Genomic DNA, 228,647 nt, shown 5'->3' on the forward strand with positions numbered 1-228,647 from the left:
GATCGTTCGGGTCAAGTTCCGGGTCTTTGCCCAGATCCAGGATGCGGTCGTTCTCGTACCAGCCGAACAGCCGCCGGCCTGCCTCCTGGTTCTGGGACCGGTTGACCCACCGTACCGTGTAGTCCAGTGCGTACTGTGCGCCTTCGTATTCGTTTCGCGCGGAGCCCTCGTAGGTGGAGGCGAAGGCGTACTCGTCGCAGTCGAACGGCCCACCGGTCGGTGGCCGCGGCGGCATCCCCACTGTGGCGCAGAAGTTCGTCGACACGGTGCGGTTGCGGGCTGCGCGGGTGCTCGAGGCCTCGCTGCGGCCGGACGCCAGCCGGTGCAGCGTGTCCCCGGGCGCGGGTGAGCCACCGAGGAGCCGTTTTCCCTGCTTGGGTGGCACGGTCGCATCGGGATTGGCGCGGGCCTCCTCGACATGCACGGCATGCCCGGCCACGGCCGGGTCGCTCTTGCCGTAGGACATGCCCGGCACAGCGCGGTCGAAGATGCTGCCCTGCTTGTCGCGCAGGTAGAACGCGCTGTCGAACCGTAGACCGCCCTCGGGGCTGACCGACTTCAGGTCGATGTCGCGTTTCGGGGTGAACTCGTACTCGAACTTGAACACACCTTGCGCAAGTTGCTCGCCGAACTCCGCGCCAGGCTGGTATCCGTCGGACAACAAGTCGAGGTAGGAATTCGGGTCGAGGCGCCATTGCGGGATGGTCGCCTTGCGAGTGGAGAATTTGCCCGGGTGGCACGCGCGGTCGTTGGGGATCCCGAAATCGACCCGGTACTCGCCCGCGCACTGGATGGTCACCTGCATCGTGGCGTTGGGCTGGGTGAACGCGCCCTGGGTGTAGAGAATCGTGGTTTCCAGACGGAAGTCGGCGAAGCGCTGCGTGGCGTTCTCCGGATGCGGCCCGATCTTGCCGTAGCCGACCACGACACTCGTCGCGCCGATCGCACCGATGACCTGGCAACCCCGCGGCCCGCACTTGAGGTCCACCGCCCAGACCAGATCGATCTGGCAGTAGGAGAACCGGTTCTTGATCCACCCCGCGTCTTGCCCCGCGGTGCCGGCCTTGGCCAGGCAGTCGGCGTGGGTCATGTATTCGTACGGGTCGGCTGGTTTGCTGCTTCCCGGGAATCGGGAGCTGTCCACGACATACGGCGGGTCGGCCGCCGCGATCCGCGGCTTCTGCTGCGGCGGCGCTTGTCCCGCCGCGGCGCTTGGCTGGATGCCGAGTGCGTCGAGGTTTCCGTCACGCTCCAGCGTTTTCCGGACGATATCCGGATTCTGCACCAGCGCCGGATCGCGGATGACATACATTTCCGAGCGGTAGGTCACCGCCTCGATCGCCTGCGCGGGCACCGCCCCCATCATTAGCGCGACGACAGCTCCTAACGGCAAGAGCGCATGTCTGAGACGTATCACAATTGTTGATCCTCCCCTAGAATCACCGTTCTGCAGTCAGGTAAGGACTGCCGGGCTGAAGACTCTCGAACCGTACAGGTGTTCGACGACCGCCAATCGAGTGACAACGGTTCAGGAATTTCTTGGATTACGGTGTACGGATTCGGCACACTGCGTGTGTTGCAGTGAAACAAGGTTTATGGTCGCCGGTACGAAATTCGGTGACGTATCGTGTTCGGCGTCGGAAGCGGCAGAATGGGCGGCGTGTTCGGGTCTGGCGATTTACTGTGGAACACCCGGAGGTTGTAGTGTAATTCTCAGTCTGACGTCGTACAGGTGACGAATTCCGCTGGGTTTTTCAGCGTGAGGCGCGTCGGTGTGCGACGCGGGTTTGTTGCGTGCCCTGCGAGTGATAGCCGCGGTATTCGTGGCCCAGGCCGCTTCCGCTCACACTATCGATTCGTCAGCGAGTTCGGTGGCCCGGCCGCGCCCGTGGACGTTGCCATCGTCGGTGGATGTTCCAGCCGGTACTCGTGGAGATGAGAAACGGCCGTTCGGCCCTGGCCTTTGGCCAGTCACAGCGTTGGCAGTGAGGGCGTGCCGTTGGTGGCGCAACGCGCGGTCTGCTGGCCCCGAGGTCCCGGCGACGCCAAACACCTTGACGTTGCAGTGACAGCCAGACTCTCGGACCACGCTGGGCCGCCGCTTACGGACGGGATAGTTCCTGCCGAATCACCGTTTGCCGCGACGATCGATGACGGTGACACCTTGAGGTGCCTCGGCGACGCAGTCGTCACCACGGCACATGCCGATCGTCTCCACGTTGGTGTCGATCGCCACGCCCGGGGGAAGGCGGCCGGGATCCAGTTCGATCGTCACCGTCGTGCCGCGGCCACGGGGCGCGGTGAAGGACTCGGGCGGTCCGATTGGGCGCAGGCCTGCCAGTTCCTGATGTAGGCCGCGCCCGTCCTGCCACACCTTCACGGTGGTCCGACGGCTCAACGCCGAGGCGGCCGCTAGCGTCCATCGGTCCGGGCCCAGCAGCGAGCCGAAATAGCCACTGTCCGGCACGCGGCAGCCCTCGGCGGCGCAGAGTTGGTCGTCGGTGATCGAGAAGGAGAGGTCGTCGAGGATCTCGACTGCCACCACGGGGCTGTGCGGGGCAGTCAGGTGCGGTGCGGGGTGGACGGCGTGGTCGACGCCGACGTGGACGACGTTGGATGGCAGCCGCGGGTCGTCGAGGGAGACACCGAAGTACATCCCCGGCCGGTGGCGAACGGACTCGTCGAACTCGAGGACCTCGATGTCGGCCGTGCTGTATTCACCTTCTGCCACAGCACAATGCTACGGCGTAGGGCCGAGCGCGCTGCCGCGGTGATTAGTCCGCCGATGGCCGTAGTTGGGCGGTTGCGGCGCTGTGGTGGTCGGCGCTGGTCTGATCTGCGTTCGAGCGGTCCTGGATGGCGGGCGCCAAGCGGCGGACCGGTTGGTGAGTCTCCTGGCCGAGCGCGGGGACCTTAAGCAGTTAACCGAGCGCGCCGACAGCGGCGACCGTCGCGCCGCCAGACGAGTGGCTGATTTTCTGGTCGAGCGGGGTGACGTCGAGGCGCTACGCCAGCTCACCGACGACGGCGACATCCACGCTGCCTTGCGCCTGGTTGACTTGCTAGCCAAGCGGGGCAACGTTGAGTTAACGCGCCAACGCGCCAACGCGCCAACGCGCCGACAACGGCGACCACTACTCTGCCGCGCGACTGCCTGACTTGCTGGCCGAGCAAGGAATGCTGGATCTGCTTGACCGCGAAGTCGCGGCGGGAACCAGGGGCGCGGCGCGGGCTTTGCGCCGCACGCACATCTCGTCCGCCGGCTCGTGAGGTTTGACAGCTCAGGAGCGATAAACTTCCGAAACGTAAGGCGCGCTGGACCGGAGACACATTGCTGGTGGTGCATGACTGGGACAGCGTGATCGTGGAGAGCGAAGCCGTCATCGTCGGCTTCGCCGCCGCGCTGTACTCGACCGGCAGTGTGGGCGAGCTGGCGAGCGTCGAGGACACGGAGCGGTTCTTCGACGCGTATTGCCACTCTCGTGGCCGGAAGCTCAGCGCCGACGAACGTGAGCGGTCGTGGGCGGCCGGCGTCTGGACCAGGGTTTACGACGCCAAGCATCAGCACACGGTCGGGCAACCCAGCACCGCATTGTCCGAGAGTGAGGCCCGCGATCGCCTGCATCGCAGTGGGGCATGAACGGGGCTCTGCGTAGCCTGCGGTGTCCGGATCGTTGCCGGGCTTCATCCAGCTGGCCGTGTCCGGGTGCGCCGTTCTGCGGAATCGTGGACGAGCTCGAAGGGGATGGGTGTCGACCGCGGGGCGGGGAGCATGGAGCTGCGTCATTTCAGATACTTCACGGCGGTCGCCGAGCAGGGCGGGTTCACCAAGGCCGCGACGATGCTCTTCGTCTCGCAACCGACGTTGAGCCAGCAGATCCGCGCGCTCGAGCGGGAGCTCGGCGTGCCGTTGTTCGTGCGCGCGCCGGACGGGGTCCGGCTGACCGCCGCCGGTGAGGTCTTCTACGGGCACGCGGAGGCCGTGCTGCGGATGGTGGACGAGGCCGCCCGCGCGGCTCGGCGCGCCGGATCGGAGCCGAACGTGCTGCGAGTCGGCTGGGCGCCGCCGATCCCGCGCGCGCTGCACGTGCCGATCGCGAGCGCGTTCTCGGCGGCGTATCCGCATGTCCGGCTGTCGTGGCAGGAGACCACGCTGCCCGACCCGGAGCGGCCGCTGCTCGACGACGAGGTCGATGTCGCGCTGTTGCGGTTGCCGGTGGACATCGAGCGGGTGCTGTGGGAGCCGATCGTCGACGAGCCGTGCGGTCTCGCGGTTCCGGTCGGGCATCCGTTGTCGGAGCTCGGTTCCGTCGAGGTCTCCGACGTGCTTGACGAGCCGATGCCGAACGTCGGCGACGCCGTGCCCGAGTCCATGAAGCGGTGGTGGCTGCTGTCCGACTCGCGCAACGGCGAGTACCCGGAGCCGGTGGGCGAACCGGTCGGCACGGTGACGGAGCTGGCGCTGTCCGTCGTCCTGAACAGCGTGGTCTGCCCGGCCCCGTACCTGTATGTCAAGACCGCCTCCGTCCACGGGTTCCACGCCGTGGAGTTGCGCGGGGGTCCGTGCTCGTCCACCGGTGTCGCCCGCCGCCGCGACGACCGGCGCGCGCTGCCCCGCCTGTTCTGCGAGCTGGCGGCCCGGATCACGGCCGAACTGCCGGTATAGCCCCGGCTGATCGCCGCATAGCCACAACGACTTCGACCAGGACCGGCGCGTGGCCCGATCCTCGAGGACACCGGGAAACGCCGTCACGACGGGAGTCCACCGACCATGACAGTAATTCGGTACACCGTGCCGATCACGGTGGTGGTGGCCGTGCTCGCCCTGCTCCGGCCATTGCCCGCGTACGCCGGGACGGAGCTGTCCCAGCAGCTCTGCCGCGGCAACCAGATCGGCTCTATCCGCGACACGGCCCTGACCGTCCTGAACGGGCAGCCGACGAGCTTCGGTTACCGGGACCGGACGATCATCGGCCCCGGCATTCCCCTGCGGGACGGGGATGTCGTACGAATCCGGGCGACCGGTTCGATCAAGATCGACTCTTGGCCGTGGGGGCCGTCGTACTCGCCCGCGGGCCACCCGGTCGAACGGACGAGGACCTTCTGGGGCGGGATTTCGGCACCGTCGTACGGTCTCTACGGATTCTTCGTCTCGACGGGGACCGCGTTCCCGATCGGGGCCGACAGCGGATGCGTGGTGCACCGCGGGCCGGAGACCTGGCTGTGGCTGGCGCAGAACGACGAAAGGACCGTCGACAACAGCGGGCGGTGGGATCTCGCCGTCCGGGTCTGGAACTTCTGACGCGTATGAAACGCGCCCTGGTGCTGCTGACAGCGGGGTTGGGCGCCTTTCTAAGCCTGGCCGTGGCGCACGCGGTGGCGGTCGACGACCGCGTCGTCTTTTCCAGCAACCAGGCGGCAGGCGGCTGGTTCACGGTCGACGTCCTGGCGAACGACACCCCGCGTGGCGCGCAGGTCCGTGCCGTCGAGCTGGTGTCCGGCCCGACGGACGGCGTGGTGGAGCCGACTACGAGCCCGGTCGGATTCCGTTGGCGCAGGGGAACTTCGACGACCGCGCAGTGGGGCTACCGGATCGTCGACATGGCGGGGAACCGGAGCAATACGGCGACCGTGTCCGCGGGGGTGCGGATCGGCCCGCATCCGCACGACGACAGCTATCAGGCGACCACGGGTGTGCTGCTGAAGGTTCCGGCACCCGGTGTGCTGACGGGTGACAGTCATCCCGACGGGGAACGGATGACCGCGCGGACCACGATGAGAAACGGTGTCACCGCACGAGGCGGCCGGGTGGTCCTGCGGCCCGACGGCTCATTCGACTACGCGCCGCCTCTCGGCTTCACCGGAACGGATTCCTTCGGTTATCGGGTGGTGGACCCGCAGAACGACGCGGCGGACGCGACCGTCACCATCGCGGTCCAGCCGAGGTCGGCCACGCCGGCACCCTCGCCGACCGGCGACCAGCCGTCGGGCCGCCCCGAGGTCACCGTCCACCTGCACGGCTATCCGGCGGAATGCCGGGCAGGTCCGCTCATCGTCGGCGGCAAGAGCCTGGACACCTGGCTCGACGACGCCGAGCAAGGACGCGGCGGCGCGGCGAACTGGGAGTTCATCGACCTGCACGCGTACCTTCCTGACGGCTTGGCGGCGGGCGTCCGTCCCGTGCAGTTCCGGTGCGGCGGGACCACCTATCCCGCCGGGACCATGAGACTGCCGACCGGCCCGGGGCTGACGACCTTCGAGCTGACGTGGAAGGCGAAGCCGGCCACCACCACACCGGCCCCGCCGCCCACGGAACTGCCACCCGGTTCCCCGCCGCCTCCTCCGGAACCATCCGAGCCGAAACCGCCCGGGCTTCTCCACATTCCCGTGCCGAGCGAGGTCCTGACCGATCTCCGGTCGCTGGCGGCGAGCGCGGTGGAGGCGGCGGCGATCCTCGCGCTCGTGCTGTTGCTGGAGGCGGCGTTCCCGGCGGACCTGGTCAACAAGATCCTCGAAGTACGCCGGACCAAGAGCATCCTCGAACGGCTGGAGACGGCGTCGCCCCGTGGCCACGCGGTGGTGCGGACACTCGGTTACGCGGCGATCGGCGGGGTGCTGCTGGTCTGGGCCGACGCCGAGATCAATGCCCGTACCTGGGACTGGGGTGTCGTCGCGCTGAAAGCGGCGGCGGGCGCGATCTCCTTGTCACTGGTCGTCGCCGCCTACGAAAAACTCAAGGATTCGCTGCTCAGCCCGGACCGCGGCCGCGGCCACCTCCGGGCGATCTGGCTGGGGTTCCTCTTGGCCGCGGTACTGGCCACCGTGTTCCGATTGCTGGGCTCTCCCGTTCCTTACGTCTACGGACTGGTCATCACCTTCTTCGCGGTGGGAGCGGTCTCGACGAGAGCGCGAGGACGTGCGACGCTCGGCGGCGGGATCGCCGTCCTCCTGACCTGCGTCGGTCTCTGGGCGGCGCTCGCCCCTCTCGTCGTCGCCGGGCGTGAAGCGGCTCCGAAGTCGGTGGCCTACGGGATCGCCTTCGCGATCTGTGTCGTGCTGGCCGCAGGGATCCAGGTGGTCGTCTTCGGACTGCTCCCGATCGAGCCGCTCGACGGATACGCGCTGAAAGACTGGAGCAAGGTCGCGTGGTGGGCGTTGTACGCGCCCGCGGTCTTCTTCTACGTCCACGTGGTGCTCAAGAGTGTGCATCCCGCCCTCGACGACGACCCCTCCGCCGCGCGGATCTTCGTGGCGTCGTGCCTGTTCGTCCTGGCGAGTGTGACTAGTTTCCTCCTGCGCCGGTTGAAAGGGGTGACCGAACGTGGCCGGACGGCTTGAGTCGCGCCTGGTCACCTGCTGTCGGCGTTCAGGTCGGTGCCTCGGGTTTCGGTGCTGAGGAGCAGTGCGACGAGGGTGACGGCGATTGTGCCGACGAGGTACAGCACGACCGCCGTGGGGCTCTGTTTTTCGGCCAGCCACACGGCGATGAGGGGCGCGGGTGCGCCGGCGATGATCGAAGAGCCTTGGAACACCAGGGAAGCGCCGGCGAAACGGCGGCGGGTCGGGAAGAGTTCGGTGATCCAGGCGGCTTCCGGTCCGGCCAGGAGTCCGTGCAGTGCCGCGCCGGCACCGACGCCGAGATAGAGCAGAGGCAGATTGTCGGCTTGGACGACGGACGTGGTGGTCGGCTTCTGGGCCAGCGGCTGTAGATCGTGTTTCGTCGGACAGCCGCTCGCCCGGTGTCACTGAGAGAGGGATGCCCGCAGCCGGCCGATGATCCGCAGGATCTCGGTGCGGTGCTTGGCGGACTTCAGCCAGGCCGGAAGCCGGGCCAGCATGGTCAGCGCGGGAAACTTGCCGCGCTCGCGGTGCCGTGCGCTGACGTATCGCTCCAGGATGTCGTCGCTGGTCGCGCTCACCCCGAGTGAGCGGACCAAGCTGGGGGAGTGGTTCCCGCACCTGCACGCCACGTTCCGTGATGGTCAGTTGGAGACGGCTCCGAGGGCCATCGCCATTTTACGACTGAAGCCCCACCCCTCCGAGGAGGAGCAGGGCTTCTGACCTGCGAAAACAGATGGTGCGCGATACTGGGATTGAACCAGTGACCTCTTCCGTGTCAGGGAAGCGCTCTCCCGCTGAGCTAATCGCGCGAGGTGGAGACGGGATTCGAACCCGTGTACACGGCTTTGCAGGCCGTTGCCTCGCCTCTCGGCCACTCCACCGTGTCAGGCCCGAGAGGGCCTTCCGAGCGGATGACGGGATTCGAACCCGCGACCCTCACCTTGGCAAGGTGATGCGCTACCAGCTGCGCTACATCCGCACATCCTCGGTCTGGATGGGAGGTCAGATCCTCGCGGTTCTGTCTCTCACCCCGTCGCCGTGGTGTGTGTGAACACTATCGAACCCCGAAATCGCCCCTGCAACCGGGGTGCCACTTGCTGTTCGCAAGCCCGTCATCAGGCCAGATCGTTGGGGATCAGGTGGGTCAGGGCGTCGTCGACGTCGACCCACAGATGCTCGTTGCCCGGGAGCACGACGTCGTAGGTCCGGTCGAGGAAGTCGGCCAGCTCCTGAGCGGACGCCTCGAACATGGCGTGCCCGGAGGGCGAGTTCAGTTCGATGAGGACGGACTCGGGGTCTTCGACGGAGGGGCGGATGCGTACGTCGCCGTCGCCCGCGTCGGCAAGGAGGCCGTCCGCGAGGAGGTCGCGCGCGTAAACCCACTCGACCCAGCCGGCGCGGCCGGTGCGGAAGGCGGCCACGACCGCGTAGGGGTCGCGAGTGTCGTATCGCAGTTCCACCTTGACAGGGACCGCGGGCGTCCGCGGCGCCAGGAGGTCGAACACCGCCGTCGAGCGGAGCGTCACGTGATCGTTGCGCATCGTCCTACCCTTCGTCTCCTTCCCGGCCCGGTCGAACCGAGTGGCGATGATGTGACGCATCGGCCAGGTGATCGGAACGCGGTTTTGCCGCAGATCACCCGGACGGGGTCATCGGACCCCGGGTCCATGCTCCGTCACCCCATCATCACCCGCGCGACGCGCAGCCATCCATGCGCCCTGCAGGCAGTCCACATGTACATACTGCGCGGTTTAGTCGTCACGCGATAGCACCGTCGCATGAATGTCGAAACGCGTCGCGGGCGCCCCCCGGCCGCGACAACCCCGGCTAGCTCGTGGTTGTTCGCTCCGTATTTGCTGGTGAGCGGAGTGTGGTCGGCGGGAACCACCCGTTTGCAGGCCCCCTAAAGTCTTGGGGTAGAGTCTGCCGGACACCGCGAGCGGGCGATTAGCTCAGCGGGAGAGCGCTTCGTTCACACCGAAGAGGTCACTGGTTCGATCCCAGTATCGCCCACCGGATGAAGGCCCTGGACCATCGGTCCGGGGCCTTGATTCATTTCCGGGGACCGTCGGCGGTGAGCCGTCCGGAGGCATTCGATCCCCAGGTCGGACGCGGGTTATGTGGGGACGGTACTTCTGCCGTCGCGGAGATCGCGGAAGGCACGGCTGAATCCATCGGGTGCGGCGTGGTCGCGGTGGGCCGCCGGTTCGAAGATCAACGAAGCCTGTCCTGCCGGCCGGTGTGGACATTCGCCTAAAACCTCGTGTCACGTCGCGAAAGTGTCGCATCGTCCGGCCATTGAGACATCTTTGTGATCCTCGGCACGAAGTGGCCGTCGAAAGGTCCAGACCATGTGGAAAGTGATGTGGGGCATGGTCGGCGAGCTCACCCATCCGGCTCCGGTGGAGGGGTCGCCGTGATGCTGACGTGATGTGACGAAACGCCACTCCGGTGACCGATTGACAAGGTAGGTCCGTGCGCGGTGAACCTGACCGGCCCGCCGTGGTCCTCCGGGCCCGTGAAATCCACAATGGACCGGCCGGAGATCGATTTCCCGAGACCGTCCACTTTGGAGTTTTCCGGGCTGCTCGGCCGATCGGGGACGCGATGCTCCAAGTGGCCGTGAAGACCGGGAATTCGTGACTACTTTGGGTAGTTGTTCGGCGGATACGGTCTATTACGCATCGTCACCATCTTGTTATCAACAGGGCATTCATTTGCCGGATGCTCGCGCAGGGTGTGGCTGGAAATCCTTGTAACGATGGCCGGAGAGTGGCCGATACCTTGGCGTGTGTCGCCCCATCGGACGCTGAGGGATCTTGAGAATCGATCACTCTTCGAAATCGCTCTCATTTACTCAGCGTGTTGATCCGGCGTTCGGGAATTCCCTCTCCGGGAGGTCTGATGGAAGAGTCGGTGCGGCCGTCGTCCACCGTCAACGGGACGCCGCAGCACATCGACCTTCAGTCGATCCCGCCTGCCCCTCGACGGGGTGCGGGCGATGTCGCCGCGGTCGACACCACGTCGGCGCGGCCGCCGTACGCGGCTTGGGAATCGCGCTACCGCGCCTGGGTCATCGGTAGTGACGTTTTCACCGCGTTCGTGCTCATCGTGATGAGCGCCTTCTTGATCGATCGATCGGATCCGCACGACATGCACGCGCTCGGTACCGCCGTGGCGTTCCTTTTCGGCCTGTCGGTCTGCCGTGCGTGGAGTCCGCGCGTGCTGGGCGAAGGCGCGGAGGAGTACCGGACGCTGGGCCGGGGACTGGTGACCACCGCCGTCCTCGTCGCGCTGGGCGGCCTGCTCTTCGGCGCACTCGCCGTGCAGCCCTGGGTCTTCATCATCGTCCCGATGATCTCGGTCTTCATGTTCCTGCAGCGGTACGCGCTGAGACAGGTGCTGCACCGGCGAAGACGGCTCGGTGAATGTCTGCTGCCGGTGCTCGCGGCGGGAAGTCCGGACACGGTCGCCGATCTGATCACCCGCACCAAGGCCGACCCCCATGTCGGCTGGCGGGTCGAAGCAGTGTGCACGTACTCCGGCGCCGGCGCGGAGCGGGGGAGCGGCGAGGTGGAAGGCGTCCCGGTCGTCGGGAAGCTCGACGACCTGGCAAGCCACGTCCGCCGCGGCGGCTACCGGGTGGTCGCCGTGACCGCCGATCAGCACTGGAACCCGAAACGCTTGCAGCGGCTCGCCTGGGACCTCGAAGGAACGTCCGCCGAGATGGTGGTCGCGCCGGTGCTGATGGAGGTCGCCGGCCCTCGGCTGAACGTCTCGGGTGTGCTCGGCATGCCGCTGCTGCGGGTCACCGCGCCGATGTTCACCGGCGGCCGCCGTCTGGTCAAGGAAGCACTCGACCGGTTCGGCTCCGCCCTGCTCCTCACCCTCGTTTCCCCGCTGCTGATGGTGATCGCGGTCGCGATCAAACTCGACGACCGCGGGCCGGTGATCTACCGGCAGCGGCGTGTCGGCCGGGACGGCCACACGTTCACGATGCTGAAGTTCCGCACGATGGTCACGAACGCCGACAAGCTCAAGCAGGATCTCCAGGCGGACAACGAAGGCGCGGGCCCGTTGTTCAAGATGCGCAAGGATCCGCGGATCACGCGGGTCGGCGGTCTGCTTCGCCGGTACTCGCTCGACGAACTGCCGCAGTTGTTCAACGTCGTGGGCGGGCGGATGTCGCTCGTCGGCCCTCGGCCGCCGCTCCCGGAGGAGACCGCGAAGTACGCCCCCGACGCGCGCCGTCGTCTGCTGGTCAAGCCGGGGCTGACCGGGCTCTGGCAGGTCAGTGGCCGCAGTGACCTCAGCTGGGCCGACAGCATCCGTCTCGACCTGCGTTACGTCGAGGACTGGTCTCTCGCCCTCGACCTGGTGATCCTCTGGAAGACCTTCCGTGCCGTGGTGCAGGGGCGAGGAGCCTACTGAGGCGTTCCTGTGACCGGAACCACACGCAGCGATAGTTGAACGAGAAATAGTTCAGCGCTCAACTAGGTTGGGACCGGTACAGGACGCGTACGGAAGGAAGATCCACCCATGACCACCAGCGTTGAGCCGACCGAAGCCTTGAATCTCCCGCAGGACGTTCAGGACCTGTTGTTCCGCGAGGCCCGCACCGCGAACAACTTCAGCGACGAGCCGGTGACCGACGAGCAGATCCGCGCGATCTACGAGCTGGTCAAATGGGCCCCGACGTCGATGAACAACCAGCCGCTGCGCGCGCTGGTGATCCGCACCGAAGAGGGCAAGAAGCGTCTCGCCCCGCTGATGGCCGAGGGCAACCGCGCCAAGACCGAGGCCGCGCCCGTGACCGTCGTGCTGGCCGCCGACACCGAGTTCCACGAGAACCTGCCGCGCACCTTCCCGCACTTCCCGGGCGCCAAGGACCTGTTCGCCGACGAGGCGGGCCGCGTCGAGACCGCCAAGCTCAACGCGCTGCTGCAGGTCGGCTACTTCATCATCGGCGTCCGCGCCGCCGGGCTGGCCGCCGGACCGATGACCGGCTTCGACGCCGAGGGCATCGACAAGGAGTTCTTCGCGGACAAGCCGTGGAAGTCCCTCGTCGTGATCAACGTCGGCAAGCCGGGCGACAACCCCTGGTTCGACCGCCTGCCGCGGCTGGACTTCGACGAGGTCGTCGAGACCGTCTGACCTTGTCCCGCGATACGCGAAGGCCTTCTTCCGATGGGAAGGAGGCCTTCGTGCTGTTAGAGGTAATGCGCGTGAGCCTCGCCGCACCTGACGACTAACATCACGGGAACCATCCGCTATACCGCGAGGAGTCCATCGTGTCCCAGCCGTCGTCAGTAGCAGCCGCAACCGCCTCGCGCGTGGTGGTACCGGCGGGCACTACGGCGGGCACCGCGGTCCGCGAAGCCGGGCTGCCGACCAAGGGTCCGGACACGATCGTCGTCGTGCGCGACGCCGAGGGGAATCTCCGCGATCTGTCCTGGGCGCCGGAGTCCGAGGTCGAGGTCGAGGCCGTCGCCGCCCACACCGAGGACGGCCGCAGCGTCATCCGTCACTCGGCCGCCCACGTGCTCGCCCAGGCAGTGCAGCAGCAGTTCCCGCAGGCCAAGCTCGGCATCGGGCCGCCGGTCAAGGACGGCTTCTACTACGACTTCGCCGTCGACACCCCGTTCACTCCGGAAGACCTGCAGGCGCTCGAAAAGCGCATGAAGCAGATCGTGAAGGGCGCGCAGCAGTTCTCCCGCCGCGTCTTCGATTCGGTCGACGAGGCCAAGAAGGAACTGGCGGACGAGCCGTTCAAGCTCGAACTGGTGGACATCAAGTCCGATGTGGACACCTCCGAGGTGATGGAGGTCGGCGGCGGTGAGCTGACCATCTACGACAACCTCGACCCGCGCACCAAGGAGCGCGTGTGGAGTGACCTCTGCCGCGGCCCGCACGTGCCGACCACGAAGTTCATCCCGGCGTTCAAGCTCACCCGCGTCGCCGCCGCCTACTGGCGCGGTGACGACAAGAACCCGCAGCTGCAGCGGATCTACGGCACCGCTTGGGAATCCGCGGAGGCGCAGGACGTCTACCTGGAGCGCCTCGCCGAGGCCGAGCGGCGCGACCACCGCAAGCTCGGGGTCGAGCTGGACCTGTTCTCCTTCCCCGACGAGATCGGCTCGGGGCTGCCGGTGTTCCACCCCAAGGGCGGGATCATCCGGCAGGAGATGGAGAACTACTCGCGCCAGCGGCACGTCGAGGCCGGGTACGACTTCGTCTACTCGCCGCACATCACCAAGGGCGCGCTCTTCGAGACCTCCGGTCACCTCGACTGGTACCGCGACGGCATGTACCCGGCGATGCACCTCGACGCCGAGCACAACGAGGACGGTTCGGTCCGCAAGCCCGGCCAGGACTACTACCTCAAGCCGATGAACTGCCCGTTCCACGACCTGATCTTCCGGTCGCGCGGACGTTCCTACCGGGAACTGCCGCTGCGGATGTTCGAGTTCGGCTCCGTGTACCGCTACGAGAAGTCCGGCGTGATCCACGGCCTGACCCGCGTGCGCGGGATGACGCAGGACGACGCGCACATCTTCTGCACCCTGGAGCAGGTCCCCGGTGAGCTCAAGTCCCTTTTGGACTTCGTGCTGAACCTGTTGCGCGACTACGGTCTCGACGATTTCTACCTCGAACTGTCCACTCGGAACGAAGAGAAGTACATCGGGTCCGAAGAGGTCTGGGCCGAGGCGACCGAGGTGCTGCGCACCGCCGCCGTGGACTCCGGGCTGGAGCTCGTGCCCGATCCGGGCGGCGCCGCGTTCTACGGGCCGAAGATCTCCGTGCAGGCGAAGGACGCCCTGGGCCGCACCTGGCAGATGTCGACCATCCAGCTGGACTTCATGCTGCCCGAGAAGTTCGAACTGGAGTACACCGCGGGCGACGGCAGCCGTCAGCGTCCGGTGATGATCCACCGCGCGTTGTTCGGTTCGATCGAGCGGTTCTTCGGCGTGCTGACCGAGCACTACGCGGGCGCGTTCCCGGCGTGGCTTTCGCCCGTTCAGGTGGTCGGCATCCCGATCACCGAGGACCAGGTCGAGCATCTGCGCGGCGTCGAGAAGGCATTGCGCGCCAAGGGGATCCGGGTCAACGTCGACGCGAGCGACGACCGGATGCAGAAGAAGATCCGCACTCACACCACGCAGAAGGTGCCCTTCATGCTCCTGGCGGGCGCGAAGGACGTCGAGGCGGGCGCAGTGTCGTTCCGGTTCCGCGACGGTGGCCAGATCAACAGTGTCCCGGTGGCCGACGCCGTCGAGGCGATCGCCGGCTGGGTCCAGCGCCGTGAGAACTCCTCGCCGACCGTGGCGGGCTTGGAGGCGGTCCTCCGGTGACGGGCCCCGATGGCCCTGAAGTCGTCGGACAGGACGGTGTGGGGGTCCAGGACGCGTTGCAGCGCCTGTGGACCCCGCATCGGCTCGCCTACGTGCAAGGGTCGAAGAAGCCCGACGAGGGCTGCCCGTTCTGCCGTCTCCCCGAGAAGAGTGACGAGGACGCGCTGATCCTCGCGCGCGGGGAGACGGTGTACGCGGTGCTGAACCTGTACCCGTACAACCCCGGCCACCTGATGGCCGTGCCGTACCGCCACGTCGCGGACTACACGGACCTGACGGCGGAAGAGACCGTCGAGGTGGCGGAGTTCACCCAGCGCGCGATGCGGGTGATCCGCGAGGTGTCCTCGGCGCACGGGTTCAACATCGGGATGAACCAGGGCGTGATCGCCGGCGCGGGAATCGCCGCGCATCTGCACCAGCACGTGGTGCCGAGGTGGGGCGGCGACGCGAACTTCATGCCGGTGATCGGCCACACGAAGGTGTTGCCGCAGTTGCTGGGGGAGACACGGCAGCTGCTGGCGGACGCTTGGTAGGCGGTCCCGGTCCAATGCAATGAAAGGTCCTTTCCTTGCGAAATTTGCAAGGAAAGGACCTTTCATTGCGCGCGCCGGTTGCCCCGGCACCCGTCAGCCGGAAGCGAGACTCAGGCGCTGAGCGCGGCCTGAAGCTCGATGTCGATCTTGACCTTCTCGGACAGGAAGGCGTTGCCCTCCGGGCCGATGCCGAAGTCGCGGCGGTTCACGGTGGTGCTGGCCGAGACGCCGAGGGTGGTGGCGTTGTCGTTGGCCGGGTTGGTGCCGATACCGTTGAACTCGGCCTCGAGCGAGACCGGGACGGTCTTGCCGCGCCAGGTGAGCTCGCCGTCGATGACGTAGTCGCCGCCGTCCTCGCGGATGCCGGTCGAGCGGAAGGTGACGACCGGGTGCTCGTCGACGTGGAAGAAGTCCTCGGACTTGAGGTGCGTGTCACGCCCGTCGACACCGCTGGCGACCGAAGAGGCGTCGATCTCGACGGTGACCGAGGAGTCGAGGATGTTGTCGGCGGTGACGACCTCGCCGGTGAAGGCGGTGAAGTTGCCACGGGACTTCGCCAGGCCGAGGTGCTTCACGGTGTAGGCGATGTCGGAGTGGGCGGTGTCGATCGTCCACTTGCCGGTGACGTAGCCGGGGATCTCGGTGGTGGTCATGAAAGTCGATCTCCAAAAGTCTGGGTGCGGCTGTGGTGAACCCTCATCTGGTTGAGCGCTCAACCGTGACTGTAGCGCAATTTGGTTGAGCGTTCAACCAGGGGTAGAATGGGTGGCATGTCCGAACCCCGATGGCTCTCCGACGAGGAGCAAAAAGTCTGGCGCGACTTCTCCGCGGCCACGCGGATGCTGCAAGCGCATCTGGAGGGCCAGCTCCAGCACGAGGCGGGCATGCCCCACACCTATTACGAAGTGCTCGTGGCCCTGTCCGAGGCGCCGGAGAGGCGGCTGCGGATGAGCGAGCTCGCCGATGCGCGCAAGGCGTCGCGCAGCAGGCTTTCGCACGCGGTCGCACGGCTCGAGGCCAATGGCTGGGTGCGCCGTGAGTCCTGTCCCACCGACAAACGCGGCTCCTGGGCGGTGCTCACCCCCGCCGGTTTCGCCGCGCTGGAGGAGGCCGCGCCCGGGCACGTCGAGGCCGTCCGTGAGAGCCTCTTCGACCCGCTGACCCCCGAACAGGTGAAGGCGCTCGGCGAGATCAGCGCCGCCGTGCTGGAGCGGTTGTCGCCGAAATGTGCCGCCGCCGAGGCGGAACTGGCGCTGCGGGAAGGGACGCTCGCGGATCTCGAGGAGCCAGCCGAACTGGCCAAAGCGGACTGACCGGGAGCCGCTCCAGGGCGGGCACGACGACAGGCGTCGGTGCGGGTGGATAGGCTTCGGGCGGCCACCCGACCCTGCTGCTTAGGTGCACCTGAAGAACCGATGCTCAACATTTTCGCGCGCGCCTCCGTTTCCCGCGTCACCGACCCGATGGGGAAGGTGCTCGTGCGTGCCGGGCTGACCCCGAACGCGATGACCGTCATCGGCACGGCCGGGGCGGTGCTGTGCGCGCTCGCGTTCTTTCCCAACGACATGCTGCTGTGGGGCACCTTCACCGTCTGGGGCTTCGCGATGCTGGACCTGCTCGACGGCGCGATGGCCCGCGCCCGCGGGTACGGCACGGCGTTCGGGGCCGTCCTCGACGCGACCTGCGACAGGCTGGTCGACGGCGCGTTGTTCGCCGCGATCGCCTGGTGGTGCTTCGTCCACGACGACAACCGCCCGGCCGCCGCCGCCGCGTTGATCTGCCTGGTGCTCGCGCAGGTCATCTCGTACGTCAAGGCCCGTGCCGAGGCTTCCGGGCTGGAGGCCGACGGCGGGCTCGTCGAACGCGCGGAACGCCTGATCATCGCCCTCGTGGGAACCGGACTGCACGGTCTGGGCGTTCCGTACACCGTGGACATCACACTCTGGCTGCTCGCGGTGCTTTCGGTGATCACCCTGCTGCAGCGGACGGCCGCGGTGGCCAAGGCGGCGAGGGCCGCCAAAGCGGCCGGGCCACCCGCCGCGGAGGGTGGGGCATGAGCGGATTCTCCCAGCGGCTCAGTGACTTCGGCTACGCGGCGGGCTGGCGGCTCGCGCGCTTGCTGCCGGAGTCCGCGGGCGCGGTGACCTTCGGACTGGGCGCCGACCTCGCGGTCCGGCGGGACGGCGGTGGCGTCCGCCAGCTGCGGCGCAATCTCGCCAGGGTGGTGCCGCAGGCCGACGGCGTCGAACTCGACGAACTGACCCGCCGCGCGATGCGTTCGTACGCGCGCTACTGGCACGAGATGTTCCGGCTGCCCTCGATGGACCACAAGGAGGTCAGCCGTAAGGTCGCCCAGTCGATCACCGGCGTGGAGAACCTCGACGCCGCCCTCGCCGAGGGCAACGGCGCGGTGATGGCGCTGCCGCACAGCGGGAACTGGGACGCGGCGGGCGTCTGGCTCGCGGATTACCTCGGCGGCTTCACCACGGTCGCGGAACGGCTGAAGCCCGAATCGCTGTACCAGCGGTTCGTGTCCTACCGGGAGTCGCTCGGTTTCGAGATCGTTCCGCTGACCGGTGACAGCTCCGCGATGCGCGTACTGCTCAAGCGGCTGCGCGAGAACAAGGCGATCTGCCTGGTCGGCGACCGGGACCTGACGAATTCGGGCGTACCCGTCAAGTTCTTCGGCGAGCAGACCCGGATGCCCGGCGGGCCTGCCAGGCTGGCCGCCACCACCGGCGCCGCGCTGATCCCGGCGGGCTGCTGGTTCACCGAGGACGGCTGGCAGATCCGGTTGCATCCGCGGATCCGGGTCACGAACCGGTCCGAGGTCCCGGCGGCCACCCAGGCGCTGGCGGACATCTTCGCGGGGGACATCGCCGCGCATCCGGCCGACTGGCACATGATGCAGAAGTTCTGGCTCTCCGATTTCGAAGCCGGGGAACAGGCCGAGCTCGGCGAAGCGAGTTGAGCCGATGGCTCAGGCGCGGGTCATGAAGATCGGGATCGTCTGCCCCTACTCGTTCGACGTGCCGGGTGGCGTGCAGGGGCACGTCATCGATCTCGCGAAGGCGCTGCTGGCGCGCGGGCACCAGGTCTCCGTCCTCGCTCCGGCGGACGAGGACTCCGACGTCCCGGATTTCGTCGTTCCCGCGGGAAAGGCGCTCGGCATCCCGTACAACGGCTCGGTCGCGCGGTTGCAGTTCGGCCCGGTGTCCTACTCCAGGGTGCGGCGGTGGATCCGCGACGGCGACTTCGACGTCCTGCACCTGCACGAGCCCGCCGCGCCGAGTCTTTCCCTGCTGGCGCTGAAGATCGCGGACGGCCCGATCGTGGCGACCTTCCACACCGCGACGACCCGTTCGCGCACGCTGGCGGCGTTCCAGCCGGTGCTGCGCCCGCTGCTGGAGAAGATCACCGCGCGGATCGCGGTGTCGGCGCTGGCACGCCGGGTCCAGGTCGAGCACGCCGGCGGGGACGCGGTCGAGGTGCCCAACGGCGTCGACGTCGACTTCTTCTCCCGGGCGCTTCCGCTGGACGGCTATCCGCGTGCGGGCGGCACGGTCGGTTTCGTCGGGCGGTACACCGAGTCCCGCAAGGGGATGGGTGTGCTGCTGGAGGCGTTGCGGATGCTGCTGCCGGAGTTCGAGGAGCTGCGATTGCTGGTCGTCGGCCGCGGCGACGCCGATCAGCTCCGGCGTGAGGCAGGGCCGGAGCTCGCGCCGCATATCGACCTGCTGGGCCAGGTCGACGACGAGACGAAAGCGCGGGCGCTGCGCAGCGTCGACGTCTACTGCGCCCCGAACACGGGCGGCGAGAGTTTCGGGATGATCCTCACCGAGGCGATGGCGGCGGGAACGCCGGTGCTGGCCAGCGGCCTGGATTCGTTCCGCCGGGTGCTCGACGACGGCAAGGCCGGGATGCTGACCGAGACCGGCGACGCGGGGGCACTGGCCGACGGATTGCGTGAGCTGCTCGGAGATCCGGCTCGCCGGGTGTCGCTGGCGGCGGCCGCGGGGGAGCGGGTCGCGATGTTCGACTGGTCCGTGGTCACCACGCAGGTGCTGCGCGTGTACGAGACGGCGATCGCCGCCGATCCCCGCCGGGTCGGCGCGGGCGACCGCGAGTTCAGCCGATGACGACCTGGGTGTGGATCGGCGGTCTGGTGGCCGCGATCGTGGTGCTGGGCGGGCTTTTCCTGCTCGCGACGGCGAATCGGCTGGACCGGCTGCACGTCCGCACGGACGCGGGCTGGGCGGCGCTCGACGCGGCCCTCGCGCGGCGTGCCGTCGTCGCCAGGGCGGCCGCCGCGATCCTGGGCGACGACGAGCTGCGCGCGTTGGCCGAGCGTGCCGAGCGGGCGCGCAGGCAGGATCGCGAAGCCGAGGAAAGCGAGCTGACGCTGCGGCTGGCGCGGGTCGACCGCGCGACCCTGCCGCCGCCGCTGGCCGAGGAGCTGACCGACGCCGAACACCGTGTCGTCATCGCCCGGCGCGTGCACAACGACGCCGTCCGGGACACCCTGCACCTGCGGCGGCGGCGGAAGGTCCGGTACTTCGGTCTCGCCGGGACAGCCCGGCTTCCGGAATACTTCGAGATCGCCGAGCCCGATCTGTAGGAGGACGAACCCATGAGCGAGCGGCTGCTGGTGGCTGTGTTCGCGACGCCGGTGGCGTCGTTCCTCCTGCGCTACGGCGAGGATCTCGGCTATCGGGCGGTGTTGTTCGATCCGGACGGCGCCCGCGTGACGGACGTCGAGAACGGCTTGGAGGCCGTCACGACGGTGCCGGAACTCGGCACGGACGCCGACGTCGTCGTCACCGACCACAACCGGCCCGAACTCGGCGACGTGCTCAAGGCCGTGCTGGACCGCCCCACCCGGTGGGTCGGGGTACTCGGCAATCCGCGCCACGCCGGCCCGCACGTCGCCGCGCTCCGGGCACTGGACGTCCCGGACCGGGAGATCGCCCGTGTCCATCGCCCGGTCGGGCTGAACATCGGCTCACGCACACCACCCGAGATCGCCATCGCCACCCTGGCCGGTCTGCTGGCCGACCGGAACGGCCGACCCGGCGGCTTCGAGTTCCCGGCCAACGCAAGTAGATGACGAATTGCGGGCTCAGTGGGCCACCGCTCCCTCCGGCATCGGCTCGAACCGGGCGTGCCTGCGGGTGAACGTCGCCGTGCCCGACGTCAGTGAACGCAGGTCGATGGCGTAGCGCAGGAGCTCGACCGCGGGCACCTCGGCGCGGATGACCGTGCGGCCGCCTTCACCCGATTCGGTACCGAGGACGCGGCCGCGCCGGGACGAGAGGTCGCCCAGCACGGTGCCCAGGTGCTCGTCCGGCAGCCGCACTGCCACCTCTTCGAGTGGTTCGAGCAGCGCGATCTTGGCCGCCGCGGCGGCCTCCTTCAGCGCCAGCGCGCCCGCCGTCTGGAACGCGGCGTCCGACGAGTCGACGCTGTGCGCCTTGCCGTCGACGAGGGTCACCCTGATGTCGATCAGCGGATGGCCGTCGACGATCCCTCGCTGTGCCTGGGCCCGGACTCCCTTCTCGACACTCGGGATGAACTGGTGGGGCACCGAGCCGCCGACGACCTTGTCCACGAACTCGAAGCCCGAACCCCTCGGCAGCGGCTGGACTTCGATGTCGCAGACGGCGAACTGGCCGTGGCCACCGGACTGTTTGACGTGCCGTCCGTGGCCGCGGCCCGGCCCGGCGAAGGTCGACCGCAGGCTGATGCGGACGGGCTCGGTGTCCACGTCGGCGCCTCCCGCGCGCAGCCGCGACAGCACGACGTCGGCGTGCGCCTCACCCATGCACCACAGCACGAGCTGGTTGGTCTCGGCGTTGCGGTCCAGCCGCAGCGTCGGGTCGCCCGCGACGAGCCGGGAAAGGTTGCGTGCCAAGGTGTCCTCGTCGCTGCGTGTCTTCGCGACGACGGCGACCGGCAGCAGCGGTTCCGGCATCGCCCACGGTTTCATGATCAGCGGGTCTTCCGGCGAGGAGACGGTGTCGCCCGTTTCAGCCGAGCCGACCTTGGTGAGCGCGCAGAGGTCACCCGCGACGCAGTACGGCACCTCACGCAGGTTCGCCCCGAGCGGCGAGTACAGATGTGCGACCCGTTCGTCGGCGTCGTGATCCTCGTGGCCGCGTTCGGCGAGACCGTGGCCGGAGACGTGCACCGGGCGTTCCGGTCGAAGCGTCCCGGAGAACACCCGCACCAGCGAAACCCTGCCGACGTAGGAGTCGACAGCGGTCCGGACCACCTCGGCGGCCAGGGGGCCGTCGGGGTCGGCGCGGAGACCGGCGTGCGGTTCGCCGGTGGGCGAGGTGACCTCCGGCGGGACGTGCTCCAGCGGTGACGGGAAAGCGCGCACGATCCCGTCGAGGACCTCGGCGAGCCCGACCCCGGTCGTCGCGCACACCGGGATCACCGGATGGAAGGAGCCGCGGGCGACGGCGGTTTCGAGGTCGGCGATCAGCGTGTCCTCGGAGATCTCCTCGCCCGAGAGGTAGCGGTCCATCAGGGACTCGTCCTCGCTCTCGGCGATGACCCCTTCGATCAGTTCGTTGCGGGCCTCGGTCATCCGGGCGAGATCGGCCTCGTCCGGCTCGCCGACCTCGGGTGGGAAGCCGTTCGAATAGTCGAAGTAGCGGCGCGTGATGAGTCCGACGAGCCCATCGCGAGCGGGGAGGTACAGCGGCAGGACTCCGGCGCCGAAGGCCTCCTGGCAAGCGGCGATCTCGCCTTCGGGATCGGCGCGATGATGGTCGAGCCGCGAGACGACCACCGCCCTCGGCATCCCGACTGCCGCGCACTCCTCCCAGACCGCGACCGTGGCCGCGTCGACGCCTTCCGCCGCACAGACCACGAACAACGCCGCGTCGGCGGCGCGGAGCCCGGCCCGCAGTTCGCCGACGAAATCGGCGTACCCGGGGGTGTCGATGAGGTTGATCTTGTGGCCCTGGTGCAGCACCGGCGCGACCGAAAGGCCGACCGACCGCTGCTGCCGGACCGCGGCGGGGTCGTGGTCGCATACGGTGGTGCCCTCCACGACCGAGCCTGCCCGCGTCACCGTGCCGGAGGCGGCGAGCAGTGCCTCGGCGAGTGTCGTCTTGCCTGATCCCGAGGGGCCGACGAGGACGACGTTGCGTACTTTCGCCGGGTCGTCCACAGCGACGGCGGCCCCGGAGTCTCCGTTCTTGCTCTGTTTGTCGGCCATGCCGGTCTCCTCACCACACGATGCCGCGTACAGGTGTGTCCTCGATCACACACCCGCGACGGCCGTCGCGGCAAGGCGACCGGCGAGGGACCCCCCGAATGTCGAAGCGCCGTTATGCTCGATGGCGGACACCCGGAGGCGGATCCGACGGTGGGGGATGAGCGATGGAGCTCGACAGACGAACGGTGTTACGGCTGGCAGGCGCGGTTCCGGTGCTCGCGGCGGCGCCCGCGGCGATCCCCGAGGGCGGTGGTCCGTGGGAACGGCTGCGTTCCCGGTTGACGGGTGAGCTGTTCCGGCCCGGCGACCCCGGCTATGACGAAGTGAGGCTCGGATTCTTCAGCCTCTACGACCATCGGCTGCCCGCCGGTGTCGCGGTCTGCGCGACCGAGGACGACGTCCGGAATTGCGTCGATTTCGCGGCCAGGCAGCGGATTCCGATCGCGGCCCGCTCGGGCGGGCACAGTTACGGCGGCTATTCCGTTGTGGACAGAGGGCTCGTCGTCGACCTGTCCCGGCTGAACACGGTCGAGATCCTGCCCGGCGGCCGGGCGGCGATCGGCGCGGGCGCGCGGCTCGGCCAGGTGTACGAGGCGCTGGCGGCGGCGGGCCGCGCACTGCCGGCCGGCAGTTGCCCTCAGGTCGGCATCGCGGGCCTGACCCTCGGCGGCGGAATCGGCGTGCTGGCCCGCAAGTACGGGCTGACCTGTGACAACGTGGAATCGGTGCGCTTCGTCGGCGCCGACGGGAAAGCGCGTCTGGTGTCGGCGGAGACCGCGCCGGACCTGCTGTGGGCGTTGCGCGGCGGCGGTGGCGGCAACTTCGGCATCGTCACGTCGTTCACCTTCCGCACGGCGGCGGCCAGGACATTGACGAACTTCAACCTGATCTTCCCGCCCGCCGCGCTGGCCTCGCTGGTCGCGGCCTGGCAGGAATGGCAGCCCGCGATGCCGGACGAATTGTGGTCCGGAATGGGTCTCGGCGCGACCGTCGCGAACTGTGGCGGCTGCTTCGTGGGCTCCGCCGCGCAGGTGAACCCGCTACTGGACGATCTGATCCGCCGCGTCGGCACTCAGCCGACCGAACGCGAGGTGACCGAACAGGGCCACTTGGCCACGATGCGCGCCTTCGCGCAGGAGGCCGCCTTCCCCGCCGCTGTCGCGCAGCGCGGCGAGTACGTGGCCACGTCGAGGATGCTGACCCATCCGGTGCCCGACCCCGGCGCGCTGGCGTCGTTGCTGACGAGCGATCCGAAGCTGTATTCGATCGTGGACGCGTACGGGGGCGCGATCGCGCGGGTGCCGTCGAGCGAGTCGTGCTTCCCGTACCGGTCGGCGCTGGGCAGCATCCAGATCACCCGTGGCCTGGATGGCGGCGAGGCGTACGCGCGCCGGTCGATCGGCCTGGTCCGGGACGAACTCGGCCGGGAGTACGGGCGGGCCGGGTACGTCAACTACATCGATCCGGAGATGCCGGACTGGGCGAAGGCGTACTACGGCGACAGCCTCCCGCGACTGCGCCGGGTGGCCCGGAAGTACGACCCGGATGGCCTCTTCGCCTTCACCCAAGGCCTGGCCCGCTAGCCCCTCTTCCGCAATTCGGCACCTGTTTGCGGTAGTTCGACGCCGAACTACCGCAAACAGGTGCCGAATTGCGGGCCAATGCGGGCCAGATCACCCAGTGGACTGCTGAAATCGCCGCGAACTGGCCTGGTTCAGAGGTCCAAAAGCGGCCTACCCTCGAAGGCGTCACCCCACCTCGTGCGCTTTCCGAAAGGTCCAGCAGTGTCTGACGACTCCACGAACACGGCCACCACCTCGCTCACCGGCACCGGCCGGGTCAAGCGCGGGATGGCGGAGATGCTCAAGGGCGGTGTGATCATGGACGTGGTCACCGCCGAGCAGGCGAAGATCGCCGAGGACGCCGGCGCCGTCGCGGTGATGGCGCTCGAGCGGGTCCCCGCGGACATCCGCGCGCAGGGCGGTGTGGCCCGGATGAGCGACCCCGACCTGATCGACGGCATCATCGAGGCCGTTTCGATCCCCGTCATGGCGAAGGCCCGCATCGGCCACTTCGTCGAGGCTCAGCTGCTTCAGTCGCTCGGCGTCGACTACATCGACGAGTCCGAGGTGCTGACCCCGGCCGACTACGAGAACCACATCGACAAGTGGGCCTTCACCGTGCCCTTCGTCTGTGGTGCGACCAACCTCGGCGAAGCGCTGCGCCGCATCAACGAGGGCGCGGCGATGATCCGCTCCAAGGGCGAGGCCGGCACCGGCGACGTCTCGAACGCGACCACGCACATGCGCAAGATCCGCGCGGAGCTGCGCCGCCTTTCCTCGCTGCCCGAGGACGAGCTTTACGTTGCGGCGAAGGAACTCCAGGCCCCGTACGACCTCGTCAAGGAGGTCGCGGCGAAGGGCAAGCTCCCCGTCGTGCTGTTCACCGCGGGCGGCATCGCGACCCCGGCCGACGCCGCGATGATGATGCAGCTCGGTGCCGAAGGCGTGTTCGTCGGCTCCGGCATCTTCAAGTCCGGCAACCCGGCGCAGCGCGCCGAGGCGATCGTCAAGGCCACCACCTTCTACGACGACCCGGACGTCATCGCGAAGGTTTCGCGCGGTCTCGGTGAAGCGATGGTCGGCATCAACGTCGACGACGTGCCCGAGCCCCACCGGCTGTCCGAGCGCGGCTGGTAACAGCCGGACGATCGGCAAGAGGCCCTGTGAACGTCTGTTCACGGGGCCTCTTGTGTTCCAGAATGCCGCCGGTCCCGTTTCTGGCGTTGTTGCTCGGGAAGGCCGCACGCCCGCGACCGGCCCAGCTCGTCATCATTGCCTACGAGTCCGGGCTGGTCGGCACCGACAGGGCCGAGCGGTCACGGTCATCGGCGGGCGGGCGCCCGAGTGCGTAGTAGGCCCAGCCCGCGGCGCTCCACCGCTGAGCGTCCAGGGTGTTGCGGCCGTCGATGACCTGGCGGGTGGCGACCACGGCGCCGACCGCCTCCGGATCGAGTTCCTGGAACTCCTGCCATTCGGTGAGGTGCAGTAGCACGTCGGCACCGGTCGCCGCCTCGACAGCGGAGCTCGCGTAGTTCAGGTTCGGGAAGTTCTTGCACGCGTTGTCGGCCGCCTTCGGGTCGTAGACGGTCACCTCGGCGCCCTGGAGCTGGATGGACGCGGCGACACTGAGTGCGGGTGAATCGCGGATGTCGTCCGAGCCGGGCTTGAACGCCGCGCCCCAGACGGCCACTCGCTTGCCGCGAAAGGAACCACCGCACCGCTCGCGCGTGAGGTCGACCATCCGGCGCCGACGGCGGAGATTGATGGCATCCACCTCGCGGAGGAAACCCAGCGTGTGCCCGACGCCGAGCTCACCGGCCCTGAACTGGAAGGCGCGGAGATCCTTGGGCAGGCAGCCGCCGCCGAAACCGAGGCCGGGCAGAAGATACTGCTCGCCGATGCGCGGATCGTGCGCGAGCGCGCGGGCGAGGTGGGTGACATCGGCGCCGGTGGCCTCGCAGACCTCGGCCATGGCGTTGATGAACGAGATCTTGGTGGCCAGGAACGCGTTGGCGGACACCTTGACCAGTTCCGCCGTGGGCAGATCGGTGACCACCAGCGGCACACCGCGGGCGAGCGGGATCCGGTACACCTCGCGCAGAAGGGATTCGGCTTGTGGGGAACTCACCCCGAACACCAGCCGGGCCGGGCTGAGTGTGTCGCCGATGGCGAAGCCCTCGCGCAGGAATTCCGGATTCCAGGCCAGCTCGACGTGCGCGCCGGCCGGCGCGCACCGGCTCAGGCTGACGGCGAGCCGCTCCGCTGTCCCGACCGGGACCGTCGATTTCCCGACCACCAGACCCGGCCCGCGCAGAGTGGGGGCCAGCCGGTGAATCGCTTGTTCGAGAAAATGGAGATCGGCTGCCCTGTCGGTCTTCTTCTCCGGCGTTCCGACGCAGAGGAAATGTACGGTAAGTGTGCCGCCTGCGAACTTTTCGATCTCCCCGTACGAGGAGGTGAATCGCAGTCGGCCGGATTTCAGATGTCTTCGGACAAGACGTTCGAGGCCCGGCTCGTAGAACGGCGGAGTTCCGGCGGAGAGTGCGGAAATCTTTTCTGGATCGGTGTCCATGCCGAGTACTTCGTACCCCATTTCAGCCATACAAGCTGCGTGTGTGGCACCCAGATAGCCGGTCCCGAGAACGGTGATTCGCATGGCTGGGATCCCCTCGGTGGCACGGGCTGCCAGTCCGATACTGCGTCGTCCCGCTCGGCAAGGTCAAGTGTGAATCGGCTGATAAGCGGCCCTTTTTCAAAGGTCCACACAGTTTCCATACAGCCCCCATAAATGTCCCACAGAGAGCCGTCGGTGAGCTGCCCCCGCCGCGGGGAGGCTTTACGATCCGGTGTTGTGCCTGACGATGAAGCAGTGGATTTGAGTCTCCCGGAAGGCCTGTTGCCCGTCGACGGGCGATTCGGGTGCGGCCCGGCCAAGGTGCGGCCCGAGCAACTGGACGCGCTCGCCTCGCGCGGTGCGGACTTCCTCGGGACCTCGTACCGCCGTGGCGCGGTGCGCGCGTTGCTCGGGCGGGTTCGCGCCGGGCTGCGGGAGCTGTTCGAGCTGCCCGCGGACTACCAGGTGGTGCTCGGCAATGGTGGGGGCACGGCCTTCTGGAACATCGCCACCCACGGCCTCATCCGGAACCGGGCCCAGCACCTGTCCTTCGGTGAGTTCTCCGGCCGTTTCACCGCGGTCGACCGGAGCACGCCGTGGCTGGCCGAGCCTTCGGTGATCGAGAGTCCGCCTGGAACCCACCCGGAGCCGCGCGCGGAGCCGGAAGTCGATGCCTACGCGCTGACGCAGAACGAGACCTCGACCGGCGTGGCCATGCCGATCCACCGGGTACCCGGTGCCGGTGCCGATGCCCTGGTGCTGGTCGACGGAACCAGTGCGGCTGGGGGCATGCTCGTGCGGCCGGAGGCGTTCGACGTCTACTACTTCGCACCACAGAAGTGCTTCGGTGCCGACGGGGGGCTGTGGATCGCGCTGATGTCACCGGCGGCGGTGGCCCGCGCCGAGGAGATCGCGGCCGGCGGCCGGTATATTCCGGAGTTCTTCAGCCTGCCGGCCGCCATCGACCACTCGGCTCGTGACCTCACGTTCAACACCCCGTCGGTGGCGTCGCTGTTCCTGTTGAGCGAGCAGATCGACTGGCTGCTCGGCCTCGGCGGGCTGAGCGGCGCCGCGGCCAAGGCGGCGAAAACGGCCGCGCTGGTCTATGGCTGGGCCGAGGATTCGCCTTACGCGGCACCGTTCGTCGCCGAACCGGAACAGCGGTCGCCAGTGGTCGCGACGATCGAGTTCGCCGAGCACATCGACGCTGCGCACATGGTCGCCGGGCTGCGGGCGCACGGCATTCTCGACCTGGAGCCCCATCGCAGTTTCGGCCGGAACCAGATCCGCATGGGCATGTTCCCGGCGATCGAGATCGCCGACGCCGAAGCGCTGTTGTCCTGTATCGACCATGCCGTCGCACAGCTCGGCCGACCGGCCGGGCGGGGAAGGAGGTCCAATGCCTGATGCACCTACGGTGGTGGTGGTCGGTGCTGGGATCGTCGGCGCGTCCATCGCCCACAGCCTTGTCCAGCGGGGTTGGTCGGTCACCGTCGTCGAACAATACACACCGGGACATGTGCGGGGCTCCAGCCACGACACCTCCCGGGTGCTCCGGTTGTCCTACGGCGGAGGCCGTGACATCGACGTCTGGTACACCCGCCAGGCCTGGCGGGCCCGGCAGCTGTGGCAGGAAATCGGGGTGGAGGAAGGAATCGAGCTCTTCCACAACGTGGGCGTCGTCTGGTTCGCCAAAGGAGAGGCCGAATTCGAGGAACAGAGTGCTCGCAGTCTCGAGGCGCTGGGCCTCCCGGTCGAGCGGCTGGCCCCCGAGGCGGCCCGCGACTTCTTCCCCGACGTGCGCTGCGACGACCTCGAATTCGTGTTGCACGAACCGAGCAGTGGCGTGTTGCGGGCTCGGCTGGGCGTCCTGACCCTGATGCGCCGTGCTTTGCGGGCAGGTGCGAGGTTACGCATCGCCAAGGCCCGGCCGGACGCGAAAGGCAGGGCCATCGTGGACGGCAAGGTGCTGCCCGCCGATCAGACGATCTGGGCTTGCGGTCCGTGGCTGGGACGCTGGTTCCCGCATCTGGCGGAGATCGAATCCGTCCGGCAGAACGTCTTCTACTTCGGCGTGGAACCGCACTGGCGGACGCCCGGCCTCCCGGTGTGGGTCGACGGCGGCGCATACGGTGCCGGGGACATCGACGACAGCGGCTTCAAGGTCGGCGGGGCGCTTGGCGCCGCTCCGGTCATCGATCCCGATCTCGCCGACCGCCCTCCCGATCCGGCGGCCGAGCAAGCCGCCCGCTGGGCGCTCGCCCACCGGTTTCCCGCGCTGGCCGGCGCTCCGCTGGTGTCGCGGCACGTTTGCCAATACGAGCTGACCGCGGATCAGCATTTCCTGCTCGCGCCGGTGCCGGAATCGGTTGGCGGCTGGCTGGCAGGCGGGGGCGGGCACGCCTTCAAGTTCGGTCCCGCGTTCGGTGAGTACACCGCTGACCTGATCGAGGGCGGCGAGCAGCCACTGCCCGAGTTCGGGCTGGGACCGCGGGAGAGGTACCAGAGCAAGGAGAGCACGACCCCGGGACAACTGGCTCGCCGGCATCGCTGAGTTTCCGGATCGGTAGCCAACGACAAAGGAGAGAACATGTTGTACGAAGCCGAACGGCAGCTGCTCGTGGAAAGCATCAACGACATGGCCCGCTGGGGGATGATCGAGACCACCGGCGGCGGCCTGAGCGTCCGGGCCGACAACGGCGACATCATCGTCACCGCCACCGGTTCCGCGTTCGCCCGCTGGAGGGTCACACCGCGCGACATGACGGTGATCTCGGCGACCGGCGAACTGAGGGAGCGCACCGGGGGAGTGGCGCCGGTGGGCGCGCTGATCCACATGGCCGCCTACGAGATGTTCCCCGACTGCCGCGCGATCGTGCACGCGCACAGTGCCTATGTGCTCGCGTTCGCCTCACTGGGCATGGGCATTCCCTCCTGTGTCAACCAGCTGGACACCCTGGGCGAGGTGCCCTGCCTGATCGCCGACGACACCGCGGTCAAGGGCGGGGTGCTCAGCGGTGAGTCGGACCGGCCCGAGGTCAAGCTGCCCGACGGCATCGCCCAGCGGCCGGAGATCGCGGCTGTCGACACCTACCAGCTCATCCCGCAGCTGAAGCAGAAACTGGGCCCGCGGGCGGACGAACTCAAGCGCCACGGCCTGGCGTGCGTACTCTATCGCCATGGTGCCTTCACTTTCGCCCGTGGACTGACCGAGGCGGTGGAGAACCTGGCCAGGGTGGAGATGAGTGCGCGGACGGCTGTCTTCCAGGCGATCCTGCGCGGCGGTCTGGCCGGGATCGAGCCCAACCTGCTGTTCCCGAAGGCGGGGCTGGCCGTCGAACAGCAGCTCGCGGATGTCTGACGGTTCCGCCGAAAGCGCTTACTACGCGCAACTCGCCCGGACCAGGGGCGCCGCCGGGGCGGTGCAGCTCGACGGCACCGGCAGGGTGCTCCTGGTCCGGCCCGGGTACAAGCCGGTCTGGGACCTGCCTGGAGGTGTGATCGAAGCCGGGGAGTCCCCGCTGGCCGCGTGCATTCGCGAGGTGCGGGAGGAACTCGGCATCACACCGGTGCTCGAGCGGCTGGTCGGGGTGGTGTGGTTCCCGTCCCGGCCTCGCCGCGCGGCGTCGAACCTGTTCGTGTTCGCGGGTCGTCTGCCCGAGACCGCTCGGGCGGCCATCGAACCCGACCCCGGCGAGATCGCCGAATTCGGCTTCTTCCCGGTGTCGGCGCTACCGGAGGTGGAACCGCACACCGAACGCCGGGTTCGCTCGTGCGTCGAGGGATATCTCGGTGGAGGAACGGTGTACTACGAGGAATCGGCGAAACCGGCGTGGTACGGCGGTTCCGGGGAGGGGCCGGGATGAGCCCGCGCGAACCGGTCGAGACCGTACTGCTGGATGCCGGGGGAGTGCTGATCATGCCGGCCGCCGAAGCCGTGATCGCGATCCTGCGGACCGGAGGTGTGCAGGCCGACGTGGGTGTGATCGACCGCGCTCACTACGCGGCCACCGCGGCGAACGACGCGTTCCCGCCGCGGAATCGCCTGCTGTACCTGAACGCCTTCGCCCGGGCGTGCGGGGTCGAGGACGACCGAGTCGAGCGAGTGGTCGTCGAACTCGCCATCGCCATCGACGGTCCGAAGTGGACTCGCGAGCTGGCTGGGGCCGCGAAGTCGTTGCGCGCACTGAGTTCCTTGCCGGTCGCACTCGGCGTGGTGTCCAACTCGGTCGGGGTGGTGGCCGAACAGTTGCGCCAGGCCGGTATCTGCCAGGTGGGGCCGGGAACCGGGACCCCGGTGTCCCTGGTGATCGACTCCGCGCTGGTCGGCGTCGCCAAACCGGATCCCGGGATCTTCCACCTCGCGCTGCGGGAACTGGACGCCGAACCCGAGCGGACGGTCTACGTCGGGGACACCGCCCGTATCGACGTGGACGGCGCGCTCGCCGCCGGGATCCGGCCCCTGCACCTCGATCCGCATCGTGACTGCCCCGATCCACCAGGGCGACACGAACATCTGCGCAGCCTCGGCGACCTGGCCGCGTGGGTGCACGATCATGGACGATGACCCAGGCCGCCTCACGCTCCGCCGGCCGCCGAACCGCTGGGCGCTGTTGTCGGTGAGCCTGATCGCCTGGGCGGTCGGCGCCACCGCGGTGTTCCAGCTCTCGCTGGTGCTGCCCGCTTTGCGTGCGGAGACCGGGATGTCGCTGGCGCTGGCCGGAGCACTGGTCGGGGTCGCCAACGGCGGACTGACCGTGGCCATGCTGGGTTGGGGTCTGTTCGCCGACCGCTTCGGCGAACGGTGCGCCATGTCGTGCGGTCTGTCCCTCTGCGCCCTGCTCCTGTGCGTGGCCGCTGCCACCGATGGTGTCACGGCCCTGTTCGCTGTCTTCGCCCTCGTCGGGGCGACCGCGAGCTCGGTGTACGCACCGAGCGGGCAGGCGGTGGTGAGGCGGTTTCCCGTTCGACAGCGCGCTTTGGCTCTCGGACTCACCCAGACCGCGACACCGCTCAGTTCGGCGCTGGCCGCGGCGATCGTGCCGGGTGTCGCGGCCGCCTACGGCTTGTCCGTCGTCTGGCTCGGGATGGCCGGGCTCTGCCTGCTGACCGCGCTGGTGGTGTTCCTGTTCTGCGGACGGCCGCGGGCGGACGGGGCCCCGGTCGTCACAGCGTCCGGCGATACCGAGCCGGTACCGTGGCGACGGATCTACGGGGCCTGCGCGTTGCTGATCCTGCCCCAGTCCGCGCTGCTCACGTTCAGCGTCAGTTACCTCGTCGATGATCGAGGCTGGAGCCCGGTGCAGGCGGGGTGGCTGCTCAGCGGGGCGCTCCTGCTCACCGTGCTCACCCGGCCGCTGGCCGGTTACCTCGCGGACCGTCTCGGGGCCCCGCTCGGCTTGATGCGGATCTTCGCCTTCGGTAACGCGGTCGTGCTGTCGCTCGTCGTGATCGGTGCGGTGACCAGGACCTGGCTGGGCACGGTGATGGTGCTCGTCGCCTGCGTCTCGACGATCACCGGTTACGGGCTGGCCTCAACGGCGGTCGCCGGATTCGCCGCGCGAGCCCGGTTGGGGCGTGCGCTGGGAGTGCAGCACACACTGCAGAGCCTGGTGACCACCGCCGGTCCGGTGGTGCTGAGCGCGGTCATCGGCAAAGCCGGGTACGCGGGGGCGTTCGCGGTCATCGCGGTCGCTCCTCTCGCCGGTGGCGCGCTGCTGCCGGTGGCGGCCGAACGGCCCGGTCAGTCCCGGCAGCAGTGCTCGAGCACTTCGGTGGAGGGTGCGCCGGCGAGGATGGCCTGGTGGACGCGGCGAAGATAGGCGGAGGGTTCCACACCGGTCTGCGAGACCAGGTTCCGCCGCGCGTCCAGGTACGCGCCGAGGGCCTCGCCTTTGCGCCCGGACCGGTACAACGCGAACATGTACTGCGACCAAGTGAGTTCCGAGATCGGGGAAGCCGCGATCAGCTCGCGGAGTTCACCCACCACTTCCTTGTGCTGCCCCAGCCGCAGCCGGGCCTGGACGAGGTCGTTCAGCACGTCGGCCCGGCGTCCCTCGAGTGCGGTGATCGGTGCGATCAGCGCGGGGGTGACACGGACGTCTTCGAGCGGTCTTCCGCGCCACAGATCCAATGCGCTGCTCAGGCATTCGGCGGCGAGTTCATGGTCGGACCGGCGTAGTGCGGCCCGCCCCTGCGTCGCGAGCCGTTCGAAGACGGACAGATCGAGTTCGTCGGCGCGCACGCGCAACAGGTATCCGGGCATCCTGGTGATCAGACGGTCTCGCCCGGCGTCGCCGGCGGTGTCGAGCAGCCGACGGACACCGGCGACATAGCTGTAGACGTTCGCGACCGCCGAGCGCGGCGCCGGGCCGTCCCACAGCATCGCGGTGAGCCGGTTCACCGACACGATGTGGTTGGCATTGAGCAGGAGTATGCTCAACAGCGCTCGTTGCTTCGGCGTACCGAGGCCGCTCATCCGGCTTGCCGGGCCGGCTTCAACGGGACCCAGAACACGGAAATCCATTTGTCATGCCTCCCCCATTGCCCGAAGATCAAATGACGTGAGTGCATTCGCAAGGTGTCGGGTCGCGAAAAATGACACTTTAGGCCAGAGTGTCACAAGTTTGGAGTTCATGCAACGCGATCGAACGGCCGATTTCATGCGAATGGGCCTTGACTGCGGGCTGTGTCGACGCTATCTCTGCTGTGACCTTGCCGAGTATGTCAGGAATTAGTTCCGGAATGCTTTTCTGGCATGTCCGGAATGGCGTAAGATGACTGTCGGGGATTTGTCGCCGAGTCTTTTCGTGGAGGGCGGGGGCGTGAACTTCACCGATGACGAACTCCTGCGAATCCGGCCGGAGCGGATGGCATCCGCTTATATGGAATACCGGCGATCCGGTTACGAGTTCATCTATCGCGCGGCGTTGGATAATGGTGTGCTCGACGAGTTCGGCACACCGCGTACCGTGGCGCAATTTGTGGCCCGGCATGGAGTTGTGCCAGGCAAGGCGGTGGTCGCGGAGTTGCTTCTCGAAGCGCTGAACAGGTGCGGAGCGGTTCGCCGAGTCGGTAATCGGCCTTCGCGCTTCAGTGCGGTGACCGATTACGTGCCGCCACGATCGATTGACAATGAGCTGATCCGGCTGGCCACCGGGAAATCGAGTTACCGGGAGCTCGGGTACAGCGGGAGTTTCGGCCGTGTGGTGGCGTCTCTGACCCATGAGGAAAAGCATGCGTTGTCGGGTTTCGATGCCTCGAACGCCGATCTCTGGGATCAGGGTATGCAACTCCCGTACTATAGGTACGCTCGAATGTGTGCGGTGCGCACACTGGTTTCCGCGGGTTCCGATTTACTTGATCTGGCCTCCGGAACCGGATTGGGGCTGCTTGAACTCGCGCGTCACACGACCGGCGGTGGCCAGGGTCGGTTCGTCGGCGTGGAGATCAGCCCGGACTTCGTCCGAGTCTCGGCCGAACGCACCGCCGATGCTCCACGGACTCGCATTGTCCAGGGGGATCTGGAACAACCACTCGCCCTGCCCGGTGCGCAGTGCTTCGACGGTGCGATGCTGGTCGGCGCTTATCACTATCTGCGGGACGCGACGCCGATGTGGCAGAGTATGGCGCGGCTGGTGAGAACAGGCGGTGTGGTGTGCTTGGCAATGGCGTACTTCCGCACCGGCAGCTATGACCAGGAACTGGTCGATCTGCGTTACGCGCAAAGGAACCCGGTCGCACACCCCCGTACCCGTGCGCAGGTGATCGCCGAGGCGGGGGAGGCGGGTTTCGTACTGGAGCGCGAGTTCTGGTTCGGCTGCTTCGGCTGGCTCGCTTTCCGGCTACAGCCGATCAGCGCGGGTCGGAGGGCGCCGGCATGACCTCGCAACCGAATTCCAGATAGGCCACGCGCCCGGCGTCGTGCGCCCGGCGGCAGACCTCGATCCGCCGGGCGATATGCGGTGCCATCAGCTCCCGGAACCGGAGCCTGTCGACGAACTGGCAGGCCGACAGCTCGTCGGCCGGGAGCCGGATCGCGGGGATCATCTCGTCCGGGATCCGGCCGGCGAAGACGAACACGTTCGAATCGTCCCGGCCGGACCGCGGCGGTATCCAGTCGACCCCGGCAAGCGGACCGAGCACCGGCGCGATGCCGAGTTCCTCGCGCAGTTCCCGCACGCACGCCGCGAGCGGCGACTCGCCCTCCTCGATCACCCCTCCCGGCAAGCCCCACCCCGGTTTATAGGTGGGTTCGACGATGAGAATGCGTCCGCGATCGTCGAAGAGCATTCCCGCGGACGCGCCCCTGGTGCCCGGTCGCGCGCTCAGCGGCTGTTCCCCGAATACAGGCTTTCCGACCAGGTTGAGCCAGGGTGGTGCAGTGCGTCGGGTTTGATCCCGCTGATCCCGCCGTGCAGGGTGGCCTGGAACAACGCGGTCCGGGCGCTGACCTCAATCCGCGTGAGATTCTCGACGGCCTCGTCGAGGTGGCGGGCGAAGACGAAGACGCCGTGCCGGTAGACCACGAAACCGAGGCCGTGCTTGTCCAGCTCGTCGGCGCGGGAGCCGAAGTGTTCCAGCATCTGGGGGTTCACCGTGAGAAGGTAGCCCGCGATCACGTCCGGGCGCGATCCCATGCATTCGGCGACATCGATGGTGACCCGTCCGGCGAGCACATCCTCCTTGACGGCGGGGTCGTCCGAGGTGAAGCAGGGTACCTCGCCCATCGTGTCGAGCTTGTTCGTGCAGGAGGGCACGCCGAGACCGAGCGAGGCGAACGCCAGGCTGTACGGTGCGTGGGAGTGCACGATCGCGTTGCAGTTCGGGAATTCCCGGTAGATCGCCATATGCAGTGGCGCGTCCGGGGGCGCCAGATCCGTGGCGCGCTCGACGATCGAACCCTCGGGCCCGTAGACCATCAGGTTGCGGGCGGTGATGTCCCACCGCACGAACGCGGAGCTCGCGGTGGTGCTCACGATGTTCCCGGAGCCGGCGCGGACGCTGACCGAACCACCGGCCGGATCCAGTGTCCCCCAACGCGTCATGTCGCTGACGGCCCGGATGATGTGGTTGCGTTCGGCTTCGTGACCCATTCTGGCGATCCTTTCGATCTATGCCGTCCGGTCGGGTACCGACAGCGGCGAGGGGTTCCGGTTCCACGCGCGAACTTCTCGCGCGAGCCGGGCATAAGCGAGGAAGCAACGGGTCTGGGAGAACGATCGGGCGTTGAGCCGGGCACGGCTGCCCATGGCGTCGAGACGGCTCGCGGGCCACCTCGCGGCCTCGGCCAGCGCGAAGGCGAGGCCGCCGGGATCGTCGGCGGAGTAGACGAGGCCGCTGATCCCAGGTATCACCAGTTCGGTGCTGCCCCCGCGATCCGGCACGATCTGCGGGATGCCGGCGCCGCCCGCTTCGAGCACCGAGCGGCCGAAACCTTCGATGTCGCAGGCCGAGACGAGGACATCAGTACCGGCCTGCCACCGGTGACCCGGTACATGGCCAGGGAATCTGATGTCCCGGCCGGGGTAGAGCCCGTCGGCCAACCGCCGGAGATCCGGTAACGCCGTACCGGTCCCGTAGATGTTGAGCTGTGCGTGCGCGGCGAGTTCGTCGGGCAGGCGCGCGAAGGCGTGGATCACCCGGTCGATCAGTTTCCACGGCTCGGTTCGGGCGACCACCGAGAATCGGCGTGGCAGCGGTGGCTTCCGGGGTTTCCGGTACAGATCGAGGTGGACGGCGTTGTGGATGGTGACCGCGTTGACCGGGCGGGAAGACAGCTCTCGGATGCTTCTCGTGGCGGCCCGGCTGACACCTACCCAGCAGTCGGCCCGGGAGAGGATGTCCCAGTGGAGTTCGCCGGGCAGACGGGGAACCAGCCGCCGTACGCGGGGGTCGACGGTTCGCAGGCGCTGGTCCGCGACGAGGATTCCCCGCAGGACCGAAATGACCGGTACGCCGAAGAAGTCCGCCGCCGCGATATCGACCATCGCTGTCCGATGCGCTCCGATGAGCACCGTTCCGGCGGAATCCTCACCGAGTTCAGCGACCAGTGCCTGTTCGTAGGCGTCGTAGTCCGTGACTTGCCGTACGCGAACACCCGGTGGATCAGGCGTGGGGGCGCCATCGTTGCCCCACCAGATGACGACGACCTCGATCCCGAGCAGTTCGCGAAGGCCCCGCGCCAGTTCGAACGTCGACCGCTCGGCGCCCCCGGACGCCGTTGTCAGCCACGTCAGTACCACGCGCCGGAAGAGCGCCTGGCTTGCTGGTGTTCGCGGTATCCATCGACTGGCCATTGGGTGAACTCTGCCAACCGGGCCTACAGGGAGGCCACCGGAACGCCACAAAGATCCTACAACTCGGCGGGATCGGAATGCACCGTGCGCAGCCCCGGATCACCACATCTGCTCCACCGTCATCACCAAGGTCCGGCCGAGACGATGGAACACCGCCGATGTCTTCGGATCGACCTCAGGGGTGAGTCGTAACGCCCGGCGAAATGCCTGATCGCTCTGGATGGGCAACAGTCTGCGAAAAGCTCGACGGCCCGGCGCTCCTCGATTTCTCCACCAACCGGCCGACCAGGTCGAGTTCCAGGTTCACCCGGTCTCCGGCTTCCATTGACGGGAAAGGCGAACGTGTCGTGTTCGTGGGTGGGGCGAAGGCTCCCTTCGCTGCGTCTGATGCAGTGATGGACGCCTTCGGACCTGGTTGGACGCGGGTCATGACTCGTATAAGGGAGTCGTTAGAACGATCATTGCCACTCACGATCCCCGCGAAAAGTACCGAGTGTGGTGGCCGAACGGGTCATCGGGAACAGCACGACCGAAATCCGGTCACGCAGGACCTCGGCGATGGTCACGCTGACACCGTCGAGGGCGATCGGGGACTTCGCGAGCAGCCTGTCCAGCAGACGCTGTGGCGGCCGGGAACGCGGGGTCTCACCGCCTGGCCCCGGAATCACGCCGGGCCGTTCCACCCCCTCGGCGGAACCGGCCGACTGGAAGTTTCCGCCGGATCCGCGACTCCTTTCGACCCGTCGGCCGGTCTTTACTCCTGACCCCGCTTTCCGGGCCGGTGCCGCAGCCGGCGAACGAAGGTGGGCGAACCGATCCGGCCGGCCGAGAGGAACCTCATGACCAGCAGCAACGCCGATTCCGCGAACGACGAAAGTGCCGTGCGCGCGGTACTCGACGGGATCTACGCGGCTTGGGCGGGCAACGACGCCGACGCTTTCGTCGCGGCCTACGCCGACGATGCGACAGCCACCATGCCGGGGGGATTCCTGGGGAGCAAGCAGGCGATCCACGCCACCATGGCCGCGGGCTTCGCCGGACCGCTCAAAGGTTCACGCGGGGTCGTGGACGTGCGGAGCGTCCGTTTCGTCGGCTCGGACACCGCGGTGGTGAACGCGACGAGCGCCACGGTCATGGCAGGCGATGCCGAGCCGCCCGCCGGACAGTGGGCCATGGACACCTGGACGTTGTCACGGGCGGATGGCCCCTGGCGTGTCGACGCCTATCACACCTGCCCGCCCGCGGCGAACTGAAGCCGCATCCAGGACCGGCGAGAGAATCGAGAAACCGTGCCCGTCAAGTTCAGCATTTTCCTGCCCACCGGTTTCGGCCGGGAACTGGCGCATATTCCGGATCCCGTGGACGCCTTCGAAACCGTGAGCCAGGTGGCTCGCGCCGGAGACCGACTCGGTTACGAGACCCTTTGGATCGTCGATCACCTGCACACCATTCCACCGTCCCAGGCGACGTTCTTCGAGTGCTGGACCACCCTCGCGGCATTGGCGCGTGACACCGAACGCATTCGCATCGGCCAGATGGTGACCGGCAACAACTACCGTAATCCCGCGCTTCAGGCGAAGATGGCGTCCACCGTCGATGTGCTGTCGCATGGCAGGTTCACCTTCGGCATCGGCGCCGGGTGGTACGAGTCCGACTACCACGCTTACGGCTACGAGTATTCGGAAGCACCGGAGCGTCTTCGCCAGTTGCGCGAAGCCGTCCAGATCATCCTCTCGCTGTGGACCGAGGACGAAACGACGATCGAGGGCAAGTATTACCAGATCAACGGTGCCATCAACCAGCCGAAGGGCGTCCAGCGGCCGCATGTTCCGATGCTGATCGGCGGAGCGGGGGAGAAGGTCACGCTGAAACTGGTGGCGCAGTACGGTGACGTCTGCAACGTGATCGAAAGCCCGGCCGGCTTGGCGCACAAGTACGGAGTTCTCAAGAGGCATTGTGACGACGCGGGAAGAAACTACGACTCCATTCTCCGGACGACCACCTCGATCTGCGTCATGGCCGACACGGATGAAGAGGCACGGGCACTCGTGCCGGGTGGCACCGAGGCGATCTATCCCGGCGACGTGGGGGAATACGGTCTGATCGGGAGTATCGACACGATCCATCGGCGCATCGCCGACTACGAGGCAGCCGGTGTCCAGGAGATCGCGATCAGTTTCCTCGAATCCACCGATCCCGATGTCCTCAAGCGATTCGCCGAAGAATTCATCCACTGACCGGTCGATCCGGTGGGCCACCGCCCACCGGATCGACGGCCCAGTGCCGAGTATGGTCAAGCCGCCCTGTCTCGCGGCCTGCCGGAGGGTCCGTATGGGAGAAACGACGCCGGACGACGGGGAATTCGTCCGGGCCACCGAGGGATTCCGGCGCGAGCTGCTCGCGCACTGCTATCGCCTGCTGGGTTCGGTGGACGACGCCGAGGACCTCGTCCAGGAGACCTACCTCCGGGCGTGGCGCGGGTATGAACGGTTCGAGGGGAGGTCGTCGGTCCGGGTCTGGCTCTACCGGATCGCGACGAACGTCTGCCTGACCGCGCTCGGGCATCGAAACCGGCGGGTGCTGCCGTCCGGTCTGGGACGACCCTCCGACGACCCATCGGCCCCGCCGAGCATCGCCGGACCCGAGGTCCGCTGGCTACAGCCGATGCCGGATGCCTTGGTGCGGCCGGAAAACGACGATCCCGCGGCCACGGTCGCGGTCCGCGACAGCATCCGGCTCGCGCTCATGGCCTGCCTGCAGTATCTGCCCGCCCGGCAGCGGGCGGTCCTGATCCTCCGTGACGTGCTGGCGTTCTCCGCCACGGAGGTCGCCGACATGCTCGACACCACCACGGCGGCGGTCAAGAGCACCCTTCGCCGCGCCCGGGCCAAGGTCGAAGAGATCTCACCGGCGGCGGAACGGGTCGTTCCGCCGACGGATCGGGAACTCCGCGCCCTGCTGGGGCGGTACATCGCGGCTTTCGAGAACTCCGACGCGGCGGCTCTGGAAAGCCTGCTGCGGCAGGACGCCACGCTGGAGATGACGCCGGCGAAGACCTGGTTCTCCGGCAAGGCGACCTGCGTTCCCTACCTCACGAAGTACGCGCTCTTCTCGCCTGGAGACTGGCAGATGGTCCCTACGAGCGCCAACGGGCAGCCCGCTGTCGTGGCGTACCTCCGTGGCGAGGACGGTGACCATCACGCGTTCGCGATCGCGGTCCTGACCCTGGCCGTCGACGGCATCGCCGGGATCACGCTGTTCGGGGAACCCGGGATGGCCGCGAAATTCGGCCGGCCTCAGGTTCGCCCGGTGTCCGACCGGTAAGGACCATCGCCCCGGTCGTCCTGTGCAGGGGCGAGTTTGACGTGCGGGAAGCGTGTCTCTAATCTTGCGTAACCATGAGGGTGGTTACGCTGAGATCCACCCCGCGGACGGAAAGGGCAGGAGACCCGTATGAGCACCGCAGGTCAGCCGTACAAGGTGGCGATCGTCGTCGATGAGGGCTTGCCGTCGGGCTTGGCCGCGAACACCGCGGCCGTGCTGGCCCTGAGCATCGGCAGGCAGGTCGAGACGATCATCGGACCCGTGATCAAGGATGGTGACGGAAGCGCGCACGCCGGAATCACCACGATCCCGATCCCCATCCTCACCGCGGCCGCGGACAAGGTGCGGGAGATCAGGAACGACGCCTGTACAAGGGATGTCGAACTGCTCGTCGTGGATTTCACCGACTGCGCGCAGAAAACCCGGAACTACGCCGATTACAGCAGTCTCCTGGAAGCGGCAACGGGCAGCGAGATCAACTACCTCGGAGTGGCGCTGTACGGGCCGAAAAAGGCAGTGCAGCGGCTCACCGGGAGTCTGCCGCTGCTGCGCTGACGCGGTCGCCGTTGACAGCCCTCCGCGGCGACCTTAGCCTGAAAGCGTAACCACCAAGGTAGTCACTAGTATCGACGCGGGGGGCCGGGTTGACCAGGATCAAGCAGGGCCACGAATTACCGAATCTCGCGCCTGGCGCGCAGACCGCGGAGCCCGCTCCCTATGGCCCGGTGGTCTGCGTGGTCATCGCGGCCGCGGTGCTGAGCAGCTCCTACACACTGACCAAGGTCGCGCTGCGCGACGTGCCTCCACTGACCATCGGATTGATCCGGTTCGCGCTCGCCGCATTGGTGCTGGCGGTGTGGGTCCACGTCGTTCGCCGGTACCCTCGGCCGTCCGGTGCGGACCTGCGAAGGCTCGCGATCGGCGGACTGCTCGGCATCACGTGCTACTTCGCCATCGAGAACATCGGGGTGCAGTTGGCGACGGCCGCCGACGCGGCCTTGCTGGTCGCCGCGTACCCGGCGATCACCGCCTTTCTGGAATTGGTGATCTACCGCCAGCGGACCCAGGTGAGCGGTCTCATCGGCATCGCGTTCGCCATCGTCGGGGTCTGCTTCGTGGTCGGTTACGCCCCTTCCTCGGGCGGGACCCGATTGATCGGCGACATCTTGCTCGTGGTGAGCGGAGTCGTGTGGGCGCTGTACAACTTCGTCACCCGGACCGTCGCCAATCGGTATCCCACCCCCGTGGTGCTCTACTACCAGTCGGCCGCCGGGGCGATCGCGTTCGTGCCACTGGCCCTGATCGAGGCGGACCAGTGGCGTGTGCCGGAGCATCCGGCGGCGACCGCGGGCTCGCTCGCCGCCCTCACCGTCCTGTGCTCGATCGCCGGGCTCGGCCTGTATGCCAAGGCCTTGCAGCGATTGCGCCCCAGCACCGCGGTGAACCTGCTCAATCTGGTCCCGATCTTCGGGCTGCTCATCGCGGTCGTCACGCTCGGGGAGTCGGTGACCCCGTTGCAGCTGGCCGGCGGGATCGTCGTGGTCATCGGCGTCACCATCACCACCCGCTACGAGCACCGGAAGTCCGGCCGCCGGACTGGGTCGTGACCCGGGATTCTTGATCGACAAAGGAGATCAGGCGCTTCGCCCCTTCCACGATCCGGTCTTCCGACGTGGTGAGGGACAATCTGAGGTAACCCCTCCCCGCCGGTCCGAAGGCGGAGCCCGGCGCGACCGCCACCCCGTGCCGATCGAGCAAGCGCGACGCGAATTCACGGTCGTCCACGCCAGCGGCGGTGATGTCGATCCAGGCGTAGAAGGCCCCCGCGGGTACGGCAGGCCGGGAATCGGCGTGGCCGAACACGCCGAGCAGGGCGTCCCGGCGGTTCCGATAGGCCTCACGCATCTCGGCGACCTGGTCCTGCGGCCCGGTCAAGGCGCTGAGCGCCGCCCATTGCGCCGGTTCGCTCACGCAGGCGAGCAAGGACTCCTGGCACTTGGAGACGACTTCGGCGGCGTCGGCCGGAACCGCGAGGTACCCGACACGCCAGCCGGGCATCGCGTAGGTCTTGGAAAAGCTGTAGGCCGAAATGACCCGGTCCTGCGCCACCGCGGCGGCACTGGTGAAGGTGTCGTCGAAGGTGAGTTCGTCGTAGCACTCGTCGGAGATGACCCAGAGACCGTGCTCGCGGGCGAAGTCCAGCAGTTCGCGCATCCGCGTCCGGCCCACCACCGCCCCGGTGGGGTTCGACGGCGAGTTCAGCAGCAGCACCTTGGTTTCCGGTGTGACGAGCTGTTCCAGTCGCCGCACGGAAGGGGTGAATCCCGCGTCGGCGTCCAGTGGGTAACGCTCGGGACGGAGCCGGAGTAGCCGGGCCATCGTGAGGTAGTTGGGCCAAGCCGGATCGGGAAGCAGTACCCCGTCCCCTGGCCGGGTCATCGCGAGCAGAGCCGCGAATATGCCCTGGCTCGCGCCCTGTGTCACCACGACCTGGTCCGCATCGACTCGGTACCCGTTGCGCGCCACTATTTTCTCGGCGAGAGCCGCGCGGAGGTCCGGGAGCCCCGCGCTGGGCAGGTAGTGGGTGCGGCCCGACCGTGCCGCGGTGTGCGCCGCGTCGACCACGTGAGCCGCCGTCGGAAAGTCCGGATCTCCGATGTCGAGCCGGATGGCGTGCGCATGCCGGGCGGCCAGAGCTGCGATTTCCCGGATACCGGAATTCGGTAACGCGCTGGCGGCCTCATTCAACTCGGCCATCATGATTCCCCCTTGGTTAGTCAGGTCGGGCACGGCGACTGCTCGCGGAAAAGGACCAGGCGCGTCCGAGGACAATTTCGGTAAGGTGATCGATACGCCCCGGCGCGGGCGGCAATGCCACGCTGATTCGAAGTTGTAGCCCATTTCCGGCGCCGGGTCAAAGCGTTGACTTCCGGATCATCACTGCTAGCATCGGGCACAGTAACCATGAGGGTGGTTACTGATCTTGGTCCGGTCGAGCCGGGCCCTAGGGGGTATTGGCATGGGGAGCCAGCATGAGCGTGTCCAGGATCGGCTCAGACCCGAGACGGTCGGCAAATCGGTTCGGGAACTGGTCGTCCGTTCCTCGGAAGCCCGGCCCGATGACGTGATCGCGACACTGGGACCGGCGGGAACCAGCAGTGAGGCGGCGGGCTGGCATTTGGCGGGCCGTCTCGGCATCGCGCGGGATATGGGGGCGGTCGAGCTCTTCCCGTCCTACGAAGAAGCCTGGGCCGCGGTGAAAGAGGGGCGGGCGAGCAGGTTGCTCGTCGCCAACGCGTACCAGGGCGTCAGCGAGTTCTACATGGACCGGGTACTGGGTCTCGAGCGGGCGTTCGTCTTCGACACGCCGTTGTACGGATTGGCTTCGCGGCAGGATCGCCCGTTGCCCTTGACCTGCCAGATCAGTACCCATCCGGCGCCCGTCGCGCTGATCGGGCAGTTGCTTCCACCCGGTTACGAGGTGGCGGAAGTGGATTACGCGTTGTCCACCAGCGCGGCCGCGGAACGTGCCGCGAACGGCGAAGTGGACCTCGCCTTGACCACGAGGCCTGCCGCGCAGCGGCACGGACTCCGTTTCATCTCACGGACCAGGACCATTCGAATGCTGTGGTCCGTCTTCACCCGACTGCCTCCCGGTGACCGGATTTCATCGAGGTAGGCAGAACAAATCGCAATCGGCATACTCGAACGTCAATCGCCGTGAAACGGTGATCTGAATTCGTCGTGCCCGATTTATCGATTCTTTCGTCCAAGGAGATCAGTTGTGGGCAGTATGATGCTGGAATCCGTTAAGCTCATTCACGGCGGACGGTTCAGACGGGGGTCTTCGCTCTCACCGGACGAGCAGCCGGTCGACGAGATCGAACTCAGTCCGTTCCACCTCGACACTTATCCGGTGCTCAACCGCCAGTTCGCCGAATTCATCGAGGACGGCGGATACCGGCAGGCGCAGCTCTGGACGCCGGCGGGATGGTCGTGGCTGGAGTCGACCGGGGCGACCCGGCCGAACTACTGGGACGACCCGCTCTGGTCGGCGCCCGAGGTGCCGGTCACCGGGGTGAGCTGGTGGGAGGCACTGGCGTACGCCCGCTGGGCGGGCAGGACGCTGCCCACCGAAGCCCAATGGGAGTACGCCTGCAAGGGCACCGCGGGGAACACGTACCCGTGGGGCGAGGACGAACCGGACCTGACCTTGGCGAACTTCGCGCCGGAGTGCGACCCGGTGGAGCGCCGGCCGACCAGTCCCGATCATTTCCCGCGCAACGTCTCCGAGTTCGGTTGCCACGACATGGCCGGGAACTTCGCCGAATGGTGCCTGGACAACTATGCGATGGCGTATCGCACCTCGGGGAAGGATCCGTTGTACCGCACGACGGAAGAGGACGACCACGTGGCACGGGGTGGCTGCGGGCTTCACGACGCCGACTACCTCCGAAGTTCGGCACGAGACCACTACCACCCAGGGCTCCGGGACAACCTGATCGGCTTCCGCTGTGCCCGCCCCGTGGACGGAGCGGACTCGTGAACGCACCCACTCCCACCAAACGAGGACGTAAACCCAGCTCACTCCGCTACTACCAGGACGGCCCACCGGAGCGGGTCGACCTCGACGCCTGGCGCCTGGAGATCGCCGCCCCCGGCGGAATCCTCAGGCGGCTGACCCACAGTGATCTCCAGTCGGTGGCAAGGGTGGAGGAGTCCCGCCGGTACGTCTGCGTGTGCAACTGGAGCGTGCGGGAAGACTGGGGTGGCGTCCTGCTCGAAGACGTGTTGCGGCTGGCAGGCTGGCAGGGCACGGGGGAAGGCCTGTACCTCAGGCAGCGGAGCATCGGCACGCCGGAGAAGGGCGTGTACGAATCGACCATCCCGCTCGGTGACGCGATCGCCAGGCGTGCGCTGCTGATCGACCGCGTCAACGGCGGAGAACTGCCCCTCGAACGCGGCTACCCGTTGCGGCTCATCGATTTCGGCCTCTACGGGTACAAGAGCGTCAAGGGACTGAGCGGACTCGAGATCACCACCAAGTTCGAGTTCGGCGAATGGGAACGAAAAGCCGGTTACGAACTGGACGGGCAGATCCGCCCCAAGCGGTACCGCTTCTGCGATCTCGGCAAGCACCACTTCATCGATCGGCCCGGCGAAGTGACCGAGCTGTGAACGGAGAGCCCATGGCCGAAAGCCCGGGTGTCGTGCTCGCCGAGCGCGATGGGGAACATCCGTGGATCGACTGGACCGCCACCGCCTGGTTCGAGGCCGGTGACGCGGCCGCCCCCTCGCCTGCCGGGCCGCGCGCCCGGCTCGCGGAGGCTTGTTCCCGGCCGGCGGCGCAGCAACCGCGCTGGGCGGACGAATCGGAGCGCCGCCGAGTGTGCGGAGTACTGGAAAGCGTTCCGCCCATCGTGGTCCGGCCGGAGGTCGACCGGCTCCGGAGCCTGCTGTCCGAGGTCGCCCGCGGCCGGGCGTTCCTGCTGCAGGGCGGTGATTGCGCGGAGACCTTCGCCACCAACACCGAGTCCCACATCCGGGCCAACGTGCGGCTGCTGGTGCAGATGGCACTGGTGCTCACCCACGGCGCGAGCGTGCCGGTGGTGAAGGTCGGCCGAATGGCAGGCCAGTACGGCAAACCGCGCTCGAAGGACATCGACGGGCAGGGCCTGCCGGTGTACCGAGGCGACATCGTGAACTCCGCGGTCGCTTCGGCGTCGCTGCGGGTGGCGGATCCCCAACGGATGCTCGGGGCCTACGCGAATTCGGTGACCACGATGAATCTCGTGCGCGGACTCGCCGGTGGCGGGCTCGCCGACCTGCACGGGGTACACCGGTGGAACATGAACTTCGTGCGCGGATCGGCGGCAGGCGAACGGTTCGAAGCGCTGGCCGCCGAGATCCAGCGCAGCCTCCGGTTCATGGACTCCTGCGGCGTGGCCACCACTCCGTTGCACACCACGGAGATCTTCGCCAGCCACGAGGCGCTGGTGCTGGACTACGAGCGCGCACTGGTTCGATGGGAGCAAGACGAGGATCCGGCCTCCCGGCTGTACGACCTGTCGGGGCACTTCCTGTGGGTCGGCGAACGCACTCGTCAGCTGGACGGCGCCCATCTCGCGTTCGCGGAACTGCTCGCGAATCCGGTCGGGGTGAAGCTCGGTCCGGAGGCCACGGGACGGCAAGCCGTCGAGTACGCCCGGCGGCTGGATCCTCATCGCGAGGCAGGCAAGCTCACCTTCATCACCCGGATGGGCAACGATCGGGTGCGGACGGTGCTGCCCGCGATCGTGGAGGCGGTCACGGCCGCCGGGCACGAGGTGGTCTGGCAGTGCGACCCCATGCACGGCAACACACACGAAGCGAGCACGGGGTACAAGACCCGGCACTTCGACCGCATCGTGGACGAGGTCCAAGGCTTCTTCGAGGTGCACGGGGACCTCGGTACCCACGCGGGCGGTGTCCACCTGGAACTGACGGGGGAGGATGTGACCGAATGCGTCGGTGGTGGACAGAACATCTCCGACGCGGACCTGCCGACCCGGTACGAGACCGCCTGCGACCCGCGGCTGAACACCGAACAGTCGCTGGAACTGGCCTTTCTGATCTCCGAAATGCTTCGGGGGTGAACGCTATTCGCCGGGTCCCTCGGGGCGTTGCTCGCCCGCGCCGAACTTCTCCCGGAGCACGCTGAGCCCCGGGCCGTAGGCGGCCTCCAGCACGTCGCCGTGGGACGCGAGCACTTCCAGCTTGTAGAGGTCGTGGCGGATCAGCTCGGTGACCGGGACCACCAGACCGGGGTGGGTGGTCCAGGCCGCCCTGCTGAGCCCGGCACTGGACACGTTGCCTGCGATGACCTCCCGGTTGTCGACGCTGACCACGAGCCAACGTCCGCCGAGGCCCTTGGTGACCTCGTCGGTGAGCGGGTGCGGGTAGACCCTGGCGAAGGGGTACTCGGGGTCACCGTAGGCGACCGCGGTGACCTCCACACCGCGGCCGACCGCGGCCTTCAGTTCACGCCGCAGCTCGCCGGCGTCAGGGGCCCAGATCTCCAGCAGGATCTTGTGAGCGGCGCCCTGCACGAGCTGGCGGGCGCGGGCGACGATCTCCTCACGCCCCTGGATGTCCCAGATCACCGCGTTGGTGTCCTGCTGCTCGGCGTAGTCGTTCATCGCGGCCTCGGCGAGGTCCAGGCCGGCCAGCATCTCCTCGCGTGCCCGGTCGATGAGCTCCTTCGGCGGCACCGGGCCGTACTGCCTGGGTTCGCCGTGGGTGACGTGCACGGCGCCCTTGTGCTCCAGGGAGTCGAGCACCTCGTACACCTTCGCTCTGGGCACCCCCGACCGTTTCGCGACGCCGTAACCGGAGGAAGGTGACTCCTCCAGCAAGGCGAGATAGGCGCGGGATTCCCACTCGGTGAGGCCGAGCACCTTCATCTGCGCCGCGGTCGGGGTCATGTTCTTCTTCACGGGGAGCAGAATTGCGCCGGTCGGGTGACCCTGTCAATCCGGCGTCCCGTGGTGCCACCTCGCGCGCTACGAGGTTCTGCCTGTGCTAACGACGGTCTTGCTGAGGCTCGGCCAACGAGCGGCGCCCCGGCGCTTATAGGCTTCGGGTATGAGCCAGTCGATCCAGTTCACCGACCGTAACTTCAAGCTCGCGGTCGTCCAAGAGCTGATGTACAACCAGGACCTTCTGCCGAAGTTCACCCTGCGGGAGTACGCCGCCGAGCAGGGCTTCACGTACGACGCCGGGAGCGTCGAAGCGGTACCTGAGGCACTGGCCTACTTCGACGCGCTCGAAGTTCCCGTCGAGTTCGCGGAGAAGATCACCGAGATCGAGATGGACGGCGGCAACGAGATCTACCTCGAGATCGCGCCGAACTGGGACGGCGAGGACGCGCTGTTCGACGTAGACGAGTTCGCCGACCTGCGGCACTTTCCCAACCTGAAGTCGATGACACTGCTGTACACGGGCAACGAGGAAGCACTCGAGACGCTGCGTGCCCGCGGTATCGAGGCGGACTGGCTCTGACCCGGCCACCGGCAGAGCTAGTGGTCAGGCGCGAGGGGTCGTGAGTGGCGATTCGGGTTATTGAGGGGTAACGCAAAGGTGTCGGGTCGCGGGTATTCGCTCGCGGGCCGTGGGCGACCGTGTCGCGAAAGCCACTTTCGCGACCCCAGGCGTCGCGAAAGTGGCTTTCGCGACGCATCTCGACCATAGGTCTCAGCAACAGCACCGGCGTAGCGAAAGCCCCCTCCTCGCTACCGCACGCCGGATACCCCGAGTGCGGCATCCAAACACGCGAGTCACGGCTTAGCTCCGCCCGCCCCCCGGGACGAACGGGCTCGCACCACAGAGCAGGGGCGAAGGCGTCCTTCACTGCATCGGACGCGGCGAAGGGCCCCTTCACCTCACCGCCGGCCCCACCCCACGACCCCCGGCACCGACAGCGCCTAGACCTCACGCCAGCGCGCCGTCGGCATCGCGGGCACCCGGTGACCGCGATGGCCGGTCATCTCCCCGTTCGCGAACAGAGCGTTGAGCACCGCCTCTTCGGTCGCCTGCACCACGGCCTCGAAGAACGGGTCGAGCCTCCCCCAAGGGACGAACCGCAGGCTTTCGTACTCGGCCTGCTCCGTTCGCGGGAACCGGCTGGTGAGTGCCCCCGGATTCGCCGTGCTGAACGCCAGGAAGAGGTCACCGGAGAAGTGCGAGCCGGTGGTGCCGGTGCGGGCAAGGCCGAGCGGGACGCGGCGGGCGAGCGAGGTGCACTGACCGGGCAGCAGGGGAGCGTCGGTACCCACGATCACGATCACCGATCCCGCGCCGGACGGTGCCGCCCAGTCCTCCTCCATCGTGTTGTCGGCGCCGAGTTCCGCTCCGACGTGTTCGCCCGCGACGGTGAGCTCGCGACGTGAGCCGAAGTTGGCCTGCACCAACACACCCACGGTGTACTCGTCGTCCCCATAGGACACGAGGCGGGAGGCCGTTCCGGTGCCGCCCTTGAAGCCGTAACAGGTCATCCCGGTGCCGCCGCCGACGGATCCTTCGCCGACCGGACCCGCTTGCGCGGCGTCGATCGCCGCGACGGCGTGTCCACTGTGGATTGTCGGGGCGGTGCTGTCGTTCAGGTAGCCGTCCCAGGTTTCGGCGATCACCGGCAGCAGCCATTCGGCGGCAACGTCGGGCCGTTCGCGCACCACCCAGTCGATCACGCCGCGGTGGCAAGGGCCGACGGCGTGTGTGGAGGTGATCAGCACCGGCAGGGTCAGCGACCCGGTCTCGGCCAGCCACGCGGTACCGGTCATCTCGCCGTTGCCGTTGAGGGCGTACGTCCCGGCCGCGCACGGCACGGCGAAATCCTCGCGCCCGCGCGGCAGGACTGCGGTGACGCCGGTCCGCACGGACTCGCCCTCGACGAGCGTCGTGAAGCCGATCTCGACGCCGGGGACGTCGGTGAGCGCGTTGTGCTCACCGGTCCGGCCGGCCAGCGGGACACCCAGGTCACGGGCGCGGGTCATGGACGGTCCTCCAAGGGGTTCGAGGTGGCTGTGCGGGCATAGGAGAGCAACATCGCTTCGGCGGTCGCGGTTTCCAGCGTCGGCACGGCCTGGGTGAGGTGCAGGCCGTAGCCGTCCTCCAGCGCGACCAGGTTCCGCGCGATCGACACCGCGTCCGCGGTCAGGGCGAACTCGCCGGTGGCGGCGCCCGCTTCGAGGATGCCGGTGTAGATCCGGACCTGCTGTTCGTAGAGCGTGATGTGCCGGGCGGCGTACACGGGATCGCGGCGGGCGATCGTGCCGAGTTCGTAGAGCAGTACGCAGAGTTCGTCGTCGGGGCCGGTGGGCAGTCCGCTGCGGATCATCGCCAGCAGGCGCCCGGACGGGGTCGCCTTCGTGCCCGCGGCCAGTTCCCGCGCCGAACAGAACCGCGCCACCGCCTCCCGCTGCACCTCTTGGAGCAAGTCGGCGAGGGTGGGGAAGTAGTACAGGACCGAACCCGACGACAGGCCCGCGCCCTCGGCGACGTCCCTCAGCCGCAGGTTCAGCACGCCGCGTTCGAGGACGGCCCGTCTGGCCACCTCGATCAGTTCGGCACGTCGCTCCGTCGCCTTGCTCGGTCTCGCCATGCGTTCATTCTTCGAATCTTGTTCGAAAAACGCAAGTGTCGAGTGCGATCGGCTCTTGACGTCACACGGTGCAGGGCCTTTGATGCGTGCTCAACAGTTCTTCGAAGGAGTTTCAAGGAACCCACCTTGTAGGAGGTCGGCCGTGTCCACTCCCGCCCTGCGCCGCGGTCTGCGCACTCTCGGCACGCTGCTCATCACACTCTCCGCGATCAGCCCCGCTTCATCGGTCTTCATCATCGCGCCGGGGGTGATCTCCGGGGCCGGGACGGGCGCCTTCTACAGCTTCGTGGCCGCTGCGGTCGTCGGGGTGTTCATGGCCTTCGTCTACGCGGAACTCGCGTCGGCGTTCCCGCTGGCAGGCGGCGAGTACGCGATCGTCACCCGCACGCTCGGCAGGCTGCCGGGCTTCGCCGTACTCGGCCTGATGATCATCACGCAGGTGCTCATCGTCGCGGTGATCGCGCTCGGTGTCGGCACCTATCTCGGCGTGCTCATGCCCGGCGTGCCCGGTCCGGTGATCGCCGCTGTGACCTGTGTGGTCGCGGCCGTCGTCGGGGTGTTCGATATCAAGCTGAACGCCTGGGTCACCGGGATCTTCCTGGCGATCGAGATCCTCGCGCTGATCGTGGTCAGCGCGCTCGGGCTGTTCAACCCGGCGCGGTCGTTCAGCGAGCTGCTCGCGCATCCGGTCGCCTCCGACGGGAGCCCGGCGACGGTCGGCGCCATCGCGATCGCCACCTCGGTCGCGATCTTCGCCTACAACGGCTACGGCTCGGCGGTGTACTTCGGCGAGGAGACGCAGGACGCCTCGCGCGGGATCGCCCGCGCGATCCTGCTGGCGCTCGGCATCACGGTGCTCGCGGAACTGATCCCGGTGACCGCCGTCCTGCTCGGCGCGCCGGATCTGAACGCGCTGTTCGCCTCGGAGAACATGCTGTCCTACTTCATCGATTCGCGCGGTGGCGGCACGCTCAACACGGTGCTCGGCCTTGCCGTCGCGCTCGCGATCATCAACGCGGTGCTGGCGATCGTGCTGATCAGCTCGCGGATGTTGTTCAGCAGCGGCCGCGACCGGGCGTGGCCGTCGCCGGTCAACCGGGCGCTGGCCGCGGTGCACCCGAAGTTCGGGACGCCGTGGGTGGCCACCGTCGGCACCGGACTGGTCGCCGCGCTGCTCTGCTTCGTCGACCCGAAACTGCTGCTGGTGGTGACGAGTACGTCGATCGTGGCGGTTTACGCGGCGCTCTGCCTCGGCGCGATCGTCGGAAGGCGCACCGGAGCCACCGCGCACGCCAAGTACCGGATGCCGTGGTTCCCGGTCGCGCCGGTGCTGGCGCTGGCCGTGCTGGTGTTCGTCGTCTACCAGAACCTGCTCGACCCGGCGGTGGGGCGGCCGAGCCTGATCGTCACCGCCTGCGTCGCCCTGCTTTCGATCGCGTACTACGTCCTGGTGCTGCGGCGGAAGGGCGGCTGGAAGCTGGCCGAAGTCACCGAAGAGAAGGCTGAGGAGCCTGCTTGATCAGGTGTACTCCGCGATCTCCACGCCGTACGTGCCCGGTTCGAGCGCCTCGAAGATGTGCGGGATGTCGCCGGGGTAGCAGATGTAGTCGCCGGGCAGCAGTTCGACCGGATCGTCCTGCGGCCCGACCCTTGCCCGCCCGGCGCTGAGGATCATGTGCTCGACGATGCCGCTCATATGCGGATCCGAAAGCCGTGGCTTCCCTGGCTCGGCGCGAATCAGGTAGACGTCGCGCCGGGCTCCGGGTGGGCAGGAGCTGAGCAGCGTGCACGCGTAGTCGGCGTGTTCGGCGAACACCGTCGGCCCGCTGCCCGAGCGGATGACCTGCACGCGGGGGCGTTCGGGCTCGACCACCCGGGAGAACGGGACGTCGAGCGCGACGCACAACGCCCAGATCGTCTCGACGCTCGGGTTCCCTGCCCCGGACTCCAGCTGGGAGAGCGTGGACTTGGCGATGCCGGCGCGTTTGGCGACCTCGGTGAGGGACAGCCCGGTGCGGGCGCGCTCCCGGCGCAGGGACGTGGCGATGACGTCCAGTGGGGCGCCGTCGGAAGCGGTCGGGGACATGCGTTCGCTCCATCGGTCGTTGCGTTCGCCTTGACGAACACGGCTGCGTTCGTTCATTGTATGACGCTATGCGTTCGATATGGCGAACAACCACTCGTGTCCTGGGGCGCGATCTTCTCCGTGACATCGGGCTGGTCTGCCTCGCCGACACCATTGTCGGCATCTCCTACGGTGCGATCGCGGTAGGCTCCGGCTTCCCGATCTGGGCGCCGATGCTGCTTTCGGTGCTGGTCTTCGCGGGCGCCTCACAGTTCATGTTCGTCGGCATCATCGCCGCCGGCGGCAGCCCGGTGGCGGCCGTCGCGGCGGGTCTGCTCGCCAACGCGCGGCATCTGCCGTTCGGCTTCGCGATCGGCGACGTCCTCGGCAAGCGGTGGTCGTCGAGGATCGTCGGCAGCCACCTGATGATCGACGAATCGGTCGCGTTCGCACTGGCCCAGCGCGACGAAGAGCGGCGCCGGGCGGCGTACTGGGTATGCGGGATCGGGCTGTTCGTGTGCTGGAACGTCGGTGTCCTCGCCGGGGCGTTCGCCGGGACGGCGATCAGCGACACCGACGCCTTCGGCCTCGACGCGGCCTTCCCGGCGGTCCTGCTCGCGCTGGTCCTGCCGTCGTTGCGCGACCGTGCCACCCGGCTGCCGGTGTTCCTCGGCGTGGCCGTCGCGCTGGCCACGACGCCGTTCCTGCCCGCCGGGCTGCCGGTGCTGCTCGCGCTGGTCGGCGTGCTGGCCGGAGTGGCCGCGAAGGAGCCCGCCGAACGCGAACCCGAGGGAGTGCACTGATGGACCCGCTGGACCTGATCATCGCCGGCGGCGTGCTCGCCGCCGGGACTTTCGCCTTTCGGTTCGCCGGGCCGGTGCTGAAGGCACGGTTCACCGTGTCGCCCAAGGCCGAGAAACTGATGGCGCGTTCGGCCGTCGTACTGCTGGCCGCGCTGGTCGCGGTCGCCGCGCTCACCGAAGGGCACGAGTTCGCCGGATACGCCCGGCCCGCCGGGGTCTTGGTCGGCGGCGTGCTCGCCTGGCGCAAGGCACCGTTCGCGCTGGTCGTCGTGGCGGCCGCCGCGACCGCCGCCCTGCTGCGGCTGGCCGGGGTCCCCTGACCTGGCCGTTCCCCGGGACGCCTAAGCTAGGGGGAACGTCTTTCGGGAGGTCGGGTGGCGATCGCGACGGGGGCACGGCCGGTGGTCGGCGTGCTCGCACTGCAGGGTGACGTGCGTGAGCACGCCGCGATGGTGGAACGCGCCGGTGCCCGTGCGCTGCCGGTCCGCCGCGCGACCGAACTGTCCGAAGTGGACGGTCTGGTGCTGCCGGGCGGCGAATCGACCACCATGTCGAGGCTGCTGGAGACCTTCGAACTGCTGGAGCCGCTGCGCGAGCGCATCGCGGACGGCATGCCGGCGTTCGGCTCCTGTGCCGGAATGATCCTGCTCGCCCGCGAGGCCCTCGACGGACGGCCTGACCAGCGGCAACTCGGCGGACTCGACGTCGTCGTCCGGCGTAACGCGTTCGGGCGGCAGGTGGACTCCTTCGAAGCCGACCTCGACTTCACCGGGGTCGAAGGCGGACCGGTGCACGCTGTGTTCATCCGCGCCCCGTGGGTCGAAAAGGCGGGCGACGGAGTCGAGGTACTCGCCAGTGTCCCCGAAATGCCGGGCTCGGACGACGCGGCCGCTAGGATCGTCGCGGTCCGGCAGGGGGCGGTACTCGCCACGTCGTTCCACCCCGAACTCACCGGGGACGAACGCGTGCACAGGCTGTTCGTCGACCTCGTGCGGCAGGCTTAGGCAAACTGACACTGTGCTCAGCGGCGGGCACAGGAGTAGATGGAGGAGAGATGAGCGGCCACTCCAAGTGGGCCACCACGAAGCACAAGAAGGCCAACCTGGACGCGAAGCGCGGCAAGCTCTTCGCCCGGTTGATCAAGAACATCGAGGTGGCTGGACGGACCGGCGGTGGCGACCCGGATGGCAACCCGACGCTCTACGACGCCATCCAGAAGGCCAAGAAGAACTCGGTGCCGCAGGACAACATCGAGCGCGCGCGCAAGCGTGGTGCCGGTGAAGAAGCGGGCGGCGCCGACTGGCAGACCATCACCTACGAAGGCTACGGCCCGAACGGTGTGGCCGTGCTGATCGAATGCCTCACCGACAACAAGAACCGCGCCGCCATGGAGGTCCGGACCGCGCTCACCCGGAACAACGGCTCGCTCGCCGACCCGGGTTCGGTCTCCTACATGTTCAACCGCAAGGGTGTCGTGATCATGCCCAAGGGTGAGGCTTCCGAGGACGACGTCCTCATGGCCGTACTCGACGCGGGCGCGGAAGAGGTGAACGACCTCGACGAGAATTTCGAGATCGTCGCCGAGGCCACCGACCTCGTCCCGGTCCGGAAAGCCTTGCAGGAAGCCGGTTTCGAGTACGAGTCCGCGGATCTCACGTTCCTGCCGTCGGTCAGCGTCCCGCTGGACGTCGAAGGCGCGAAGAAGGTCTTCAAGCTCATCGACGCGCTCGAGGATTGCGACGACGTGCAGAACGTCTACGCGAACTTCGACGTCTCCGATGAGGTCATGGCCGAGGTCGGCTGATCGTTTTTCCAGTCGTACCGCGGAAAAGCGGTCCCGGGACTAGGTGCGAGCGCTCGCGTGGGGCAGAATGTCGCGCGTGACGACCTCTGAAGCCGATGCCCTCACCGCCGAAGAAGCCGAACTCCTCCAGTGGATCGAGTCGCAGGCGAAGGCGAGAGGGAACGCGGTCATCGCGGTCGAGGGCGACGAGGAGGAAGCTGCCTTCTGCTTCACCGCGTGCGCCTGGGCGTTGCACAACGTCGCGGAAGCGGTCGTGATCGGACTGCCCGAGCACATGGGGCCTGTCCTGCTCGACGCCTACGTCGACCGTGCGGCCGCCGGTGAGATCTTCGAGGTCGGCAGGCGCTACGACGATTTCTTCGAGGGCGCGCCGGTGGTCTTCGAACGGGTCGCGAAGGGGCACTATCCCGAGTACTTCGGGAGCGCGTTCCTGATCTACCCGGACGGGGATTTCCCGGCGCTGCAAATGATCGTCGCCACGCCGGACGGGCACTTCCCGTGGCATCCGGACGCGCCCGAGGGCTTCGCGCGGTACCAGCCGGTGCTGACCGAATCCGGTGACCCGGAGAGCTGGACGCCGGGCGTCGACGGTCCCTGAGGTTCTGCTGAGCGTGCTATGAAAGGTCCTTTCCTTGCAAATTTTGCAAGGAAAGGACCTTTCATAGCGTTTGAGTGGCTGTGAGCGCCATCGCCAGAGGCGCAATCAGGGGACTAATTGCGGCCTCAAGCAAGCCAAGGTGCCAGGTCCTCCGCCGCCTCGGGCCACTCCGCCGCCAAAGCGGCGGCGGCCCGGAACTCCACGCAGTCGTCCGTATAAGGCGGCACCACCACCGTCCCCACCAAGCTCCACTCACCGGTACTCACCGACGCCTGCCAGACCCCGGCGGGCACCGCCACCTGCGGTCGCTGACCGGCCGCGACGTCCGGCCCCAGCACCGGCCGCGAGATCCGCCCGTCCGGGAACAGCAGCAGCATCCGCACCGGCGCGCCGGCGTGGTGGGCGTAGATCTCAAGCCGGTCAAGGCGGTGCGGCGCCGACGTTTCCGGTGGCGCCAGCAGGTAGTAGATCGCCGAAGCGGTCTCGTCGCGCCAGCTCTGCGCCCAGCGGCCGCCCTCCACGGGCAGCGGCTGGAGACCCAGATGAACGGTGAACTCGTCGGGGCTCGGCATGTCCTCATCTTGCCCGGAGCGATCCCCGGGTAGCCTCAGGCTCGAACGGATGTTCGCCGGAAGTGCGGAGGAAACGCGTGCGGGTACTCGGGGTCGACCCCGGTCTGACCAGGTGCGGGCTCGGAGTGGTCGACGGCGGCACGGGCCGCACCGTCCGCGCCGTGGCCGTCGACGTCGTACGCACCCCGCCGGACGCCGATCTCGCCGTGCGCCTGCTGGGGATCTCCGACGCCGCCGAGCGGTGGATGGATCGCTACAAGCCCGACGCCATCGCGGTGGAACGCGTTTTCGCGCAGCACAACGTGCGCACCGCGATGGGCACCGCGCAGGCGGGCGGGGTCGTCGCGCTCGCCGCGGCCAAGCGGGGGCTGCCGGTCGTGTTCCACACCCCGAGTGAGGTCAAGGCCGCCGTCACGGGCTCCGGCCGCGCGGACAAGGCGCAGGTCACCGGTATGGTCATGCGGCTGCTCGGCCTCGAGGTCAAACCGCATCCGGCGGACGCCGCGGACGCGCTCGCGCTCGCCATCTGCCATCTGTGGCGCGAACCGATGCGGGTCCGGCTCGCCGAAGCCGAGGCCAGGGCCGCCGAGATCGCCAAGAACCACAAGGCCAGGCTCGCCGCCGCGGCCAGACAAGCAAAGACGCAGGGAGCGGCTCGATGATCTCCTCGGTACGCGGTGAAATCCTCTCCATCGGTCTCGACCACGTCGTGATCGAGGTCGGGGGAGTGGGCTTCGCCGTGCAGGCCACACCCGCCACTCTCGCGACGCTTCGCCGCGGCGAGGAGGCGATGCTGCACACCGCGCTCGTGGTCCGCGAGGATTCCTTGACGCTGTTCGGTTTCGCCGACGCCGACGCCCGCGAGCTGTTCGGCCTCCTGCAGACGGTCTCCGGGATCGGGCCGCGGCTCGCGCTGGCGACGCTGGCCGTCCTCGATCCCGACAAACTGCGGTCCGCGCTGGTCGAAGGCAACATCACCGTGCTCACCCAGGTGCCCGGAATCGGCCGCAAGGGCGCCGAGAGGCTCACCCTCGAACTGCGCGACAAGGTCACCGCGCTCGCCGGCCCGACCGACGGCACACCGGCGGTGGTCGCACCCGGCGCGCTGAGGGGCGAGGTCGTCGAAGCGCTCGCGGGCCTCGGCTTCCCGGCGAAACAGGCCGAACTGGCCGTCGACAAGGTGCTCGGCGAAGGCGAAGGCCACACGACGGCTTCCGTGTTGCGCGCCGCGTTGGCGGGCCTCGGGCGGAAGCGGTAGCAGAGCCACATGGACTATGAAGCCGTGACGGATTTCGACGCCGACGACGAGACGCTCTCGGCGCTGCCGCAGACCGGCGAACGCGAGGTCGAGACCACGCTGCGCCCCCGCAAACTGGACGAGTTCGTCGGCCAGCCGCGGGTGCGCGAACAGCTCGAACTCGTACTGGAAAGCGCGCGCCGCCGGGGTGTCCCGCCGGATCACGTCCTGCTCTCCGGCCCGCCGGGACTGGGCAAGACGAGTATGGCGATGATCGTCGCCGCCGAACTCAACGCCGCCATCCGGATCACCTCCGGACCGGCGCTGGAACGCGCGGGCGACCTGGCCGCGATGCTGTCCAACCTGGCGCCCGGTGACGTCCTGTTCATCGACGAGATCCACCGGATCGCCCGGCCCGCCGAGGAAATGCTGTACCTCGCGATGGAGGACTTCCGCGTCGACGTCGTCGTCGGCAAGGGGCCAGGCGCCACCAGCATCCCGTTGGAGATCGCGCCGTTCACGCTGGTCGGGGCCACGACGCGGTCCGGTTCGCTGACCGGCCCGCTGCGTGACCGGTTCGGTTTCACCGGGCAGATGGAGTTCTACAGCGACAGCGAACTGGAGCTGGTCGCCCGCCGCGCCGCCACGATCCTCGACATCGACATCGACCGGGACGGCTGCGAGGAGATCGCCCGCCGGTCCCGCGGCACGCCCCGGATCGCCAACCGGCTCCTGCGCCGGGTGCGCGACTACGCCGAGGTCCGGGCCGACGGCAAGGTCACGCGCAAGATCGCGCGTGCCGCGTTGGAGGTCTACGACGTCGACGAACTCGGCCTCGACCGGCTCGACCGCGCGGTGCTCACCGCGCTGGTCCGCTCCTTCGGCGGCGGCCCGGTCGGCGTGTCCACGCTGGCCGTCGCGGTGGGGGAAGAACCGACCACCGTCGAAGAGGTGTGTGAGCCTTACCTGGTCCGCGCCGGTATGCTCGCCCGCACTCCTCGCGGCCGGGTCGCCACAGCGGCCGCCTGGGAGCACCTCGGCCTGCCGGCCCCGGCCGGTGCCACCCGTGGCGAGCAGGGCGGACCGAGCCTGTTCGACCAGGACTGACCGGACCGTTCACGCGGCCCGAGGCCCGCGGTGACGACGGGTGGTGGTGGAGTTTCCGCTGGCACCTGGCACACTCGGAGAGAGCACACCCCGCCAAATCGGACAAAACAAGCGCACCGCGCGGCGTCCGCTCGAAATGGAGAATCATGAACCAGTTATTGCTGCCGCTGCTCCTGATGCTCGTTGTGGCGATTCCGCTCGTCATGGGCACCCGTAAGCAGAAGAAGGCGGCGGCAGCGCAGCAGGAGCTGCTCTCGAGCCTGGCTCCCGGTGACCGGGTGATGACCACCTCCGGTCTCTACGCGTCTGTCGCCGACGCTTCCGCCGACACCACGATCGACCTCGAGATCGCTCCCGGTGTCGTGACGACCTGGCTGCGTCAGGCCGTCCGCGAGAAGGTCGCGCCGGTCGTCGAGACTGACGAAGACACGATCGACGACGAGGCCGTCGTCGAGGAGCCGGTCGTCGAGTCGAAGGACGACGAGCGCGTCGAGGAGAAGTCCGGCGCGCAGATCGCTCCTCCGCTGGAGCACGGCAAGAAGTAGCGGTTGTAAGGCCATCCCCGACACCAGACTTTCGTAGGTGCGGGGCCAACGCCGGGCTCACGCAGCACCGAGTAGTGTCTCGGTGCTGCGTGCGTGTCCGTCGTCATAGTCGTGCCCGTTCACCGGGCATCGTCATCGAGGCAGGTTCGCGGTACCACCGGACTCCCGTCCGGTGTGTGAACAGCCAAGTCCATTGGGGAACACCCAGTCCGTTCGAGGAGACCGAAGCACAGTGGCCGCACCGGCCGGGCATCTCCGCCCGGGACGCTATCTCGCCTTCTTCGCCCTGATCCTGGTGGCGCTGTACGCCCTGGTGTTCTTCACCGGTAGCGGAAAGCCGACGCCGAAGCTCGGCATCGATCTGCAAGGCGGCACGAGGGTTACGCTGACCGCCCGCAATCCCGACGGCGGCGACCCTCCGCGGGAGTCCCTCGAACAGGCCCGCTCGATCATCGAGCGCCGGGTCAACGGTATCGGCGTCAGCGGCACCGAGGTCGTCCTCGACGGCAGCAACGTCGTGATCACCGTCCCCGGCGAGCAGGGCGACCAGGCCAAGGCACTTGGCAAGACCGCGAAGCTGGGCTTCCGGAAGGTCGTGACGTCGCAGCCGGTGACCCCGGTTCCGCAGCCGTCGGCCCCGCCGGCTTCGGGCACGCCGTCTTCGGCGCCGCCCACGTCATCGGGCGCCCCCGGCGTGAGCGCTCCGCCGAGCAGCCCGGCCAACGGCGGCGGTGGCGCGGTCGGCGCGCCGCAGCAGCAGCCGGACGAGAACGCGGACGAGAAGACCAAGAGGGAGATCGAGGAAGCCCGGAGCCTCCGGCAGAACCCCGATCTGCTGTCGACGGACCAGGCGAAGCAGGCCGCGGCCGCCGAGAAGGCCTTCGCGGCGCTCAACTGCGACCCCAAGGTGTCGGACCCGCTGGTCGGCAACGACCTCACCGACAAGCCACTGGTCGCCTGCGGTGACAAGAACACGATGAAGTACCTGCTGGAGCCGGAGTTCCTTCCCGGAACGCAGATCTCCGACGCCTCCTCGGCCTACGACACCCAGAACTCCCAGTGGGTCGTCAACCTGAACTTCAAGAGCGAGGGTTCCCAGATCTGGGGCGACTTCACCTCGAAGAACACCCAGAAGCAGGCGGCGTTCGTCCTCGACACGCAGGTCGTTTCCGCGCCGACCATCCAGTCCGCGATCCTCGGCGGTCAGACGCAGATCACCGGCCGGTTCAGCCAGACCGAGGCGAAGGACCTGGCGGATGTGCTGAAGTACGGTTCGCTGCCGCTGTCGTTCGAGTCCTCGGACGCGACCACGGTGTCCGCGACGCTGGGTCTCGCGTCGCTGCAGGCGGGTCTCATCGCCGGCGGTATCGGCCTGCTGGCCGTGTTCATCTACTGCATGTTCTATTACCGGCTGCTCGGCCTGCTGACGATTCTGTCGCTCGGCTTGTCGTTCGCGATCGTGTACGGGGTCCTGGTGCTGCTGGGGCGGTGGATCGGGTACACCCTCGACCTCGCCGGCGTGGCGGGCCTGATCATCGCGATCGGTATCACCGCGGACTCGTTCGTCATCTACTTCGAACGATTGAAGGACGAGATCCGCGAAGGCAGAACCTTCCGATCCGCGGTACCGCGCGGCTGGTCCCGTGCCCAGCGCACGATTCTCGCGGCGGACGCGGTCAGCTTCCTCGCCGCGGCGGTCCTCTACCTGCTGGCCGTCGGTGACGTGAAGGGCTTCGCGTTCACTCTCGGCATGTCGACGGTGCTCGACCTCGTCGTGGTCTACCTCGTGACGCATCCGCTGGTCGCGATGATCTCCCGGTCGAAGTCGAAGTTCCTGTCCAACCCCAAGAATCTCGGCCTCGGCGCCGTGCAGCAGCTGGGCTCGGAGCGCAAGGCGGCCCGTCCCGCCACCGGTCGCCCGAACGTCAAGGAGGCGTGACCGTGGTCGACGAGAAGAACACCACCGAGACCAAACGCGAGAGCGTCTTCCACCGGATGTACGTCGGCAGCGGCGTGTTCAACGTCGTCGGCGTCCGCAAGCGCTGGTACCTCTTCTTCGGCGCCCTGGTGCTGGTGTGCATCGCGTCGATGGGGGTCAAGGGCTTCAACTTCGGCATCGACTTCGAAGGCGGCACCCAGATCCAGCTGCCCGCCAACGGCAAGAGCGGGCAGATCACCGAAGAGCGGGCCAAGGAGGTCTTCGCCGCCTCGCTTGGCAAGCCCGCCGACGAGGCGCAGAAGGTCGGCAGCGGCGTCTCGTCGACCATCCAGCTCCGTTCGGACACCTTGGACGCGGCCGAGGTCGCCAAGGTGAAGCAGGCCCTGTTCCAGGAACTGGGCCCGATCGGGACCTCCGGCCAGCCCAGTGTCCAGGCGATCAGTGACAGCGCGGTGAGCGCGTCCTGGGGCGGGGAGATCTCCCGGCAGGCGCTGATCGCGCTCGGGGTCTTCCTGCTGGCGGTCACGCTGTTCCTGGCGTTGTACTTCGACCCCCGGATGGCGGCCGCGGCACTGGTCACCCTGCTGAACGACATCGTGGTGACGGCGGGTGTGTACTCGCTGATCGGTTTCGAGGTCACGCCGGCGACGGTGATCGGTCTGCTGACGATCCTCGGGTTCTCGCTGTACGACACGGTGGTGGTGTTCGACAAGGTCCGCGAAAACACGCGTGGCCTGCTCGGCCTGACCCGCCGGACCTACGGGGAAGCGGCGAACCTGGCGTTGAACCAGACGCTGATGCGTTCGTTCAACACCTCGTTGATCGCGGCGCTGCCGATTCTCGGTCTGCTCGTGATCGGCTACCTCCTGCTCGGTTCCGGCACCCTGCAGGAGCTCGCGCTGGTGCAGCTCACCGGCACCGTGGTCGGCGTGCTGTCGTCGGTCGCGCTGGCGACTCCGCTGCTGGTCGACTTCAAGATGCGTGACCCGAAGTACCGGCAGCAGGCCGATCGGGTCGCCTCGCGACGCGCGAACCAGGCCCGCAAGGCCGCCGCGGAGCGCGACGACGACTTCGATCCGGCCGACGAGGACTCGCTGGCCGCCGAACTCCGCAAGGAGAGGGCGTACGCCGCCGCGGCGAGCGTCCCCGCCCGGAACCAGAAGGCCCACAAGGGCCGCCCCTCGGGCAAGCGCAAGAGGTAATCCCGGCCGTCAAACGCTAGGAAAGGTCCTTTCATTGCAAAATTTGCAATGAAAGGACCTTTCCTAGCGTTCAGGGACCGGAAGCACGACTGGAGAGCAGGAAGTACATGGAGCTGGACAAGGCACTCGACCTGATCGCCGACGTGCCGGACTTCCCGGAACCCGGCGTGCTGTTCCGGGACCTGAGTCCGCTGTTCGCCGACGCGGCGGGCTTCAAGGCGGTCACCGACGCGCTGGCCGCCACCGTCGATCCCGACGTCGACCTGCTGGCAGGAGTCGAAGCGCGCGGGTTCCTGCTCGCCGCCGCCGTCGGCTACTCCCGCGGCCTCGGCGTGGCGTTGATCCGCAAACCCGGCAAGCTGCCCAGGGTCGCGGGCCGGGTCGATTACACGCTGGAGTACGGCACCGCGACCGTCGAACTCCCCGAAGGTGTCGTCGCGCCTGGTCAGCGTGTCGCGGTCCTCGACGACGTGCTCGCCACCGGCGGCACGGTCGCGGCCACCTGCAAACTGCTGGAAGACGCGAAAGCGCAGGTCACCGGGGTGTCGGTGGTCATGGAACTCGCCGGGCTCGGCGGTCGTTCCGTGCTTGAAGGGCGTCGTGTGGAGGCCCTCCGGGTGTGTTGAGCGGGCGTCCTCAGTGTGCCGCAAGGAGGAGCGGCTACGCTTGACGTCCGAAGGCCGCACGAAGCGCAGGAGGTGCGGGTGAGCCAAGAGCTCGATGCCGCGGTGTCCTCGAAGGACGGCACCGAGCAGAACGGTGCGACGCGACAGGGGGCCGCGCCGACACCGTCCGCGACGCGCCGTGTCCGCGCCCGTCTCGCCCGCCGGATCACCGCCCAGCGCGCCGCGCCGGTCAAACAGGTACTCGAGCCGCTCGCCGTCAGTCACCGCGAACTGCATCCGAACGCCGACCTCGCGCAGCTCCAGCGCGCCTACGACGTCGCCGAAGAGCTCCACCGGGAGCAGCGGCGCAAGTCCGGCGACCCGTACATCACCCATCCGCTCGCGGTCGCGACCATCCTCGCCGAACTCGGCATGGACACCACGACGCTGGTCGCCGCGCTGCTGCACGACACCGTCGAGGACACCGGCTATTCGCTGGAGAGCCTGAAAGCGGACTTCGGTGAGAAGGTCGGCGAGCTCGTCGACGGCGTCACCAAACTGGACAAGGTCAAGCTCGGCACGGCGGCCGAGGCCGAGACCATCCGCAAGATGGTCATCGCGATGGCGCGGGACCCGCGCGTGCTGGTCATCAAGCTGGCCGACCGGCTGCACAACATGCGCACGATGCGCTTCCTGCCGCCCGAGAAGCAGGCCCGCAAGGCGCGCGAGACCCTCGAGGTCCTCGCCCCGCTGGCGCACCGGCTCGGCATGGCGACGGTCAAATGGGAGCTGGAGGACCTGGCGTTCGCCATCCTGCAGCCGAAGAAGTACGACGAGATCGTCCGGCTGGTCGCCGATCGCGCGCCTTCGCGGGACACGTACCTGCGCTCGGTGATCACCGAGCTGACCGGCAACCTCGAAGGCTCGCGGATCACCGCCAAGGTCGAGGGCAGGCCGAAGCACTACTACTCGATCCACCAGAAGATGATCGTCCGCGGCCGCGACCTGGACGACATCCACGACCTGGTGGGCGTGCGGATCCTGGTCGAGGACGTCCGTGACTGCTACGCCGCGATGGGTGTCGTCCACGCGCTGTGGCAGCCGGTCCCCGGCCGGTTCAAGGACTACATCGCGCAGCCGCGGTTCGGCGTCTACCAGTCGTTGCACACCACGGTGATCGGCCCGGACGGCAAACCGCTGGAAGTCCAGATCCGCACCTACGAGATGCACCGCACCGCCGAGTACGGCATCGCCGCGCACTGGCGGTACAAGGAGACCAAGGGCACCCACAACGGGAACGCCGTGGACGTCGACGAGATGGCCTGGATGCGCCAGCTCCTCGACTGGCAGCGTGAGGCCGCGGACCCAGGCGACTTCCTGGAGTCGCTCCGCTACGAGCTCGCCTCGCGCGAGATCTTCGTGTTCACGCCCAAGGGTGACGTGATCACGCTGCCGGTCGATTCGACGCCGGTCGACTTCGCCTACGCCGTGCACACCGAGGTCGGGCACCGCTGTATCGGCGCCCGCGTCAACGGCAGGCTCGTCGCGCTCGAGCGCAAGCTGGAGAACGGCGAGGTCATCGAGATCTTCACCTCGAAGGCCGAGACGGCGGGGCCGAGCCGCGACTGGCTGCAGTTCGCCGGTTCGCCCAAGGCCCGCGCGAAGATCCGCCAGTGGTTCGCCAAGGAACGCCGCGACGAGGCGATCGAAGGCGGCAAGGAGGCCATCACCAAGGAGGTCCGCAAGGTCGGCCTCCCGATCCAGCGGCTGGTCTCCGCCGAGTCGATGGGCGCGGTCGCCACCGAACTCCGGCACCCCGACATCAGTTCGCTGTACGCCGCCGTCGGCGAGGGCCACACCAGCGCGAAGCACGTCGTGCAACGCCTGGTCGCGCTCATCGGCGGGGTCGACGAGGCGGAGGAGGAGCTCGCCGAGCGCGCGACCCCGTCCACCGTCACCCGCCGCCGCGGCTCGAACGACGTCGGTGTCGTGGTGAAGGGCGCCAGCGACGTCTGGGCCAAACTCGCCCGTTGCTGCACGCCGGTGCCTGGCGACGAGATCCTCGGTTTCGTCACGCGAGGCGGCGGTGTCAGCGTCCACCGGACCGACTGCACCAACGCCGACGACCTGACAGCGCAGCCCGAACGGCTGGTCGAGGTCGAGTGGGCGCCGTCGGCCTCGTCGGTGTTCCTCGTCGCGATCCAGGTCGAGGCGCTGGACCGGCACCGTCTGCTCTCGGACGTCACCAAGGTGCTCGCGGACGAGAAGGTCAACATCCTGTCCGCGTCGGTGACGACGTCTCGCGACAGGGTCGCGGTCAGCCGGTTCTCCTTCGAGATGGGCGACCCGAAGCACCTCGGCCACGTGCTGAAGGTGGTCCGGGGCGTCGAGGGCGTTTACGACGTGTATCGGGTCACTTCGGCTTCGTGACCACCAGTGGGCCCCAGTTAGGGTTCATGGCATGACTGACGGGTTCGAGTTCACTCGCGACGGCGAGGTCGCGCGGCTGACGTTCACCAGGCCGGAGAAGATGAACGCGATCACCTACGGGATGTGGTCGGCGATCCCGGACGTGGTGGCGCGGGTGGAGGCGGACCCGGCGATCAAGGTCCTCGTGCTGACCGGCGCGGGTGCGCATTTCTCGGCGGGCGCGGACATCAGCGAGTTCCGTGACCTGCGGTCCACCGCCGAGGCGGCCGAGACCTACGACAAGGCCGTCGACGGTGCCGTGGCGGCGCTGACCGCGTCGCGGAAGCCGACGGTGGCGATGATCCAGGGGAACTGCATCGGCGGCGGTTGTCAGCTCTCGGTCGCCTGCGACTTCCGTTTCGCCGCCGAGGGTGCACGTTTCGGCATCACGCCGGCGAAGCTCGGGATCGTCTACCACTTCGACTCGACACGGCAGCTGGTCTCGTTGGTCGGCCCCGCGAACGCGAAGTACTTCCTGCTTTCGGGCGAACTCGTCGACGCGCGGCGGGCACGGGAGATCGGGCTGCTCAACGACGTCTTCCCCGCCGGCGAGCTGGAGGTCTTGACGGCGAAGTTCGTCGAGACGCTGGCTTCGCGCTCTCAGGCGTCGGTGCGCGGGATGAACCGCATCATCGAGAAGATCGTTGCCGGGCAACAGGAATCCGACGCCGAAGTGGACGAGATCCGGCTCGGTGCCCTGCACGGCGAGGACTACGCCGAGGGTGTGGCCGCGTTCCTGGCGCGGAGGCCGCCGAGGTTCACCTACCGCTGAGGCCCGTTGGTCGTACTGCGTAGCCGGCCGGTCACCGCTCGACGAATGAGCGTCCGTTCGGCGGGAACCTGGCGAGGCAAACGGCATAATCACGGATTCCGATGGAGTAGTTCTCGTCGCCGTGCCGCTTTGCTTTCACTCGGCGTGCTCGATTGAATTCGGGCCGTTCGGAGGCGGTGTCCGCTGTTGACGAGGTGAATTCGGGCCGTTATTCTCGCCGAGATGGGAAAACTGGGGAAGTAAAGCGGTCGGCGTGCCTCGGCACGTCTCTGCGGGGAAACGTTATTTCTTTTCTGTCCATGGTCGAAGTTTCAGCTTCCAACGGTCGTTTTTAAAGTGCGACCGTGTCTTTTGTGTCTTGAGCTGCCCTCTCTCGGGTGGAAAAGTCCCCTTCGGTCCTGGAGCGCTCATCAGCGTCAACCGCACTGATTCACGTAGCGCCCGACCGGCTCCGGAAAACGATCAGGGGATTCGATGTTCGTTCGTCGCGGCCGGAAAACCGGTACTGGGGATGCCGCGCTTTTGGCGTTTCTCGTGGCGTATTCGGTGTCGTCGTTCGGGACCTTTCTCAATCTGATCGCGCTGGCCTTGTTCACGCTGGAAGTGACCGGTGGGCCGCTCGGCCTCGGCGCGGTGATGGCGGTACGCATCGGCGCCGGTTTCCTGTTCGGTGTGCCGGCGGGACGGCTCGCCACGCGGTATGAGCGACGGCGGCTGATGGTCGTCGCGGATCTCGCGCAGGCGGCGGCGATGATCGTGCTCGGCGTCGCCGGGCAGGCGGTCGGGCTGGGTGGGCTGCTCGTGGCCGCCGCCGTACTGGGTGCGGGCAACACGGTGTTCTCGGTGTCGCTGCGGACGAGTGTGCCCTCGATGGTGGGACAGGACCGGCGGGTACGGACGAACGGGCGGCTGGTCGCGGGGCGATCGCTGGGGACGGTGCTGGGCTACGCGGCGGCACCTGTCGTGGTGATGGCGGGCGGATTCGAGGCCGCGTTCCTGATCAACGCCGCGTCGTTCCTGGTGTCCGCGGCGGTGTTGTGGCTGCTTCCCTTGAACACCAACGGTTCCGACCGAGAGAAAGCGGCCGTGCCGACCGGCGGTCCGCGGGTGCGGGTGACGGCCGGACTGTCGTCGGTAGTCCTCGGCCTGGTGCTCATCCGAGGCTCCGACGCGTTCGGTTCCGCGTCGCACAACGTTGCCTTGCCGGTACACGCGGGCGCGGAGTGGCCGGGCGCGCCGTACGCCTTCATGAGCTGGTTCTGGACGGCTTGGGCCGTCGGCACCATCGCGGTGCAGTGGGTCGTCCGCCGGACGGACCACGGCAGGGTGGCGTGGCTCGGCGAACGCGCGTTCGCCGCCGGCACCGTGCTGATGTCGGCGGCGTTCGTGGTCGCGTTCACCGGCCTGCCGATCCCGGTCCTGGTGGTGGTCCTGTTCGTCGCGGGCCTCGCCGACGGGCTCACCGAGGTCGCGTATCTGAGCAGATTGCAGGCCGCGCCGGAAGCGGAACGCGCGCGGTTGTTCGGTCTGTCGGCCAGCGCGGAGACGGCCGGGTTCGCCACCGGGATGGCCACCTGCGGCCTGTTGCTCGAGGTCGCGCCTCCGCCGGTCGTCGTCGCGGCCTACCACGCCCTCCCGGTCCTCGTGGTCGGGATCGTCCTGCTGCGCCTTCGGAGCCGCCGGCCGGGGGCCGTCGGCGTGGTGCCCAGTGTCGCGAAAGCAGCGAAGAAAGGATCGTGATGGGGGAAGCGTTGGTTCACGGGGGACCGCTCGAACTGGGGGCGGGCGAGCGAGTGGATCTCGCCCAAGCGCTGCGGAACGCCGCGGTCGGCGCGCCCGATCGAGCGGTGGTGACGCTGGACGCGGCGGGAAAGCCGGATCGCTGTCCCTACCCGGAACTCCTGGCCAAGGCGAGCGCGGTGCAGGCCCGGCTGCGGGACCTCGGAGCAGGCCCCGGCGATCCGATCGTCCTGTCCGGTCTGCCGCTCGCCGAGTTCTTCCCGGCCTTCTGGGGATGTGTACTCGGTGGTGCGCTGCCGGTGCCGATGGCGGGCGCGGCGGAGGACGACGCGTCACGGCGGCGGCTGAAGTATGTGGCCGAGCTGCTGGGTGATCCCCTGGTGCTCGTCGACGGCACGGCGCCGGGCTTGTCCGGTTTGCGGCTCGCGCGGGTGTCGACGGAGCCGATGAACGCGCTGCCCGAACTCGGCCTTCACTCACCGGCGCCGGACGATCCGGCCCTGGTGATGCTGTCCTCCGGCAGTACCGGCGCCGCGAAGGCGATCCCGCTGACGCATCACGGCCTGATGGAGTTCGCTGCCGGGTCCCGCGAGGCGCTCGGCCTGCGGCCGGAGGACACCACGCTGAACTGGCTTCCGGTGGACCACAGCGGCGCCTTGCTCCTGTACCACGTGCTCGAGGTCTACGCCGGTGTGACGAACGTGCACGTGCCGACCGAGCTGGTACTGGGCAGGCCGAGCCGCTGGCTGGATCTGCTCGCCGAGTACCGGGTCGCGCACAGCTGGTCGCCGACGTTCGGGTTCGCGCAAGTGGCCGCCGAGTTGGCCGAGGACACCCGAGACCGGGATCTGTCGTCGGTCCGCACCCTGGTTTGCGGCGGCGAGCAGATCCAGCTGCCGGTGATGTCGCGCTTTCTCGACCGGACCGCCCGGTTCGGCATCGAGGAGAGCCGGATCCGGCCGGTGTGGGGGATGACGGAGACGGTCACCGCGATCACCTTCGGCAGTCTCGGTACGCCGGACAGCGTGCACCGGGTGCTGAAGTCGAGCCTCGACGGCGAACTGCGCGAAGCCCCCGAATCCGCGGAGGAGCACGAGTGCAGCACGTTCGTGGCGGTCGGTTCCCCCGCGCCCGGGGCGAGCGTGCGGGTGGTGGACGACCGCGGCGAACTGCTGCGCGAGCGTGAGATCGGCAGGCTGCAGGTGCGCTCCGCCCGCGTCACCCGCGGATACCTGCACGCCGAGGAGGCGAACCGCACCGCGTTCCCCGCGCCGGGGTGGCTGGACACCGGTGACCTCGCGTTCCTGGCGAACGGTCAGGTGGTGCTCACCGGCCGGGCCAAGGATCTGATCATCCTCAATGGACAGAACCACTTCTGCCACGAGATCGAGGAAGTCGTGTGTGCGGCGGGCGGTGCCCAGGCCGGCGAGGTGGCCGCGGTCGGCCTGCCCAACGCCGAGTCCGGTACCGAGGACCTGGTCATCCTGATGGCGGCGCGCGCGGCCGGATTCGACGCGGTCGCGAAGGCGGTGCGGGAGGCGGTGTTCGGCCGATTGCGGCTGACCGTGGCGAAAGTCGTCCCGGTCGCACCCGACGAATTCCCGCGGACCGGCGGTGGCAAGGTCCAGCGCGCCGAACTGCGGCGACGGCTGCTCGCCGGGGAACTCGGACGGGCGGGAACCGTCGACGTCCGCGCCACCGTCCTCGCGGCGGTCCGGGAGGTGCTCGGCCAGGACGTCGATCCGCGCACGCCGTTCTACGAGGCGGGGATGACCTCGGTGACCGTGGTCAGGCTGACCACGACGCTGACCACGCTGCTCGGCCGGGAGGTGCGGCCGACCCTGGCGTTCGAGTACCCGACCCCCGCCCTGCTCGCCGACCACCTGTCGGGAGAGGGCCGGGTGAAGGAGCCCTCCGTGGTGGCCACCCCGGCGCACGACGACCGGATCGCGATCATCGGTGTCGCCGTGCGGGTGCCCGGTGCGACGGACCTCGACGGATTCTGGGCCGACCTGCGCGACGGCGTCTCCCGGGTGCGGACCTTCGACGGCGGGGGACCGGGGGTGGTCCCGGTCGCCGGCGCGCTCGACGACGTCGACTCGTTCGACGCGGACTTCTTCGGGATGAGCCCACACGAGGCGGCACTGACCGCGCCCGCGCACCGCCTGTTCCTGGAGTGCTGTCACGAGGCGCTCGAATCGGGCGGCTACGCGGCGGCGGACGCGGGGACCAGGATCGGCGTGTTCGCCGGGACGGGCATGCAGCTTTACGGCCACCAACGGCACGTCGCTCAAGACGCGCGTCCACCTGCCCCGGACGAGCTGACCGCGATGCAGACGGCGATGGGCACGGAGCCCGATTTCCTGGCGGGCCGAGTAGCGCACCGGTTGGGGCTCTCGGGGCCCGCGGTCGGGGTGCAGACGGCGTGTTCGACCGGGCTGGTCGCGCTGCACCTCGCCGGGCAGGCACTGCTCACCGGGGACGCCGACCTGGCCTTGGCCGGGGCGGCGGCCGTCCATCTCCCGCAGGATTCGGGCTACCGGCCGTACCCGGGCGGGATTCTTTCGCCGACCGGCGCCTGCCGGGCGTTCGACGCCGGCGCGGACGGCACGGTCGGCGGCAACGGGGTGATCGCGGTCCTGCTGAAACGGCTCGACCGGGCGATCGCCGACCGTGACACCGTGCACGCGGTGATCCTGGGTTCGGCGGTGAACAACGACGCGGGCCGCACCGCGGGATTCGCGACGCCGAGTGTGTCCGGGCAGGCCGACGTCGTCCGGCTGGCACTGGCACGCGCCAGGGTGGCGGCGTCGTCCGTCACCTACGTCGAGGCGCACGGCACCGGTACCGCGCTGGGTGACCCGGTCGAGTTCGAGGCGCTCAGCCAGGCCTACGCGGAGGACGGTCACACCGGGTTCTGCGCGCTGGGCTCCGTCAAGCCCGGCATCGGCCATCTGGACACCTGCGCCGGTCTCGCAGGCTTGGTCAAGACGGTGCTGATGCTGAAGCACGGAGAACTGGTGCCGACCCTGAACCTGAACCGGCCCAACCCGGAACTCCGGCTGGCAGGCAGCCCGTTCGTGCTGGCGACGGAGCACACGCCGTGGATCACCGACGGACCGCGGCGGGCCGGGGTCAGCGCGCTGGGCGTCGGCGGCACGAACGTCCACGTGATCCTGGAACAGGCCCCGGTGCCCCCGCCGGCACCGGCGGCGCGGGGACCGGTGCTGCTGCCCGTGTCGGCCGCCGACGCCGAGGGACTGTCCACGCTCACCGGCGCCCTCCGAGATCATCTGCGCGCGCACCCGGATCTGCGGGCGCCGGACGTGGCGGCCAGCATGGCGCTCGGCAGACCGCATCGGTCGCACCGGCTCGCCGTGGTCGGGGGTGACACCGCCGAACTGGCGGCCGAGCTCGGCACGATCGGCGAGGGATCCGTTGTCCCGCAACAATTCGGCACGCTCGCGTTCGCCTTTTCCGGACAGGGCTCGGCGTATCGGGGGATGGCTGCGCGGCTTGGGGACGCGTTCCCCGTCTTCCGCGAAGCGCTGGACGAGATGCTGGGCCTTGCCGAGGAGGCCGGGATCACCGGTGTGTCCGAGGCCCTGCTCGGCACGCCGGATCCGGCCGCCGTACTGTCCACTATGGAGGGACAGCCCGCGTTGTTCTGCCATCAGGTCGCGCTGGCGCGACTTTGGCGGTCGTGGGGCGTCCAGCCGGATTTCGTGGTCGGGCACAGTTTGGGGGAGTACGCGGCGCTCGCCGTGGCCGGCGGGATCGACGTGGCCGACGGGCTGCGGCTGACCTGCTTGCGCGGCAGGCTGATGCAGGGGACCGAGGCCGGCGGCATGATCGCGGTCCGCGTCTCACCGGAGCGGGGCGGGCGGCTCGCCGTCGCGACCGGGACCGAGGTCGCGGTGGTCAACGGCGACCAGTCCTGCGTGCTGTCCGGGCCGTCGGCGGCGATCGCGGCCGCGGAGACCCTGCTCGACCGGGAAAATCTCTCCTGGCAAAGGCTTCCGGTGGACCGGGCTTTCCATTCGGTGCTGCTCGAACCCGTTCTCGACGAATTCGAACGCGCGGCCGAAGCGGTGCGGTTCGGCCCGTTGCGGATGCCGTTCGCGAGCAACCTGGGCGGGGTGATCCCGGCCGGTGCCTCGGTCGACGCGCGCTACCTGCGGAGGCAGATCCGTGAGACGGCACGGTTCGACGAGTCGCTGCGAGCGCTCGAACGCGCGGAGTGCGGGGCCTACCTGGAGATCGGCCCGCGTGAGGTGCTCGGCTCGATGGGACGCGCCGCCCTCCCGCACCGGTACTGGCAGCCGTCCGTGGGCTCCCCACCCGACGATGAGTGCGCCGCGGTGCTGCGCGCGGCCGCCGCGCTGTACCGGCGCGGCGCGGACCTGGATTGGGCGGAGCTGGCGCCCGCCGGCCGCCGCGTCCCGTTGCCCGGGTACCCGTACCGACGGGTCCGCTTCGCGCGGCCGTCGGCTCCCACCCCGTCCGGCGCCGGGCAGGTGAGCTCGGGGGCTGTCCTCGCCGAGGTCCGTCGGCTCGCCGCCGACCGGCTCGGCACCGACGACCTGCCCGAAGACACGTCGTTCGTGGCGGGCGGTGCCGATTCGCTCGCCCTGATGGGGCTGGCCCGTGAACTGGAGCGTGCCTTCGGCGTGCGGATCGGCATCCGGGAGCTGCTCTCCGAAGCGGGTACTCCGGCGAAAGTGGCCGAGTTGATCGAGCGAAGCGGCGGAGCGCCGCCCGCCTCCGGTGAAAGCGAGCCGGAGCCCGGCCCGCCTGCCGAAGACGTGTCCCTTCACGGTTTGATGGACCGGCAGCTGAAGCTCGCCGAGACCATGATGCGCCAGATGACGGAGCTGATGCACCGGCAGCTCGACGTGGCCCGCGGGACCCCGGACACCGTGGCGACCGCGCCCAAGCCGGTCGATCAGCCGGTCCGTCCGGCGGCGATGCCCGTCGTGTCGCCCGCGGAACCGGCGACTCCCGGGGCAGGCTGCGCGTTCAGCCTCTACTTCTTCGGCGACTATCCCGATCGGGATCAGCAGGACAAGTACCGGCTGATCATGGCCGCCGCACGGTTCGCCGACGAGCACGATTTCCATGCGCTTTGGTTGCCGGAGCGGCATTTCGACTCCTTCGGCGCGCTCTTCCCGAATCCGTCGGTGCTGGCCGCCGCGCTGGCCGCCCGTACCGAGCGGATCCGGCTGCACGCCGGGTCGGTCGTGCTTCCACTGCACCATCCCGTCCGGGTCGCCGAAGAATGGTCCGTTGTGGACAACCTGTCTTCGGGCCGCGTCGGACTTTGCGTGGCGAGTGGCTGGCACACCAGGGATTTCGCGCTGGCACCGGAGAACTTCGGCAACCATCGCGACCTGATGTACGAGGGGCTGGACACCGTGCGCCGGCTCTGGGCGGGGGAGGAGGTCGCCCTCGTCGCGGGCGACGGCGCGCCCACCACGGTCCGCCTGCATCCGGCGCCCATCCAGCGACGCCCGCCGATGTTCGTCGCCGTGGTCGGAAACCCGGACAGCTACCGCCGGGCCGCCGCGGCCGATCTCGGCGTGGTCACCAATCTGATGACCCAGGACGTTTCCGCGCTGGCCGGCAACATCGCGCTCTATCGGCGCACGCGCGCGGAACACGGGCTCGATCCGGGCGCGGGACGGGTCGTGGTGCTGGTGCACACCTTCCTCGGCGCGGACCACGAACGCGCGCGGCAGCAGGCGTTCCGGCCGTTCTGCGACTACCTGCGCTCGTCGCTTTCGCTGCTCGGCCAGGTCGGGGACAGCCTGGGGCTGAACATCGACCTGGACGGCGCGACCGACGAGGACATCGAGTTCATGCTCGGCGACGCCTACGAACGTTACTGCGGATCCCGTGCCCTGATCGGCAGTCCCGAGCGATGCGCACCGGTGGTGGACGCGCTCGTGGCGGCGGGGGCCGACGAGATCGCCGCGTTCGTGGATTTCGGTGTCCCGCCGGACCAGGTGCTCGACGCGCTGCCTCTGCTCGACGGCCTGCGTCGTCGCTACCAGTCGTCCGACCTCGAGCCGTCACCCGCGCAGCGGCGCATCTGGTTCCTGGAAAGGATGTTCCCCGGCACCGGCGCCTACCACGAGCCCAAGGCGATCCGGCTGGACGGACGGCTGGACGACGTGGCGCTGCGGGAGTCGGTGTCGCGCGTGGTTGCGGCGCATCCCGCCTTGCGCACGGTCTTCCACGAGCGGGACGGCGTACCGCGGAAGTCCGTGCTGCCGTCGATGACCGTCGAGTGCCCGCTGATCGACCTGTCCGGGCGCACCGAAGCCGAAGCCCTTGCCGAGATCCGAGCCAGGTTCGCCCGGACCCGGCTCGCGCTCGACACCGGGCCGCTGGTCGCCTTCGCGCTGGTCCGGCTCGCCGAGGACCGCCATCTGTTATGTCTGGTGGCCCACCACATCGTCTTCGACTCGGCGTCGACGGCGGTGTTCCTGCGTGATCTCGCCGCGCACTACGACGCTTGGCCGGGCCTGCCCGCGACCCGGACCGGGCCGGTGCCCGAGACCGCAGTCGAGATCGGTGATCCCGGCGAGGATCTCGCGTTCTGGCGCGACGAACTGGGTGGGCTGCCCGAACTCGCGCTGCCGACCGACCGGCCGCGGCCACCGGTGCCTTCCCGGCGGGGAGCCGCACTGAGCGACGAGCTGGCGGCGGGTCTCGGCGAACCGCTGCGTGCCGTCGCGGCCGCCTGCGGCAGCACCGTGTTCATGGCGGTGCTCGGCGCGATCGGCGCCGTGCTCGGCCGATACGGCGGGCAGCAGGACTTCGCGGTCGGCACGGTCGTCAGCAGCAGGCCGGACTCCGCGAGGGCCGCGATCGGTCTCTTCCTCGACACGGTCCCGGTCCGGCTCGATCTGTCCGGCGACCCCACCTTCGCGGAGTTGACCCAGCGCGTCAGAGACCGCACCACCCGGGCGTACGAACATCGGACTGTCCCGTTCGACGAACTGGTCGGCCTGCTGAATCCCGATCGCGCCGCGAACCGCAATCCCCTGTTCGATGTGCTGATCGAATTCGAAAACGCGGTGGACGAGCCCTTCGCGCCGCCGCTGACGGCCACCGCGCTGGACATGGCCCGCGACGAGGTTCCGTTCGACCTCGCCTTCTATCTGACGGCGCACGGTGACGGGTTGCGCTGCCTGGTCGAGTACAGCACCGACCTGTTCGACGAAGCGACCATCGCCCGGGCGCTGAATCTGCTGAAACAGGTTCTGCGCCAAGCGATCGCGAAGCCGTCGGCGCGGCTTTCCGAGCTCACCACGCCGACCAGGGAAGACGTGGTGCTGCTCGACCGGTGGCAGCACGGCGCGCCGGAACGGACGGCGGGGTGTCTGCACGCCGCGGTCGAGCGGCAGGTCGCCAGTACGCCCGACGCCACGGCACTGATCAGCGACGACGGTGAGCTGAGCTACCGCGAACTGGACCTTCTCGCCGAGTCGATCGGGCGTCTGCTGGTCGGTCTCGGCGTCACCCGAGGGCAGATCGTGGCGGTCTCCCTGCCGCGTGGCCCCCAGCTGATCGCCGCGCTTTACGGCGTGCTCAAGAGCGGCGCGGCGTATCTGCCGCTGGATCCGCGGCTGCCACCGCAACGGTGCCGGTTCATGCTGCGGGACAGCGGTGCGGTGCTCGTGCTGACTACGAAGGCGGTGCTCGTCGCGCAGCCCGCGCTGGGGGAGTTCCCGGTGCGGCTCGCGGAAGAGATCGTGCCGGATCCGAAGGCGCCGGAGCTGCCCGAAGTGCGGCCGGATTGGCCCGCGTACTGCATGTACACCTCGGGATCCACCGGAACCCCGAAGGGCGTTCTCGTCTCGCATCGCGGTCCGGCCAACGTCGTCGCCTGGCAACGTGATCAGCATCCGCCGATGCGCACCCTGCAATGGACGTCGCCGAGTTTCGACATCAGCGTGCAGGAGATCTTCTCCACCTTGGCCGCCGGCAGCGCGCTGGTGCTGCTCGACGACGAGCGGCACAAGGACCGCGACGCCGTCGCCGAGGTGATCGAGCGGCACCGCGTGGAGCGGATCCTGATGCCGTTCACCCCGCTGAAGCATCTGGTCGAACCCGTCCTCACCGCGCCGTCGCTGCGCCTGATCCTGTGCTGCGGGGAGCCGCTCGTGCTCACTCCGGCACTGCGCCGCTTCCTCGCCGAGCATCCCGATTGCGCGCTGCACAACCAGTACGGTCCGACCGAGGCTTCGCTCATCGCCACGGATCACCCGGTGGATCCGCACGGCGAGCCCCGGCCGTCGATCGGCTCCCCGATCGACGGCGTGCGGCTGCTCCTGCTCGACCGGACCGGCCGCCAGGTCCCGCTCGGCGCCATCGGCGAGATCCATCTCGGCGGGGCCGGGCTCGCCGAGGGTTACCTCGGCAGACCGGAGGAAACCGCCGCGGCGTTCGTCGAAGCCAGGCCCGGTGAACGGTGGTATCGCACGGGCGACCTCGGCCGGTGGCGCGGCGACGGAACCCTGGAATTCCTCGGCAGGCTCGACGACCAGGTGAAGATCCGCGGCAACCGGGTCGAACCCGGTGAGACACAGCGGGTGCTGGCCGGGTTGGACGAGGTCGCGGACGCGGCCGTCGTCGTCCGCCGGGATCACCGTGGCGACGCGGAACTCGCCGGCTACGTCGTGTTCGCCGGCCCGTCCGCACCGGATCCGTGGGCGCGGATCACCGAAGCGCTCGCCGAAGAGCTGCCCTCGTACCTGATCCCGACCCGCTGGGTCGCGCTCGACCGGCTGCCGACGACCACCAGCGGCAAGCTGGATCGCTCCGCTCTGCCCGAGCCGATGTCGACGGCGGTGGACGGGGACGACGCTCTGCCGTCCACGGACACCGAGCGTCGCCTGCACTCGCTCTGGTGCGCCGAACTCGGCCTGAGCGAGGTGGCGGTCGATCGGTCCTTCTTCGCCGTGGGCGGGCATTCGCTCGCGGTGGTCAGACTGGCGGGCCGGATCACCGAGGAATTCGGGATACAGGTCTCGGTCACGGAGTTCTTCCGCGCGCCGACGATCCGCGCGATGGCCGCGCGGCTGGGCGGCCCGCCCGAACCCGCCGTCACCCGGACCGTGCCGTTGACGTCACTGCAACGCAGGCTCTGGAGACGTCAGGCGGAGAACCCGCGGCCGCAGGTGTACAACGTCGGGTATCGCGTGGACCTGCGGGGTGAGCTGGACCCGCCGGCGCTGCACCGCGCTCTCGACCGGCTGGTGGCCAGGCACGACGCCTTGCGCGGTCGTGTCGCGTTGTCCGGTGACGGGCCGCGGATCGACGTGCTGGCCCCGTTCACGCTCGATCTGCCGGTGGAGCATCTGGGTACCGAAGACGCGGCCGGCGACTGGTGCGGCACAGTCGTCGCGGAACCGTTCGTGCTCACCGAGGCACCGCTGCTGCGTGCCCGGCTCGGCCGGATCGCCGCCGATCGCTGGGTGCTGGTGCTCGTCCTGCACCACCTGGTCTGTGACGGCTGGTCCATGAACATCCTGTGGCACGAGCTTTCCGAGCTCTATGCCGCCGAGATCGGCGCGACGTCCACACCGCTGCCCGAACCCGAGGCACAACACTCGGACTACGCACGCTGGCAGACCGGACACGACCACGCGGCCGACGTCCGCTATTGGCGAAGCGAACTCGCGGACGCCGACCTGCGTTGGCGGCTTCCGTACGACCGGAAACCGCCTGCCCGGCCCAGCGGGAAGGGCGATCTGTATCAGGTCTACCTCGCCCCCGAACGGCTTCGCCGTATCGACGGTGTGGCCGCGGCGGCCGGCACCACCCGGTCCGTACTTCTCGCGAGCGTGTTCCTGCTGTGGGCGCGAGAGACCTGCGGTCAACAGGACCTCGTCCTCGCCGTTTCCAGCGCCCGCCGGACTCGCCGCGAACACGAGCGGACGGTCGGCATGATCGGCGAGGCCGTGCCCCTGCGAGTCCGGCTTGGGGAAACCGCCGAACTGCCCGACGTCATGGCGGCGGTGGCGGAGAAGCTGTTCGCCTCGCTCGATCACCAGGAACTTCCGCTCGACGAGACGATCGCGCTCGCCGGGCAAGGCGTCGATCGGTATCCCGCCGTGTTGTTCACCGTTGTCACGACACCGCCGTCGGAGCTGAACCTGCCTGGCTTGTCGGCCACGGTGCACGATTCGCCGGTGGCGGGCTGCGCCAGAACAGAGCTCTACGTCGTGTTCGCCGAAGACGGAGGCGGGTTGAGAATCACCTTTGAATATTCCACGGATTTGTTCGACGCGGCCACCATCGGCCGCTTCGCCCAAGACGTCCTGCGAATGCTGGAGTACTGCTCCGAATGAGTCGACCCTCCACGCACAACTGCGCCATCAGGGCGGGAAGCAGGTTATTGAGGGGTAAGGCAAAGGTGGCGCTGAAACCCATGGTCGAGATGCGTCGCGAAAGTGGCTTTCGCGACACGGCCGCCCAACGGCCGCGAGCGAATCCCCGCGACCCGACACGTTTGCGCTACCCCGCTAGATCTCGTCCCAGGGATTGCTTTCGTAGGCTTCGGTGAGGAAGCCGTGCCGGACCTGCATCGCCGTGAAGTGGCCGTAACCGAACGCGCCCGCCAGGTCTTCCGACCGGGCGGGCGCGCCGTTGAGCTCCAGCTTGACGTCAGGCGTTGACCGTGACGCCGGTGAACTTGACCTCGGTGTTGGGCGGGCCGGTGCCGTCGCCGTTGCCTGCCTGCGCGTTCGCGCCCGCCTTGGCGACCTTGTCGAGCACCTTCAGGCCTTCGTCGGAGATGCTGCCGAAGACCGAGTACTCGGCGGGCAGTTCGGCCTCGCCGTAGACCATGAAGAACTGGCTGCCGCCGGAGTTCGGCTGTTGCGTCTTCGCCATCGCGAGGATGCCGCGGCCGTACTTGATCTCCTTGAACGCCTCGTCCGGCATGGTGTAGCCCGGGCCGCCCATGCCGCTGGCCTCGGGGTCACCGCACTGCAGCATCTGCAGGCCGGTGGTGCCGAGCCGGTGGCACTTGGTGTCGTTGAAGTAGCCCTGCTGGGAAAGGCTGATGAAGCTCTGCACGGCGCACGGGGCGAGCGCCCGGTCCAACGTCAGCGGGATGTCGCCCGCGGTGCTCTTCAGCACGACGTTCATCGTGCCGTTCGAAGAGACGTCCTTGCCTTCCGGCTTGTTCACCTTCTTCGACGGCGGCTTGGCGGCGTCGTCCTTGTAATCACAGGCCACCGGGTTCGCCAGCGGCGTCGGCCGCTTCGGCATCGGAGCGCGCTCCGTGGGGATGGTGACCTCGGGGGTCGGAGGAGCCGAGCTCGGGGAAGCGTCGGAGGCGGCATCGTCACCACTGCTACTGCTGACGATCCACCACACCGCGCCCGCCACGATGGCGACGACACCGACGACCGCCACCGAGCCGACGATCTTGCGCCGCTTGGCCTGTTCGGCCCGTCGCACGATCTGTCGCTCGAGCTTGCGCTTCGCGGCTTCGCGGCGCTGCTGGTTGGTCGGCACCCGCCCTCCCGGTTTCCACTCGATGTTCACACGTCTGAGGTGGGAGGAGTCTATGGGCACAGGCTGTGAGACCCCTGTACAGGGGCCGCTACGCTTACTTGATCGTGATCAGGGCCATCCTGTCACCTGTTCGGTGGAAGAACTGAGGAGGCGTTTCGTGCTGGTTGTCGGTTTTCCGGCAGGCCCCCTCGAAGCCAACTGCTACCTGCTCGCCCCGGACGGCAGCGGTGAATGCGTGATCGTCGATCCCGGCGAGGACGTGGTCGAGCCACTCGAAGCCGCGCTTTCCGCGCACGGCCTGACTCCGGTCGCGATGCTCGCCACCCACGGCCACCCTGATCACGTCGCTTCGGCGGCCGAGGTCGGCGGGCGCCACGGGATACCTCTCTATCTGCACGAGGCGGACCGGCCACTGCTCGGTCAGGACGCCGGGGAACGGAAGGACGGGATCGTGCCACTCGTCGATGGCCCGCTCAGGCTGGCCGGACTGGAGATCACGGTGTCCCGCACACCGGGGCACACCGCCGGTTCGGTGGTCTTCGGGCTGACCTCCGCCGAGGGCGGCCGTATCGCGCTCACCGGGGACAGCCTGTTCGCCGGTTCGATCGGCCGGTCTTCCGGCGACGGCGACGAACTCATGCGGTCCCTCGGCGCCAAGGTGATGACGCTGCCCGACGACACTGTCGTCCTGCCGGGGCACGGTCCGGCCACCACGATCGGGCAGGAGCGGGCGGGCAACCCGTTCCTGGCCGGGACGGGCGCGTGATGGCGGAGCCGACCGGGACCCCGGAGACCCCCGAACGTCTCCCGTTGTTCCACGACGACCCGAAACTGCGTCGCAGGCGCGGCTGCTCCAGCATCGCCGGCGTCGTGATCTTCGCGGCCGCGTTCGGCGGGATCGCCGGACTGATCGGCGGTGAGGTCGCCGGGCTCGTGGTCGCCGGCGTGATCGCGGTGCCGCTCCTCTACGTCATGTTCTACAACCTGCGCCGCCGAGTCTGGCTCGAAGGCGAAACGCTCATCGTGCGGACCTGGGGTGTGCGGCGGATCGATCTGACCGCGGCCGAGCGCATCGACCTGGTGATCAGCGACGTGCGCGGCACCCGGACGGTCAGCCTGCTGGTCAACGCGGGCAAACGCCGCAAGGTCGCGAAGGTCGACATGGCCGTGTACTCCGGCGCGGGCGGCCGCGAGCTGGGCATCCTGCAACTGCGCAAGCTGGCGAACGCGCTGCTGAACAACACCGAAGCGAACGGCCTGGTGTTCTCGGAACTGCTGGTGGCGCAACTGAAGTCGGAGGCGCGCGGGGACGCGGCGGCGGAACGGCCGCTCTACCGGCTCGCCTCGGCGGCGCCCAGCGGGAAGTACATCCAGCGGTTCACGATGGAAGCGGTCAGCCGGTTCGTGGCGACCTTGGACTGACCGGTGGGTCAAGGTGGAAGGTCGAGTTTCCTCGGCTGAGCCGAGGCAAGGGGTCCTTCACGCGCCGCCGGCGTGTCTGGAGGGCGAACTCGCGTGATTGAAGACGTAACTCGCGTGATTGGAGACGTAACTCGCGTGACTGGAGACGGATCTCTCGCAGTGCGTGTCTTCCGGCTGGGGCCACGCGTGTTCCGGCTCCAATCACACGTGACGTGACCAGTCACGAGGCTTCGGTGCGGGTCTCCAGCTTTTCCAGCCGAGTCTTGATCTCTTCCAGCTGGTAGACGATCTCCGGCAGTTCGCCCGCGGCGAAGGTCGCCAGCCGTTCGGAGTGCTTGAGCGTCGCCCGCACGTCGTCGAGTGCGGCGGCGATCTTGGGGACCGCCTCGACGGCCTCCAGCGTCGAGACGAGCACGCGCCGCGCGACGGCGGTCAGCTGTCTCGGGACGGCGAACGCGGCGTCGAAAACGTCGAACATGGCCCCTCCGATCACGCGGCGAACCTCGGGTGCGGCCTCTTCGTACCCGACTCCGGCCCGTGATCGCGCGGTGGGCTCGCGCTTTGGGGTGGCTGTGACTACAGGGACTCTTGTGGCTCCCGCGAGGCGATCAGCGCGGCCAGCACGGTGGTGACCGGGACCGCAGCGACGATGCCGACGCTTCCGGCCAGTGTCCGCACGATCTCCTGCGCGATGTTCTCCGCGCCGAGGATCGAACCGAGTCCGACGCCGGAGAGCGAGGTGTACAGCAGCACCGGCAGCGCCGCCCCCGCGTACGCCATCACGAGGGTGTTGACCGCCGAGCCGACGTGGTCACGCCCGATCCGCAGCCCCGCGCCGTAGAGCTCACGCCAGCCGAGCGACGGGTTCGCCCGCCGGAGTTCCCACACCGCGCTCGTCTGCGTCACGGTGACGTCGTCCAGCACACCGAGCGCGCCGATCACGACGCCCGCCAGCAGCAGCCCCCGGGCGTCGATCCCGTGCCCGAGCGAGCCGATCAGCTGCGAGGTGCTGTCGTCCAGCCCGGTCAGCGACGCGGCGGCCGAGAAGATCGCCGACAGGACACCGATCAGGACCAGGCTCACCAAGGTGCCCAGCACCGCCACCGAGGTTCTCGCGGACAGCCCGTGTGTCAGATACAACGCGACGAACATGATCGCGCCCGCGCCCGCGATCGCCACCAGCAGCGGACTTTCCCCGGCGAGGATGGACGGCAGCACGAAGAGCGCCAGCACCAGGAAGCTCAGCCCGAGCGCGACCAGCGCGGCGAGCCCCTGCCAGCGGCCCAGCACGATCACCGCGAGCGCGAACAACCCGGCGAGCAGCAGCAACGGGGTACCCCGCTGGAAGTCGACGATCTGGAACGACGCGGGGTTCGCGACGTCGCCGCCGTTGTAGGACAGCACCACCTTGTCGCCGGCGGCGAACCGCGGGGTGCTCGGCTCGATCGGCAGCGTCAGCTTCAGCGACTTTCCGGTCCCGGGGCCATCGGTCATCGTCAGTTCGCTGGTGAGACACGGTTTCGCGTCCGGCGGCGGCTCGCCGACCTGGACCTGTCCCTCGGCGAGACACGGGCCGGTGATCGTCCCGGTGACCGTGGCGTTCACCGGGACTCCCTGCGGGAAGACGCTTTTCGCCGGATCCTTGCCCCACGGGTAGAGCAGGACCATGCCGGCGACGGTCGCGGCGGCGAGCGGGATCAGCAGCCACATCAGCAGCAGCCGGACCCGGCGCGACGCGGGCGCCGCCGGTCCGTGGCCGTGCGCGTGCCCGTGGCCGGCCGGTTCGGGCTTCGGTTCGGCGGCGCGGCGTCTGCCCGGTTCGGCCTGCCGCGGCCGCTGGGCCGGGGGACGGGGGCGTCGCGCGCCCTCGGGGCGCGGCGAACGGGACGTTCCGGGCGAACGATCGGACGGGGTGTCCGTAACCCGGCGAATCGGGCCGGTGTCGTCGTCGGAGAGGTCGCGGCGGTTCACCCGCATATCCTCCACAGTGCGCGCCGCGTGCCGCACACGGCCTAGCCGAACGCCTGCCGAAGGTGGACACGGCGATAGGCCGACGGCGGGGTGTCGAAGTGATCGAGGAACGCCTGGCGAAGTGTCTCGGTGGAGCCGAACCCGCATCGCCTCGCGATCGAGGTCAGCGGAAGTTCGGTGCCGCACAACAGTTTCGCCGCGTTTTCGGTCCTCGCCGCCCGTACGTACCTGCTGGGCGTGGTGCTGAGGTGCGCGTCGAACAACCTGGTCAGCTGCCGCGTGCTGATCCCCGCCCGTTCGGCGAGGACGGTGGTGCCGAGATCGCCCGCGAGGTGCTCGGCGACGTACGCGGTGATGTCGCGGACCAGCCGGTTTTCGGGCGGGGGGCCGGACAGGAACATGCTCACCTGCGCCTGGTTGCCCGGCCGTTGCAGGTAGGTCACCAGCATGCGGGCGACCTCCCTGGCGACGCTCGGGCCGTGGTCCTCCTCGACGAACGCGAGCGTGAGGTCGATCCCGCTGGTCACCCCGGCCGCCGTGTAGACGTTGCCGTCGCGCACGTACAGCGGCACCGGATCGACGTTCACCTGCGGGTAGCTCATCGCCAGCCGGTTCGCGAACCGCCAGTGGGTGGTGGCGCGGCGTCCGTTGAGCAGCCCGCACGCGGCGAGCACGGTCGCGCCGGTGCACACCGAGGCGACGCGGCGGGTGTCCTGCGCGAGCCTGCGGATGTGGGAGACCATCCTCGGATCCGCGGCGGCGGTCTCGTGCCCGGTGCCGCCCGCGACGATCAGCGTGTCCAGTTCGCCGGTCACCTGGTCGAGCCGGTGCTGTGCCTGCAGCGTCAGCCCGGACTCGCAGCGGATGCCGCGGCCGTCGACGCTGGCGAGCATGATCTCGTATCCCGGTTTGTCCCCGAGTTTGGTCGCGGCGTCCAGAACATCCGCCGGACCGGCGATGTCGAGCATCTCCGCATTGCTGTAGCCGACAATCAACACTCGTCTGGGTGAACCCGGCATGATCGAACGCTAGCAGTAACGCCCGGCCGCCGGACGTTGTTCGCAGGAATCCGGACATCGGGCCCACCGCGGCTCCGCGTCTGCGCCACGTTTGTCCCATGACAGACGACAAGAAGACGATCGCGTTCGTGGTGTATCCGGGGATGACCCCGCTCGACCTGGTCGGGCCGCTGACCGTGCTGGACGGGATGGCGAGCACGGTGCAGGAGTACCGGACGGTCGTGGTCGGTGAGACGAAGGAGCCGGTCACCACCGACAACCCGCTGAAGCTCGTGGCGACCCACACCTACGACGAGGTCCCGTCGCCGTACGCGCTGCTCGTTCCCGGCGGCGCCGCTCCGACGCTGAAGGCACTCGCCGACGAGAAACTGATCGGCTACCTGCGGAAAGCCGGGGCGAACGCGGAACTCGTGACCTCGGTGTGCACGGGATCGCTGCTGCTGGGACAGGCCGGACTGCTGGCGGGCCGTCGCGCCGCGACGCACTGGATGTTCCGTGAACTGCTGGGCGCGTTCGGGGCGGAACCGGTCGCCGAACGCTGGGTCGAGGACGGGAACGTGATCACCGCCGCCGGGGTGTCGGCGGGGATCGACCTCGCGCTGCACCTGGTCGAGCGGCTGGTCGGGGCCGAGATCGCGCGGACGATCCAGTTCGTCATCGAATACGACCCGGAGCCGCCGCAGGGTCCGCTCGACTGGTCGAAGCGGCCGTACGGGGACCTCAAGCCGCTGCTGGAGCACACGGTGAACGAGGCACTCGCGGGCGAACCCGCCCTGCGAGACCGGTTGCTGGCGCACACAGGGAAGTAAGGGGGCGGCCATCCGGGTGAGAAATCGCCGATACGGGCATAGCACCGGGTTACATTCTGGTCATCCGTACAGGTGATAGGTGGCTCGTGAAGTTCCAGGTGCTCGGCCCGCTCGCGGCCTCGGTCCCGCTGCCGTCGGCGGCTCAGCCCCGCCGGGTGCTCGCCGTGCTCCTGACCCGGCCGAACGAGTTCGTCCACCGGGACACCCTCGTGGACGAACTCTGGCCGCAGGGGCCGCCGTCGAGTGCCGCCGCGGTCGTGCAGATGGCGGTTTCCAAGCTGCGCAAGGCGTTGTCACCCGGCGTGCCGTCGGACGACGTCCGGCAGCGGCTGCGGTCCGGCCGGGGCGGTTACCGGCTGACGGTGTCGGAAGGAGAGCTGGACGTCGCCGGCTTCTCCGAGCTGACCGCAGCGGCCGCGCGAACGACCGGTGACGAGCGCGGGGCACTGCTCGAACGGGCGCTCGGACTGTGGCGTGGCCGGGCCTTCGCCGACGTTCCGGCGGGCCCGCTGGTGGAGGCGCACCGGCTGTGGCTGGAGGATCAGCGGAGTTCGGTGCTGGGCAAACTCGTCGAGCTGGAGCTGGGGGCCGGTGACCACAAGGCCGTCGCCGACCGCTTGGGACCCGAGCTGGCCGTCCGGCCCGCCGACGAACGCCTCGCCGGGTGGCTGGCCGAGGCGTTGCACGGGCTCGGGCGGCGGGACGCGGCGCTGGCCGTCCTCGACCGGTGCCGTCACGCGCTGTGGGAGCACGCCGGTGTCTCGCCGGGGGAGGAGCTGCTCGCGGTCCACCGCCGGATCGCCGGAACCGGGTGGTCGGCAGGCGGCGCGCCATGCCGTCTACCGCCTGCGACGCCGGATTTCACCGGCAGGGCGACGGAATTGGCGGAAGTGGTCCGTGCGCTGCGAAGTCCCGCGCCCGTCGTGCTGCACGGGGCTGCGGGAGCGGGGAAGAGCACGCTGGCCGTCCAAGCCGCGTGGCGGGCGCGCAAGCGGTTCCCCGACGGGCAGCTCGTCGCCGACCTGCGGGAGACCGGTGACGTGCTCGTCGGGCTCCTTCGCGCGCTCGGTCTTGCGGAAGCGGAACTGCCCGCAGACCGGGCCGGACTGATCTCGTTGTGGCAGAGCCACACCGCGGACCGGCGGCTGCTGGTGATCCTCGAGAACTGCCGGTCCGAGGCGGAGGTGCGGCCGCTGCTGCCGAGCGGTCCCGGCTGCGCGACGATCGTCACGACGCGGCGGCGGCTGGCCGGCCTCGTCGGCGCCAGACCGGTCGAGGTCGGCGCGCTGTCCTACCCGGAAGCGCGGACGCTGCTCGGCGCCATCGCCGGAGAGACCCGGTTGTCCGCCGAACCCGACGCCGTCCGCCGGGTGGTGGCCTGCTGTGACGGCCTCGCGCTGGCGGTGCGGGCGGCGGGGATGAAGCTGCTGTTGCGGCCGAGGGTGAGCGTCGCCGAGTTCGCGACCCGCCTGGAGAACGAGCGCCTGCGCCTCGACGAACTCTCCGCCGGCGACCTGGCCGTCCGCCCGGTGCTCGCCGAAGCTCTTGCCGAGCTTTCACCTCGGCAGCGGAATTCCTTGCGGTTGCTCGGTTTCCCCGGTGCCGCCGAGATCGCCGACTGGTTCGCGGCGGCCATGCTCGGCCGTTCGGCGGACGCGGCGGCCGAGCTGCTCGACGAACTGGTGGACGACCACCTGCTCCACGCCGGGCCCGACCGATCCGGCGTCCTTCGGTACCGGCTGCCGGATCTCGTCCGGCTCACGCTCCGGGAGCCGCCTGATCCGGCGGCCCTCAACCGGGCGCTGACGGTCATGGCGGCGTTGGCCGAACACGCTTCCGCCGCACTCGGCGACGGATACCCGCCGTCTCGACGGGGCGACGCTCCCGCGGCGGCCTCGGATCGCGTCGCGGCCGATCCGATCGGCTGGCGTGTCGCGGAAACCGCGAATCTGGCGCTCGCCGTCCGGACCGCGAAGAGCCACGGCTGGACCGAGCTGACCGCGCGGCTGTCCGACGCCTACAGCGATCTCGTCGGACCGCGCAAGGGCGGATCTCCGGCCTGGGTCGGGTTCGGCATCGTGCGCGATCGCCTCGATCTGCCCGCGGAGGCGCGGAAACTGCTGAAACTCGGGCACGCCCACGCCGACGCGGGGGACCTGGCCCGGGCGAGGACCTGCTTCTCGCTGGCCGAGGCGAAATTCCGCGCCGCGGGTGACCAGCCGGGCACCGGGGCCGCGCTCGTCGCGCTCGCCGACGTCGACGCGGACTCCGGCCGGGCCGGTTCGGCGGTCCACGCCCTGCGGGAGGCGATGGACCTGTTGCGGGACTGCGGTGATCTCGCCGGGCAGGCGATGGCGTCGGCCCAGTTCGGCTCGCTGTGGGACGACCTCGGCGACTTCCGCCGGGCGAAGGAATGCTTCGAAGCGAGCCTGCTCCTTTCGCTCCATTGCGAGGACGGGCGGCAACACGACCGGTCCGCCAAACGGTACGCCGACGTCCTGCGACGGAACGGTCGCTTGGACGAGGCAGGCGAGCTGCTGACGAGCGCCCTGCTCGGCACCCGTAGCTCGCGCGAACGCCACTGGGAGGCGCACGTCCTCCGTAGTTTCGGGGATCTCCACGCGAAAACCGGCGACGCGGGGGAGAGCGAACGGTGTCTTTCGCGGTCACTGGAGCTGTTCGAGGACGTCGGGCACCGGCACGCCGTCGCCTACACACATCGAAGCTTCGGTGAATCGCTGCGTCTGGCGGGTGAGCATGGCCGGGCCGCCGAGCATCTCGGCCTCGCGATGAGTACGTTCCGCGAGCTCGGAGACCGGCGCGGCGGCGGATATGCCTTGCTGAGCTTCGGGCGTCTGCGGGCCGACGAAGGCGTCGCGACCGAAGCCGCCGAAGGGCTTCGCACCGCGGCGGGGCTGTTCCGGGAGCTGGGCTTCCCGGTGTGGGAGCTGCGTGCGCTCCGGGACCTTTCGGCCGTCGACAGGAGCGGGCGCCAGCGGGATCGGGCTCGTGAAGCCTTGACGAAGATCCGCTCCAGAGTGACTCCCGCATAGCCCGGCGAAGGAGTACCGGCGACGGCGTTTGGCGAAGTTATGGCGACGGCGTGTTGACTGCGGCTCAGGCGAGCGGACCTCGCGCCGTCCCGAAATCGCGGGACTGGGGGTGGCGGCGCGTACTCGTGGCCGGGTGACGCCTTCCGAGGGCTGGAGGCGTCACCCGGTTCGACGGCTAGCCGCCGCTGACGTGCAGGAGTACGTCCGCGTCGCCGAGAATCGCTTGGTCGAGCGGGAAGTAGCCCTGCCGCGGAGTGGGATCGGTACGGACGCTCGCGGACGGGACGTCGGAGGCGGGGAGCAGGCCCCAAGCCGTGGTGACGTGTTTCTGAAGGAATCCTTCGTAGGTGTCGGGCTCCGGCTCTTGAAGCGCTATGGACTCGCATCGGCCGAGGCTGGTCGCGACGAAGGTGTAGCGATCGCCGAGCAGCGGCGCCACCAGCGCACCGGCGGGGAACCAGTGCGTCTCCGTCCCGGCCACGCGCATCGTGCTCGACTGACGGCGCAGGTGGAGATTGTGGGCGAAGACCAGCGTCCTGCCGCGAACGGCTTCGGCGGCGCGGATGTCCAGCAGATTCCGCGCCATGATGGCGTCCCTGGTGGCGACAAGGGGCATGTACCGCTCGTGCGGCTCGAGAGGTTCGGCGCATTGCCGGTGGTAGCGCAGCAGATCGATGCCTGCCATGAGGTGGACCTCAGCCCGCGACCAGTCGTCCGTCACCGGCTCCGGTTTCCGTGAGCGGAGCGCGTCGAGCAAGTCGGCCGCGATCGCTCGCAGCCGGTAGGCCTCGGCTGTGGCGCCGGGCGACGAAGCCGCGTCCATGACGGCTTCGGTGCGGCCCCAGCGCTCGTCGTCGCCGGCCGGGCCAGCGATGTCCACGTCGAGCTCCAGGAAGTCGCGGGCGTACTCGAGGTAGCGCCGCGGACTGGGCGCGGAGGTGTTCTCGGTCTGGGTGTCGAAGCCGTGGAACGAAAGCCGCTCCTCGGGAGGCCGGTTTTCGTTGTACTCGCGCATCCACGCGATCAGTCGCCTGTTCGCCTCCACGCCACCGAAGACGTGTGTGAAGCCTTCGCTCATCGCCAGGTCGAGGGATCCGGTGCCGTCCCGGACGAAGTCGTTCGCGACGAGCGCGGCCACGCGATCCGTTTCGAGGGCGATCGACCGGAAACCGCGGTCGACGAGCTGGGCGAACAGCTCGTTGCGGACGTCGGCGAAGACCGGGGTCGCGTGCGTCGGCTCGCCCAGGGCGAGCAGGTCACAGGAAGGGGTCACGAAGTCTCGGATGTCTTGACTCATGAGGTTCAAGCGTATCGTTGATCCTTCGTTTGAAACTTTTGCTGCTGTTGGCTGGGTGACGGCTGGGAAAGCCTCAAACCGTCCGTCAGGTGGCGCGAGGCTCACGAGACTTGACCGGCTCGGCGCCAGTGACCGAGTACATGAAGGACCCCTTCCTGTACCTAGGCGCAAGGAAGGGGTCCTTCATGTACTCGGAAGGGGCCTTCACGCGCTGTCGCTGTAGCGAAGAGGCTCAAGGCGGCGTTCCTGCCCGCCCGTCTGCCTCGGCCGGGCCGAGCCCGGCATGCCGTGAACGGCTCCTTCCCTGCTCTCAGGGTAGGGAAGGAGTCCCTCACGGACCTGCGATCCCGACCCACCCGCCGTAGGTACCTAGAACACGGTCGGCCCTAACCGTCCTTACCACTCACGAGACTCGCCCGACTCGGCACCAGTGACCTTGCCCGGCATCAACCGCAGCCGGAATCCACGTAGGCACCCTAGGTGCTGGAGCCGCCTGCCGTGCCGCAACAAATCCACTTCCGAATAACTCGCGCTCATTTCCTTCTTCCGCTATAAACTTAAAGAACCCTTCGCGCGCGAAGGCGCTTCGCTTGCGAAGTGGCGCTTCGCGCAAATGCGCGAGCGCAAGTTATCAGCAGTTGAGGTGAATTACCGCGTGGCAATCACCGCGCGGCCGGAGTTCGGCCCTACTTTGGCCCGCATGGTTGAGAAGGATTCGACGGCGCGGACCCGGGAACTGGGCCACCGCATGAGGGCGTTCCGGCAGCGCAGGCACTTCAGCGGAGCCGACGTCAGCCGCCGTAACGGCTGGTTGCAGAGCAAGGTCACGAGGTGGGAACAAGGGCTGCGCGAGTTGTCCGTGGTGGACGCGGCGCTGTATCTCGCGACCTGCGGCGAGGCGGAGCCCGAACGTGACCTGCTGCTGGAATTGACGCAGCCCGGCGGAGACCTGTACTGGGTGCGGCCGTACTTCGACGAGCTCGTCGACCCGATGAAATCCCTGGCTATCCAAGAGAATCTCGCGCACACGCTGGTCCGCTACGAGTCGTTGACCCTCCCCGGGCTGTTACAGACCGAGCCGTACGCCCGCACTGCCTTCGAGCTGATCGGCAACCGCGACCAGGCGCAGCTGGACACGGTCGTGAGCGCGCGGATGGACCGGCAGCGGTTGCTGCAGCGCGACCGGCCGCCGAAGTGCCGGTTCTACGTCCACGAGCGCGCGCTGCGGTCGGTCATCGGCGGCCCCCGGATCATGCACGAGCAACTGCTCCACCTCGTCCTGTCGGCGAACCTGCCCTATTGCTCCATTCGTATCGTCCCCGAAAGCAACGAGGTGAGCAGAACGATCGAGAATTCTTTCACCATCATGGAATTCACGGAACATCCGGCGGTGGTGTACACGGATTCCTACGCGGCCGGAGTGTTCGTCGACGATCGGGTGGCGGTCGAGGCGTATTATTCACTCGTCGCCCGCCTGGAAAGCGATTCCTTGACCGAGGAGCGGTCACGGCAGCTGCTCGCCGAATGGGCGGACCGGTACGACCGGATGGAGGAGTGACCCTGGCGAGGTTTCCCTCGGCGGCTTCCTGGGGTAACCCTTCCTGTAGCCGAAGAGAAGGAGTTCATGGTGTCGAAGACGCAGGGTGGTGCCCCGGTCGCCGAGGCGGAGATCGAGCGGAAGTACGACTTGGCGGCCGACAGGCCCATCCCGCGGCTGGTCCCGGTCGGTCCGGTGACGAACCAGGCCGATCCGAGGGTCGACCTCCTCGACGCCACGTACTTCGACACTCCCGACTTCCGGCTCGCGCAGGCGGGCATCACGCTGCGGCGCAGGCTTGGCGGAAGCGACGAGGGCTGGCACCTGAAGCTCCCCGTCGGTGAGGACAGGCGCGAGGAACTCCGCCTCCCGCTGTCCGGCAAGCCGGACAAGGTGCCCGGCGCGCTGGCGAGACTGGTCCGGGCGCACACCCTCGGCGCCAAACTCGTCCAAGCCGCGCATCTGCGCACCGAGCGCACGTCGTACGCGTTGCTCGACGTCGAGGGCCGCGAGCTGGCGACGTTGACCGACGACGTCGTCACCGGTGAGGCCGGCGGGGACAAGGCGCACCTCGACCGCTGGCGGGAGATCGAGATCGAACTCTCGCCCGGCGCCGATCCCGCCGTGCTCGACAGCCTCGACCAGGCTGTCGTGAGCGCGGGCGCGGAGCGGTCGAGGTGGCCGTCGAAGCTTCGGCGGCTGACCGACGAGCTCGTGCCTTCGGCGCGGGGAGCGTCCGGGTCGGTGCTGGCGGACTATCTCGCCGAGCAGCTGGATGCGCTGCGCCGCAACGACATCGGGGTCCGTCGGGACGCTGACGACGCGGTGCACCAGATGCGGGTCGCGAGCAGGCGGCTGCGCAGCGGCTTGAAAACCTTTGGTCGCTCGTTCGACGCCGACGTCGCGAACGGGCTCGCCGCCGAACTCCGCTGGCTCGGCGGCGAACTCGGGCCGGCGAGGGACACCGAGGTGATGGCCGCACGCCTGCACGACGAGGTCAAGGCACTCCCGGCCGAATTGGTGCTTGGCAACGTCGAGCAGCTGATGACCAGGCACTTCGCGCGCGAGGCCGAAGAGTCGAAGGCACGCGCCATCCGGGCGCTCGACAGCAAGCGATACACGGCTTTGTTGCGAGCGTTGGAAAAGCTCGTCGGCAATCCGCGGAAGATCAAGGAAGGCAAGAAGGAACTACGCAAGGCGGTCGCCCGTACGGACCGGAAGTTGCGCAAGGCCGTCGCTGCGGCGAGTGAGCTCGAAAGCGGCGCGGAGCAGGACGCCGCGTTGCACGAGGTGCGCAAGAAGGCGAAGCGTGCCCGGTACGCGGCGGACGCGGTCGGGCCGGTGACCGGTAAGAAGCTTCGAAAATGGCGAAAGAACGTCAAGGCGGTGCAAAGCACGCTCGGTACGCATCACGACGTCGTGGTCACCCGGGAGACCCTGCGGCTTCTCGGTCTCCGCGCCTACGCCGAGAACGAAAACGCTTTCACATATGGCCTCCTGCACGGACGTTCCGTCGCCTCCGCCGAGGCCGAGCGTCGGCGCTTCTCCGGAGAATGGCAAGAGATGAGTAAAGGTTCCCGCCCGAAATGGCTCAAATGAGGTAGCCCGGGTTGACCTCTCGGCCTCGCTGAGTACGGTCGAGGGAACTTGGTGGTCTGGAGAGAGGCGCCCCCAATGTTGCCTGGCCAGCGCGTTCCCGGCGAACAGTCGCCCCTGGCCGTGACCACCCGCCGCCGGAAAGACGGCGTTGTCGTCCTCACCGCGGTGGGGGAGATCGACGCGGCCACCGTCGGGCGGTTCCGTACCGAACTCACCGGCGCGTGTGTCACGGGAAAGCAGGTGATCCTGGACCTCTCCAGGGTCGGTTTCCTCAGTTGTGCGGGGCTGCACGTGCTCGAAGAGGCCAACGCGGTGGCGCCCCGGTTCTCGGTGATCGTGAAGACCCCTTTGGTGTCACGGATCCTGGACGTCAGCGGGGTCGGAGCCGGTCTCGACGTCCGACGTGACGTGGAGGACTTGCAGGACACGGTCTAGGCCCCGTCGAGCTCGACCTCTTCGGCGCTGACGTCCGGCAGCAGGCCGCGCCAACGCGGATTGCGCAGGCAGCCGGAGTCGGTCCAGCCGCCGAAGACGACCTCGCCGACGACGGTCGGCCGGGACCAGCGCGCGTCCCGCGCCTGTTTGTCCGGGACGGAGCGGAACGGGGATGTCTTGCGCTCCAACCGGATCAGCCGCCGGGACAGCTCCTCCAGTTCGTCGGCCGCGAAGCCGACGCCGACGTTTCCGATGTACCGCAAGCCATTCTCGTGCGGGACGCCGAGCAGCAACGAACTGAACGTGCCCGCCCGGCTGCCGCCACCCGGCCGCCAGCCGCCGAGCACCACTTGCTGGACCCTGGCCCCGGTGATGGAAAGCCATTCCCCGGTACGCCTTCCCGGGTGATACGCGGAGTCGGCCCGTTTGGCCACGATGCCGGCCAGCCCGTGTTCGCGGGCGGCTCGCGCGACCGCACCACCGTCTCCGAGGTAATACCGGGTGACCTGCCAATGCGGTCCGGCGAGCCCGAGTTCGCCAAGGAGTTCCCGCCGTTGGACGTAAGGCGACTCGACGCAGGAACGGCCTTCCAGATGCAGAAGATCGTTCACCAGGTAGAACGCCGGATAGCGCGAGGTGAGCCGTTTCGCGGAAGCCTTCGTCGCACGCGCGCGGTGCCCGAGCCCGTCCGGACTCGGCTTCCCGCCGTCGAAGACGACGATTTCCCCGTCGAGGAAGGCTTCCGTGGTACCGAGTTGCTCGCCGAGCCCGCGGAATTCGGGGTACAGACCGGTGACGTCGTCGCCTGAATCGTCGTACGCGGTGATCCGGCCCCCGGTCACGCGGATCAGGGTGCGGCGTCCGGACCAGTCGAATTCGTAGGCCCATTCCGCGTCTTCGGCGGTCGACGGGAGACGGCCCGGTCTGGTCAGCATCGGGGCGAGGAAAGAAGGGAGTTCCGCGCGGCCGGGATCGGCGGGGTCGAGCCGTTTGAGCAGCCAGCCGCGATCCTTGCCGTCCTTCTTCACATTGAGGAAGAGGTATTTCCCGCGTGCCCGTTCGCCGTGGAAGACGACCTCCACCTTGTGGTCGTTGAAGTGCAGCGTTTCGTATCGGCCGGTGTCCCAGATCGTCATGGTGCCACCGCCGTATTCGCCGGCGGGTATCTCACCTTCGAAGGTCAGGTATTCCATCGGGTGGTCTTCGGTGTGCACGGCGAGGCGTTCGAGATCGGGCGACATCGGCAGGCCTTTCGGCACCGCCCACGAGACCAGTACCCCGTCCCGTTCGAGCCGGATGTCCCAATGCAGGCTGCTCGCATGGTGTTCCTGGATGACGAAGAGATCGTCGGCCCCGGTCTCCCCATCGCGATCGGGAAGGGGTTCGGGTGTCCGCCCCGGTCTGCGCTTACGACGGTAATCGCCGAGTTTCTCCGCCATGGTCGGCCAGCGCACCCCTTTCCGGGTCGGGTCACGCAAGCCTAGCGCCGTTCACGGTCTCACCGTGCGATGAAGGCCCCTTTTCCTGCGGTGAAAGCAGGAAAAGGGGCCTTCGTACCGATTTGGCTCAGTCGGTTTCGGCCAGCGCCTCCGCGAACTGCGCGGCGTAGAGCCGCGAGTACGCGCCCCCGGTGCGCAGCAGCGTTTCGTGATCGCCCTGTTCGACGATCGCGCCGTTCTCCATCACCAGGATGACGTCCGCGTCGCGGATGGTGGAGAGCCGGTGCGCGATGACGAAACTCGTCCGCCCCTCGCGCAGCGAATTCATCGCCCGCTGGATCAGCACCTCGGTGCGGGTGTCGACCGAGCTGGTCGCCTCGTCGAGGATGAGGATCGCGGGTTTCGCCAGGAACGCCCGCGCGACGGTGATCAGCTGTTTCTCACCGGTGCTGACCGTGCCGCCCTCGTCGTCGATCACCGTGTCGTAGCCGTCCGGAAGGGTGCGGACGAACCGGTCGACGTGGGTCGCCTTGGCCGCAGCCACGATCTCCTCCTGCGTGGCGCCCGTGGAACCGTAGGCGATGTTCTCGGCGATCGTGCCGCCGAACAGCCACGCGTCCTGCAGCACCATGCCGGTCTTGGCCCGCAGGTCCTCGCGGTCCATCCCGGCGATGTCGACGCCGTCGAGGGTGATGCGGCCGCCGTCGAGTTCGTAGAACCGCATGAGCAGGTTGACCAGCGTGGTCTTTCCCGCGCCGGTCGGGCCGACGATGGCCACGGTGTGCCCCGGTTCGACGGTGAGCGACAGGTCTTCGATGAGCGGCGTGTCCTCGGTGTAACGGAACGACACGTGCTCGAACTCGACCTGGCCACGGAGCTTCTCCACCCGCGCGGGTTCGGCGGGCTCGGGCTCCTGCTCGTCCGCGTCGAGCAACGCGAAGACCCGCTCCGCGGACGCGATGCCGGACTGCAGCAGGTTCGCCATGCTGGCGATCTGCGTGACCGGCTGGCTGAACTGCCGCGAGTACTGGATGAACGCCTGGACGTCGCCGAGCGACAGGGTTCCGGACGCCACCCGCAGCGCGCCGATCACGGCCACCAGCACGTAGCTCAGGTTGCCGATGAACATCATCGCGGGCTGGATGGTGCCCGAGATGAACTGCGCCTTGAAGCTCGCGCCGTAGAGCGTGTCGTTGTGCTCGCGGAAGACCTCTTCGGCCTCCTCGCGGCGGCCGAACACCTTGACCAGCGAGTGCCCGGTGTACATCTCTTCGATATGCGCGTTGAGCCGTCCGGTGGTGGACCACTGCTTGACGAACTGCGGCTGCGCCTTCTTGCCGATCTTGGCCGCGACGAGCACCGAAGCCGGTACCGAGAGCAGCGCGACCAGTGCCAGCAGCGGCGAGATGACGAACATCATCGCGAGCACACCGACGACCATCAGCAGCGACGACACGATCTGCCCGAGGGTTTGCTGCAGGGACATCGCGAGGTTGTCGATGTCGTTGGTCGCCCGGCTCAGCACCTCGCCGCGCGGCTGGCGGTCGAAGTAGCTCAGCGGAAGCCTGGCGAACTTTTCCTCGATCCGCTCCCGCAGGTCGAACACCGCCCGCTGGACCAGGGTCGTGGTCAGCCGCGCCTGCAGCAGCGAGAAGAACGACGCCACGATGTAAAGCAGCAGCACCCACATCAGGACCTGGCCGACGGCGTCGAGGTCGATGCGCTGACCCGGGACGAAGTCGATTCCCGAGAACATGTCGGCGAGGGTGTTGTTCCCTTCCGCCCGCAGCCCGGCGATGACCTGGTCCTTGCTCTGCCCCGGCGGCATGTCCTTGGCGACGACCCCCGCGAAGATGAGGTCCGTCGCCATGCCGAGGATCTTCGGGCCGATGACGTTCAGCGCGACGCTGACGATGCCGAACATCAGGATGCCGTACAGCATGGCGCGCTGCGGTTGCAGCAGGCGCAGCAGCCGCTTCAGCGATCCCTTGAAGTCCAAGGCCTTCTCGGCGGGCTGCCCGCCCATGAAGGCGGCGGGGCCACGGCCGGCACCCCCGGAGGGGCCGGGCCCCCGTGCCGCGCTCGCGCGCTCGCCGACCGGTTTGGCCGCCGTGTCCGAAGAGGACACCGTGGACTCTGTTGACTCGGGCGCGCTCATCAGGCGGCCTCCTGCTCGGTCAGCTGGGACAGCACGATCTCCCGATAGGTTTCGTTGTCGTCCATGAGTTCGGCGTGCGTTCCGCTGCCGACGACGCGGCCTTCGTCGAGCACGACGATGCGGTCGGCTTGGCGGATCGTGCTGACCCGCTGCGCGACGATGACCACGGTGGCTTCGGCGGTCTCGGCCACCAGCGCCCGCCGCAGCGCGGCGTCGGTGGCGTAGTCGAGCGCGGAAAAGGAGTCGTCGAAGAGGTAGATCTCGGGGCGCCGCACCAGCATCCGCGCGATCGCGAGCCGCTGTCGCTGCCCGCCCGAGACGTTGGTCCCGCCCTGGGAGATGGGGGAGTTCAGCCCCTCGGGCATCCGTTCGACGAAGTCCTTGCCCTGGGCCACCTCCAGCGCGTGCCAGAGTTCGTCGTCGGTGGCGTCGGGCTTGCCGTAACGAAGGTTGCTCGCGACCGTCCCGGCGAACAGGTACGGCTTCTGCGGCACCAGCCCGACGGCGTCGGACAGCACGGTCTGATCCAGTTCCCGGACGTCGACGTCGTCGACGCGCACCGAGCCGTCGGTGGCGTCCATCAGCCGGGGGATCAGGTTGAGCAGCGTGGTCTTCCCGCTGCCGGTGCTGCCGATGATCGCGGTGGTCTCACCGGGCCTGGCCAGCAGCGAGATCCCTTGCAGCACCGGCTTTTCCGCGCCGGGGTAGCGGAATTCCACCTCGGACAGTTCAAGTCGTCCGTGCACTTCGCCGGGGCTGATCGGGTTCGCCGGGAGGACGACGCTGGTGTGCGTGTCGAGCACCTCGGTGATGCGCTCGGCACTGACCTCGGCACGCGGCACCATCATGAACATGAAGGTGGCCATCATGACCGCCATCAGGATCTGCATGAGGTACGACAGGAACGCGGTGAGCGCGCCGATCTGCATGCTGCCGTCGTCGATGCGAAGCCCGCCGAACCACAGCACGGCGACGCTGGAGGCGTTCATCACGAACATGACGATGGGGAACATCAGGGCCATGAGCCTGCCGACGACCAGCGAGACGTCCAGCAGCTCGGTGTTGGCCTTGGTGAACCGCCGCCGCTCGTGGGTGTCCTTGACGAAGGCGCGGATCACGCGGATGCCCATGATCTGCTCGCGCAGGATCTGGTTGATCTTGTCGATACGCTCCTGCATCAACCGGAACGCCGACCGCATCTTCGCGATGATGACCCCGACCGAGATGCCGAGGATCGGCACCGCGAGCACGAGCAGCCACGAGAGGGTGACGTCCTGGTTCAGCGCCATGATGATGCCGCCGAAGCACATGATCGGCGCTGACACCATCAGGGTGAACGTCATCAACGTCAGCAGCTGTACCTGCTGGACGTCGTTGGTGGTGCGGGTGATCAGCGAGGGCGTCCCGAACTGGCCGACCTCACGGGCGGAGAAGTCCTGTACCCGGTGGAAGATCGCGCCGCGGATGTCGCGGCCGACCGCCATCGCGGTGCGGGCGCCGTAGTAGACCGCGCCGATCGAGCAGGCGATCTGCACCAGCGATACCAGCAGCATGACGCCGCCGACGCCGAGGATGTAGTCGATGTCGCCCTTGACGACGCCGTCGTCGATGATGTCGGCGTTCAGCGTCGGCAGGTAGAGCCCGGCGAGGGTCTGGACGAACTGCAGCAGCACGATCAGCCAGAGGTCTCGCCGGTACGGGCGCAGGTGAACGCGCAACAGCTTGGTCAGCACTACGGTTTCTCCCCCAGGGGTGGGTAGGGTGTCACTTCTGCTTCGGGTTCGGGCCGGTGAGCGAGGGGACGCCCGCCGAGGCTTCGCGCAGGAGGACGCCGAGTGTCTCCAGGAACGGCCTGGCGCCCTCGTCGACCAACCAGCTGAAGAACGCCGTCTTCACCGCGGACTCCACGATCGCCGCCATGAGCCGCGCGTTCAACGCGTTTTCCGCGCCCGCACCCGCACGTTCGAGGATGGCGTCCGCCAGCACCTGCTCGACCTTGGCGTGCGCCTTGAGGAACTCGCCCTGCACCGACGGGTGCAAGAGCAGCGACCGCGCCAGCTCGACCGAGCCACGATTCGGCTCTCCCAGGCTGCCGTAGGCTTCCAGCGTCGCGGTGCAGACCGCCTCCCACAGTGCCTCTCCCGCGGGCCGCTCGCGCAGCGCCTCCCGCAGGAGTTCCTGCCGTTCGACGATGAACGAGCAGATCGCCTCCTCCTTGCTGGAGAAGTAGTTGTTGAACGTGCGTGGCGAGACTCCGACGGCGGTGGCGATGTCCTCGACGCGAACCTGTTCGACGCCCTTTTCCATGGCGAGTCTGAGTGCCGCCTCGCTCATGGCGCGATGGGCCGCGCGCTTCTTGCGTTCGCGCAGCCCCAAGGGCGCGGGCGGATCGGGGGGCATGCGAGCAGCCTAAGGAAAACTTGCGCGGCACGCAAATTTATGCGCAATCCGCATTTTTCGGACATCCCCCGTGTCGTGGAACACGCAAGATGCAGCCGAATGGCCTAGCGCGCCGCGCTCACCAGCCGTAACGCGTTCGTGACCACGTCACTGCCAGCGGTTGAACAGGAACCGAGTGTGGACACGGATAGTGACTTCTGCTTGCATGGCCGTCGTTGTGCTGGGGAGTGCGACACGGGTCCGGGTATGCGAAGAGAAAGAAGTGGAAGCACATGGTGACGCGGGCTCGAGGCTTGCTTGACCGCTCACGGGTTCTTCTGGACCGTTCCAGGGTCGCCGCGGCGCAGTTCCTCGCCGCACCGCCCAGGCACGCTCCGTCGGCTCCGCCGGTCGAACCGGCGGTGGAACAGCGGCCCGCCGTGGACGCGCCGGAGGCCGGTGCGCTCGCCGGCGTCTGCTCCAATGTCGCGCTGCGCGACCTCAACCTGCTCGACCAGCTGCTGGCCCAGCTGGAGACGATGGAGGCGGGGGAGGAGAACTCCGACCGTCTCGCCGAGCTCTACCGGCTCGACCACCTCGCGACCCGGTTGCGGCGCAACGCCGAGAACCTGCGCGTGCTCGCCGGCCGGGACGCCGACGACACGACCGCCGGGATCTCGTCCGTGCTCGACGTGATGCGGGCCGCGATGTCGTCGATCGACCACTACTCGCGGATCACGATCGGCCGGGTCGTTTCGCTCGGTGTCGTCGGCTTCGCCGCCGAAGACGTCAGCCGGATCCTCGCGGAACTGTTCGACAACGCGGCGAACCAGTCTTCGCCGAGTTCGCCGGTCAGCGTCAGCGCGCATCTCACCGAACAGGGGAGTGTGCTGATCCGCATCGAGGACGAGGGCATCGGCATGCCGCCCGAACGCCTCGCGGCGCTGAACGAGCGGTTGGCGGCAGGCCCGGTGCTCGACGACGATTCCGTGCGGCATATGGGACTCGCCGTCGTCGGCAGGCTCGCCGACCGGCACGAGATCACCGTCAAACTCGACCGCCGCACCCCGCACGGCACGGTCGCGACCGTGCTGCTGCCGGTCCCGGTGGTCTCGGAACTGGCCGAGAAGCAGTGGTCTGGTTCGCAGACCGTCGTGCTGCCGCAGACCAGGATCACCAACGGGGCACCCGTGGGCACCCCGGTCGCGACGCCGTCCGGGCTGCCGAGGCGCCGTCCCGCCCCTGCCCCCGCGGCGGAACCGGAACAACGGAAGCCCAGCCCGCGTCCGCGCACGGCCTTCGAGCCGCCCGCTGACGGCGGCACCACGGCCAGCGGCCTTCCGCGCCGGGTTTCCCGCAGTATCAGGACTTTGCCCGACGAACCGGCCCCGCCGACCACCCTGCCCGCCGACGCGGCGGACGGGCACGAGGCGCTGCTGGCCGACCTCGATGCCTTCAGCGACGGCGAGCGTGCCGCTCTCGACGACCGGCACGAGCGTGAGACCGGAGGAAACACCCAGTGACCGCCCAGGACGCGACCACGGATTTCACGTGGCTGCTCGACGACTTCGTGCGCAAGGTGCACGGCGCCAGTCACGCGCTGATCATGTCCGTCGACGGTTTCCCTTTGACCGCTTCGGAATCGGTGTCCAGCGACGACGCCGAACAGCTCGCCGCCATCGCGAGCGGCCTGCTCAGCCTCGCGGGCAACAGCGCCGCGTTGTTCGGCAAGGGCAACTGCGAGCAGATCATCATCCGGCTCACCCGCGGCTACTTCCTGTTCATGGGGATCGGCTCCGAGGCCGGGCTCGCGGTGCTCACCGAGCCGGACTGCGACATGAAGGTCGTCGCCTACGAGATGACCCAGTTCATCACCAACGCCGGTCACGCCCTCACCCCCGAGGTGCGAGCGGGACTCCGGCAGGTCCTGACCGCCCGACGGCCGCAGGCCTGAGAATCCGGAGAAGGAAGGGATGACCGTGTCCACCGACCAATCTCCGGACCGGCCCGTCAAGATGCGCAGCCGCAGAATCCGGCCGTACGCGCTGACCGGCGGCCGGACCAAGAGCAGCCAGCTGCTGCTCGTGGAGACCCTGATCTCGGTCCCGCGCTACGACCCGTCGCTGGCCGAGGCCCTGATGCCCGAATCGCGCGCGCTGTACGAGCGCGCCCGCGACCGCTCGTCGATCGCCGAGCTTTCGGTGGGACTGGATCTGCCACTGGGCGTGGTCCGGGTGCTTATCGGCGACCTCGCCACCCAGGGCGCCGTCTTCGTGCACCCGACGGCCCACGCCTACAACCACGATACGAACGTGCTCGAGAGGATCCTCGATGGACTCAAGCGCCTCCCGGTCTGACGCCGATCTGCTGGCGATCTCCGCCAAGATCGTGGTCGCCGGTGGATTCGGCGTGGGCAAGACGACGTTCGTCGGCTCCGTCTCCGAGGTCCCGCCACTGAGCAACGAGGCATGGATGACCGAGGCCGGCGCCGGGGTCGACGAGCTGGTGCCGCCCGGGACCAAATCCACCACCACGGTCGCGATGGACTTCGGCCGGATCACCCTGCGTGAAGACCTGCTCCTGTACCTGTTCGGCACGCCGGGCCAGGCCCGGTTCTGGTTCCTCTGGGACGACCTCTCGCGCGGCGCGCTCGGCGCCGTCGTGCTGGTCGACACCAGCCGGATCGACCAGTCGTTCGCCGCGATCAACTACTTCGAGAACGACTCCGAGCTGCCGTTCATCGTCGCGGTCAACCAGTTCGAGGGCATGGCCGTGCACGACCTCGACGAGGTCCGCGACGCGCTGGCGCTGTCCCCGGACATCCCGCTGGTCACCTGCGACGCCCGCGATCCGAAGTCCGCGGTCGCGACGTTGCAGGAACTCGTATCGCACACGCTGTCTCTCGCGGTGGTCTCCGGGCCCGGCCGCGAATTCGTGTCACTCAGCTGAACGGTTCTGGGAGGAACGTCGAGGATGCGCAAGGTTCTGATCGTCGGTGCCGGGCAGTCGGGGTTGCAGCTGGCTTTGAGCCTGCTGTCCCACGACTACGACGTCACGGTGATGTCGGCGCGGACGCCGGACGAGATCCGGTCCGGCAAGGTGATGTCGACCCAGTGCATGTTCCACTCCGCCCTGCAGCACGAGCGGGACCACAAGCTGAACCTGTGGGAGGACGAGACCGTCAAGGTCGAGGGGCTCGGCGTCTCGATCGCCGGACCGGACTCCAGCCGGGTGCTCGACTGGTTCGGGCCGTTGGAGCACTACGCGCAGTCGGTGGACCAGCGGGTGAAGATGGCGGCCTGGCTGGAGCTGGTGGAGGATCGCGGCGGCAAGGTCGTCATCCACGGCGTCACCACCTCGGATCTGGCGCCGCTGGCGAAGCTGTACGACCTGGTCGTCATCGCGGCGGGCAAGGGTGAGCTGGTCCAGCTGTTCGACCGGATCCCGGAGCGGTCGCCGTACACCGAACCGCAGCGCGCGCTCTCGCTGGCGTACGTGCACGGCCTCGAGCGACGGCCCGAGCATCCGGACAAGGCGGCGGTGCGGTTCAACATCATCCCCGGCGTGGGTGAGCTGTTCATGATCCCCGCGTACACGCTGAGCGGGAACTGCGACATCCTGTTCTTCGAGGGTGTCCCCGGCGGGCCGCTCGACTGCTGGGACGACCGGCCCTCGCCACAGCAGCATCTCGACCGGATCCTGTCGCTGATGAAGCAGTTCCTCCCGTGGGAGTACGAGCGATCGAGGAACGCCGTGCTGACCGATGCGAAGGCGACGCTGGCCGGCGGATACACGCCGGTCGTGCGGAACGCGGTCGGCAAGCTGGACTCGGGGACCGCGGTGCTCGGCATGGCCGACGTCGTGGTGGCCAACGACCCGATCACCGGCCAGGGTTCCAACAACGCGAGCCATTGCGCGGCGTCCTATCTGGACTCGATCCTCGATCGCGGGGACAAGCCGTTCGACGAGGAGTGGATGGCCGCGTCGTTCGAGAAGTACTGGGAGTACGCCCAGCACGTGACGACCTGGACGAACGCGATGCTGCAGCCGCCGCCCCCGCACGTGCTCCAGATCATCGGCGCGGCGGGGGAGAAGCCCGCCGTGGCGAAGCGGTTCGCGAACGGGTTCTCCGATCCGACCGATTTCCAGCACTGGTTCCTCGATCCCGCGAAAGCGGAGAAGTACCTGGCCGAGGCCTGATTCCGGAGCGGCGATGGTCCCGCGATCGGGTTCGCGGGACTGTCGCGTTGCGCCGTTTCGGGCTACCGTGGTCACCGTGCGTGAGTACGGTCGGTGACGGCGGTGGAGGTGCGGCGCGATGCGTTCGATGTGGAAGGGCTCAGTGTCCTTCGGGCTGGTGAGCATCCCGATCCAGCTCTACGCGGCCACCGAGAACAAGAACGTCTCGTTGCGCCAGGTGCACGAGTCCGACGGCGGCCGCATCCAGTACAAGCGGTTCTGCACGATCGACGGCGAGGAAGTGCCCTACGCCGAGATCGCCAAGGGCTACGAACTCCCCGACGGCGAGATGGTCGTGCTCACCGACGAGGACATGTCGGAACTGCCGCTGGCGTCGTCGCGGGCGATCGACGTGCTCGAATTCGTGCCGCTGGAGTCCATCGACCCGATCCAGTTCGACAAGACGTACTACCTCGAACCGCAGAAGAACGCCGTCAAACCGTACGTGGTGCTGCGTGACGCGCTGCAGAAGGCGAGCCATGTGGCGGTCGCGAAGGTCGCCATCCGGCAGCGGGAGACGCTCGCGATCCTGCGGGTCCACAGCGACGTCCTGACGATGACGACGATGTTGTGGCCCGACGAGGTCCGCGTCCCGGATTTCGGGTTCCTGCACGAGGATCCGCCGCAGGTGCGGCCGCAGGAGCTGACGATGGCGGGTTCGCTGATCGACTCGCTCTCGGAGCCGGTGTTCGAGCAGGAGAAGTACGCCGATTCCTACCGCGAGGCCCTGGAGGCCATGATCGAGGCCAAGGCCGCGGGGAACGAGACCACGAAGCCGAAGGCCGTGGGCGCGAAGGCCGACGTCGTCGACCTCATGGAGGCCTTGCAGGCCAGCGTGAGCGAGGCGAAGAAAAGCCGGAAGCCTTCGACGGCCAAGAAGACCACCGCGGCGAAGAAACCCGCGTCCGGCAAGCGAACCCCGAAGAGCGCTTAGGTTTGTGGGCATCGAGTCTCGTGAGTGGTAGGGACGATCTCGACCGGCGATGTCACGTGACTGACCTGACGACACGCGTGTCGTCCCTCCCGACACGTGTGTCGTCAGGTCAGTCACGCGAAACCGCCACCCCCGCACCGGCAGTAGGCACCTGAGCCACCTGGACGGTTCTGACCGTCCTTACCACTCACGAGCCGCCGAACGGTGCCCAGCCCTCGATGACCGAAATCGTCCATTGTGGACTTGTGCCCGTCGTCACCCCGCCGTCCTCGCGACACGCCGCGCCGTATGTCAGGATCTGTCGTCCCTCGGTGGTAGTAAGGCAATCGAGGAGAACTTTTCCGAAGCGATCTTCGACCTGATCGCGGGAGGCGGCATGAACATGGAGTGCGCGTTCTGCGCCGGCGGACTCGACCACTGCCACGGAACCCTGGTGGTCCACCTCGACGGTGGTTTCACCGAATGCAGCGAGGACGGCTGCGTCGATTACGACTTCGCCCGGCACACGCTGACGATCGACTGCTTCGACGTCGACGGCGGCTGCACCTGCGCCGAGGTGGAGGCCCGGCTGCTGCTTCGGGCTTCTTGACCGGCGGCCAATACACGACTCCGGCCCGATTCGGGTGATCACGACCGATTGCCACTCGAAGGTGTGGGCGTTCGTGTACATCGTGGCCGGGAATGTGTTAACTATGACGGGGTCCTCCGGCTCTCCCTCCCCCTCGGAGCCGGGGGGCCCCTTCATGTCACGGTGCTTCCTTCGCGGTGTCGTGGATCGGAGCGCCGTCACAGGCGCACACCGCCTCCCAGACTCTTTCTCCATCCGCGTAATCCTGCGCGGGAAGGGCACCCAGCGGACCGAGGACGTCATCGCCCGCTCCGGCCGCCGCGGCGGCCCTCAGGAGTTCGTGGCGTCCACACGGGTAGGTCGCCTCCGTCAAGTACGGGCGAGGGTCCGTTCCTGCCATCGGCTCTGCCTCCTTCTCGTCGTGCGCGGCGGATACCCGGCGAGTGGTGAACGGAAACAGACCGGGCACCCGGCGTGAGGGGAACGCCGGGTGCCCGGTCTGTTTCAGTGCCGATACCGGGGGCTCGGTACCGGCTCGGTCCGGTGCTCAGTACCAGTGGGCGCGACCGCCGATGGCCTTCCCGGTGTTCCCGAGAACGGCCAGGATGATGCCGATGACCGCGAGCGCGATCCCGATCGAGTACAGAACCGGGATGCTGGCGATGACACCGACGACAATCAGGATGACGCCGAGAATGATCACGGGAACACCTTCTCCTTCGTAGTCGCCCGGCCTGAGTGCTGCCGGGGTGGGGCTACTCAAGGGATTCCCGCTTCAAGTCAGGAGAAACAGGTCCATCCGGCCGAATTTTTCACGCATTCGGCCTAACGGCCGCCCGGTCTCGTGAGTGGCCTGCGGTGCTGGCGAGCCTTCTCTTAGGTACCTACTGCGTGACCTGCGGCGCTTCTTGCGTGGTGCCAGGTTTGACGTACATGAAGGCCCCCTTCCTGTACCTAGGCGCAAGGAAGGGGGCCTTCATGTACTTGGGGAAGGTGTGAAGGTCGAGTTTCCCCGGCTGAGCCGAGGGAAGGGGGCCTTCACGCGCTGTCGCTGCAGCGCTGAGGCTTACGGGGGCCCCTTCCCTACTCTCAGGGTAGGCAAGGAGCCCCTCACGGACCGGCAATCCCGACCAGCCACCTTTGGCTCTAACCGTCCTAGCCACTCACGAGGCGGCGTGCCTCAGTACCGGTAGTGGTCCAGCTTGTACGGACCCTCGACGTCCATGCCGATGTACTCGGCCTGGCGCTTGGTCAGCTTCGTCAGCCGGACACCCAGCGCGTCGAGGTGCAGACGGGCCACCTTCTCGTCGAGGTGCTTCGGCAGCACGTGGACGTCGGTGGCGTACTCGCCCTGCTTCGTGAACAGCTCGATCTGCGCGATCGTCTGGTTGGTGAAGGAGTTCGACATCACGAAGCTCGGGTGGCCGGTGGCGTTCCCGAGGTTCATCAGCCTGCCCTCGGACAGCACGATGATCGAGTGCTTCTCACGGCCGTCGGTCGCGGGGAAGACCCACTCGTGCACCTGCGGCTTGATCTCGATCTTCTCGATCCCGGGGATCTTCGCGAGCCCGGCCATGTCGATCTCGTTGTCGAAGTGGCCGACGTTCGCGACGATCGCGTTGTGCTTCATCTTGGCCATCTGGTCGGCCATGATGATGTCGAAGTTCCCGGTGGTGGTGATGAAGATGTCGCCGCGCTCGACGACGTCGTCGAGTTCCACGACGTCGAGGCCCTCCATCGCCGCCTGCAGCGCGCAGATCGGGTCGATCTCGGTGACGACCACGCGGGCGCCCTGGCCGCGCAGCGATTCCACCGCGCCCTTGCCGACGTCGCCGTAGCCGCAGATGACCGCGACCTTGCCCGCGATCATCACGTCGGTGCCGCGGTTGAGACCGTCGATGAGCGAGTGGCGGATGCCGTACTTGTTGTCGAACTTCGACTTCGTCACCGAGTCGTTCACGTTCATCGCCGGGAAGAGCAGCTCGCCTTCCTTGGCGAGCTTGTAGAGCCGCTTGACGCCGTTGGTGGTCTCCTCGGTGACTCCGCGGACCTCCTTGGCGATGCGGGTGAACCGGCCGGTGTCGCGGCCGAGGCTCTCGCGCAGGGTCTCCAGCACGAGGTGGTACTCCTCGGGGTCTTCCTCCGTCGGCTGCGGAACGGCGCCGGCGGCCTCGAACTCGACACCCTTGTGGATCAGCATGGTCGCGTCGCCGCCGTCGTCCAGGATCATGTTCGGGAGGCGGCCGTCGCCGAAGTCGAAGAGCTGGTCGGTGCACCACCAGTACTCGGCGAGCGTCTCACCCTTCCACGCGAACACCGACGAACCCGACGGCTTGTCGACGGTGCCGTCCCGGCCGACGACGACGGCCGCGGCGGCCTCGTCCTGCGTGGAGAAGATGTTGCACGACACCCAGCGCACCTCGGCGCCGAGCGCGACGAGCGTCTCGATCAGCACGGCGGTCTGGACGGTCATGTGCAGCGAACCCGCGACCCGCGCGCCCTTCAGCGGCTGCGAATCGGCGTATTCGCGGCGCAGCGCCATCAAGCCGGGCATTTCGACCTCGGCGAGGCGCAGCTGCTTGCGGCCGGCCTCGGCGAGCGAGAGATCGGCGACGGCGAATTCGATCCCGTTGACCTTGGACAGGGTGGGGCTCACAGGTTCTCCAATCATCAAGGAAGGCAGGATGGAGCGGTCCTTCTCGCCGGTGGCGGGAAGGACGGTGTCAGTGCGGGGGTTCAGCGCACGGCCTCGACGACGAAGGCCGGAAAAGGGTTTCGACGCAAAGAAAGGCACCTCCGCAGTGGGAGGCGCCCTTACGTCTGTCGCGGCGGGCCGAGCGTGGCGGAAGAATTCCGTCGCAGCGCCTCTCGGCCCGGAACCCAGAATGGCAAAACGCCGCGAGCGCTGTCAAGGCGACGCGGGCGTGGCGAATTCGGCGCGGACGCCCAGCAGGCGGACCGGTCTGCCGAGGTCGAACATGCCGAGAACGGCCAATGCCGCCGTCTCGATCTCGGCGGGATCCGAGGTCGGGGCGGGCAGGGTCACGCTGTGTGCATGGGTGTGGAACGGTGCGAACCGGACTTTGACCGCGATCCGCGCGGCGGGCCTGCCTTCGTCGGCGACGTCCTGTGAGACGCGTTTCGCCAGCGCGACGACCTCCGCGGCCATGATCTCGGGATCGCTGAGGTTCTGCTGGAACGTCGTCTCGCGGCCGCGGGATCGCGCCACGTACGGCGTCGCGGTGACCTCGGCATCGCCGATCCCGCCGGCGAGGAGCCGGTACCACGGGCCGAGCTTCGGGCCGAACCGGGCGGCGAGGTCCGCCGGATCGGCGCCCGCGAGTTCCAGCACGGTGCGATAGCCGGCCTCGGCGAGCTTCTTCGTGGTCTTGGCGCCGATGCCCCACAGCGCGTCCGTCGGACGCTCGGCCATGACGTCCCACCAGTTGTCCTGGACGAGACGGAAGATCCCGGCCGGTTTGGCGAAGCCGGTGGCGAGTTTGGCGCGCAGCTTGTTGTCGCCGATACCGACCGAGCAGGACAGCCCGGTCTTCTCGGCCACCTCTCGCCGGACGTCGGCGGCGAGCGCTTCGGGATCGTCCGTCGTGGCGCCGAGGAAGGCTTCGTCCCAGCCGAAAACCTCGACGATCACCGGGAATTCCCGCAGCGTCGCCATCACCCGATCGGACACTTCTTGGTAGGCGGGCGCGTCGGTCGCCAGGAAGATCGCGTCCGGGCAGCGTTTCGCGGCGGTTCGCAACGGCATCCCGGACCGGATGCCGAATTCCCGCGCTTCGTACGACGCCGTCGCCACCACGGCCCGTTCGGCCGGATCACCCGTGCCGCCGACGACCACGGGTTTACCGCGCAGCTCGGGCCGCCGGGCGACCTCGACCGCCGCGATGAACTGGTCGAGGTCGACGTGAAGTACCCAGCGCACCCACTCCCGGTCGGCCATGAAGCGAGCTTAGATCGCGTCCTGTGTGTCCGCGCTAGGAGCGTTCGGCGATCTCGTCGCGCATCCGCTGCTCGTTCTCCTGCAGCTCCGGCGTGAAGTTCTCGCCGAAATCCTCGGCTTCCAGGATCTTGCGGATCTCGAGAACGATGTCACCGTGCGGGGGAGTGGGGCAGCGCTTCGCCCACTCGATCGCTTCGGCGCGCGAAGGGACATCGACGATCCAGTAGCCGCCGACGAGTTCCTTGGCCTCGGTGAACGGGCCGTCAGTGATGGTGGTCCCGGACGCGTTGATCGTGACCCGCGCGCCCTTCGAGCTCTCCTGCAGGCCTTCGCCGCCCACCAGCACCCCGGCGTCGAGCATGTCCTGGTTGAACTTCGCCATGGCGGTCAACGCCTCCATCGGCGGCATCTTCCCGGCTTCGGAATCGTCGTCCGCCTTGATGATGATCATGAACCGCATGCGTCTTCCTCCCAGTGAACCGGACGTATCGCCCGGAACCCTACCGGCGAGCGGGAAGACGGTCAGTCGCGACCGAACCGGGACAGATGCACGATCACCGCGGCGGTCACGGTGATCATCCCGGTCAGCAACAGGGCCGGGCTGTTCACCACGACGCCCAGCAGCATCAGCAGACCGGCGGTGAGGTCGAGACCCAGGAGGACGGCCAGTCGGAGCAGTGGAGGCTGGGCTGGCCTCCCCGAGCGGAGCCGGGCGGCCAACGCCGGCTCGGTGAGCTCGAACCAGCGCTCGATCTTCTCCAGCTCTTGCCGATCGTGATGGCTCAGCATCGGGCTTCTCCTTCGGCGCGCCTCGGCCGTCGACATCCACGGAATACCCAGGAGCGGAGCCGGATAAGCATCGAATTTCCCCGGATTTTGTATAACGACCTATACGGACTGGCGACCGCCGGTCTCCACGAGTGGATTTATTGCGCCATTAGGGGTTTGGGCACATCGAAAGATCGTCAAAGAGGAGAGGGCTCGGTAGCTTCTGAGCTTGTGGCCAGGGCGGCCACGGTTGCTCAATCTGGGAGGACACGAGCGATGACCATTCCCACCGAACCGATCGGCAGTATTCCCCGTCCGGCCTACCTCATCGAAGCGTTCGGTGAGCACGCGGCGGGACGACTCGACGCCGACGGGCTCGGCGAGTTGCAGGAAAAGGCCCTCCTGGACACCGTCAGGCGACTGGAGGAGACCGGTTCCCCGGTCATCACCGACGGAGAGCAGGGCAAGCCGAGCTTTGCCACGTATCCCTTGGCGGGCCTCACTTCGCTGGCTCCGGACGGCGTCGTCATCCCCTTCGCCGACGGGCACACCCGGCAGCTTCCGCGGCTCACTGCCGGACCGTTCCGCTATCAGACCTACGCCGACTCCTATCTGCGCGAGGTCAAGAAACACACGGCCAGGCCGGTGAAGCAGGCGGTGATCGCGGCTTCGGCGGTCAGCCTCGTCTATCCCGGTGAGGAATTGGCCGGATATGGCAGAGATCAGTTCATCGCCGACCTGGTGAACGAAGCCGAAACCGATATCCGCCGTAGTCTCGACGCGGGTGCCGACAGCGTTCAGATCGACTTCACCGAAGGCCGGTTGTCGCTGAAGCTCGACCCTTCCGGCGGGCTCTTGCAGTCCTTTGTGGACCTGAACAACGCGGTGCTGGACCGCTTCTCCGAGGAGGAGCGGAAGAAGATCGGTGTGCACACCTGTCCCGGTGGAGACCAGGACTCGGCGCACAGCCTCGACGTCGACTACGCCGCCCTGCTCCCGACGCTGTTCCAGCTGAAGGTGGGCAATGTCTACGTCCAGCTGGCGAGTGAGGCGGAGCCCGAGCGGGCGCTGAAGGTGATCGCCGAGCACTCCCGGCCGGAGCAGCGGATCTTCGTCGGCGTGACCGATCCGATCGATCCGCGCGTCGAAACCGTCGAGGAGGTCCGGGACCGGGTTCTCCAGGCCGCGGGATACATCTCGCCGGACCGCCTGGGCACCTGTGACGACTGCGGCTTCTCGCCGTTCGCCGACGACGTCTCGACGTCGCGGGAGACCGCGTTCGCCAAGATCGCCGCCCGCGTCGAAGGTACGCGTCTCGCCGCCGAATCCCTCTGACGTCGTGTGATGGGTGCCTTCGTCAGTTCTGGACCGCGACCCGGATCCCGAGTCCGACCAGGAAGGTGCCCATCACCGCGTCCATCGTCCGCCGCACCCGGCCGGAGCTGAAGAACCTCCGCAGCGAACCGACCAGCGTCGCCAGGACGAAGGTCCACACGACGGCCACGGTGGTGGCCAGCACGGCCAGCTGCAGGGTCTGTGCGGTCGAGGCGGAATGCGGGAGGAACTGGGGGATGAGCGCGAGGAAGAACATCGCGACCTTCGGGTTGAACAGGTTGGTGAGCAGTCCCTGCCGGAACGCCTCCTTGGGCACGACGACGGGCGCCACCTTGTCCTTGAGCTCGCTGTAGTCGCCGCGGCGCACCGCCAGCCACGCCTTGACACCGAGGAAGATCAGGTACCCGGCGCCGATCAGTTTCACCACGGTGAAGGCGATCGCCGACGCGGTGAGGATCGCCGCGACCCCGAGCGCGATCGCGACCACCCAGACGAAGACGCCGAGCGCGATGCCGAGTCCGGCGGCGATCCCGGCCTTGCGCCCGCCGAGGATCGCGCTGCGGGTCACCACCAGGAAATCCGGTCCCGGTGCCATCGCGCCGAGCAGGCAGATCAAGACGAACGAGAGTGCGGTGGCCCCGGGGATCATCTTCCGATGCTATCGCCGATCGTCGATGCCCCTGGCCATCACGGCGCCCGCGAGGTCGACGCCGTCGGGCGTCGTCACCGTCACCCGTTCGACTTCGGTGAAGCCGAACGACAGGTACAGCGGGACACCGGGCAGGGTCGCCGTCAACGTCAGCGAGGTGAATCCCTCGGCCTTCGCCGCGACACGACAGGACTCGAGGATCGCGCGTCCGAGCCCACGCCGGGTCCAGTCACCGCGGACGAACATCGCGCGTACCCGCGCCGGTTCGGTGGCCGGATCGAGCCGACGGTCGTCGTCCGCCGCATCACCGGCGCCGGCGTGCGTCTTGTTACGCCTGCTCCAGCCTCCGCAGGCGACGATCTCGCCGTCCGCCTCGTGCACGAAGTACGTGCCGTCCTCGAGTAACCGCGGATCGAGGCGCGCGACGTGCTCGGCCGCGCTCGCCGTCTGCCGCTCGTCGTAGAACCGGGGGAACAACTCCAGCACCGAGGCCCGCATCAGCGCCGCGATGGCGGGTGCGTCGGCGAGGGTGGCCGTCCGCTGGGGCGGCGTGTCCGTCGTCATGTCGCGGAAGATAACGAACGACGGCGGCTCCGCCTATCGGATAATCCCGTGGTGATCACCGACGACGGCGTTGAGCTGTGGACCTCGGCGACCGGCCAGGGCGAACCGATCCTGTGCTGCCACGGCGGCCCCGGCCTGTGGGACATGTTCGGCACACTGGATCTCGGTCCGCGATTCCGGCTGATCCGCTGGGATCAGCGCGGTGCCGGGCGCTCGGAACCGCGTGGCCCGTACACACTCGATCGGATGGTCGCCGACGTCGACGCCGTCCGGGAGTGGCACGGCCTCGACCGGGTCCCGGTGCTCGGTCACTCGTGGGGCGCGCATCTCGGTCTCCTCTACGCGCTCGCGCATCCGGAGCGGGTGAGCGCGCTCGTTTACGTGTCGGGCGTCGGCCTCGGTCACGAATGGCACGCGGAGTTCCAGCGGAAGGTCGAGCGGGTGGTGGGCGGGAAGGGCCGCGAAAGCGCGGTGCGGCAATGGACGGCCGATTTCGTGACCGACGGCGAGCGCCATGCCGAAGCGATGGCGACTCCCTGGTTCCCGGTCAACTACGAGGCGAACGCGGCGCTGAGCGAGGAGATGCGGGCGGTGCCGGAAGCGGAGCTCGTCTCGGCCTGCCGGTCACTGCGGGTGCCGGCACTGATCGTGGACGGGATGGCGGACAACCGGCCCCGGTGGGCCGTCGACTCGCTGGAAGAAGCCCTGCCGTCGGTTACACGGGTGCGCTTCGAGGGGGTCGGGCACGTGCCGTGGCTGGAGGCGCCGGACGAATTCCGGGCCGCTGTGCTCGGCTTCCTGGGTGACCGCGGTCGCGAGTGAAGTACATGAAGGACCCCTTCCTGTACCTAGGCGCAAGGAAGGGGTCCTTCATGTATGGGCATCCCGCGATCCCGACCCACCCGCCGTAGGCACCTAGAACACGGTCGGCCTTGACTCGAAACGCCACTCACGACGAACACGACACGTTCGCCTTTCCCGTCAACCCACCTAAAGGTCAGGCCTTGGTGATCGGCTGCTGCAACTCGGTGACCCACTTGTCCCCGTCCTCCGGACACTCGAGATAGAACTCCCGTGCCGGGCCGCTCGCGCGGTAGCCGTGCGCGTCGACCCACTTCGCCAGCGCCTGGTAGCTGGAGAGCACGGTCTCCATCGAGCCACGGTGCAGGATCGTCGCCGCGCTTTCCACTTCGGCGAGACTCACCGTCGAGAATCCTTCGGTGCCGTCGGTTTCGGCCGAGATGGTGACGGCGGCGTGGATCAGCACGCGTTCGCCGTCGGCGTCGTCCTCGTAGTAGGCGATGAGCGGTCCCGACGGTGTGATCGGGCCGAGCGCTCCGAACAGCTCCTTGTACAACCGCCCGACGACGGGACCGATCTCTTCGCTCACGTATCCGCTCGCCGTCCCGGTCAGCTCGGCGACGCGCACCGCGGGAAGGCTTTTGACGACGACGTCTTCGGAAGGCATGGTTCCCTCGCTTTCGATCGACCGGAGCCGCGCTTCGATGGCCTTGAGCCGCGCGTCGTCCGCCTCGATGGCTGCTTCGAGTTCGGCTCGGCGCAGCCGCAGCATCCCGCGCAATTCGTCCGTGCCGATCTCCGCGTCGAGGATTTCCTGCACCTTGGTGAGGGTGAAGCCGAGATCCTTGAGCGCGATCACCCGGTTGAGCCGGGCCAGCTGCTCGCCGGTGTAGGACCGGTAGCCGCTGAACGGGTCGACGTGGGCGGGGCGCAGCAGCCCGATGGCGTCGTAGTGACGCAGCATCCGGACGGTCACCCGGCCGTGCTTGGCGAAGTCTCCGATACTGAACATGACGCCTCCCACCGGACAGCCTGACACGGTGTCAGAGTCGATCGGTCACCGCACGAGCCGGAAGAACGATCGCACCTCGTCGGTGAACACGCCGGGTTGTTCGAAGGCCGCGAAGTGGCCTCCGCGATCGAGTTCGTTCCAGTACCGGATGTCGGTGAACCGGCGTTCCGCCCAGCGGCGCGACGGGCGCGGGGTCTCGCGCGGGAAGATCGAACAGCCCGTCGGCACGGTGATCGTGTCCACAGTGGACTCGGCGAACCAGCTCGACACCTCGGCGAAACTCTCCCAATACAGCCGGGCGGACGAAGCGCCGGTGCCGGTGAGCCAGTAGAGCGTGATGTCGTCGAGCATCGCGTCCAGGGTCAATGCGTTCTCCGGATGGCCGCCGCAGTCCGTCCACGCCTGGAACTTCTCGACGATCCACGCGCACAGCGCGACCGGCGAGTCCGCCAGCGCGTAGCCGATCGTCTGCGGCCTCGTCGCCTGCTGGATCGCGTAACCCGAACCGTCCGCCTTGGCCCTTTCGAGGTCTTCAAGCGATTTCCGCTCGGACTCGGTCAGGTCGTCGAACGTCGCCGGGTCCGGCGCCGCCAGTGGTGGGTTGAGGTGGATCCCGGCCAGCCGCTCGGGCGCCGTCCGGCCCATGAGCGTGGTGATGCTGGTGCCCCAATCGCCACCTTGGGCGCCGTAGCGCTCGTAGCCAAGGCCGTCCATGAGGCGGATCCACACGTCGGCGATGCGCTGGATCGACCAGCCCGCCCGCGCGGGTTTGTCGCTGAAGCCGTACCCGGGCAAGGAAGGGACCACGACGTGGAAGGCGTCCGCCGCGTCACCGCCGTGAGCGACCGGATCGGTGAGGGGACCGAGTACGTCGAGGAACTCGAAGATCGAACCAGGCCAGCCATGGGTGAGGATCAGCGGTAGCGCGCCGGGATGGGGAGAGCGGGCGTGCAGGTAATGGATGCCGAGCCCGTCGATCTCGGTCTTGAACTGGGGGATCGCGTTGAGCCGGGACTCCGCGGCACGCCAGTCGTAGCGCTCGGCCCAGTACGAGCACAGTTCACGCAGGTAGGCGGCGGGAACGCCTTGCGACCAGTCGTCGACGGTCTCGTCGTCGGGCCAGCGGGCACGGCGGAGCCGATCTCGGAGGTCTTCGAGATCGGCCTCCGGGATCCGGGCTTGGAACGGCGTGCTGTCCATGTCGGCTGACGCTAACGAGGGGGTCCGACATTTCGTGGACTTCCGGCGGCCCGAGTGCTATACCAGACTACATACTGTATACAATCTGCCGTGAGCGGGGTGGGACCCATGCCTGATCCTCGAATCCTGCGAGACCACTACGGCCGCCGGTATCGCGTCGGCGAGAGCGACGTGGACCTGATCGGCAGGCCCCGGTCATGGATGCTGTGGCTCAGCTGGACCGCGATGTTCGCCGCCGGGATCCAGCAATACGGTTTCGGCGTCGTCGCACCGGTCCTGATGGACACCTACGGCTGGACGTTCCCCGAAGTGATCGCCTCCTTCGCGCTCTGGACGGTGTGCCAGGCGTGCGCGGTGTACCCGGTCGCCCGGCTGCGCGAGCGCGGGATGTTCCCGCCCGCGGTCGCCGTGATCGCCGGCGGGGTGCTCTGTGCCACCGGGATGTTCACCTTGGGGCACGCGAACAACCTGGCCGCGATGTTCGTCGGCTACTCGGTACTCGGCGGGATCGGGACGGGCGTCGTCTACGCGACCTGCGTCGGCACGGTGATGAACTGGTTCCCCGATCGCGTCCCGGCGCGGGTGGGCGCGGTCAGCGGCGCTTTCGCGTACGGCAGCGTGCTTTTCGTGCTGGGGGCCGGGTTCTGGCTCGCGGAGGGCAATCGCCGCCCGCTCTTGGACGCGGTCGCGGTGGCCGTGCTCATGATGATCGCGGGCACCGCGGTCCTGCTGCGCGATCCGCCGCCCCGCTGGTGGCCGGAACGGCCGGATCCGCGTACGTGGGCGGCCGACAAGGTGCGCAACCGCGGGGTCGCGGTGAACCGGCCCGCCCTGCGCGAGTACCGGCCGGGGGAGGTGCTCCGCTGTCCGACCGCGGTGGCGATGTACCTCATCGTCGTACTGGCCGCCGCGGTCCTGCTCTTCGATGTCGCCTATCTCGCGACTTTCGTGGCCGCGCAAGGAGGCGGTCCGGAACTCGCCGCCGTCGCGCTCGCGGTACTCGCCGGGGTGACCGGTGCCGGGCGGGTCCTGCTCGGCGGACTGTCCGACCGGCTCGGCAGGCGCCGGATCCTGCGACTGGCGCTGGCCACGGGCGGGATCGCCCAGTTCGTCCTGCTCTACTCGGGCGATCACGCGGTGGGGCTCGTCGTGGGTGCCGCGCTGGCGGGGCTCGGGAACGGGAGTTGCTACTCGCTGCTGGTGTCGCTGGTCCGCGACTACTTCGGCGAGGAGTCGGCACTGCCGAACTTCGGGGTGCTGTACAGCGCCAAGGCGGTCGGGGCGTTGCTCGGAGTCGGTTTGGCGGCGTTCGTCGTGTCCACGCACGGGTATCTCGGCGCGTTCGCGGTGGCTGGCGCGCTCAGCGTTCTCGGGGCGCTGCTCGGTGGACGACTTTCCCAGCCGGGACGGCCGAAGTCGCTGTTGCCGGCGGTTCGCTGATGGGCCGGGTGACGAGCAGACGGCGGGTGATCCGCGTCGTCGAAGGCGTGCCGGGTGCCCGCCCGGACACGCTGACCGTCGAAGAGCCGCTGGAAATCCGCGTCGGCGGGAAGCCGTTGACGATCACGATGCGCACCCCCGGGCACGACTTCGACCTCGCCGCCGGATTCCTTGTCGGCGAAGGGGTTTCGCGGTCCGCGAAGGACATCCACTCGATCCGTTACTGCGCGGGCGCGACCACCGACGGCTCCAACACCTACAACGTGCTGGACGTCGTCCTCACGGAAGGCGTCGCCCCGCCCGATGCCTCCCTGGAGCGGAACTTCTACACCACGTCGTCGTGCGGGTTGTGCGGGAAGGCGAGCCTCGACGCCGTGCGGACCACCGCGACCTGGCCGGTGGACGGCGACGACCTGGCGATCACACCGTCCACAGTGGCCGAACTGCCGGATCGGCTCCGGACCGCGCAGCTGGTCTTCGACCGCACCGGCGGGCTCCACGCGGCCGGGCTGTTCAGCGCCGACGGGGAACTGTTGTGCCTGCGGGAGGACGTCGGCAGGCACAACGCCGTCGACAAGGTGGTCGGCTGGGCGGCGCGTGACGGGAGACTGCCGTTGTCCGGAACGGTGCTGATGGTCAGCGGACGGGCGTCGTTCGAACTGGTGCAGAAGGCGGTGATGGCCGGGATCCCGCTGCTGGCCGCGGTTTCCGCGCCGTCGTCGCTGGCGGTCGACCTCGCCGCGGAGATGGGCCTGACCCTGGTGGGGTTCCTGCGGGGCACTTCCATGAACGTGTACACCCGGCCGGACCGCCTCGGCGTGTCCTGAAGGTCCCCTTTGAGACGTTGAAGGTCTCAAAGGGGACCTTCAGGACATCAAGCGCCGGTGGCGACCTTTCCCCTGACGGGGAGAGGAAACCTGCTTGCGGCCCTGGACACCGGAGCGTTCGAAGAGTAACTATATGCCTACCTCATACGGTATGCAATCTACAGTCTGCCGCGACCAGGGGCTTCGAGCAGAGGACGGGCGGACGGAGCAGATCCGGAAACGAGCGCACGGATCAGAGAGGTCCGGCGTGCGAGAAAGAGGAGTTGAACGATGGCGCCAACGACCGGCACCGCTGCGGGGGACACCGCGACGAAGGCCACCACCAACGGTTCCGAACCCGCCCCGGACCTGATCTCCGGCGGCCACCTGGTGGCCAAGGCGCTCAAGGCGGAGGGCGTCGACACGATCTTCACGTTGTGCGGCGGGCATATCATCGACATCTACGACGGCTGCGTCGACGAGGGCATCGAGGTCATCGACGTCCGGCACGAGCAGGTCGCGGCGCACGCGGCCGACGGCTACGCCCGGATCACCGGCCGCCCCGGCTGCGCCGTCGTCACCGCGGGACCGGGAACGACGGACGCCGTCACCGGGGTCGCGAACGCCCTCCGCGCGGAGAGCCCGATGCTGCTGATCGGCGGGCAAGGGGCGTTGACCCAGCACAAGATGGGCTCACTGCAGGATCTGCCGCACGTCGACATGATGGCGCCGATCACCAAGTTCTCCGCCACCGTCCCGGACACCGCGCGGGTGGCGGACCTGGTCTCGATGGCCTTCCGCGAGTGCTACCACGGCGCGCCCGGACCGTCCTTTTTGGAGATTCCCCGCGACGTCCTCGACGCGAAGGTCCCGGTGGACAAGGCGCGGGTTCCCTCCGCGGGCCGGTACCGGGCGTCCACCCGCAACGCCGGCGACCCGGCCGACATCGAGAAACTCGCGGATCTCCTCGTCCACTCGAAGAAGCCCGCCATCCTGCTGGGCAGCCAGGTGTGGACGACCCGCGCCAGCGGACCGGCGGCCGAACTGGTGCGCGGGCTGAACATCCCGGCGTACATGAACGGTGCCGGGCGCGGCACACTGCCGCCCGGCGACCCGCACCACTTCCAGCTCTCGCGCCGGTACGCGTTCGACAACGCCGACGTGATCGTCATCGTCGGCACCCCGTTCGACTTCCGCATGGGCTACGGCAAGCGGCTCTCGCCGGACGCGACCGTCGTGCAGATCGACCTCGACTACCGCACCGTCGGGAAGAACCGGGACGTCGACCTCGGCATCGTCGGCGACGCGGGTCAGGTGCTCGCCGCGGTCGCGGACGCGGCCACCGGCCGGGTCGGCAACGGTGCCGTCGCGCGCAAGGTCTGGCTCGAGGAACTGCAGGACGTCGAGACCAAAGCGAAGCAGAAGCGTTTGCCGTTCCAGCATTCCGACGCGAGCCCCATCCACCCGTACCGGCTGGTGCACGAGATCAACGAGTTCCTCACCGAGGACTCGCTCTACATCGGCGACGGCGGCGACATCGTGACCTTCTCCGGACAGGTCGTCCAGCCGAAGGCGCCGGGGCATTGGATGGACCCCGGTCCGCTCGGGACGCTCGGCGTCGGCATCCCGTTCGTCCTCGCCGCGAAGCATGCGCGGCCGGAGAAAGAAGTCGTCGCCCTCTTCGGTGATGGCGCGTTCAGCCTGACCGGCTGGGACTTCGAGACCCTGGTGCGCTTCAACCTGCCGTTCGTCGGGATCGTCGGCAACAACTCCTCGATGAACCAGATCCGCTACGGCCAGGCGGCGAAGTACGGCCTCGGCCGGGAACGCGTCGGCAACACGCTCGGCGACGTCCCCTACGACGAGTTCGCCCGGATGCTCGGCGGGCACGGCGAGGCGGTGCGCGACCCCGCGGACATCGGCCCGGCGCTGCTGCGCGCCCGCGAGTCCGGAAAGCCGTCGCTGATCAACGTTTGGATCGACCCGGACGTCTACGCGCCCGGAACCATGAACCAGACCATGTACAAGTAGCCGGGAGGGATCACCGATGGCAAAGGCACTCGACGGCGTCCGCGTCCTCGACATGACGCATGTCCAATCAGGACCTTCGTCCACGCAGATCCTGGCCTGGCTCGGCGCGGACGTGATCAAACTGGAGACACCCGGCCGCGGCGACATCACCCGCGGCCAGCTCCGGGACCTCCCCGGGGTGGACAGTCTCTACTTCACGATGCTCAACGCCAACAAACGCAGCATCACCCTGAACATGAAGAGCGAGCAGGGGAAACAGGTCTTCGAGCAGCTCGTGTCCAGTGTGGACGTCCTGGTCGAGAACTTCGGGCCCGGAGTGGTCGACCGCTTCGGCTATCCCTGGGAACGGCTGGCCGAGCTGAACCCGAAGCTGATCTACGCCTCCATCAAGGGTTTCGGCCCTGGGCGGTACGCGGATTTCAAGGCCTACGAGGTCATCGCACAGGCGATGGGCGGCGCGATGAGCACCACCGGTTTCGAGGACGGCCCGCCCACCGCGACCGGCGCGCAGATCGGGGACTCGGGCACCGGGATCCACCTGGTCGCCGCGATACTGGCCGCGCTGTACCAGCGGACGAACACCGGCCGCGGGCAGCGGGTCCAGGTCGCGATGCAGGACGCCGTGCTGAACCTGTGCCGCGTCAAGCTCCGCGACCAGCAACGCCTGGCGCACGGCCCACTCGACGAGTACCCGAACGACGTCTTCGGCGACGAGGTCCCGCGCTCGGGCAACGCTTCCGGGGGCGGACAACCTGGCTGGGCGGTGAAATGCGCGCCGGGCGGGGCGAACGACTACATCTACGTGATCATTCAGCCGGTCGGCTGGGCACCGATCACCCGGCTGATCGGTAAGCCCGAACTCGCCGAGGACCCGGACTGGGCCACTCCGGAAGCCAGGTTGTCCAAATTGGACAAAGCCTTCGGGATGATCGAGGAGTGGACCGAGAAGCACACCAAATGGGAGGTGATGGAGGCGCTCAACGCCCACAACATCCCCTGCGGCCCGATCCTGTCCACCAGAGAGCTCGCGGAGGACGCCACACTGGCCGAACTGGGCTCCGTCGTCGAAGTCGAGCATCCCGAACGAGGTGTCTTCAAAACCGTGGGCTGCCCGCTGAAGCTGTCGGATTCGCCGGTCGAGGTCGAACGCTCGCCCCTGCTCGGTGAGCACAACGCCGAGGTCTTCGGCGAACTCGGCTACGGCGAGGACGACCTGGACCGGCTGCGCGCGGCCGGCGTGATCTGAGGGAGAACTTCATGGCAGACAAAGAGATCGTCGAGAAGATCCTCGAGAAGGTCGCCGCCGAGGGACGGGCCTCGCTCACCGCGCCGGAAGGGCGCCAGGTGTGCGAGGCGTACGGGATCCCCACCCCGGAGGAACGGCTGGCGGCCACCGCCGAGGAAGCCGTCGCGCAGGCGCAGGAGATCGGCCTCCCGGTGGTGCTGAAGATCGTTTCGCCGGACATCCTGCACAAGACCGAGGCCGGCGGCGTACTGGTCGGCCTGGCGACCGCGGACGCGGTGGCGGACGGCTTCCGGTCCATCGTCGCCAACGCCAAGGCGTATGACGCCGGCGCCGAGATCACCGGTGTCCAGGTGCAGCAGATGCTCAGCGGTGGGCAAGAGGTGATCATCGGCGCCACCACGGACGCCACGTTCGGCAAGATCGTCGCGTTCGGACTCGGCGGGGTGCTGGTCGAGGTGCTCAAGGACGTCACGTTCCGGCTCGCTCCGCTCGACCGTGACCAGGCGTTCTCGATGATCGACGGCATCGCGGCCGCCGAGATCCTGCGCGGGGTCCGCGGTGCGGAGCCGGTGAGCAGGGACGCGCTGGCCGACGTGCTCACCCGCGTCGGCACCCTGGTCACCGACTTCCCGCAACTGGCCGAGGTCGACCTCAACCCGGTGCTGGCCACTCCTGGTGGCGCCATCGCCGTCGACGTCCGGATCCTGGTGGATCCCGAAGCGGCGCGGGAACCCGTGCGGTTCAGCCAGGAGGAGATCCTGGCGTCGATGACCCGGATCATGAAACCGGCTTCGATCGCCGTCATCGGCGCGTCCGCCGAGGCGGGCAAGATCGGCAACTCGGTGATGAAGAACCTCGTCGACGGCGGATTCGCGGGGGAGATCCATCCCATCAACCCCAAGGCCGCCGAGATCCTCGACCGCAAGGCCTACGCGAGCATCTCCGACGTGCCGGGCGACGTCGACGTCGCGGTGTTCGCCATTCCCGCCAAGTTCGTGCCCGCCGCGCTGGAGGAAGTGGGCCGGAAAGGTGTGGCCGGCGCGATCCTGATCCCGTCCGGCTTCGGCGAGACAGGCAACATCGAACTGCAGGATCAGGTCGTCGCGATCGCGCGGAAGCACGGCGTCCGGATCCTCGGCCCTAACATCTACGGCTACTACTACACGCCGGAGAATCTGTCGGCGACGTTCTGCACGCCGTACGACGTCAAGGGCGGGGTCGCACTTTCGTCGCAGAGCGGCGGCATCGGGATGGCCATCCTCGGGTTCAGCCGGTCGGCGAAAATGGGCGTCTCCTCGATCGTCGGGGTCGGCAACAAGGCCGATATCGACGAGGACGATCTGCTCACCTTCTTCGAACAAGATGAAAACACCGAGCTGATCGCGATGCATCTCGAAGATCTCAAAGACGGACGATCGTTCGCGGAAACGGCGAAACGGGTTTCGGCGCGGAAACCGGTCGTCGTGCTCAAAGCGGGCCGCACCTCCCAAGGTGCGAAAGCGGCCAGCTCGCACACCGGCGCACTCGCCGGCGACGACAAGGTCTACGACGACATCCTGCGCCAGAGCGGCGTCATCCGGGCGCCCGGGCTGAACGATCTCCTCGAGTACGCGCGTGGCATCCCGCTTCTCCCGACGCCCAAGGGCGAGAACGTCGTCATCATCACCGGCGCGGGTGGTTCCGGTGTCCTGCTTTCCGACGCCTGCGTGGACAACGGGCTGAACCTGATGGAGATCCCGCCCGATCTCGACGCGTCGTTCCGGGAATTCATCCCGCCGTTCGGCGCGGCGGGCAATCCGGTGGACATAACCGGCGGCGAACCACCTGCCACCTACCGGAACACGATCGCGCTCGGTTTGGCGGACGAGCGAATCCACGCCTTGATCCTCGGCTATTGGCATACTATCGTCACCCCGCCGATGATCTTCGCGGAACTCGTTTCGGAAGTCGTATCCGAATATCGCGCGAAAGGGATCCACAAGCCCGTCGTCGCCTCGCTGGCAGGCGATGTCGAGGTCGAAGAGGCCAGCAGTTTTCTGTACGAGCACGGTGTCGTGGCCTATCCGTACACGACGGAGAAGCCGGTGGCCGTGCTCGGCGCGAAGTATCGCTGGGCCCGTTCAGCGGGACTGCTCGGCTGATTTTCCGGCCCAAACCGACCCAAGGAGAATGACAATGACGTCATCGACCGCGGCTCAACCACCCGGAGCATACAAGGAAGTAATCGATTCGAACGGCCGGATCTATCGCATCGGCGAAACCGATCGAGACATCATGGGCCGTCCACGATGGACGATGGTGATCCTGCCCTGGGTCGCCATGATGGCCATCAGTTCCTCGGAATACGCGTTCACGTCGGCGGAGGAGACGCTGGCCGGCGCGCACGGCTGGCACGGGGCGACCATCTTCTGGTTGCTCGGGGTCTGGGTGTTCTTCCAGGCGATCGTCGCCTTCCCCGCCGGGAAGATGCGGGAGAACGGGACGCTGTCCGCCAAAGCGGCGATGCTGCTGGGCGCGGCAGGCACCCTCTTGTCCTATCTGGCCCTCGCCTACGCGCCCAGCGAGATCTGGGCGTACCTGGGCTTCGGGTTCTTCGGCGGTGGCGGGGCCGGTCTGGTCTACGCGACCTGCGTGAACATGGTGGGGAAGTGGTATCCGGAGCGCAGGGGCGGCAAGACCGGATTCGTCAACGGCGGCTTCGCCTACGGTTCGGTGCCCTTCATCTTCATCTTCACGTCCTATATGGACCTTTCCAACTTTTCGGGCGTCCTGCTCGTGGTCGGCCTCTTCCTGGCGGCGGTCGTCGCGGTCAGCGGCCTCTTCTTCCAGGACCCGCCGAAGAACTGGTGGCCGTCGCAGGTGGACCCGTTGAAGGTGTCCGACGATCCGCGGATCCGCCGTTCCCTGCAGAAGAACCCGCCGGCGGTCCGGCAGTACACGCCGAAGGAGGCGCTCAGGACCGGGATGCTGCCGCTGATGTGGTTCTGCCTGCTGTGCACGGCCGGGGTGAACATCTTCGGTATCGCGATGCAGGTGCCGTTCGGCAACGAGATGGGGTTCGCGGGCGGGATCGTCGCGCTGGCGATGAGCCTGAAGGCGATCATCAACGGCACCGGCCGCGGCGTGATCGGCTGGATCTCCGACCGCTACGGGCGACGGCAGACGTTGTTCATGGTCTGCGTGGTGCTCGGCCTCGCGCAGTTCGCGGTGTACCTGTCCGGCTCGATCGGCAGCATGCCGCTGTTCCTGCTCGCCTCGATGATCTCCGGTTTCGGCGGCGGCGCGATCTTCCCGCTGTTCGCGGCGATGACGGCGGACTTCTACGGCGAGAACAACAACGCCAGCAACTACGGCCTGGTGTACAGCTCGAAGCTGATCTCGGGCCTGGTCGGCTCCGGCGTCGGGGCGATGGTCGTGGTCGCTTGGGGTTACGGCGGCGCGTTCTTCCTCGCGGGCGCGACGAGTCTGTTCGCGGCCGCGCTCAGTCTGCTGCTGCGTCAGCCCGGGCGATCGCGTACGCGTACTCCGCGGCGTGAGCAGGAGCTGAATCCCGCTTAGTCCTCCTTCGGCCGTTCGTGGAAGGCCTGCCGGGTGCGCTCGGTGTGCTGGTTCATGATCTTTTCGGCGGCGACGGCGTCACCGGCGGCGATGGCCTTGATCAGTTCCTCGTGTTCCTGCCAGGCGTCGTGGCTGCGAGGACGGGCGATCGGCGTGTAGTACCAGCGGACCCGGCGATCGACCATGCCGATCATCTCGGCAAGGACGGTGTTGCCGGACAGTTCGGTGATGAACGCGTGGAGCGCGGCGTTGGCCGCGACGAGGCCTTCGGTGTCGTCTGCGGCCAACGCCTCCAGCCCGGTCTTCTGCAGTTCCCACAACCGCTCGACGTCCTCGTCGCCTGCCCTGTCTGCGGCGAGACGGGCGGAGTGCGCCTCCAGCACGGTGCGCACGCTGAGCAGTTGATCGGCTTCCTCGTCCGTGGGCATGTGCACGAAGGCGCCCTGTGCGGGACGGAGGTCGACCCAGCCTTCGCTCTGCAGACGCTGCAATGCCTCACGGACCGGCTGCCTGCTGACGCCCAGGTACTCGGCGAGGTCCGCCTCGACCAGGTGCTGGCCGGGTTCAAGGGTCCGGTTGATGATCAGCTCCGCGAGCGCGTCGTACACGACCTGACGCAGGGGAGCCGGCCGCTCGACGCGTTTGGCCGTCGCCGGGTTGAGCGTGCCCTTCGTCCGGCGGCCGGTGGGGCCGCGGTCGGGAAGGGGTGAAACGGGCTGACTCACAGGACCTCCGGATGACTCGTCCGGTCCAGGATACAGGTTTTAGTATGCAAAATCCCGACAAACTCCCTTGATCACGCATTTCGTCCTCTAAATGCGACTGGTCGCAAGGCGCAACTCGCGTGATTGAGGGCGTAACTCGCGTGATTGAAGGCGTAACACGCCGAGTCCGGATCGCTCGGCGTGTTACGGCTCCAAACACGCGAGTTACGGCTTGAAGCACGCGAGTTACGCCTTGAAGCACGTGGACATGCGGTGCATTCAGAGGACTAAACGCGACAGGGGTTGGCCTGACAACCATCTACAGGATACTGTATGCAATCTGGTCCTCGGGTGAGCAGGAGGCACGTCATGAAGGTCGCTGTTCTGGGCGCGGGGGCGATCGGCGCGTACGCCGGGGCCGCGCTGCACCGAGGCGGGGCGGAGGTCCACCTCATCGCGAGACGGGCGCACGGCGACGCGATGCGCGCGCACGGCGTGCGGGTGCTCAGCCCACGCGGGAACTTCACCGCCCGGCCCCACGTCACCGACGATCCGGCGCAAGTGGGCCCCGTCGACTTCGTCTTCCTCGGCCTGAAGGCGAATTCGTACGCCTCGTGCGGACCGCTGATCGCGCCGTTGCTGGGCGAGGACACCGCGATCGTGGCCGCGCAGAACGGGATCCCGTGGTGGTACTTCCACGGTCTCACCGGACATCCGATGGAGGACCGTCGTATCGAGACGGTCGACCCCGGCGGCGCGGTGAGCGAGGTCCTCGAACTGCGCCGCGCGATCGGCTGCGTCGTCTACTGCTCGACGGTGATCGAGGAGCCCGGCGTGATCCGGCATCTCGAAGGGACCCGCTTCGCTTTGGGCGAGCCGAAAGGCGGCGTTTCGTCCCGGTGCGCGGCGCTCGCCGACGCGATGATCGCGGGCGGGTTGAAGGCGCCGGTCGAACTCGACCTGCGCGACGAGATCTGGGTCAAGCTCATGGGCAACGTCGCCTTCAACCCACTCAGCGCGCTGACCAGGGCGACCATGGTCCAGATCTGCGAGCATCCGGAAACCCGCGAGCTCGTCGCCGCGATGATGAACGAGACCCTCGCGATCGCCCGTGCCGCCGGCGGTGACCCGAAGGTGTCGGTCGAGAAACGCATCGACGGCGCCTGGCGCGTCGGCCACCACAAGACGTCGATGCTGCAGGACCTCGAAGCGGGCAAGCCGCTGGAGATCGACGCGATCATCGGCGCCGTCGTCGAGCTCTCGGAGCTGACCGGCGTGCCCGCCCCGGCGCTGCGGCACGTCCACGCCGCGATCGGCCTGCTCGACCAGACCGCGAACGCCGTTCCCGTCGGAGCGCAGTGAATCGGAGGGACCCGATGAAGCGCAAGAACACCGAACCGTACATCCGCCTCACTCAGCCACTGGTCCGCGACTCGGGTGAGCTGCGCCCGGCGAGCTGGGAGGAGGCGCTGGAGCGCGCCACCGCCGGGTTCCGGCGCACGCTCGAAACCAGGGGACCCGAGGCCTTCGGCATGTTCTCCTGTGCCAGGGCGACCAACGAGATGAACTACGTGGCGCAGAAGTTCACGCGCTCGGTGATCGGCACGAACAACGTCGACTCGTGCAACCGCACCTGTCACGCGCCGAGTGTCGCCGGGCTGGCGCGGGTGTTCGACAGCGGTGGCGGGACGTCGTCGTATCAGGAGATCGAGGACGCCGACGTCATCGTCGTCTGGGGTGGCAATCCGCGGGAGGCGCACCCGATCTTCTTCCAGCACGTGCTCAAGGCCGTCCACCGCGGCGCCAAGCTGTTCGTCATCGACCCGCGCCGGACCAGCACCGCGAGCTGGGCGCACCGGCAGCTCCAGCTGCACGTCGGCACGGACATCCCGCTGGCGCACGCGGTCGCCCGCGAGATCATCCACTCCGGACTGGCCAACACCGGCTTCATCGAACGTGCCACCGAGGGGTTCGCCGAGTTCGCGGCCTCGGTCGAGCCTTGGACACTCGAGGTCGCCGAGGAGGTCACCGGTGTCCCGGCCGAGCTGATCCGCGAACTCGCGCACACCTACGCCCGCGCGGATAGAGGTCAGCTGTCGTGGACGCTCGGGATCACCGAGCACCACAACGGCACGGACAACGTGCTGTCCCTGATCAATCTCGCGCTCCTGGCCGGTCACGTCGGCCGGTACGGGGCCGGGTTGAACCCGTTGCGCGGGCAGAACAACGTCCAGGGCGGCGGCGACATGGGCGCGATCCCGGACCGGCTGCCCGGCTTCCAGAACATCCTCGACGCGGACGTCCGGGCGAAGTTCGACGCGGCGTGGGGCTCGGACATCCCACCGCACAAGGGACTGAACCTCACACAGATGCTCGACGCGATGGAGCGCGGCGAGCTGACCTGCGTCTACATCATCGGGGAGAACCCGGTGCAGTCGGAGGCGGACTGCGAGCACACGATCAAACGTCTATCCACTGTGGATCTCCTGGTGGTGCAGGACATCTTCTTCACCAAGACCGCGCAGCTGGCCGACGTCGTGCTGCCGGCTTCGGCGGCCTGGTGCGAATCCGACGGCACCTTCACCAACAGTGAACGCCGGGTCCAGCGCGTCCGCAAGGCACTCGAACCGCCGGAGGGCGCACGCGACGACATCCAGTTGCTGTGCGAACTGGCCCGGCGTCTCGGTCACGACTGGAACTACCAGGGTGGCGAGGACGTCTGGAACGAGCTCCGGACGCTGTCGCCGATGCACGCCGGCATGAGTTACGCGAGGCTGGAGGAGCTCGGCGGCATCCAGTGGCCCTGCTATCGCGAGGACGAACTCGAGCCGACCTTCCTGCACGGGCGCCTCTGGGACGAAGACCCGGCGAAACGCGGCCGTCCGGCGCCGTTCACCGTGATCGCGCACAGCCCGCCGGTGGATCTGCTCACCGAGGACTTCCCGATCCGGCTGACCACCGGCAGGCGGCTGGATTCCTACAACACCGGCGTCCAATCCGGCGGTTTCCCCTCGCCGCTGCGTCGCGGGGAGACACTCGACCTGTGCCTGGCCGATGCCGTCGAACTCGGCGTCGTCGAGGACGAGGTCGTGCGGATCTCCTCCCGCCGCGGCGAGATCGAGGCGCCGGTCCGGATCGACGAAGGACTGCGTCCGGGGCTGGCGTTCATGACCTTCCACTTCCCGGACGAGATCGACGTCAACGTCATCACCATCGAGGCGACCTGTCCGGTCGCGGGCACGGCCGAGTACAAGGCCGCCGCGATCCGGGTCGAGAAGCTGCCCGCCACCGTGTGAGGAGTCCGGAATGGACCTGCGCTTCCTGAACGCCGAACCGACGGACGCCGAGCGGGCGGCGATCGACGCGCTCGGAGCCGGAGGCCGCGATCAGCTGCTTCCCGCGTTGCACGCCGTGAACGACCGGATCGGCTGGATCAGCCAGGGAGCGTTGAACCACATCTGCCGCCGGCTGAACGTCCCGCCGGCCGAGGCATTTGGTGTCGCCAGCTTCTACGCGCTGTTCTCGCTCAAGGAACGGCCGCCGCGCGTCGTCCACGTGTGCACGGACCTGGCGTGCCGGGTCAACGGCGCGGAGGCGTTGTGCGACAAGCTGAGCGAGACCGCCGGCGCCGCGGGGTTCACCTGGCACCGCAGCCCGTGCCTCGGTGTCTGCGAACGTGCCCCCGCGGCGCTGGCCTTCGAGGCGGGCGATCCCGCCGAAGAACGGTTGCTCGCCCCGGCGTCCACTGGCGACGTCGTTCGCGCCGCGGCCGGTGAGTCCGAAGTGGACGAAGCGCCGATTTCCGTTCCACAGCAAGGAGAGCCGGGGTTGCGGCTGTTGCGCCGAGTAGGCGTCGTCGATCCGGAGAGCTTGGACGCCTATCGCGCTTCCGGTGGCTACGCGGCGTTGAGGAACGCGCTGCTGCTCGGTCCGGCCGGGGTCATCCGCGAAGTGACCGACTCGGGACTGATGGGCCGCGGCGGGGCGGCGTTCCCGACCGGCCGGAAGTGGGACGCCACCGCGAGGCAGCCGGTGCGAACCCGGTACCTCGTCTGCAACGCCGACGAGAGCGAACCGGGCACGTTCAAGGATCGCGTGCTGATCGAGGGGGATCCGTTCGCGCTCGTCGAGGCGATGACGATCGCCGCTTTCGCCATCGGGGCGCAGAAGGGATACGTCTACCTTCGCGGTGAGTACCCGCGCGCGGTGAAGGTGCTGCGCAACGCCATCGATGTCGCCCGCGAACGAGGGTTCCTTGGCGAGGACATCATGGGGCGCCAAGGTTTCTCGTTCGACATCGAAATCAGGCGGGGAGCGGGCGCGTACATCTGCGGCGAGGAAACGGCGATCTTCAACTCGATCGAAGGCTTCCGCGGCGAGCCGAGGACCAAACCGCCGTTCCCGGTGGAGAAGGGGTTGTTCGGCAAGCCGACAGTGGTGAACAACGTCGAGACCCTGGTCAACGTCCCGCTGATCCTCACCGAGGGCGGCGAAGCCTACCGCCGCATCGGGACCGAGCGCTCGTCCGGGCCGAAACTGTTCTGCCTGTCCGGCAACGTCCGGCGTCCCGGTGTGTACGAGGTGCCGTTCGGGACGACGCTGGGCGAACTGCTCGACCTGGCCGGGGGAGTGCCCGATGGCCGGGAACTCCGGGCGATCCTGCTCGGCGGCGCGGCGGGTGGTTTCGTGCGCCCGGACGAGACCAGCCTGCCGTTGACCATGGAAGACGCGCGCGCGGCAGGCACCACCCTCGGTTCGGGTGTCGTGCTGATGCTGGACGATCAGGCCGACCTCGGCGGGTTCCTGCTGCGGATCGCGGCCTTCTTCCGGGACGAGTCGTGCGGGCAGTGTGTGCCGTGCCGGATCGGGACCGTGCGGCAGGAAGAGGCGCTGCACCGGATAGTCGGTGGTCGCGGCCTGAGTACCGGCGGGGACGATCTCGTGCTCCTGCGCGAAGTCGGCCAGGTGATGCGGGATTCGTCCATCTGCGGACTGGGCCAGACCGCGTGGAACGCCATCGAGTCGGCGATCGACCGGCTGGGCGCGTTGGAGGAGCGGTCATGACCATCGTCGAAATAGGACTTCCGCGACGGCTAGTCGAGTTCACTGTGGACGGTGCGGCCGTCCGTGTTCCCGAAGGATCGACGATTCTCGACGCCTGTGCCGCGGAGGGCAAGAACGTCCCGACGCTCTGCTACGGCGACACCCTCGAACCGGCGAACGCCTGCCGGGTCTGCATGGTGGAGGTCGAGGGTTCGCGCACACTCGTGCCGTCGTGCTCCCGCAAGGCGGAACCGGGCATGGTGGTGCGGACCGAGACCGATCGGACGCGGCTCAGCCGCAAGGTGGTGCTCGAACTCCTCGCTTCGGCGACGGATCTGTCCACCACACCCGACGTCGCGGGCTGGATGGCCGAAAGCGGTGCGGAACCCGAGCGTTTCGGGCCGTCCGCACCGCCTGCGGACGACCGGGACGAGCGGCGTCCGGGAGAACACGAGATCCCGGACGGGATGACGGCGGCGACAGTGCGCCAACCGGTCAAAGTGGACAACGAGCTCTACGTCCGTGATTACGGGAAGTGCATCCAGTGCTACAAGTGCGTCGACGCGTGCGGGGAGCAGTGGCAGAACACCTTCGCCATCACCATGGCGGGGCGGGGTTTCGACGCGCGGATCTCGACGGAGTTCGCGAACCCGCTCCCGGACAGCGCGTGTGTCTACTGTGGAAACTGTATCGAGGTCTGCCCGACCGGTGCGCTGAGCTTCAAACGCGAGCACGACAAACGCGAAGACGGCACCTGGGACGAATCCCGGCAGACCGCGACGACCACCGTCTGCACCTTCTGCGGCGTCGGCTGCAACCTCACCCTGCACGTCCAGGACAACGAGATCGTCAAGGTCACCTCTCCGCACGAGAGTTCGGTGACCCACGGGAACCTCTGCATCAAGGGCCGCTTCGGCTGGCAGCACGTCCAGAACCGCTGACGGTCGAGTGGGTCGTGAGTGGGATTCGGTTCTATTGAGGGGTAAGGCAAACGTGTCGTGTCTTGGGCGAGACGGTGAGCTGGGTGACGCGACACCGTGCTCGCGTGCTCAGACCCGAGTCACGTGTTGCCGAAGTACATGAAGGCCCGGCCGTCGAGGTCACCGCCACCAGGGACCACATCTGACGGTAGCGAAAGCCTCCGTCCCTACCTTCAGAGTAGGCAAAGAGGCCCTCACTACCCGGAGAACGCCCACGCGGAAGCGGACACCGGCCCCACGCCACGACACGTTCGCCCTTCCCCTCGATAACCCGAATCCCCCACTCACGACCACCCGCACCGAGCGGCCACCTGCGCCTCGCTGCCCACTTCTCCCTCTCTGCGCTCCCTGCCGCCCGTTGACCGAGGACAGGTCAGCGGGCTATTCTCGATATACGAAAGAAAGTTTCCGCATAGCGAAATTACAGAGGTTTCGATGGTTGATCTTGCCGGTTCGCGTCATGCGCTGCCGTACGTGCTGAACCTGTCGCTGGTCTTCACCGAGTTGCCGCTGCTCGACCGTGCGGAGGCGGCGCGCGCGGCGGGCTTCACCGCGGTCGAGTACTGGTGGCCCTTCGAGACGGCGGTGCCGGACGCCGCCGAGGTCGACGCGTTCGTGGCGTCGGTCGAGCGGGCGGGCGTCGCGGTGACCGGGCTGAACTTCTTCCCCGGCGACATGGCGGGCGGCGATCGCGGCCTGGTCACCTGGACCGGGCGCGAGGACGAGTTCGCGCACAGTGTCGCTTCCGCCATCGACCTCGGTGAGCGGCTCGGCTGCCGCCGGTTCAACGCGCTCTACGGCAACCGGATCGACGGCGCGGACCCGGCAGGGCAGGACAAGCTCGGCCTGTCGAATCTGGCGCTCGCGTCGGACGCGGCCGCGCGGATCGACGCGGAGATCGTCCTGGAACCGTTGTCGGGGGCGGAGAAGTACCCGCTCAAGACCGCGGACGACGTGCTGAAGGTGCTCGACGAACTCGGGCGGGACAACGTGAAGCTGCTGGCCGACCTGTACCACCTGGCGGTCAACGGTGACGACCTCGACACGGTCACGACCGTCCACACCGGACGGATCGGCCATGTGCAGATCGCCGATGCCCCAGGGCGGCACCAGCCGGGGACCGGAACGCTGGACATCGAGGGATACCTGGAAAAGCTGCAGACGGCGGGCTACCGCGGGCAGGTCGGCGTGGAGTACAAACCCGACGGGCCGAGCGCGGATTCGCTGTCGTGGCTGCCTTTCGAACGAAGGGGACTGGCATGACCAAGCTGGGATTCATCGGCCTGGGGATCATGGGCGGGCCGATGGCGGGACATCTCGTCGCCGCCGGCCACGAGGTGAGCGGATTCGACACGAACGCCGACGCGCTCGCGAGGCTGGCAGCCGCGGGCGGCCGGGCCGCGAACGGCGTGACGGACGCCGTGTCCGGCGCGGAAGTCGTCATCACCATGCTGCCGAACCACCCGCAGGTCGAGGCTGTCGCGCTGGCGGCGGGAGGGGTGCTGGAGTCGGCGAAACCGGGCACCCTGCTGATCGACATGAGCACCATCCGGCCGGAGACCTCCATCGAGGTGGCCGAGCGGGCGGCCGAACACGAGATCCGGGTGCTGGACGCGCCCGTTTCCGGTGGCCAGGCCGGGGCCGAGCAGGCAGCACTGTCCATTATGGCCGGTGGCGATGCCGAAGACTTCGCCGCAGCGCTCCCGATCCTGGAGGCGGTCGGCAAGACGATCGTCCATGTCGGACCGCACGGCGCGGGCCAGGTCGTCAAGGCGGCGAACCAGCTGGTGGTCGGCGGGACGTACGGACTGATCGCCGAAGCCATCGTCCTGCTCGAGGCCTCAGGGGTGGACGCCGGCGTCGGGCTGGACGTCCTCGCGGGCGGCCTGGCGGGCAGCCGGATCCTCGAACTCAAGCGGAAGTCCATGGTGGCGCGGGAATTCGCGCCGGGTTTCCGGATCGATCTGCACCACAAGGACATGGGTATCGCGCTCGCCGCCGCCAGGCAGGCCGAGGTCGCGTTGCCGCTCACCGGGCTGGTCGCCCAGCTCGTCGCCGCCGGACGGGCGATGGGTCACGGCTCGCTCGATCACTCCGCCCTGCTCAAGGTCGTCGAAACGCTGTCCGGCGCGGAAAACAAGGAGTGACGCATGCCAAGGATCCCCGCCATGCAGGCCGTCGTCGACGTCCTGGTCAGTGAAGGCGTCGACACCGCGTTCGGCTGCCCCGGTGCCGCGATCCTCCCGCTGTACCACGCGATGCAGGACAGCGGCATCGAGCATCTGATCGTGCGCCACGAAGAGGGCGCGACCCATATGGCCGACGGCTGGGCACGGACCACCGGCAACGTCGGCGTCGCGATCGGCACCTCTGGCCCTGCCGGGACGAACATGATCACCGGGCTCTACACCGCGCAGGCAGACTCGATCCCGATCCTGTGCATCACCGGGCAGGCCGACTCGCGGAAGCTGCACACCGAGGCGTTCCAGGCCGTCGACATCGTCGAGATCGCCAAACCGGTGACGAAGTGGGCCGTGCAGGTCAAGGAGGCGGCTCAACTGCCGTGGGTGTTCCGCGAGGCGTTCCGGATCGCGCGGTCCGGCCGTCCCGGCCCGGTGCTGATCGATCTGCCGATCGACGTCCAGCGGCAGGAGATCGAATGGGACTCCAGCATCGATTCGCCGCTGCCGGTCACGAAGGCGACGCCGTCACCGGCCAGGGTCGAGCGAGCGCTGGACCTCCTGCTGGCCGCCGAACGGCCGCTGATCCTCGCGGGTGGCGGCGTGGTGCTCGGTGACGCGAGCGACCGGCTGCGGACCGCGGCCGAACTGCTCGGCGTCCCGGTCGGCGTGACGTTGATGGGCAAGGGGACCTTCCCCGAGGACCACGAACTGTTCGCCGGCATGGCCGGCATCCAGACTTCGCAGCGGTGGGCGAACGCGGCCTTCCTCGAAGCGGATCTGGTGCTGGCGCTGGGAGCGCGGTTCGGCGACCGGCACACCGGTGACCTCGACGTGTACCGGGGCGACCGGAAGTTCATCCACGTCGACATCGAGCCGACGCAGCTGGGCAAGGTGTTCGGGCCGGACCTCGGCATCGTGTCGGATACGGGTGCTTTCCTGGACGCGCTGATCGCGGCGGCGTCGAAACGTGCTCCGGCGCGGGATCGCGCGTGGCCGCGACGGATCGGCGAACTCAAGGAGAGCTTGCCGCGCCGCGAGGACTTCGAGGACACGCCGATCAAGGCGCCCCGGGTGTTCAAGGAGATCAACGAGTTCTACGGCGAGGACGCCTACTTCGTCACCGCGATCGGGCTGTACCAGATCTGGTCCGGTCAGTTCCAGCGCGCGCACAAGCCGCGGCACTACCAGGTGTGCGGCCAGGCCGGTCCGCTCGGCTGGGAGATCCCGGCGGCGATCGGCGTCAAGAAGGCGAAACCGGAGGCCGAAGTCGTCGGCGTCGTCGGGGACTACTCGTTCCAGTTCCTGGTGGAGGAGCTGGCGGTGGCCGCGCAGTACGACGTCGGGTTCGTGCTGATCATGCTGAACAACGAGTACCTCGGGCTCATCCGGCAGGCCGAGACCGGCTACGAGATGAACTTCGAGGTCGACATCCACTACGACAAGATCGGCACGGACAACGTGAAGGTCATGGAGGCCTACGGCTGCTCCGGCACCCGCGTCACCGAGCCGGGCGAGATCCGGACGTCGCTGGAGTGGGCGCGCAAGGAGGCCGAGCGGACGTCGCGGCCGGTCCTGGTGGAGATCATGATCGAACGCGAAGGGAACGCCGCGATGGGCAAGGCACTCGACAGCGTCGTCGAGTTCGAGCCGATCGCGGGCTGAACGACGGTGTCCCGGCACGCCTGAGGCTGCCGGGGCACCGTCTCGCGATCAGCCCTTGGACTGGTCGTTGCTCAGCCACTTCTCCGGCCGGACGCGGACCAGCACGGACTTGTCGCTGAGCGCGCCGTCGACATACTTCGTGCCCTCGTCGCCGGGCAGGTAGCGCTGCGCGATCTTCAGCGCCTGCTCCCTGGTCGGCGGCGTGTCGTTCGCGATGACCGGACCCTCGGCCGTCACGTACTTGTAGGGAAAGGTCTCCGTCTGCGCGACCAGGCTGAGCCTGCCCGCCTTCTTGATCGCCTTGTCCTTGACCGAACCGCCGTCCATCCAGATCAGGAGTTCCCCGCCGGGCTCGTAGTCGTACCAGACCGGGACGGCCAGCGGTGCGCGTCCTTCCCGCTCCACGGCCAAGACCCCGATGTGGACCTCGCTCAGAAAGGCTTCCCGTTCCTCGGCGGTCATGACGAAAGACGACATCCGTGTCTCGCTTCTCTCGGTTGGTGATCTACGAGAAGCGACAACGCGTGCTGGCGTCAGGACATTCCGGGCACTCCGAACCCGCAATTCGTCACCTACTTGCGTCGTCCTGGCAAGTAGGTGACGAATTGCGGGTGGTCACGGGGCCGGGGGAGTGGTGGTGCTGGTCGGGCTCGTCTCACCGGTGTCCCCGGCCGGGGTCGAGGCCGGCGGCGGGGTGGTCGTGGTGCTGGACGGCGGAGGTGTCGAGGACGGAGGCGTCGAAGACGGCGGGGTGCTCGAAGGCGGTGTCGACGAGGGAGGCGTCGACGAAGGCGGCGTGCTGCTCGGCTTCGAGGGCGAACTGCTGCCCGGCGGCGTGGTGCTGCTCGGCGGCTGCGATGTGCCGGGCAGCGGGGTCGGCGGCGTGGTCGTACCGGGCGCGGGAGTGCCGGGCAGGGTCGGCACCGGAACCTGGCCGCCCGGCGTGCCGGCGGCGACGTCCTGGGAATCGGGGGCGCCGACGGGGACCTGGCTGTCCGGCATCGTCGCGACGCCACCGCGGTAGGCCACCGCCCAGCGGATTACGGTGTCTACATAGGACAGTGAGTGGTTGTAGCGGTACACGGCCACGCGCTGGGTCTGCTCGGACGTCAGGTCGACGCCGCCGGAGCAGAGGTAGCGGCCCGAGCCCAGTGTCGCGTCGTAGATGTTGTTCGGGTTGGACTCGCCGTCGCCGTTGCCGTCGGAGGCGTAGCCCTTCCACGTCGACGGGATGAACTGCGTCGGGCCGACAGCGCGATCCCACACCGTGTCGCCGTCGTACTTGCCACCGTCGGTGTCGGGGATCGCGGCGAAGGGCCCGGCGCCGTTGAGCTGCGGGCCTCGAATGGGTTCGAGGGTGTCGCCCTTGGCGTCGACGTAGCCGCCGCGCGCGTGGTTCGACTCGATGCGGCCGATGCTGGCGATCAGCGCCCAGTCGATGTGGCAGCCGGGCAGTTCCTTCGCGAGGATGTCGGCCGCGTTCTTGTACGCCTTCATCATGCTGGCGGGGATGCCGAGCGCTCCCGACGGCGCGAACGAGCCACCGACATTGCCGGTGCCGCCGGGGACGATCAGCGGATCGGGGTTGGGCGGCTCGGGGAGGCTGCCGTCGACGGCGATCTCCGGGACCGTGCCCGCCGGCGGCTGCCAGGCCGCGGCCTGGTTCTGCGGTACCGACGGTTTCGGCGCGGCGATCGGGGTGTCCGGACCCGCCGACGCGGTGACCGCGGGCAGGACGGCGAGTGCGCCACCGGCGAGCGCGAAGGCCGTCCGGTGCCGGGCGGACAACCTGTCCGTCTGTCGAGGGCGGTGCTTCGGCATGTTTTCTCCCGCTAGGTCGACTCCGGGCAAAACTATCCGATACAACCGAATTTTGGGGACGACGCAACGAAAAACCCGCGAACCTGTCGAGTTTTCGTCCGGCCGGCACAAGACCTTCGTAGTGAAGTTGTCAATTTCACGCTGAGTTCACCGAAACGTCAGCAGAATCGTCGGTCGCTTCGCGGGCATGGTCTGAACCGCGTGCAAAGAAGCCTTTGCACAATCTCCTTTGCACGGCTACCTTGGTGTCATGACCGGTCCGCCGCCCCCCGAAGAGATCGCCGACGCCGCCGTGCTGAAGGCGGTGATGCACCCGTTGCGCCGCCGCATCATGGAGGCGTTGGGCCGCGGGCCCGCGACGGCGACGAAGCTGGCCAAGGAACTGGGGGAGAGTTCGGGCGCGACCAGCTATCACCTGCGGGAACTGGCGAAGTACGACTTCGTCGAGGAGGCGCCGGAACTCGCGCACGGCAAGGAGCGCTGGTGGCGCGCCCGGCAACGTGACATCCGCTGGCCCCGGCACAGCGAGCAGAACGACGAGATGCGCGCGGTGTTCGACGAGGCGCAGCGCGCCGCGTTCACCGAGGACCTCGAGCAGATGGCGCGATTCCTCGATCGTCGCGGCGAGCTGGGCGAATGGGGCGACGCGCTGGTGTTCTCGCGCGGCTCGGTCCACGTGAACCTCGAAGAGCTCAAGCAGTTCTGGGAGGAGTACCTGGACTTGCTGCGCCGCTATTGGCGGCCGGAACCCGGCCCTGGCGCGAGGAAGGTGTTCGTGCGCTGGACGGCGTTCCCGGATCCCGACGGGGAGGTGCAGGAAGGGAAGTGAAAACCGGTGGGAGAGCGGCCACTCGACCACCGGAAACGCGTCACCACGCCGGACGGCGTGTCTTCACGAACGACTCCACATGCAAAGGGGGAGCAGCATGCTGCTCTGGAAAAGAATCGCGGCCGTCGGCGCCGCGGCGAGCCTGCTCGCGGCGGGGACCGCGACGGCCGCGCAACCGCCGGACGGAGTATCCCGGGCGGACGCCACCATCCGCTATACCGAGTACGGCATTCCGCACATCGTCGCGAACGACTGGGTGAACCTGGGCTTCGGGCAGGGGTACGCCGCGGCCAAGGACAACATCTGCGCGATCGCGGACGTCGCGATCACGACCCGGGCGGAGCGTTCCCGCTGGCTCGGCCCGGACGTGCCGCCGACGAGCGGGGTGAGCCAGGCGAGTTCGAACCTCGCGAGCGACCTGTACTTCCAAGGTCTGAACGAAAGCGGCGTGCTCGAGCGACTGCTGTCGGAGCCCGCGCCTCGCGGGCCGTACCGCGAGGTCCGCGAGCTGATCCGCGGTTACGCCGAGGGGGTCAACAAGTACCTTCGCGCCGGCGAGATCACCGACCCGGCCTGCCGGGGCACCGGCTGGCTGAAGCCGATCACCGAGCTCGACGTCTATCGGCACAGTCACGCGGTCGGCATGATCTTCGGACAGGGTGGGGTCGCGGATTCGATCACCGCGTCGCGGCCTGGTGCACCGCCGGCGGGTGCCGGTACCGAGCAGGTGCTCGGGGAGACCGGGGTCGGCAGCAACGCGATCGCGATCGGCTCGACCGCGTCGGCGAACGGCCGCGGTGTCTCGCTGGCCAACCCGCATCTGCCATGGCAGCTGAGCGGGACCAGGCTGTGGCAGTCGCAGCTGAGCCTGCCCGGCAAACTCAACGTCAGCGGCGCCGGAATCCCTGGTATCCCGATGATGTGGCTGGGACACAACGAAACCGCCGCCTGGAGCGGCACCGCCACCGACACGACCCGCACGTACACGCTGTTCGAACTGAAGCTCGTGCCCGGATCGCCGACGACCTACCTGGTCGACGGAAAGCCCGAGAAGATGCGGCGGGCCGACGTGAGTGTCCTGTCCCGTAAGGCGGACGGGGCCTTGGAACGCGTCGTGCGTCCACAGTGGACGACGAGGTACGGTCCGGTGACGACCCGACTCGGGCAGCGAGAACTGCCGTGGACGGCGTCGAGCGCATTCGCGATCGCGGACGCCAACGCCGGGAACCTCGGCATGACGAACTCGATGTTCGCGATCGCCCGCGGCCGGACGGCGGGGGAGATGATCGGCGCGGTCCGCGAGACGCAAGGGCTGCCGTGGATGAACATCCTCGCCACCGACGATCGCGGCCGGGTGGAGTACAGCCAGATCCACGGGGTCCCGCACGTCACCGACGAGAAGGCGGCGCGCTGCAACACCCCGCTGGGCAAGGAACTGTTCGACTCCGACGGTGTCGCGGTGCTCGACGGTTCCAGGACGGCCTGTGCGTGGGGCCGCGACCGTGACGCGCTGAGGCCGGGCGTCTTCGGCCCGTCCAGCCTGCCGAACTTGAGCCGGCCCGACTACCTGGCGAACTCGAACGACAGTTACTGGCTGTTCAATCCCGCCGAGCCGAAGACCGGCTTCCCCAGAATCGTGGGACCGGTTCGCAACGAACAGAACATGCGGACACGGGGCGGTTTCGTCGAGATCGCCGATCAGCTGAAGAAGGGCGGCTTCACTGGGCAGGCGATGCGGGACCTGATGTTCTCGCACCGGGATCACGCCGCCGAACTCGTGCGGGCCGACGTCGTCACGATGTGCCGCACGATGCCGGGGCCGGCCGCCGCGTGCGCCGCGCTGGCGGGCTGGGACGGTCGTTCCGACGCGGACAGCCGGGGCGCGCTGCTGTTCGACCGGTTCTGGTCCACTGTGGACCGCCTGGGGCCGTCGATCTGGAAGGTACCGTTCGACGTCAAGGATCCGGTCCACACGCCCAACACCCTCGATACGGGGAACGCCGCGATCCGCAAGGCACTCACCGACGCCGTCGCGGAGCTGAACGCGGCGAAGATCCCGCTCGACGCACGGTATGGCGACAACCACTACGTCGTACGCGACGGCCGGAAGATCCCGCTGGGCGGCGGAACCGCCGGACGTGGCGTCTACGACTCCCTTGGCGGACCATGGGATCCGGCCCGCGGGTACACGGAGTTCACGCACGGCGGGACGTACCTGCACGTCGTGGCGTTCAACGGCACCGGTTGCCCGGACACGACGACGCTGCTGACCTACTCGCAGTCCGCGAACCCGAAGTCCGCGCACCACAGCGATCAGACGGAGCTGTACTCGCGCAAGCAGTGGGTCACCGAACGGTACTGCGAGAAGGACATTCTCGCGTCGCCGTCGCTCGACGTGGTCCGGGTGAGCAGGCGATGATCGCGGCGCTGCTCGCGGCCGCCGTCGTGGTGGTCTCCTCACCGATGCCCGCCGCCGCTCCGACCGGCGACGTCTCGTTCACCAGTCACGGCGTGACCTTGCACGGGACGGTGGTCGCGCCGGAGGGACGTGGTCTCGCACCGGGCATCGTCATGGTGCACGGCTCCGGCGAACACGACCGGGACGACTACCGCACCGAGGCGGAAGCCTTCGCCAAGGCGGGGATCGCGACCCTGATCTACGACAAGCGGACCGAAGGCTATTCGCTCTTCGAACGGGACTACTCGGTCCTCGCCGACGACGCGCTCGCCGCGGTGCAGGCGCTGCGCTCGCGTCCGGGCGTGGATCCCGCCCGCGTCGGGGTATGGGGTTTGAGCGAGGGTGGCTGGGTCGCGCCGTTGGCGGCGTCGAAGTCGAAGGACGTCGCTTTCGTGGTCACTGTCGGCGCGAATGGGGTTTCGCCCGATCGCCAGCAGTCTTGGGCGTTCGAGACCTACCTGCGGCGCGGCGGGGTCACCGGCTCGATGGTGGACATGGTGGCGTCGACGAACATGCGGACCCTCGCGGGCGCCGGAGTGTTCCCGGAGGCCGGATATGACCCGGTGCCGGTGCTCGAGAAGGTGCGGCAGCCGGTGCTCGGCCTGTGGGGCGAACTGGATCGGCTCACCCCGCCCGGCGAGGCCATCCGGATCTTCCGGGAAACACTGGAACGGGCGGGGAACCGGCAGTACACGCTGAAGGTGTTCCCGCAGGCCCAGCACGGGCTCCGGCGGACCACGGACGGTTTCGACAAGCTCGACGGCTTCGCGCCCGGCTACCTCGACCTCGTCGGAGCCTGGGTGAACGGAGTGAGGAACGAGCCGTCCGCCGATCCGCCGCCACCGCAGGCGAGCCAAAGTGTCGCGCTGGCACCGCTCGCCTGGTACGAGGCGCCGTGGGTGCAGATCGGGGTGTGGGCGCTGGCGTTGCTGGCGTTCGCCGCCTACCCGGTGACGGCGTTGTTCCGTCGGCGCAAGGAAGTCCCGCTCGCCAGGCCAGCACGCTGGCTGGCGTCGACCGGCTTGCTCGCCACGGCGGGTTTCCTCGCCTACTACATCGTGCTGACGACGGGCGCCGCGATGGCGCCCGGTCCGGTCCTTTTCGGACGGACACTGCCCTGGCTCGCCTTGCAGCTGGCCGCGATCGGTGTCGTCATCGCCGGTGTGGTGACGGCGGTTTCGTGGTGGCGGAAGAAGGAACGCGGGGGAGTCCGGGTCGGCCTGCTGCTGGCCGGAGCGGTGCTGTTCGTCCCGTGGGCGGTCCACTGGGGACTGCTGGTGCCGTGAGACGAAAGCGGCCGCGTTTGCCGGCCGCAAGTACATGATGGCCCCCTTCCTGTACCTAGGCGCAAGGAAGGGGTCCTTCATGTACTGGGGCGCGGTCCGGCGTGGGCTTTCGCAACCTCGCCTCGGAACTGGCCAAGAGCCTGGGTGCCGGGCGGCCACCCGGCACCCAGGCGGACGGAAGCCGCGTCACCACGCCCGAGGGCGTGTCTTCACGAACGGACCTCCGGGTCAGAAGATACTCAGGACTTCGGGGTGACGGCGAACCGGCGCAGTTGCAGTGCCGGGTTCTTGGCCCGTACCTCGGAGATCCGGTCGGCGGACAGCTCCCCGGTCGCGGTTCCCGTGCGTTCGCCGAGCGAGGCGACGACGACGCCCATCGGGTCGACGATCATGCTGTGCCCCGAGCCGGTGGGGGCGGCCTGTCCGGCCGCGACGAGGTAGATCGTGTTTTCGATCGCCCGCGCCCGGACCAGCGTGGTCCAGTGGTCCTCTTTGAGCGGGCCGGGCATCCACTCCGCGGGCAGCAGCACCGCGTCCGCGCCGGCGTCGACCAGACGGCGGGTGACCTCCGGGAACCTCAGGTCGTAGCAGGTCTGGAGGCCGAACGTGATCCCGTCGACCTCGAACGTCTCCGGGGCTTCGATGTCACCGGGCCGGACGAGTTCCGATTCGCGGAAGCCGAAGGCGTCGTACAGGTGGATCTTGCGGTAGAGCGCGGCGATCGCTCCGTCGGGACCGGCCGCGACCAGCGTGTTCGAGATCCGCTCGCCATCGGGGAGCGCTTCGTTGATGCCCGCGACGACGGTGATCTGCCGGTCCTTCGCGAGACCGCGCAGCTCGGTGACGAACGGCCCGTCGAGTTCTTCGGCCGAGGTCACGAATTCGCGGCTCATCGTCGGTACGGTGAACAGCGAGTACTCGGGCAGCACGATCACTCGCGCGCCGCGGTCGGCCGCTTCGCCGACGAGGGAGGAGACGCGCGCGAGGTTGGCCTCTTTGTCGTTGCCGGGCGCGAACTGCGCCACCGCGACGTGCACCATGGGACCCCTTCCAATAAGTGGACCTCTTGTATACATGATGGATACTTGGCTGGTCCAGGTGTAGGCTCAGTCGCGGAAAGTAACGACATAGAGGGGAAACGAGATGACTGTGACCGCCGAAGGGGGCGGCCCGGCGCGCGAGCGGGTCTACACGTGGCTGCGCGACGGAATCATCTCGGGCGAGCTGGAAGGCGGCCGTTTCCTCGACGAAATGTGGGTTTCCGGCGTCGTCGGCGTGTCAAGGACGCCGGTGCGCGAGGCGTTCCACCGGCTGGCCGCCGAGCGGTTCATCAGCCTCCTGCCGCGCAAGGGTGCTCAGGTGCGCACGGTCACCGCCAGGGAACTGGAAGAGGTCTACCAGAGCAGGCGGCTGATCGAAGGGCACGCCATCGCGGCACTCTGCGCGAACCGGGCAGGCGCTCCCGCCGAACTGCCCGAACTCATCGAAGCGATGGCGAGCGCCGGTGCCGAACGCGACTGGTTCGCCGTTTCGGGATTCGACCGCCGATTCCACCGGGCCATCGTGAACGCGGCGGGCAACACCGTCCTGGCCGAGCTTTACGACACCCTGCGTTCGCGGCAGCAGCGGGTCACGGTCCGCGCGCTGGAGGCACGCCCGGAACGGCTGACGGTGATCAACGAGGAACACCGGGCGCTGGTCGCCGCTCTGGACGACCACGACGTGAAAGAGGCGTCACGGTTGCTGGAGGAGCATTTGCGGCCGGTGTCCGAAGTGATGTCGGTGCTGCCTCAGGAAGGTTGACCCGGCTGGTCGTGCGTCGCGCAGTGGATCCCGCCGCCGCCCGAGGCGATGGCCGAGATCTTCACCGGCACGATCTCGCGGCCGGGTAGCCGTTCGCCCAGGATCCGTCGCGCGCGTTCGTCCGCCGTGGCGTCGCCGAACTCCGGCACGAAAACCGACTTGTTCGCGACGTAGAAATTGGCGTACGAGATCACACTGTCTTCGCCGTAGGCCTCGACCTTTTCCGGATCCGGCTGGACGAGATCGATCACCGTGAAGGGTCTGCCGTCGGCGTCGGTGGTACTCGCGAGCACCGACCTCGCCTGATCGGCCGCGCGGGACCACGAGTCGGGCGGGGAGCCGGGGGCCGCCTTGTCCATGAGGACGACGCCGGGCGCGGTGAACCGGGCCAGGCAATCGACATGGGCATCGGTGATGTCCTCGCCGCGGACGCCCGCGAACCAGATGACCTTCCGGACGCCGAGCACCTTCTTCAGTTCGTCTTCTATCTCCTGGCGGCTCCTGCCCTTGTTGCGGTTGTCGTTGACCAGTGAGCTTTCGGTGACCATCAACGTGCCGGCGCCGTCGGTCTCGAACGAACCACCCTCGGCGGTGATCCAGGTTCCGGTGCGGGCCAGGCCGTACTCGCCCAAGACGGACCTCGCGACGGCGTTGTCCTTGTCGTACGGCTTCTGTTTGCCGCCCCAGCCGTTGAAGTTGAAGTCGACCCCCGTGACCTTGCCCGCCTCTTCCACGAACACCGGGACGGTGTCGCGCGCCCACAGGTCGTCGACCGGGATCGGGACGACCTCGACGGTGTCACCGCACGCCCGCTGCGCGGAGCCGGCGTGCTCGGGCCGGGCGAGGATCACCACCGGTTCGAAGCCGGCGATCGCTTTGGCGAGGCCGGCGATCTCTTCGCGGACGGCGGGTAGATCCTCCGCCCAGATCGACTTCGACGCGGGCCAGGAGAGATAGGTGCGCGCGTGGCTTTCCCATTCGGCGCCCAGCCTGCGGCCCGCGGCCGCGGCGGGGGTTCCTTCAGGATCCGCACACGCCCCGCTTCCGGCGGCGACGGCGCCGGCCGCTGTCATCGCGCGCAGAACCGTGCGGCGGGGAAGGGACGAATCGAACACTCTGCACTCCTTGGGCGGGCCGGTTGTGACACTCTAGCATCCTGACTGAAAATTCAGTCAGGATGCTAGAGTGAGACCTGTGTTCGAACGTCAGCAGAAGATCTTGGAAGCGGCCGTGCGAGTGATCGCGCGCAGCGGTGTGCGGGGCCTGCGGGTCGAGAAGATCGCGGCCGAGGCCGGGATCTCGACGTCGCTCATCTACTACCACTTCACCAACCGGGCCGGGCTGCTCCGGAAGACACTGGAGTTCGTCAGCGATCGCGCCGCGGCGTACACCGAAGAGGCCGCGGCGGAGGCGGCGGATCCGCGCGCCGAGCTGGAACTGATGTTGTTCGGCGAGCTTCAGGACACGCAGGCGGTGAAGGAGAACAGCACCGCCTGGGGCGAACTGCGGGCCAGCGCGGTCTTCACCCCCGAACTGCGCGAACCGCTGGCGGAGTCGACCCGGATCTGGGTGGCCGAGGTCGCCGAGGTGATCCGCCGCGTCCATGACACCGGTGCCGAGGCCGAAGACGCCGCGGAACGGCTGACCAGCCTGGTCGAAGGACTCAGCGAGCGGTGGCTTTCTGGTTCGATGGAGCTGGACAGGGCGCGGGGTCTCCTGCGGGACGCGATCGCGCTGGAACTGGACAGGGTGGGGGCCTGATGGGACTCGAGAAGGTCGTCGGCGTCATGCGTGACAACCTCACGGTCCGGCGCGTCTACGGCGAGCCCGTGGAGAAGGACGGCGTCGTGATCATCCCGGCCGCGAACGTCGTCGGCGGCGGAGGCGGCGGGCACGGGGCCGAACAGGACAAGGAAGGCGAGGGCGGTGGGTTCGTACTCGCCGCGCGACCCGTCGGCGCTTATGTGCTCAAAAACGGTGACGTGCGCTGGGTCCCGGCGGTGGACGTGACCTTCCTCGGCGCGGTGTTCGCCGTCATGGTCGCGACGATCCACCGGGCTCGGCGCCGGTGATACCGGTGAGGATGAGATCGATCCCGGTGAGGAACTGCTCGCGATCGTCGTGCTCGCGTACCTCGTCGGCGATAGACCGCAGGAACGGGAATTCGGCGGGATCGAGCTCTTCCCACGTCTTCGCCGCGGCGCGGAGGAATTCCGCGCGGTCCACGCCGGGCCCGAGCACCTCGGAGTTCGCGATGTTCTGGCCCGCGGCGCCGAAGATGTAGTGCACCAGCGCCGAGGTCGCCGTGAACCAGGTGGCTTCGGGGGCGCCCAGCGCGCTGACCCGGCGACCGATGCCTTCGAAGATCCGCGGCGTCACCGAGCCCCAAGGGCTGCGCGAGAGCTGGGCGGTGAGTTGCGGGGGCAGCCAAGGATGCCGCTCGATCGCGTCGAACAGGCCGAGCGCGATCGCGCGGATCTCCCGCACGGGTGAGCCCGTGGCCTCGACGGTCAGAGCGGCGCCGACGACGGACGCGGTCGCGGCGTCGAGCAGCGCGCCCTTGTTCGGCACATGCCAGTAGATCGCTCCCGGGCCGGTGGAGAGGCGTTCGGTCAGCGTCCGGAAGGTGAGCCCGCGCTCGCCGGCCGCGTCGAGCAGTTCGACGGCGGCCTCGACGATGCGCTCGCGGGACAGTGCCTCCGCGCGTGTCCGTGCCATGCCGTCATCCTGGCAGAGCGCCGTTCCGGATCGAGCGGACGCGGATGCGGCGGGTGTGAGGATGTCGTGAAGGGCCCCTTTGAGACGATGAAGGTCTCAAAGGGGCCCTTCACGACATATGAGTTCGACGTTCACCACCAGCCGAGGGGAAGAGGCGCGGGCAGGCGGCTTTCGGGTTAGTTTGCCCGTATGGCGAAAAGCGCGGCGGTGGAGATCGAGGTCGGCGACCGGACGGTGCGCGTCTCCAACCCGGATCGCGTCTATTTCCCGGCGCGAGGCGAGACGAAGCTCGACCTCGTCCGGTACTACCTCGCGGTCGGTGACGGGATCGTACGGGCGCTGCGGGAACGGCCGTGCATGCTGCACCGGTTCCCGTCCGGGGTTTCGGGGGAGAAGGTCCACCAGAAACGGGTCCCGAACGGTGCCCCGGACTGGCTTCAGACCGTCCGCGTCGACTTCCCCTCCGGCAGGCACGCCTACGAACTGTGCGTCACGCATCCCGCCGACGTCATCTGGGCGGTGCAGATGTCGACCGTCGAGTTCCACCCGTGGAACTCCCGTCGCGCCGACACCGAACGCCCGGACGAGTGGCGGATCGACCTCGATCCGATGCCCGACTGCCCGTTCTCGATCGTGCGGAAGGTCGCCGGCACCGTCCGCGAGATCCTGGACGAACTCGGCATCACCGGCTGGCCGAAGACCTCCGGCGGACACGGCCTGCACGTCTACGTCCGGATCGAACCGCGGTGGGGGTTCCAGGAGGTCCGCCGGGCGGCGCTCGCCTTCGCCCGCGAGGTCGAGCGCAGGATGCCCGACGAGGTCACCACCACCTGGTGGCGCAAGGACCGGGACCCGGCGAAGCTGTTCGTGGACTACAACCAGAACGCCAGGGACCACACCATCGCGAGCGCCTACTCGGTCCGCGGCGTGCCCGAAGCCGTCGTCTCGACCCCGATCACGTGGGACGAGATCGACGACGTCGAGCCGCGCGAGTTCACCATCGCCACCGTGCCCGCGCGCTTCGCCGAACTCGGCGACCTGCACGCGGGCATCGACGACACGGCGTACTCGCTCGACACCCTGCTCGAGTGGGCCGATCGCGACGGGCTCGAAGCCGAGGGTTCCAGTGAGCGGTAGGGCGAGGTGGGGTGGTACTCGTGACCGGACGGGTCACGTGGCACTGTGTGGATTTCCGGTCATCCAACGCACCAAAATCCACACAGTCGGCGTCCTGGGCGGACGTCACGGGCCGCCGGCCTGCACCACGGACACGCCACTTTCGCCTTACCCCTCAATAGCTTCCTGAGCCGTTACTCCGCACTCGCGTGATCAGAGGCGTAACTCGCGTGATCAGAGGCGTAACTCGCCGACGTACTCCGCAAGGTGCTCGCCGGTGAGCGTCGAAGCGGCCGCGACGAGATCGGACGGAGTGCCCTCGAAGACGATCTTGCCGCCGTCGTGGCCGGCACCCGGGCCGAGGTCGATGATCCAGTCGGCATGCGCCATGACCGCTTGGTGGTGCTCGATCACGATCACGGATTTGCCCGCGTCGACGAGCCGGTCGAGCAGGCCGAGCAGGTTCTCGACGTCGGCGAGGTGCAGACCGGTGGTCGGCTCGTCGAGGACATAGACGCCGCCCTTGTCGCCCATGTGCGTCGCGAGCTTCAGCCGCTGCCGTTCACCGCCGGAGAGCGTGGTGAGCGGCTGGCCGAGGCTGACGTAGCCGAGCCCGACGTCGTCGAGCCTGCTGAGGATCGCGTGTGCGGCGGGGATGCGCCCTTCGCCCTCGCCGAAGAACTTCACGGCCTCGGACACCGGCATTTCGAGTGCCTCGCTGATGTTCTTGCCGCCGAAGGTGTACTCCAGCACCGACGCCTGGAACCGCTTGCCCTCGCACTCCTCGCAAGTGGTCGCGGTACCGGCCATGATGCCGAGGTCGGTGTAGATGACGCCCGCGCCGTTGCAGGTCGGGCAGGCGCCCTCGGAGTTGGCGCTGAACAGCGCGGGCTTCACGCCGTTGGCCTTGGCGAAGGCCTTGCGGATCGGTTCGAGCAGGCCGGTGTAGGTGGCCGGGTTGCTCCGCCGCGAGCCGCGGATGGGCGTCTGGTCGACCGAGACCACGCCTTCGGCGGCGGGGATCGAGCCGTGGATCAGCGAACTCTTGCCGGAGCCCGCGACGCCGGTGACGACGCAGAGGACGCCGAGCGGGACGTCGACGTCCACGTTCCGGAGGTTGTGCCGGTCGGCGCCGCGGATCTCCAGTTTGCCGGTGGGTTCGCGGACGCTGTCCTTGAGCGCCGCCCGGTCGTCGAGGTGCCTGCCGGTGATGGTGTCGCTGGCGCGCAGGCCTTCGAGGGTGCCCTCGAAGCAGATCGTCCCGCCCGCGGTGCCCGCGCCGGGGCCGAGGTCGACGACGTGGTCGGCGATGGCGATCGTCTCCGGCTTGTGCTCGACGACCAGCACCGTGTTTCCCTTGTCGCGCAGCTGCTGGAGCAGGTTGTTCATCCGCTGGATGTCGTGCGGGTGCAGCCCGATGGTGGGTTCGTCGAAGACGTAGGTGACGTCGGTGAGCGACGAGCCGAGGTGCCGGATCATCTTCGTGCGCTGCGCCTCACCACCCGAAAGCGTGCCGGACGGCCGGTCGAGGGAGAGGTAGCCGAGCCCGATGTCGACGAAGGAGTCGAGCGTGTGCTGAAGCTTCTCCAGCAGCGGCGCGACCGACGGTTCCTTGAGCCCGCGGACCCAGCCGGCGAGGTCGCTGATCTGCATCCTGCAGGCGTCGGCGATGTTGATCCGCTTGATCTTCGAAGACCGCGCGAGCTCGCTGAGACGGCTCCCGTCGCATTCGGGGCAGACGGCGAACGTGACCGCCCGGTCCACGAACGTGCGGATATGCGGCTGCATCGCCTCGCGGTCCTTGGCCAGGAACGACTTCTGGATCGTGGGGATCAGCCCCGAGTAGGTCAGGTTGATGCCCTCGATCTTGAGCTTGACCGGCTCCTTGTAGAGCAGATCGTCCAGCTGCCGCTTGGTGTAGGACTTGATCGGCTTGTCGGGGTCGAAGAAACCGCAGCCGCGGAGGATGCGGCCGTACCAGCCGTCCATGGAGAAACCGGGGATCGTCAGCGCGTTCTCGTTGAGGGATTTGGTGTCGTCGTAGAGGGCGGTGAGGTCGATGTCGTTGACCTTGCCCCGGCCTTCGCAGCGGGCGCACATCCCGCCGGTGATGCTGAACTCGCGGCGTTCCTTCGTGGTCCGTCCGGCCTTCTCGACGGTCACGGCGCCCGCGCCGGAGATCGAGGCGACGTTGAAGGAGAACGCCTGCGGCGAGCCGATATGCGGTTTGCCGATCCGGCTGAAGAGGATGCGCAGCATCGCGTAGGCGTCGGTGGCGGTGCCGACCGTGGAGCGGGGATCGGAGCCCATCCGCTGCTGGTCGACGATGATCGCGGTGGTCAGGCCGTCGAGCACGTCGACCTCGGGCCTGGCCAGCGTCGGCATGAAGCCCTGCACGAAGGTGCTGTACGTCTCGTTGATCAGCCGCTGCGACTCGGCCGCGATCGTGTCGAAGACCAGTGAGCTCTTGCCGGACCCGGAGACACCGGTGAACACCGTCAGTCGTCGCTTCGGCAGCTCGACGGCGACGTTCTTGAGGTTGTTCTCGTTCGCGCCGAGTACCCGGATCAGGTCGTGGTTGTCGGCGGGGTGTTCCTCGGGCGGCTGCGGCTTGGTGGTCTTGCGCATCGTCTCTCCATCCTCGTGCGGGCCGCGTGTACGTTCCGTCAGCCTCACCGGGCTCGATCTAACCAGCTCCGAGCCGTTCGTCCTCATCGGTGATCACGCTAGGTGAACGCGGCCCGCCGCCGCTTCTCGATTCCTGATCGGTCTCCACGCCCCTGTTCAGACGCTCCAGCCCTCGCTCTTGGTCGCCTTCAGGTAGTCCTCGACCGGCGGCCCGACCGGCCTGCCCTCGTACTGCGTCGAGAGCACCACCGACGACCGGATCTCGCCGTGTTTGCCCAGCCGTTCGAAGAGACCTTCGAGATGTTCGAGCGACACGGCCCGGACCTTCAGCATGGTGCAGCGGTCGCCGCTGAGCCGGTGCAGTTCGACCACCTCGGGGTAGTCGTCGGATTTGCTGGTGCGCAGCAGGCAGCTGCCGAGCGAGCAGCGCATTTCGACGAACGCCTGGAGGTCGTACCCGGCGCGGCGCGCGTCGACCTGCGCGCGGTACCCGGTGATGACACCCGCCTCCTCCAGCCGCCGGACCCGTTCGGCGACCGCCGGGGCGGAGAGGTTCACGCGGCGGCCCAGTTCCTTGAACGAGAGCCGCCCGTCGCTCTGGAGCGTTTCGACGAGCCGCCAGTCGAGGTCGTCCAGCGCTCTTTCCGATCGTAAGGTCATCGCGCCCGGATTCCTTTCATGATGCGCCTCGCACCCCCGCGAGGCCTTCGACAGCCTATTCGCCGAGACGCCAGGAATCCCTAGATTCGAATCATGAAACCGATGTTCGCGCTCTTCATGGGTGTCGCCTGTCTCAGCACCGCGGTCGTCGGCCTGTCCACCACGGCGGCGTTGATCGTGGTCGAGCACGCCGGTGCCGCCTGGAGCGGGCTGCCGAACGCGGTGCTGGTGCTCGGGTCCGCCGCGGGTTCGCTGTCTTCGGGATCCCTGGCTGCTCGCTACGGCAGGCGCTTCGTCCTGGTGCTGATGTACGGGGCCGCGGTGGTGGGGGCGCTGATCTCGTTCGCCGGCGTGCTCGGCGGATCCGTGCTCGCGCTGGTGGCCGGGATGCCCTTGATCGGCTTCGGCAACAGCGGGGCCCAGCTCTCGCGGTACACGGCCGCGGATCTGTCGCCCGAGCACCGCAAGGGGTTCGCACTGTCCACAATGGTCTGGGCGGGGACCGTCGGCGCGGTGGCGGGGCCCGCCTTGATCGCGCCGGCCGCGGCGAAGGCCGAAGCCGCCGAACTGCCGGCGCTGTCCGGTCCGATCGCGGCCGGGGCGATGGTCGTGGCCATCGCGGTGCTCGCCGTCGTCACGCTGCCGCGCGGCCTCGCCGCTCCGGAGGAGGGCGTGCCGAGGCGGGAGCGGATGTCCGTGCGGAATCCGGTGATCCTCGGGCCGCTCGTGGCGATGGTCGGCGCGCAGCTGGCCATGGTGGCGGTGATGACGATGACCCCGGTCCAGCTGCACCAGCACGGTCAGGGGCTCGACGTCGTCGGCTGGGTGCTGAGCGCCCATCTGGTCGGGATGTTCGCGCTGGCACCGTTGTCCGGCTGGATCGCCGACCGATGGGGCGGCCGCGCGGCCATCTTCGGCGGGATCGGCACGCTCACCGTCGCGGCGGTCACCGCGATCGGCGCCCCCGATTCGCATCACGTGGGAATCCCGTTCGCGATGTTCCTGCTTGGCTACGGCTGGAACCTGGTGTTCGTCGGCGGCAGCAGCATGCTCAGCCGCGATCTCCCGCCCGCGCAGCGGACGAGGGCGCAGGGCACGGTCGACGCCTTCGTCTGGGGGACGTCCGCCGCGGCGAGTCTGCTCGCCGGGCAGCTGTTCGGCCTGGGCGGATACGTTCTGGTCGCCGTCGCGGGCGGCCTGTGCGCGCTCACCCCGCTCGCGGTGATCGGCCGCCGGGCGGCCGCGCCGGAACCCGTTGAAAAAGCCGGGCTCAGCTGATCTGCGAAACCCGGGCCCTGCCGTCATACTGCTTCACTCCGACACGAACCGAACCCGTGATGACGCAGATCACGTGGGTGACCGATTCGGAGGGTCCTAGGGTGAAAGCAGACAAGGTGCGGGAGATCGGGGGTGCACGATGAGCGAGTTCGCGGTGAATCTGCGAGACCGGGTACGGCAGGCGAGGGAAGACGTCCAGATCGCCAAGCAGGCCTCGGACGAGGACAGGGCTTCGGCCGTCGGTGCCGACCTGGCCAACCTGGAGCGACTGGCCGCCGAGCACGGGGTGGAACTGCCTGAGCAGACCTCGGGTGACATCCGGGCGTGACCCCGGGTTCCGTGCCGGTGATCGGCCTTTGACACCCTGGGGCGTGTGACCGACAGCCTGAACCGGATCCGTGCCTTCCTGGCGGATCGCGAACCGCCGACACCCTGCCTGGTGGTGGACACCGACCTGGTCGCGGAGCGTGCGGCCGCGGTCTCGGCGGCTTTCCCGGACGCGCTGATCCGGTACGCGGTCAAGGCGAATCCCACGCCAGGGGTCCTGGACGCGGTGCTGTCGGCCGGTGCGGGATTCGACGTGGCCGGGACGGCGGAGATCGAGCTGTGCCTGTCCCGTGGCGCGCGAGCGGCGGAACTGGCCTACGGCAACACGATCAAGAAACCGGCGGACATCACCTTCGCGTACGAACGCGGAGTCCGTGAATTCACCACGGACTCCGCCGGGGATCTGGCGAATCTGGCCGAGCACGCGCCCGGTTCGCTGGTCTCGGTCCGCTTGCTGACCGGCGGTCCGGATTCGGTGACGCCGTTCGGCCACAAGTTCGGCTGTGAACCGGAGGTGGCCGCGGCGCTGCTCCGCCAGGCGGTGGAAGCCGGGCTGCGGCCGGGAATCGCGTTCCACGTCGGTTCGCAGCAGCCGGATCCGGCCGCCTGGGAGATCGGGATCGCGACCGCGGCCAAGGTCGCCGCCGACGCGGGCGTCGGCCTGGAGCGGCTCAACATCGGCGGCGGGTTCGCCACCGAGCACCGGGAACCCGTGCCGTCGCTGACGGACTACGCGGGCGTGATCCACGCCGCCCTCGAAGCGCATCTGCCGGAGCCGGAGCTGATGCTGGAGCCGGGCCGCGTGATCGTCGCCGACGCCGGGCTCATCAGGACCGAAGTCGTGCTGGTGACCACCCGGGCCGCCGCCGACGAACGCCGCTGGGTCTACCTCGACGTCGGCAGGTACAACGGAATGGCGGAGTGTGAGAACGAAGCCGTCGCGTATCGGCTGGAGCCCGTCGGCGTTAAGGGTCCGGAAGGGCCGGTGGTCCTCGCCGGGCCGACCTGCGATGGTGACGACGTGCTGTACCAGCGGACGCCGTGCGCGCTGCCGAGGTCGTTGAAGGCGGGTGACCGGCTGGACATCCCGGGCACCGGGGCGTACACCGCCAGCTACTCGTCCATCGCCTTCAACGGAATCGAGCCGTTGCGCACCTATTGTGTGGGGAGGTTCGCCGATGTCGGCTGAAGTACCGCTCGTCGGCCGGTTCGCAGGCCGCCACGTGCTCGCGGAGTTCGAGGGGATCGAGCCGTCGCTGCTCGACGACGCCTCGCTCCTGAAGAAGACCCTCGCCGACGCGGTGACCGAGGCGGGGGCGACGGTCTGCGAAGTCGTGTCGCATTCCTTCGCCCCGCAAGGGGTCACCGTGCTGGCGCTGCTGGCCGAATCGCACGCTTCCGTGCACACCTACCCGGAGATCGGCTCGGTGTTCGTGGACGTGTTCACCTGCGGAGACCGGGCGGATCCGGAGCGCGCGGTCACGCTGCTGGCGAAGCTGCTCGGCGCCGGCACCGTCCGGATGTCCACTGTGGAACGAGGAGAGAGCTGATGGCGCAACGAGTGATCGTCGAGCCGATGGGCGCGGGGCTCACCCGGAACTGGGACGTCGAGGAGGTCCTGTTCGAAGGCCGTACCGCGTTCCAGAACGTCCTCATCGGACGGACCGCGCAGGGGATCTCCCTCTTCTGCGACGACGAACGGCAGAGCACCGAACTGAGCCAGCTCGTCTACCACGAGGCGCTGATGGTCCCGTCGCTGCTGCTCGCCGAGCGCGTCGAGCGGGTGCTGATCATCGGCTCCAGCGAAGGGGTCGCCTCCCAGCTCGCGGTCGCCGCCGGGGCCGAGGTGGTCGATCACGTCGACATCGACGTCGAAGCGGTGCGGGTCTGCGCCGAGCACCTTCCCTACGGTTACACCCTCGACGAGCTGGCCCGTGCCGAGCGCGGGGAGGGGAAGGTCCGCGTCCACTACCGCGACGGCTGGGAGTTCCTCGCCGAGGCTCAGGAGCGCGGGGACACCTACGACGTCGTCGTGATCGATCTGCCGGACGAGAACGACGATCCCGAGGCGCAGCACAACCGGTTGTACGGCGCCGACTTCCTGGCCCGGTGCACGGCACTGCTGTCCGGCGGAGGAGTGGTCGGTTGCCAGGCTGGCTGCCCGACGCTGTGGCGCAATCAGACGCTGATCGCGTCGTGGCACCGGTTCACCGAGTCGTTCGGGACCGTTCTCTACTACGGTTCGGACGAACACGAGTGGGCCTTCCTGAGCGGCCGGGCCGACGTGCTCGACGATCCCGGCGCCCTGGTCGCGGAGCGGATCGGCAAGGCGGGGATCGGGGAGTCCACTATGGACGAAGACGCGCTGAGGGCGAACACGGTGCCGCCGTTTTCCCTGCGGCGTCGCTGAGACTTCTCGCCGGGATGAGGCGGCTCCGGCGTGTCGCGAAAGCCACTTTCGCGACGCCTGGGGTCCCGAAAGTGGCTTTCGCGACGTCCGCCGGATCCCTGCGTCGAAGCGGCAATCACGCGTGACTGGAGGGACGGGCGATCGCTGGTAGGGCCGTTGGTCACCGGAACCGGGGACTTGTCCTCCGCGATGCGCGACCGTGCGGCCCTAGGGCGCGCGAGCGTAATCGGAAAGGCTTCACGCAGTCGAAAGGGTGCGGTGAGGTCATGGCGCGTTTGGGAAGCCTGCTCGGGAAGGGCCGGTCGGTGCGGCCGAGTCTGCTTCCGTTGCTGGACTTGAGGTCCGCGGCGTTGACGTTGCGGTCCGGTCACGGGCTGGCCCCGACGGGGTCGGGGAGTGTCTGCTTCGTCGCGGAAGGCCGTCCTGGGGCGGGGACGGACGCGGAGATCGTCGCCGGTCTCGCCGGGGACACCGTCCGCCGCAACGTGGTCATCCACGACGCGCACGGGCGGACGATCGTGCGCTGCTGGCGGGAGAACGGCGACCTCGGCTGGCTGCTCGACGACCTCGCCGACGTCAACGAGAGCCTGGCGCAGGCCGGGTTCGCGACCTGGTTGCTGCATACGACGGTCGACTTCGCCGAGTTGCGGGACATGCGGCATCCGAGGCTGACCATGGTCTACCGCCGGGAGCGCGGCACCTTCTACCCGTACGCCCCGCTCGGGACCCGCGGCAGGGACAGGGCGACGGAACTGAAGATCCGCTCGTCGCTGACCCGGATCGTGCCGATGGAGCCGGACATCGGCCGGTGGCACCCGGTGTGACGGGTTCCGGTCAGCCGGGCGCGCCGCCGAGCCAGCCGCGCAGCCGTTGGACGCGCCGGTCCCGTGGGTTCCACCGGGACCGCTTGACGAAGGCCGCGCCGTCGAAATGCCGGATGGCGGTCAGGACCTCGTCGAGCAGCGAGGCGTGCGTCTCGGTTTTCGCCACGACTCTCGGCGCCCGCTCTGGCTCGGCGGCGATCGATGCCCGGCGGGTGATGGCGTGCGTGCCGGGACGGCGGCGGGTTTCGCAGATCCTCGTGGTCACGTCCCGGTCCCCTTTCCCTCGCCCACGGTCCGGTGGGCGTCACCTTCGACGATGAGGCACCGGGTGCCGTTCCGGTCACCGCCGAAGGTCGTGCCATCGAAGGCACAAAGACCTCTCTCGGTCGCCGGGCGGGTACGGCGGGTCACGGGTCGGCTTCGAAACGCCGAGTGGGCCGGAGACGGTGGGAGAATGCCCCGCCGGCGTCTCGCCTCCATTTCCGGGAATCGGCGAGATCACGATCGACGGAGAAGGTGTATGCCGAACCCGACGTTCCCGCAGCCCGAGTCCCCGGCCGCGGCCCCGATCCGGGTGCTGCTCGTCGAGGACCACAAGATGGTGGCCGAAGCGCTGGGTGCGGCCTTCGAGGAATTTCCGGAGATCGACCTGGTGGCGTCGGTGGAGTCACTGGCGGGCGGAATGATCGCGGCGGAGAAGCATCTGCCCGACATCGTCCTGCTCGATCGGCGGCTGCCGGACGGCGACGGGATCGAGGCGATCGCCCGATTCCGCGCGATCTCGCCGTCGAGCAGGGTGCTCGTGCTGACCGGTGACGCGAACAGCGCCATCGTCGCCAGGATCCTGGAGGTCGGCGGGGCCGGGCTGTTGCTGAAATCTGGTCTCCTCGACGAATTGGTCACCGCGATCCGGACGGTCGCGGCCGGCGACGTGGTCATCGACCCGGAACTGCTCAGCGGCGCCTTGGCCATGCTGGCCGGGAGTTCCGGCAGGCTCGGGCCGTTGCTGACCCTGCGGGAGCGGCAGGTGCTCTGCCTGATCGCGGAAGGCGCGGGAACCGATCGGATCGCCGAGGAGCTGCGGCTGGCCAGGAATACCGTGCGGAATCACGTGCAGCGGATCCTGGTGAAGACCGGCACCCATTCGAAACTCGAAGCGGTGGCCCATGCCCGCAAGAATGGCCTCCTCGAACGGCCGTAGCGGGGAGAGGTATCCGGGTGGCAAGCTGCACTATGGCCATGCTGCCATCGAAACGGACATCTGATCACCGCGGCGCTGTGCTGTTCGAGTTGTTCATGCACAGCGTAGTCGACTACGCCATTTACCTGCTGGACGTCGACGGTCACGTGATCAGCTGGAATCCGGGGGCGGAACGGATCAAGGGGTATTCGGAGGACGAGATCCTCGGCCGCCATTTCTCCGTTTTCTACCCCGAGGACGACGTCGCCGCCGGTAAACCCACCTCGGAGCTGCTGATCGCCGCTGAGCTGGGGAGTCACGAGGACGAGGGCTGGCGGGTCCGCCGCGGCGGTGAACGGTTCTGGGCCAACACCGTGATCACCGCGTTGCGGGATGAAGAGGGCCGCCTCGTCGGTTTCGGCAAAGTGACCCGTGATCTCACCGAACGCCGGAAATCGCAGGAGGAAAAAGCCGAGCGGCGGCAGGCGTTCGCGCATTTGGTCCGGGCCCAAGAAACCGAACGTCGCCGTATCGCGTGGGATGTTCACGACGATTCCATCCAGTCGATGATCGCGGTGAGCATGCGGCTGCAGATGCTCGCCGCGCAACGGCGGGATTCCGCATTGACGCAACTCGACGAAGCGATCCAAGGGGCGATCCGGCGGTTGCGGATCCTCGTGGCCCAATTGCGCCCGCCCGCGCTCAACGACGACGACCTGGTCGCGTCCGTCCGCGACTATCTCGACGAGGTCGTCGCCGGCTGGGGACTCGACCGCACGCTGCGGCATGACCTGCCGGTCCAGCCGCCGCCCGAACTCGTCGTCACGGTCTTCAGGATCCTTCAGGAGGCGTTGGTGAACGTGCGGAAACACGCGAACGCCACCGCCGTCGTGGTTTCGCTGACCGGACAGGACGGCGGTCTGCTGGTCAAGGTCGTCGACAACGGGGACGGGATGAAGCCGGACGTCGAGAGTGCCCACGAAATGTTGTCGGGTGAGCACATCGGAATGGCGTCGATGCGTGAACGTGCGGAAGCGGCGCAAGGATGGCTCCGGATTTCCAGCAGGCCCGGCGAAGGGACGTCGGTGGTCTTCTGGATTCCGCTCGGCCCGGCCGGGCCCGTGCGGAGATGACGGTCGCCCCCTGGAGCCGCGGGGAGCCGGAACGAAGGAGGCACCTCGATGCCGGAACCGGTAGCCAAGCGTGGGCCGAGAGACGCGGTGCGGGTGGGCGGGGCGATCGACGACGAGGGTCTGCAGCGGTTGCTGGAGGGGCTGAAAGCCGTTCGCGACGGCGATTTCAGCACCAGGCTGCCGCAGGTGGACGACGTCCTGATGAACGAGATGGCGGTCGTCTTCAACGGGATGGTCGACCAGCTGGCGCTGTTCACCTCCGAGGTCACCCGGGTCGCCCGCGAGGTGGGGACCGACGGGAAGCTCGGCGGGCAGGCGGCGGTGCCCTCGGTCTCGGGGACCTGGAAGGACCTCACCGATTCGGTGAACGCGATGGCGGGCAACCTCACCGGTCAGGTCCGCGACATCGCCGAGGTCGCGACCGCGGTGGCGAAAGGTGATCTGTCCCAGAAGATCACCGTCGACGTCAAGGGCGAGATGCTCGAGCTGAAGAACACGATCAACACGATGGTGGATCAGTTGTCGTCGTTCGCCGATGAGGTCACGCGCGTGGCGCGCGAGGTCGGCAGCGAGGGACGGCTGGGCGGGCAGGCGGAAGTCCCCGGTGTGGCGGGGACGTGGCGGGATCTGACGACGTCGGTGAACTTCATGGCGGGCAACCTGACCGATCAGGTGCGCTCGATCGCCGAGGTCACCACGGCGGTGGCGAAGGGTGACTTGTCGCAGAAGATCACGGTGGACGCGCGGGGCGAGATCCTGGAGTTGAAGAACACGATCAACACGATGGTGGATCAGTTGTCGTCGTTCGCCGATGAGGTCACCCGGGTCGCGCGCGAGGTCGGTACCGAAGGCGCGCTCGGCGGGCAGGCCCAGGTGCCCGGCGTGGCGGGGACGTGGCGGGATCTGACGACGTCGGTGAACTTCATGGCCGGCAACCTCACCGCGCAGGTGCGTTCCATCGCCCAGGTGGCCACGGCGGTGGCGAAGGGTGACTTGTCGCAGAAGATCACGGTGGACGCGCGGGGCGAGATCCTGGAGTTGAAGAACACGATCAACACGATGGTCGATCAGCTGTCCTCGTTCGCCGATGAAGTCACGCGCGTGGCGCGCGAGGTGGGCACGGAAGGACGGCTGGGTGGCCAGGCGGACGTCAAGGGTGTTTCGGGGACGTGGAAGGGCCTGACGGAGTCGGTGAACGTCATGGCCGACAACCTGACCGATCAGGTGCGCTCGATCGCCGAGGTCACCACCGCTGTCGCGAAGGGCGACCTGTCGCAGAAGATCCGCGTCGACGCGCGCGGCGAGATCCTGGAACTCAAGGACACCATCAACACGATGGTCGGCCAGTTGTCGTCGTTCGCCGACGAGGTCACCCGGGTCGCCCGCGAGGTGGGCACCGAGGGACGGCTTGGCGGGCAAGCGGACGTCAAGGGTGTTTCGGGGACGTGGAAGGGCCTGACGGAGTCGGTGAACGTCATGGCGGACAACCTGACCGATCAGGTGCGCTCCATCGCGCAGGTCGCGACGGCGGTCGCCAGGGGCGATCTGTCCCAGAAGATCACCGTCGAGGCCAAGGGCGAGGTCGCCGCGCTCGCGCAGACGATCAACACGATGGTCGACACACTGTCCGCCTTCGCGGACGAGGTCACTCGCGTGGCGCGGGAGGTCGGCACCGAGGGCATCCTCGGCGGACAGGCCAGGGTGCCGAACGTCGCCGGTACCTGGAAGGACCTCACCGACAACGTCAACTCGATGGCGAACAACCTCACCGGACAGGTCCGCAACATCGCCCAGGTGACCACCGCGGTCGCGCAGGGCGACCTCTCCCGCAAGATCGACGTCGACGCGCGCGGCGAGATCCTGGAACTCAAGACCACCATCAACACGATGGTCGACCAGCTTTCCGCCTTCGCCGCGGAGGTCACGCGGGTCGCCCGCGAAGTCGGCAGTGAAGGACGGCTCGGTGGCCAGGCGGAGGTCGAAGGTGTTTCGGGCACCTGGAAGCGGCTGACGGAAAACGTCAACGAGCTGGCCGGGAACCTGACGCGCCAGGTCCGGGCGATCGCCGAGGTCACCAGCGCGGTGGCCACCGGCGACCTCACCCGGTCCATCTCCGTCGAGGCGCAGGGCGAGGTCGCGGAGCTGAAGGACAACATCAACGCGATGGTCCAGTCGCTGCGCGAGACCACGCGGGCCAACGAGGAACAGGACTGGCTCAACACCAACCTCGCCCGGATTTCGGGCCTGATGCAGGGCCACCGGGATCTGCGGGTGGTGGCCACGCTCATCATGAACGAGCTGACCCCGCTGGTCGGCGCGCAGCACGGGACGTTGTTCCTCACCGAGGCCGGTGAGCACGGCACCCGGTTGCGGCTGATCACCAGCTACGGGCACAGCGAGGACCCGGACACGCCGTCGGGTTTCGCGATGGGGCAGTCGCTGATCGGGCAGGCCGCGCAGACCAAGAAACCGATCGTGGTCGACCGGACACCGCCGGGTTTCGTGAAGATCTCGTCGAGTCTCGGCTCCGCCCCGCCGGTCACCCTGATCGTGCTGCCGATCGTCTTCGAGGACCAGGTGCTCGGCGTCATCGAGCTCGCGTCGTTCGGTGAGTTCACCGCCGTCCGCAAGGATTTCCTCGAACAGCTGATGGAGACCATCGGCGTCAACGTCAACACGATCATCGCCAACGCGCGGACCGATTCGCTCCTGGAGGAATCCCAGCGGCTCGCACAGGAACTGCAGGCCCGCTCGGAGGAACTCCAGGCGCAGCAGGCGAAACTCCAGGTGTCGAACGCGGAACTGGAGGAGAAGGCCGAACTGCTCGCCCGGCAGAACCGCGACATCGAGGTGAAGAACTTCGAGATCGAGCAGGCACGCCAGGAGATCGAGGAACGCGCGCAGCAGCTCGCGCTGGCGTCGAAGTACAAGTCGGAGTTCCTGGCCAACATGTCGCACGAACTCCGGACGCCGTTGACCAGCCTGTTGATCCTCGCCGGGGTCCTGTCGCAGAACTCGACCCAGAACCTGACACCGAAACAGGTCGAGTTCGCCAAGGTCATCCAGTCCGCGGGCACCGATCTGCTGCAGCTGATCAACGACATCCTCGACCTGTCGAAGGTCGAGGCCGGCAAGATGGACATCCACCATGAGCCGTTCCCGCTGCGCCAGTTGCTGGACTACGTCGGCACGACGTTCCGTCCGCTGACCGCGGAGAAGGGGCTCGACTTCCAGGTCACCGTGGAACCCAACGTGCCGGAACTGCTGTTCACCGACGAGCAGCGACTGCGGCAGGTGCTGCGGAACCTGCTGTCGAACGCGGTCAAGTTCACCGAAGACGGCCGCGTCGAACTGCGGGTCAAACTGGTCGACACGATCGTTTCGCCGTCAGGCCCGCTCCCGCACGAATCGCTGGTGGCCTTCAGCGTCATCGACACCGGGATCGGGATCGCCGAGGAAAACCTCGAATCGATCTTCGGCGCCTTCCAGCAGGCCGACGGCACCACCAGCCGCAAGTACGGCGGCACCGGTCTCGGCCTGTCGATCAGCCGTGAGGTCGCCTACCTGCTCGGCGGCGAGATCCGGGCGGACAGCGCGCTGGGAACGGGCAGCACGTTCACCCTCTACCTGCCGGTGGCGAGGTTCGCCATGGCCCCCGGTTCCGAAGATTTCACAGGGTCCACAGTGGACACCGACGGCGCGGAACAACGGGTACTGGTGGTGGAGACCGAGCAGAACAGCCTGCTGACCCTGCTCGCCCGCGGTGTCGCGGCCGACGTCGCGGACAGTCACGGTTCGGTCCAGGTGAAGGCGGTGTCCGATCCGGCGGAAGCGTTCGAGGAGCTGAAGCGCGACAGCTACCGCTGCGTCGTGCTCGACACCAGCATCCCCGGGACGAGCGCGTTGACGTTCCTCAAACGGCTCGCCGAGGGCCCGGATCCCGTCGAAGTCCCCGTGCTGGCGTACGCGACCCGCAAGCTCAGTGCCGCGCAGGAACGGTTGCTGCACGGGCACGCCCGGGTGCATCCGGTCGAACTGCCGCCGTCGCTGGACATGCTGCGGGAGCGCATCATGCTGCACATCTCCGCGAGCGAACTCGAAGGCATCCTGCCGCTGATGCACCAGCCCGAGGTGAGCCTGGAGGAGACCGCTCAGGCCGCCGAACCGCCCGCCGGACCACCTCGGCTGCGGGGCCGCAAGGTCCTGCTCGTCGACGACGACGCCCGCAACGTGTTCGCGATCTCCGGGATGCTCGAACTGCACGGTCTCTCGGTGGTGCACGCGCCCAACGGCCGCAAGGGCATCGAGGAACTGCTGGCCGACGACGGCATCGACCTGATCCTGATGGACGTGATGATGCCGGAGATGGACGGCCACGCGACGACGGCCGCGATCCGCGAGATGCCGAGGTTCGCCGGCCTCCCGATCATCACGGTGACCGCGAAGGCGATGGAAGGGGACCGCGAGAAGAGCCTCGCCGCCGGGGCGAGCGACTACGTCACCAAACCCGTGAACGCGGCGGAACTGCTGACCTGTATGGAACGCTGGCTCGCGGACTGAGCCCGAGCTCAGGCCGTGTCGGCGCTGTTCGCGCAGAGGCGGCGGATGGCCGCGACGATCTCGGTGTTGGGGCTGCCCTTCACGAGGTATTCCGTGACGCCCGCGGAGGCCATCTGGGCGATGGACCGGGTGTCGCTGTGCGCGGAGAACGCCATCAGCCGGGTGCGGGGCACCCTCCGCCTGATTTCCCGCGCCATCCACGCGCCGCCGCCACCGGGGATCCGGACGTCCAGCACGGCGACCTCCGGGGTCAGCAGTTCCGCGAGCGCGACCGCTTCACCGGCGTCCAGCGCGATGGCGACCACCTCGATGTCCGGTTCGGATTCCAGGAGCGCGCGCAACGCGTCGCCGATCACCGGGTTGTCGTCCGCGACGAGCACCCGAAGTCTGGGGGGCGGCGTTCGGTTCATCACCCGGTCCGTGCCCGCGCGATCTGCGGCTCCGGTGGTGGTCGCGGGCCCCCCGCCGAACTTGGCGTGACTCAGCAAGACACTCGGCGATCGCCTTCGCTCGACTGGCCGACGAGCGTCCTGGCGACGTCGTGGATCTTCATGTTGTTGTTGCGGCAGAACGAGCGAAGCATTTCGAACGCCGCATCGATGTCGATCTGGTAACGCTCGGCGAGGATTCCCTTCGCCTGTTCGATGGGAAGCCGGTGATCCAGCGCGTACTGGAGTTGCTCGGCGCGGGCCCGGTAGAAGCGGATGCGGTCGCGCATGGCCACGACGTCGTCGGCCGGGTCGGGAGAGCCGGCCGGCGTGGCCGTCGAAAGCATGGTCTCGGACATGAAGTGATCGTCGCAGCGGCCTGACCGCCCCGGGAAGAACAGAACGTCCTGACTCGAATGATGCAAATGAACCTGGTCCGGACGGCGGCAGCCACCCGAACGGGCGCCGAACAAGGCCCTTTGGCCTGTCGCAGTGACCGGCCGTGCGCCGTACGCTCTCATCCGAGGAGGGGAAACCGTGGAGGTCGTAATGCTCCGGGTGTTTCTGGTCGACGATCACGAGGTGGTCCGCCGAGGCGTCGCGGACATGCTCGAGGAGGACCCGGGCCTGTGCGTTGTCGGCCAGGCCGCCACGTTTTCCCAGGCGCTGGCGAGGATCCCGGCGTTGCGGCCGGATGTCGCGGTACTCGACGTGCGGCTGCCGGACGGCAACGGCGTCGAACTCGCGCGGGAACTGCGCTCCAAGATGCCCGAACTGAAATGCCTGATGCTCACCTCCTACACCGACGAGCAGGCGATGCTGGACGCGATCATGGCCGGCGCGAGCGGTTACGTCATCAAGGACATCCGGGGGATGGACCTGGTGGCTGCGGTCAAGGAGGTCGGCCTCGGCCGGTCGTTGCTCGACACGCGGGCCGCCGCGACGCTGATGGCGAAGTTCCGCGACGACGCCGCCAAGAAGGGCCCGCTCGCCGGGCTTTCCGATCAGGAGCGCACGTTGCTGGAACTGATCGGTGAGGGACTGACCAACCGGCAGATCGCCGAGCGGATGTTCCTCGCGGAAAAGACCGTGAAGAACTACGTGTCGCGGTTGCTGACGAAACTGGGGATGCAGCGGCGCACCCAGGCGGCCGTGCTGGCCACCGAACTGCGGCGGCAGTGACGGCGCGCCTCAAGCGGAGATGAGCGTGTCGAGCAGGACGTCCTCCAGCGGGCGGCGCGGTGTCCACGGCAACGGTGAGCCGTAGCCGACGCGCAGCAGCACCTGAGGCCACACCCCACAGCCGAGAAGGCGCCGGAGTTCGGCACGGGCCTCGCGGACCATGGTCGGCGGCGAGATGAACGACGCGTCGAGTCCGGCGCCGGTCGCGGTGAGCAGAACCCGTTGCAGTGCTTGACCGGCCTGGAGCCGGTCGATCCGTTCGTCGGTCAGCGACCCGATCATCACCACGAGCGGAGCAGGCCGCGTGCCGCTGTTCGCTTCGCCGAATTCGTCGAGGATCCAGCTTTCGTCGGCGGGAGCGCCTTCGGTCGCGTAGGACGGCACCCCGTCGCGAGTGCCCGCGGCCAGTCCGGTCCAGCGGCCGAGTTCGGCGAGGAACGCGGGGTCGGCGAACTGTGCCCGGTGGGCGCGTTGGGTGAGGTCACGCAGAAGACGGCACTGTTCGGCGTCGAGACGCGACATCCAGGCGTGTTCGAGTTCGGCGGCGTGCCGGAGTACGGCGAGCGTGGCTTCCGGGGTGGCACAGGACAGGAACGGTCGCCGGTTGGTCCGGCGGCGCGGGATCGCGTGGGCGAGCCGCGAGACCTTCGGATCCGGCGTGCGTTCGGCGAGCGGGCGGACGACGGCCAGCAGATCGGGATCGGTGCGGCTCGGCACGAGGGTCGTCGCGGGGTGGAAACCCGAGGCGTGGATCGCCGTCCTGAGGGTGAACAGGGCGGCGCCGCAGGAGAGGACGAGTTCACGACCGTCCGGATCCGTGACCGGGAGGATCCGGCGCGGATCGGCGTGGAGTTCGATCCCGGTGCCGGTGCAGCGGAAAAGCCACGGCTGGGTGTTGTGCGTCGACGGCGCCAGCGTGGCCGACCGGAGCACGGAATTCACCTGTTCGGAGTTCAAGCGCCCGACCCCGGTGACTTGTATGGTCATGGTTTCTCCCGCCGCCGTGCCACGGGTAATACGGTTGTCTTGATGAGACGGTCCCCGTCCGCGGTGCGGGGCCGAAAGAGGAGAAAGTCACCACGGCCGCGACTCGTCCCGATCTTCGGAGGCGCAGCAGGATGTCGGCTCATGACCGGTTCGGCGGAAGCGACGACCGGGTCACCGGCGCGCTTTCCCAGCTGCGGGTCCGTGAAGTGCTGGGGGACCTTCAAGAGCGCATCGAACGGCTCATCGGCACCCGCGACAAGATGGACGGCCTGCTCGAAGCGGTGCTCGCGGTCGCTTCGGGACTGGAGCTGGACACGACGCTGCGCCGGATCGTGCGGGCGGCGATCGATCTCGGTGAAGCCACCTACGGCGCGCTCGGGGTGATCGCGGACGACGGTTCGCTCTCCGAATTCGTCTATCTCGGCATCGACGGCGAGACGGAACAACAGATCGGGCATCTCCCGAAAGGGCACGGGCTGCTGGGTTTCGTCATCGACGAGGCGAAACCGGTGCGGCTGGCCGACATCTCGCGGCATCCCGCCTCGGCCGGGTTCCCGCCGCGCCATCCGCCGATGCGGTCGTTCCTCGGCGTGCCGATCCGGGTGCGCGACGAGGTGTTCGGGAATCTGTACCTCACCGAAAAACGCGGGGAGGGATTCACCGACGACGACGAGGTGGTCGTCCAGGCGCTCGCCGCCGCGGCGGGCATCGCGATCGAGAACGCCCACCTCTACGAGCGGGCGCGGATCCGCCAGCAGTGGCAGGCCGCCACCAGCGAGGTGACCACGGAACTGCTGGGCGGCACCGACCCCGTCGACGCGCTCAACCTGATCGCCGGGCGGGCACTGGAACTGACCGGTTCCGACCTGACTCTGCTGGCACTACCCGGTTCCGGCGGGCTCGACGTCGGCCAGGACGAGGCCGACGAACTCACCATCGCGGTGTGCGCGGGCGCGCGGGCGGCGGAACTGACCGGGGCGCGGATCAGCGTCGCCGACTCGGTGCCGGGGGCGGTCTACCGCGACCGGACCCCGCGCAGCGTCCCGGAACTGGCACTCGGTCCCGAGGGCGAGTTCGGCCTCGGCCCGACGCTCGTGGTGCCGCTCCGGGCGCGAGAACGCACGTCCGGAGTGCTGATGGCGGTGCGGAATCCGGGCGCGGTCCCGTTCGAGCTCGCCCAACTGCCGGTGGTGGCCTCGTTCGCCGACCAGGCCGCGCTCGCGCTCCAGCTGGCGGCGCGGCAGCGCACGGCGAGGGAACTCGACGTGCTCGCCGACCGGGACCGGATCGCCAGGGAACTGCATGACCACGTGATCCAGCGGCTGTTCGCGGTCGGTCTCGCCCTGCAGAGCACCCACCGCCGGGCGGACACCCCGGAACTGCGGCGGCGGATCGGCGACAGCATCGACCAGATGCACGAGATCGTGCACGAGATCCGCACGGCGATCTTCGATCTCCACGGCGGAGAGGCGGGGCAGCAGGGTGTCCGGCTGCGGCACCGGCTCTACGACTCGATCGCCGAACTCACCGACGAAACCCCGATCCACCCGACGATCAGCCTGTCCGGGCCGCTCGACTCGATTCCCCTCCCGTTCGCCGAACACGTCGAGGCGGTGGTGCGGGAGACGGTCGGCAACGTCGTCCGGCACGCACGGGCGAGCGGAGTTTCGGTGAGCGTGGCCGTGAAGGACGACGTCCTGCGGATCGTGGTCACCGACGACGGTACCGGGACCGCCGGCGAGCCGGGGGGACTGCGCGACCGCGCGGAGAAGGCGGGCGGGACGTTCCAGGCGGAGACCCGGGACGAGGGCGGCACCAGGGTCGAGTGGTCCGCCCCCTTGCGCTGACCCGGGTCAGTTCGCCGACTGCGCGGTGAGGATCCCGTCGACTTCGATCGAGCGGGCGACGTCGGAGGCGACGGTCTCGAGCAATTCCGCGGTGAGGTCCGAAAGTGCCCGCGTCACCGCGAGATACGCGCCGATCTGGGAGGCGGAACTGTTTCTCAGCCCGGCCTCCGCGAGTCCGACACCGACGAACTCGCCACCGTCTTCGAGACGGAGCAACGCCTCCGCGCGCACTCGGTACGGCTCGTGCTGCAGGGACACGTCGATCGTCCAGTTGTCCGTCATCGTCGGCTCCGTTCCGGTCATCGAGGCTCTCACCGCCGCCGTTCGTGGCACAGGGGCCTCAGTCCTCGCTCTCCGGGGAATCGGGGGCGAAAGTCCTCGGAATTCGTGACCGGCGGCCGCTGCGGTCGCCGGGTACCCCGGCCGAAGGTGGATCAATCCCCAGTTTCCCGCGGAGACCACCATGACGATCCCGTTACCCACACCCGTCGACCAGGCGGTGGCGGCCGCCGTCCGCGCGCCGTCCCCGCTCAACACCCAGCCGTGGCGGTTCGTCGTCGACCGGGACCGGATCGAGGTGCGGCTCGACCGCGCCAGGGTGCTCCGGATCGCCGACCCGGACGCCCGCGAGGCACGGCTTTCGTGCGGCGCGGCGATGTTCAACCTGATCGTTTCCTTGCGGTCCAACGGCAAGACCCTCTCGGTCCGGGTCGTACCGGAACCAGGGGAGCCGGATCTGCTCGCCGAACTCGTGATCGGCGGCGACCGGTTTTCCTCACCGGAGGAACGGAAACTGGCCGAAGCCGTCTTCCGTCGTCACACGAACCGCCGTCCGTTCCTCGACCGGCCGGTTCCCGTCTGGGCACGGACGACGTTGCGCGCGTCCGCGCTGGTGGAAGGCGGGCTGCTGGAACTGTTCGGCCGGGGCGACCGGGCGAACGCGGTCGCGCGTGTGCTGCACCGGGCCGAGGCGGCGCAGGCGCGCAACGGCGCGTTCCAGGCGGAGATCGCGCTGTGGACCCGGCGGGTGGCCAACGCCCCGGACGGTGTCCCGGCACCGGCCGGACCACCGTTGCCGCACGGCATTCCCGCGCAGGAGTCGTTCTTCGCCGCCGAGCCCGAAGGCGGTGAGCCGGTGCTCGGCGCGATCCTGACCGCGGGCGGCGGCCCCGCCGCGGACCTGCGGGCCGGAATGGTGCTGCAGCGGGTGCTGCTGACCGCGACGGCCGCCGGCCTCGCGACGTCGTTCGTCGGCAGGCTGTTCGAAACCCCGGAGACCCGGGCCGCGATGGACCGGGTCTTCGCCGATCTCGGCCGTCCGCACACGGTGCTGCGCTTCGGATACGGCCGCCCGGTGCCGATGACGGGACGCCGTCAGGTCGGCGAAGTGCTGCTTCGGAGGACGGAGGCGACCCTCTGATCCCGGGTCATCTCGTCGACACCCACGTTTCCGATCACCGCCACCCGGCCGTCATCCGCGACGGGTTCGGTCTCCGTATGAAGATCATGCGGAAATCCTTGGTGGCGCTGGCCATCGCGGGCCTTTCGGTCGCGGCGTCCGCGACGGCGGTGGCGGACGCGGGCGGGCGCGATCGCGGTTCGATCGTCATCACCGAGCAGGCGTCCAAACGGATCCTGGTGCTGCCCGCCGACCGGACGTCCTGGCAGAACCGGAAGCCGAGCTGGGTGTGGGCGCCGAACGCCGCCAACGGGCTGGCGGACCTCGCGGGCTCGTGGAGCAACCCGAGCGACGCGAAACTCGCCGAACGGAACGGCGAGAAGTACCTGCTGACGTCGGCGTCGGGTGGTTTCGCGGCGGTCGTGCCGTATCCGGCGGGGGACCGGGCGTACTGGGCGGCGAACGTCGGCGGTCCCGCCAACCCGCACAGCATCGAACTGCTGCCGGACGGGAACGTCGCGGTGGCGGCCAGCACCGGCGGCTGGGTGCGGGTCTACACCGCTTCCCAGGGGCAGCGCTCGACGACCTACGCCGAGTATCGGCTGGTGGGGGCACACGGCGTGGTCTGGGACGCCGGCCGGAACGTGTTGTGGGCCTTGGGCACCGACGCGCTCGTCGCGTTGAGTGTCGGCGGGACTCCCGCGGCGCCGGTGCTGACCGAGCAGCGGTCCGTGCCGCTGCCGAGCAAGGGCGGGCACGACCTTCAGCCGGTTCCGCACCGGCCGGATCTGCTGTGGGTGACCACGGAAGCGGGCGTGTACCAGTTCTCGAAGACGAGCGGCGGGTTCACCCAGCGCTACGCGGGCGCGCGCGAGATCGACCGGCCGCATGTGAAGAGTGTGTCGACGAACCCCCGGACCGGGCAGATCCTGACGGCCTCGGTGCAGGACGGCCACCTGTGCACGTGGTGCACGGACACCGTCCGGCTGGCCTTTCCACGCGCCGAGCTGGCGCTGCACGGCGCGTGGATCTACAAGGCCCGCTGGTGGATCGGTTGAGCTGAACTTCCGTGTCGGTACCGGCCGTTCGGGGGGCTGCCCGGCCGGTACCGACACACCAGAGAAGAGGGACCCCCGTCGCGAGAATGACGGCTGGCCGCGTCTTTCACCTGACCGAGTGAATCGTGCGGTTCAGCGCGCGGCGTTGACCCGTCCGGGGTATCGGCTCAGCCGAGGAAGGTCAGTAGCTCTTCGATGACCGCCCGCGGTTGCTCCTCCGCGACGAAGTGCCCGGAACCGGCGATCTTCCGCACCCGGACGTCGGCCGCCTTCGACGGCAGGACCGCGGCGAGGTAGTCGTAGTTGAACTCCGAGCCCAGCCCCAGCATCGGGGCGGCGATCTTCGCGTAGGCCTTCTGGTCCTCGATGTCCTGGCCGAACGCCTGGTACCAGCCGTTCCCCGCGCGGATCGCGTCCGGGCGGTCGTACGCGGCGGCGTAGATCGCCCGGTCCCGCGCCGCGATCGAGGCCGGATCGGCCGCCAGATGGTCGAACATCCAGTCGACGAGAAGGCGTGACCGGCCGGCCAACAGCTGTTCGGGCAGCGTCGCGACCTGGTTGAAGGCAAACCACCAGACGTTCACCGGCTGCCCGGGCGGGGCCAGCATCGGGAGCTGGTACAGGCTTTCGTCGGGATGCGAGACGTCCATGAGCGTGACGGTCTTCGTCGCTTCGGGGTGGTTGGCGGCGAAGGCGAACGCGACCATGGCGCCGATGTCGTGTCCGGCGATATGCGCCTGCCGATGGCCGAGCGCGCGCAGGAGTCCGAAGATGTCGCGAGCCATCGTCTTCTTGTCGTACCCGCCTTGGGGCTTGCCCGAGCCGCCCATGCCCCGCAGGTCGACGGCGATCACGCGGTATCGCTTCGCCAGCTCCGGCATGATCGCGCGGTACTGCCACCACGTCTCCGGCCAGCCCGGCAGCAGGATCAGCGGCTCGCCGCGGCCACCGGCGACGTAGTGCAACCGGACCCCGTCGACCTGGGCGTATTCGCTGCGGAACCCGCCGGGGAGGGACCGGGCGAGCGCCGCGTCGTTCGGGGCGCCCGATTGGCCGGCCTCGGCGACGCCACCCGAGGCCACCAGCGCGGCCGCGGCCCCCGCGCCGAGGGTGAGCATGGACCGGCGGTTGAGGAAGGAACGGCTGTCTTCGGTCATGTCTCGATCGTGGCCGGACCGAGGCGCCGACCGTGAGTGGTGTTTTCGCCAACCAGGGTCCGTTTTGAGACAGCTCTGTCAGGACAGGATGGGTTCGGGCACGCCCAGCCTGGTCCCGAACGTCTCCCGGTAGGACACCGGCGTGACCCCGACCTGTCGTCGGAAATGCGGGCGGAGCGCGGCGGACGAGGAGAACCCGCAGTACCTGGCGATCTCGTCGACAGGGAGATCGGTGGATTCGAGCAACTGCTGCGCGCGGATGACGCGTTGGTGGGTGAGCCAAGTGCCGGGCGCGGCACCGGTGATCTCACGGAACCGGCGATCGTAGTTGCGCCTGCTCATATGCGCCCGCCTGGCGAGTTCGTCGACCGGGAGCGCCGTGTCCAGCCGGGTCAGCGCCCAGGCCATCGTCTCCGATACCGGGTCGCCCTCCTCGAGTTCCGGCATCGGCGACTCGATGTACTGAGCCTGCCCGCCAGGCCGGTGCGGCGGGACGACCATGCCCTTCGCCAGCCGGTTCGCCACCTCCGCGCCGCACCATGAGCGGATCAGGTGCAGGCCGAGGTCCATCCCGGCGGCGCCACCGCCCGCGGTCAGGATGTCGCCGTCGTCGATGTAGAGCACCGATTCGTCGAGGAGGACGGCCGGGAACCGGGCCGCGAGCAGCGGCGCCATCGCCCAGTGCGTGGTCGCGGGGCGTCCGTCGAGCAACCCGGCCGCGGCCAGCACGAAGGCGCCGCTGCACAATCCGGCCACCCGGGCACCCCGGTCGTGTGCCGCGCGGAGCGCCTCCAGTGCGGCTGCCGGCGGATCCTCCATCGGCGACCGCCAGTTCGGGACCAGCACCAGGTCCGCGTCCCGGACCGCGCCGAGGTCATCGGGGACCGGCACGGTCAAACCGCCGCCTCGCAGCGCGGTCCCCGGTTCGCCGCCGACGACCTTGAGTTCGAGGTCGGGCAGCTCCCCGAAGGCCGAAGCCATCTCGAACACGCCGAACGCGAAGGACATCGCACCGAGCGACGCCCCGTTGAAGACCACCACGGCCAGCCGTCTCATGGGCCGATTCTAGGGACTTTCGAGTGGTAGTGACGGGTTTCGCGTGTCGTCCATCCAGACACGTGAGTCGTCCGTCGGATCACACGTGCCGTCCACTCGATCACGCGAAACCGCCAGTTCGGTCCAGCTGGTCGTGAGTGGTGATTGGGTTATTGAGAAGAAGATCAACGTGTCGTGTTCGTGGGTGAGGCTGGTGGTGGGGTGAAGGCTCCTTTCGCGGCGTCTGATGCGGCGAAGGGAGCCTTCGGCCCTGGTCAGGCGCGAGACTGTCGTGAGTGGCGATTCGGGTTAGCGCCAAGGGTGTCTTAGGTATCTACGTGGGTTCCGGCTGCGGTTGATCCCCCAGCCCGGTCCGTGAAGGCCTCCAGTCAGGCGCTCACGTGAGTTTTCGCGGTCGTGGGTATGTCGTGAAGGGCTCGACGGCGGCCCCATCGGAAGCACTGAAGCAGCCGCCCGCTCATCCTCGCCACTCACGACCCCCGGCACCGACCACGCCACCTTTGCCCTACCCCTCAAGAGAACCGTCGGAGTCCCCGCTCCCGCCGTCCTGAGTCAGGGGAGCAGACCGGCTCGCCGCGCGTGCGTGACGGCTTGCAACCGCGAGGTCGCGTCGAGTTTGCGCATGGCGTCCCGCAGGTAACTCTTGACGGTTTCCGCGGTCAGGCCCAGCCGGTGCGCGATCTCGCCGTTGGTCAGGCCGAGTGCGACGAGCGCGACGGTGTCCAGTTCCCGCGGTGCCAGGCGCACCGCCGGGGGAGCGGCGCCGGCGAGGCTGCCGCAGACCGCGTCGAGACGGTCGCGGAGAGTGCTGTCGGCGATCTGGCCGGAGAGTGCTCGAAGTTCGCCGTAGACCTCGCGCAGCCGTTCGCGCGGCGCGGCCTCCTCGTGGTGCTCGGCCAGCGGTTTCGCCTCGGCGAGCCGCCCCTCGATCTCGTCCTCGACGGCCAGGGTCTGTTCGAGGTCGCGCGCGGCGTGCAGGGCGGCGGTGATCGTCCGGTCGGAAAGGACGGCCTCGTCGCGCAGGCCGCCGTAGAGCACTGCGCGGACGCGGCGGCGCACCACGACCGGGATCGCGACCACCGAGTGGATGCCCTCGTCGCGGACCGGTTCGTCGTAGTCGTGACTGATCGTGGTGGCGCTGTGATAGCCGTTGGCGACGACCGGCCGCGTCAGCGCGAGCGCCTTGCCGCCGAGCCCGCAGCCCGCGCGGACGGACAGGCCGTTCAGCGCGGTGCCCCGGTTGCCGAGGAACGCGGTCAGCCGCATCCGGGGTGAGGCGCCGGTGATTCCGGCGAAGCCGACCGGCAGGCCGGTGTCGCGGCGCAGGTCCGAGACCGCGCCGAGGAGCTGGGCATCGTCGACCGGCATCGGCTCACCCTCCTCGGTGATCCCCCTCGATCGGGGGTGGTGGACGGATCGGGCCCGCCCGCACGATTTCCGGAACTGTACGCCTTCGGAAAGTCCCGGGAGAAACGATGACCGAAGCTCACGTCCGGCGGTTGCTCGAGGTCTACGGCGACGAGCGGGCGAGCGCCGCCGCCCTGTTGTGCGACCGGCATCCGGCGGAGGCGGTCGCGTTCACCGTGGTCGAACCGGATCTGGCGGCCCACGACCTCACCTACGGCGAGCTGCGCGAGCGGTCGGAACGGTTCGCCGGGGCACTGCGTGACCTCGGTGTCGCGCCTGGAGATCGCGTCGCGACCCTGATGGGCAAGTCGGCGGAACTGGTCGTGGCGCTGCTCGCGATCTGGCGGCTGGGCGCGGTGCACGTTCCGCTGTTCACCGCTTTCGCGCCGCCCGCGATCGCGCTGCGCATCACCGGCAACGGCACGAAGGTCGTCATCGCCGACTCCGGGCAGCGCTCGAAACTGGCGCCGTCCGCGGATCTGCCCGCCGACCCCGAACGCCGGATCGTGGTCGTCGGCGACGGTGACGACGGCGATCTGTCGTTCGATGAACTGCTGGCCGATGCCGCCCCGCTGCCGGACGCCGCGGCGACCGGCGGGGACGGGATCCTGGTCGAGCTGTTCACCTCCGGGACCACGGGAACCCCCAAGGCCGTCCCGATTCCTCTCCGCGCGCTCGCGGGTTTCCAGGCGTACCAGGACTTCGCACTCGACGTCCGCGCCGACGACGTCTTCTGGAACGCCGCCGATCCGGGCTGGGCCTACGGTCTGTACTACGCGATCATGACGCCGATGGCGACCGGCAGGCGGAGCCTGTTGCTGCACGCGGGTTTCTCCGCCGAGCTGACGTGGGCGGTGCTGGCGAAGTTCAGTGTCACCAACTTCGCCGCCGCGCCGACCGTGTATCGCGCGCTTCGCAACGCGGACGCGCCGGTGCCGGAAGGACTCCGCCTCCGGCACTGCTCGTCGGCGGGTGAACCGTTGACCCCGGACGTCCTGGAGTGGGCGTCGTCGACGCTGGGCGTCGGCGTCCATGACCACTATGGACAGACGGAACTCGGCATGGTGGTGGGCAACGCCTGGCATCCGGACCTGCGCGCCGAGGTCCGGCCGGGCTCGATGGGCCGGGTCTTGCCAGGCTTCGCCGTGGAGGTGCTCCGCGAGGACGTCGACGTGATCGCGGAGCCGGGGGAGCGCGGCCGCGTCGCGCTGGACCTTCCCGCGAGCCCGCTCCTGTGGTTCCGGGGCTACCGCGACGCGCCCGAGCGCACAGCCGCCCGGTTCAGCCCCGACGGCCGCTGGTACTACACCGGCGACGTCGCCGCCAAGGACGCCGACGGGTACCTGACCTTCGCCTCGCGGGACGACGACGTCATCCTGATGGCGGGCTACCGGATCGGCCCGTTCGACGTGGAAAGCGTGCTGCAGCAGCATTCCGCCGTGGCCGAGTCCGCCGTCGTCGGTGTCCCGGACGCGCTGCGGGGCGAGGTGATCGTCGCGTACGTGGTGGTCCGGGACGGTGTCTCCGCCGGCACCGCGCTGGCGACCGAGCTACAGCAACTGGTGAAGACCAGGTTCGCCGCCCACGCCTATCCGCGTGAAGTGCACTTCGTCCCGGAGCTGCCCAAGACGCCCAGCGGGAAGATCCAGCGGTTCCTCTTGCGGAAACGGCACTCAGACACGGAACCCGCGAAGACCGTCTGACGGAAGTCCACAAAGGACGTTACTGGTCGATCGGCCAGGTCTCGTCTCGCAGCAGCCGCTTGAGCACCTTCCCGGTCGCGTTCCGCGGCAGCTCCTCCACGAAGTACACGTCCCGAGGCACGGCGAAGCGCGCCAGCCGGTGGTGGATGTACGCGCGGACGTCGTCCGCACTCATCCTGGCGCCGCGTTTCGGGACGATGTACGCCGCGAACCGTTGCCCGAACTCGCGATCCGGTACGCCGATCACGGCCGCTTCGTGGACGCCGGGCAGCGCGACGATGGCCTCCTCGACCGGGCGAGGCGACACGTTCTCGCCGCCGGACACGATCATCTCGTCCGCCCGGCCGGTGACGAAAAGGCGGCCGGAGGCGTCCTGGTAGCCGACGTCGCCGGTCGCCATCAGTTCTTCCGCGCGTGGCACGCTGGCGCCGTCGGTGTAGCCCTCGAAGAGCATGTCGTTGCCGACGAAGATCTGTCCCTCCCAGCCCGGCGGGACACGGTTGTGGTCGTCGTCGAGGATGGCGACGCGGGTGCCGGGCGGGCAGCGGCCCGCGGTGGTCGGCGCGGCACGGAGGTCTTCGGGCGTGGCGATGCTGGCCCACGAAACCTCTGTGGAGCCGTAGAAGTTGTAGAGCACGTCGCCGAAGGTGTCCATGAACTCGGTGACGATCGTGCCCGGCAGCGCGGATCCGCTGCTGGCCACGATCCGCAGCGACGAGAGGTCGTAGCGGCTGCGGACCCGTTCGGGCAGGTCGAGGATGCGCTGCAACATGATGGGGACGGCGAAGAGCACACCGCAGCGATGTTCGGCGATGGTCCTCAGTATCTCTTCGGCGTCGAACCGGCGGATCAGCGAAAGCGAAGCGCGGACGGCCATCCCGATCTGCATCCCGGCGAGCCCCCAGCTGTGGAACAGCGGCGCGGCCACCACGAAGCGGTCTCCGGAGTGGAGCGGGATCCGGTCCAGCATGGCGGCCGACGTCGCGAGTCCTTTGGGCGTCGGACGGCGTGCGCCTTTGGGGGTGCCCGTGGTGCCCGACGTGAGGACGACGAGCCTGCCGATCCGGTCCACCGGTTTGAGTTTGGTGGCGGGCACCCCGGCGATCAGCTGGTCGATCGTGGGATAGCCGTTCTCGGTTTCCGGCCAGGTGGACAGCCGCAGGAAATCGCCGGGGATGTCGGCGATGATCCGCGAGAACTCGTCGTCGGCGAGGACCGCGACCGGTTCGTGCAGGCCGATGACGTCCGCGACCGCGCCGGCGGAAAGGCCGGTGTTGAGCAGGATCGCGTCGGCGCCGAGTTTGCTGCACGCGATCAGCGACTCGACCATCGCGGCGTGGTTGCGGCACAGCAAGGCGATCCGGTCGCGGGAGCGGACCCCACGCGCGGCAAGCGCGTTCGCGAGCTGATTGCTGCGGTCGGCCGTCTGTTTGAACGTCCGGACGTTGCGTTCGTCGTGCAGCGCGACTTCTTCGGGTACCCGGGCGGCGTTGGCGGTGTAGCCGCCGGCGACGGTGGCGCCCCACTGCGACAGCGAGGTGAGCTGCCGGGCGATCTTGTCCGGCCGCGCGGCCGCGAGCACCCCGGCCTTGATCAGCGTGCTGGCCGTGTGCAGCGTGGTGGCCTTGGTGTGCGCCGGTTCCTCTTGGGGTGACGCCGCCCGGCCGGAAAGGTGCAGATCGATCCGCCGGGTCAGCGCGCGGACGGTGCGCTTGAACGACGCGGCGGACACCAGATGCGAATGCGGCGCCGGAAGCATCAGCTGCGCGACGAGTTCGGTGCCGCCTTCGGGAGTCTGCCTCAGCTCGACCGAGACCCAGTTGCCGTCGTTCTCGACGCCGCACCAGACGACGTGCTCGCCCGGCCGCCAGACCCGGGCCTCGATGTCACCGACGACGAGCGTTCCTGGCCGTGGCTCCAGCCGGACGAGGCATTTCGGGCCGCGTCCGCGTTCGGCGGGCCGCTGGATCTCGCACCAGCTGATCTCCGCGACGAACCTCGAGTAGGACTCGGGATCGCCGATCACTTCCCAAACCTGGCCGGGGGAATGCCCGAGAATCGAGCTCGCCTGGACCACATCGTCTCGCATGCGATTCGCCTCACCACGCGCGTTCGGGTGTTGACCGGGCCGCTGCCGGCGCCTCCTTCGTCTTCAAGTTCGGCGAACCTACCAGCAATCGGCCGAACACAGTACTCCGAACGACCGCGGATTCCCGTCCGGCCAAGGGAGCCACCTCGCAAAGGGTATGTGCCGCGGCGGTGTGAAGCCGTCCGCCGTCGGTGTTGATCGCGACGTCCGATTCACGCCAGCCTCCGGCGCGCGAGACGGCGAAGCTGACGAACGTGACAGTTACTACCTCGGCGGCCGAGGCCGCGCACACCCGTATCGAGCCCGGAATCCTCTACTTCGGCACCCCGGTGGTGCTTCTCTCGACGGTCGACCAGGCGGGTGCCCCGAACCTGGCTCCGATGTCGTCGGCGTTCTGGCTCGGGTGGCGGGGCATGCTCGGACTTGGCGCGAAATCGAAGACGGCGCAGAATCTCATGCGCAACCGTGAATGTGTTCTGAATCTCCCTTCCGACACGCTGGCGGCCGCCGTCGACAGGTTGGCGCTGACCACCGGCTCGGATCCCGTCCCGGCCCGCAAGCACGAGCGCGGATACCGGTACGAAGCGGACAAGTTCGGCCGCGCCGGGCTCACCCCGGTCGCCTCGGAGACGGTCCGGCCGCCGCGCGTCGCGGAATGCCCGGTGACGATGGAGGCCGTCGTCGAGGCCGTCCATCCCCTCGCCGAGGGCGACCCGAAACAACGCGGCGGCGTCCTCGTGTTCGAGGTCCGCGTGCAGCGCGTGCACGTCCACGACGACGTGCGGATGCCGGGCACCGAAGACCGGATCGACCCCGACCGCTGGCGGCCGCTGATCATGAGCTTCCAGAAGCTCTACGGACTCGGCCCGCAGGTTCACCCGTCGACGCTCGCCGAAATCCCCGAGCGGCTCTACCGGGGACCCGACATCGAACGTTCGCGGAATCAGTCGTCGCGGGCGAACGAGAACCGGTTCACCACCGGCAACCAGCGCTGATAGGACACGGCCAGGTCCGGCCACGAACCGCCGGTCAGGCCGCGTTCGAGCTTCGGCCGCAGTTCGTGGTCGTTCATGGACCGCACGATTTCGAGGGCGCTGTCTTCAGGGCCCGTTCCGTCGAGGTTCGCGAACCACGAGACGGCCTCCGGATGCCCGACGTGGATCGCGAGCAGGACCAGCACGGCGCGGAACGGTGCCTCGCGGTCGCCCTCGGAGAGGAACTCCGCCAGGTCCTCTCCGGCGAACCGTGCCCGCAGCAGGCGGTACAGGTTCAGGAGTCGTTTCGCGGCGCGCGGGGACCGGACGAGCGGCGCCAACGTCGGCAGGAAGTCCAGTTCCGCCGTCGAGATCACCAGCCGAGGAGGGCGTAGGTCTATTGTGGACTGTTCGGACGACGGTCGCGGTGCTTCCGCGCGAGGAGGGGAATCGGCCGCGACCGGAGAGCGATCACCGGTGGCCTGATCCGGTTCGGCGGGCGTGGGCGACGGCGAGACATCCTGGACCTCGGTGTCGGCGAGCCCGCGCACGAGCCCCGCGAACGCTGGATCGTCCATGGGGGACAACGTGAACGGCACTTGGAAGATCTTCTCGAGGTAGTTCTCGGCGAAGGTTTCCGGATCGTCGCCGAGCATCTCCTCGTAATGCTGCTCCACGGCCTTCTTGAGCCAGCGGGAGTCGACACCGACCACGACGACGAACACCGGCAGCGCCAGCAGGAGATGAATGGCTTCGAGGACCTGGACGACGACCTTGGGTGGGCAGCGGTCGAGGTCGTCGATGTAGAGCACGGTCCGTTCGATCTTGCCGGAACCGTGGGTACCTCGGCGAGCATGGTCGCGAAGGTCTCGAGATCCTTGCGCAGCAACGAAACCACGCCAAGGTGTTCAACGTAGTCCGAGACCCGGGACTCGGCGAACGACACCAGGTCCAGCCCGGGCGCGAGTTCGGTGACGGCCTTTTCGAGCCTGTCGGACTCGGCGTCCAGTTCGGCGAGGCGCCGCTCGGTCTCCTCGTCCTCTTCGGACGGGCCGCCGAGTTTGCCGAGCGCCTGGTGGATCCGGTCCGCGCTCGCGCGCATCCGCAGGACGACGGTCAGCGCGGAACTCACCACCGTGAGCCCGCCGAGCACGCCGGACACCTGCGACCGGCCGACGAGCAACGTGACCACCAGGACCGTCACCAGACCGCCGATGAGGACCAACAGCGGCACCGGATCCTGCCGCAGCCGTCGCCAGAATTCGGCGACGTCCGACCGCAGCCCACCGGTTTCCTGCGCCAGCCGTTCGAGATCCTCGGCGGTCGGCTGGTCGACGCCGATCCTGGACGCGATCCACGCCTTGTCCGCCTCGGTGAGGCTGTCGAACACCGCGCGGACGTACTCGCGCGGCTTCCGCCGCCTTCGCTTCGCTTGTTTCTGCTGGGCCGTCAGGGTTCTGCGTTCGAGGCGGACGGCGCTGAGCCTGCCGAGAAGCGTCTTCTCGGTCTTGCGGCGTTCCGCGAGCAGATCGGCCTGGCGCTGCAGATCGTTCTCGGCGCCACTCGCGGCGAGGTTGTCGAAGATGTGCGTGGCGAGACTGGCGAGGAGGTTCGCCTCGCTGTAGTGCCAGGCGTTGAAGCTGATCTGACGGACACTCGAACAGTAGGACGACACGGACTTCCCGTGCGTCCCCGCCTCGGTTTCCGCCGTCCGCGCGGAATCGGCGAGTTCGCGGACGCGCGATTGCATCTGGCGCATGAAGAAGCTCTTGCCCGATCCCCAGCTGCCGAACAGGCCGATCGACAGGGGAGGGGTGATCATCCGGGAGACCACCAGGTCGGCGAGCATGCGGACGTCGCTGCCGATGCCGAGGCGGTCGACGCCGTCGTCGGTATCCGGCCGGTAATCCGCGACGTGGGCGGCGAAGGGGTCTAGTTCATTGTAGATCGCGGCAAGGAGCCCCGACGCTCCACTGCGAGTGAAGTTAGTTACGCGGTACAAAGGGACCTGTCGCGCGAGAAAAGGCGGAAGTTCTGTGGGAGGCCCCAGCGGTAGCTGGACTGCCAACAATCGCTGGGGGTCCACCCTCAGGACAACTGCGGCTTCTGGTTGAAGTGAACTCAACCTGGAGCTGCTGTACTGAGTGCTCTCGATTGCAGCCTTATAGGCTGGCGAAGAGACGATTATGATGAGGTCCGCCTTGGCCATCTCGTCGTCTAGCCATGTCGACCAGTCGATTCGCTGGTCACCATCCTGTGGCTCTAGGCGGACGTCTAAGCCAGCTTCGATCTGTAGGAACGCTGCGAACTCGCGCACCTTAGCCTTGTGTGTCGGCGACTCGTCTGCGTAGCTGATGAAGATGCGACGCACCCTGGCGCTGTCCAATTCGCGGTCCCCTCCCAAGGCCGAACGGGAGGGCAGTCTAGAGGGCGGCCGCTCAGCTGTGGGTGAAACCCCGCCTCCGCTCGGTCATCGATCGCTACCTTCGATCTCATGACTGGGGAGCGGCTCGACGGCAGGTACGCGAAACTCTGGGCGGCGAGCACGACGTCGGCGTTGGGCAGCGGCCTCGCGACGGTGGCGGCGCCGTTGCTGATCGCCTCCCGCACCAGTGAACCGCTCGTCGTCTCGGGCGGGTTCGCGATGGCGTGGCTGCCTTGGCTGCTTTTCTCCCTGCCGGGCGGGGTGCTGGTCGACCGGGTGGACCGGCGAAAACTGATGGTCACCCTCGACTGGATCCGTGTCCCCGCGGTCGCGCTGCTCGCGGTCGCGATCACGACCGGCAACGTGAGCATCGCCTTGCTGTACGCCGTTCTCTTCGTGATCAACGCGGGCGAGGTCGTGTTCCGGACGGCCAGCGGGGCGATGCTGCCCTCGATCGTCCCGAAAGCGTTGCTGGAGCGGGCGAACGGGCGGCTCTACGCCGGGACGACCTTGACCCACGGCATGCTTTCCGGCCCGCTGAGCGGATTTCTGTTCGGTGCCGCGGCGAGCATCCCGTTCTACGTCAACGCCGGCACGTACGCGGTCAGCGCCCTGCTGCTCGGGTTGATCGCTGGTGCGTACCGGCCGCGGCCCGGCGGCGATCCCGGCGAGCCGGTCGCGCGCCGGTCGATGCGATCGGAGGTGGCCGAGGGGTTCCGCTGGCTCGCGGGACAGCGCCTGCTGCGGACCATGATCGGCTTGATCGGGATGCTGAACCTGACGCTCGTCGCGGCCACCTCGGTGCTGGTGCTGCTCGCGAAGGAGCGGCTCCAGCTGGGCTCCGTCGGCTACGGCCTGCTCTTCACCTGCATCGCGGTGGGCGGACTACTCGGCTCGATCGCCGGGGACCGGCTGATCGCGTGGTGCACACCGACCTGGACGTTGCGGATCGGCCTGCTGATCGAAGCCGGGACCCATCTGGTGCTCGCGACGAGCACGAGCGCACCGGTCGTCGGGGTGACGTTGTTCCTCTTCGGAGTACACGGCGCCCTGTGGGGAATCGTCGGCAGTTCCCTGCGTCAGCGGCTCACTCCGCCCGACATGCTGGGCCGGGTCGGCAGCACGAGCTTGTTCATCATCGCGGGAGGCAACTGCGTCGGCGCGCTGCTCGGGGGCGCGGTGGCGTCGAAGTTCGGGCTGACGACGCCGTATTGGGCCGGTTTCGTGGTGGCGGTGATCGTTTCCGCGCTCACCTGGCGGGTTTTCGACCGTGCGGTCGTCTCCGCGGCCTACGCGCAAGAGCCTGCTGTCAGCCGTTGATCCTGGTGAGCGCGAAGAACTCCTGGCGCGAACGGGCGTCTTCGCGCAGTGTGCCGAGCAGGGTGGAGGTGACGGTGCTCGAACCGACGGCCTGCACACCGCGCAGGGTCATGCACGAGTGCTCGGCCTCGATCACCACGCCGACGCCACGCGGCTCGAGTTGCTCTTCGAGCCAGTCGGCGACCTGCTTCGTGAGCCGTTCCTGAACCTGCGGACGGCAGGCGAAATGCTCGACGATCCTTGCCAGTTTCGACAGGCCGAGAATCCGGTCGCCCGGCAGGTAGCCGACGTGCGCGACCCCGACGAACGGCAGCAGATGGTGCTCGCAGACGGATCGGACCGGGATCCCCCTGGCGAGGACGAGTTCGTCGTAGTTCTCGTCGTTGGGGAACGTCGTGAGGTCGAACGGCCGCGGGGTGAACAGCTCGGCGTACGCGCGCGCCATCCGGCCCGGGGTGCCGCGGAGGCTCTCGGAGTCCAAGGAGATACCCAGCGCGGTGAGGAGATCGGCGGCCGCGGCCTCGGCGGCCACCAGGTCCGGCCCCGGCCCGGTTTCGTGGACGACGCGCAAGGCGGGAGTGGACATTAGGCCTCCTAGGCTGACCGCGATCCCCAGTGTATTTAACCAAGACTTTTGGGTGTTTTACCACCCGTCGGCTCATCGTACATGGTAGATCCGCAGTGCAGGATGTTCCGCCGGTTGAGATAGGCGATATCGTGGCGTACGTGACAGTGCCAGACCCGGACGGCCTCGATGCCCCCGCCATCGCCGCGGTGGCGGCACTCGACGACGACCTCCGCCGCGGTATGTATGCCTACGCCCGGCGCGCGCGGCGTCCCGTCACCCGGGATGAGGCGGCGGCCGCGGTCGGCATCTCCCGCAAGCTCGCCGCCTTCCATCTCGACAAGCTCGTGGCGGCGGGCCTGCTCAGATTCGGCTTCGCGGCGGGCCCGATGGTCAAGGTGGGGCGCAGGCCCAAGGTCTACGAACCCGTCGACGAGACCATCCAGGTGCAGCTTCCCGCCCGGCGTCACGAGGTCCTGGCCGGCATCCTCGCCGAGGCCGTGCTCGCCGAAGGGTCCGGTGAGACCGCGCGGGATGCCGTGCGACGGGTCGCGGGTGAGCGCGGTTTCGCGGCGGGCGAGGAGGAACGCGCGCGGACCCGGCCCGGCAGGCTCGGCGTGGAACGCGCGCTCACCGTGGCCGAAGGGATGCTTCGCCGCTACGGCTTCGAGCCGAGCCGGGACAGCACGACCTGCGTCCGGCTGCGGAACTGCCCGTTCCACCCGCTGGCCGCGGAGGCCCCGGACCTCGTTTGCGGGATCAACCAGGCCTTCCTGGCCGGTTTCCTGAACGGCGTGCGCGCCGGGAACGTGGAAGCGGCCCTCGTTCCCGGCGCGGCCGAGTGCTGTGTGGAACTACGGCAGGCCCGATAGGCCGATCAGGCGGCGCCTGCGATCTGCCGGGTGGCGACGTTGAGCCGGTTCCAGGTGTTGATGGCGGCGATGGAGAGGACGAGGCTCGAAAGCTGGGTTTCGTCGTAGTGACGAGCCGCCTCGTTCCAGACCTCGTCGTCGACCGGGTCGGCCCGGTCCGCGATGCGGGTGAGGGCCTCGGCCAGCGCGAGCGCCGCACGTTCGGCGTCGGTGAAGTAGGCAGTGTCGCGCCACGCGGCCACGGTGAAGATCCGCTCGTCGGACTCGCCCGCCTTGCGCAGTTCCTTCGTGTGCATCTCCAGGCAGCCGCTGCATCCGTTGATCTGGCTCGCGCGGACGTGCATGAGGTAGTGCGTGGTCTTCGGGACGCCGGTGTCGCCGGTCGACTCCGCCAGCGCGATCAAGGCCTTCAGGGTGGCGGGATTCGCCAGTGCGGGGTTGGGGATGCGGGTTTCCATGATGTTCTCCTCCAGGGTTTCCGTCTTGCTTTCACCGCACTGACGGACGCCGGGAAGGAGATGTGACCGGTGTGCTGAAGTCTTAGGCGGTCGCGGCCACCGACGCCCGGTCGCGGAGTGAGACGTTCAGCTTGAAGCCCTCCGGTTTCAGGGTCAGCAGCTCCTGCACCTTCAACCGGTAAGACGGGTCGCCGCGCAGGTCGTACCGGCTCAGCAGCATGCCGAGGACCAGCGTCGCCTCGTGCAGGGCGAACTGCCGTCCGATACAGGCCCGCTCGCCGGTGCCGAACGGCTTGTAGACATGCGCGGGACGGGCCCGGTTGCGCTCCGGGGAGAAGCGGTCCGGATCGAACGACTCGGGATCGTCTCCCCAGACGGGATCGCGGTGCAGCGACGGGATGAGGACCAGCGCCCACTGTCCCTTCCGCATCGGGTACTCGCCGCCGACGACGGTGTCCACCTGGGCTTGGCGGGCGAACGCGGGCGCCGTCGGCCAGAGTCGCAACGCCTCGTCGAGCACCCGCCGGACGTAGCGGAGCTTGGCGACCTCTTCGTAGGAGGGATCGGGATTCTCGCCCCAGACCTTGTCCACTTCGGACTGGGCACGGGCGAGGACGTCCGGGTTCCTGGCGAGGTAGTACAGCGCGAAAGACAGCGCGCCCGACGTGGTTTCGTGCCCGGCCACGAGGAAGGTGATGATCTGGTGCCGGATGTTGTCCTCGTCGAGGGCGGCGCCGGTGCTCGGCTGCGTGGTGTTCAGCATGAGCCCGAGCAGGTCGTCGGTGCTCGTGTCGCCCCGGCGCGCCTCGATGACCTCGGCGACGACGGAGTGGAGGAACGCGAGGTCGGCCTCGTTGCGCCGGTTCGCCTTGCGGCTGAGGAGCGGGCCGATGACCGGCGGTTGGAGCGCCATCCGCTGCGCGTGCCGCAGCGTGCGGACCATCGCGGCGACGAACGGATGCGGTTGCGCGCGTTCGAACGACGAGAAGCTGTAGCCGAATCCCGTCCGGCCGATGGTCTCCAGCGTCAGCTTGGTCATGTCGTCCGCGACGTCGACCTCGCCGCCCGTGTCCCACGCGTCCAGCAGTTCGCGGGTGATCGCCAGCATCGCCGGGTGGTAGCGCTGCATGGCGTTGCGGCTGAACGCGGGCGCGAGGATCTCGTGTGCGCGCCGCCAGTTCGGCTCTTCGTTTTGCGCGGTGAACAGCCCGTCACCGCCGAGCGGGCGCAGGTTCGAGATCGCGGGCGTGACGTGTTTCGCGAACCGCTTCTCGTCGGAGAGGTCGGCGACCATCTTCGCGCCGTGGACGAACACGATGCCGCGGCCGAACACCTTGCGCTCGAAGACGGGGCCCAGCTCGGCGGCGTGCCGCATCGAATCCTGGACCGGCGTCTTCGGCGAAACGCCGAGCACGTCACCGATCAGCGGGATCCGGCGCGGGGGGTGGGGGAGAGCGGTGGCCATCGAGCCCCTCCAGGGTGAGCACTGTTGAATCGACATCCAATAGCGAGCGTGGCCTGCTACTGAACCCGTGTCAAGTAGCTACGATGCCCTGATGGCGCCGAGTACTTCCGGGAAGCCCCGCAGCAGGCTGAGCACCGCCGAGCGGCGGGAACAGTTGCTGCGGATCGGCGCCCGCCTGTTCGCGGAGCGGCCGTACGACGACGTGTGGATCGAGCAGGTCGCGGACATCGCCGAGGTGTCCCGAGGGCTGCTCTACCACTACTTCCCGACGAAACGGGACTTCGTCACCGAGGTCATCAGGGCCGAGGGCGAACGGCTGCTCAAGATGACCGAGTCCGACCGCACGCTGCCGTTCGAGGAGCAGCTGACGGCCGGGCTCGACGCGTACCTCCGCTACGTCGAAGCCAACGAGGACGGCTACCGGGCACTGCACTCGGGCACGTCCATCGCCGTCGACGGCGTCCGTGAGGTGCTGGACAACAACTTCGCCGAGCAAGGGCGCCGGATCCTCGATGTCCTGTGCCCGGACAGCGAGCCGCCGGAAACCCTGCGGGTGCTCGTCCGCGGCTGGCTGGCCTTCGTCGTCGCGGTCTGCCTCGACTGGCTCAAGTACCGGCGGCTGACCCGGGACCAGACGCGGGATCTGTGCGCGAAGACGCTGCTCGACATCGTCGACCTGCCAACATGACCTCGGCGCGCTCCTCGATCAGCTTCATCCGCGCGAGCCGTTCGCCGTCGTCGTTGTGCGCCGCGGACCTGGTGACCTGCCCCGCCCACTTCCGGTAGAACATGCCGCAGGCCGCGATGAAGTAGCCGTCGGAGCACGCGTTGGCGGCGAGGATCAGCCCGGTGTCCTCGGACGCGGGCAGCGCCATCCAGCCGCCCAGCTCCAGCAGCAGGTCGCGACGGATGCACAACGTCCCGGCCACCACCGAAGACACGTAGCCGTTGCGCTGCCAGTACCGGAGGATCGCGCCGCGTTCGATCGGCCCCTCGTCCGGATCGCTGTCGACGCCCGCAGTCGTCCCGTCCGGGAGGAGGTCGAGCACCCGGCAGGTCGTCCAGCCGATCGCCGGATCCTCGAGTGCCGCGATGTCGCGCGCGAGCGCGCCCGGCGCCAGGAGGTCGTCCGCGTCGAGTGCCTTGATCAGCTCCCCGGACGCGCGGGACAACGCCATCATCCGCGCGACCCCGGGACCGCCCCGGCGACCCGAGCCGGGCAGCACTCGCTCGTCGGCGGGAAGGACGCCGTCGAGCAGACCGGTCTCGCCGTCCTCCTGCACCAGCCATTCCCAGGTCCAGCCCGGCGGGAGTTCCTGCGCGGCGAGGGATTCGTACGCCTCGGTCAGGTACGGCAAACTCGGTGGGTGGACCGGGGTGAGGACGCTGATGACCGGCATACTCACTCCGGGCGGCGAGCGGTGATCAGGAGGTGTTCCTCCGGCGGTGTCCCCGGCTCGTCCGCCGTGAAGATCTCCGAGTGGGTGGCGGTGACCTCCAGCCCAGCCGCTCCGACCCGCCGGACGAGGTCGTCCGGCGCGAAACTGGTCTCGAGGAAGGTGCGGCCGAAGAACTCCGCCGGCACGTCCTCGGCATCCCGCGGCACGGTGACCAGCGCGAAAAGCCCACCCGGAACCAGCCAGCGCGCGATGTCGGCGAGCACGGCTTCGGTGTCCTCGCGCGGCATCTGCAGGAACGGAAAGAAGGCGCAGACCGCCTCCCACGACTCGGGCGGCGAGGTCCACTCGCGCACGTCGGCGTGGACGAAGGTGGCGGCGGGAACCTGCTCACGCGCGAGATCGATCATCACCCGCGACACGTCGAGCCCGGTCACCCGATGTCCGGCCGAGGAGAGCTCCTCGGCCACCGGCCTGCCGGTCCCGCTGCCGATGTCGAGCACCCTCGACGACGGCGGCAGCGCCTTCAGCAGGTGCCGCACCGCCCTGTCGACCGCCGGTGCCCGCCCGAAGACGTCCTCGTAGGCGGAACCGATGGCGTCGAACAGCTCCGCCGCCGTGACCGGTCGGTCCATTTCGCAGCTCCCGGGTCGAGTGGATCTCCCTCGGGCGAATCTACCGTCCGGGAAGGCCGCCGTCCCGCGCGTCCTCTGAGGACGATGAGCCGGTCCGCCTGTTTAGACTGGACGCGCCGAAGTTCCTGGGGTTTGGGGTCAAGATGAGTGTGCCGAGTGACGAGTTCCACCGGATGCTGGAGGCGCTCGCCGACGTCGAGCGGTCCGACGCGAGGGAGTGGGAGTCGTTCAGCGTGCGCGGGAAGCGCTTCGGGTACTACTGGCCGCGGACCCAGACCGTCGGCCTCAAGCAGACGCTCTCGGAACAGGAAGCCCTCGTGGCCGAGCGGCCCGACGTCTTCGAGGTCCAGTTCACGGCCGGGGGATTCGGCTGGGTCGTCGTCCACCTCGACGGCATCGAATCCGATGAGCTGACCGAATTGGTTTACGAGGCATGGCGCCTGTCCGCTCCCGAAGAACTGGTCGCACTGGTGCCGCCGCCCTGCTGAGCGTTACTGCTTTTGTGTGTTGACGCGCGTCACTGTTCCGCTGGGAACGTTTTGCGGGGCAATGCGTTGTACAGAGTGTCGGTACGGATGGTGCCCCCGGGCCTCACCCTTCGCCTTCACGGAATACCGGTTCGGCCGGAGCCGTGTCGTGCCACTCGCCGAGAGGCGGCCCACCGTATCGGCCTTTGCTCCCGCTTCCGCTCGCAGGTAACCCCCAGGCCTTCGCTGAGCGGGAGCGGGTCTTTTTGTCAGGTGTTTCTCGCTTTCGGGTGTTGATGCGGGTCACAGTGGTGGGGGCTTGGGGTGGGGGAACATTTCGGGTGGTGGTGCGTTGTAGAGAGTGTCGGTACGGATGGTGCCCCCGGGCCTCACCCTTCGCCTTCACGGAATACCGGTTCGGCCGGAGCCGTGTTGAGCCACTCGCCGAGAGGCGGCCCACCGTATCGGCCACAAACTCCCGCTTCTGCTCGCAGGAACCCCCAGCCTTCGCTGAGCGGAAGCGGGACCTTTTCTTTTGTCCGCGGGTGTTTGTCGTGACCGGCGACGGTGCCCGAGTTTCGCCTGTGGTTACTGCGGGCGTTCGGCTTCGAATTCGGCTTTGCGGCGGGCCAGCCGGCTTGTGCCGCGTGCACGTCGGCGATGGACAGTTTTGTCGCCGTCGTCGATGTCAGGTGCAGAGCACACGGTGGAACGAGCAGTCCTCGTAGATAATGACTTCTTGCCGTCAAGAAGGCCCGCGACCAGTGGGCATGACGAGGGGCCCGTCGCCGGTGTGGCTGGCGGGCTCCTCGGGTTCAGCGGTGATGCAGGGTGTTGCGGCGAGGTTGTCGGAGCGGGTCTCGGTATTGGGGCGGGATGAACTCCGGTAACCCATCACCCGCCATCCGGACCTGCCAATCACCGTGGTGGATCAACCGGTGGTGGAATCCGCACAGCAGCACCAGATTCCGGAGATCGGTGGGGCCTCCGTCTGCCCAGTGATGAATGTGGTGGGCGTGACAATTCTTGGGCCGCCGGTGACAGCCGGGGAACGCGCAGCCGCCATCACGGATGTTCAAGGCGCGTCGTTGGCCGGGGGTCACGAACCGTCGCAACCGCCCCACATCCAGCGGCTCACCGGCGGCGCTCATGACGACCGGGAGCATCAGGCAGTCGCAGGCGGCAAGGCGTGCTTCGTGGGCGGTCATCGTCCCGACAAAGTCCAAGCAGGCGGTCCCGAGGCCGGATTTCAGTGCGTCGAGTCCGATGGTGACGTGGACGAGGGTGCGGTAGCCGTTGGTGCCGGGTTGGTCGGGGCAGGCGATCGCGAGGTCGAGGATGTCGACCCAGGCGTCGCCCATGCGTTCGCACTTCATCCGGAGATCGGCTTGGCCGAACTCGTCGACCGGGCGTGGTTGCGCGTAGGCCTCCAGAGCAGCCGCGGTGCGAGCACCCGTCTCATCGTCAAGCAGCCCGGTCAGCTTCCAGAAGCCGTCCTTGCGGCGCTCGAGGGTGATCTCCCGGCGCGGTTCCTTAGGTTCGGGATCCTTCGGCTCATTGCCGTCCGGATCGAGCCAGGCCAGGAGGTTCGTTTCGGCGTCCGCGAGTTGGCGGGGTCCGGCGTCGCGGGCGAGGGTGGCGAGGATCTTCTCCGCACTCGCCCGATCCTCAGTCGAGGTGTCGGAGGGGAGCTTCGTCAAGATGTCCAGGATCTGGTCGATCCGTTCATCCCCGACCAACCCCTCGGCAGCGACAGCAGCGGTAGCCGGGGCGACAGGCGGAACCTCGGTGCCATCCAAGGCCCGCGTCGGGTTCAGGGCGATGGCCCGGTTCACCACCGCACTCGCCTCACTGACCGACAATCCCGCTATATCGGCGAACCAGTTCGCCGTACGGCCATAGCCGTACAAGTCTTTGACGCCCCGAGATTCGACCTCCGCCAGGAACCGCCCCAGTCCGGCGGTGGCCATCCTGATCACCTGCAAAGACTGTTGCACGCCATGGGCAAGCTCCAGCTTGCCGGCACGCCACAGTTCCTGCGGCAACTCGGGAAGGAAAGTCTCGGACACCCCACAAGAATACCGCAAAACAATCGAACACGCGTTCGTAATTTTAAGCAACCGCCGAAGCGACACATTTACCACTGAAGGGTGAATCGCCGGGAAGTCTTCACTACTACACGACCCGGCGCAATTAGTCACCTAATTGCGAAACTCAAGCAACCGTCTTCACATAACGCCGACAGGGTGCCGAAGTCGGGCCAGTCGGCATTCTGGCCCCGGCGGAACGAATTGCTACGGCCGAGTGGTCGCAGTGCCTCCTTCGTGGCTGCACGCAGGGCGCTCGACACCTCCTCCATGGTGGCATTCAGGTCGACACCCACCCCGCCTTGACCCATGTCAGCACCCTGACATACAGTCGTCTATGTCAACAGGCTGACATGAACAGAAGGAGCAGCACCTTGCCCGCCACCGGCCCCGACTTCATCTCCCTTCAAGCGCGTGACCTCGCCGCTTCGCAGGCGTTCTACGAGCAGTACCTCGGCCTCGTCCGCTCGCCGGCCGGACCTCCGCACGCCGTCGTGTTCGAGACGAAGCCGATCGCGTTCGCGCTCCGCGACATCGTTCCCGGCACCGACCTCGCCTCGGTCGCGCAGCCCGGCATCGGTGCCGCGATCTGGCTCCACGCCACCGACGTCCAGGCCATTCACGACGCGCTCGTCGCCGACGGTCACACCATCGTTTCCGCGCCGATCGACGGTCCTTTCGGCCGGACGTTCACCTTCGCCGACCCCGACGGTTACCAGATCACCCTCCACGACCGTGGCTGAGGCGAGCACCCTGGTCTTCGGGGCTACTGGAGCATTTGGCCGCCATGTCCTGGACGCGCTGGTCGCTCGGGGACTCGGCCCCGAGACGATCACCGCGGCCGGTCGGAATCAGGTTCGCCTCGGGGAACTTGATTCCGCCGGGTTCGGCACCGCCGGCATCGATCTGTCGGATTCGGCAGGCGTCGCGGAACTGGTCGCCAGGCATTCCGACATCGTGTTGATCTCGGGCGGCGACCCGAATCGCCTCGCCCAGCACAAGTCGGTCATCGAGGCGGCGAAGAACGCGAATGTCCGGCACGTCTACTACACCAGTGGAGTTCGAGCCGACGACGACCGGTTCGAGATCAACGCGGACCACAGGGCGACAGAAGTCGCTCTCGTCGATTCCGGCGTGACGTACACGATCCTGCGGAACACCTGGTATATCGAGAACTACATCCAGGCGTTGGCGGGCCCTCGTTTCAACGGCGTTTTCGCCGCGGCGGCCGGTGACGCCGTTGTCGCGGCAGCCGGCCGGAAGGATCTGGCCGAGGCCTTGGCCGTCGTGGTCACCACAGACGGGCACGACGATGTCACGTACAGCCTCTCGGGCGACACGAACTTCACTTACGCCGACGTCGCCGGAGCGATGTCGGTCGTGCTGGGGCGAGAGGTCGCTTACCGGCCTGTCACTCCCGAAGAATTGCGGTCGGCGCTCGTCGATTCGGGGATGGACGACGGACTGGCCGGCTTCTTGGTGAGTCTCGATGAAACGATCGGCGCCGGGGTTTTCGCCCGGGTCGGTGACGACCTTTCCCGGCTCATCGGCAGGCCGACGACAGGCCTTGTCGAGGGACTGACGGCGGAGTGAGCCAGGGGTCGTGAGTGCCGCCACACACGACCCCTGGCCGTACTGAAACCTCAAGACTCCACAAGCGTCCCGTCGGTCAACCGCACCCGCCGGTCCACCTTGATCTCGGTCAGGAACCGCTCATCGTGGCTCACGACCACGAAAGCCCCCTGATACGCACCCAGCGCGCTCTCCAATTGCCCGACGCTGACCAGGTCGAGATTGTTCGTCGGCTCGTCCAGCAGGAGCAGTTGAGGTGCGGGTTCGGCGAACAGGACGCAGGCCAGGGTGGCTCGCAGGCGTTCGCCCCCGGAGAGCACGCCGACGGGGAGCCGGGTTCGCGCGCCTCGGAACAGGAAGCGGGCGAGCAGGGTCATCCGTTGCGACTCGGGGAGGCCGGGGGCGAACGTCGCGAAGTTCTCGGCGATGGTCCGGTCGAGGTCCAGAAGGTCCAGCCGCTGGGAGAGATACGCGATCCGGCCCTCGGCTCGTTTCACCACGCCGCCATCGGGCGAAAGGTCGCCGTTGAGCACTCGCAGGAGCGTCGACTTGCCGGTGCCGTTCCCGCCGGTCAGCGCGATCCGTTCGGGGCCGCGGATCGTCAGGTCGACCCCGTCGCCCGCGAAGACGGTCCGGTCGCCGTAGCGGACCTGGATGCGCTCGCCGTGGAACATCGTGCGGCCGGCGGGGACGTTGGTACCCGGCAGGATCAGCGCGATCTTCTGGTCGTCGCGCAGGGAGCGTTCGGCCTCGTCGAGGCGGTTCTTCGCGTCGTTGACCCTGGCCGTGTGCGTTTCGTTCGCCTTTCCGGCGGATTCCTGGGCGTTGCGTTTCATGGTTCCGGCGAAGATCTTCGGCAGGCCCGCGTTGCCGAGGTTGCGTGCCGCGTTGCCCGCGCGGCGTGCGGCGCGTTCGCGAGCCTGCTGCATCTCCCGTTTCTCGCGTTTGACCTCTTGTTCGGCACTGCGGACGTTGCGTTCGGCGACCTCCTGCTCGGCCTTGACCGCCGCTTCGTACTGGGTGAAGTTCCCGCCGTGGTAACGGAAATCGCCGCGGTCGAGTTCGGCGATCCGGTCCATCCGGTCGAGCAGTTCCCGGTCGTGGCTCACCAGCAGCAGGCAACCGGACCAGTCTTCGAGTACCCCGTAGAGCTTGCGGCGCGCGTCGAGGTCGAGGTTGTTGGTCGGTTCGTCCAGCAGCAGGATGTCGGGCCGTTTCAGCAGCTGCGCGGCCAGGCCGAGGGAGATGATCTGTCCGCCGCTCAACGTGCGCAGACTCCGGTCCAGCCCGAGGCCGTCGAGGCCGAGCCGGTCGAGTTCGGCGCGGGTGCGTTCTTCGATGTCCCAGTCGTTCCCGATGGTGGTGAAGTGCTCTTCGCTCGCGTCGCCGGACTCGATGGCGCTCAGGGCCGCGAGTTTGGGAGCGATCCCGAGCACCTCGGCCACGTTCAGGTCGGCGGTGAGCGGCAGCGACTGCGGCAGATAACCGAGGATCCCCTGCGTGGAGACGGTCCCGGAGACCGGCCGCAGCTCACCGGCGATCAGCTTGAGGAGCGTGCTCTTGCCCGCCCCGTTGGGCGCGACGAGGCCGGTGCGGCCACCGGGCACGGTGAACGACAGGTCGTCGAAGACCGGCGTGTCATCCGGCCAGGCGAAGGAGAGTGCGGACACGACGACGAAGACGTCTGACATGGAAATGACCTCGTGAAAGACAGCGGGCGCCTTGAAGCGGCACCGCGGTGGACGTGGCGTGAGGGGACGACAAATCGGCCACGTCGGCGTCAGCGCCGGTGGCCTGGCAACTCCGGCTCACCCGGAGATGTCGTCTTCACCTGCCACGTCTGGTCTCCATGCTCGTTGATCAGGTCCGCACCTACGATAACAAGACATGCCGGAGTGTGGCCACCGCAATCCCTCGGCGCGGCGTCGGCGAGCCGCGAATTCCGGTGCTCATTCGTTTGTTCGCGACGATTCCCGGTGATCGGTAATCGTGTGGTCGGAATCATATTCATTGAGGGTGCGGGCGGGGACTTCTAATGTTCTCGATGGCCATCACCCGATTCCTTGACCCGAGAGGTTTTTCGATGACGTCGAATGGCAGAACCCGAAGACGAATCGCGACCACGGTAACCGCACTGGGGGCGTTCGCCCTGGTCGCTCCGCCGGCGTACGCAGCCGAAACCGCTGTTCCCTGTGACTCCGCCGCGTTGGTCCAAGCCATCGCCGAGGCCAGCGCCACCCCCGAGCCGGACACGCTGTCCCTAGCGGCGAAGTGCGTCTACACGCTCACGTCGGCCGCCGATGTCTACTGGAAATCCGGACTGCCTTCCATCCAGGGAAAGCTCACCGTCAACGGTAATCACGCCACCATCGAACGCGCCAAGGACGCGCCCCGATTCCGGATCATCTTCAATTGGGGCGACCTGACCCTCAACGAAGTGACGATCGCCGGCGGTCAGGCTCCGGACGGTGTCGGTGCCGGTTCCTCTGGCGTCGGGAATCCGGGCGAGTCCGGCGGCGGTATCAAGAACTGGGGTCCGCTGACCATCACCGACAGCGTCATCCGCGGCAACGCCGCAGGCTCGGGTGCTCCCGGTGCCGCCGCCACCGCCACCACGAGTGCCGGTAGCGGCGGCTACGGAGGCTCCGGCGGTGGGATCTCTTCCTACGGTTCCCCGCAGGTCACGTTGACGATCACCCGCACCTCGATCACCGGTAACGCCTCCGGCTCCGGTGGCCAGGGCGGAAACGGTGTGGCCGCCAAGCCGGGTGGCCAAGGCGGTCCCGCCGGCTTCGGCGCCGGTGTCGACGTGCTCGCCGGCACCGTTCTGCGGCTCACCGACAGCGTCGTCACCGGCAACGGTGCCGGGAGCGGCGGCAAGGGTGGCTCGGGAGGCGCGGAGGGCGGTGGAGCCGGACACGGCGGCAGTGGCGGCACGGCCGGCGGCGTGATGATGTCGACCAGCGGAGGTGTGCTGCTGAATCCGGTCATCACCCGCACCACCATCACCGGCAACCAGGCGGGACGCGGCGGCGATGCCGGCGTCGCGGGGCAGGGCGGGTACTCCGGGTTGTCCGGTTACGGAGGTCGCGGCGGCGGAGTCGTCGTGTTCGACGACAGTCTCACGCTCGACGCGGCGACGGTCAGCGACAACGCCGCGGGTGAGCCCGGGACCGGTTCCTACCCTCTTCCGGCCTCCGGGGGCGGCATCCACACGATCAACGCACACGTCGCGCTGGTGAACGGGGCCGTGTTGAGCGGTAACCGGCCCGACAACTGCACCTACACCGCGGACGTACCTGGCTGCGTGAACGGGTTCCGAGCCGTCGGGGCCACTGGGCAGGACTTGCGGGCCGCCGCGGAACGCGCGGTCGTCTCGGCAGCGCGCTCCCGCGCGTAGAGGTCAGGAAAGGGTCGTTCAGGACGAAAACGTCCTGAACGACCCTTTCCTGACACTCGCCCTCAGCTCAGCCCGTTGAGGCTGATCGCCCGCGCGTACCAGAGCGCGCTTCGCTTCGGCGTCCGTCGCTGCGTCGCGTAGTCGACGTGTACGAGGCCGAACCGCTTGGCGTACCCCTCGGCCCATTCGAAGTTGTCGAGCAGCGACCAGTAGAAGTACCCGCGCAGATCGACGCCTGCCTCGATCGCCTCGTGCGCGGCACGCAGATGCGAGTCGAGGAAGGCGATCCGATCGGTGTCCGCGATGTCGCCGCCGATGAGGGCGTCCGGATAGGAAGCGCCGTTTTCGGTGATGTACAACGGGATCGGCCGATAGTCGCGATGGACCTGAAGCAGGCATTCGGTCAGCCGCGAAGGCTGGACCTCCCAGCCCGAGTCGGTGCGCGGCGCCGTCTCGTCGGGGACGAAATGGACGTCGGGGGCGCCGAGCCAGCCGGTGTCCGCCGGTTCACTGCCGGGCCGGGGCGTTCCCGCCACCTGGTAGCCGCGGTAGTAGTTGATGCCCAGCCAATCGATCGGGGCGGCGATGGTCGCGAGATCGCCGTCCCGCAAGAGCTCCTCGATGCCGAGCGGCGCCAGGTCGGTCAGCAGATCCGCCGGGTACGAGCCGCGAAGCACCGGGTCCAGGAACAGCCGGTTCTGCAGGCCGTCGATCCGGCGTGCGGCTTCGACGTCCACAGTGGACGAAGGATCGACGGCCGACACCGGGTACAGGTTCAGCGTTATCCCTGACGACGCCGCCGGGGCGTGCCGCCGCAGGACGTCCATCGCGAGCCCGTGCCCGAGCAGCAGATGGTGCGTGGCGGCGACGGCGGCACGGGGTTCCTGCCTGCCCGGTGCGTGGATCCCGCGCGCGTAGCCCAGCATCGCGGCACACCACGGTTCGTTGAGGGTGGACCAGTGCGCCACTCGGTCGCCCAAGCGCGCTACGACCGTTTCGGCGTACTCGGCGAACCGGAAGGCGGTCTCGCGTGAGGCCCAGCCACCCTCGTCCTCCAGAGCCTGGGGGAGATCCCAGTGATACAGCGTCGCCCAGGGCTCGATCCCGGCTTCGAGTAGCTTGTCGATGAGCCGGTCGTAGAACGCGAGCCCGCGGAGGTTCGGTGTGCCGCCGTCGGGCCGGATTCGCGGCCACGACAGGGAGAACCGGTAGGCGCCGAGCCCGAGCCGTCGCATCAGGTCGACGTCTTCGGTGTAGCGGTGGTAGTGGTCGGCGCCCGGTTCGCCGGTGTCGCCGCCGACGACGGCCCCGGGGCGGCGGGCGAAGACGTCCCAGATCGAGTCGGTCCGGCCGTCGGCGGCCGTTGCCCCTTCGACCTGGTAGGCCGCGGTGGCGGCGCCCCACACGAATCCGGGCGGGAACAGCAGCGCGGTCTTCGCCCGGACACTGTCGGGATGTGCGGACATGGTCACCCTTTCACGGCACCTTGCATGATCCCGGCCACGATCTGGCGGCCGAGGAGGAGGAAGACGATGAGGATCGGGATGGTGGCCAGGGTGGTCCCGGCCAGCACCAGCGAATAGTCGACGTAGTAGCCGCTCTGCAGCTTCTCCAGCGCCAGCTGGACGGTGGGGTTTCCGGCGTCCAGCACGACGAGCGGCCAGAGGAAGTCGTTCCACGAGGTCATGAACGTGAACATCGCCAGGATCGCCGCCGCCGGGCGGACCGCGGGCAGGCAGACGTTCCAGAAGATCCGGATCATGCTGCACCCGTCGACCCGCGCCGCTTCGATCAGTTCGTACGGCACGGCGTCCACTGTGTACTGACGCATCCAGAAGACGCCGAACGCGGTCACCAGGTTGGGCACGATCACCGCTTGCAGCCCGCCCGCCCAGCCGAACTCCGACATCGCCATGAACAGCGGGATGATGCCGAGCTGCGTCGGCACGGCGAGCGTGATGACGATGAACACGAACAACCCGTTCCGGCCGCGGAACCGCAGTTTGGCGAAGGCGAACCCGGCCAGCGCCGAGAACAACACCGTGGTGAGGGTGACGGTGCCGGACACGATCAGGCTGTTCGCGAGCGCCTTCCAGAACGGCACCGTGTCGAACACCCTGGCCGCGTTGGCGAAGAAGTTCCCGCCGGGCAGGAACGGCGGGACCCGCTCGGTGAGCATCCCGCTGTCCCGGCTCGCCACCAGGAACGACCAGTAGAACGGGAAGAGCGAGCCCAGCACGAAGATCGCGAGCACGACGTAGGTCGCCCGGCGCGGTTTGCCGAGCGCCGAGACACTCCGCTTGAATCCGCTGTGGATGGTGGTCACTTCTTCTTCACCGCCGGGTTCCTGGCGAGCCTGCCGGTGAGGAAGAAGTTCACCAGCGCGATCAGCACGATGATCACGAACAGCACCCACGCGATCGCCGAGGCATAGCCGAGTTCGTAGTTCTCGAAGGCCGTTTGGTACAGGTACAGCGTCACGGTCTGGAACTGGTTGGACGAGCCGCCGTTGTTCGATCCCGGCATGGCGTCGAACAGTTTGGGCTCGGTGAAGATCTGGAGTCCGCCGATCGTCGAGGTGATGGTGACGAAGATCAGCGTCGGCTTCAGCAGCGGCAGCGTGATGCTGAAGAACCGGCGTGCGGCTCCCGCGCCGTCGATGAGGGCGGCCTCGTGCAGTTCCTTCGGGATGGCCTGCATCGCCGCCAGCACGATCAGCGCGTTGTACCCGGTCCAGCGCCAGTTCACCATGATCGCGATCGCGACATGGCTGCTGAACCGGCCTGCCTGCCAGTCGACCGGGTCCAGTCCGATGGTCTGCAACAGGCCGTTGACCAGCCCGTACTTCGGCCCGAACAGGTTCGCGAAGATGATCCCGAGCGCCACCAGGCTGGCGGCGTAGGGGAGTAGGACGCCGACGCGCCAGCCGGTCGCCCCGCGGAGCCTGGCGCTCAGCAGCGCCGCCAGGAGCACCGCGATGATCAGCTGCGGAACGCTGGAGAGCAGGAAGATGCTGACGGTGTTCTCGAGCGCGTTCCAGAACTGCGTGTCGGCGAACAACTCCTTGAAGTTGTCCAGCCCGATGAAAACGGGATTGTCGTCGCCCGCCTCCCAGCTGAACAGCGACACGTACGCCGTGTAGAGCAGCGGGAACAGCCCGACGATCCCGAACACGATGAAGAACGGGGCGATGTAGAGGTACGGCGAGACCTTGACGTCCCAGCGGCTCAGCCGGTGGCGAAGGGTGGGCCGGGGTGACGTGCGCACCCCGGCCTTCCTCCCCTCCGGCGCGATCTTGTCGACGACGGTCATCGGTCAGCGCGTGATCTTCTTCGCGGCGTCGAGCAGTTGCGTCCAGCCCTCGTCCGCGGACTTGCCCTGTTCGACGGCCTGCAGTGCGGGGCTCGACGCGTTCTCCTGGATCTGGCCGTCACCGGGGCCCTTGTACTGCGGCTTGGCGACCTTCTTGGCCTGCTCGGCGAACAGCCGGCCGATATTGGCGCCACCGAAGTAGGCGTCGGTCTCGTTCAGCAGCGCCGGGTCCTCCAGCGCCTTGACCTGGCTGGGGAAGGTGCCCTTCGCCTGGAACGCCTTGATCTGCTGCTCGGGCGCGGTCAGCCAGGCGGCGAGTTCGGCCGCCTCCTTCGGGTGCTTCGACTGCGTGGGCACGGTCAGGTACGAACCGCCCCAGTTCCCGCCGCCGCCGGGGAAGGCCGCGGTGACCGCCCACTTGCCGGCGTTCTCCGGGCCGGAGTGCTCCTCGATCACGCCGAGCATCCACGCGGGGCACACCTTCGTGGCGAAGGCGCCCTGTTTGAACCCGGAGTTCCACTCGTTGCTGAACGCGGTCAGCTTGGCCGACTGTCCTTTCGCGACAGCGCCGGTCACCTTGGTCCAGGCGTCCTTGATGCCCTGGTTGGCTTCCACCGCGAGCTTGTCGTCGTTGCCGATGTAGCCGCTGGGGAGCTGGTTGACCATGGCGTTGAAGTTCTGCGCGGCCGAGTCGAACCACGCCTTCCCGCCTGCCTTGGCGACGTACTGGTCGCCCGCCGCGAAGTAGCTGTCCCAGGTGGCGAACAGGGGTTTGACCGCTTCGGGGTCGGACGGCAGGCCCGCCGCCTCGAGCATGTCCTTGCGGTAGCACATCGCCAGCGGGCCGATGTCCGTGCCGTAGCCGATGACCTTGCCGTCCTTGGTCTTCGCCGCGTCGTACTTCCAGCCGAGCCAGCGGTCGGGGGAGGCCTCCGCCGGGCCGATCTTGGGCAGGTCGTTGAACTTCGAGCCCTTGTCGAGGACGTTCGACAGATGCCCTTCCTCGACGGCGGTGACGTCGGCGAGGCCGGAACCCGCCGCCAGTTTCGTGATCAGGTCCTGGTGGTACGGCCCGCCCTGGCCGGTCTTGCGGTGGGTGATCTTGATGTTCGGGTGCAGTCGTTCGTACTCGGGAATGAGCGCCTCGTAGCCGAACTCGGTGAACGTCGCCAGCGACAGCTCGACCTTCGCGTTCGGGTCCGACGCCGCGGGCGCCGCGCCGTCGTCACCGCCGCACGCCGCCAGTCCGAACGTCGTCATGGCGATACCCAGTGTCAGCACCAGGCCGTTCCGGATCCTTCTCACGTGTCATACCCCTTGCCGGTGGGAGGGAACGCCGTCGCGTCATGACCAGAAAATGGGAGCGCTCCCAGGATGCGCAGAGTCTGTCGCCAAGGTATGGCCGTGTCAAGGGCTCGTAATGAGAGTGTTTCCATCAGGGGAGCGCTCTCAGTGCGGAGGGCCGCCGGACACTAAGCTGTGGGTGTCCGGATGGAGTTGAAGGGTGAAGGTGACGCGGGTGGGGCCTCGACCAGGGGAAGACGGCAGGCCGACGCTGGAAGACGTCGCCGCGTCCGCCGGGGTCAGCCGGTCGACGGCGTCCCGGGCGCTGAACGACGACGGCTACGTCAGCGCGCGCTCCCGCGAGCGGGTCCAGGCCGCGGCCCGCGAGCTCGGCTACTCCCCGAACCAGGCGGCCAGATCCCTGGTGACCAGGCGGACCGGCGCGGTCGCGGTCGTGCTGTCGGAGCCGGAGGCTCGGCTGCTCGACGACCCGTACCGCACCGCGGTCATGCGCGCGGGCTACCGCGAACTCGCCGACATCGGCTGCCAGATGGTCTTGATCTTCAGTGACACCCGCGAGGACCTCGACCGCACGGTCCGGTTCCTCGACGGCGGGCACGTCGACGGCGTGCTGGTGTTCGCGCCACACCGCACCGATCCGTTGCCCAAGGCGTTGCGGCAGTTGAGGATCCCGGTGGTGTACGGCGGGCAGGCGGCCGGGCTCAAACGCGGTGTCCACGTCGTCGACTTCGACAACGAGGGCGGCGCGAAGCTGGCTGTCGCGCATCTGGTCGAGGCCGGCCACCGCCGGATCGCCACGATCGCCGGTCCGCAGGACCAGAGCGCGGCGATCGACCGGCTCTCCGGCTGGCGAAAGACCCTGCTCGACGCCGGGCTCGACCCGGGGGACCTGGTCGAGGAGGGCGACTTCACCCTCACCGGTGGCGCGAAGGCGATGTCGAACCTGCTCGCGCGGCGCCCTGACCTCGACGCCGTCTTCGTGGCCAGCGACATGATGGCCCTCGGCGCGCTCCGCACCCTGCATTCCGCCGGACGGCGGATCCCCTCCGACGTCGCCGTCGTCAGCTTCGACGACAATGCGACCTTGGCGCCGGAGATGGACCCGCCGCTGACCTCGGTGCATCAGGACCCGCGCGAGCAGGTCCACGCGATGGTCGAGACCCTCCTGGCGCTGATGGACGACCGCGAGCTCAAGCCCCGGCAGCGGATACTGCCGGTGTCGCTCACTCGTCGCGCTTCGAGCTGAGCCCGCGTCATACCGGGGCGATACCTTCGAGCGTCGGCACGACCGGGGCGATCCTGCCGTCGCGGGTGAAGGTCAGCTTGTCGATGGTGGTTTCCCGATGCGTGCCGTCCCCGCCGGGGATGGCGAAGCGGTGATAGGCGATGTACCACTCGTCCTTGCCCGGCACCCGCACCATCGACGAGTGCCCGGTGCCCTTGATGCCCAGCTTCGTGTCCTTGGCGAGGATCAGCCCGCGGTCGGTGAACGGGCCGGTGGGGCTGCTCGCGGTGGCGTAGGCGACGCGGTAGTCCTCGCTGCGGGTGTCGTCGATCGACCAGCTCAGGTAGTAGGTGCCGTTCCGCTCCACCATGAAGAGCCCTTCGCGGAAGCCGCCGAGCCCCGTGATCCGCTGGACCTTGGCGGGGTCGAAGGAGACCATGTCGTCGTTCAAGGGCACGACGTACGCTTCCCCGTTGCCCCAGTAGAGGTACGGCTTCCCCGAGCGATCGATGAAGACGGCCGGGTCGATCGCCTGCCCGCCGCCGGGGTTCTTAGCGATCAGGGGCTTGCCGGAGTCGACGAAAGGACCGGTGGGTGAGTCGCCGACCGCGACACCGATCTTGGCTTCGGCGCAGAAGTAGAAGTAGTACTTGCCGTTCCGTTCGGCCGTCGTCGGCGCCCACGCGTTCTTGTCCGCCCAGCTGACGCCGGGGCCGAGGTCGAGCGCGACTCCGTGGTCCGTCCAGTCGACGAGGTTCTTCGACGACCATGTCGAGAAGGTCGTGCCGCCCCAGCCGGGGAAGCCGTCCGTGGTGGGATACAAGTAGTACGTGTCACCGATCGCGATGATGTTCGGGTCCGCGTTCAACCCTGGCAACACCGGTGTCCGGAGCTCGCGGGCTTCGACCGTCCAGACCCGGGCCTGCCCGCCCGGTGCGACGACGGCGTACTTCTTGGGGCGGCGAAGGTCGACCGGATGTCCGTCGCCGGGTTTGAGAGTCGCGCCGGGGGCGAGGTCGAACTTCGGATTGAGCGCACGCAGGTCGGTGCCGGGACGGACGGGGAGCACGACCGTGCCCGCGCCCGCGTCGATGACGGCCGGTGCCTTGAGGGCATCGAGGGTGACCGAGCGGATCAGCGTGCTGTTCGACGGCAGCCCGGCGACCTCGGCGCCGGAGAGCGCGCGGTTGTAGAGCCGGACGTCCTTCATCTTGCCCTTGAACGTCTTGTCGGCCGAGTAGACGGACCGGCCGAGGTAATTGGCCGCGGTGACCCCGCCGCCGAGGTCGGCCGGTCTGATGGTGACCTTGTCCTCGCGTGCCACCTCGACCCCGTCCAGATACAGAACGGCACTACCGCCGCCGACGGTGAGCGTGACGTTCTTCCACACCCCGCGGGGGAGGCCGCCGGCCGAGGCGGCTCCCTGTTCGGTGGTCCAGTCGCCGGTCGCGATCGCGCCCCGGAATCCGCCCGTCTCGGTCCCGCCGGTACCGAAGAGATAGCCGTCTCCGGCGCCCGAGGGCCCGGTATTGCCGAAACCGTAGAGGAAATACGGCGTCTGCTGGCCGGGGTCGACGAGGACGTCGGCGGACACGGTGGCCGCGGGCGCGCCGTTCAGCAGGTTGTTCGGCAATTGCACGTGACCGTCGGCCCCGCCGAACTCCAGCGCTCCGCCCGCCCACTTCACGTCACCGGCCAGTGCGCCGTCGTAGCCGTGGCCGGAGCGGTCGGTGGCGGTCGAGCCGGTCTTGCCGTCGAGGGGCCAGTGCGCCACCAGGCCGTTCTTGTCCGCTTTGGCAGGCGCGGGCGCGGCGGTCAGCCGGTCGAGTTCGGCCTGGGTGACCGGCAGGACGGTGCCGTGCCGGGGAGACGCGGGCAGCTTCGCCCCGGGCGACATGGTCCACTTCCCGGACGCGAGATCGGTCGTCTCGAACGGAACGTAGCCGCGGCCGCCGTACTCGTCGATGAACAGGTACCACTTGTTCTCGGTGTTGGACTTGAACCCGGTGGGGCCCTCGCCGCGGGACAACCCCGGATCGCCCTTGCCGATGCACTCGGCGACGAAGTCGTAGGACGGGTCGAGCAGATCGGCCGACTTCTCCGCGGTGATGTACTTGCTGCACGGCGACGACGAGGTGGGATCGCGTTCGTCCTTGGTGAACCGGTAGTAGGTGCCCTTGTCCTGGATGACCGTCGAGTCGATCACGGAGTAACCCGGGTCGATCCACACCTTCGGCTTGCTGAAGCTGACGAAGTCGCGTGTCGTGGCGTAGAGCATCCGGTTGTAGCTGGTGCCGGTGTGTGCCGGATCGTTCTCGGCGTACAGCTTCGAAGCCCAGTAGACGACGTAGGTTCCGCGCTTCGCGTCCCAGAACGCTTCCGGCGCCCAGGTGTTGCCCGCGGTCGGCGGTGACACCTCGACACTGCGCTGCCGGGACCAGGTGACCAGATCGGTGGACTCCCAGACCATGATCGAGCGGCTGCCCGTACGCTGCGCGGCGTCCCAGCCCCGGCCGTCGTGGATCTTGAGGTCGGTCGCGAGCAGATAGAACTTGTCGCCGTCGGGGGAGCGGAGGATGAACGGATCGCGGACGCCGAGTTCGCCGAGGCTGGACCGGAGCACCGGCCTACCGTTGTTGAGCTCGGTCCAGTTCAGCGGATCGTTGCCCTTGCTGGCCGCGGTGTAGATCTGTTCGCCGTCCGGGGTGCCTTCGCCGGTGAAATAGAAGAAGCTGTAGCCGGCGAGGGCTTGCTGCGCCGGTTTCGGGGGAACCGTGGCGGTGAACCGCCGGGTCGCCGTGTCCCGTCCGCTCGTGACGGCCGCCGTGAGCGTGACCCTTTTCGTGGGCCGGCCGTCGGGTGGGCGAGTGACCTCTCCGGTCGGGGTGATGACGCCGGGATCCGAGGACTGCCAACGGATCGTGGTGCCGCCGGGCCCGGTGTCCGGAAGGGTGAGGTTCCCGCGGACGTCGTCGAGACCGGGGACGGACAGGGTGTCCGCCGTGTCGCGTGCGCTGTTCGGGTCCACTGTGGACGCCGCTGTGGCTGGCACGGTGGCTGTCGTCGTGAGCAGGGCGAGTGAAGTGAGAAGGACGCCGATTCGGCGTGGACGCAAGGGGATCATCGTTGAGTGCTCCCTTGACGGGGAATGTTAACGTTAACATTGCGTTTTGCACGCTGACCGTAGAACGACGGGCTCCGCGCGGTCAAGGGAGCGGGGGTACGTTCGGTGCGCCCAATGGAGACGAGCTGTCGCGAAAGCCCTGTAATTCATCTGCCGCTGAAACCGGTGCCGTCCCTGGCTGCACGGGCGATCCAGCCGACGAAGGCCTGCCGGGCGATGCTGTGGGCGGGCCGGGTGGACTTGCCCGGAGGCGATAGCAAAGGTCCTTTGCTCTCTTGCGCGGTGACGTGTGGATTTCGGGTCATCCAACGCGCCAAAATCCACACTGTCAGCGACGGCCCTGATAGCGAGTGAGCGGTGTGTGGATATAGGGACACTCAACGTCCCTATATCCACACACCCCTTCCCGTGACACCAAAGGTCCCCCGCTTCCTTTCCGCAGGTCAGCACACCAGGCGATACTCACAGGACAGCGCCTAGGCAGGTCTCGCGCCGGAACAGTGATGGAGGTGAGAGGCCGGTCGACCACATCGCACGACACCTGACTTTCGGCTCAAGCGACCAGGCGCCCGTGACCCGACTGTGACTCGGCGAGACCTTGACCCTGTTCGTGTTATCGCTAACACTTGCGGCACTCGTCACCCGGCGAGGAGCGGCGACAGGAGACAGGCGATGGCACGCGAAAGCAGCGAGGGCGGCAACGCGGCCGTTTCCTCCGTGGGCAAGCAGGCCAGCCTCACCGATGTCGCCGCACTCGCGGGTGTTTCGCATATGACGGTCTCGCGGGTCATCAACGGCACCGGGCCGGTGCGCGCCGAGACGCGCGTCCGGGTCAACGCCGCCATCGAGCAACTCGACTACCGGCCGAACTCGGTCGCCCGCGCGCTGGTCACCGGCCGGTCGGGCACGCTCGGCGTGGTCGCGTTGGAGGCCAACCTCTACGGCCCGGCCAGCACGCTGAGCGGAATCGAGCACGCCGCTCGCGAGGCTGGTTACGCGACGACCATAACCAGCATCAGTCGTCCCGGCCGGTCGTCCATCACCGATGCGGTGGAGCGGCTGCGGCGCCAGGCGGTCGAAGGCATCGTCGTGATCGCCCCGCACGTCACCGCCGGGCGCGCGCTGGAGGCCGCGCCCAGTGACGTCCCGCTCGTCGCGGTCGGCGGTGGGAAGGAAGCGCCGGTGCCGGTGATCTCGGTGGACCAGTACGACGGCGCCCGCCGGGCGACCGAGCATCTGCTGGGCCTCGGGCACGAGACGGTCTGGCATGTGGCCGGGCCCGAAGACTGGCTGGAGGCGCTCGATCGCGAGCGCGGCTGGCGGGAAACCCTGCAGCGGCACGGCGCGCGGATCCCGCCGGTGGTGCGGGGTGACTGGAGCGCGCGGTCCGGGTACGCGGCGGGGCGGTCCCTCGTCGGCGAAAAGGGACTGAACGCGGTTTTCGTGGCCAACGACCAGATGGCCCTCGGCTTTCTTCGCGCCTGCACCGAGGCCGGCGTGAACGTGCCGGGGGAGATGCGCATCGTCGGTTTCGACGACGTGCCCGAGGCGGCGTACTACACGCCGCCGCTGACGACGGTGCGCCAGGACTTCGTCGAAGTCGGCAGGCGCACGTTCGACCTTCTTCGCCGCCGGATGAACGGTGGCGAAGAACAAGCCCGTGACCTGGTGGTTCCCGAGTTGATCGTGCGGGAGAGCACCGGAATTTCGTGAAGCCGGAGCTGCCCTGCTGGGCTTTCCGGTGGAGTGTTAACGCTAACTCAATTGATCAGTGCGGATCTAGGAGTAGATGTGGCGAGAAAATCGTGGACGGCGATAGTGGCGGCCGGACTGTTCGCGCTCACCGCGTGCGGTGGCGGTGGCGGAGCGGGCGGCGGTGGGGCCATCACCCTCGGTTTCGCGCAGGTCGGCGCGGAAAGCGGCTGGCGGACAGCGAACACCAAGTCGATCCAGGACTCCGCGAAGACGGCCGGGATCGAGCTGAAGTTCTCCGACGCGCAACAGAAGCAGGAGAACCAGATCGCCGCGATCCGGTCCTACATCCAGCAGAAGGTCAAGGTGATCGCCTTCTCGCCGGTCGTGGAGTCCGGCTGGGACACCGTGCTCAAGGAGGCGAAGACGGCGAACATCCCGGTGATCCTGACCGACCGGGCCGTCGACTCGCCGGACAAGACGCTGTACAAGACCTTCCTCGGCTCGGACTTCGTCGCCGAGGGCAAGAAGGCCGGCGAGTGGCTGGCCAAGGAATTCGGCTCCGCGGCGGGCGACGTCAGCATCGTGGAACTGCAGGGCACCACCGGTTCCGCCCCGGCGAACGACCGCAAGAAGGGCTTCGCCGACGTCATCGCGTCGAATCCGAAGTTCAAGGTCGTCGCGTCGCAGACCGGTGAGTTCACCAGGGCCAAGGGCAAGGAGGTCATGGAGGCCTTCCTGAAGTCCCAGCCCAAGATCGACGTGCTGTACGCGCACAACGACGACATGGCCCTCGGCGCCATCGAAGCGATCGAGGCCGCCGGGAAGGTACCCGGCAAGGACATCAAGATCGTCTCGGTCGACGGCGTCCGCGACGCACTCCAGGCACTGGCCGACGGCAAGATCAACCACGTCGTCGAATGCAACCCCCTGCTCGGCCCGCAGCTGATGGATCTGGTGAAGAAGGTCGCCGCCGGTGAGCAGGTGCCCCCGCGCATCGAGACCACCGAGACCGAATTCGACCAGGCTGCCGCGAAGGCCGCGCTGCCGCAACGCCAGTACTGAGCCCGATCCCGCGTCCCCCCCCCGAGAACAAGGTCAGCGATGACAGAACCCCCTGCGATGCTGCGGATGAGCCACATCCGGAAGGAATTCCCCGGCGTGGTCGCCCTCGACGACGTCTCCTTCCGGATGTTCCCCGGCGAAGTGCACGCCCTGATGGGTGAGAACGGCGCCGGCAAGTCCACCCTGATCAAGGTGCTCACCGGCGTTCACGGGGTGGACGCGGGCACGATCGAACTCGACGGCTCAACGGTCGCGTTCAGCGGTCCCGGAGAGGCGCAGCGCTCCGGCGTGAGCACCGTCTACCAGGAAGTGAACCTCTGCCCGAACCTGTCGGTGGCGGAGAACATCTGCCTCGGCAAGGAGCCGCGACGGCGCGGCCGCATCGACTGGCGCGAGATGCGCCGCCGGGCGGCCGCGCTGCTGGCCAGGCTGGACGTCGAAGTGGACGTTTCGGCGGAACTGGGCGGCTGTTCCATCGCGGTGCAGCAACTGGTCGCGATCGCCAGGGCGCTCGACGTCGACGCGCGTGTGCTCGTCCTCGACGAACCGACGTCCAGTTTGGACGCCGGCGAGGTCGAGCAGCTGCTGAACGTGGTGCGGTCGTTGCGGGAGCAGGGGATGGCGATCCTGTTCGTCTCCCATTTCATCGAGCAGGTCTTCGCCGTCGCGGACCGGATGACGGTGCTGCGCAACGGGAAGCTGATCGGGGAGTACCGCACCGAGGAGATCACCCCGGTCGACCTGGTGACCAGGATGATCGGCAAGGAACTCGAGGCCCTCGAAGACATCGAGGACGCGGGGCACAGCCGGTCCGACCTCGCCGGGGCGCCGGTGTTCCTCGAAGCGGAGGACGTCGGCCGCAAGGGCGGTGTCGCGCCGTTCTCGCTCGACATCCGGGCGGGCGAGGTCGTCGGCCTGGCCGGGCTGCTCGGTTCCGGTCGCACCGAACTGGCCAGACTGCTGTTCGGCGCCGATCACGCGGACGGCGGTTCGGTGCGGATCAACGGTGAGCCGGTGTCGCTGAAGAGTCCGCGGACCGGTCTCGACCACCGCATCGCGTTCTGTTCGGAGAACCGCAAGACCGAAGGCCTCGTCGAGGAACTCACCGTGCGCGAGAACATCGTGCTCGCGTTGCAGGCCTCGCGGGGCTGGGCGCGGCCGATCCCGCGGCGGCGGCAGGACGAGATCGCCGAGCGCTACATCGAGATGCTCGACATCCGGCCTGCCAACGCGGAGGCGAAGGTCGGTGACCTGAGCGGCGGCAACCAGCAGAAGGTGCTGCTCGCGAGGTGGCTCATCACCGAACCCCGGCTGCTGATCCTCGACGAGCCGACGCGCGGGATCGACATCGGCGCCAAGACGGAGATCCAGCGGCTGGTCGCCCGGCTCTCGAGCGAGGGGATGGCCGTCGTGTTCATCTCCGCGGAACTCGAAGAGGTGCTGCGGTTGAGCCACCGGGTCCTCGTGCTGCGCGACCGCGCGGTGGTCGCCGTACTGGACAACGAATCGCTGACCGCGGACCGCGTCATGGCGACGATGGCCGAAGGAGTCGCACGATGACCAAGCATCGCTTGTTCTGGCCTGTCGCCGCGCTGCTGGCGCTGCTGCTCGGCGACCTCATCGCCCATCCGGCGTTCTTCGCGATCGAACTCCGCGACGGGCACCTTTACGGGAACCTGATCGACATCCTCAAGAACGGGGCCCCGCTGATCCTCATCGCGATCGGCATGACCCTGGTGGTGGCGACGCGGGGGATCGACCTCTCCGTCGGCGCGGTCGTCGCGATCAGCGGCGCGCTCGCCTGCCTGCACATCAGCGGGCTCGGCGACCAGAACAGTCTCGGCGGGACGCTGGCCGCGGTCGGGATGGCGCTGGGGCTGGCCCTCGCGCTCGGGGTGTGGAACGGCTGGCTCGTGGCGGTGCTGGGCATCCAGCCGATCATCGCGACGCTGATCCTGATGGTCGCGGGCCGCGGTATCGCCCAGCTGATCACCGGCGGCCAGATCATCACCGTCAATTCGCATCCCTACGAATGGATCGGCAGCGGGTTCACCTTCGGCCTGCCCAGCGCGATCCTCATCGCGCTGGCCGTGTTCGCCATCGCCGCGGTGCTGGTCCGCCGGTCGGCGCTGGGGCTGCTGGTCGAAGCGGTGGGCGGCAACCCGGATGCGGGCAGGCTCGCCGGGCTCCGGTCGTCCCGGCTGATCTGGCTCACCTACGTCTTCTGCGCGCTCTGCGCCGGCATCGCCGGGCTGATGATCAGCGCGAACGTGCACAGCGCAGACGGCAACAACGCCGGGCAGTTCATCGAACTGGACGCGATCCTCGCCGTCGTCATCGGCGGGACACTGCTGACCGGCGGCCGGTTCTCGCTCACCGGTTCGGTGATCGGCGCGCTGCTCATCCAGACCTTGACGACGACCGTGTACGCGCTCGGCATCGCGCCGCAGGCGATCATGCTTTTCAAGGCCGTGGTCGTGCTGGCGGTCTGCCTGCTGCAGTCGCCGGTGTTCCGCAAGAAGCTCGGCAGGCGGCGGAAAGCGGCGCCGCCGCCTGCCGCCGTCCTGCCGGAGAAGGTGGAGGCCGGGGTATGACGACACTCGACCGCATCAAGGGCTACAGGCCGAGGCAACGACATCTGCCGATCCTCGCGACGATGGCGATGCTCATCGGCGCGTACATCTACGGAGCGTCGAGCTACCCGGCGTTCGGCTCCGGACAGGTCGTGCTCGACCTGTTCATCAACAACGCCTTCCTGCTGGTCGTCGCCGTCGGGATGACGTTCGTGATCCTCACCGGCGGGATCGACCTGTCGGTGGGTTCGGTCGTGGCGCTGTCCACTGTGGTCTCCGCAGACCTCCTGCAGAACCAGGGCTGGCCGGTGCTCGCGGTGATCCCCGCGGTGCTCGCGATCGGCGCGGCGCTGGGCTTCGGGATGGGCGTGCTGATCCAGGTCTTCGAGATCCAGCCGTTCATCGCGACCTTGATCGGGATGTTCTTCGCTAGGGGGCTCTGCTACACGATCAGCACCCAGGCGTACTCGATCGACGACCCGACGGTCGCGAGCCTCGCGCAGACGCAGATCCCGCTCGGTGCGGATCTGCACCTCTCGATCGGCGTGGTCGTCGCGCTTGTCGTGGTCGCTGTCGCCGCGTATGTCCTTTACGGAACGCGGTTCGGCCGGACGGTGTACGCGATCGGCGGGAATCCGAAGTCTGCGCTGCTGATGGGCCTCAACGTCGGCCGGACGCGGATCTCGGTCTACACGCTCAGCGGGTTCTGCTCGGCGCTCGGCGGCTTGCTCCTGGTGCTGTACAAGTCTTCCGGCGATCCGCTCAACGGCGTCGGGCTGGAACTGACCGCGATCGCGGCCGTCGTCATCGGCGGCACGTTGCTCACCGGCGGCTCCGGCTACGTCCTCGGGACGGTGCTCGGGATCATGGTGCTGGGCATCATCCAGACCCTGATCACCTTCGACGGCACGCTGAACTCCTGGTGGACCTCGATCATCACCGGTGCGCTGCTGTTCGCCTTCATCGTCCTGCAACGCCTCGTCGGCAGACGAGCGACGTGACTCGCGTGATCAAAGGCGTAACTCGCGTGATTGGAGCCGTAACACGCGTGAAGCCACGTGATCCGGCCGCAGACACGTGAGTTACGGCCTCAAACACGCGAGTTACGGCTTCAAGCACGCGTGAACCGGGTTTTCGACCAGAAATGTGAACGCTAACAGTGCGGGAGAAGAAGTGAGTACAGGGGAGCCGCTGGTCGTCGGCGTCGACTTCGGGACGCTGTCCGGCCGGGCCGTCGTGGTCCGGGTCCGCGACGGCGCGGAACTGGGCAGCGCGGTTTCGGAGTACCGGAACGGCGTGATCGACCGGATCCTGCCGCGGACCGGGCACGGTCTGCCGCCGGACTGGGCGCTGCAGGTGCCGTCGGACTACGTCGACGTGCTCCGCATCGCGGTGCCGGAAGCCATCCGCGCCGCCGGCGCGGATCCCGCCGACGTGATCGGCATCGGCACCGACTTCACCGCTTGCACGATGGTGCCGACCACGGCCGACGGCACGCCGCTGTGCGAACTGCCCGAGTTCGACGGGAATCCGCACGCCTACGTGAAGCTGTGGCGGCACCATTCCGCGCAGCCGCAGGCGGACCGGATCAACGCGCTGGCGCGAAAGCGCGGCGAATCTTGGCTCCCGCGCTATGGCGGGCTGATCTCCTCGGAGTGGGAGTTCGCCAAGGCGCTGGAGGTCTTCGAAGAAGCGCCCGAGGTCTACGACCGGATGCGGCACTGGGTCGAACTCGCCGACTGGATCGTCTGGCAGCTCACCGGGACCTACGTGCGCAACGCGTGCACCGCCGGGTACAAGGGCATCCTCCAGGACGGCCGCTACCCGAGCGCCGAGTTCCTGGAGGAGCTCGCGCCCGGGTTCGGGTCCTTTGTGGACGACAAGGTCGTGCATCCGCTGGGCGCTCTCGGCGCCAAGGCGGGAAGCCTGAGCGCCCAGGCGGCGGAATGGACCGGCCTGCCGGAGGGCATCGCGGTCGCCGTCGGCAACGTCGACGCGCATGTCACCGCGCCCGCCGTCCAGGCGGTGGAGCCGGGGCAGATGGTCGCGATCATGGGCACCTCGACCTGTCACGTGATGAACGGCGCCGAACTGCGCGAGGTGCCGGGGATGTGCGGCGTCGTCGACGGCGGGATCGTTTCCGGGCAGTGGGGTTACGAGGCAGGCCAGAGCGGGGTCGGTGACATCTTCGCGTGGTTCGTCGAGCACGGCGTCCCGGCGTCCTATGTGGACGACGCGCGGGAGGCGGGGATCTCCGTCCACGAACTGCTCACCCGGCTCGCCGCGGCGCAGGAGATCGGCGAGCACGGACTCGTCGCGCTCGACTGGCACAGCGGGAACCGGTCGGTGCTGGTCGACCACGAACTGTCCGGCGTCGTCGTCGGGCAGACGCTCGCGACCCGCGCCGAGGACACCTACCGCGCGCTGCTGGAAGCGACCGCATTCGGCACCAGGACGATCATCGAGACGTTCGACCGCGCCGGGGTGCCGGTCACCGAACTGATCGTCGCCGGCGGCCTGGTCAAGAACCCGCTGCTGATGCAGATCTACGCCGACGTCACGAATCTGCCGCTTTCGGTGGCCGGTTCGGCGCAGAGTCCCGCGCTGGGCTCGGCGATCCACGCCGCCGTCGCCGCCGGAGCGCATCCGGACGTTCCTGCCGCGGCGCTCGCGATGGGCTCGGTCCTTCGCGCGGTCCACCGCCCGATCGCCGAGAACGTGAAGGCCTACGACGACCTCTACGCCGAGTACGCCGCGCTGCACGACTACTTCGGCCGCGGGACCAACGACGTCATGCACCGGCTCGCCGCCCGCCGCCGTGCCGCCAGGAAAGGACAGCACCGATGAGCCTCGCCGTGGAGATCACGGACACCTTCGAAGAACTGCGGGACACCGTCGCCCGGTTGCACAGTGAGCTGACCCGCTACGAGCTGGTCATCTGGACCGCGGGCAACGTGTCGGCGCGCGTCCCCGGGCACGACCTGATGGTGATCAAACCGTCCGGGGTGTCCTACGGCGACCTGACCGCCGACACGATGGTCGTCACCGACCTGTACGGCGAAGTCGTCCACGGCGACCTGGCGCCCTCTTCGGACACGGCCGCGCACGCCTACGTCTACCGGCACATGCCCGAGCTCGGCGGAGTCGTTCACACGCATTCGACGTACGCCACCGCATGGGCGGCGCGCGGGGAGCCGATCCCGTGCGTGCTCACGATGATCGCCGACGAGTTCGGCGGGGAGATCCCGGTCGGGCCGTTCGCGCTGATCGGTGACGACTCGATCGGCCGGGGCATCGTCGAGACGCTGCGGTCCAGCCGCTCGCCCGCGGTCCTGATGCGCAACCACGGCCCGTTCACCGTCGGCCGCACCGCAAGGGACGCGGTCAAGGCCGCGGTGATGGTCGAGGACGTCGCGAAGACCGTCCACATCGCGTCCGCGCTGGGAACGCCGGAGCCACTGTCCGAACAGGACGTGGACCGGCTCTACGCGCGCTACCAGAACGTCTACGGCCAGCAGGGAGAGAAGTGAGCACACAGCGGAAGACCGAGGTCTGGTTCCTCACCGGGAGCCAGGCGCTCTACGGCGAGGAAACCCTCGAACAGGTCGCGGGCCAGTCGTTGCAGATCCAGCGGATGCTGGCCGACACCGGCCGGATCTCGGCCGGGATCGTCGCGAAGCCGGTGCTGACCGAGCCGTCGGCGATCCGGCGCGTGATGCTCGAGGCGAACGCGGACGACGCCTGCGTCGGCGTGATCGCGTGGATGCACACGTTCTCGCCGGCGAAAATGTGGATCGCCGGTCTCGACGCGCTGCGGAAACCCTTGCTGCATCTGCACACCCAGCTCAACGAGGCACTGCCGTGGCAGTCCATCGACATGGACTTCATGAACCTGAACCAGGCCGCGCACGGCGACCGCGAGTTCGGCTACATCCAGACCCGGCTCGGTGTGCCGCGCAAGACCATCGCCGGGCACGCGGCGGATCCGTCGGTCGCCGACCGGATCGACGCCTGGATCCGGGCGTCGGTCGGCCGCCAGACGATCGGCTCGCTCAAACTCGCCCGGTTCGGTGACAACATGCGCGACGTCGCGGTCACCGACGGGGACAAGGTCGAGGCGGAGCTGAAGTTCGGCGTCTCGGTGAACACCTACGGCGTCAACGAACTCGTCGCGCTGGTCGACGCGGTGCCCGACGCCGAGGTCGACACGCTCGTCGAGGAGTACGCCGACTCGTACGCACTCGCTCCGGAGCTGACCAAGGCGGGCGAGCGGCACGAGTCGCTGCGCTACGCCGCCCGGATCGAGCAGGGGCTTCGCACGTTCCTGACGAACGGCGGTTTCGGCGCGTTCACCACGAACTTCGAGGATCTCGGTGGCCTGCGGCAGCTCCCGGGTCTGGCGGTGCAGCGCCTGATGGCCGACGGCTACGGCTTCGGCGGCGAGGGGGACTGGAAGACGTCCGCGCTGCTGACCGCGGTGAAGGCGATGGGCCGCGACTCCGAGCGCGGGACGTCGTTCATGGAGGACTACACCTACCACTTCGGTCCCGGTGAACCGAAGATCCTCGGCGCGCACATGCTCGAGGTCTGCCCGAGCATCGCCGCCGACAAGCCCTCGTGCGAGATCCACCCGCTCGGTATCGGCGGCCGCGAGGATCCCGTCCGGCTGGTGTTCGACGCCGCCGCCGGTGACGCCGTCGTGATCGGCCTCGCCGACCTCGGCGACCGGTTCCGCCTGGTGGCCAACGAAGTCGAGGTCGTCGTGCCGGACGAGCCGCTGCCGAATCTGCCGGTGGCGCGCGCGGTCTGGAAGCCGGCACCGTCGCTGGCGACGTCCGCCGAGGCCTGGATCACCGCGGGCGGGCCGCACCACACGGTGCTCACGCAGGCCGTCGGCGCCGAATCGATCCGGGATTTCGCCACCATGCTCGACGTCGAGCTGCTGGTGATCGACCAGGCGACGACACCCGCTTCGATCGCCGACCGGATGCGCTGGAACCAGGCCTATTACCGGCTCGCACAAGGATTCTGATCGGTCCCCACCGGAGAGAAGGAACAATGAAGTTCACGAAACTGGCCACACTGGCCGTGGCGGTCGGCGTCGGTGCCGCGCTCACGGCCTGCGGTTCGAGTGAGAAATCCGTCGATCAGCAGGCGGCCGCGACCGGTGCCGCGGGCGGTCTCGTCGGCGTCACCATGCCGACCAAATCGTCGGAGCGCTGGATCCACGACGGCGACAACATCAAAGCGGCGCTGGAAAAGCTGGGCTACCAGGTCGACCTGCAGTACGCCGAGGACGACATCCCCACCCAGGTGAACCAGATCGAGAACCAGATCACCAAGGGCGCGAAGCTGCTCGTGATCGCCTCGATCGACGGCACCGCGATCACCACTCAGCTGCAGGAGGCCGCGGACAAGAAGATCCCGGTCATCGCCTACGACCGGCTGATCCGCAACACCCCGAACGTCGACTACTACGCGACCTTCGACAACTTCAAGGTCGGTGTGCAGCAGGCGACGTCGCTGCTCACCGGGCTCAAGGTGCTCAAGGAGGACGGTTCGCCCGGCGAGGGCAAGGGACCGTTCAACGTCGAACTCTTCGCCGGTTCGCCGGACGACAACAACGCGACGTTCTTCTTCAACGGTGCCATGTCGGTGCTGAAGCCGTACCTCGACAACGGGACGTTGGTCGTCAAGAGCGGCCAGACCGCGTTCAACGTCGCGGCGATCCTGCGCTGGCAGGCGGCGACCGCGCAGCGGCGCATGGAAGACCTGCTGACCAAGACCTACAGCTCCGGCGACAAGGTGCAGGGCGTGCTTTCGCCATACGACGGGCTCTCCATCGGCATCCTGTCGGCACTGAAGAGTAACGGCTACGGCACCCCGGGCCAGCCGTATCCCGTGGTCACCGGCCAGGACGCCGAGGTCGCGTCGGTGAAGTCGATCATCGCCGGTGAGCAGTACTCGACGATCTTCAAGGACACCCGCAAACTCGCCGAGACCACGGTCAAGATGGCCGACGCGGTGCTCAAGGGCGGCAAGGCCGAGACCAACAACACCACCGACTACAACAACGGCCAGAAGGTCGTCCCGGCGTTCCTGCTGGAGTCGGTGATCCTCAACAAGGGGAACTACCAGAAGGAACTCATCGACTCGGGCTACTACAAAGCGGAACAGCTGAGGTAGCGACGTGACCGACGAAATCCTTCGGATGCGGGGGATCACCAAGACCTTCCCCGGCGTCAAGGCGCTGCAGGACGTCAACCTGTCGGTGCGCAGGGGAGAGATCCACGCGATCTGCGGCGAGAACGGCGCGGGCAAGTCCACGCTGATGAAGGTGCTCTCGGGCGTCTACGCGCACGGCTCGTACGACGGCGAGATCGTCTTCGACGGCGAGCCGTGCGCGTTCTCCGCGATCCGCGACAGCGAACGCCGCGGCATCGTGATCATCCACCAGGAACTCGCGCTGTGCCAGCAACTATCCATCGCGGAGAACATCTTCCTCGGCAACGAGAAGGCGCGTGGCGGGCTGATCGACTGGAACCGGACCAACCAGCAGGCCGGCGAACTGCTGCGGCGTGTCGGCCTGCGGGAGAACCCGGTGACGCCGGTGCTCGACATCGGTGTCGGCAAACAGCAGCTGGTCGAGATCGCCAAAGCACTGTCCAAAGAGGTCAAACTGCTGATCCTGGACGAGCCGACGGCGGCGCTGAACGACGACGATTCGGCGCATCTGCTCGAACTGCTGCGCGGCCTGCGCGAGGACGGCGTCACCTGCGTCCTGATCTCGCACAAGCTCAACGAGATCGCCGCGATCGCCGACTCGATCACCATCCTGCGCGACGGCAGGACGATCGAGACGCTGGACGCGGCCGCGGTCACCGAGGACCGGATCATCGCCGGGATGGTCGGCCGGAAACTGGAGAACCGGTTCCCGCCGAGGGAACCGCGGATCGGCGGCGAGGTCCTCCGGATCGAGGACTGGACCGTGCACAGTCCGACGCAGCACGGCCGGATCGTCGTGGACGGCGCGAGCCTGACGTTGCGGCGCGGCGAGATCGTCGGGCTGGCCGGACTGATGGGCGCCGGACGGACCGAACTCGCGATGAGCGTGTTCGGCCGCTCGTACGGCAAGGACATCTCCGGACGGCTGGTCAAGGACGGCAAGGAGATCGAGGTGCGCACGGTCGGCGACGCCGTCGCCAACGGGATCGCGTACGCCACCGAGGACCGCAAACGCTACGGGCTCAACCTCATCGAGGACATCCAGCGCAACATCTCCGGCGCCGCGCTGGGCAAACTCGCCCGGCGTGGCTGGGTGGACGAGAACGAAGAACACCGTGTCGCCGAAGAGTTCCGCAAGAGCATGAACATCAAGGCCCCGGACGTGCGCAGCGTGACCGGCACGCTCTCCGGCGGCAACCAGCAGAAGGTCGTGCTGTCCAAATGGATCCTCACCGATCCGGACGTGCTGATCCTCGACGAGCCCACCCGCGGCATCGACGTCGGCGCGAAGTACGAGATCTACACGATCATCAACCGGCTCGCCGACGAGGGGAAGGCCGTCCTGGTCATCTCGTCCGAGCTGCCGGAGCTGCTCGGTCTTTGCGACCGGATCTACACGTTGTCGGCCGGCCGGATCACCGGCGAGGTCGGCCGGGCCGAGGCCACCCAAGAGGTCCTCATGCGGGCGATGACCAGGGAACAGGAGTAAGACATGAGCACCGCCTCCGCTGACACCGCCACCGGTGTCCCGGAACAGCAGGGAGCCGCGCCGGCCAGGGCACCGCGCCGGATCTCGTTCAACCCGCGCGAGAGCGGCATCTACGTCGCGTTCGCGCTGATCGTCGTGTTGTTCTCGATCCTCACCGGCGGCGCGCTGCTGGAACCGCAGAACATCTCGAACCTGATCGTGCAGAACTCGTACGTGCTGATCCTCGCGATCGGCATGATCCTGATCATCATCGCCGGGCACATCGACCTGTCGGTCGGTTCCGTGGTGGCGCTGACCGGCGCGATCTCGGCCGTGCTGATGGTGAACATGGGCATGGCGTGGCCGCTCGCGCTGCTCATCACGCTGGCGGTCGGCGCGGTGATCGGGGCGTGGCAAGGGTATTGGGTCGCTTACTTCGGCATCCCGGCGTTCATCGTGACGCTGGCCGGGATGCTGATCTTCCGCGCCCTCACCCTGACCGTGCTCGGAAACCAGGGGATCGGGCCGTTCCCGGACGAGGTGCGGACGCTGGCGAACGGGTTCACCGGCGGCTATCTCGGCAACATCGGGCTCGGCCCGCTCGGCGGCGCCGACGTGGTCAGCCTGCTGGTGGGTGTCCTGGCCATCGGCGGCGCGGTCGTCTCCCGATGGCGCAAGCGCACGGCCCGGCTGAACTACCTGCAAGAGGTGGATCCGCTGCCGATGTTCCTGCTGAAGATCGCCGCGGCGGCCGCCGTCGTGCTGTTCGTGGTGGTGCAGCTGGCGCGGTACAAGAACCTGCCGTGGGTGCTGATCCTGCTGTCGGTGCTGGTGATCGGGTATTCGCTGGTAACGACGCGGGCCGTGTTCGGCCGCCACATCTACGCCATCGGCGGGAACCTCCAGGCCGCGACACTGTCCGGCGTGAAGGTCAAGGCCGTGACCTTCTGGATCTTCGTCAACATGGGCGTGCTCTCCGCGCTCGCCGGGATCATCGTGGCCGGACGGCTCAACCAGGCCGGGCCGACCGCGGGCAACATGTTCGAACTCGACGCGATCGCCGCGGCGTTCATCGGCGGCGCCGCGGTGCAGGGCGGCGTCGGCAAGGTGGTCGGCGCGATCACCGGCGGCCTGATCATGGGCGTGATCAACAACGGCATGTCCCTCATCGGCGCGCCGACCGAGAGCGTGAACCTGGTCAAGGGATTCGTGCTGCTTGCCGCCGTCGCCTACGACATCTGGACCAAACGGCGGGCCCGTACCGCCGCCTGAAGGGGACCTTCCCCTCATCTCACGCGGTGAAGGGCGCTTTCCTCGCATCACATGCGGGGAAAGCGCCCTTCAGCCCCCACCGCCGCTCCCGGTTTTCTCGCAACGTCGCGAAAGGAAGTGCTGTGCGCAGCAAGTCCATCCGGATAAGTGTGCTGTCCCTGACCATCGCCGCCGGTGTCCTCGTGCCCGTTCAGACCGCTTCGGGCCAGACACCGACGACCGACTACAGCCTCGCCGTGGAAGCGGCGGGACGTGGTGCCACGATCGACCGTTCGATGTACGGCGTCTTCTTCGAGGACATCAACCGCGCGGCGGACGGCGGGCTGTACGCCGAACTCGTGCAGAACCGGTCCTTCGAGTACGACAAGGCCGACAACGCTTCGTACACGCCGTTGACGTCGTGGGCACCCACGGCGATCAACGGGGGAACCGGCACGGCGACGGTGGCCGACGACGACCGGCGGCTCAACGAACGGAACCGCCGTTATCTCAAGCTCGACCTCGCCCGTGGCGAGTACGGCGTCGCGAATTCCGGCTACAACTCGGGGATCCGGGTCGAGGCGGGCAAGCAATACGACTTCTCGGTGTTCGCCCGGACCGATCGGGCGGCGGGGACGCCGCTCACGGTGGCCGTCACCGATCCGGCGGGCAAGGCGCTCGCCGATCCGCTGCGGGTCCAGGTCCGCGGCGACGGCTGGGTGCGCTACACCGGCACCGTCCGGGCGCGGGAGTCGAGTGCGCTGGGCAGGCTGGCGCTGACCGCGTCCGGCGGTGGGACCCTGCGGCTGGACATGGTGTCGCTGTTCCCGCGCGACACGTACAAGAACCGGGCAGGCGGCTTGCGGGCCGACCTCGCGGAGAAGATCGCCGCGCTGAAGCCCGGTTTCGTGCGGTTCCCCGGCGGCTGCCTCGTCAACACGGGCAGCCACCAGGGCTACGAGGCGCCGAACTGGGAACGGAAGCGGTCGTACCAGTGGAAGGACACCATCGGCCCGGTCGAGCAGCGGGCCACGAACGCGAACTTCTGGGGCTACAACCAGTCCTACGGCATCGGCTACTACGAATACTTCCAGTTCTCCGAGGACATCGGCGCGATGCCGCTGCCGGTGGTGCCGGCGCTGGTCACCGGCTGCGGGCAGAACAAGGCGACCGACGACCCGGCGTTGCTGCGGCGGCACATCCAGGACACCCTCGACCTGATCGAGTTCGCCAACGGCCCGGTCACCTCGGCCTGGGGTAAGAAACGGGCCGAGATGGGGCATCCGGCGCCGTTCAACCTGACGCACGTCGGCGTCGGCAACGAGGAGAACCTGCCCGACGAGTACTTCGCCCGCTTCACCGAGTTCCGCAAGGCGATCGCGGCGAAATACCCGGGGATCACGGTGATCGGCAATTCGGGGCCGGACGACACCGGCGCGACGTTCGACCGGCTGTGGGACCTGAACCGGAACGCGAAGGTCTCCATGGTCGACGAGCATTACTACAACGGTCCGCAGTGGTTCCTCCAGAACAACCAGCGCTACGACACCTACGACCGCAACGGCCCCAAGGTCTTCCTCGGTGAGTACGCGTCGTTGGACAACAAGTTCGGTAACGCCCTGGCCGAGGCGGCGTACATGACCGGGCTGGAGCGGAACGCCGACGTCGTCAAGCTCGCGTCGTACGCGCCGCTGCTGGCGAACACCGACTACGTGCAGTGGAAACCGGACATGATCTGGTTCGACAACCAGCGCTCGTGGGGTTCGGCCAGTTACGAGACGCAGAAGCTGTTCATGACCAACGTCGGCGACCACGTGGTCCCGAGCAAGGCCTCCGCCACGCCTGCCACCGTCGCGCCGATCTCGGGCGCGATCGGGCTGTCGACCTGGGCCACGAGCGCGGCCTACGACGACGTCAAGATCACGTCGGCCGACGGTGCGCAGCTGTTCTCGGACGACTTCTCCGGCGACGACTCACGCTGGTCGAAGGTGGCCGGACGGGGCTCCTGGGCGGTGTCGAACGGGGCCTACGTCCAGTCGGACCAGGCCGCGGAGAACACCCTCGTGACCACGGGCGATCCGTCCTGGAGCAACTACGACTTCTCCGTGAAGGCGACCAAGACGGGCGGCAAAGAAGGCTTCCTGGTCGCGTTCGGGGTCAAGGACACCGGCAACAACTACTGGTGGAACCTCGGCGGCTGGAACAACACCGTCTCCGCCGTCGAGAAGACCGAAGGCGGCGGCAAACAGACCCTGCTCCAGAACGACACCAAGATCGAGACCGGCAGGCAGTACGACCTGCGGGTCGAGGTCCGCGGCCGTCAGGTGACGCTGTTCCTCGACGGGCAGAAGTGGGGTGCGTTCACCGACGACAAGATCGCCGAACCGTTCCGCCAGGTCGTCACCCGCGACGTCAAGACCGGCGAACTCGTGGTCAAGGTCGTCAACGCCCAGACCTCGGCCGCCCGCACCCGGGTCGATCTCGGCACCCGCGTCCAGCCGGGTTCGACCGCCCGTGTGACGACGTTGCAGGGCTCACCGGACGACGTCAACACCGCTTTCGCCACGCCGATCGCGCCGCGTGAGTCGCGGTTCTCCGGCGTGTCGAACAGCTTCACCTACACCTTCCCACCGAACTCCGTGACTTTCCTGCGGTTCCCGGCCCGAGTGAGGGGATGACCATGACGATCGACCGTCGTGACCTGTTCAGAGCGGGCGGCGGCTTGCTGGCCGCCACCGCCGTCGGCAGCCTGGCGCAGGGGACAGCCCAGGCCGCCGAGGCCGCTCCCGCGTCGTTGACCACCCGGAATCCGCTGGTCGAACAGCGGGCCGACCCGTTCATCACCCGGCCGGTGAACGGGATGTACTACCTGACCGGTTCCGTGCCGGAGTACGACCGCATCGTCGTGCGCGGCGCCGCCACGATCGACGGCCTTGCCACCGCCAGGGAGACGACGATCTGGCGACGGCCGTCGTCCGGGAAGATGGGCGGCCACATCTGGGCGCCGGAACTGCACCGGATCGACGGGCGCTGGTACGTCTACTTCGCCGCGGGCGACTCGGACGACGTGTTCCGCATCCGGACGTACGTGCTGGAGTCCACTTCGGACGATCCTCGAGCGGGCACGTGGGTGCTACGGGGGCAGATGGTGACCAAGTGGGACACCTTCACGCTCGACTCGACGACGTTCGAGCATCGCGGGAAACGGTACTTCGCCTGGGCCCAGAGCGAACCCGGGATCGCGACCAACAGCAACGTGTACCTCGCCGAGATGGCCTCGCCGCTGGCGATCAAGGGTGATCCCGTCCGGCTCGCGGTGCCCACACTGCCGTGGGAGATCCAGGGATTCAAGGTCAACGAGGGGCCGGCGGTGCTCATCCGCAACGGGCGGGTGTTCATGACCTACTCGGCGAGCGCCACCGACGCCCGCTACTGCATGGGGCTGCTCACCGCCGACGAACGTTCGGACCTGCTCGACCCGCGGTCCTGGACGAAGTCGCCGCAGCCGGTGTTCACCACGAACGAGGCGACCCGGCAGTACGGACCGGGGCACAACTCGTTCACCGTCGCCGAGGACGGGTCCGACGTGCTCGTCTACCACGCCCGCGACTACCGCGACATCACCGGCGACCCGCTGTACGACCCGAACCGGCACACGAGAGTCCAGCGGCTGTACTGGAACGATGACGGGACGCCGAGTTTCGGGGTCCCGGTCGGCAAAGGCGGGCCTTGTGTCCGACTGTCCCCTTTGGATGATCCCGCGCTGTACGTGCGGCACTACGAGTACCGGCTGACGGCGGATGGCAACGTCCGTGAGCTCGCCGACTCGCAGTTCCGGATCGTCGCGGGGTTCCGCGGAGCGGGAACCGTCGCACTGCAATCGGTGAACTTCCCGGACCGCTACGTCCGGGTGGTCGACGCCTCGACCGTACGGATCGATCCGTACGACGAGAGCGACGCCTATGGCCGGGCGGCGAGTTTCACCCAGGTGCCGGGCCTTGCGGACCGGCTGGCGGTGTCGTTCCGCCTGCCGGGTGAATCCGCCACCTATTTGGCCCACGACAAGGGAAGGATCTTGGTCTTCCGTCCCGGTACCGCGGTGCGGGATCGTCAACGGGTCAGCTTCCGGCTCAGCTGAACTCCCTGGGAGGTTGAACGCAGTGCTGCGAACACGCCCCATCGTCCTGGTCCTGGCGATGCTCGCCGGGACCCTCGTCGTGGCCGGCTCATCGGCCGCGGCCGGCGGACCACCCGCCGATGTCCAGTCCTACCTCGACGATCCACGGAAGGTCGCCGAAGGTCAGGAGCCACCGCACGCCTACCTGCGTCCCTACGCGGACGTCTCCGCCGCGGCTCGCCGCGATGAACGCAGTCCCTACACACAGTCGCTCGACGGCAAGTGGCGGATCGCGATGGCCGACAACCCGTCGCAGGTCCCGGCGGGATTCCATGAGGACGGTTACGACGCGTCGCGCTGGCGCGAGGTGTCCGTCCCGCACACATGGCAGACGGACGGTCTGGACCACCCGATCTTCCGCAACATCGCCACCGAGATCCAGCCCGACGATCCGCCGCGCGTCCCGCGTGACGTCAACCCGACCGGCGCCTACGTCCGCGACTTCACCCTGCCCGCGGACTGGACGGAACGCGAGACGTTCCTGCGCTTCGAGGGGGTCACCTCGGCGTACTTCGTCTGGGTCAACGGGACGTACATCGGCTACGACCAGGGCGGCTACACACCGGCGGAGTTCGACATCTCCTCCGCGCTCCGCCCGGGACCGAACCGCATCGCCGTGCAGGTGCACCGCTGGAGCGCCGGCGCCTATCTGGAGGACGTCGACCAGTGGCGGTACTCGGGCATCTTCCGCTCGGTGACCCTGCATTCGGCGCCGGGGACGTTCATCCAGGACGTGGGACTGACGACCGACCTCGACGTGACCTACACCGACGCCACCCTCAAGGCCGCGGTCGAGGTCGCCACCAAACCCGGCGGGACCACGGGCAAGCACCGTGTCGGGCTGAGCCTGCGCGACGCCGCGGGCAAGGAGGCCGCGTCCGCGAGCGGCGAGGTCGACGCCGGTGGCAAGACCACGCTGAACCTGCCCGTCCGTAACCCCGCGAAGTGGACCGACGAGACGCCGAACCTGTACACGGCCGTCCTCACGCTGACCGCGCCCGACGGCCGCGTCACGCACATCACGAGCGAGACGGTCGGGTTCCGCGAGATCGAGATCCGCGACAAGCAGTTGCTGGTCAACGGGAAACGGGTGCTGTTCAAGGGCGTCAACCGGGCGGAGAGCGATCCGGATCACGGCAGGCACGTGCCCCGGCGCGCGCAGGAACGCGACGTCGCGCTGATGAAGCAACTCAACGTCAACGCGGTCCGCACCTCGCATTACCCGTCGGACCCCTACTTCTACGAACTGGCCGACCGGCACGGGCTCTGGGTCGACGACGAGATCGACATCGAGACCCACAACCACGAGAACTGCGCTCAATACTGCCAGGCGAACGACCCGGCCTGGCGGGACGCGTTCTTCGACCGCATGATCGGCATGGTCGAACGGGACAAGAACCATCCGAGCGTCTTCCTGTGGGACACCGGTAACGAGGCAGGCCTCGGCGCGCATCACTTCGCGCTGGCGGAATGGCTGGACGCGAACGAACCGACCCGGCCGATCTACCACCAGTCGAACAACCCGGACGGCGACGCGCCGTTCGCCGACGTGTGGGGGCCGCGCTATCCGTCCCCGGAGAAGTTCGCCGAGCAGGCGAAGAACACCACCAAACCGCTGATCTTCGGCGAGTACGCCCACGCGATGGGCAACAGCCTCGGGAACTTCCGGGAGTTCTGGGACACGATCCGGGCGAACCCGCAGACACAGGGCGGGTTCATCTGGGACTGGGCGGAACAGAACATCCGGCAGCGGATCCGGACGACGCCCGATTCGTCGGGCAACGACATCTCGGCGCATCTCAGCGGCAAACCGGACCTGGTCGACGGCCATCGCGGCAAGGCGCTGGCGCTGTCCGGACTGGACGATTTCGTCGAGGTCTACCGTGATCGCAAACTCGATATCACCGGGAAGGCGCTGACCCTGGACGCCTGGGTGAAACCGGGCAAATGGACCGGTGACTTCCGCATCCTCGGCAAGGGTGACCACCAGTACGCGCTCAAGATGAAGACACAGGACACGCTGGAGTTCTTCATCCACAGTGGAACGTGGCAGGCGGTGCAGGCCAAGGTGCCCGCCGACTTCTACGGCAACTGGCACCGGGTGAGCGGCACCTACGACGGCATGGCCCTGCGGCTCTATCTCGACGGCAAGGAGGTCGGCAGCAAACCGTTCACCGGCGCGATCGACTCGTCTTCGGCGGAGGTCAACATCGGCCGCGACTTCGAGACGTCGTGGAACGACCCGTCGAACATCGGCTGGATGGGACGCGGCGCCGTCGACGATGTCCGCATCTACGACAAGCCGCTGTCCGCCGCGGAGTTGACCGGTGCCACACCGGCCGCCGGTGCGGTGCTGGCACTCGACTTCGACAGCGTCAAGGACCAGGGCAGTCACCTGTCCTATGGCTCCAGTCTGTCCGGTGTGGACGGTCTGATCGACTCGGATCGTTCGGCACAGCCGGAGACCGCGCAGATGGCGTGGGCACACCAGCCGCTCCGGTTCGCCTACTCGGGTGGTTCGTTGTCGGTGACCAACGAGCGGCAGTTCAAGGGCACCGACGAGCTGAACCTGCGGTGGCGGATCCAGGAAGGCTCACGGATCGTCGCCCGCGGCGAGCAGCCGTTGCGGGTCGGCGCGGGGGCGGCCGGGCGGGTCACCGTTCCGGTGCCGCCGAATCCCGCGGACCGCGAGCGGTTCCTCACCGTCGAGGCGGTGACGACCCAGGGCGAGCCCATGCTCGCGCGGGGACACGTCCTGGCGCACGACCAGTTCTCCCTGGGCGGTGAACGGATTCCGGGCTTGGACCGGACGCCGCTCGACGGGAAGGCCGTCGGAGTCGTCGAGGACGCGGGTTCGGTGACGGCGTCGGCGGCGGGGGTCACGTACCAGGTGGACAAGGCGAGCGGTGCGCTGACGTCTATCCGGCACCAGGGCAAGGAACTGCTGACCGCCGGGCCGAAACTCGACGCGTGGCGGGCACCCATCAGCAACGAGACCTTCGCCTGGGGCAGGGCCGAGGGCGAGGACTGGCGCAAGGCAGGCCTGGACCGCTTGAAGACCACGGTCACGGGAGTGCGGGTCGAGAAGGACGGCTCGCGAAGTGTGCGGGTGATCGTCGACAGCCGGGTCGCGGCGCCGGACGTCGCCGGGGCGTGGTTCGACCAGACGATGACCTACGCCGTCGACCGGACCGGCACCCTGAGCCTCGGCAACCGGGTGGTGCCGCAGGGGAGCGTGCGCACCCTGCCGTACCTGCCCCGGGTCGGCGTCTCACTGGCGGTGCCTGACCGATACGACCGGTTCGTCTGGTATGGGCGAAAAGCCGAGAGTTACGTCGACCGTCGGGACGGGACGCCGATCGGCGTGCAGTCGAGCACGGTGGACCAGCAGTATGTCGAGTACCACCGGCCGCAGGACCACGGCAACCACACCGACAGCCGATGGGCGCTGCTCACCGACGGCCGGACCGGTGGCCTGCTGGTCGGGGGAGCGAACGACGTCAGCGTGACACCGTTCGACGACCTCGACCGAGCGGCGTACCCGTTCCAGTTGCAGCGCAACAAGGGCTGGTTCACGCTGCACGCGAGCCACGCGGTGACCGGCGTCGGGGACACGCCCAATCCGGTGCGGGAACGCAGTCAGGTCCAGCCGGACAGCACGTACGAGTACACGCTGTCGCTTCGGCCGTTGACCCCGCAGGAAGCGCGGGCGGGGCTGCCGACCGGCGGCTGACCTTCGGACGTCGCGAAAGCCGCTTTCACCTCATCAGGTGTAGTGGCTTTCGCGGCACCGTCGGTGGCGGACTCATCCCGCTAGGTGAACAACTTGTAATTGAGGACGATATAGCCGGAATTGTCGAATAGCACCTCGGGTCCGGGAACTTTTCCCTTTCCCTCGGGAACGATCTTCGGGCACTGTGCTTTGGCTTCCTGTTCGGTTCCGTAGTAGTAGAACAGACCTGATCGATTGGAAGCCGAATAGTTTCCGTCGAAATAGAGGTCTACGTCGCCATTGGGGCCCGAGGTGGACACCGGGGTGACGCGGGACTCGTCGAGGTCGGCCCCCATGTCCGCGCCGAGTTTCACCTGCTCGGGAACGGATTCGGTGGGCTTGTCCCGCGCGCTGGTGACCTCTTGCGGCGATGACGGCCGCCAAAATCGCTCCACGTCGGCTGGCAAGTGCCGCGGTCACTGCCGGTTCCGAGGTTTCTGTATTTCTGCCGCGGTCAGTTTTCGACCGGCCGCTATCGTTTTTCGTCACCTGGTCTCCCCTGTCGGAGATGCCGTCGGAGACTACAACAAGATCGAAAAGGAATACGAGCGACCGTGTTGCCGCTGGTTCGATCAATGGCAATTCTCCGGCGCGAAGTCATCAAGACCGACGGCGTGCTCGGTTCACCCCACAGGACTATTGAGAGGTAAGGCAAGCGTCCCGTGATAGCCAAATGCCCGATTCGTGCCTATATGGGCGGTTCTTGGCCGGGGTCGTGAGTGGTAATGAGCGTTCTAACCGTCATTGCCACTCGCGACCCCTCTCAAAAACGCGCAAATAGCCTAAACCGGGCACCGGCGCCCCTGAAAGTGTCCTTTGTGGATAGTCGAAGAGGGTCAGGGCTCACTCACGAGTCGCTGCCGCCGTCGAACCCGTGTCCAACCAGGTCCGAAGGCGTCCATCACCGCATCAGACGCAGCGAAGGGAGCCTTCGCCCCGCCGCCGGCCCCGCCCACGAACACGACACGTTTGCCTTACCTCTCAAGACAACCTCGGTATCGGAACACGCATGGTCCGCCGCTGTCCGGGTGATGTCGGGCCGGGGTCGCTCTCTTCGCCCAGGGTAGTCGCTAGTCTTGATCTTCGACTGCGAAGGAGACTGAATTCATGGCGGAATGGGCCGATCTGGTCGCGTTCGTACGGCACGAATATCGGGTGGTGAAGGAGGAACCGGACGAAGTTCGCATCCGGTTGTCCTACGGCGACGACGACTACGAGGAGCGGGCCCAGACCGTGGTCATCGCGCGGGAGGTCTTCGATCGCCGCGAGGACTGGGTGCAGATCGCGACGCCGTTCGCGCGCGTGGACCAGGTCGACCTCGCGAGTGTGCTGACGGAGATCGGCAACACGATCGTCGTCGGGGGACTGGTGGTCATGGGGGAGCACTTGGTGCTGCGCCATTCCCTGCCGTTGGTGAACCTCGACATCAACGAGTTCACCGACCCGCTCGAACTCGTCGCGGGTTCGGCGGAGCTGCTGGAGCAGCAGTTCACCGGACGCGACGACTACTGAGCCGCGTGACCTCGTCGAACGAGGTCACGCGTTCGCATTCCTCTTCGTTGAGCTTGTTGATCGCTGCCCGGTACGCCTGTGCTTGAGCCGTACCGGGCAGTTGTCCCTGGAGAAGGAGTGGGAGTCCGAGTTCGAAACCGCAGCGGGCACGCACTCCGTAGCGGTGCCGGGTGCGGGCGACGGCGGTGGCGACGCGGAGCCCGTGCTCGGTGCCCGGCGGCGTGGCTGGCCGGTCGGTCTCGATGGCGGCGAACCGGAATCCGTTGGCCTGGTCGCATTTCCCGCAGCCGGTGGGCCCCGCGCCGAGTGCGTTGCCGCAATCGCTGCACGTCAACCTGTCGAGGGCCGCGTCGACCACGCGCCATTCGAACGCGGAAGTGTCGGCGACGACCAATTCGGCGAGGTCGTTCTCCGCTTCCGTTCCGGCGGTGACACCGTATTCCTGGAGGAAACGGCGCCAGCGGTCCTCGATGCTCGCTTCGACGGCCACCAAGGCCTCGGCGGGGCCGCCGCCGCGCGAAAGAGCGGTCATGGCAAGACCCTAGACCGCGTTCCTCCTGGCTGTTCCGTGGATAAGGTGTGCGATATGGGTTCCTCGAGATGGGGTGGGCTCGCGGCCCTGCTCGCCGGGTTCTTCGTGCTCCTGCTGGACACGACCATCGTCGCGGTGGCGAGCCCGAGCATTCAAGCAGAACTGGGCGGGGACGTCGCCGCGTTGTTCTGGGTGACGGCGGGCTATTTGCTCGCGTTTTCGGTTCCGCTGCTGGTCGCCGGCAGGCTGGGAGATCTCTTCGATCCGAAGCGTGTCTACCTTTTCGGCATGGGAGGCTTCGGCGTCGCCTCGGCGCTGTGCGGGCTCGCGCCGTCGATCGGATGGCTCATCGCGTTCCGGATCCTGCAAGGCCTGGCGGCGGCCGCGATGTCACCCCAACCTCTCACGTTGATCCGGCGGCTCTTCGCTGAAGACGAGAGAGGGCGCGCGTTCGGTATCTGGGGCTCGGTGGCGGCGGCCGCCACCTTGCTCGGCCCCATTCTCGGCGGGCTGCTGACGGCGAGCCTGGATTGGCGCTGGATCTTCTGGGTCAATGTGCCGCTCTGCGTCATCGCCGTGGTCGTGGGCATCCGCCTGATTCCGGGAAGCCCCGGGAACACCACGCGTTTTGATCTGCTCGGTGCCGCGTTGAGCACGGCCGGTCTCAGCCTTCTCGTGTGGGCCTTGCTGTCCTGGCGCACGCTTTCACTGCCCGCGACCGCCCTTGCCATCGCGTTACTCGTAGGTTTCTGGTTCCGAGAACGCGGGCAAGGTGCGGACGCCCTCGCGCCCTTGCGGCTCTATCGCTCGTCCGGGTACTTGTCCGCGAGCCTCGCGATGGCGTCACTCGGCGCGACGGTCCTCGCGATGGCACTGCCCACCATGCTCTACATCCAAGAGAGGCGCGGTTTCGGCCCGATGGAAGCGGCGTTGGTCCTGGCACCGGACGCCGTCGTCGCGATCCTGTTGTCGCCACCGGCCGGCCGCTGGGTCGACCGGGTGGGCGGGCGACGGCCGGCGATACTCGGCATGAGCCTGCTGGCGGTGAGTTTGCTGCTCATCGGGCTGGTGGTGGTGTTGAGCCTGAATCCCTGGTGGATCTCGGTGGGTGCCGCGCTTCTGGGTGCTGCCAACGCTCTGGCGTGGTCACCGCTGTCCGCCATCGCGATGGCGTCCGTCGAATCCGACGCCGCGGGCGGCGCCTCGGGACTGTTCAACACGGTTCGGCAGGTGGGCGCGGTGGCCGGGGTGGCGGTGACGGGCGCGATCCTGGCGGGGCTTGAAGCAAGGCCCGTGTTGGCTTTTGGCGTCGTTTTCGGCGTTGTGGGTCTTGTGGCTATTGGTGGTGTTGCTGCCGCACTTCGGCTTCCGGAGCGCCCGCGGGTCGTTGAGGTGGCTTGATTCTTTTGCAGTTAGTCGGCTACTTGCTTCTCGGCGCGATCACCCGTCAGTGGGAAATGCGTTCGCTGATTGTTGCTTAAAATTACGAACCCTTGTTCGATTGTTTTGGGGTATTCTTGTGGGGTGTCCGAGACTTTCCTTCCCGAGTTGCCGCAGGAGTTGTGGCGTGCCGGCAAGCTGGAGCTTGCTCATGGCGTGCAGCAGTCGTTGCAGGTGATCAGGATGGCCACCGCCGGTTTGGGGCGGTTCCTGGCGGAGATCGAGTCTCGGGGTGTCAAAGACTTGTACGGGTATGGCCGTACAGCCAACTGGTTCGCTGATGTAGCGGGGTTGTCGGTTGGTGAGGCGGGTGCGGTGGTGAATCGGGCGATCGCCCTGAATCCGACCCGCGCGTTGGATGGCACCGAGGTTCCGCCTGTCGCACCGGCTACCGCTGCTGTCGCCGCGGAGGGGTTGGTCGGGGATGAGCGGATCGACCAGGTCCTGGAGATCTTGAAGAAGCTCCCGGCCGATACCTCTGTTGAGGATCGGGCGAGTGCGGAGAAGATCCTCGCCACCCTCGCCCGCGACGCGGGTCCCCGGCAGCTCGCCGACGCCGAAGCAAACCTGCTCGCCTGGCTCGATCCGGACGGGAACGAACCGAAGGATCCCGAACCCGCTCAGCCGCGCCGCGAGATCACGCTGGAGCGCCGCAAGGACGGCTTCTGGAAGCTCACCGGCCTCCTCGACGACGAAACCGGTGCCCGCACCGCGGCGGCTTTGAAGGCGCACGCGGCGCCGCGGCCGGTCGACGAATTCGGCCAGGCCGATCTGCGGATGAAGTGCGAACGCATGGGCGACGCGTGGGTCG

At 68.1% G+C, this 228,647-nt stretch carries 195 protein-coding genes, 4 tRNA genes and 2 pseudogenes (1 of these 201 running past the window's edge); 127 read left to right on the forward strand and 74 right to left on the reverse strand.

All coding sequences use genetic code 11. The annotated features are described in order from the left end of the window. Window positions 1-1,354: hypothetical protein (locus ACLJO0_RS24575; RefSeq protein WP_410580725.1), on the reverse strand; the 1,354-nt coding region annotated here is incomplete at its 3' end. Window positions 1,355-2,128: 774 nt separating this feature from the next. After that, window positions 2,129-2,731: a hypothetical protein gene (locus ACLJO0_RS24580; RefSeq protein ID WP_410580726.1), complete on the reverse strand. Its 603-nt coding sequence runs from the start codon at window positions 2,729-2,731 to the stop codon at window positions 2,129-2,131. A 609-nt stretch (window positions 2,732-3,340) separates the two neighbouring features. On the opposite strand from ACLJO0_RS24580, the gene ACLJO0_RS24585 reads away from it, so the two are divergent. From ACLJO0_RS24585 to ACLJO0_RS24600, 4 genes are all read left to right on the forward strand, one after another. Continuing rightward, complete coding sequence (locus ACLJO0_RS24585) at window positions 3,341-3,640, forward strand: hypothetical protein (protein WP_410580727.1); 300 nt, start codon at window positions 3,341-3,343, stop codon at window positions 3,638-3,640. 105 nt (window positions 3,641-3,745) lie between these two features. Next, window positions 3,746-4,666, forward strand: a complete 921-nt coding sequence (locus ACLJO0_RS24590) for a LysR family transcriptional regulator (RefSeq protein ID WP_410580728.1) — start codon at window positions 3,746-3,748, stop codon at window positions 4,664-4,666. Between the two features lie 105 nt (window positions 4,667-4,771). Beyond that, window positions 4,772-5,302, forward strand: a complete 531-nt coding sequence (locus ACLJO0_RS24595; RefSeq protein ID WP_410580729.1) for a hypothetical protein — start codon at window positions 4,772-4,774, stop codon at window positions 5,300-5,302. A gap of 5 nt (window positions 5,303-5,307) precedes the next feature. Continuing rightward, the gene (locus tag ACLJO0_RS24600; RefSeq protein ID WP_410580730.1) at window positions 5,308-7,338 is read left to right on the forward strand and encodes an FGLLP motif-containing membrane protein; all 2,031 of its coding nucleotides are present in this window, start codon (window positions 5,308-5,310) and stop codon (window positions 7,336-7,338) included. 11 nt (window positions 7,339-7,349) lie between these two features. Here ACLJO0_RS24600 and ACLJO0_RS24605 read toward each other — a convergent pair. The 6 genes and pseudogenes from ACLJO0_RS24605 to ACLJO0_RS24630 all read right to left on the reverse strand — a co-directional run. Beyond that, window positions 7,350-7,673: pseudogene (locus tag ACLJO0_RS24605) on the reverse strand (arabinose ABC transporter permease); the annotation flags it as partial. A 69-nt stretch (window positions 7,674-7,742) separates the two neighbouring features. Further along, window positions 7,743-7,919 (reverse strand): hypothetical protein, encoded by a 177-nt coding sequence (locus tag ACLJO0_RS24610; protein WP_410580731.1) that lies wholly within the window; start codon window positions 7,917-7,919, stop codon window positions 7,743-7,745. A 156-nt stretch (window positions 7,920-8,075) separates the two neighbouring features. Continuing rightward, window positions 8,076-8,150 (reverse strand) — tRNA-Val (locus ACLJO0_RS24615). Window position 8,151: 1 nt separating this feature from the next. After that, window positions 8,152-8,222 (reverse strand) — tRNA-Cys (locus ACLJO0_RS24620). 25 nt (window positions 8,223-8,247) lie between these two features. Next, window positions 8,248-8,320 (reverse strand) — tRNA-Gly (locus ACLJO0_RS24625). A gap of 136 nt (window positions 8,321-8,456) precedes the next feature. Next, a complete protein-coding gene (locus ACLJO0_RS24630) occupies window positions 8,457-8,882 on the reverse strand; it encodes an SsgA family sporulation/cell division regulator (protein WP_005159130.1) in 426 nt (141 codons plus the stop codon). Between the two features lie 400 nt (window positions 8,883-9,282). On the opposite strand from ACLJO0_RS24630, the gene ACLJO0_RS24635 reads away from it, so the two are divergent. The 5 genes from ACLJO0_RS24635 to ACLJO0_RS24655 all read left to right on the forward strand — a co-directional run bounded on the left by ACLJO0_RS24635 (window position 9,283) and on the right by ACLJO0_RS24655 (window position 15,226). Further along, window positions 9,283-9,354, forward strand: a tRNA-Val gene (locus ACLJO0_RS24635). 891 nt (window positions 9,355-10,245) lie between these two features. Further along, entirely contained in the window at window positions 10,246-11,772 is a 1,527-nt protein-coding gene (locus tag ACLJO0_RS24640) for a sugar transferase (protein ID WP_410580732.1), read from the forward strand. A gap of 108 nt (window positions 11,773-11,880) precedes the next feature. Further along, window positions 11,881-12,495 carry a malonic semialdehyde reductase gene (locus ACLJO0_RS24645; RefSeq protein WP_410580733.1) on the forward strand — a complete coding sequence of 205 codons (615 nt, stop codon included), beginning with the start codon at window positions 11,881-11,883 and terminating at the stop codon, window positions 12,493-12,495. A 137-nt stretch (window positions 12,496-12,632) separates the two neighbouring features. Continuing rightward, window positions 12,633-14,693, forward strand: a complete 2,061-nt coding sequence (gene thrS, locus ACLJO0_RS24650; protein ID WP_410580734.1) for a threonine--tRNA ligase — start codon at window positions 12,633-12,635, stop codon at window positions 14,691-14,693. Further along, on the forward strand, window positions 14,690-15,226 hold the full coding sequence (locus ACLJO0_RS24655; RefSeq protein WP_410580735.1) for an HIT family protein: 537 nt from the start codon (window positions 14,690-14,692) through the stop codon (window positions 15,224-15,226). Before thrS ends, ACLJO0_RS24655 begins: the two co-directional genes overlap by 4 nt. 110 nt (window positions 15,227-15,336) lie before the next feature. On the opposite strand, the gene ACLJO0_RS24660 is transcribed toward ACLJO0_RS24655, so the two are convergent. Then, window positions 15,337-15,879, reverse strand: a complete 543-nt coding sequence (locus ACLJO0_RS24660) for a YceI family protein (RefSeq protein ID WP_410580736.1) — start codon at window positions 15,877-15,879, stop codon at window positions 15,337-15,339. Between the two features lie 117 nt (window positions 15,880-15,996). On the opposite strand from ACLJO0_RS24660, the gene ACLJO0_RS24665 reads away from it, so the two are divergent. The 6 genes from ACLJO0_RS24665 (at window position 15,997) to ACLJO0_RS24690 (ending at window position 20,333) form a co-directional block, all read left to right on the forward strand. After that, window positions 15,997-16,539, forward strand: a complete 543-nt coding sequence (locus ACLJO0_RS24665) for a MarR family winged helix-turn-helix transcriptional regulator (RefSeq protein ID WP_125788058.1) — start codon at window positions 15,997-15,999, stop codon at window positions 16,537-16,539. 102 nt (window positions 16,540-16,641) lie between these two features. Beyond that, a complete protein-coding gene (pgsA, locus tag ACLJO0_RS24670; RefSeq protein ID WP_125788059.1) occupies window positions 16,642-17,283 on the forward strand; it encodes a phosphatidylinositol phosphate synthase in 642 nt (213 codons plus the stop codon). Then, window positions 17,280-18,197 carry a phosphatidylinositol mannoside acyltransferase gene (locus ACLJO0_RS24675; protein ID WP_125788060.1) on the forward strand — a complete coding sequence of 306 codons (918 nt, stop codon included), beginning with the start codon at window positions 17,280-17,282 and terminating at the stop codon, window positions 18,195-18,197. Before pgsA ends, ACLJO0_RS24675 begins: the two co-directional genes overlap by 4 nt. 22 nt (window positions 18,198-18,219) lie before the next feature. After that, window positions 18,220-19,365 (forward strand): glycosyltransferase family 4 protein, encoded by a 1,146-nt coding sequence (locus tag ACLJO0_RS24680; RefSeq protein ID WP_410580737.1) that lies wholly within the window; start codon window positions 18,220-18,222, stop codon window positions 19,363-19,365. Then, entirely contained in the window at window positions 19,362-19,844 is a 483-nt protein-coding gene (locus ACLJO0_RS24685; protein ID WP_410580738.1) for an NUDIX hydrolase, read from the forward strand. Before ACLJO0_RS24680 ends, ACLJO0_RS24685 begins: the two co-directional genes overlap by 4 nt. Before the next feature lie 12 nt (window positions 19,845-19,856). After that, window positions 19,857-20,333 (forward strand): XdhC family protein, encoded by a 477-nt coding sequence (locus ACLJO0_RS24690; RefSeq protein ID WP_410580739.1) that lies wholly within the window; start codon window positions 19,857-19,859, stop codon window positions 20,331-20,333. Window positions 20,334-20,345: 12 nt separating this feature from the next. Here ACLJO0_RS24690 and ACLJO0_RS24695 read toward each other — a convergent pair whose 3' ends face one another. Next, complete coding sequence (locus tag ACLJO0_RS24695; RefSeq protein ID WP_410580740.1) at window positions 20,346-22,454, reverse strand: elongation factor G-like protein EF-G2; 2,109 nt, start codon at window positions 22,452-22,454, stop codon at window positions 20,346-20,348. 164 nt (window positions 22,455-22,618) lie between these two features. Between ACLJO0_RS24695 and ACLJO0_RS24700 the strand changes: the two genes are divergently transcribed. Both ACLJO0_RS24700 and pdxS read left to right on the forward strand, forming a co-directional pair. Continuing rightward, window positions 22,619-24,037, forward strand: coding sequence for an FAD-binding oxidoreductase (locus tag ACLJO0_RS24700; protein ID WP_410580741.1), 1,419 nt, complete (start codon window positions 22,619-22,621; stop codon window positions 24,035-24,037). A gap of 201 nt (window positions 24,038-24,238) precedes the next feature. Beyond that, the gene (gene pdxS / locus ACLJO0_RS24705) at window positions 24,239-25,153 is read left to right on the forward strand and encodes a pyridoxal 5'-phosphate synthase lyase subunit PdxS (RefSeq protein ID WP_410580742.1); all 915 of its coding nucleotides are present in this window, start codon (window positions 24,239-24,241) and stop codon (window positions 25,151-25,153) included. A gap of 139 nt (window positions 25,154-25,292) precedes the next feature. Here the strand turns inward: pdxS and ACLJO0_RS24710 are convergent, their stop codons facing one another. After that, entirely contained in the window at window positions 25,293-26,672 is a 1,380-nt protein-coding gene (locus tag ACLJO0_RS24710; RefSeq protein ID WP_410580743.1) for a UDP-glucose dehydrogenase family protein, read from the reverse strand. Between the two features lie 213 nt (window positions 26,673-26,885). Between ACLJO0_RS24710 and serC the strand changes: the two genes are divergently transcribed. The 6 genes from serC to ACLJO0_RS24740 are packed head-to-tail and all read left to right on the forward strand — an operon-like array spanning window position 26,886 to window position 32,452. Beyond that, window positions 26,886-28,037, forward strand: coding sequence for a phosphoserine transaminase (serC, locus tag ACLJO0_RS24715; RefSeq protein WP_410580744.1), 1,152 nt, complete (start codon window positions 26,886-26,888; stop codon window positions 28,035-28,037). After that, on the forward strand, window positions 28,030-29,184 hold the full coding sequence (locus ACLJO0_RS24720) for an FAD-dependent oxidoreductase (protein ID WP_410580745.1): 1,155 nt from the start codon (window positions 28,030-28,032) through the stop codon (window positions 29,182-29,184). Before serC ends, ACLJO0_RS24720 begins: the two co-directional genes overlap by 8 nt. A 36-nt stretch (window positions 29,185-29,220) precedes the next feature. Beyond that, window positions 29,221-29,991 (forward strand): class II aldolase/adducin family protein, encoded by a 771-nt coding sequence (locus ACLJO0_RS24725; protein WP_410580746.1) that lies wholly within the window; start codon window positions 29,221-29,223, stop codon window positions 29,989-29,991. Continuing rightward, window positions 29,984-30,496, forward strand: coding sequence for an NUDIX domain-containing protein (locus ACLJO0_RS24730; RefSeq protein WP_410580747.1), 513 nt, complete (start codon window positions 29,984-29,986; stop codon window positions 30,494-30,496). The genes ACLJO0_RS24725 and ACLJO0_RS24730 overlap by 8 nt, the downstream gene beginning before the upstream one ends. Further along, window positions 30,493-31,197: an HAD family hydrolase gene (locus ACLJO0_RS24735; protein WP_410580748.1), complete on the forward strand. Its 705-nt coding sequence runs from the start codon at window positions 30,493-30,495 to the stop codon at window positions 31,195-31,197. The genes ACLJO0_RS24730 and ACLJO0_RS24735 overlap by 4 nt, the downstream gene beginning before the upstream one ends. After that, on the forward strand, window positions 31,187-32,452 hold the full coding sequence (locus ACLJO0_RS24740) for an MFS transporter (protein WP_410580749.1): 1,266 nt from the start codon (window positions 31,187-31,189) through the stop codon (window positions 32,450-32,452). The genes ACLJO0_RS24735 and ACLJO0_RS24740 overlap by 11 nt, the downstream gene beginning before the upstream one ends. On the opposite strand, the gene ACLJO0_RS24745 is transcribed toward ACLJO0_RS24740, so the two are convergent. Then, window positions 32,374-33,156: an AfsR/SARP family transcriptional regulator gene (locus ACLJO0_RS24745; RefSeq protein ID WP_125796799.1), complete on the reverse strand. Its 783-nt coding sequence runs from the start codon at window positions 33,154-33,156 to the stop codon at window positions 32,374-32,376. The two genes, ACLJO0_RS24740 and ACLJO0_RS24745, sit on opposite strands and share 79 nt — an antisense overlap. A 298-nt stretch (window positions 33,157-33,454) precedes the next feature. On the opposite strand from ACLJO0_RS24745, the gene ACLJO0_RS24750 reads away from it, so the two are divergent. Beyond that, window positions 33,455-34,513 carry a class I SAM-dependent methyltransferase gene (locus ACLJO0_RS24750; RefSeq protein ID WP_410580750.1) on the forward strand — a complete coding sequence of 353 codons (1,059 nt, stop codon included), beginning with the start codon at window positions 33,455-33,457 and terminating at the stop codon, window positions 34,511-34,513. Here ACLJO0_RS24750 and ACLJO0_RS24755 read toward each other — a convergent pair. The 4 genes from ACLJO0_RS24755 to ACLJO0_RS24770 all read right to left on the reverse strand — a co-directional run bounded on the left by ACLJO0_RS24755 (window position 34,485) and on the right by ACLJO0_RS24770 (window position 37,596). Continuing rightward, the gene (locus ACLJO0_RS24755) at window positions 34,485-34,922 is read right to left on the reverse strand and encodes an NUDIX domain-containing protein (protein WP_410580751.1); all 438 of its coding nucleotides are present in this window, start codon (window positions 34,920-34,922) and stop codon (window positions 34,485-34,487) included. The genes ACLJO0_RS24750 and ACLJO0_RS24755 overlap by 29 nt on opposite strands. 35 nt (window positions 34,923-34,957) lie before the next feature. After that, window positions 34,958-35,725: a class II aldolase/adducin family protein gene (locus ACLJO0_RS24760; RefSeq protein WP_410580752.1), complete on the reverse strand. Its 768-nt coding sequence runs from the start codon at window positions 35,723-35,725 to the stop codon at window positions 34,958-34,960. Between the two features lie 18 nt (window positions 35,726-35,743). Then, window positions 35,744-36,928 carry a glycosyltransferase family 4 protein gene (locus ACLJO0_RS24765; RefSeq protein WP_410580753.1) on the reverse strand — a complete coding sequence of 395 codons (1,185 nt, stop codon included), beginning with the start codon at window positions 36,926-36,928 and terminating at the stop codon, window positions 35,744-35,746. 458 nt (window positions 36,929-37,386) lie between these two features. Further along, window positions 37,387-37,596 carry a hypothetical protein gene (locus tag ACLJO0_RS24770; RefSeq protein ID WP_410580754.1) on the reverse strand — a complete coding sequence of 70 codons (210 nt, stop codon included), beginning with the start codon at window positions 37,594-37,596 and terminating at the stop codon, window positions 37,387-37,389. A 171-nt stretch (window positions 37,597-37,767) separates the two neighbouring features. Here ACLJO0_RS24770 and ACLJO0_RS24775 point away from each other — a divergent pair, with 171 nt between their 5' ends. The 5 genes from ACLJO0_RS24775 to ACLJO0_RS24795 all read left to right on the forward strand — a co-directional run bounded on the left by ACLJO0_RS24775 (window position 37,768) and on the right by ACLJO0_RS24795 (window position 41,859). After that, window positions 37,768-38,181, forward strand: coding sequence for an SgcJ/EcaC family oxidoreductase (locus ACLJO0_RS24775; RefSeq protein WP_410580755.1), 414 nt, complete (start codon window positions 37,768-37,770; stop codon window positions 38,179-38,181). A gap of 36 nt (window positions 38,182-38,217) precedes the next feature. Further along, on the forward strand, window positions 38,218-39,165 hold the full coding sequence (locus ACLJO0_RS24780; RefSeq protein WP_410580756.1) for an LLM class F420-dependent oxidoreductase: 948 nt from the start codon (window positions 38,218-38,220) through the stop codon (window positions 39,163-39,165). Window positions 39,166-39,259: 94 nt separating this feature from the next. Next, window positions 39,260-40,252, forward strand: coding sequence for a sigma-70 family RNA polymerase sigma factor (locus ACLJO0_RS24785; RefSeq protein ID WP_410580757.1), 993 nt, complete (start codon window positions 39,260-39,262; stop codon window positions 40,250-40,252). Window positions 40,253-40,381: 129 nt separating this feature from the next. Further along, the gene (locus ACLJO0_RS24790; protein WP_410580758.1) at window positions 40,382-40,807 is read left to right on the forward strand and encodes a DUF2000 domain-containing protein; all 426 of its coding nucleotides are present in this window, start codon (window positions 40,382-40,384) and stop codon (window positions 40,805-40,807) included. 89 nt (window positions 40,808-40,896) lie between these two features. Further along, a complete protein-coding gene (locus ACLJO0_RS24795) occupies window positions 40,897-41,859 on the forward strand; it encodes a DMT family transporter (RefSeq protein WP_410580759.1) in 963 nt (320 codons plus the stop codon). On the opposite strand, the gene ACLJO0_RS24800 is transcribed toward ACLJO0_RS24795, so the two are convergent. Continuing rightward, window positions 41,810-43,009 carry a pyridoxal phosphate-dependent aminotransferase gene (locus ACLJO0_RS24800; RefSeq protein ID WP_410580760.1) on the reverse strand — a complete coding sequence of 400 codons (1,200 nt, stop codon included), beginning with the start codon at window positions 43,007-43,009 and terminating at the stop codon, window positions 41,810-41,812. The two genes, ACLJO0_RS24795 and ACLJO0_RS24800, sit on opposite strands and share 50 nt — an antisense overlap. 262 nt (window positions 43,010-43,271) lie before the next feature. On the opposite strand from ACLJO0_RS24800, the gene ACLJO0_RS24805 reads away from it, so the two are divergent. The 4 genes from ACLJO0_RS24805 (at window position 43,272) to ACLJO0_RS24820 (ending at window position 46,887) form a co-directional block, all read left to right on the forward strand. Continuing rightward, a complete protein-coding gene (locus ACLJO0_RS24805) occupies window positions 43,272-43,931 on the forward strand; it encodes a hypothetical protein (RefSeq protein ID WP_410580761.1) in 660 nt (219 codons plus the stop codon). 114 nt (window positions 43,932-44,045) lie between these two features. Then, entirely contained in the window at window positions 44,046-44,798 is a 753-nt protein-coding gene (locus tag ACLJO0_RS24810; RefSeq protein ID WP_410581240.1) for a formylglycine-generating enzyme family protein, read from the forward strand. Continuing rightward, a complete protein-coding gene (locus ACLJO0_RS24815) occupies window positions 44,795-45,430 on the forward strand; it encodes a molybdopterin-dependent oxidoreductase (protein WP_410580762.1) in 636 nt (211 codons plus the stop codon). The genes ACLJO0_RS24810 and ACLJO0_RS24815 overlap by 4 nt, the downstream gene beginning before the upstream one ends. A gap of 11 nt (window positions 45,431-45,441) precedes the next feature. Continuing rightward, entirely contained in the window at window positions 45,442-46,887 is a 1,446-nt protein-coding gene (locus ACLJO0_RS24820) for a class II 3-deoxy-7-phosphoheptulonate synthase (RefSeq protein WP_410580763.1), read from the forward strand. 3 nt (window positions 46,888-46,890) lie between these two features. Here ACLJO0_RS24820 and ACLJO0_RS24825 read toward each other — a convergent pair whose 3' ends face one another. Continuing rightward, the gene (locus tag ACLJO0_RS24825; RefSeq protein WP_125788087.1) at window positions 46,891-47,727 is read right to left on the reverse strand and encodes a TrmB family transcriptional regulator; all 837 of its coding nucleotides are present in this window, start codon (window positions 47,725-47,727) and stop codon (window positions 46,891-46,893) included. A gap of 148 nt (window positions 47,728-47,875) precedes the next feature. Here ACLJO0_RS24825 and ACLJO0_RS24830 point away from each other — a divergent pair, with 148 nt between their 5' ends. Beyond that, window positions 47,876-48,292: a DUF6892 domain-containing protein gene (locus tag ACLJO0_RS24830; RefSeq protein ID WP_410580764.1), complete on the forward strand. Its 417-nt coding sequence runs from the start codon at window positions 47,876-47,878 to the stop codon at window positions 48,290-48,292. Between the two features lie 422 nt (window positions 48,293-48,714). Here the strand turns inward: ACLJO0_RS24830 and ACLJO0_RS24835 are convergent, their stop codons facing one another. Together ACLJO0_RS24835 and ACLJO0_RS24840 are read right to left on the reverse strand one after the other, a co-directional pair. Further along, entirely contained in the window at window positions 48,715-49,782 is a 1,068-nt protein-coding gene (locus tag ACLJO0_RS24835; RefSeq protein ID WP_410580765.1) for a P1 family peptidase, read from the reverse strand. Further along, a complete protein-coding gene (locus ACLJO0_RS24840; protein ID WP_410580766.1) occupies window positions 49,779-50,390 on the reverse strand; it encodes a TetR/AcrR family transcriptional regulator in 612 nt (203 codons plus the stop codon). Before ACLJO0_RS24840 ends, ACLJO0_RS24835 begins: the two co-directional genes overlap by 4 nt. Window positions 50,391-50,532: 142 nt before the next feature. Between ACLJO0_RS24840 and ACLJO0_RS24845 the strand changes: the two genes are divergently transcribed. Then, window positions 50,533-51,909, forward strand: a complete 1,377-nt coding sequence (locus ACLJO0_RS24845) for an APC family permease (protein ID WP_410580767.1) — start codon at window positions 50,533-50,535, stop codon at window positions 51,907-51,909. Here ACLJO0_RS24845 and ACLJO0_RS24850 read toward each other — a convergent pair whose 3' ends face one another. Further along, window positions 51,910-52,476: a helix-turn-helix domain-containing protein gene (locus ACLJO0_RS24850; protein ID WP_125788092.1), complete on the reverse strand. Its 567-nt coding sequence runs from the start codon at window positions 52,474-52,476 to the stop codon at window positions 51,910-51,912. It lies immediately after the preceding gene. 68 nt (window positions 52,477-52,544) lie between these two features. Here ACLJO0_RS24850 and ACLJO0_RS24855 point away from each other — a divergent pair, with 68 nt between their 5' ends. The 5 genes from ACLJO0_RS24855 (at window position 52,545) to ACLJO0_RS24875 (ending at window position 55,660) form a co-directional block, all read left to right on the forward strand. Continuing rightward, on the forward strand, window positions 52,545-53,258 hold the full coding sequence (locus ACLJO0_RS24855) for an AzlC family ABC transporter permease (RefSeq protein ID WP_410580768.1): 714 nt from the start codon (window positions 52,545-52,547) through the stop codon (window positions 53,256-53,258). After that, a complete protein-coding gene (locus tag ACLJO0_RS24860) occupies window positions 53,258-53,578 on the forward strand; it encodes an AzlD domain-containing protein (RefSeq protein WP_005159089.1) in 321 nt (106 codons plus the stop codon). Before ACLJO0_RS24855 ends, ACLJO0_RS24860 begins: the two co-directional genes overlap by 1 nt. A gap of 54 nt (window positions 53,579-53,632) precedes the next feature. Further along, the gene (gene pdxT / locus ACLJO0_RS24865; protein ID WP_410580769.1) at window positions 53,633-54,262 is read left to right on the forward strand and encodes a pyridoxal 5'-phosphate synthase glutaminase subunit PdxT; all 630 of its coding nucleotides are present in this window, start codon (window positions 53,633-53,635) and stop codon (window positions 54,260-54,262) included. A 50-nt stretch (window positions 54,263-54,312) separates the two neighbouring features. Next, window positions 54,313-55,062, forward strand: coding sequence for a YebC/PmpR family DNA-binding transcriptional regulator (locus ACLJO0_RS24870; RefSeq protein WP_125796817.1), 750 nt, complete (start codon window positions 54,313-54,315; stop codon window positions 55,060-55,062). Between the two features lie 67 nt (window positions 55,063-55,129). After that, window positions 55,130-55,660, forward strand: coding sequence for a DUF4262 domain-containing protein (locus ACLJO0_RS24875; protein WP_125796818.1), 531 nt, complete (start codon window positions 55,130-55,132; stop codon window positions 55,658-55,660). 125 nt (window positions 55,661-55,785) lie between these two features. On the opposite strand, the gene ACLJO0_RS24880 is transcribed toward ACLJO0_RS24875, so the two are convergent. Beyond that, window positions 55,786-56,232: a cupin domain-containing protein gene (locus ACLJO0_RS24880; protein WP_410580770.1), complete on the reverse strand. Its 447-nt coding sequence runs from the start codon at window positions 56,230-56,232 to the stop codon at window positions 55,786-55,788. 77 nt (window positions 56,233-56,309) lie between these two features. Here ACLJO0_RS24880 and ruvC point away from each other — a divergent pair, with 77 nt between their 5' ends. The 11 genes from ruvC to ACLJO0_RS24935 all read left to right on the forward strand — a co-directional run bounded on the left by ruvC (window position 56,310) and on the right by ACLJO0_RS24935 (window position 78,209). Beyond that, window positions 56,310-56,894 carry a crossover junction endodeoxyribonuclease RuvC gene (ruvC, locus tag ACLJO0_RS24885; RefSeq protein ID WP_396562626.1) on the forward strand — a complete coding sequence of 195 codons (585 nt, stop codon included), beginning with the start codon at window positions 56,310-56,312 and terminating at the stop codon, window positions 56,892-56,894. Further along, window positions 56,891-57,490 (forward strand): Holliday junction branch migration protein RuvA, encoded by a 600-nt coding sequence (gene ruvA / locus ACLJO0_RS24890; RefSeq protein ID WP_125796821.1) that lies wholly within the window; start codon window positions 56,891-56,893, stop codon window positions 57,488-57,490. The genes ruvC and ruvA overlap by 4 nt, the downstream gene beginning before the upstream one ends. A gap of 9 nt (window positions 57,491-57,499) precedes the next feature. Then, window positions 57,500-58,576, forward strand: coding sequence for a Holliday junction branch migration DNA helicase RuvB (ruvB, locus tag ACLJO0_RS24895; RefSeq protein WP_125788100.1), 1,077 nt, complete (start codon window positions 57,500-57,502; stop codon window positions 58,574-58,576). Between the two features lie 146 nt (window positions 58,577-58,722). Continuing rightward, window positions 58,723-59,121 (forward strand): preprotein translocase subunit YajC, encoded by a 399-nt coding sequence (gene yajC, locus ACLJO0_RS24900; protein ID WP_410580771.1) that lies wholly within the window; start codon window positions 58,723-58,725, stop codon window positions 59,119-59,121. A 232-nt stretch (window positions 59,122-59,353) separates the two neighbouring features. Further along, on the forward strand, window positions 59,354-61,060 hold the full coding sequence (gene secD / locus ACLJO0_RS24905) for a protein translocase subunit SecD (RefSeq protein ID WP_410580772.1): 1,707 nt from the start codon (window positions 59,354-59,356) through the stop codon (window positions 61,058-61,060). A 56-nt stretch (window positions 61,061-61,116) separates the two neighbouring features. Next, window positions 61,117-62,262 carry a protein translocase subunit SecF gene (secF, locus tag ACLJO0_RS24910; RefSeq protein ID WP_410581241.1) on the forward strand — a complete coding sequence of 382 codons (1,146 nt, stop codon included), beginning with the start codon at window positions 61,117-61,119 and terminating at the stop codon, window positions 62,260-62,262. Between the two features lie 107 nt (window positions 62,263-62,369). Continuing rightward, entirely contained in the window at window positions 62,370-62,888 is a 519-nt protein-coding gene (locus tag ACLJO0_RS24915) for an adenine phosphoribosyltransferase (protein ID WP_125788103.1), read from the forward strand. Window positions 62,889-62,990: 102 nt separating this feature from the next. Beyond that, window positions 62,991-65,297 carry a RelA/SpoT family protein gene (locus tag ACLJO0_RS24920; protein ID WP_410581243.1) on the forward strand — a complete coding sequence of 769 codons (2,307 nt, stop codon included), beginning with the start codon at window positions 62,991-62,993 and terminating at the stop codon, window positions 65,295-65,297. Between the two features lie 31 nt (window positions 65,298-65,328). Beyond that, window positions 65,329-66,108 carry an enoyl-CoA hydratase/isomerase family protein gene (locus ACLJO0_RS24925; protein ID WP_410580773.1) on the forward strand — a complete coding sequence of 260 codons (780 nt, stop codon included), beginning with the start codon at window positions 65,329-65,331 and terminating at the stop codon, window positions 66,106-66,108. Window positions 66,109-66,582: 474 nt separating this feature from the next. Continuing rightward, window positions 66,583-67,848: an MFS transporter gene (locus tag ACLJO0_RS24930; RefSeq protein ID WP_410580774.1), complete on the forward strand. Its 1,266-nt coding sequence runs from the start codon at window positions 66,583-66,585 to the stop codon at window positions 67,846-67,848. Further along, window positions 67,848-78,209 carry an amino acid adenylation domain-containing protein gene (locus ACLJO0_RS24935; RefSeq protein ID WP_410580775.1) on the forward strand — a complete coding sequence of 3,454 codons (10,362 nt, stop codon included), beginning with the start codon at window positions 67,848-67,850 and terminating at the stop codon, window positions 78,207-78,209. Before ACLJO0_RS24930 ends, ACLJO0_RS24935 begins: the two co-directional genes overlap by 1 nt. Before the next feature lie 316 nt (window positions 78,210-78,525). Here the strand turns inward: ACLJO0_RS24935 and ACLJO0_RS24940 are convergent, their stop codons facing one another. Further along, window positions 78,526-79,383: a peptidylprolyl isomerase gene (locus ACLJO0_RS24940; RefSeq protein ID WP_410580776.1), complete on the reverse strand. Its 858-nt coding sequence runs from the start codon at window positions 79,381-79,383 to the stop codon at window positions 78,526-78,528. Window positions 79,384-79,540: 157 nt separating this feature from the next. On the opposite strand from ACLJO0_RS24940, the gene ACLJO0_RS24945 reads away from it, so the two are divergent. Both ACLJO0_RS24945 and ACLJO0_RS24950 read left to right on the forward strand, forming a co-directional pair. Next, window positions 79,541-80,149 (forward strand): MBL fold metallo-hydrolase, encoded by a 609-nt coding sequence (locus ACLJO0_RS24945; protein WP_410580777.1) that lies wholly within the window; start codon window positions 79,541-79,543, stop codon window positions 80,147-80,149. Next, window positions 80,149-80,805 carry a hypothetical protein gene (locus ACLJO0_RS24950; RefSeq protein ID WP_410580778.1) on the forward strand — a complete coding sequence of 219 codons (657 nt, stop codon included), beginning with the start codon at window positions 80,149-80,151 and terminating at the stop codon, window positions 80,803-80,805. The genes ACLJO0_RS24945 and ACLJO0_RS24950 overlap by 1 nt, the downstream gene beginning before the upstream one ends. Before the next feature lie 220 nt (window positions 80,806-81,025). On the opposite strand, the gene ACLJO0_RS24955 is transcribed toward ACLJO0_RS24950, so the two are convergent. The 3 genes from ACLJO0_RS24955 to ACLJO0_RS24965 all read right to left on the reverse strand — a co-directional run bounded on the left by ACLJO0_RS24955 (window position 81,026) and on the right by ACLJO0_RS24965 (window position 83,795). Then, window positions 81,026-81,283, reverse strand: coding sequence for a hypothetical protein (locus ACLJO0_RS24955; protein WP_410580779.1), 258 nt, complete (start codon window positions 81,281-81,283; stop codon window positions 81,026-81,028). 98 nt (window positions 81,284-81,381) lie between these two features. After that, the gene (locus ACLJO0_RS24960) at window positions 81,382-82,776 is read right to left on the reverse strand and encodes a YibE/F family protein (RefSeq protein ID WP_410580780.1); all 1,395 of its coding nucleotides are present in this window, start codon (window positions 82,774-82,776) and stop codon (window positions 81,382-81,384) included. 41 nt (window positions 82,777-82,817) lie between these two features. Continuing rightward, complete coding sequence (locus tag ACLJO0_RS24965; protein ID WP_410580781.1) at window positions 82,818-83,795, reverse strand: GlxA family transcriptional regulator; 978 nt, start codon at window positions 83,793-83,795, stop codon at window positions 82,818-82,820. A 98-nt stretch (window positions 83,796-83,893) separates the two neighbouring features. Here ACLJO0_RS24965 and ACLJO0_RS24970 point away from each other — a divergent pair, with 98 nt between their 5' ends. Both ACLJO0_RS24970 and ACLJO0_RS24975 read left to right on the forward strand, forming a co-directional pair. Next, entirely contained in the window at window positions 83,894-84,604 is a 711-nt protein-coding gene (locus ACLJO0_RS24970) for a DJ-1/PfpI family protein (RefSeq protein WP_410580782.1), read from the forward strand. An 86-nt stretch (window positions 84,605-84,690) separates the two neighbouring features. After that, window positions 84,691-87,657: a BTAD domain-containing putative transcriptional regulator gene (locus ACLJO0_RS24975; protein WP_410580783.1), complete on the forward strand. Its 2,967-nt coding sequence runs from the start codon at window positions 84,691-84,693 to the stop codon at window positions 87,655-87,657. A 175-nt stretch (window positions 87,658-87,832) separates the two neighbouring features. On the opposite strand, the gene ACLJO0_RS24980 is transcribed toward ACLJO0_RS24975, so the two are convergent. Then, window positions 87,833-88,954: an erythromycin esterase family protein gene (locus tag ACLJO0_RS24980; protein ID WP_410580784.1), complete on the reverse strand. Its 1,122-nt coding sequence runs from the start codon at window positions 88,952-88,954 to the stop codon at window positions 87,833-87,835. Window positions 88,955-89,654: 700 nt separating this feature from the next. Here ACLJO0_RS24980 and ACLJO0_RS24985 point away from each other — a divergent pair. The 3 genes from ACLJO0_RS24985 (at window position 89,655) to ACLJO0_RS24995 (ending at window position 92,525) form a co-directional block, all read left to right on the forward strand. Continuing rightward, window positions 89,655-90,512, forward strand: coding sequence for a helix-turn-helix domain-containing protein (locus ACLJO0_RS24985; RefSeq protein WP_410580785.1), 858 nt, complete (start codon window positions 89,655-89,657; stop codon window positions 90,510-90,512). A gap of 66 nt (window positions 90,513-90,578) precedes the next feature. Then, window positions 90,579-92,090, forward strand: coding sequence for a CHAD domain-containing protein (locus ACLJO0_RS24990; RefSeq protein ID WP_410580786.1), 1,512 nt, complete (start codon window positions 90,579-90,581; stop codon window positions 92,088-92,090). Window positions 92,091-92,165: 75 nt separating this feature from the next. Beyond that, window positions 92,166-92,525 (forward strand): STAS domain-containing protein, encoded by a 360-nt coding sequence (locus ACLJO0_RS24995; protein WP_410580787.1) that lies wholly within the window; start codon window positions 92,166-92,168, stop codon window positions 92,523-92,525. Here the strand turns inward: ACLJO0_RS24995 and ACLJO0_RS25000 are convergent. The 4 genes from ACLJO0_RS25000 to ACLJO0_RS25015 all read right to left on the reverse strand — a co-directional run bounded on the left by ACLJO0_RS25000 (window position 92,522) and on the right by ACLJO0_RS25015 (window position 98,522). Beyond that, a complete protein-coding gene (locus ACLJO0_RS25000; protein WP_410581245.1) occupies window positions 92,522-93,979 on the reverse strand; it encodes a DNA polymerase ligase N-terminal domain-containing protein in 1,458 nt (485 codons plus the stop codon). The two genes, ACLJO0_RS24995 and ACLJO0_RS25000, sit on opposite strands and share 4 nt — an antisense overlap. A 112-nt stretch (window positions 93,980-94,091) precedes the next feature. Continuing rightward, entirely contained in the window at window positions 94,092-96,122 is a 2,031-nt protein-coding gene (locus tag ACLJO0_RS25005) for an ABC transporter ATP-binding protein (RefSeq protein ID WP_410580788.1), read from the reverse strand. Then, a complete protein-coding gene (locus tag ACLJO0_RS25010; protein ID WP_410580789.1) occupies window positions 96,122-97,855 on the reverse strand; it encodes an ABC transporter ATP-binding protein in 1,734 nt (577 codons plus the stop codon). Before ACLJO0_RS25010 ends, ACLJO0_RS25005 begins: the two co-directional genes overlap by 1 nt. A gap of 31 nt (window positions 97,856-97,886) precedes the next feature. After that, window positions 97,887-98,522: a TetR/AcrR family transcriptional regulator gene (locus tag ACLJO0_RS25015; protein WP_410580790.1), complete on the reverse strand. Its 636-nt coding sequence runs from the start codon at window positions 98,520-98,522 to the stop codon at window positions 97,887-97,889. A gap of 272 nt (window positions 98,523-98,794) precedes the next feature. On the opposite strand from ACLJO0_RS25015, the gene ACLJO0_RS25020 reads away from it, so the two are divergent. From ACLJO0_RS25020 to ACLJO0_RS25050, 7 genes are all read left to right on the forward strand, one after another. Continuing rightward, window positions 98,795-100,024: a sensor histidine kinase gene (locus tag ACLJO0_RS25020; RefSeq protein WP_410580791.1), complete on the forward strand. Its 1,230-nt coding sequence runs from the start codon at window positions 98,795-98,797 to the stop codon at window positions 100,022-100,024. Continuing rightward, window positions 100,021-100,455 (forward strand): roadblock/LC7 domain-containing protein, encoded by a 435-nt coding sequence (locus tag ACLJO0_RS25025; RefSeq protein WP_181777271.1) that lies wholly within the window; start codon window positions 100,021-100,023, stop codon window positions 100,453-100,455. The genes ACLJO0_RS25020 and ACLJO0_RS25025 overlap by 4 nt, the downstream gene beginning before the upstream one ends. 19 nt (window positions 100,456-100,474) lie before the next feature. Then, a complete protein-coding gene (locus ACLJO0_RS25030; protein WP_125781931.1) occupies window positions 100,475-100,858 on the forward strand; it encodes a DUF742 domain-containing protein in 384 nt (127 codons plus the stop codon). Continuing rightward, window positions 100,833-101,450: a GTP-binding protein gene (locus tag ACLJO0_RS25035; RefSeq protein ID WP_410580792.1), complete on the forward strand. Its 618-nt coding sequence runs from the start codon at window positions 100,833-100,835 to the stop codon at window positions 101,448-101,450. Before ACLJO0_RS25030 ends, ACLJO0_RS25035 begins: the two co-directional genes overlap by 26 nt. 24 nt (window positions 101,451-101,474) lie before the next feature. Then, window positions 101,475-102,701: a styrene monooxygenase/indole monooxygenase family protein gene (locus tag ACLJO0_RS25040; RefSeq protein ID WP_396562575.1), complete on the forward strand. Its 1,227-nt coding sequence runs from the start codon at window positions 101,475-101,477 to the stop codon at window positions 102,699-102,701. Between the two features lie 118 nt (window positions 102,702-102,819). Next, the gene (locus ACLJO0_RS25045) at window positions 102,820-103,674 is read left to right on the forward strand and encodes a Ku protein (RefSeq protein ID WP_410580793.1); all 855 of its coding nucleotides are present in this window, start codon (window positions 102,820-102,822) and stop codon (window positions 103,672-103,674) included. Between the two features lie 376 nt (window positions 103,675-104,050). Then, complete coding sequence (locus ACLJO0_RS25050; RefSeq protein WP_410580794.1) at window positions 104,051-104,263, forward strand: hypothetical protein; 213 nt, start codon at window positions 104,051-104,053, stop codon at window positions 104,261-104,263. A 157-nt stretch (window positions 104,264-104,420) separates the two neighbouring features. Here ACLJO0_RS25050 and ACLJO0_RS25055 read toward each other — a convergent pair whose 3' ends face one another. From ACLJO0_RS25055 to ACLJO0_RS25080, 6 genes are all read right to left on the reverse strand, one after another. Continuing rightward, complete coding sequence (locus ACLJO0_RS25055; protein ID WP_410580795.1) at window positions 104,421-104,642, reverse strand: DUF2795 domain-containing protein; 222 nt, start codon at window positions 104,640-104,642, stop codon at window positions 104,421-104,423. A gap of 147 nt (window positions 104,643-104,789) precedes the next feature. Next, window positions 104,790-104,945, reverse strand: a complete 156-nt coding sequence (locus ACLJO0_RS25060; RefSeq protein WP_007034891.1) for a DUF6131 family protein — start codon at window positions 104,943-104,945, stop codon at window positions 104,790-104,792. A 477-nt stretch (window positions 104,946-105,422) separates the two neighbouring features. After that, a complete protein-coding gene (gene ahcY, locus ACLJO0_RS25065) occupies window positions 105,423-106,898 on the reverse strand; it encodes an adenosylhomocysteinase (protein ID WP_410580796.1) in 1,476 nt (491 codons plus the stop codon). Window positions 106,899-107,150: 252 nt separating this feature from the next. Beyond that, the gene (locus ACLJO0_RS25070) at window positions 107,151-108,200 is read right to left on the reverse strand and encodes a DNA polymerase IV (protein ID WP_410580797.1); all 1,050 of its coding nucleotides are present in this window, start codon (window positions 108,198-108,200) and stop codon (window positions 107,151-107,153) included. 34 nt (window positions 108,201-108,234) lie between these two features. After that, a complete protein-coding gene (locus ACLJO0_RS25075; RefSeq protein ID WP_410580798.1) occupies window positions 108,235-108,660 on the reverse strand; it encodes a YciI family protein in 426 nt (141 codons plus the stop codon). 62 nt (window positions 108,661-108,722) lie between these two features. Next, window positions 108,723-108,989: a DUF3040 domain-containing protein gene (locus ACLJO0_RS25080; protein WP_396562561.1), complete on the reverse strand. Its 267-nt coding sequence runs from the start codon at window positions 108,987-108,989 to the stop codon at window positions 108,723-108,725. Between the two features lie 255 nt (window positions 108,990-109,244). Here ACLJO0_RS25080 and ACLJO0_RS25085 point away from each other — a divergent pair, with 255 nt between their 5' ends. After that, window positions 109,245-110,303: a cobalamin-independent methionine synthase II family protein gene (locus tag ACLJO0_RS25085; protein ID WP_410580799.1), complete on the forward strand. Its 1,059-nt coding sequence runs from the start codon at window positions 109,245-109,247 to the stop codon at window positions 110,301-110,303. Window positions 110,304-110,325: 22 nt separating this feature from the next. Here ACLJO0_RS25085 and ACLJO0_RS25090 read toward each other — a convergent pair whose 3' ends face one another. Both ACLJO0_RS25090 and ACLJO0_RS25095 read right to left on the reverse strand, forming a co-directional pair. Further along, the gene (locus ACLJO0_RS25090) at window positions 110,326-110,952 is read right to left on the reverse strand and encodes a LysE family translocator (protein WP_410580800.1); all 627 of its coding nucleotides are present in this window, start codon (window positions 110,950-110,952) and stop codon (window positions 110,326-110,328) included. Between the two features lie 9 nt (window positions 110,953-110,961). After that, a complete protein-coding gene (locus tag ACLJO0_RS25095) occupies window positions 110,962-111,516 on the reverse strand; it encodes a GNAT family N-acetyltransferase (protein WP_410580801.1) in 555 nt (184 codons plus the stop codon). A gap of 51 nt (window positions 111,517-111,567) precedes the next feature. Here ACLJO0_RS25095 and ACLJO0_RS25100 point away from each other — a divergent pair, with 51 nt between their 5' ends. Continuing rightward, entirely contained in the window at window positions 111,568-112,338 is a 771-nt protein-coding gene (locus ACLJO0_RS25100; RefSeq protein WP_410580802.1) for an alpha/beta fold hydrolase, read from the forward strand. Window positions 112,339-112,513: 175 nt separating this feature from the next. Here ACLJO0_RS25100 and ACLJO0_RS25105 read toward each other — a convergent pair whose 3' ends face one another. Further along, window positions 112,514-113,329 (reverse strand): MerR family transcriptional regulator, encoded by an 816-nt coding sequence (locus ACLJO0_RS25105; RefSeq protein ID WP_410580803.1) that lies wholly within the window; start codon window positions 113,327-113,329, stop codon window positions 112,514-112,516. A gap of 45 nt (window positions 113,330-113,374) precedes the next feature. Beyond that, the gene (locus tag ACLJO0_RS25110; RefSeq protein WP_410580805.1) at window positions 113,375-114,529 is read right to left on the reverse strand and encodes an epoxide hydrolase family protein; all 1,155 of its coding nucleotides are present in this window, start codon (window positions 114,527-114,529) and stop codon (window positions 113,375-113,377) included. A 108-nt stretch (window positions 114,530-114,637) separates the two neighbouring features. Between ACLJO0_RS25110 and ACLJO0_RS25115 the strand changes: the two genes are divergently transcribed. The 6 genes from ACLJO0_RS25115 (at window position 114,638) to ACLJO0_RS25140 (ending at window position 123,610) form a co-directional block, all read left to right on the forward strand. Then, on the forward strand, window positions 114,638-115,969 hold the full coding sequence (locus tag ACLJO0_RS25115; protein ID WP_410580807.1) for an OFA family MFS transporter: 1,332 nt from the start codon (window positions 114,638-114,640) through the stop codon (window positions 115,967-115,969). Next, the gene (gene fdhD / locus ACLJO0_RS25120; RefSeq protein WP_410580809.1) at window positions 115,969-116,796 is read left to right on the forward strand and encodes a formate dehydrogenase accessory sulfurtransferase FdhD; all 828 of its coding nucleotides are present in this window, start codon (window positions 115,969-115,971) and stop codon (window positions 116,794-116,796) included. The genes ACLJO0_RS25115 and fdhD overlap by 1 nt, the downstream gene beginning before the upstream one ends. A 270-nt stretch (window positions 116,797-117,066) precedes the next feature. Further along, entirely contained in the window at window positions 117,067-118,806 is a 1,740-nt protein-coding gene (locus ACLJO0_RS25125; protein WP_410580810.1) for a thiamine pyrophosphate-binding protein, read from the forward strand. 16 nt (window positions 118,807-118,822) lie between these two features. Then, the gene (gene frc / locus ACLJO0_RS25130; RefSeq protein ID WP_410580812.1) at window positions 118,823-120,052 is read left to right on the forward strand and encodes a formyl-CoA transferase; all 1,230 of its coding nucleotides are present in this window, start codon (window positions 118,823-118,825) and stop codon (window positions 120,050-120,052) included. A gap of 11 nt (window positions 120,053-120,063) precedes the next feature. Next, window positions 120,064-122,193 carry an acetate--CoA ligase family protein gene (locus tag ACLJO0_RS25135; RefSeq protein ID WP_410580813.1) on the forward strand — a complete coding sequence of 710 codons (2,130 nt, stop codon included), beginning with the start codon at window positions 120,064-120,066 and terminating at the stop codon, window positions 122,191-122,193. Between the two features lie 34 nt (window positions 122,194-122,227). Then, window positions 122,228-123,610 (forward strand): OFA family MFS transporter, encoded by a 1,383-nt coding sequence (locus ACLJO0_RS25140; protein ID WP_410580814.1) that lies wholly within the window; start codon window positions 122,228-122,230, stop codon window positions 123,608-123,610. Here the strand turns inward: ACLJO0_RS25140 and ACLJO0_RS25145 are convergent. Beyond that, window positions 123,607-124,335, reverse strand: coding sequence for a GntR family transcriptional regulator (locus ACLJO0_RS25145; protein ID WP_125781888.1), 729 nt, complete (start codon window positions 124,333-124,335; stop codon window positions 123,607-123,609). The genes ACLJO0_RS25140 and ACLJO0_RS25145 overlap by 4 nt on opposite strands. 348 nt (window positions 124,336-124,683) lie before the next feature. Here ACLJO0_RS25145 and ACLJO0_RS25150 point away from each other — a divergent pair, with 348 nt between their 5' ends. The 7 genes from ACLJO0_RS25150 to gcl all read left to right on the forward strand — a co-directional run bounded on the left by ACLJO0_RS25150 (window position 124,684) and on the right by gcl (window position 134,182). Next, window positions 124,684-125,676, forward strand: coding sequence for a 2-dehydropantoate 2-reductase (locus ACLJO0_RS25150; RefSeq protein ID WP_410580816.1), 993 nt, complete (start codon window positions 124,684-124,686; stop codon window positions 125,674-125,676). Between the two features lie 14 nt (window positions 125,677-125,690). Continuing rightward, a complete protein-coding gene (locus ACLJO0_RS25155) occupies window positions 125,691-127,610 on the forward strand; it encodes a molybdopterin oxidoreductase family protein (RefSeq protein ID WP_410580817.1) in 1,920 nt (639 codons plus the stop codon). Window positions 127,611-127,620: 10 nt separating this feature from the next. After that, entirely contained in the window at window positions 127,621-129,378 is a 1,758-nt protein-coding gene (locus ACLJO0_RS25160; RefSeq protein WP_410580819.1) for an NAD(P)H-dependent oxidoreductase subunit E, read from the forward strand. Continuing rightward, window positions 129,375-130,298: a 2Fe-2S iron-sulfur cluster-binding protein gene (locus ACLJO0_RS25165; RefSeq protein WP_410580821.1), complete on the forward strand. Its 924-nt coding sequence runs from the start codon at window positions 129,375-129,377 to the stop codon at window positions 130,296-130,298. Before ACLJO0_RS25160 ends, ACLJO0_RS25165 begins: the two co-directional genes overlap by 4 nt. A 474-nt stretch (window positions 130,299-130,772) precedes the next feature. Further along, a complete protein-coding gene (locus tag ACLJO0_RS25170) occupies window positions 130,773-131,600 on the forward strand; it encodes a hydroxypyruvate isomerase family protein (protein WP_410580823.1) in 828 nt (275 codons plus the stop codon). Then, window positions 131,597-132,484 (forward strand): 2-hydroxy-3-oxopropionate reductase, encoded by an 888-nt coding sequence (locus ACLJO0_RS25175; protein WP_410580824.1) that lies wholly within the window; start codon window positions 131,597-131,599, stop codon window positions 132,482-132,484. The genes ACLJO0_RS25170 and ACLJO0_RS25175 overlap by 4 nt, the downstream gene beginning before the upstream one ends. 3 nt (window positions 132,485-132,487) lie before the next feature. Then, window positions 132,488-134,182, forward strand: coding sequence for a glyoxylate carboligase (gene gcl / locus ACLJO0_RS25180; RefSeq protein WP_410580825.1), 1,695 nt, complete (start codon window positions 132,488-132,490; stop codon window positions 134,180-134,182). A 48-nt stretch (window positions 134,183-134,230) separates the two neighbouring features. Here the strand turns inward: gcl and ACLJO0_RS25185 are convergent, their stop codons facing one another. Continuing rightward, a complete protein-coding gene (locus tag ACLJO0_RS25185) occupies window positions 134,231-134,659 on the reverse strand; it encodes a pyridoxamine 5'-phosphate oxidase (protein WP_410580826.1) in 429 nt (142 codons plus the stop codon). A gap of 138 nt (window positions 134,660-134,797) precedes the next feature. Further along, window positions 134,798-136,003 (reverse strand): lytic transglycosylase domain-containing protein, encoded by a 1,206-nt coding sequence (locus ACLJO0_RS25190; RefSeq protein WP_410580828.1) that lies wholly within the window; start codon window positions 136,001-136,003, stop codon window positions 134,798-134,800. A 250-nt stretch (window positions 136,004-136,253) separates the two neighbouring features. Between ACLJO0_RS25190 and ACLJO0_RS25195 the strand changes: the two genes are divergently transcribed. The 3 genes from ACLJO0_RS25195 (at window position 136,254) to ACLJO0_RS25205 (ending at window position 140,576) form a co-directional block, all read left to right on the forward strand. Beyond that, window positions 136,254-136,832 (forward strand): ArsR/SmtB family transcription factor, encoded by a 579-nt coding sequence (locus ACLJO0_RS25195; RefSeq protein WP_125796872.1) that lies wholly within the window; start codon window positions 136,254-136,256, stop codon window positions 136,830-136,832. A gap of 97 nt (window positions 136,833-136,929) precedes the next feature. Beyond that, window positions 136,930-139,251: a penicillin acylase family protein gene (locus tag ACLJO0_RS25200; RefSeq protein WP_410580830.1), complete on the forward strand. Its 2,322-nt coding sequence runs from the start codon at window positions 136,930-136,932 to the stop codon at window positions 139,249-139,251. Beyond that, window positions 139,248-140,576 carry an alpha/beta hydrolase family protein gene (locus ACLJO0_RS25205; protein WP_410580831.1) on the forward strand — a complete coding sequence of 443 codons (1,329 nt, stop codon included), beginning with the start codon at window positions 139,248-139,250 and terminating at the stop codon, window positions 140,574-140,576. Before ACLJO0_RS25200 ends, ACLJO0_RS25205 begins: the two co-directional genes overlap by 4 nt. A 239-nt stretch (window positions 140,577-140,815) precedes the next feature. Here ACLJO0_RS25205 and ACLJO0_RS25210 read toward each other — a convergent pair whose 3' ends face one another. Continuing rightward, window positions 140,816-141,616, reverse strand: a complete 801-nt coding sequence (locus ACLJO0_RS25210) for a carbon-nitrogen hydrolase family protein (protein ID WP_410580833.1) — start codon at window positions 141,614-141,616, stop codon at window positions 140,816-140,818. A 103-nt stretch (window positions 141,617-141,719) separates the two neighbouring features. Here ACLJO0_RS25210 and ACLJO0_RS25215 point away from each other — a divergent pair, with 103 nt between their 5' ends. Beyond that, window positions 141,720-142,379: a GntR family transcriptional regulator gene (locus ACLJO0_RS25215; protein ID WP_410580835.1), complete on the forward strand. Its 660-nt coding sequence runs from the start codon at window positions 141,720-141,722 to the stop codon at window positions 142,377-142,379. Here the strand turns inward: ACLJO0_RS25215 and ACLJO0_RS25220 are convergent. Next, on the reverse strand, window positions 142,367-143,494 hold the full coding sequence (locus ACLJO0_RS25220; protein WP_410580836.1) for an agmatine/peptidylarginine deiminase: 1,128 nt from the start codon (window positions 143,492-143,494) through the stop codon (window positions 142,367-142,369). The two genes, ACLJO0_RS25215 and ACLJO0_RS25220, sit on opposite strands and share 13 nt — an antisense overlap. A gap of 70 nt (window positions 143,495-143,564) precedes the next feature. On the opposite strand from ACLJO0_RS25220, the gene ACLJO0_RS25225 reads away from it, so the two are divergent. Together ACLJO0_RS25225 and ACLJO0_RS25230 are read left to right on the forward strand one after the other, a co-directional pair. Beyond that, window positions 143,565-144,140 carry a TetR/AcrR family transcriptional regulator gene (locus ACLJO0_RS25225; RefSeq protein ID WP_410580837.1) on the forward strand — a complete coding sequence of 192 codons (576 nt, stop codon included), beginning with the start codon at window positions 143,565-143,567 and terminating at the stop codon, window positions 144,138-144,140. After that, complete coding sequence (locus ACLJO0_RS25230; RefSeq protein ID WP_410580838.1) at window positions 144,140-144,451, forward strand: sporulation protein; 312 nt, start codon at window positions 144,140-144,142, stop codon at window positions 144,449-144,451. Before ACLJO0_RS25225 ends, ACLJO0_RS25230 begins: the two co-directional genes overlap by 1 nt. Here the strand turns inward: ACLJO0_RS25230 and ACLJO0_RS25235 are convergent. Then, window positions 144,414-145,097 (reverse strand): TetR/AcrR family transcriptional regulator, encoded by a 684-nt coding sequence (locus ACLJO0_RS25235; RefSeq protein WP_410580839.1) that lies wholly within the window; start codon window positions 145,095-145,097, stop codon window positions 144,414-144,416. The two genes, ACLJO0_RS25230 and ACLJO0_RS25235, sit on opposite strands and share 38 nt — an antisense overlap. Before the next feature lie 189 nt (window positions 145,098-145,286). Between ACLJO0_RS25235 and ligD the strand changes: the two genes are divergently transcribed. Then, the gene (gene ligD / locus ACLJO0_RS25240; RefSeq protein WP_410580841.1) at window positions 145,287-146,234 is read left to right on the forward strand and encodes a non-homologous end-joining DNA ligase; all 948 of its coding nucleotides are present in this window, start codon (window positions 145,287-145,289) and stop codon (window positions 146,232-146,234) included. Between the two features lie 213 nt (window positions 146,235-146,447). On the opposite strand, the gene ACLJO0_RS25245 is transcribed toward ligD, so the two are convergent. After that, on the reverse strand, window positions 146,448-148,841 hold the full coding sequence (locus ACLJO0_RS25245) for an ATP-binding cassette domain-containing protein (protein WP_410580842.1): 2,394 nt from the start codon (window positions 148,839-148,841) through the stop codon (window positions 146,448-146,450). Between the two features lie 156 nt (window positions 148,842-148,997). Next, on the reverse strand, window positions 148,998-149,501 hold the full coding sequence (locus ACLJO0_RS25250; RefSeq protein ID WP_125781852.1) for an Lrp/AsnC family transcriptional regulator: 504 nt from the start codon (window positions 149,499-149,501) through the stop codon (window positions 148,998-149,000). Window positions 149,502-149,594: 93 nt separating this feature from the next. Between ACLJO0_RS25250 and ACLJO0_RS25255 the strand changes: the two genes are divergently transcribed. The 6 genes from ACLJO0_RS25255 (at window position 149,595) to pspAB (ending at window position 154,340) form a co-directional block, all read left to right on the forward strand. Continuing rightward, window positions 149,595-150,779 (forward strand): MFS transporter, encoded by a 1,185-nt coding sequence (locus tag ACLJO0_RS25255; protein ID WP_410580843.1) that lies wholly within the window; start codon window positions 149,595-149,597, stop codon window positions 150,777-150,779. Between the two features lie 139 nt (window positions 150,780-150,918). Beyond that, window positions 150,919-151,107: a hypothetical protein gene (locus ACLJO0_RS25260; protein WP_125781848.1), complete on the forward strand. Its 189-nt coding sequence runs from the start codon at window positions 150,919-150,921 to the stop codon at window positions 151,105-151,107. Between the two features lie 45 nt (window positions 151,108-151,152). Then, window positions 151,153-152,295, forward strand: a complete 1,143-nt coding sequence (locus ACLJO0_RS25265) for a type III PLP-dependent enzyme (protein WP_410580844.1) — start codon at window positions 151,153-151,155, stop codon at window positions 152,293-152,295. After that, window positions 152,285-152,656, forward strand: a complete 372-nt coding sequence (gene speD / locus ACLJO0_RS25270) for an adenosylmethionine decarboxylase (RefSeq protein ID WP_410580845.1) — start codon at window positions 152,285-152,287, stop codon at window positions 152,654-152,656. Before ACLJO0_RS25265 ends, speD begins: the two co-directional genes overlap by 11 nt. Further along, window positions 152,656-153,516, forward strand: a complete 861-nt coding sequence (locus tag ACLJO0_RS25275; RefSeq protein WP_410580847.1) for a spermidine synthase — start codon at window positions 152,656-152,658, stop codon at window positions 153,514-153,516. The genes speD and ACLJO0_RS25275 overlap by 1 nt, the downstream gene beginning before the upstream one ends. Window positions 153,517-153,782: 266 nt before the next feature. Then, window positions 153,783-154,340: a PspA-associated protein PspAB gene (gene pspAB / locus ACLJO0_RS25280; protein WP_410580848.1), complete on the forward strand. Its 558-nt coding sequence runs from the start codon at window positions 153,783-153,785 to the stop codon at window positions 154,338-154,340. 10 nt (window positions 154,341-154,350) lie between these two features. On the opposite strand, the gene ACLJO0_RS25285 is transcribed toward pspAB, so the two are convergent. Continuing rightward, window positions 154,351-154,605 carry a hypothetical protein gene (locus ACLJO0_RS25285; RefSeq protein WP_410580849.1) on the reverse strand — a complete coding sequence of 85 codons (255 nt, stop codon included), beginning with the start codon at window positions 154,603-154,605 and terminating at the stop codon, window positions 154,351-154,353. Window positions 154,606-154,860: 255 nt separating this feature from the next. Between ACLJO0_RS25285 and ACLJO0_RS25290 the strand changes: the two genes are divergently transcribed. The 3 genes from ACLJO0_RS25290 to ACLJO0_RS25300 all read left to right on the forward strand — a co-directional run bounded on the left by ACLJO0_RS25290 (window position 154,861) and on the right by ACLJO0_RS25300 (window position 161,213). Beyond that, window positions 154,861-155,541, forward strand: a complete 681-nt coding sequence (locus tag ACLJO0_RS25290) for a response regulator (RefSeq protein WP_410580851.1) — start codon at window positions 154,861-154,863, stop codon at window positions 155,539-155,541. Window positions 155,542-155,618: 77 nt separating this feature from the next. Continuing rightward, complete coding sequence (locus ACLJO0_RS25295; RefSeq protein ID WP_410581246.1) at window positions 155,619-156,653, forward strand: PAS domain S-box protein; 1,035 nt, start codon at window positions 155,619-155,621, stop codon at window positions 156,651-156,653. Between the two features lie 48 nt (window positions 156,654-156,701). Next, entirely contained in the window at window positions 156,702-161,213 is a 4,512-nt protein-coding gene (locus ACLJO0_RS25300) for a HAMP domain-containing protein (protein ID WP_410580852.1), read from the forward strand. Window positions 161,214-161,221: 8 nt separating this feature from the next. On the opposite strand, the gene ACLJO0_RS25305 is transcribed toward ACLJO0_RS25300, so the two are convergent. Both ACLJO0_RS25305 and ACLJO0_RS25310 read right to left on the reverse strand, forming a co-directional pair. Then, window positions 161,222-161,623, reverse strand: a complete 402-nt coding sequence (locus ACLJO0_RS25305; RefSeq protein WP_233611830.1) for a response regulator transcription factor — start codon at window positions 161,621-161,623, stop codon at window positions 161,222-161,224. Window positions 161,624-161,694: 71 nt separating this feature from the next. Next, a complete protein-coding gene (locus ACLJO0_RS25310) occupies window positions 161,695-162,000 on the reverse strand; it encodes an ANTAR domain-containing protein (RefSeq protein WP_410580853.1) in 306 nt (101 codons plus the stop codon). A 190-nt stretch (window positions 162,001-162,190) separates the two neighbouring features. On the opposite strand from ACLJO0_RS25310, the gene ACLJO0_RS25315 reads away from it, so the two are divergent. Next, the gene (locus ACLJO0_RS25315) at window positions 162,191-162,823 is read left to right on the forward strand and encodes a response regulator (RefSeq protein WP_199749187.1); all 633 of its coding nucleotides are present in this window, start codon (window positions 162,191-162,193) and stop codon (window positions 162,821-162,823) included. A 9-nt stretch (window positions 162,824-162,832) separates the two neighbouring features. Here ACLJO0_RS25315 and ACLJO0_RS25320 read toward each other — a convergent pair whose 3' ends face one another. Beyond that, on the reverse strand, window positions 162,833-163,810 hold the full coding sequence (locus tag ACLJO0_RS25320) for an Acg family FMN-binding oxidoreductase (RefSeq protein WP_410580855.1): 978 nt from the start codon (window positions 163,808-163,810) through the stop codon (window positions 162,833-162,835). A gap of 131 nt (window positions 163,811-163,941) precedes the next feature. Here ACLJO0_RS25320 and ACLJO0_RS25325 point away from each other — a divergent pair, with 131 nt between their 5' ends. Further along, window positions 163,942-165,657: a GAF domain-containing sensor histidine kinase gene (locus ACLJO0_RS25325; RefSeq protein WP_410580856.1), complete on the forward strand. Its 1,716-nt coding sequence runs from the start codon at window positions 163,942-163,944 to the stop codon at window positions 165,655-165,657. A 6-nt stretch (window positions 165,658-165,663) separates the two neighbouring features. On the opposite strand, the gene ACLJO0_RS25330 is transcribed toward ACLJO0_RS25325, so the two are convergent. After that, window positions 165,664-165,960, reverse strand: a complete 297-nt coding sequence (locus ACLJO0_RS25330; RefSeq protein ID WP_410580858.1) for a dsRBD fold-containing protein — start codon at window positions 165,958-165,960, stop codon at window positions 165,664-165,666. A 160-nt stretch (window positions 165,961-166,120) separates the two neighbouring features. Here ACLJO0_RS25330 and ACLJO0_RS25335 point away from each other — a divergent pair, with 160 nt between their 5' ends. Beyond that, the gene (locus tag ACLJO0_RS25335; protein WP_410580860.1) at window positions 166,121-167,077 is read left to right on the forward strand and encodes an Acg family FMN-binding oxidoreductase; all 957 of its coding nucleotides are present in this window, start codon (window positions 166,121-166,123) and stop codon (window positions 167,075-167,077) included. Between the two features lie 77 nt (window positions 167,078-167,154). Beyond that, complete coding sequence (locus ACLJO0_RS25340) at window positions 167,155-168,114, forward strand: DUF6528 family protein (RefSeq protein ID WP_410580861.1); 960 nt, start codon at window positions 167,155-167,157, stop codon at window positions 168,112-168,114. A gap of 167 nt (window positions 168,115-168,281) precedes the next feature. On the opposite strand, the gene ACLJO0_RS25345 is transcribed toward ACLJO0_RS25340, so the two are convergent. The 3 genes from ACLJO0_RS25345 to ACLJO0_RS25355 all read right to left on the reverse strand — a co-directional run bounded on the left by ACLJO0_RS25345 (window position 168,282) and on the right by ACLJO0_RS25355 (window position 171,695). Continuing rightward, window positions 168,282-169,271 (reverse strand): alpha/beta fold hydrolase, encoded by a 990-nt coding sequence (locus ACLJO0_RS25345; protein ID WP_410580863.1) that lies wholly within the window; start codon window positions 169,269-169,271, stop codon window positions 168,282-168,284. A 78-nt stretch (window positions 169,272-169,349) separates the two neighbouring features. Continuing rightward, window positions 169,350-170,327, reverse strand: coding sequence for a GlxA family transcriptional regulator (locus tag ACLJO0_RS25350; protein WP_410580864.1), 978 nt, complete (start codon window positions 170,325-170,327; stop codon window positions 169,350-169,352). A gap of 552 nt (window positions 170,328-170,879) precedes the next feature. Continuing rightward, window positions 170,880-171,695 (reverse strand): response regulator transcription factor, encoded by an 816-nt coding sequence (locus tag ACLJO0_RS25355; protein ID WP_410580866.1) that lies wholly within the window; start codon window positions 171,693-171,695, stop codon window positions 170,880-170,882. 107 nt (window positions 171,696-171,802) lie between these two features. Here ACLJO0_RS25355 and ACLJO0_RS25360 point away from each other — a divergent pair, with 107 nt between their 5' ends. After that, on the forward strand, window positions 171,803-173,437 hold the full coding sequence (locus ACLJO0_RS25360) for an AMP-binding protein (RefSeq protein WP_410580867.1): 1,635 nt from the start codon (window positions 171,803-171,805) through the stop codon (window positions 173,435-173,437). A 19-nt stretch (window positions 173,438-173,456) separates the two neighbouring features. Here the strand turns inward: ACLJO0_RS25360 and ACLJO0_RS25365 are convergent, their stop codons facing one another. After that, the gene (locus tag ACLJO0_RS25365; protein WP_410580868.1) at window positions 173,457-175,526 is read right to left on the reverse strand and encodes an AMP-binding protein; all 2,070 of its coding nucleotides are present in this window, start codon (window positions 175,524-175,526) and stop codon (window positions 173,457-173,459) included. A 254-nt stretch (window positions 175,527-175,780) separates the two neighbouring features. Between ACLJO0_RS25365 and ACLJO0_RS25370 the strand changes: the two genes are divergently transcribed. Then, window positions 175,781-176,521 carry a flavin reductase family protein gene (locus tag ACLJO0_RS25370; RefSeq protein ID WP_410580870.1) on the forward strand — a complete coding sequence of 247 codons (741 nt, stop codon included), beginning with the start codon at window positions 175,781-175,783 and terminating at the stop codon, window positions 176,519-176,521. Here the strand turns inward: ACLJO0_RS25370 and ACLJO0_RS25375 are convergent. Then, on the reverse strand, window positions 176,470-177,312 hold the full coding sequence (locus ACLJO0_RS25375; protein ID WP_410580872.1) for a P-loop NTPase fold protein: 843 nt from the start codon (window positions 177,310-177,312) through the stop codon (window positions 176,470-176,472). The two genes, ACLJO0_RS25370 and ACLJO0_RS25375, sit on opposite strands and share 52 nt — an antisense overlap. 779 nt (window positions 177,313-178,091) lie before the next feature. Continuing rightward, a pseudogene (locus tag ACLJO0_RS25380) lies at window positions 178,092-178,871 on the reverse strand (SEFIR domain-containing protein); the annotation flags it as partial. A 123-nt stretch (window positions 178,872-178,994) separates the two neighbouring features. On the opposite strand from ACLJO0_RS25380, the gene ACLJO0_RS25385 reads away from it, so the two are divergent. Next, a complete protein-coding gene (locus ACLJO0_RS25385) occupies window positions 178,995-180,245 on the forward strand; it encodes an MFS transporter (RefSeq protein WP_410580873.1) in 1,251 nt (416 codons plus the stop codon). Here the strand turns inward: ACLJO0_RS25385 and folE are convergent. Then, window positions 180,235-180,831 (reverse strand): GTP cyclohydrolase I FolE, encoded by a 597-nt coding sequence (gene folE, locus ACLJO0_RS25390; protein WP_410580874.1) that lies wholly within the window; start codon window positions 180,829-180,831, stop codon window positions 180,235-180,237. The two genes, ACLJO0_RS25385 and folE, sit on opposite strands and share 11 nt — an antisense overlap. Window positions 180,832-180,962: 131 nt before the next feature. Here folE and ACLJO0_RS25395 point away from each other — a divergent pair, with 131 nt between their 5' ends. Beyond that, window positions 180,963-181,682: a helix-turn-helix transcriptional regulator gene (locus ACLJO0_RS25395; protein ID WP_410580875.1), complete on the forward strand. Its 720-nt coding sequence runs from the start codon at window positions 180,963-180,965 to the stop codon at window positions 181,680-181,682. Window positions 181,683-181,687: 5 nt separating this feature from the next. On the opposite strand, the gene ACLJO0_RS25400 is transcribed toward ACLJO0_RS25395, so the two are convergent. Both ACLJO0_RS25400 and ACLJO0_RS25405 read right to left on the reverse strand, forming a co-directional pair. Next, window positions 181,688-182,140, reverse strand: coding sequence for a carboxymuconolactone decarboxylase family protein (locus ACLJO0_RS25400; protein WP_125796903.1), 453 nt, complete (start codon window positions 182,138-182,140; stop codon window positions 181,688-181,690). Window positions 182,141-182,222: 82 nt separating this feature from the next. Then, complete coding sequence (locus tag ACLJO0_RS25405; RefSeq protein ID WP_410580877.1) at window positions 182,223-183,605, reverse strand: cytochrome P450; 1,383 nt, start codon at window positions 183,603-183,605, stop codon at window positions 182,223-182,225. A 91-nt stretch (window positions 183,606-183,696) separates the two neighbouring features. Here ACLJO0_RS25405 and ACLJO0_RS25410 point away from each other — a divergent pair, with 91 nt between their 5' ends. Further along, on the forward strand, window positions 183,697-184,293 hold the full coding sequence (locus tag ACLJO0_RS25410; protein ID WP_410580878.1) for a TetR/AcrR family transcriptional regulator: 597 nt from the start codon (window positions 183,697-183,699) through the stop codon (window positions 184,291-184,293). Here the strand turns inward: ACLJO0_RS25410 and ACLJO0_RS25415 are convergent. Continuing rightward, the gene (locus tag ACLJO0_RS25415; protein ID WP_410580879.1) at window positions 184,211-185,005 is read right to left on the reverse strand and encodes a glycosyltransferase; all 795 of its coding nucleotides are present in this window, start codon (window positions 185,003-185,005) and stop codon (window positions 184,211-184,213) included. The two genes, ACLJO0_RS25410 and ACLJO0_RS25415, sit on opposite strands and share 83 nt — an antisense overlap. A gap of 2 nt (window positions 185,006-185,007) precedes the next feature. Then, entirely contained in the window at window positions 185,008-185,637 is a 630-nt protein-coding gene (locus ACLJO0_RS25420) for a class I SAM-dependent DNA methyltransferase (protein WP_410580880.1), read from the reverse strand. A 143-nt stretch (window positions 185,638-185,780) separates the two neighbouring features. Between ACLJO0_RS25420 and ACLJO0_RS25425 the strand changes: the two genes are divergently transcribed. Next, complete coding sequence (locus ACLJO0_RS25425) at window positions 185,781-186,125, forward strand: MmcQ/YjbR family DNA-binding protein (protein ID WP_125796908.1); 345 nt, start codon at window positions 185,781-185,783, stop codon at window positions 186,123-186,125. A 794-nt stretch (window positions 186,126-186,919) separates the two neighbouring features. On the opposite strand, the gene ACLJO0_RS25430 is transcribed toward ACLJO0_RS25425, so the two are convergent. Then, entirely contained in the window at window positions 186,920-188,173 is a 1,254-nt protein-coding gene (locus tag ACLJO0_RS25430; RefSeq protein WP_410581248.1) for a DUF222 domain-containing protein, read from the reverse strand. A gap of 392 nt (window positions 188,174-188,565) precedes the next feature. On the opposite strand from ACLJO0_RS25430, the gene ACLJO0_RS25435 reads away from it, so the two are divergent. Both ACLJO0_RS25435 and ACLJO0_RS25440 read left to right on the forward strand, forming a co-directional pair. Continuing rightward, entirely contained in the window at window positions 188,566-188,934 is a 369-nt protein-coding gene (locus ACLJO0_RS25435; RefSeq protein WP_125782750.1) for a VOC family protein, read from the forward strand. Continuing rightward, window positions 188,927-189,784: an NAD(P)H-binding protein gene (locus ACLJO0_RS25440; protein ID WP_410580882.1), complete on the forward strand. Its 858-nt coding sequence runs from the start codon at window positions 188,927-188,929 to the stop codon at window positions 189,782-189,784. The genes ACLJO0_RS25435 and ACLJO0_RS25440 overlap by 8 nt, the downstream gene beginning before the upstream one ends. Before the next feature lie 50 nt (window positions 189,785-189,834). Here ACLJO0_RS25440 and abc-f read toward each other — a convergent pair whose 3' ends face one another. Further along, entirely contained in the window at window positions 189,835-191,454 is a 1,620-nt protein-coding gene (gene abc-f, locus ACLJO0_RS25445) for a ribosomal protection-like ABC-F family protein (protein ID WP_410580884.1), read from the reverse strand. Between the two features lie 392 nt (window positions 191,455-191,846). Between abc-f and ACLJO0_RS25450 the strand changes: the two genes are divergently transcribed. Then, window positions 191,847-193,163 (forward strand): hypothetical protein, encoded by a 1,317-nt coding sequence (locus tag ACLJO0_RS25450; RefSeq protein WP_410580885.1) that lies wholly within the window; start codon window positions 191,847-191,849, stop codon window positions 193,161-193,163. A gap of 62 nt (window positions 193,164-193,225) precedes the next feature. Here the strand turns inward: ACLJO0_RS25450 and ACLJO0_RS25455 are convergent, their stop codons facing one another. The 4 genes from ACLJO0_RS25455 to ACLJO0_RS25470 are packed head-to-tail and all read right to left on the reverse strand — an operon-like array spanning window position 193,226 to window position 197,780. After that, complete coding sequence (locus tag ACLJO0_RS25455; protein ID WP_410580886.1) at window positions 193,226-194,635, reverse strand: GH1 family beta-glucosidase; 1,410 nt, start codon at window positions 194,633-194,635, stop codon at window positions 193,226-193,228. After that, window positions 194,632-195,489 (reverse strand): carbohydrate ABC transporter permease, encoded by an 858-nt coding sequence (locus ACLJO0_RS25460; protein ID WP_410580887.1) that lies wholly within the window; start codon window positions 195,487-195,489, stop codon window positions 194,632-194,634. Before ACLJO0_RS25460 ends, ACLJO0_RS25455 begins: the two co-directional genes overlap by 4 nt. Further along, a complete protein-coding gene (locus tag ACLJO0_RS25465) occupies window positions 195,486-196,475 on the reverse strand; it encodes a carbohydrate ABC transporter permease (protein WP_125795500.1) in 990 nt (329 codons plus the stop codon). The genes ACLJO0_RS25460 and ACLJO0_RS25465 overlap by 4 nt, the downstream gene beginning before the upstream one ends. 3 nt (window positions 196,476-196,478) lie before the next feature. Beyond that, on the reverse strand, window positions 196,479-197,780 hold the full coding sequence (locus ACLJO0_RS25470) for an ABC transporter substrate-binding protein (protein ID WP_410580890.1): 1,302 nt from the start codon (window positions 197,778-197,780) through the stop codon (window positions 196,479-196,481). A gap of 199 nt (window positions 197,781-197,979) precedes the next feature. Here ACLJO0_RS25470 and ACLJO0_RS25475 point away from each other — a divergent pair, with 199 nt between their 5' ends. Next, window positions 197,980-199,026 (forward strand): LacI family DNA-binding transcriptional regulator, encoded by a 1,047-nt coding sequence (locus ACLJO0_RS25475; protein WP_199746746.1) that lies wholly within the window; start codon window positions 197,980-197,982, stop codon window positions 199,024-199,026. 7 nt (window positions 199,027-199,033) lie between these two features. Here the strand turns inward: ACLJO0_RS25475 and ACLJO0_RS25480 are convergent, their stop codons facing one another. After that, window positions 199,034-202,129, reverse strand: coding sequence for a family 43 glycosylhydrolase (locus ACLJO0_RS25480; protein ID WP_410580892.1), 3,096 nt, complete (start codon window positions 202,127-202,129; stop codon window positions 199,034-199,036). 672 nt (window positions 202,130-202,801) lie between these two features. On the opposite strand from ACLJO0_RS25480, the gene ACLJO0_RS25485 reads away from it, so the two are divergent. From ACLJO0_RS25485 to ACLJO0_RS25550, 14 genes are all read left to right on the forward strand, one after another. Further along, window positions 202,802-203,842: a LacI family DNA-binding transcriptional regulator gene (locus ACLJO0_RS25485; protein WP_125795503.1), complete on the forward strand. Its 1,041-nt coding sequence runs from the start codon at window positions 202,802-202,804 to the stop codon at window positions 203,840-203,842. Between the two features lie 78 nt (window positions 203,843-203,920). Then, complete coding sequence (locus tag ACLJO0_RS25490) at window positions 203,921-204,886, forward strand: ABC transporter substrate-binding protein (protein WP_199749089.1); 966 nt, start codon at window positions 203,921-203,923, stop codon at window positions 204,884-204,886. Between the two features lie 57 nt (window positions 204,887-204,943). Further along, window positions 204,944-206,446 carry a sugar ABC transporter ATP-binding protein gene (locus tag ACLJO0_RS25495; protein ID WP_410581250.1) on the forward strand — a complete coding sequence of 501 codons (1,503 nt, stop codon included), beginning with the start codon at window positions 204,944-204,946 and terminating at the stop codon, window positions 206,444-206,446. Continuing rightward, entirely contained in the window at window positions 206,443-207,480 is a 1,038-nt protein-coding gene (locus ACLJO0_RS25500) for an ABC transporter permease (RefSeq protein ID WP_410580893.1), read from the forward strand. The genes ACLJO0_RS25495 and ACLJO0_RS25500 overlap by 4 nt, the downstream gene beginning before the upstream one ends. Further along, the gene (yjfF, locus tag ACLJO0_RS25505) at window positions 207,477-208,460 is read left to right on the forward strand and encodes a galactofuranose ABC transporter, permease protein YjfF (protein WP_410580894.1); all 984 of its coding nucleotides are present in this window, start codon (window positions 207,477-207,479) and stop codon (window positions 208,458-208,460) included. The genes ACLJO0_RS25500 and yjfF overlap by 4 nt, the downstream gene beginning before the upstream one ends. Window positions 208,461-208,632: 172 nt before the next feature. Beyond that, entirely contained in the window at window positions 208,633-210,306 is a 1,674-nt protein-coding gene (araB, locus tag ACLJO0_RS25510) for a ribulokinase (protein ID WP_410580896.1), read from the forward strand. Next, window positions 210,303-210,989: an L-ribulose-5-phosphate 4-epimerase gene (locus ACLJO0_RS25515; protein ID WP_410580897.1), complete on the forward strand. Its 687-nt coding sequence runs from the start codon at window positions 210,303-210,305 to the stop codon at window positions 210,987-210,989. The genes araB and ACLJO0_RS25515 overlap by 4 nt, the downstream gene beginning before the upstream one ends. Beyond that, window positions 210,986-212,491, forward strand: a complete 1,506-nt coding sequence (araA, locus tag ACLJO0_RS25520; RefSeq protein ID WP_410580899.1) for an L-arabinose isomerase — start codon at window positions 210,986-210,988, stop codon at window positions 212,489-212,491. Before ACLJO0_RS25515 ends, araA begins: the two co-directional genes overlap by 4 nt. Window positions 212,492-212,517: 26 nt before the next feature. Continuing rightward, window positions 212,518-213,645: a multiple monosaccharide ABC transporter substrate-binding protein gene (gene chvE / locus ACLJO0_RS25525; protein ID WP_410580901.1), complete on the forward strand. Its 1,128-nt coding sequence runs from the start codon at window positions 212,518-212,520 to the stop codon at window positions 213,643-213,645. 4 nt (window positions 213,646-213,649) lie between these two features. Then, window positions 213,650-215,173, forward strand: a complete 1,524-nt coding sequence (gene mmsA, locus ACLJO0_RS25530; protein WP_410580903.1) for a multiple monosaccharide ABC transporter ATP-binding protein — start codon at window positions 213,650-213,652, stop codon at window positions 215,171-215,173. 3 nt (window positions 215,174-215,176) lie between these two features. Continuing rightward, the gene (gene mmsB, locus ACLJO0_RS25535; RefSeq protein WP_199749091.1) at window positions 215,177-216,424 is read left to right on the forward strand and encodes a multiple monosaccharide ABC transporter permease; all 1,248 of its coding nucleotides are present in this window, start codon (window positions 215,177-215,179) and stop codon (window positions 216,422-216,424) included. 122 nt (window positions 216,425-216,546) lie between these two features. Beyond that, window positions 216,547-219,081 (forward strand): alpha-L-arabinofuranosidase C-terminal domain-containing protein, encoded by a 2,535-nt coding sequence (locus tag ACLJO0_RS25540; protein ID WP_410580905.1) that lies wholly within the window; start codon window positions 216,547-216,549, stop codon window positions 219,079-219,081. A gap of 2 nt (window positions 219,082-219,083) precedes the next feature. After that, on the forward strand, window positions 219,084-220,541 hold the full coding sequence (locus ACLJO0_RS25545) for a family 43 glycosylhydrolase (protein ID WP_410580907.1): 1,458 nt from the start codon (window positions 219,084-219,086) through the stop codon (window positions 220,539-220,541). A gap of 22 nt (window positions 220,542-220,563) precedes the next feature. Continuing rightward, on the forward strand, window positions 220,564-224,313 hold the full coding sequence (locus ACLJO0_RS25550) for a glycoside hydrolase family 2 TIM barrel-domain containing protein (RefSeq protein WP_410580909.1): 3,750 nt from the start codon (window positions 220,564-220,566) through the stop codon (window positions 224,311-224,313). A gap of 80 nt (window positions 224,314-224,393) precedes the next feature. Here ACLJO0_RS25550 and ACLJO0_RS25555 read toward each other — a convergent pair whose 3' ends face one another. Next, window positions 224,394-224,747 (reverse strand): hypothetical protein, encoded by a 354-nt coding sequence (locus ACLJO0_RS25555; RefSeq protein ID WP_410580911.1) that lies wholly within the window; start codon window positions 224,745-224,747, stop codon window positions 224,394-224,396. 712 nt (window positions 224,748-225,459) lie between these two features. Between ACLJO0_RS25555 and ACLJO0_RS25560 the strand changes: the two genes are divergently transcribed. Continuing rightward, a complete protein-coding gene (locus ACLJO0_RS25560) occupies window positions 225,460-225,864 on the forward strand; it encodes a hypothetical protein (RefSeq protein ID WP_410580913.1) in 405 nt (134 codons plus the stop codon). On the opposite strand, the gene ACLJO0_RS25565 is transcribed toward ACLJO0_RS25560, so the two are convergent. Beyond that, window positions 225,842-226,396, reverse strand: coding sequence for a hypothetical protein (locus ACLJO0_RS25565; protein WP_410580915.1), 555 nt, complete (start codon window positions 226,394-226,396; stop codon window positions 225,842-225,844). The genes ACLJO0_RS25560 and ACLJO0_RS25565 overlap by 23 nt on opposite strands. Window positions 226,397-226,450: 54 nt before the next feature. Here ACLJO0_RS25565 and ACLJO0_RS25570 point away from each other — a divergent pair, with 54 nt between their 5' ends. Both ACLJO0_RS25570 and ACLJO0_RS25575 read left to right on the forward strand, forming a co-directional pair. Beyond that, complete coding sequence (locus ACLJO0_RS25570) at window positions 226,451-227,797, forward strand: MFS transporter (protein WP_410580917.1); 1,347 nt, start codon at window positions 226,451-226,453, stop codon at window positions 227,795-227,797. A gap of 123 nt (window positions 227,798-227,920) precedes the next feature. Beyond that, a protein-coding gene (locus tag ACLJO0_RS25575; protein WP_410580919.1) for a DUF222 domain-containing protein crosses the window boundary here: on the forward strand, window positions 227,921-228,647 show its 5' portion. It continues 527 nt past the right edge of the window; 727 of the gene's 1,254 nt are visible here — the first part of the coding sequence; it begins with the start codon at window positions 227,921-227,923; the stop codon falls past the right edge of the window.

The organism is Amycolatopsis sp. lyj-108 (genome assembly GCF_046549005.1).
GTDB lineage: Bacteria > Actinomycetota > Actinomycetes > Mycobacteriales > Pseudonocardiaceae > Amycolatopsis.

What these genes read in the sequence shown, in the direction of transcription:
- ACLJO0_RS24590 (WP_410580728.1), top strand. Translation starts at nt 3,746, where the DNA reads ATGGGTGTCGACCGCGGGGCGGGGAGCATGGAGCTGCGTCATTTCAGA.
- ACLJO0_RS24595 (WP_410580729.1), top strand. Translation starts at nt 4,772, where the DNA reads ATGACAGTAATTCGGTACACCGTGCCGATCACGGTGGTGGTGGCCGTG.
- ACLJO0_RS24600 (WP_410580730.1), top strand. Translation starts at nt 5,308, where the DNA reads ATGAAACGCGCCCTGGTGCTGCTGACAGCGGGGTTGGGCGCCTTTCTA.
- ACLJO0_RS24630 (WP_005159130.1), bottom strand. Translation starts at nt 8,882, where the DNA reads ATGCGCAACGATCACGTGACGCTCCGCTCGACGGCGGTGTTCGACCTC.
- ACLJO0_RS24640 (WP_410580732.1), top strand. Translation starts at nt 10,246, where the DNA reads ATGGAAGAGTCGGTGCGGCCGTCGTCCACCGTCAACGGGACGCCGCAG.
- ACLJO0_RS24645 (WP_410580733.1), top strand. Translation starts at nt 11,881, where the DNA reads ATGACCACCAGCGTTGAGCCGACCGAAGCCTTGAATCTCCCGCAGGAC.
- ACLJO0_RS24660 (WP_410580736.1), bottom strand. Translation starts at nt 15,879, where the DNA reads ATGACCACCACCGAGATCCCCGGCTACGTCACCGGCAAGTGGACGATC.
- ACLJO0_RS24665 (WP_125788058.1), top strand. Translation starts at nt 15,997, where the DNA reads ATGTCCGAACCCCGATGGCTCTCCGACGAGGAGCAAAAAGTCTGGCGC.
- pgsA (WP_125788059.1), top strand. Translation starts at nt 16,642, where the DNA reads ATGCTCAACATTTTCGCGCGCGCCTCCGTTTCCCGCGTCACCGACCCG.
- ACLJO0_RS24675 (WP_125788060.1), top strand. Translation starts at nt 17,280, where the DNA reads ATGAGCGGATTCTCCCAGCGGCTCAGTGACTTCGGCTACGCGGCGGGC.
- ACLJO0_RS24680 (WP_410580737.1), top strand. Translation starts at nt 18,220, where the DNA reads ATGAAGATCGGGATCGTCTGCCCCTACTCGTTCGACGTGCCGGGTGGC.
- ACLJO0_RS24685 (WP_410580738.1), top strand. Translation starts at nt 19,362, where the DNA reads ATGACGACCTGGGTGTGGATCGGCGGTCTGGTGGCCGCGATCGTGGTG.
- ACLJO0_RS24690 (WP_410580739.1), top strand. Translation starts at nt 19,857, where the DNA reads ATGAGCGAGCGGCTGCTGGTGGCTGTGTTCGCGACGCCGGTGGCGTCG.
- ACLJO0_RS24695 (WP_410580740.1), bottom strand. Translation starts at nt 22,454, where the DNA reads ATGGCCGACAAACAGAGCAAGAACGGAGACTCCGGGGCCGCCGTCGCT.
- ACLJO0_RS24700 (WP_410580741.1), top strand. Translation starts at nt 22,619, where the DNA reads ATGGAGCTCGACAGACGAACGGTGTTACGGCTGGCAGGCGCGGTTCCG.
- ACLJO0_RS24710 (WP_410580743.1), bottom strand. Translation starts at nt 26,672, where the DNA reads ATGCGAATCACCGTTCTCGGGACCGGCTATCTGGGTGCCACACACGCA.
- ACLJO0_RS24720 (WP_410580745.1), top strand. Translation starts at nt 28,030, where the DNA reads ATGCCTGATGCACCTACGGTGGTGGTGGTCGGTGCTGGGATCGTCGGC.
- ACLJO0_RS24725 (WP_410580746.1), top strand. Translation starts at nt 29,221, where the DNA reads ATGTTGTACGAAGCCGAACGGCAGCTGCTCGTGGAAAGCATCAACGAC.
- ACLJO0_RS24730 (WP_410580747.1), top strand. Translation starts at nt 29,984, where the DNA reads ATGTCTGACGGTTCCGCCGAAAGCGCTTACTACGCGCAACTCGCCCGG.
- ACLJO0_RS24735 (WP_410580748.1), top strand. Translation starts at nt 30,493, where the DNA reads ATGAGCCCGCGCGAACCGGTCGAGACCGTACTGCTGGATGCCGGGGGA.
- ACLJO0_RS24740 (WP_410580749.1), top strand. Translation starts at nt 31,187, where the DNA reads ATGGACGATGACCCAGGCCGCCTCACGCTCCGCCGGCCGCCGAACCGC.
- ACLJO0_RS24745 (WP_125796799.1), bottom strand. Translation starts at nt 33,156, where the DNA reads ATGGATTTCCGTGTTCTGGGTCCCGTTGAAGCCGGCCCGGCAAGCCGG.
- ACLJO0_RS24755 (WP_410580751.1), bottom strand. Translation starts at nt 34,922, where the DNA reads ATGCTCTTCGACGATCGCGGACGCATTCTCATCGTCGAACCCACCTAT.
- ACLJO0_RS24760 (WP_410580752.1), bottom strand. Translation starts at nt 35,725, where the DNA reads ATGGGTCACGAAGCCGAACGCAACCACATCATCCGGGCCGTCAGCGAC.
- ACLJO0_RS24765 (WP_410580753.1), bottom strand. Translation starts at nt 36,928, where the DNA reads ATGGCCAGTCGATGGATACCGCGAACACCAGCAAGCCAGGCGCTCTTC.
- ACLJO0_RS24775 (WP_410580755.1), top strand. Translation starts at nt 37,768, where the DNA reads ATGACCAGCAGCAACGCCGATTCCGCGAACGACGAAAGTGCCGTGCGC.
- ACLJO0_RS24785 (WP_410580757.1), top strand. Translation starts at nt 39,260, where the DNA reads ATGGGAGAAACGACGCCGGACGACGGGGAATTCGTCCGGGCCACCGAG.
- ACLJO0_RS24790 (WP_410580758.1), top strand. Translation starts at nt 40,382, where the DNA reads ATGAGCACCGCAGGTCAGCCGTACAAGGTGGCGATCGTCGTCGATGAG.
- ACLJO0_RS24800 (WP_410580760.1), bottom strand. Translation starts at nt 43,009, where the DNA reads ATGGCCGAGTTGAATGAGGCCGCCAGCGCGTTACCGAATTCCGGTATC.
- ACLJO0_RS24805 (WP_410580761.1), top strand. Translation starts at nt 43,272, where the DNA reads ATGGGGAGCCAGCATGAGCGTGTCCAGGATCGGCTCAGACCCGAGACG.
- ACLJO0_RS24810 (WP_410581240.1), top strand. Translation starts at nt 44,046, where the DNA reads ATGATGCTGGAATCCGTTAAGCTCATTCACGGCGGACGGTTCAGACGG.
- ACLJO0_RS24820 (WP_410580763.1), top strand. Translation starts at nt 45,442, where the DNA reads ATGGCCGAAAGCCCGGGTGTCGTGCTCGCCGAGCGCGATGGGGAACAT.
- ACLJO0_RS24830 (WP_410580764.1), top strand. Translation starts at nt 47,876, where the DNA reads ATGAGCCAGTCGATCCAGTTCACCGACCGTAACTTCAAGCTCGCGGTC.
- ACLJO0_RS24835 (WP_410580765.1), bottom strand. Translation starts at nt 49,782, where the DNA reads ATGACCCGCGCCCGTGACCTGGGTGTCCCGCTGGCCGGCCGGACCGGT.
- ACLJO0_RS24840 (WP_410580766.1), bottom strand. Translation starts at nt 50,390, where the DNA reads ATGGCGAGACCGAGCAAGGCGACGGAGCGACGTGCCGAACTGATCGAG.
- ACLJO0_RS24850 (WP_125788092.1), bottom strand. Translation starts at nt 52,476, where the DNA reads ATGTCCCCGACCGCTTCCGACGGCGCCCCACTGGACGTCATCGCCACG.
- ACLJO0_RS24855 (WP_410580768.1), top strand. Translation starts at nt 52,545, where the DNA reads ATGCGTTCGATATGGCGAACAACCACTCGTGTCCTGGGGCGCGATCTT.
- ACLJO0_RS24860 (WP_005159089.1), top strand. Translation starts at nt 53,258, where the DNA reads ATGGACCCGCTGGACCTGATCATCGCCGGCGGCGTGCTCGCCGCCGGG.
- ACLJO0_RS24870 (WP_125796817.1), top strand. Translation starts at nt 54,313, where the DNA reads ATGAGCGGCCACTCCAAGTGGGCCACCACGAAGCACAAGAAGGCCAAC.
- ACLJO0_RS24875 (WP_125796818.1), top strand. Translation starts at nt 55,130, where the DNA reads ATGTCGCGCGTGACGACCTCTGAAGCCGATGCCCTCACCGCCGAAGAA.
- ACLJO0_RS24880 (WP_410580770.1), bottom strand. Translation starts at nt 56,232, where the DNA reads ATGCCGAGCCCCGACGAGTTCACCGTTCATCTGGGTCTCCAGCCGCTG.
- ruvA (WP_125796821.1), top strand. Translation starts at nt 56,891, where the DNA reads ATGATCTCCTCGGTACGCGGTGAAATCCTCTCCATCGGTCTCGACCAC.
- ruvB (WP_125788100.1), top strand. Translation starts at nt 57,500, where the DNA reads ATGGACTATGAAGCCGTGACGGATTTCGACGCCGACGACGAGACGCTC.
- yajC (WP_410580771.1), top strand. Translation starts at nt 58,723, where the DNA reads ATGAACCAGTTATTGCTGCCGCTGCTCCTGATGCTCGTTGTGGCGATT.
- secF (WP_410581241.1), top strand. Translation starts at nt 61,117, where the DNA reads ATGTACGTCGGCAGCGGCGTGTTCAACGTCGTCGGCGTCCGCAAGCGC.
- ACLJO0_RS24915 (WP_125788103.1), top strand. Translation starts at nt 62,370, where the DNA reads ATGGAGCTGGACAAGGCACTCGACCTGATCGCCGACGTGCCGGACTTC.
- ACLJO0_RS24925 (WP_410580773.1), top strand. Translation starts at nt 65,329, where the DNA reads ATGACTGACGGGTTCGAGTTCACTCGCGACGGCGAGGTCGCGCGGCTG.
- ACLJO0_RS24930 (WP_410580774.1), top strand. Translation starts at nt 66,583, where the DNA reads ATGTTCGTTCGTCGCGGCCGGAAAACCGGTACTGGGGATGCCGCGCTT.
- ACLJO0_RS24935 (WP_410580775.1), top strand. Translation starts at nt 67,848, where the DNA reads ATGGGGGAAGCGTTGGTTCACGGGGGACCGCTCGAACTGGGGGCGGGC.
- ACLJO0_RS24950 (WP_410580778.1), top strand. Translation starts at nt 80,149, where the DNA reads ATGGCGGAGCCGACCGGGACCCCGGAGACCCCCGAACGTCTCCCGTTG.
- ACLJO0_RS24955 (WP_410580779.1), bottom strand. Translation starts at nt 81,283, where the DNA reads ATGTTCGACGTTTTCGACGCCGCGTTCGCCGTCCCGAGACAGCTGACC.
- ACLJO0_RS24965 (WP_410580781.1), bottom strand. Translation starts at nt 83,795, where the DNA reads ATGCCGGGTTCACCCAGACGAGTGTTGATTGTCGGCTACAGCAATGCG.
- ACLJO0_RS24970 (WP_410580782.1), top strand. Translation starts at nt 83,894, where the DNA reads ATGACAGACGACAAGAAGACGATCGCGTTCGTGGTGTATCCGGGGATG.
- ACLJO0_RS24980 (WP_410580784.1), bottom strand. Translation starts at nt 88,954, where the DNA reads ATGAGTCAAGACATCCGAGACTTCGTGACCCCTTCCTGTGACCTGCTC.
- ACLJO0_RS24985 (WP_410580785.1), top strand. Translation starts at nt 89,655, where the DNA reads ATGGTTGAGAAGGATTCGACGGCGCGGACCCGGGAACTGGGCCACCGC.
- ACLJO0_RS24990 (WP_410580786.1), top strand. Translation starts at nt 90,579, where the DNA reads ATGGTGTCGAAGACGCAGGGTGGTGCCCCGGTCGCCGAGGCGGAGATC.
- ACLJO0_RS24995 (WP_410580787.1), top strand. Translation starts at nt 92,166, where the DNA reads ATGTTGCCTGGCCAGCGCGTTCCCGGCGAACAGTCGCCCCTGGCCGTG.
- ACLJO0_RS25005 (WP_410580788.1), bottom strand. Translation starts at nt 96,122, where the DNA reads ATGAGCGCGCCCGAGTCAACAGAGTCCACGGTGTCCTCTTCGGACACG.
- ACLJO0_RS25015 (WP_410580790.1), bottom strand. Translation starts at nt 98,522, where the DNA reads ATGCCCCCCGATCCGCCCGCGCCCTTGGGGCTGCGCGAACGCAAGAAG.
- ACLJO0_RS25020 (WP_410580791.1), top strand. Translation starts at nt 98,795, where the DNA reads ATGGTGACGCGGGCTCGAGGCTTGCTTGACCGCTCACGGGTTCTTCTG.
- ACLJO0_RS25030 (WP_125781931.1), top strand. Translation starts at nt 100,475, where the DNA reads ATGACCGTGTCCACCGACCAATCTCCGGACCGGCCCGTCAAGATGCGC.
- ACLJO0_RS25035 (WP_410580792.1), top strand. Translation starts at nt 100,833, where the DNA reads ATGGACTCAAGCGCCTCCCGGTCTGACGCCGATCTGCTGGCGATCTCC.
- ACLJO0_RS25040 (WP_396562575.1), top strand. Translation starts at nt 101,475, where the DNA reads ATGCGCAAGGTTCTGATCGTCGGTGCCGGGCAGTCGGGGTTGCAGCTG.
- ACLJO0_RS25045 (WP_410580793.1), top strand. Translation starts at nt 102,820, where the DNA reads ATGCGTTCGATGTGGAAGGGCTCAGTGTCCTTCGGGCTGGTGAGCATC.
- ACLJO0_RS25050 (WP_410580794.1), top strand. Translation starts at nt 104,051, where the DNA reads ATGAACATGGAGTGCGCGTTCTGCGCCGGCGGACTCGACCACTGCCAC.
- ACLJO0_RS25055 (WP_410580795.1), bottom strand. Translation starts at nt 104,642, where the DNA reads ATGGCAGGAACGGACCCTCGCCCGTACTTGACGGAGGCGACCTACCCG.
- ACLJO0_RS25070 (WP_410580797.1), bottom strand. Translation starts at nt 108,200, where the DNA reads ATGGCCGACCGGGAGTGGGTGCGCTGGGTACTTCACGTCGACCTCGAC.
- ACLJO0_RS25075 (WP_410580798.1), bottom strand. Translation starts at nt 108,660, where the DNA reads ATGCGGTTCATGATCATCATCAAGGCGGACGACGATTCCGAAGCCGGG.
- ACLJO0_RS25080 (WP_396562561.1), bottom strand. Translation starts at nt 108,989, where the DNA reads ATGCTGAGCCATCACGATCGGCAAGAGCTGGAGAAGATCGAGCGCTGG.
- ACLJO0_RS25085 (WP_410580799.1), top strand. Translation starts at nt 109,245, where the DNA reads ATGACCATTCCCACCGAACCGATCGGCAGTATTCCCCGTCCGGCCTAC.
- ACLJO0_RS25090 (WP_410580800.1), bottom strand. Translation starts at nt 110,952, where the DNA reads ATGATCCCCGGGGCCACCGCACTCTCGTTCGTCTTGATCTGCCTGCTC.
- ACLJO0_RS25095 (WP_410580801.1), bottom strand. Translation starts at nt 111,516, where the DNA reads ATGACGACGGACACGCCGCCCCAGCGGACGGCCACCCTCGCCGACGCA.
- ACLJO0_RS25105 (WP_410580803.1), bottom strand. Translation starts at nt 113,329, where the DNA reads ATGTTCAGTATCGGAGACTTCGCCAAGCACGGCCGGGTGACCGTCCGG.
- ACLJO0_RS25110 (WP_410580805.1), bottom strand. Translation starts at nt 114,529, where the DNA reads ATGGACAGCACGCCGTTCCAAGCCCGGATCCCGGAGGCCGATCTCGAA.
- ACLJO0_RS25115 (WP_410580807.1), top strand. Translation starts at nt 114,638, where the DNA reads ATGCCTGATCCTCGAATCCTGCGAGACCACTACGGCCGCCGGTATCGC.
- fdhD (WP_410580809.1), top strand. Translation starts at nt 115,969, where the DNA reads ATGGGCCGGGTGACGAGCAGACGGCGGGTGATCCGCGTCGTCGAAGGC.
- ACLJO0_RS25125 (WP_410580810.1), top strand. Translation starts at nt 117,067, where the DNA reads ATGGCGCCAACGACCGGCACCGCTGCGGGGGACACCGCGACGAAGGCC.
- frc (WP_410580812.1), top strand. Translation starts at nt 118,823, where the DNA reads ATGGCAAAGGCACTCGACGGCGTCCGCGTCCTCGACATGACGCATGTC.
- ACLJO0_RS25135 (WP_410580813.1), top strand. Translation starts at nt 120,064, where the DNA reads ATGGCAGACAAAGAGATCGTCGAGAAGATCCTCGAGAAGGTCGCCGCC.
- ACLJO0_RS25140 (WP_410580814.1), top strand. Translation starts at nt 122,228, where the DNA reads ATGACGTCATCGACCGCGGCTCAACCACCCGGAGCATACAAGGAAGTA.
- ACLJO0_RS25150 (WP_410580816.1), top strand. Translation starts at nt 124,684, where the DNA reads ATGAAGGTCGCTGTTCTGGGCGCGGGGGCGATCGGCGCGTACGCCGGG.
- ACLJO0_RS25155 (WP_410580817.1), top strand. Translation starts at nt 125,691, where the DNA reads ATGAAGCGCAAGAACACCGAACCGTACATCCGCCTCACTCAGCCACTG.
- ACLJO0_RS25160 (WP_410580819.1), top strand. Translation starts at nt 127,621, where the DNA reads ATGGACCTGCGCTTCCTGAACGCCGAACCGACGGACGCCGAGCGGGCG.
- ACLJO0_RS25165 (WP_410580821.1), top strand. Translation starts at nt 129,375, where the DNA reads ATGACCATCGTCGAAATAGGACTTCCGCGACGGCTAGTCGAGTTCACT.
- ACLJO0_RS25170 (WP_410580823.1), top strand. Translation starts at nt 130,773, where the DNA reads ATGGTTGATCTTGCCGGTTCGCGTCATGCGCTGCCGTACGTGCTGAAC.
- ACLJO0_RS25175 (WP_410580824.1), top strand. Translation starts at nt 131,597, where the DNA reads ATGACCAAGCTGGGATTCATCGGCCTGGGGATCATGGGCGGGCCGATG.
- gcl (WP_410580825.1), top strand. Translation starts at nt 132,488, where the DNA reads ATGCCAAGGATCCCCGCCATGCAGGCCGTCGTCGACGTCCTGGTCAGT.
- ACLJO0_RS25185 (WP_410580826.1), bottom strand. Translation starts at nt 134,659, where the DNA reads ATGTCGTCTTTCGTCATGACCGCCGAGGAACGGGAAGCCTTTCTGAGC.
- ACLJO0_RS25190 (WP_410580828.1), bottom strand. Translation starts at nt 136,003, where the DNA reads ATGCCGAAGCACCGCCCTCGACAGACGGACAGGTTGTCCGCCCGGCAC.
- ACLJO0_RS25195 (WP_125796872.1), top strand. Translation starts at nt 136,254, where the DNA reads ATGACCGGTCCGCCGCCCCCCGAAGAGATCGCCGACGCCGCCGTGCTG.
- ACLJO0_RS25200 (WP_410580830.1), top strand. Translation starts at nt 136,930, where the DNA reads ATGCTGCTCTGGAAAAGAATCGCGGCCGTCGGCGCCGCGGCGAGCCTG.
- ACLJO0_RS25205 (WP_410580831.1), top strand. Translation starts at nt 139,248, where the DNA reads ATGATCGCGGCGCTGCTCGCGGCCGCCGTCGTGGTGGTCTCCTCACCG.
- ACLJO0_RS25210 (WP_410580833.1), bottom strand. Translation starts at nt 141,616, where the DNA reads ATGGTGCACGTCGCGGTGGCGCAGTTCGCGCCCGGCAACGACAAAGAG.
- ACLJO0_RS25215 (WP_410580835.1), top strand. Translation starts at nt 141,720, where the DNA reads ATGACTGTGACCGCCGAAGGGGGCGGCCCGGCGCGCGAGCGGGTCTAC.
- ACLJO0_RS25230 (WP_410580838.1), top strand. Translation starts at nt 144,140, where the DNA reads ATGGGACTCGAGAAGGTCGTCGGCGTCATGCGTGACAACCTCACGGTC.
- ACLJO0_RS25235 (WP_410580839.1), bottom strand. Translation starts at nt 145,097, where the DNA reads ATGGCACGGACACGCGCGGAGGCACTGTCCCGCGAGCGCATCGTCGAG.
- ligD (WP_410580841.1), top strand. Translation starts at nt 145,287, where the DNA reads ATGGCGAAAAGCGCGGCGGTGGAGATCGAGGTCGGCGACCGGACGGTG.
- ACLJO0_RS25245 (WP_410580842.1), bottom strand. Translation starts at nt 148,841, where the DNA reads ATGCGCAAGACCACCAAGCCGCAGCCGCCCGAGGAACACCCCGCCGAC.
- ACLJO0_RS25250 (WP_125781852.1), bottom strand. Translation starts at nt 149,501, where the DNA reads ATGACCTTACGATCGGAAAGAGCGCTGGACGACCTCGACTGGCGGCTC.
- ACLJO0_RS25255 (WP_410580843.1), top strand. Translation starts at nt 149,595, where the DNA reads ATGAAACCGATGTTCGCGCTCTTCATGGGTGTCGCCTGTCTCAGCACC.
- ACLJO0_RS25260 (WP_125781848.1), top strand. Translation starts at nt 150,919, where the DNA reads ATGAGCGAGTTCGCGGTGAATCTGCGAGACCGGGTACGGCAGGCGAGG.
- speD (WP_410580845.1), top strand. Translation starts at nt 152,285, where the DNA reads ATGTCGGCTGAAGTACCGCTCGTCGGCCGGTTCGCAGGCCGCCACGTG.
- ACLJO0_RS25275 (WP_410580847.1), top strand. Translation starts at nt 152,656, where the DNA reads ATGGCGCAACGAGTGATCGTCGAGCCGATGGGCGCGGGGCTCACCCGG.
- pspAB (WP_410580848.1), top strand. Translation starts at nt 153,783, where the DNA reads ATGGCGCGTTTGGGAAGCCTGCTCGGGAAGGGCCGGTCGGTGCGGCCG.
- ACLJO0_RS25290 (WP_410580851.1), top strand. Translation starts at nt 154,861, where the DNA reads ATGCCGAACCCGACGTTCCCGCAGCCCGAGTCCCCGGCCGCGGCCCCG.
- ACLJO0_RS25300 (WP_410580852.1), top strand. Translation starts at nt 156,702, where the DNA reads ATGCCGGAACCGGTAGCCAAGCGTGGGCCGAGAGACGCGGTGCGGGTG.
- ACLJO0_RS25305 (WP_233611830.1), bottom strand. Translation starts at nt 161,623, where the DNA reads ATGAACCGAACGCCGCCCCCCAGACTTCGGGTGCTCGTCGCGGACGAC.
- ACLJO0_RS25310 (WP_410580853.1), bottom strand. Translation starts at nt 162,000, where the DNA reads ATGTCCGAGACCATGCTTTCGACGGCCACGCCGGCCGGCTCTCCCGAC.
- ACLJO0_RS25315 (WP_199749187.1), top strand. Translation starts at nt 162,191, where the DNA reads ATGCTCCGGGTGTTTCTGGTCGACGATCACGAGGTGGTCCGCCGAGGC.
- ACLJO0_RS25320 (WP_410580855.1), bottom strand. Translation starts at nt 163,810, where the DNA reads ATGACCATACAAGTCACCGGGGTCGGGCGCTTGAACTCCGAACAGGTG.
- ACLJO0_RS25325 (WP_410580856.1), top strand. Translation starts at nt 163,942, where the DNA reads ATGTCGGCTCATGACCGGTTCGGCGGAAGCGACGACCGGGTCACCGGC.
- ACLJO0_RS25330 (WP_410580858.1), bottom strand. Translation starts at nt 165,960, where the DNA reads ATGACCGGAACGGAGCCGACGATGACGGACAACTGGACGATCGACGTG.
- ACLJO0_RS25335 (WP_410580860.1), top strand. Translation starts at nt 166,121, where the DNA reads ATGACGATCCCGTTACCCACACCCGTCGACCAGGCGGTGGCGGCCGCC.
- ACLJO0_RS25340 (WP_410580861.1), top strand. Translation starts at nt 167,155, where the DNA reads ATGAAGATCATGCGGAAATCCTTGGTGGCGCTGGCCATCGCGGGCCTT.
- ACLJO0_RS25345 (WP_410580863.1), bottom strand. Translation starts at nt 169,271, where the DNA reads ATGACCGAAGACAGCCGTTCCTTCCTCAACCGCCGGTCCATGCTCACC.
- ACLJO0_RS25350 (WP_410580864.1), bottom strand. Translation starts at nt 170,327, where the DNA reads ATGAGACGGCTGGCCGTGGTGGTCTTCAACGGGGCGTCGCTCGGTGCG.
- ACLJO0_RS25355 (WP_410580866.1), bottom strand. Translation starts at nt 171,695, where the DNA reads ATGCCGGTCGACGATGCCCAGCTCCTCGGCGCGGTCTCGGACCTGCGC.
- ACLJO0_RS25360 (WP_410580867.1), top strand. Translation starts at nt 171,803, where the DNA reads ATGACCGAAGCTCACGTCCGGCGGTTGCTCGAGGTCTACGGCGACGAG.
- ACLJO0_RS25365 (WP_410580868.1), bottom strand. Translation starts at nt 175,526, where the DNA reads ATGCGAGACGATGTGGTCCAGGCGAGCTCGATTCTCGGGCATTCCCCC.
- ACLJO0_RS25385 (WP_410580873.1), top strand. Translation starts at nt 178,995, where the DNA reads ATGACTGGGGAGCGGCTCGACGGCAGGTACGCGAAACTCTGGGCGGCG.
- folE (WP_410580874.1), bottom strand. Translation starts at nt 180,831, where the DNA reads ATGTCCACTCCCGCCTTGCGCGTCGTCCACGAAACCGGGCCGGGGCCG.
- ACLJO0_RS25400 (WP_125796903.1), bottom strand. Translation starts at nt 182,140, where the DNA reads ATGGAAACCCGCATCCCCAACCCCGCACTGGCGAATCCCGCCACCCTG.
- ACLJO0_RS25405 (WP_410580877.1), bottom strand. Translation starts at nt 183,605, where the DNA reads ATGGCCACCGCTCTCCCCCACCCCCCGCGCCGGATCCCGCTGATCGGT.
- ACLJO0_RS25410 (WP_410580878.1), top strand. Translation starts at nt 183,697, where the DNA reads ATGGCGCCGAGTACTTCCGGGAAGCCCCGCAGCAGGCTGAGCACCGCC.
- ACLJO0_RS25415 (WP_410580879.1), bottom strand. Translation starts at nt 185,005, where the DNA reads ATGCCGGTCATCAGCGTCCTCACCCCGGTCCACCCACCGAGTTTGCCG.
- ACLJO0_RS25420 (WP_410580880.1), bottom strand. Translation starts at nt 185,637, where the DNA reads ATGGACCGACCGGTCACGGCGGCGGAGCTGTTCGACGCCATCGGTTCC.
- ACLJO0_RS25425 (WP_125796908.1), top strand. Translation starts at nt 185,781, where the DNA reads ATGAGTGTGCCGAGTGACGAGTTCCACCGGATGCTGGAGGCGCTCGCC.
- abc-f (WP_410580884.1), bottom strand. Translation starts at nt 191,454, where the DNA reads ATGTCAGACGTCTTCGTCGTCGTGTCCGCACTCTCCTTCGCCTGGCCG.
- ACLJO0_RS25450 (WP_410580885.1), top strand. Translation starts at nt 191,847, where the DNA reads ATGACGTCGAATGGCAGAACCCGAAGACGAATCGCGACCACGGTAACC.
- ACLJO0_RS25465 (WP_125795500.1), bottom strand. Translation starts at nt 196,475, where the DNA reads ATGACCGTCGTCGACAAGATCGCGCCGGAGGGGAGGAAGGCCGGGGTG.
- ACLJO0_RS25480 (WP_410580892.1), bottom strand. Translation starts at nt 202,129, where the DNA reads ATGATCCCCTTGCGTCCACGCCGAATCGGCGTCCTTCTCACTTCACTC.
- ACLJO0_RS25485 (WP_125795503.1), top strand. Translation starts at nt 202,802, where the DNA reads ATGGCACGCGAAAGCAGCGAGGGCGGCAACGCGGCCGTTTCCTCCGTG.
- ACLJO0_RS25495 (WP_410581250.1), top strand. Translation starts at nt 204,944, where the DNA reads ATGCTGCGGATGAGCCACATCCGGAAGGAATTCCCCGGCGTGGTCGCC.
- ACLJO0_RS25500 (WP_410580893.1), top strand. Translation starts at nt 206,443, where the DNA reads ATGACCAAGCATCGCTTGTTCTGGCCTGTCGCCGCGCTGCTGGCGCTG.
- yjfF (WP_410580894.1), top strand. Translation starts at nt 207,477, where the DNA reads ATGACGACACTCGACCGCATCAAGGGCTACAGGCCGAGGCAACGACAT.
- ACLJO0_RS25515 (WP_410580897.1), top strand. Translation starts at nt 210,303, where the DNA reads ATGAGCCTCGCCGTGGAGATCACGGACACCTTCGAAGAACTGCGGGAC.
- chvE (WP_410580901.1), top strand. Translation starts at nt 212,518, where the DNA reads ATGAAGTTCACGAAACTGGCCACACTGGCCGTGGCGGTCGGCGTCGGT.
- mmsB (WP_199749091.1), top strand. Translation starts at nt 215,177, where the DNA reads ATGAGCACCGCCTCCGCTGACACCGCCACCGGTGTCCCGGAACAGCAG.
- ACLJO0_RS25545 (WP_410580907.1), top strand. Translation starts at nt 219,084, where the DNA reads ATGACGATCGACCGTCGTGACCTGTTCAGAGCGGGCGGCGGCTTGCTG.
- ACLJO0_RS25560 (WP_410580913.1), top strand. Translation starts at nt 225,460, where the DNA reads ATGGCGGAATGGGCCGATCTGGTCGCGTTCGTACGGCACGAATATCGG.
- ACLJO0_RS25565 (WP_410580915.1), bottom strand. Translation starts at nt 226,396, where the DNA reads ATGACCGCTCTTTCGCGCGGCGGCGGCCCCGCCGAGGCCTTGGTGGCC.
- ACLJO0_RS25570 (WP_410580917.1), top strand. Translation starts at nt 226,451, where the DNA reads ATGGGTTCCTCGAGATGGGGTGGGCTCGCGGCCCTGCTCGCCGGGTTC.